General features: G+C 62.9%; 202 protein-coding genes, 1 pseudogene and 1 riboswitch (1 of these 204 cut by a window edge). Of the genes and pseudogenes, 93 read left to right on the top strand and 110 right to left on the bottom strand.

Translation table 11 applies throughout. The annotated features are described in order from the left end of the window. From C7441_RS01020 to C7441_RS01000, 5 genes are all read right to left on the bottom strand, one after another. Positions 1 to 890, bottom strand: partial view of an ABC transporter ATP-binding protein gene (locus C7441_RS01020; protein WP_109611327.1) — the 5' portion only. 760 nt of this gene lie to the left of the window's left edge; the window shows 890 of its 1,650 coding nt (coding positions 1–890); the start codon lies at positions 888 to 890; its stop codon lies beyond the left edge, outside the window. Continuing rightward, positions 880 to 1,734: an ABC transporter permease gene (locus tag C7441_RS01015; RefSeq protein WP_109611326.1), complete on the bottom strand. Its 855-nt coding sequence runs from the start codon at positions 1,732 to 1,734 to the stop codon at positions 880 to 882. Before C7441_RS01015 ends, C7441_RS01020 begins: the two co-directional genes overlap by 11 nt. A 1-nt stretch (position 1,735) precedes the next feature. Then, on the bottom strand, positions 1,736 to 2,695 hold the full coding sequence (locus C7441_RS01010) for an ABC transporter permease (protein WP_109611325.1): 960 nt from the start codon (positions 2,693 to 2,695) through the stop codon (positions 1,736 to 1,738). A gap of 37 nt (positions 2,696 to 2,732) precedes the next feature. Next, positions 2,733 to 4,145 (bottom strand): M24 family metallopeptidase, encoded by a 1,413-nt coding sequence (locus tag C7441_RS01005; protein WP_425326549.1) that lies wholly within the window; start codon positions 4,143 to 4,145, stop codon positions 2,733 to 2,735. Between the two features lie 646 nt (positions 4,146 to 4,791). Then, positions 4,792 to 5,781, bottom strand: coding sequence for a Tim44 domain-containing protein (locus tag C7441_RS01000; RefSeq protein WP_109611323.1), 990 nt, complete (start codon positions 5,779 to 5,781; stop codon positions 4,792 to 4,794). 663 nt (positions 5,782 to 6,444) lie between these two features. Between C7441_RS01000 and C7441_RS00995 the strand changes: the two genes are divergently transcribed. The 4 genes from C7441_RS00995 (at position 6,445) to C7441_RS00980 (ending at position 9,993) form a co-directional block, all read left to right on the top strand. Continuing rightward, on the top strand, positions 6,445 to 7,098 hold the full coding sequence (locus C7441_RS00995; protein WP_109611322.1) for a TerC family protein: 654 nt from the start codon (positions 6,445 to 6,447) through the stop codon (positions 7,096 to 7,098). A 384-nt stretch (positions 7,099 to 7,482) separates the two neighbouring features. Next, complete coding sequence (locus C7441_RS00990) at positions 7,483 to 8,517, top strand: methionine ABC transporter ATP-binding protein (RefSeq protein WP_109611591.1); 1,035 nt, start codon at positions 7,483 to 7,485, stop codon at positions 8,515 to 8,517. After that, positions 8,507 to 9,175: a methionine ABC transporter permease gene (locus C7441_RS00985; RefSeq protein WP_109611321.1), complete on the top strand. Its 669-nt coding sequence runs from the start codon at positions 8,507 to 8,509 to the stop codon at positions 9,173 to 9,175. Before C7441_RS00990 ends, C7441_RS00985 begins: the two co-directional genes overlap by 11 nt. A gap of 41 nt (positions 9,176 to 9,216) precedes the next feature. After that, the gene (locus C7441_RS00980) at positions 9,217 to 9,993 is read left to right on the top strand and encodes a MetQ/NlpA family ABC transporter substrate-binding protein (protein WP_109611320.1); all 777 of its coding nucleotides are present in this window, start codon (positions 9,217 to 9,219) and stop codon (positions 9,991 to 9,993) included. Between the two features lie 90 nt (positions 9,994 to 10,083). On the opposite strand, the gene C7441_RS00975 is transcribed toward C7441_RS00980, so the two are convergent. Then, on the bottom strand, positions 10,084 to 10,881 hold the full coding sequence (locus tag C7441_RS00975) for a TlpA disulfide reductase family protein (RefSeq protein WP_109611319.1): 798 nt from the start codon (positions 10,879 to 10,881) through the stop codon (positions 10,084 to 10,086). 1 nt (position 10,882) lies between these two features. After that, positions 10,883 to 12,682, bottom strand: a complete 1,800-nt coding sequence (gene dsbD, locus C7441_RS00970) for a protein-disulfide reductase DsbD (RefSeq protein ID WP_109611318.1) — start codon at positions 12,680 to 12,682, stop codon at positions 10,883 to 10,885. A gap of 280 nt (positions 12,683 to 12,962) precedes the next feature. Here dsbD and C7441_RS00965 point away from each other — a divergent pair, with 280 nt between their 5' ends. From C7441_RS00965 to C7441_RS00915, 11 genes are all read left to right on the top strand, one after another. Beyond that, the gene (locus C7441_RS00965) at positions 12,963 to 14,018 is read left to right on the top strand and encodes an ABC transporter ATP-binding protein (protein ID WP_244916019.1); all 1,056 of its coding nucleotides are present in this window, start codon (positions 12,963 to 12,965) and stop codon (positions 14,016 to 14,018) included. Then, positions 14,015 to 14,842 (top strand): ABC transporter permease, encoded by an 828-nt coding sequence (locus C7441_RS00960; RefSeq protein ID WP_109611316.1) that lies wholly within the window; start codon positions 14,015 to 14,017, stop codon positions 14,840 to 14,842. The genes C7441_RS00965 and C7441_RS00960 overlap by 4 nt, the downstream gene beginning before the upstream one ends. Then, complete coding sequence (locus C7441_RS00955) at positions 14,839 to 15,675, top strand: ABC transporter permease (RefSeq protein WP_019173664.1); 837 nt, start codon at positions 14,839 to 14,841, stop codon at positions 15,673 to 15,675. The genes C7441_RS00960 and C7441_RS00955 overlap by 4 nt, the downstream gene beginning before the upstream one ends. Next, the gene (locus C7441_RS00950) at positions 15,672 to 17,108 is read left to right on the top strand and encodes an amidohydrolase family protein (RefSeq protein ID WP_109611315.1); all 1,437 of its coding nucleotides are present in this window, start codon (positions 15,672 to 15,674) and stop codon (positions 17,106 to 17,108) included. The genes C7441_RS00955 and C7441_RS00950 overlap by 4 nt, the downstream gene beginning before the upstream one ends. Continuing rightward, positions 17,105 to 17,809 (top strand): GntR family transcriptional regulator, encoded by a 705-nt coding sequence (locus tag C7441_RS00945; RefSeq protein WP_146201423.1) that lies wholly within the window; start codon positions 17,105 to 17,107, stop codon positions 17,807 to 17,809. Before C7441_RS00950 ends, C7441_RS00945 begins: the two co-directional genes overlap by 4 nt. Further along, positions 17,806 to 19,263 (top strand): amidohydrolase family protein, encoded by a 1,458-nt coding sequence (locus C7441_RS00940; protein WP_109611313.1) that lies wholly within the window; start codon positions 17,806 to 17,808, stop codon positions 19,261 to 19,263. Before C7441_RS00945 ends, C7441_RS00940 begins: the two co-directional genes overlap by 4 nt. Positions 19,264 to 19,429: 166 nt before the next feature. Further along, the gene (locus tag C7441_RS00935) at positions 19,430 to 20,977 is read left to right on the top strand and encodes an acetolactate synthase large subunit (protein WP_109611312.1); all 1,548 of its coding nucleotides are present in this window, start codon (positions 19,430 to 19,432) and stop codon (positions 20,975 to 20,977) included. Positions 20,978 to 20,997: 20 nt separating this feature from the next. Continuing rightward, entirely contained in the window at positions 20,998 to 22,221 is a 1,224-nt protein-coding gene (locus tag C7441_RS00930) for an MFS transporter (RefSeq protein WP_109611311.1), read from the top strand. 162 nt (positions 22,222 to 22,383) lie between these two features. Beyond that, a complete protein-coding gene (locus tag C7441_RS00925; protein WP_109611310.1) occupies positions 22,384 to 23,550 on the top strand; it encodes an ABC transporter substrate-binding protein in 1,167 nt (388 codons plus the stop codon). 77 nt (positions 23,551 to 23,627) lie between these two features. Then, complete coding sequence (locus tag C7441_RS00920; RefSeq protein WP_109611309.1) at positions 23,628 to 25,268, top strand: amidohydrolase; 1,641 nt, start codon at positions 23,628 to 23,630, stop codon at positions 25,266 to 25,268. Between the two features lies 1 nt (position 25,269). Further along, positions 25,270 to 26,889 (top strand): amidohydrolase, encoded by a 1,620-nt coding sequence (locus tag C7441_RS00915; RefSeq protein WP_109611308.1) that lies wholly within the window; start codon positions 25,270 to 25,272, stop codon positions 26,887 to 26,889. Positions 26,890 to 26,966: 77 nt separating this feature from the next. Here C7441_RS00915 and C7441_RS00910 read toward each other — a convergent pair whose 3' ends face one another. The 5 genes from C7441_RS00910 to C7441_RS00890 all read right to left on the bottom strand — a co-directional run bounded on the left by C7441_RS00910 (position 26,967) and on the right by C7441_RS00890 (position 31,632). Next, entirely contained in the window at positions 26,967 to 27,953 is a 987-nt protein-coding gene (locus tag C7441_RS00910; RefSeq protein WP_109611307.1) for a branched-chain amino acid ABC transporter permease, read from the bottom strand. Between the two features lies 1 nt (position 27,954). Then, positions 27,955 to 28,842: a branched-chain amino acid ABC transporter permease gene (locus C7441_RS00905; RefSeq protein WP_109611306.1), complete on the bottom strand. Its 888-nt coding sequence runs from the start codon at positions 28,840 to 28,842 to the stop codon at positions 27,955 to 27,957. A 62-nt stretch (positions 28,843 to 28,904) separates the two neighbouring features. Then, the gene (locus C7441_RS00900; RefSeq protein WP_109611305.1) at positions 28,905 to 30,110 is read right to left on the bottom strand and encodes an ABC transporter substrate-binding protein; all 1,206 of its coding nucleotides are present in this window, start codon (positions 30,108 to 30,110) and stop codon (positions 28,905 to 28,907) included. A 27-nt stretch (positions 30,111 to 30,137) separates the two neighbouring features. Next, positions 30,138 to 30,884, bottom strand: coding sequence for an ABC transporter ATP-binding protein (locus tag C7441_RS00895; RefSeq protein WP_109611590.1), 747 nt, complete (start codon positions 30,882 to 30,884; stop codon positions 30,138 to 30,140). Beyond that, positions 30,877 to 31,632 (bottom strand): ABC transporter ATP-binding protein, encoded by a 756-nt coding sequence (locus tag C7441_RS00890; protein WP_109611304.1) that lies wholly within the window; start codon positions 31,630 to 31,632, stop codon positions 30,877 to 30,879. Before C7441_RS00890 ends, C7441_RS00895 begins: the two co-directional genes overlap by 8 nt. A 164-nt stretch (positions 31,633 to 31,796) precedes the next feature. Between C7441_RS00890 and C7441_RS00885 the strand changes: the two genes are divergently transcribed. Continuing rightward, positions 31,797 to 32,534: an IclR family transcriptional regulator gene (locus C7441_RS00885; protein WP_109611303.1), complete on the top strand. Its 738-nt coding sequence runs from the start codon at positions 31,797 to 31,799 to the stop codon at positions 32,532 to 32,534. Between the two features lie 76 nt (positions 32,535 to 32,610). Here C7441_RS00885 and panC read toward each other — a convergent pair whose 3' ends face one another. Both panC and panB read right to left on the bottom strand, forming a co-directional pair. Then, positions 32,611 to 33,465 carry a pantoate--beta-alanine ligase gene (gene panC, locus C7441_RS00880; protein ID WP_109611302.1) on the bottom strand — a complete coding sequence of 285 codons (855 nt, stop codon included), beginning with the start codon at positions 33,463 to 33,465 and terminating at the stop codon, positions 32,611 to 32,613. Beyond that, positions 33,462 to 34,307 (bottom strand): 3-methyl-2-oxobutanoate hydroxymethyltransferase, encoded by an 846-nt coding sequence (gene panB, locus C7441_RS00875; RefSeq protein ID WP_109611301.1) that lies wholly within the window; start codon positions 34,305 to 34,307, stop codon positions 33,462 to 33,464. The genes panC and panB overlap by 4 nt, the downstream gene beginning before the upstream one ends. 177 nt (positions 34,308 to 34,484) lie before the next feature. On the opposite strand from panB, the gene C7441_RS00870 reads away from it, so the two are divergent. The 5 genes from C7441_RS00870 to katG all read left to right on the top strand — a co-directional run bounded on the left by C7441_RS00870 (position 34,485) and on the right by katG (position 41,422). Further along, positions 34,485 to 35,453, top strand: a complete 969-nt coding sequence (locus C7441_RS00870) for an NUDIX hydrolase (RefSeq protein WP_109611589.1) — start codon at positions 34,485 to 34,487, stop codon at positions 35,451 to 35,453. A gap of 67 nt (positions 35,454 to 35,520) precedes the next feature. Further along, positions 35,521 to 36,495 (top strand): quinolinate synthase NadA, encoded by a 975-nt coding sequence (gene nadA / locus C7441_RS00865; RefSeq protein WP_109611300.1) that lies wholly within the window; start codon positions 35,521 to 35,523, stop codon positions 36,493 to 36,495. Then, positions 36,492 to 38,039, top strand: coding sequence for an L-aspartate oxidase (locus C7441_RS00860; protein ID WP_109611299.1), 1,548 nt, complete (start codon positions 36,492 to 36,494; stop codon positions 38,037 to 38,039). Before nadA ends, C7441_RS00860 begins: the two co-directional genes overlap by 4 nt. Positions 38,040 to 38,041: 2 nt before the next feature. Further along, positions 38,042 to 38,896 carry a carboxylating nicotinate-nucleotide diphosphorylase gene (nadC, locus tag C7441_RS00855; RefSeq protein ID WP_019173677.1) on the top strand — a complete coding sequence of 285 codons (855 nt, stop codon included), beginning with the start codon at positions 38,042 to 38,044 and terminating at the stop codon, positions 38,894 to 38,896. A gap of 333 nt (positions 38,897 to 39,229) precedes the next feature. After that, positions 39,230 to 41,422: a catalase/peroxidase HPI gene (gene katG / locus C7441_RS00850; RefSeq protein ID WP_109611298.1), complete on the top strand. Its 2,193-nt coding sequence runs from the start codon at positions 39,230 to 39,232 to the stop codon at positions 41,420 to 41,422. A 94-nt stretch (positions 41,423 to 41,516) separates the two neighbouring features. On the opposite strand, the gene ureG is transcribed toward katG, so the two are convergent. From ureG to C7441_RS00790, 12 genes are all read right to left on the bottom strand, one after another. Next, positions 41,517 to 42,155, bottom strand: coding sequence for an urease accessory protein UreG (ureG, locus tag C7441_RS00845; RefSeq protein WP_109611297.1), 639 nt, complete (start codon positions 42,153 to 42,155; stop codon positions 41,517 to 41,519). Continuing rightward, complete coding sequence (locus C7441_RS00840; protein WP_425326553.1) at positions 42,152 to 42,835, bottom strand: urease accessory protein UreF; 684 nt, start codon at positions 42,833 to 42,835, stop codon at positions 42,152 to 42,154. The genes ureG and C7441_RS00840 overlap by 4 nt, the downstream gene beginning before the upstream one ends. After that, entirely contained in the window at positions 42,810 to 43,340 is a 531-nt protein-coding gene (gene ureE, locus C7441_RS00835) for an urease accessory protein UreE (protein ID WP_109611296.1), read from the bottom strand. The genes C7441_RS00840 and ureE overlap by 26 nt, the downstream gene beginning before the upstream one ends. A 17-nt stretch (positions 43,341 to 43,357) precedes the next feature. Further along, positions 43,358 to 45,070, bottom strand: coding sequence for an urease subunit alpha (ureC, locus tag C7441_RS00830; RefSeq protein WP_109611295.1), 1,713 nt, complete (start codon positions 45,068 to 45,070; stop codon positions 43,358 to 43,360). 181 nt (positions 45,071 to 45,251) lie between these two features. Next, a complete protein-coding gene (locus tag C7441_RS00825) occupies positions 45,252 to 45,557 on the bottom strand; it encodes an urease subunit beta (protein WP_019173682.1) in 306 nt (101 codons plus the stop codon). An 11-nt stretch (positions 45,558 to 45,568) separates the two neighbouring features. After that, positions 45,569 to 46,156 carry a HupE/UreJ family protein gene (locus C7441_RS00820; RefSeq protein ID WP_109611294.1) on the bottom strand — a complete coding sequence of 196 codons (588 nt, stop codon included), beginning with the start codon at positions 46,154 to 46,156 and terminating at the stop codon, positions 45,569 to 45,571. A 157-nt stretch (positions 46,157 to 46,313) separates the two neighbouring features. Continuing rightward, positions 46,314 to 46,616, bottom strand: a complete 303-nt coding sequence (locus tag C7441_RS00815) for an urease subunit gamma (RefSeq protein WP_019173684.1) — start codon at positions 46,614 to 46,616, stop codon at positions 46,314 to 46,316. Between the two features lie 39 nt (positions 46,617 to 46,655). Further along, entirely contained in the window at positions 46,656 to 47,495 is an 840-nt protein-coding gene (locus C7441_RS00810; RefSeq protein WP_170124968.1) for an urease accessory protein UreD, read from the bottom strand. A 285-nt stretch (positions 47,496 to 47,780) separates the two neighbouring features. Continuing rightward, positions 47,781 to 48,341, bottom strand: a complete 561-nt coding sequence (locus C7441_RS00805; protein WP_109611293.1) for a sarcosine oxidase subunit gamma — start codon at positions 48,339 to 48,341, stop codon at positions 47,781 to 47,783. A 10-nt stretch (positions 48,342 to 48,351) separates the two neighbouring features. Next, positions 48,352 to 51,351 (bottom strand): sarcosine oxidase subunit alpha, encoded by a 3,000-nt coding sequence (locus tag C7441_RS00800; protein ID WP_109611292.1) that lies wholly within the window; start codon positions 51,349 to 51,351, stop codon positions 48,352 to 48,354. Further along, on the bottom strand, positions 51,348 to 51,650 hold the full coding sequence (locus tag C7441_RS00795) for a sarcosine oxidase subunit delta (RefSeq protein ID WP_109611291.1): 303 nt from the start codon (positions 51,648 to 51,650) through the stop codon (positions 51,348 to 51,350). Before C7441_RS00795 ends, C7441_RS00800 begins: the two co-directional genes overlap by 4 nt. Before the next feature lie 13 nt (positions 51,651 to 51,663). Further along, positions 51,664 to 52,917, bottom strand: a complete 1,254-nt coding sequence (locus tag C7441_RS00790; RefSeq protein ID WP_109611290.1) for a sarcosine oxidase subunit beta family protein — start codon at positions 52,915 to 52,917, stop codon at positions 51,664 to 51,666. Positions 52,918 to 53,027: 110 nt separating this feature from the next. Between C7441_RS00790 and C7441_RS00785 the strand changes: the two genes are divergently transcribed. Together C7441_RS00785 and C7441_RS00780 are read left to right on the top strand one after the other, a co-directional pair. Then, positions 53,028 to 54,032, top strand: coding sequence for a GlxA family transcriptional regulator (locus C7441_RS00785; protein WP_210205591.1), 1,005 nt, complete (start codon positions 53,028 to 53,030; stop codon positions 54,030 to 54,032). A 73-nt stretch (positions 54,033 to 54,105) separates the two neighbouring features. Next, entirely contained in the window at positions 54,106 to 54,909 is an 804-nt protein-coding gene (locus tag C7441_RS00780; protein ID WP_244916018.1) for a glycosyltransferase family 2 protein, read from the top strand. A gap of 24 nt (positions 54,910 to 54,933) precedes the next feature. Here C7441_RS00780 and C7441_RS00775 read toward each other — a convergent pair whose 3' ends face one another. The 5 genes from C7441_RS00775 to C7441_RS00755 all read right to left on the bottom strand — a co-directional run bounded on the left by C7441_RS00775 (position 54,934) and on the right by C7441_RS00755 (position 59,972). After that, entirely contained in the window at positions 54,934 to 56,028 is a 1,095-nt protein-coding gene (locus C7441_RS00775) for an ABC transporter ATP-binding protein (RefSeq protein WP_019173691.1), read from the bottom strand. After that, entirely contained in the window at positions 56,025 to 56,861 is an 837-nt protein-coding gene (locus tag C7441_RS00770) for an ABC transporter permease (protein ID WP_109611287.1), read from the bottom strand. The genes C7441_RS00775 and C7441_RS00770 overlap by 4 nt, the downstream gene beginning before the upstream one ends. Continuing rightward, complete coding sequence (locus C7441_RS00765) at positions 56,858 to 57,703, bottom strand: ABC transporter permease (RefSeq protein ID WP_109611286.1); 846 nt, start codon at positions 57,701 to 57,703, stop codon at positions 56,858 to 56,860. Before C7441_RS00765 ends, C7441_RS00770 begins: the two co-directional genes overlap by 4 nt. Positions 57,704 to 57,828: 125 nt before the next feature. Next, entirely contained in the window at positions 57,829 to 58,965 is a 1,137-nt protein-coding gene (locus C7441_RS00760; protein WP_109611285.1) for a polyamine ABC transporter substrate-binding protein, read from the bottom strand. A 92-nt stretch (positions 58,966 to 59,057) separates the two neighbouring features. After that, positions 59,058 to 59,972 carry a LysR substrate-binding domain-containing protein gene (locus C7441_RS00755; RefSeq protein ID WP_019173696.1) on the bottom strand — a complete coding sequence of 305 codons (915 nt, stop codon included), beginning with the start codon at positions 59,970 to 59,972 and terminating at the stop codon, positions 59,058 to 59,060. Between the two features lie 96 nt (positions 59,973 to 60,068). Here C7441_RS00755 and C7441_RS00750 point away from each other — a divergent pair, with 96 nt between their 5' ends. Continuing rightward, positions 60,069 to 60,848, top strand: a complete 780-nt coding sequence (locus tag C7441_RS00750; RefSeq protein WP_026060705.1) for a creatininase — start codon at positions 60,069 to 60,071, stop codon at positions 60,846 to 60,848. 376 nt (positions 60,849 to 61,224) lie between these two features. Here the strand turns inward: C7441_RS00750 and C7441_RS00745 are convergent, their stop codons facing one another. Together C7441_RS00745 and C7441_RS00740 are read right to left on the bottom strand one after the other, a co-directional pair. Then, positions 61,225 to 62,439 carry a M24 family metallopeptidase gene (locus tag C7441_RS00745; RefSeq protein ID WP_109611284.1) on the bottom strand — a complete coding sequence of 405 codons (1,215 nt, stop codon included), beginning with the start codon at positions 62,437 to 62,439 and terminating at the stop codon, positions 61,225 to 61,227. A 193-nt stretch (positions 62,440 to 62,632) separates the two neighbouring features. Next, entirely contained in the window at positions 62,633 to 63,574 is a 942-nt protein-coding gene (locus C7441_RS00740) for a LysR substrate-binding domain-containing protein (protein ID WP_040693259.1), read from the bottom strand. A 121-nt stretch (positions 63,575 to 63,695) separates the two neighbouring features. On the opposite strand from C7441_RS00740, the gene C7441_RS00735 reads away from it, so the two are divergent. The 7 genes from C7441_RS00735 (at position 63,696) to C7441_RS00705 (ending at position 71,433) form a co-directional block, all read left to right on the top strand. Further along, a complete protein-coding gene (locus C7441_RS00735) occupies positions 63,696 to 64,736 on the top strand; it encodes an aromatic ring-hydroxylating dioxygenase subunit alpha (protein ID WP_109611283.1) in 1,041 nt (346 codons plus the stop codon). Next, positions 64,733 to 65,836 carry a 2Fe-2S iron-sulfur cluster-binding protein gene (locus C7441_RS00730; protein WP_109611282.1) on the top strand — a complete coding sequence of 368 codons (1,104 nt, stop codon included), beginning with the start codon at positions 64,733 to 64,735 and terminating at the stop codon, positions 65,834 to 65,836. The genes C7441_RS00735 and C7441_RS00730 overlap by 4 nt, the downstream gene beginning before the upstream one ends. Positions 65,837 to 65,899: 63 nt before the next feature. Beyond that, the gene (gene hisC, locus C7441_RS00725; protein WP_109611281.1) at positions 65,900 to 67,027 is read left to right on the top strand and encodes a histidinol-phosphate transaminase; all 1,128 of its coding nucleotides are present in this window, start codon (positions 65,900 to 65,902) and stop codon (positions 67,025 to 67,027) included. 60 nt (positions 67,028 to 67,087) lie between these two features. After that, positions 67,088 to 69,052: a DUF2817 domain-containing protein gene (locus C7441_RS24465; protein WP_109611280.1), complete on the top strand. Its 1,965-nt coding sequence runs from the start codon at positions 67,088 to 67,090 to the stop codon at positions 69,050 to 69,052. 77 nt (positions 69,053 to 69,129) lie between these two features. Further along, positions 69,130 to 69,924 (top strand): transporter substrate-binding domain-containing protein, encoded by a 795-nt coding sequence (locus tag C7441_RS00715; protein ID WP_019173705.1) that lies wholly within the window; start codon positions 69,130 to 69,132, stop codon positions 69,922 to 69,924. A gap of 110 nt (positions 69,925 to 70,034) precedes the next feature. Next, positions 70,035 to 70,742 carry an ABC transporter permease gene (locus tag C7441_RS00710; RefSeq protein ID WP_109611279.1) on the top strand — a complete coding sequence of 236 codons (708 nt, stop codon included), beginning with the start codon at positions 70,035 to 70,037 and terminating at the stop codon, positions 70,740 to 70,742. 4 nt (positions 70,743 to 70,746) lie between these two features. Beyond that, complete coding sequence (locus tag C7441_RS00705; RefSeq protein WP_019173707.1) at positions 70,747 to 71,433, top strand: ABC transporter permease; 687 nt, start codon at positions 70,747 to 70,749, stop codon at positions 71,431 to 71,433. Positions 71,434 to 71,454: 21 nt separating this feature from the next. On the opposite strand, the gene C7441_RS00700 is transcribed toward C7441_RS00705, so the two are convergent. The 5 genes from C7441_RS00700 to C7441_RS00680 all read right to left on the bottom strand — a co-directional run bounded on the left by C7441_RS00700 (position 71,455) and on the right by C7441_RS00680 (position 76,632). Beyond that, positions 71,455 to 72,204, bottom strand: a complete 750-nt coding sequence (locus tag C7441_RS00700) for an ABC transporter ATP-binding protein (RefSeq protein ID WP_170124984.1) — start codon at positions 72,202 to 72,204, stop codon at positions 71,455 to 71,457. An 11-nt stretch (positions 72,205 to 72,215) separates the two neighbouring features. Then, complete coding sequence (locus tag C7441_RS00695) at positions 72,216 to 72,989, bottom strand: ABC transporter ATP-binding protein (RefSeq protein ID WP_019173709.1); 774 nt, start codon at positions 72,987 to 72,989, stop codon at positions 72,216 to 72,218. 12 nt (positions 72,990 to 73,001) lie between these two features. Beyond that, positions 73,002 to 74,144 carry a branched-chain amino acid ABC transporter permease gene (locus tag C7441_RS00690; RefSeq protein WP_109611277.1) on the bottom strand — a complete coding sequence of 381 codons (1,143 nt, stop codon included), beginning with the start codon at positions 74,142 to 74,144 and terminating at the stop codon, positions 73,002 to 73,004. 6 nt (positions 74,145 to 74,150) lie between these two features. Next, the gene (locus tag C7441_RS00685; protein WP_109611276.1) at positions 74,151 to 75,179 is read right to left on the bottom strand and encodes a branched-chain amino acid ABC transporter permease; all 1,029 of its coding nucleotides are present in this window, start codon (positions 75,177 to 75,179) and stop codon (positions 74,151 to 74,153) included. 109 nt (positions 75,180 to 75,288) lie between these two features. Further along, the gene (locus tag C7441_RS00680; RefSeq protein WP_210205590.1) at positions 75,289 to 76,632 is read right to left on the bottom strand and encodes a substrate-binding protein; all 1,344 of its coding nucleotides are present in this window, start codon (positions 76,630 to 76,632) and stop codon (positions 75,289 to 75,291) included. 145 nt (positions 76,633 to 76,777) lie between these two features. Between C7441_RS00680 and C7441_RS00675 the strand changes: the two genes are divergently transcribed. After that, positions 76,778 to 78,310, top strand: a complete 1,533-nt coding sequence (locus C7441_RS00675; RefSeq protein WP_109611275.1) for a helix-turn-helix domain-containing protein — start codon at positions 76,778 to 76,780, stop codon at positions 78,308 to 78,310. Here C7441_RS00675 and C7441_RS00670 read toward each other — a convergent pair. Genes C7441_RS00670 through C7441_RS00660 form a run of 3 tightly spaced genes read right to left on the bottom strand, consistent with a single transcriptional unit; the run spans position 78,307 to position 81,724 of the window. Further along, positions 78,307 to 81,048 carry a sensor histidine kinase gene (locus C7441_RS00670; protein WP_109611274.1) on the bottom strand — a complete coding sequence of 914 codons (2,742 nt, stop codon included), beginning with the start codon at positions 81,046 to 81,048 and terminating at the stop codon, positions 78,307 to 78,309. The two genes, C7441_RS00675 and C7441_RS00670, sit on opposite strands and share 4 nt — an antisense overlap. Beyond that, positions 81,049 to 81,342, bottom strand: coding sequence for a hypothetical protein (locus C7441_RS00665; protein ID WP_109611273.1), 294 nt, complete (start codon positions 81,340 to 81,342; stop codon positions 81,049 to 81,051). Next, complete coding sequence (locus tag C7441_RS00660; RefSeq protein WP_019173716.1) at positions 81,335 to 81,724, bottom strand: response regulator transcription factor; 390 nt, start codon at positions 81,722 to 81,724, stop codon at positions 81,335 to 81,337. The genes C7441_RS00665 and C7441_RS00660 overlap by 8 nt, the downstream gene beginning before the upstream one ends. 604 nt (positions 81,725 to 82,328) lie before the next feature. Here C7441_RS00660 and C7441_RS00655 point away from each other — a divergent pair. The 4 genes from C7441_RS00655 to otsB all read left to right on the top strand — a co-directional run bounded on the left by C7441_RS00655 (position 82,329) and on the right by otsB (position 88,262). Beyond that, complete coding sequence (locus tag C7441_RS00655) at positions 82,329 to 83,405, top strand: glycosyltransferase family 4 protein (protein WP_109611271.1); 1,077 nt, start codon at positions 82,329 to 82,331, stop codon at positions 83,403 to 83,405. Positions 83,406 to 83,409: 4 nt separating this feature from the next. Beyond that, positions 83,410 to 85,578 (top strand): amylo-alpha-1,6-glucosidase, encoded by a 2,169-nt coding sequence (locus C7441_RS00650; RefSeq protein ID WP_109611270.1) that lies wholly within the window; start codon positions 83,410 to 83,412, stop codon positions 85,576 to 85,578. Positions 85,579 to 85,707: 129 nt separating this feature from the next. After that, entirely contained in the window at positions 85,708 to 87,501 is a 1,794-nt protein-coding gene (locus C7441_RS00645) for an alpha,alpha-trehalose-phosphate synthase (UDP-forming) (protein ID WP_109611269.1), read from the top strand. Between the two features lie 11 nt (positions 87,502 to 87,512). Then, a complete protein-coding gene (gene otsB, locus C7441_RS00640) occupies positions 87,513 to 88,262 on the top strand; it encodes a trehalose-phosphatase (RefSeq protein WP_109611268.1) in 750 nt (249 codons plus the stop codon). Between the two features lie 55 nt (positions 88,263 to 88,317). On the opposite strand, the gene dps is transcribed toward otsB, so the two are convergent. The 7 genes from dps to C7441_RS00605 all read right to left on the bottom strand — a co-directional run bounded on the left by dps (position 88,318) and on the right by C7441_RS00605 (position 93,599). Beyond that, the gene (gene dps, locus C7441_RS00635; protein ID WP_109611585.1) at positions 88,318 to 88,806 is read right to left on the bottom strand and encodes a DNA starvation/stationary phase protection protein Dps; all 489 of its coding nucleotides are present in this window, start codon (positions 88,804 to 88,806) and stop codon (positions 88,318 to 88,320) included. Positions 88,807 to 89,045: 239 nt separating this feature from the next. Continuing rightward, on the bottom strand, positions 89,046 to 89,345 hold the full coding sequence (locus C7441_RS00630; protein ID WP_109611267.1) for a hypothetical protein: 300 nt from the start codon (positions 89,343 to 89,345) through the stop codon (positions 89,046 to 89,048). Between the two features lie 147 nt (positions 89,346 to 89,492). After that, complete coding sequence (locus tag C7441_RS00625) at positions 89,493 to 90,203, bottom strand: fumarylacetoacetate hydrolase family protein (RefSeq protein WP_425326548.1); 711 nt, start codon at positions 90,201 to 90,203, stop codon at positions 89,493 to 89,495. Continuing rightward, a complete protein-coding gene (locus C7441_RS00620) occupies positions 90,203 to 90,955 on the bottom strand; it encodes an ABC transporter permease (protein WP_109611266.1) in 753 nt (250 codons plus the stop codon). The genes C7441_RS00625 and C7441_RS00620 overlap by 1 nt, the downstream gene beginning before the upstream one ends. Before the next feature lie 6 nt (positions 90,956 to 90,961). Continuing rightward, complete coding sequence (locus C7441_RS00615; RefSeq protein ID WP_109611265.1) at positions 90,962 to 91,768, bottom strand: ABC transporter ATP-binding protein; 807 nt, start codon at positions 91,766 to 91,768, stop codon at positions 90,962 to 90,964. Between the two features lies 1 nt (position 91,769). Continuing rightward, positions 91,770 to 92,609 carry an ABC transporter permease gene (locus C7441_RS00610; protein ID WP_109611264.1) on the bottom strand — a complete coding sequence of 280 codons (840 nt, stop codon included), beginning with the start codon at positions 92,607 to 92,609 and terminating at the stop codon, positions 91,770 to 91,772. Further along, entirely contained in the window at positions 92,610 to 93,599 is a 990-nt protein-coding gene (locus C7441_RS00605; protein ID WP_109611263.1) for an ABC transporter substrate-binding protein, read from the bottom strand. Positions 93,600 to 93,845: 246 nt separating this feature from the next. Between C7441_RS00605 and C7441_RS00600 the strand changes: the two genes are divergently transcribed. The 13 genes from C7441_RS00600 (at position 93,846) to C7441_RS00540 (ending at position 105,699) form a co-directional block, all read left to right on the top strand. Next, a complete protein-coding gene (locus C7441_RS00600) occupies positions 93,846 to 94,520 on the top strand; it encodes a FadR/GntR family transcriptional regulator (protein WP_109611262.1) in 675 nt (224 codons plus the stop codon). A gap of 457 nt (positions 94,521 to 94,977) precedes the next feature. Continuing rightward, positions 94,978 to 95,916, top strand: coding sequence for an amino acid ABC transporter permease (locus C7441_RS00595; protein WP_342353261.1), 939 nt, complete (start codon positions 94,978 to 94,980; stop codon positions 95,914 to 95,916). After that, complete coding sequence (locus C7441_RS00590; protein ID WP_109611260.1) at positions 95,913 to 96,680, top strand: amino acid ABC transporter ATP-binding protein; 768 nt, start codon at positions 95,913 to 95,915, stop codon at positions 96,678 to 96,680. The genes C7441_RS00595 and C7441_RS00590 overlap by 4 nt, the downstream gene beginning before the upstream one ends. Positions 96,681 to 96,723: 43 nt before the next feature. Continuing rightward, positions 96,724 to 97,623 (top strand): ABC transporter substrate-binding protein, encoded by a 900-nt coding sequence (locus C7441_RS00585; RefSeq protein WP_170124967.1) that lies wholly within the window; start codon positions 96,724 to 96,726, stop codon positions 97,621 to 97,623. 22 nt (positions 97,624 to 97,645) lie between these two features. Further along, positions 97,646 to 98,407 carry a GntR family transcriptional regulator gene (locus tag C7441_RS00580; RefSeq protein ID WP_170124966.1) on the top strand — a complete coding sequence of 254 codons (762 nt, stop codon included), beginning with the start codon at positions 97,646 to 97,648 and terminating at the stop codon, positions 98,405 to 98,407. Between the two features lie 51 nt (positions 98,408 to 98,458). Then, positions 98,459 to 99,229, top strand: a complete 771-nt coding sequence (locus C7441_RS00575) for a BtpA/SgcQ family protein (protein ID WP_210205589.1) — start codon at positions 98,459 to 98,461, stop codon at positions 99,227 to 99,229. Between the two features lie 3 nt (positions 99,230 to 99,232). Then, on the top strand, positions 99,233 to 99,748 hold the full coding sequence (locus tag C7441_RS00570; RefSeq protein ID WP_109611257.1) for an ureidoglycolate lyase: 516 nt from the start codon (positions 99,233 to 99,235) through the stop codon (positions 99,746 to 99,748). After that, a complete protein-coding gene (locus C7441_RS00565) occupies positions 99,741 to 100,682 on the top strand; it encodes a carbohydrate kinase family protein (RefSeq protein ID WP_170124965.1) in 942 nt (313 codons plus the stop codon). Before C7441_RS00570 ends, C7441_RS00565 begins: the two co-directional genes overlap by 8 nt. 468 nt (positions 100,683 to 101,150) lie before the next feature. Continuing rightward, on the top strand, positions 101,151 to 102,287 hold the full coding sequence (locus C7441_RS00560) for an ABC transporter substrate-binding protein (RefSeq protein ID WP_109611255.1): 1,137 nt from the start codon (positions 101,151 to 101,153) through the stop codon (positions 102,285 to 102,287). Positions 102,288 to 102,372: 85 nt separating this feature from the next. Next, positions 102,373 to 103,251, top strand: a complete 879-nt coding sequence (locus C7441_RS00555; protein ID WP_109611254.1) for a branched-chain amino acid ABC transporter permease — start codon at positions 102,373 to 102,375, stop codon at positions 103,249 to 103,251. After that, positions 103,251 to 104,231, top strand: a complete 981-nt coding sequence (locus tag C7441_RS00550; RefSeq protein ID WP_109611253.1) for a branched-chain amino acid ABC transporter permease — start codon at positions 103,251 to 103,253, stop codon at positions 104,229 to 104,231. Before C7441_RS00555 ends, C7441_RS00550 begins: the two co-directional genes overlap by 1 nt. Further along, the gene (locus C7441_RS00545) at positions 104,228 to 104,974 is read left to right on the top strand and encodes an ABC transporter ATP-binding protein (RefSeq protein ID WP_019173737.1); all 747 of its coding nucleotides are present in this window, start codon (positions 104,228 to 104,230) and stop codon (positions 104,972 to 104,974) included. The genes C7441_RS00550 and C7441_RS00545 overlap by 4 nt, the downstream gene beginning before the upstream one ends. A gap of 2 nt (positions 104,975 to 104,976) precedes the next feature. Beyond that, the gene (locus C7441_RS00540) at positions 104,977 to 105,699 is read left to right on the top strand and encodes an ABC transporter ATP-binding protein (protein WP_109611252.1); all 723 of its coding nucleotides are present in this window, start codon (positions 104,977 to 104,979) and stop codon (positions 105,697 to 105,699) included. Positions 105,700 to 105,760: 61 nt separating this feature from the next. On the opposite strand, the gene C7441_RS00535 is transcribed toward C7441_RS00540, so the two are convergent. The 6 genes from C7441_RS00535 to C7441_RS00510 all read right to left on the bottom strand — a co-directional run bounded on the left by C7441_RS00535 (position 105,761) and on the right by C7441_RS00510 (position 112,186). Beyond that, entirely contained in the window at positions 105,761 to 106,345 is a 585-nt protein-coding gene (locus tag C7441_RS00535; protein WP_109611582.1) for a rhodanese-like domain-containing protein, read from the bottom strand. Between the two features lie 320 nt (positions 106,346 to 106,665). Continuing rightward, positions 106,666 to 107,703 (bottom strand): formate dehydrogenase subunit gamma, encoded by a 1,038-nt coding sequence (locus C7441_RS00530; RefSeq protein ID WP_109611251.1) that lies wholly within the window; start codon positions 107,701 to 107,703, stop codon positions 106,666 to 106,668. A gap of 58 nt (positions 107,704 to 107,761) precedes the next feature. Beyond that, entirely contained in the window at positions 107,762 to 108,358 is a 597-nt protein-coding gene (gene fdh3B / locus C7441_RS00525; protein WP_026060709.1) for a formate dehydrogenase FDH3 subunit beta, read from the bottom strand. Positions 108,359 to 108,368: 10 nt separating this feature from the next. After that, positions 108,369 to 111,278, bottom strand: a complete 2,910-nt coding sequence (locus tag C7441_RS00520; RefSeq protein WP_109611250.1) for a formate dehydrogenase subunit alpha — start codon at positions 111,276 to 111,278, stop codon at positions 108,369 to 108,371. 1 nt (position 111,279) lies between these two features. Further along, entirely contained in the window at positions 111,280 to 111,486 is a 207-nt protein-coding gene (locus tag C7441_RS00515; protein WP_019173742.1) for a hypothetical protein, read from the bottom strand. Positions 111,487 to 111,514: 28 nt separating this feature from the next. Next, entirely contained in the window at positions 111,515 to 112,186 is a 672-nt protein-coding gene (locus tag C7441_RS00510; protein WP_109611249.1) for a TorD/DmsD family molecular chaperone, read from the bottom strand. A gap of 282 nt (positions 112,187 to 112,468) precedes the next feature. Between C7441_RS00510 and C7441_RS00505 the strand changes: the two genes are divergently transcribed. Beyond that, the gene (locus tag C7441_RS00505) at positions 112,469 to 112,993 is read left to right on the top strand and encodes a DUF3305 domain-containing protein (protein ID WP_109611248.1); all 525 of its coding nucleotides are present in this window, start codon (positions 112,469 to 112,471) and stop codon (positions 112,991 to 112,993) included. Next, a complete protein-coding gene (locus tag C7441_RS00500; RefSeq protein WP_170124963.1) occupies positions 112,980 to 113,597 on the top strand; it encodes a DUF3306 domain-containing protein in 618 nt (205 codons plus the stop codon). The genes C7441_RS00505 and C7441_RS00500 overlap by 14 nt, the downstream gene beginning before the upstream one ends. Before the next feature lie 41 nt (positions 113,598 to 113,638). Here the strand turns inward: C7441_RS00500 and C7441_RS00495 are convergent, their stop codons facing one another. The 18 genes from C7441_RS00495 to C7441_RS00415 form a co-directional block, all read right to left on the bottom strand. Next, positions 113,639 to 115,672 (bottom strand): 4Fe-4S dicluster domain-containing protein, encoded by a 2,034-nt coding sequence (locus tag C7441_RS00495; protein ID WP_109611246.1) that lies wholly within the window; start codon positions 115,670 to 115,672, stop codon positions 113,639 to 113,641. A gap of 160 nt (positions 115,673 to 115,832) precedes the next feature. Further along, the gene (locus tag C7441_RS23915) at positions 115,833 to 115,988 is read right to left on the bottom strand and encodes a hypothetical protein (protein WP_019173747.1); all 156 of its coding nucleotides are present in this window, start codon (positions 115,986 to 115,988) and stop codon (positions 115,833 to 115,835) included. Between the two features lie 175 nt (positions 115,989 to 116,163). Beyond that, positions 116,164 to 116,868, bottom strand: coding sequence for a GntR family transcriptional regulator (locus tag C7441_RS00490; RefSeq protein WP_109611245.1), 705 nt, complete (start codon positions 116,866 to 116,868; stop codon positions 116,164 to 116,166). Positions 116,869 to 117,022: 154 nt separating this feature from the next. Continuing rightward, positions 117,023 to 117,784 carry an aspartate/glutamate racemase family protein gene (locus C7441_RS00485; RefSeq protein WP_109611244.1) on the bottom strand — a complete coding sequence of 254 codons (762 nt, stop codon included), beginning with the start codon at positions 117,782 to 117,784 and terminating at the stop codon, positions 117,023 to 117,025. An 8-nt stretch (positions 117,785 to 117,792) separates the two neighbouring features. Beyond that, positions 117,793 to 118,515: an ABC transporter ATP-binding protein gene (locus C7441_RS00480; RefSeq protein WP_019173755.1), complete on the bottom strand. Its 723-nt coding sequence runs from the start codon at positions 118,513 to 118,515 to the stop codon at positions 117,793 to 117,795. Between the two features lie 3 nt (positions 118,516 to 118,518). After that, positions 118,519 to 119,298 carry an ABC transporter ATP-binding protein gene (locus tag C7441_RS00475; RefSeq protein WP_109611243.1) on the bottom strand — a complete coding sequence of 260 codons (780 nt, stop codon included), beginning with the start codon at positions 119,296 to 119,298 and terminating at the stop codon, positions 118,519 to 118,521. Continuing rightward, on the bottom strand, positions 119,295 to 120,344 hold the full coding sequence (locus C7441_RS00470) for a branched-chain amino acid ABC transporter permease (protein WP_109611242.1): 1,050 nt from the start codon (positions 120,342 to 120,344) through the stop codon (positions 119,295 to 119,297). The genes C7441_RS00475 and C7441_RS00470 overlap by 4 nt, the downstream gene beginning before the upstream one ends. 3 nt (positions 120,345 to 120,347) lie before the next feature. After that, complete coding sequence (locus C7441_RS00465) at positions 120,348 to 121,214, bottom strand: branched-chain amino acid ABC transporter permease (RefSeq protein WP_109611241.1); 867 nt, start codon at positions 121,212 to 121,214, stop codon at positions 120,348 to 120,350. 143 nt (positions 121,215 to 121,357) lie between these two features. Then, positions 121,358 to 122,554 (bottom strand): ABC transporter substrate-binding protein, encoded by a 1,197-nt coding sequence (locus C7441_RS00460; RefSeq protein ID WP_109611581.1) that lies wholly within the window; start codon positions 122,552 to 122,554, stop codon positions 121,358 to 121,360. Between the two features lie 493 nt (positions 122,555 to 123,047). Beyond that, complete coding sequence (locus tag C7441_RS00455) at positions 123,048 to 123,353, bottom strand: acylphosphatase (RefSeq protein WP_019173759.1); 306 nt, start codon at positions 123,351 to 123,353, stop codon at positions 123,048 to 123,050. Positions 123,354 to 123,396: 43 nt separating this feature from the next. Then, positions 123,397 to 124,470 carry a BMP family ABC transporter substrate-binding protein gene (locus tag C7441_RS00450; RefSeq protein ID WP_109611240.1) on the bottom strand — a complete coding sequence of 358 codons (1,074 nt, stop codon included), beginning with the start codon at positions 124,468 to 124,470 and terminating at the stop codon, positions 123,397 to 123,399. A gap of 44 nt (positions 124,471 to 124,514) precedes the next feature. Next, positions 124,515 to 125,435: an ABC transporter permease gene (locus C7441_RS00445; protein ID WP_109611239.1), complete on the bottom strand. Its 921-nt coding sequence runs from the start codon at positions 125,433 to 125,435 to the stop codon at positions 124,515 to 124,517. A 1-nt stretch (position 125,436) separates the two neighbouring features. Continuing rightward, positions 125,437 to 126,519, bottom strand: a complete 1,083-nt coding sequence (locus C7441_RS00440) for an ABC transporter permease (protein WP_109611238.1) — start codon at positions 126,517 to 126,519, stop codon at positions 125,437 to 125,439. Continuing rightward, positions 126,519 to 128,096 (bottom strand): ABC transporter ATP-binding protein, encoded by a 1,578-nt coding sequence (locus C7441_RS00435; protein ID WP_244916017.1) that lies wholly within the window; start codon positions 128,094 to 128,096, stop codon positions 126,519 to 126,521. The genes C7441_RS00440 and C7441_RS00435 overlap by 1 nt, the downstream gene beginning before the upstream one ends. 130 nt (positions 128,097 to 128,226) lie before the next feature. After that, complete coding sequence (locus C7441_RS00430; RefSeq protein WP_109611237.1) at positions 128,227 to 129,189, bottom strand: PDR/VanB family oxidoreductase; 963 nt, start codon at positions 129,187 to 129,189, stop codon at positions 128,227 to 128,229. Beyond that, a complete protein-coding gene (locus C7441_RS00425) occupies positions 129,189 to 129,815 on the bottom strand; it encodes a glutathione S-transferase family protein (RefSeq protein ID WP_109611236.1) in 627 nt (208 codons plus the stop codon). Before C7441_RS00425 ends, C7441_RS00430 begins: the two co-directional genes overlap by 1 nt. Further along, a complete protein-coding gene (locus C7441_RS00420) occupies positions 129,815 to 130,690 on the bottom strand; it encodes an aromatic ring-hydroxylating oxygenase subunit alpha (RefSeq protein WP_109611235.1) in 876 nt (291 codons plus the stop codon). Before C7441_RS00420 ends, C7441_RS00425 begins: the two co-directional genes overlap by 1 nt. Beyond that, the gene (locus tag C7441_RS00415; protein ID WP_109611234.1) at positions 130,690 to 131,373 is read right to left on the bottom strand and encodes a Rieske (2Fe-2S) protein; all 684 of its coding nucleotides are present in this window, start codon (positions 131,371 to 131,373) and stop codon (positions 130,690 to 130,692) included. The genes C7441_RS00420 and C7441_RS00415 overlap by 1 nt, the downstream gene beginning before the upstream one ends. A 104-nt stretch (positions 131,374 to 131,477) precedes the next feature. Between C7441_RS00415 and C7441_RS00410 the strand changes: the two genes are divergently transcribed. Beyond that, positions 131,478 to 132,422, top strand: a complete 945-nt coding sequence (locus C7441_RS00410) for a LysR family transcriptional regulator (protein ID WP_109611233.1) — start codon at positions 131,478 to 131,480, stop codon at positions 132,420 to 132,422. 70 nt (positions 132,423 to 132,492) lie between these two features. Here C7441_RS00410 and C7441_RS00405 read toward each other — a convergent pair whose 3' ends face one another. From C7441_RS00405 to proV, 3 genes are read right to left on the bottom strand one after another with little or no spacing between them, the layout of a single operon-like run. Next, a complete protein-coding gene (locus tag C7441_RS00405) occupies positions 132,493 to 133,356 on the bottom strand; it encodes a glycine betaine ABC transporter substrate-binding protein (protein ID WP_109611232.1) in 864 nt (287 codons plus the stop codon). Between the two features lie 26 nt (positions 133,357 to 133,382). Beyond that, a complete protein-coding gene (locus C7441_RS00400) occupies positions 133,383 to 134,315 on the bottom strand; it encodes an ABC transporter permease (protein ID WP_109611231.1) in 933 nt (310 codons plus the stop codon). 21 nt (positions 134,316 to 134,336) lie between these two features. Then, positions 134,337 to 135,569: a glycine betaine/L-proline ABC transporter ATP-binding protein ProV gene (gene proV / locus C7441_RS00395; RefSeq protein WP_109611230.1), complete on the bottom strand. Its 1,233-nt coding sequence runs from the start codon at positions 135,567 to 135,569 to the stop codon at positions 134,337 to 134,339. Positions 135,570 to 135,931: 362 nt separating this feature from the next. Between proV and C7441_RS00385 the strand changes: the two genes are divergently transcribed. The 8 genes from C7441_RS00385 (at position 135,932) to C7441_RS00350 (ending at position 146,522) form a co-directional block, all read left to right on the top strand. Continuing rightward, on the top strand, positions 135,932 to 137,458 hold the full coding sequence (locus tag C7441_RS00385; RefSeq protein ID WP_109611228.1) for an FAD-dependent oxidoreductase: 1,527 nt from the start codon (positions 135,932 to 135,934) through the stop codon (positions 137,456 to 137,458). 196 nt (positions 137,459 to 137,654) lie between these two features. Beyond that, the gene (locus C7441_RS00380) at positions 137,655 to 139,253 is read left to right on the top strand and encodes a D-aminopeptidase (protein ID WP_109611227.1); all 1,599 of its coding nucleotides are present in this window, start codon (positions 137,655 to 137,657) and stop codon (positions 139,251 to 139,253) included. Positions 139,254 to 139,374: 121 nt separating this feature from the next. Beyond that, the gene (locus C7441_RS00375) at positions 139,375 to 140,445 is read left to right on the top strand and encodes a hypothetical protein (protein ID WP_109611226.1); all 1,071 of its coding nucleotides are present in this window, start codon (positions 139,375 to 139,377) and stop codon (positions 140,443 to 140,445) included. Positions 140,446 to 140,461: 16 nt separating this feature from the next. Continuing rightward, positions 140,462 to 142,411 carry an asparagine synthase (glutamine-hydrolyzing) gene (asnB, locus tag C7441_RS00370; RefSeq protein WP_109611225.1) on the top strand — a complete coding sequence of 650 codons (1,950 nt, stop codon included), beginning with the start codon at positions 140,462 to 140,464 and terminating at the stop codon, positions 142,409 to 142,411. 23 nt (positions 142,412 to 142,434) lie between these two features. Continuing rightward, on the top strand, positions 142,435 to 142,707 hold the full coding sequence (locus C7441_RS00365) for an acyl carrier protein (RefSeq protein WP_019173775.1): 273 nt from the start codon (positions 142,435 to 142,437) through the stop codon (positions 142,705 to 142,707). A gap of 5 nt (positions 142,708 to 142,712) precedes the next feature. Further along, a complete protein-coding gene (locus C7441_RS00360) occupies positions 142,713 to 144,239 on the top strand; it encodes a class I adenylate-forming enzyme family protein (RefSeq protein WP_109611224.1) in 1,527 nt (508 codons plus the stop codon). Next, entirely contained in the window at positions 144,236 to 145,240 is a 1,005-nt protein-coding gene (gene nadE, locus C7441_RS00355; protein ID WP_109611223.1) for an NAD(+) synthase, read from the top strand. Before C7441_RS00360 ends, nadE begins: the two co-directional genes overlap by 4 nt. 61 nt (positions 145,241 to 145,301) lie before the next feature. Next, positions 145,302 to 146,522 (top strand): alpha-hydroxy acid oxidase, encoded by a 1,221-nt coding sequence (locus C7441_RS00350; RefSeq protein ID WP_210205588.1) that lies wholly within the window; start codon positions 145,302 to 145,304, stop codon positions 146,520 to 146,522. A gap of 21 nt (positions 146,523 to 146,543) precedes the next feature. Here the strand turns inward: C7441_RS00350 and tmpB are convergent, their stop codons facing one another. Next, the gene (gene tmpB / locus C7441_RS00345) at positions 146,544 to 147,140 is read right to left on the bottom strand and encodes a (R)-1-hydroxy-2-trimethylaminoethylphosphonate oxygenase (protein WP_109611221.1); all 597 of its coding nucleotides are present in this window, start codon (positions 147,138 to 147,140) and stop codon (positions 146,544 to 146,546) included. Then, positions 147,137 to 148,285 carry a 2-trimethylaminoethylphosphonate dioxygenase gene (gene tmpA / locus C7441_RS00340; protein WP_109611220.1) on the bottom strand — a complete coding sequence of 383 codons (1,149 nt, stop codon included), beginning with the start codon at positions 148,283 to 148,285 and terminating at the stop codon, positions 147,137 to 147,139. Before tmpA ends, tmpB begins: the two co-directional genes overlap by 4 nt. Positions 148,286 to 148,380: 95 nt before the next feature. Here tmpA and C7441_RS00335 point away from each other — a divergent pair, with 95 nt between their 5' ends. Next, a complete protein-coding gene (locus C7441_RS00335; RefSeq protein ID WP_109611219.1) occupies positions 148,381 to 149,250 on the top strand; it encodes a LysR substrate-binding domain-containing protein in 870 nt (289 codons plus the stop codon). Between the two features lie 19 nt (positions 149,251 to 149,269). Here the strand turns inward: C7441_RS00335 and C7441_RS00330 are convergent, their stop codons facing one another. Beyond that, positions 149,270 to 149,464, bottom strand: coding sequence for a heavy-metal-associated domain-containing protein (locus C7441_RS00330; protein ID WP_109611218.1), 195 nt, complete (start codon positions 149,462 to 149,464; stop codon positions 149,270 to 149,272). Between the two features lie 185 nt (positions 149,465 to 149,649). On the opposite strand from C7441_RS00330, the gene C7441_RS00325 reads away from it, so the two are divergent. The 4 genes from C7441_RS00325 (at position 149,650) to C7441_RS00310 (ending at position 157,861) form a co-directional block, all read left to right on the top strand. After that, positions 149,650 to 152,139, top strand: a complete 2,490-nt coding sequence (locus tag C7441_RS00325; protein WP_109611217.1) for a heavy metal translocating P-type ATPase — start codon at positions 149,650 to 149,652, stop codon at positions 152,137 to 152,139. Between the two features lie 148 nt (positions 152,140 to 152,287). Further along, positions 152,288 to 154,921: a DNA translocase FtsK gene (locus C7441_RS00320; RefSeq protein ID WP_109611216.1), complete on the top strand. Its 2,634-nt coding sequence runs from the start codon at positions 152,288 to 152,290 to the stop codon at positions 154,919 to 154,921. 201 nt (positions 154,922 to 155,122) lie between these two features. After that, entirely contained in the window at positions 155,123 to 156,433 is a 1,311-nt protein-coding gene (locus tag C7441_RS00315; protein WP_109611579.1) for an NAD(P)/FAD-dependent oxidoreductase, read from the top strand. Positions 156,434 to 156,550: 117 nt separating this feature from the next. Then, the gene (locus C7441_RS00310) at positions 156,551 to 157,861 is read left to right on the top strand and encodes a glucoamylase family protein (RefSeq protein WP_109611215.1); all 1,311 of its coding nucleotides are present in this window, start codon (positions 156,551 to 156,553) and stop codon (positions 157,859 to 157,861) included. 22 nt (positions 157,862 to 157,883) lie between these two features. Here C7441_RS00310 and C7441_RS00305 read toward each other — a convergent pair whose 3' ends face one another. After that, positions 157,884 to 158,924: a dipeptidase gene (locus tag C7441_RS00305; RefSeq protein ID WP_109611214.1), complete on the bottom strand. Its 1,041-nt coding sequence runs from the start codon at positions 158,922 to 158,924 to the stop codon at positions 157,884 to 157,886. A 327-nt stretch (positions 158,925 to 159,251) separates the two neighbouring features. Here C7441_RS00305 and C7441_RS00300 point away from each other — a divergent pair, with 327 nt between their 5' ends. Genes C7441_RS00300 through C7441_RS00275 form a run of 6 tightly spaced genes read left to right on the top strand, consistent with a single transcriptional unit; the run spans position 159,252 to position 165,863 of the window. Beyond that, positions 159,252 to 160,850, top strand: a complete 1,599-nt coding sequence (locus C7441_RS00300; RefSeq protein ID WP_109611213.1) for an ABC transporter substrate-binding protein — start codon at positions 159,252 to 159,254, stop codon at positions 160,848 to 160,850. After that, positions 160,847 to 161,860: an ABC transporter permease gene (locus C7441_RS00295; protein WP_019173789.1), complete on the top strand. Its 1,014-nt coding sequence runs from the start codon at positions 160,847 to 160,849 to the stop codon at positions 161,858 to 161,860. The genes C7441_RS00300 and C7441_RS00295 overlap by 4 nt, the downstream gene beginning before the upstream one ends. Then, entirely contained in the window at positions 161,857 to 162,759 is a 903-nt protein-coding gene (gene nikC / locus C7441_RS00290) for a nickel transporter permease (RefSeq protein WP_019173790.1), read from the top strand. Before C7441_RS00295 ends, nikC begins: the two co-directional genes overlap by 4 nt. A gap of 9 nt (positions 162,760 to 162,768) precedes the next feature. Next, positions 162,769 to 163,599, top strand: coding sequence for an ABC transporter ATP-binding protein (locus C7441_RS00285; RefSeq protein ID WP_109611212.1), 831 nt, complete (start codon positions 162,769 to 162,771; stop codon positions 163,597 to 163,599). Continuing rightward, a complete protein-coding gene (locus C7441_RS00280) occupies positions 163,596 to 164,336 on the top strand; it encodes an ABC transporter ATP-binding protein (protein ID WP_109611578.1) in 741 nt (246 codons plus the stop codon). Before C7441_RS00285 ends, C7441_RS00280 begins: the two co-directional genes overlap by 4 nt. 12 nt (positions 164,337 to 164,348) lie before the next feature. Next, the gene (locus tag C7441_RS00275; RefSeq protein ID WP_109611211.1) at positions 164,349 to 165,863 is read left to right on the top strand and encodes a serine hydrolase domain-containing protein; all 1,515 of its coding nucleotides are present in this window, start codon (positions 164,349 to 164,351) and stop codon (positions 165,861 to 165,863) included. Between the two features lie 52 nt (positions 165,864 to 165,915). Here C7441_RS00275 and C7441_RS00270 read toward each other — a convergent pair whose 3' ends face one another. The 4 genes from C7441_RS00270 to C7441_RS00255 form a co-directional block, all read right to left on the bottom strand. Beyond that, positions 165,916 to 166,686 (bottom strand): IclR family transcriptional regulator, encoded by a 771-nt coding sequence (locus C7441_RS00270; protein ID WP_109611210.1) that lies wholly within the window; start codon positions 166,684 to 166,686, stop codon positions 165,916 to 165,918. A gap of 93 nt (positions 166,687 to 166,779) precedes the next feature. Further along, entirely contained in the window at positions 166,780 to 167,868 is a 1,089-nt protein-coding gene (locus C7441_RS00265) for an extracellular solute-binding protein (protein ID WP_019171044.1), read from the bottom strand. A 28-nt stretch (positions 167,869 to 167,896) separates the two neighbouring features. Beyond that, positions 167,897 to 169,687 carry an ABC transporter permease subunit gene (locus C7441_RS00260; protein WP_210205587.1) on the bottom strand — a complete coding sequence of 597 codons (1,791 nt, stop codon included), beginning with the start codon at positions 169,685 to 169,687 and terminating at the stop codon, positions 167,897 to 167,899. Further along, complete coding sequence (locus C7441_RS00255; RefSeq protein WP_109611209.1) at positions 169,684 to 170,838, bottom strand: ABC transporter ATP-binding protein; 1,155 nt, start codon at positions 170,836 to 170,838, stop codon at positions 169,684 to 169,686. The genes C7441_RS00260 and C7441_RS00255 overlap by 4 nt, the downstream gene beginning before the upstream one ends. Before the next feature lie 285 nt (positions 170,839 to 171,123). Between C7441_RS00255 and C7441_RS00250 the strand changes: the two genes are divergently transcribed. From C7441_RS00250 to C7441_RS23700, 10 genes are all read left to right on the top strand, one after another. Further along, a complete protein-coding gene (locus C7441_RS00250; RefSeq protein WP_109611208.1) occupies positions 171,124 to 171,924 on the top strand; it encodes a CoA transferase subunit A in 801 nt (266 codons plus the stop codon). Then, positions 171,921 to 172,688, top strand: a complete 768-nt coding sequence (locus C7441_RS00245; protein ID WP_019171048.1) for a CoA transferase — start codon at positions 171,921 to 171,923, stop codon at positions 172,686 to 172,688. The genes C7441_RS00250 and C7441_RS00245 overlap by 4 nt, the downstream gene beginning before the upstream one ends. An 11-nt stretch (positions 172,689 to 172,699) precedes the next feature. After that, complete coding sequence (locus C7441_RS00240; RefSeq protein ID WP_210205586.1) at positions 172,700 to 173,914, top strand: CaiB/BaiF CoA transferase family protein; 1,215 nt, start codon at positions 172,700 to 172,702, stop codon at positions 173,912 to 173,914. A gap of 20 nt (positions 173,915 to 173,934) precedes the next feature. Continuing rightward, a complete protein-coding gene (locus tag C7441_RS00235) occupies positions 173,935 to 174,996 on the top strand; it encodes a 2-hydroxyacid dehydrogenase (protein WP_170124961.1) in 1,062 nt (353 codons plus the stop codon). A gap of 9 nt (positions 174,997 to 175,005) precedes the next feature. Beyond that, a complete protein-coding gene (locus C7441_RS00230) occupies positions 175,006 to 175,683 on the top strand; it encodes an L-fuculose-phosphate aldolase (RefSeq protein WP_109611206.1) in 678 nt (225 codons plus the stop codon). Positions 175,684 to 175,693: 10 nt separating this feature from the next. Further along, positions 175,694 to 177,205 carry an FGGY family carbohydrate kinase gene (locus tag C7441_RS00225; RefSeq protein WP_109611205.1) on the top strand — a complete coding sequence of 504 codons (1,512 nt, stop codon included), beginning with the start codon at positions 175,694 to 175,696 and terminating at the stop codon, positions 177,203 to 177,205. Next, positions 177,202 to 178,752, top strand: a complete 1,551-nt coding sequence (locus C7441_RS00220; RefSeq protein ID WP_109611204.1) for an acetolactate synthase large subunit — start codon at positions 177,202 to 177,204, stop codon at positions 178,750 to 178,752. The genes C7441_RS00225 and C7441_RS00220 overlap by 4 nt, the downstream gene beginning before the upstream one ends. 19 nt (positions 178,753 to 178,771) lie before the next feature. Continuing rightward, positions 178,772 to 181,084, top strand: coding sequence for a molybdopterin guanine dinucleotide-containing S/N-oxide reductase (locus tag C7441_RS00215; RefSeq protein ID WP_109611203.1), 2,313 nt, complete (start codon positions 178,772 to 178,774; stop codon positions 181,082 to 181,084). A gap of 22 nt (positions 181,085 to 181,106) precedes the next feature. Further along, a complete protein-coding gene (locus C7441_RS00210) occupies positions 181,107 to 181,676 on the top strand; it encodes a peroxidase-related enzyme (protein ID WP_109611202.1) in 570 nt (189 codons plus the stop codon). A gap of 224 nt (positions 181,677 to 181,900) precedes the next feature. Further along, a complete protein-coding gene (locus C7441_RS23700; protein WP_146201422.1) occupies positions 181,901 to 182,131 on the top strand; it encodes a hypothetical protein in 231 nt (76 codons plus the stop codon). Between the two features lie 35 nt (positions 182,132 to 182,166). On the opposite strand, the gene C7441_RS00200 is transcribed toward C7441_RS23700, so the two are convergent. The 11 genes from C7441_RS00200 to C7441_RS00150 all read right to left on the bottom strand — a co-directional run bounded on the left by C7441_RS00200 (position 182,167) and on the right by C7441_RS00150 (position 194,438). Further along, positions 182,167 to 183,234, bottom strand: coding sequence for an ABC transporter ATP-binding protein (locus C7441_RS00200; protein WP_109611200.1), 1,068 nt, complete (start codon positions 183,232 to 183,234; stop codon positions 182,167 to 182,169). 14 nt (positions 183,235 to 183,248) lie between these two features. Further along, the gene (locus tag C7441_RS00195; protein ID WP_109611199.1) at positions 183,249 to 184,040 is read right to left on the bottom strand and encodes an ABC transporter permease; all 792 of its coding nucleotides are present in this window, start codon (positions 184,038 to 184,040) and stop codon (positions 183,249 to 183,251) included. Continuing rightward, a complete protein-coding gene (locus C7441_RS00190; RefSeq protein ID WP_210205599.1) occupies positions 184,037 to 184,882 on the bottom strand; it encodes an ABC transporter permease in 846 nt (281 codons plus the stop codon). Before C7441_RS00190 ends, C7441_RS00195 begins: the two co-directional genes overlap by 4 nt. Positions 184,883 to 185,011: 129 nt before the next feature. Further along, positions 185,012 to 186,118: an ABC transporter substrate-binding protein gene (locus C7441_RS00185; RefSeq protein WP_109611197.1), complete on the bottom strand. Its 1,107-nt coding sequence runs from the start codon at positions 186,116 to 186,118 to the stop codon at positions 185,012 to 185,014. Between the two features lie 223 nt (positions 186,119 to 186,341). Continuing rightward, complete coding sequence (locus C7441_RS00180; protein WP_109611196.1) at positions 186,342 to 187,514, bottom strand: iron-containing alcohol dehydrogenase; 1,173 nt, start codon at positions 187,512 to 187,514, stop codon at positions 186,342 to 186,344. 135 nt (positions 187,515 to 187,649) lie between these two features. Beyond that, entirely contained in the window at positions 187,650 to 189,038 is a 1,389-nt protein-coding gene (locus tag C7441_RS00175) for an aldehyde dehydrogenase family protein (RefSeq protein WP_109611195.1), read from the bottom strand. 56 nt (positions 189,039 to 189,094) lie between these two features. Then, entirely contained in the window at positions 189,095 to 190,465 is a 1,371-nt protein-coding gene (locus C7441_RS00170) for a glutamine synthetase family protein (protein WP_109611574.1), read from the bottom strand. A 113-nt stretch (positions 190,466 to 190,578) separates the two neighbouring features. Next, on the bottom strand, positions 190,579 to 191,643 hold the full coding sequence (locus C7441_RS00165) for a TRAP transporter substrate-binding protein (RefSeq protein ID WP_109611194.1): 1,065 nt from the start codon (positions 191,641 to 191,643) through the stop codon (positions 190,579 to 190,581). Positions 191,644 to 191,758: 115 nt separating this feature from the next. Next, entirely contained in the window at positions 191,759 to 193,087 is a 1,329-nt protein-coding gene (locus tag C7441_RS00160; RefSeq protein ID WP_109611193.1) for a TRAP transporter large permease, read from the bottom strand. Beyond that, positions 193,084 to 193,638, bottom strand: coding sequence for a TRAP transporter small permease subunit (locus C7441_RS00155; RefSeq protein WP_019171064.1), 555 nt, complete (start codon positions 193,636 to 193,638; stop codon positions 193,084 to 193,086). Before C7441_RS00155 ends, C7441_RS00160 begins: the two co-directional genes overlap by 4 nt. After that, a complete protein-coding gene (locus tag C7441_RS00150) occupies positions 193,635 to 194,438 on the bottom strand; it encodes an N-formylglutamate amidohydrolase (protein WP_109611192.1) in 804 nt (267 codons plus the stop codon). The genes C7441_RS00155 and C7441_RS00150 overlap by 4 nt, the downstream gene beginning before the upstream one ends. 139 nt (positions 194,439 to 194,577) lie before the next feature. Between C7441_RS00150 and C7441_RS00145 the strand changes: the two genes are divergently transcribed. The 4 genes from C7441_RS00145 to C7441_RS00130 all read left to right on the top strand — a co-directional run bounded on the left by C7441_RS00145 (position 194,578) and on the right by C7441_RS00130 (position 200,575). After that, positions 194,578 to 195,405 carry a MurR/RpiR family transcriptional regulator gene (locus C7441_RS00145; protein WP_109611573.1) on the top strand — a complete coding sequence of 276 codons (828 nt, stop codon included), beginning with the start codon at positions 194,578 to 194,580 and terminating at the stop codon, positions 195,403 to 195,405. A 231-nt stretch (positions 195,406 to 195,636) separates the two neighbouring features. Next, on the top strand, positions 195,637 to 196,800 hold the full coding sequence (locus C7441_RS00140) for an efflux RND transporter periplasmic adaptor subunit (protein WP_109611191.1): 1,164 nt from the start codon (positions 195,637 to 195,639) through the stop codon (positions 196,798 to 196,800). 14 nt (positions 196,801 to 196,814) lie between these two features. Then, on the top strand, positions 196,815 to 199,940 hold the full coding sequence (locus C7441_RS00135) for an efflux RND transporter permease subunit (protein ID WP_109611190.1): 3,126 nt from the start codon (positions 196,815 to 196,817) through the stop codon (positions 199,938 to 199,940). 149 nt (positions 199,941 to 200,089) lie between these two features. Beyond that, a complete protein-coding gene (locus C7441_RS00130; RefSeq protein WP_109611189.1) occupies positions 200,090 to 200,575 on the top strand; it encodes a MaoC family dehydratase in 486 nt (161 codons plus the stop codon). 25 nt (positions 200,576 to 200,600) lie between these two features. Here C7441_RS00130 and C7441_RS00125 read toward each other — a convergent pair whose 3' ends face one another. After that, a complete protein-coding gene (locus C7441_RS00125) occupies positions 200,601 to 201,917 on the bottom strand; it encodes an O-antigen ligase family protein (RefSeq protein WP_244916016.1) in 1,317 nt (438 codons plus the stop codon). Between the two features lie 347 nt (positions 201,918 to 202,264). Between C7441_RS00125 and C7441_RS00120 the strand changes: the two genes are divergently transcribed. After that, positions 202,265 to 202,888 (top strand): LysE family translocator, encoded by a 624-nt coding sequence (locus C7441_RS00120; protein WP_109611187.1) that lies wholly within the window; start codon positions 202,265 to 202,267, stop codon positions 202,886 to 202,888. Positions 202,889 to 202,895: 7 nt separating this feature from the next. Here C7441_RS00120 and C7441_RS00115 read toward each other — a convergent pair whose 3' ends face one another. From C7441_RS00115 to C7441_RS00085, 7 genes are all read right to left on the bottom strand, one after another. Continuing rightward, the gene (locus C7441_RS00115) at positions 202,896 to 203,312 is read right to left on the bottom strand and encodes a pseudoazurin (RefSeq protein WP_425326547.1); all 417 of its coding nucleotides are present in this window, start codon (positions 203,310 to 203,312) and stop codon (positions 202,896 to 202,898) included. Positions 203,313 to 203,343: 31 nt separating this feature from the next. Next, positions 203,344 to 204,108, bottom strand: a complete 765-nt coding sequence (locus C7441_RS00110) for an ABC transporter ATP-binding protein (RefSeq protein ID WP_109611185.1) — start codon at positions 204,106 to 204,108, stop codon at positions 203,344 to 203,346. Beyond that, positions 204,105 to 205,151 (bottom strand): FecCD family ABC transporter permease, encoded by a 1,047-nt coding sequence (locus tag C7441_RS00105; RefSeq protein ID WP_425326552.1) that lies wholly within the window; start codon positions 205,149 to 205,151, stop codon positions 204,105 to 204,107. The genes C7441_RS00110 and C7441_RS00105 overlap by 4 nt, the downstream gene beginning before the upstream one ends. A gap of 2 nt (positions 205,152 to 205,153) precedes the next feature. Continuing rightward, positions 205,154 to 206,170: an ABC transporter substrate-binding protein gene (locus tag C7441_RS00100; RefSeq protein ID WP_109611183.1), complete on the bottom strand. Its 1,017-nt coding sequence runs from the start codon at positions 206,168 to 206,170 to the stop codon at positions 205,154 to 205,156. A 153-nt stretch (positions 206,171 to 206,323) separates the two neighbouring features. Then, positions 206,324 to 206,525, bottom strand: a riboswitch (cobalamin riboswitch). Continuing rightward, positions 206,489 to 207,439: a DMT family transporter gene (locus C7441_RS00095; protein ID WP_170124959.1), complete on the bottom strand. Its 951-nt coding sequence runs from the start codon at positions 207,437 to 207,439 to the stop codon at positions 206,489 to 206,491. (Overlaps the previous riboswitch by 37 nt.) 7 nt (positions 207,440 to 207,446) lie before the next feature. Beyond that, positions 207,447 to 209,852, bottom strand: a complete 2,406-nt coding sequence (locus C7441_RS00090) for a PIG-L family deacetylase (protein ID WP_109611182.1) — start codon at positions 209,850 to 209,852, stop codon at positions 207,447 to 207,449. Positions 209,853 to 209,865: 13 nt separating this feature from the next. Then, positions 209,866 to 211,086 (bottom strand): ROK family protein, encoded by a 1,221-nt coding sequence (locus C7441_RS00085; protein WP_109611181.1) that lies wholly within the window; start codon positions 211,084 to 211,086, stop codon positions 209,866 to 209,868. A 280-nt stretch (positions 211,087 to 211,366) separates the two neighbouring features. Here C7441_RS00085 and C7441_RS00080 point away from each other — a divergent pair, with 280 nt between their 5' ends. The 5 genes from C7441_RS00080 to C7441_RS00060 are packed head-to-tail and all read left to right on the top strand — an operon-like array spanning position 211,367 to position 216,992. Beyond that, positions 211,367 to 212,617 carry a sugar ABC transporter substrate-binding protein gene (locus tag C7441_RS00080; RefSeq protein WP_170124958.1) on the top strand — a complete coding sequence of 417 codons (1,251 nt, stop codon included), beginning with the start codon at positions 211,367 to 211,369 and terminating at the stop codon, positions 212,615 to 212,617. 12 nt (positions 212,618 to 212,629) lie between these two features. Beyond that, a complete protein-coding gene (locus C7441_RS00075) occupies positions 212,630 to 213,574 on the top strand; it encodes a carbohydrate ABC transporter permease (protein WP_109611179.1) in 945 nt (314 codons plus the stop codon). Continuing rightward, positions 213,571 to 214,431 carry a carbohydrate ABC transporter permease gene (locus C7441_RS00070; protein ID WP_109611178.1) on the top strand — a complete coding sequence of 287 codons (861 nt, stop codon included), beginning with the start codon at positions 213,571 to 213,573 and terminating at the stop codon, positions 214,429 to 214,431. The genes C7441_RS00075 and C7441_RS00070 overlap by 4 nt, the downstream gene beginning before the upstream one ends. Before the next feature lie 3 nt (positions 214,432 to 214,434). Beyond that, complete coding sequence (argH, locus tag C7441_RS00065) at positions 214,435 to 215,949, top strand: argininosuccinate lyase (RefSeq protein ID WP_109611177.1); 1,515 nt, start codon at positions 214,435 to 214,437, stop codon at positions 215,947 to 215,949. Continuing rightward, positions 215,949 to 216,992 (top strand): ABC transporter ATP-binding protein, encoded by a 1,044-nt coding sequence (locus C7441_RS00060; protein WP_109611176.1) that lies wholly within the window; start codon positions 215,949 to 215,951, stop codon positions 216,990 to 216,992. The genes argH and C7441_RS00060 overlap by 1 nt, the downstream gene beginning before the upstream one ends. A gap of 125 nt (positions 216,993 to 217,117) precedes the next feature. Here the strand turns inward: C7441_RS00060 and C7441_RS00055 are convergent, their stop codons facing one another. The 8 genes and pseudogenes from C7441_RS00055 to C7441_RS24460 form a co-directional block, all read right to left on the bottom strand. Next, positions 217,118 to 218,800: an FMN-binding glutamate synthase family protein gene (locus C7441_RS00055; RefSeq protein WP_109611175.1), complete on the bottom strand. Its 1,683-nt coding sequence runs from the start codon at positions 218,798 to 218,800 to the stop codon at positions 217,118 to 217,120. Between the two features lie 136 nt (positions 218,801 to 218,936). Next, positions 218,937 to 219,185, bottom strand: coding sequence for a helix-turn-helix domain-containing protein (locus C7441_RS00050; protein ID WP_109611174.1), 249 nt, complete (start codon positions 219,183 to 219,185; stop codon positions 218,937 to 218,939). Between the two features lie 149 nt (positions 219,186 to 219,334). After that, positions 219,335 to 220,689 (bottom strand): annotated as a pseudogene (locus C7441_RS00045) (NAD(P)/FAD-dependent oxidoreductase). Between the two features lie 502 nt (positions 220,690 to 221,191). Further along, on the bottom strand, positions 221,192 to 223,105 hold the full coding sequence (locus C7441_RS00035) for a S9 family peptidase (protein WP_109611172.1): 1,914 nt from the start codon (positions 223,103 to 223,105) through the stop codon (positions 221,192 to 221,194). Between the two features lie 14 nt (positions 223,106 to 223,119). Then, positions 223,120 to 223,953, bottom strand: coding sequence for an ABC transporter permease (locus C7441_RS00030; protein WP_109611171.1), 834 nt, complete (start codon positions 223,951 to 223,953; stop codon positions 223,120 to 223,122). Then, positions 223,950 to 224,762, bottom strand: coding sequence for an ABC transporter ATP-binding protein (locus C7441_RS00025; RefSeq protein WP_109611170.1), 813 nt, complete (start codon positions 224,760 to 224,762; stop codon positions 223,950 to 223,952). Before C7441_RS00025 ends, C7441_RS00030 begins: the two co-directional genes overlap by 4 nt. Beyond that, positions 224,759 to 225,856: an ABC transporter substrate-binding protein gene (locus tag C7441_RS00020; protein WP_170124957.1), complete on the bottom strand. Its 1,098-nt coding sequence runs from the start codon at positions 225,854 to 225,856 to the stop codon at positions 224,759 to 224,761. The genes C7441_RS00025 and C7441_RS00020 overlap by 4 nt, the downstream gene beginning before the upstream one ends. Next, positions 225,853 to 226,653: a GntR family transcriptional regulator gene (locus C7441_RS24460; RefSeq protein WP_109611168.1), complete on the bottom strand. Its 801-nt coding sequence runs from the start codon at positions 226,651 to 226,653 to the stop codon at positions 225,853 to 225,855. Before C7441_RS24460 ends, C7441_RS00020 begins: the two co-directional genes overlap by 4 nt. Positions 226,654 to 226,779: 126 nt before the next feature. Here C7441_RS24460 and C7441_RS00010 point away from each other — a divergent pair, with 126 nt between their 5' ends. After that, entirely contained in the window at positions 226,780 to 228,990 is a 2,211-nt protein-coding gene (locus tag C7441_RS00010; RefSeq protein ID WP_146201421.1) for a PHP domain-containing protein, read from the top strand. Positions 228,991 to 229,640: 650 nt separating this feature from the next. Then, positions 229,641 to 230,534, top strand: coding sequence for a bifunctional methylenetetrahydrofolate dehydrogenase/methenyltetrahydrofolate cyclohydrolase FolD (folD, locus tag C7441_RS00005; RefSeq protein WP_109611166.1), 894 nt, complete (start codon positions 229,641 to 229,643; stop codon positions 230,532 to 230,534). Positions 230,535 to 230,686: the final 152 nt, after the last annotated feature.

Genomic DNA, 230,686 nt, shown 5'->3' with positions numbered 1-230,686 from the left:
AGCGCTTTCAGGGAGCCATAGCTGGCGCTTACGCCATTCACCTCAAGCAGCACATCAGAAGCCGGAAGGGAGTCCTTGGCGAAGGTCCGGATCGCCCACAGCGAGCGCGTATACGGCTCCTGGGGCTCAGCCAGCATCTTTCGGGTCTCCCCCTCCTCCACCAGCCGGCCATGGCGCAGCACCATGATGCGATGGGCAAGTTGCGCGACAACCGCCAGATCGTGGCTGATATAGATCGCCGCCGTACCGAACCGGGCCACCAGTTCGCGCACCGCGCTCAGCACCTCAACCTGCGTCGTGACATCGAGCGCCGTGGTCGGCTCGTCGAAGATCACGAGGTCCGGGCGCGGCAGCATCGCCATTGCCGCCATCACCCGCTGCAACTGGCCACCCGACAGTTCATGTGGATAGCGGTCGCCGATCCGGTCCGGATCGGGCAGATGCAACAGCCTGAACAGCGCGCGCGCATCCGCCCTGGCTTCGGCGCGGCTCTTCGTCCCGCGATCGACAACGGATTCGATGACCTGCTCCATCAGGGTCCGAGCCGGATTGAAGGAAATGGCAGCGCTTTGCGCGACATAGGCGATCCGGTCGCCACGCAGCGCCCGGCGTGCCGCCGGCGCCATGCGCAGCAGGTCCTGTCCCTTGAAACGGACCTCCCCGCCCGCGAACGCGCAGCCGGTTCTGGCAAAGCCCAGCGAGGCCAGCCCGATGGTCGTCTTGCCGGACCCGGATTCGCCGACCAGCCCCAGTATCTCGCCGCGCCGCAGCGTCAGGCTCACGTCGCTGACGATGGGGTGCCATTGGTTGCCGCTGCGGGCACGCACGTTGAGGCCGGCAATATCGAGAACGGCCTCGCCGCACGACGGGTCCATCTTCTCATGCCTCATTGCCGACACTCCTGGAATTGGTCAGCCAGTCGATGACCAGGTTGACCCCGATGGTGAGACCGGCAATCGCCGCTGCCGGAATCAGCGGCGTGAAGACGCCGAAGGAGATCGCCGAGGCGTTTTCCCGGACCATCGAGCCCCAATCGGCCATGGGCGGCTGGATGCCGAGGCCGATGAAGCTGAGCGAGGCAATGAACAGAAGCACGAAGCAGAAGCGCAGGCCGAATTCCGCCGCCAGCGGAACCATCGCGTTCGGCAGCAATTCGCGGCGCATGATCCACAACGCGCTCTCGCCGCGCAATTTGGCGACATCCACGAAGTCCTGCGCCTCCAGATCCATGGCGAGCGCGCGCGTGATCCGGAAGACGCTCGCCATATTCAGCAGCGCAATCACGACGATCAGAACCGGGATCGACGAGCCCAGAACGGCAAGGATCATCAGGGCGAAGATCAACGAGGGAAACGCCATCAAAACGTCGATCGACCGACTGGCGATCTGGTCGACCACGCCCTGCTTCGTCGCCGCAAGCAGGCCGATTCCCACGCCGGCCGCGAAGGCCAGCAGCGTGGTGACGAGGGCGATGCCGATCGAATTGCGCGCGCCATATAGCAGGCGCGTCAGGAGATCGCGGCCGAGGTGGTCGGTGCCCAGCAGGAAGAAAACGTCGCCATCAGGCCCCGGCTGGCTCCAGAAAAGCGGCGTCCACTGGTCGCCAGCCACCTCCGTCTGGCCATAGGGCGCAAGGAAGGGGCCGAACAGCGCCGCCGCCACATATGCCAGTATGATTGCCATCCCTATTCTGGCGGAAAGCGGCACCCGGTCGAATTGCATAGGCCGGCTCATGTCAGACACCTCCGCGTGGGCGCCGCAGGCGCGGATTGGCCAGGATCGACAACACGTCGGCAAGCAGGTTCAAAAGGATGTATGCCGTCGCGAACAGAACCCCGCAGGCCTGCACGACAGGGATGTCACGCTTCGATACGGAATCGACGAGAAGCTGGCCAAGCCCCGGATAGACGAAGATCACCTCGACCACGACGACGCCCACGACCAGATAGGCGAGGTTCATCAGCACGACGTTGATGATCGGCGACAGCGCGTTGGGAAGGGCGTGGCGCACCACCAGGCGATAGGGCGAGACGCCCTTCAGCTTCGCCATCTCGATATAGGGGCTCGACAGCACGTTGCCGATCGCCGCCCGCGTCATGCGCAGTATGTAGGCAATGACGCCGAGGGCGAGCGTGGCGGCGGGCAGCGAGATCAGGATGAAACGATCGAGAATGCCCTGGCTGGGCTGGACCATGGACACAGCCGGGAGCCAGCCGAGTTCCACCGCGAAGATGGCGACGAGAATATAGGCCGTCAGGAATTCCGGAACCGAAATCGCCAGCAAAGCCGCCAGCGACGTGGCGTGGTCGAATGGCCGGCTTCGGTAGATAGCGGAGGCAAGGCCGAGGATCAGGCCCAGCGGCACCGCGATGCAGGCCGAAACCGCCGCCAGAAAGAAGGTGTTGCCGATACGCTCCGAGAGCAGATCGAGGACCGGACGACGATTGGCCAGCGAATCCCCGAAATCTCCCTGGAACAGCCCCCCGGCCCATTGCAGGTAGCGGACATGGGCGGGAAGATCGAGACCGAGCCTGGTGCGCAGCGCGGCGACGGCTTCGGGTGGCGCCGTCCTTCCCAGAATCGCCTGGGCGACGTCTCCCGGCAGCAATTGCACCGAGAAGAAAACGATCAGCGAGATGATGAAGAGCGTGACCAGACCGAGGCCGAGCCGTTTGGCAATCAGCAGGGCGATCATCCCGACCTCCGCTTGCGCCGTTGCGAGCCGCCGCGCCTCATGCCGGAACCCTGAAAGGCATTGCCGACGTCTTCGAGGTCAGCTTTTCGAACCCGTCGGCGGTGATGACATAGCAGTCGCCGATATTGCATCCGGCCGACAACGGCTCGAGCCATTGCGGGTGAAGAACGAATACCATTCCCTCTTCCAACCTGTCGTAATTGTTGGAGGAAATGTTGTAGTTGGGCATGCTGTACATGCCGACTGAATGCCCGAGATTGGGGTTATGCGGGCCGAACGTCGCCGGATAGACATGGGTGAGCTTGCGGCCCTGCGCCTCCCAGTCCCGGTCTGGCACATATTGTTCGGGGATACGCCTTGCCGTCCCGTCCGGCATCGCCTCCCAGTTGAACGGCATCGTCCTCGCCTCCGGCGATTCCAGGAACCCGCGCTCGACAAAGGGCTCGAACGCGGCATTGTTGACGTCGCGCACGAGCACGCCCGGCTTCAGCAGCCTTTCGGCGCGCTGCAAGCCCTCGACGCATACCGACAGGACCTCTTCCTGACGATCGGTCAGGCTGCCGACCGCGATCATCCGGGCGGCTTGCGAGAAGTAGCCGCGATAGGTGACATTCGAGATATACAGGTTGATGAGGTCGCCCGAACGGATGACACGGCCATAAGGCTTGCCGCAATGCGTGCCGAAGCGATTGACGCCGATCTGGTAGCCGTCGCCCGTCTCGCCGCCCAGAGCCAGTTGCGCATAGGAGAAGGCGGCGTAGATCTCATGATCGGTAACGCCCGGCCGCGTCACGTGGAAAGCGGCTTCGAAACCGAGGTCTATAAGCCGGGAAGCACCCCGGATCATCGCGATCTCGCGCGGCGAGCGGATGCGCTGCATCCGGTCGATGATGCCGTTCTCATGGAGGAAGCGGCATTGCGGCAGCGCTTTTTCGATCTCGGCCCAATAGGGCATCGAAGTCAGGTCGCCAATCCGCCCGACCTGCGCCTTTTGAAGCTCCAGCCTTGCCAGCGTCGTGGCACAGGCCTCGGCGAGCTTGACCGGCCCCGAGCCGGGGCGGTCGAGATATTCACGCCCCCACGGCGCGATCTGCCAGATCTCATCGACCAGCATCGGCTCGCCCGGCGGCGGCAGCATGACGGAGCTGCTGAAGACCGTGAGCAGGACAATCGGCTTATCCTCGTCCGTGGGAACGATGAGGAGCCCTTCGCGCATCCAGTCGCAGACATAGCGCAGATAGCAGTTGGAGGCGTGGAACCAGCCGATGGAGTCCGCATGGATGAGAAGTGCATCGTGCCCGGCGACCACGGCCTCGCGGCGAATGCGCCGCAGCCGCTCCTCATATTCGGCGGGTGGCAGCGGATCAACGGGCTCGAACGTGAAGCTGGGCTCGAACCCTGCAAGCAAAGCTTCGCCCCGCCATTTTCCAACGGCCAAATCCATCCGCATCCTCCCATTCCCGTCGAGTGCGTGCAGCCTCGACCTTATGTAAATCAATTAACACGATTCATGTTCGTGTCAATTGATTTACATAACCGAACGAAATCGAGCTACGTCCCCGCACTGTCTTCGACAGCGAGTAGGTCGGTGCTGCGTATGCTCATTGATGATCAAAGTTGTGAGGTGGTGGCGGCATCAAGGTTGCCTGATGCGCCGGCGCTTCACCCGGATATCGGGGAGAGGCCTTCGACCTGAAGCCAGGTCCCGACACAGCTGCATTGATGCGGACTGGCCGTCGATCTGGATTTTTCCATCGCCCGCTGCGGTCGCGCTGCGAATTGCCTGAACCAGCGCGCCGGGAAGGCCTCTTCGTCGCCCACACCGATATCCGCTATCATTCTGCAGGCTTCGCAGATGGCGGACGCAAGGCTCCCGTCATGAAGGCGACGGTGGAAGACAATCCGGTCGCAGCACTAGGACCCAGAGCTGCGATCCGACGGCAGACAGCACACGTGTTTCCGCCAGTGGTCTGAACGACCGGACGGCTGATCCGACCGAAGCGTCAAGACGCCGGGCAGGAGAAAAAACCTGCCCGGGCCGAAGTCGTCTCACCGACATATCAACTGCAGGCACCAGTCGTCTGCCCGCGATGTAGCTAGGCCTGCTGGATTGCCGAAAGCTTCCATTCCGCGCCGTTCTGGCGGGTGAACGTCCACAATTCGGTGGTTTCCGTCGGCTCGGTGTCGCCGTCGACGATCTTGCCTGTGTCACGCTCGCGGGTCACGTCGCGCGAGGAATAATGCAGCGCGGCCGTCGCATAGTCGCGGTCGCCCTCACGCCAGCTTTCGGCGATATCGGCCTGCAACAGGTTGACATCCGACACCTCGTTCCGCACGCCGTTTTGCGCGTTCTGCGCCAATTCTTCCGACAGGTAGGAAACCATTTCGGGCGTCACCAGACGGCGCAGCGCTCCGTGGTCTTCACGTCCAAACGCTTCCTGCACCTCCGTCAGCATCTGCTGGAACGTATCGAGATCGGCCTGGGTCAGCTTGATGTCCTGCGACGCGACCGCCTCAGCATTGCCGCCAGATCCGGAGCCGATGCCCGGAATGCCGAATGCCGCCGCACCGGTCGCTTCGCGCTGGTGGCTGTCGCCGCGCCCGAAGCCCGCATTCGCCCCGGAAAGGCCTGCCCCGGCCATGGCAGGCGCCTGTCCGCGTGCGGAGCGGAAGAAGCGAAGGGCCAGCATGATCGCACCGCCGATCAACAGCGCCTGGAGGAGAAGGCCGAACATGCCCGCCAGGCCTCCGAAGCCCTGCCCCAGCAAAAGACCGATCAGGCCGCCAAGCAGCAGGCCGCGCATCATCGTTCCGCCGAAGCCGCTCATGAAGCCCGGACGCTGCATGCCGCCGGGCTGCTGGCGGGCTGCCGTGCTGGTCCCGGTATTGGGCGTCATCGAACGCTCGACCGGAGCGGCCGGCGCGGGCGCCGTCCGCGTGGGCGGTGCCGACTGGAAAGTGCGCGTGCCCCGGCTGCCGAAGCTGCCGCCGCGCCGCGCCTCCGCATGATCTATTGCCACCATGGAAAACGCCAGGAAAAGGCCTGCAAACAAGGTTGCAAATCGAATGGTTGGCGAAGTCGGCATCGTCAGTTCCTCAATGAATGCTGTTTGGCTGGTTTGCGCTCGCAATGAGCGATCATGACATGGTGGAGGCGCCGGGGCCTCGATGGTCCGGCTTCAAGCCGGACATCCCGTCGTTTCCCCGTTGCACGCCCGTTAACGGCGAGACACGACAGGGGACGAAGAACAGATCAGGGATGGAAGATGTCATGCGTGGCTCCGAACCGGCTATGTCATGAGCCCGCTCGAACCGAATTGATGTCCTTCGACATCGTGGAACGGACCCCTTTACGCGGTCCGACATCACCGCACCCGAAGGCGACAGTCAGAGGGGCCCGGCCCGCGCGCTCAATTTGGACGCGACGCAGCCAACTTTCAAGGGCGGACTGAGCCGAAAACGCTCTTTCCCGTGTGAAGGACAGGATTGAAGATGGCATTGCCGCACGGATGCTCTTGAGTTTCCTGGCCGGCGCGGTTAAACGGAGCGCACCAGACCGGGCCCCTCTGGCGGTTCCCCTGAACCGTGATGTCGGACTGGATATCCAACAGGTGGCCTGGTGTTCATGGAAACCCATCGACCGTAACGTTTCGCAGTGCAGTCCGCGTCGGGGCACGCAGTGCCGGCGCGAACGCTGATACATTCGGTCGACCCATAGAGCATTCAGGCGCCCCCAAAATGGGTGCCACATGAGCGAACTTCTTACCCCGGAAGCCCTTTCCGCCCTTCTTCAGGTGATCCTGATCGACCTGGTTCTGGCCGGCGACAACGCCATCGTCATCGGACTTGCCGCAGCAGGCCTGCCAAAAGACCAGCGCAACAAAGCCATCCTCATCGGCATCATCGCCGCAACGGTGCTGCGCATCGGCTTCGCCGCCGCAACGACCCAGCTCCTGCAGATTGTCGGACTGCTGCTTGCCGGCGGTATCCTTCTGCTCTGGGTCTGCTGGAAAATGTGGCGGGAACTGCAAGCCGATCACGGCCAGGAGATGGCAGTGGCCGAAGCACTGGAAGGCCGTGACATCAATCAGGACGGACAGATCGCTGCCGGTGCCCCGCGCAAGACTTTCGCCCAGGCCGCATGGCAGATTGTCATCGCCGACGTATCGATGTCGCTCGACAATGTGCTGGCCGTCGCCGGCGCCGCGCGCGATCACCTGGCCATTCTGGTATTCGGCCTGATCCTGTCCATCGCCATGATGGGTCTTGCCGCGACCTATATCGCCCGCCTGCTGCAGCGCTATCGCTGGATCGCCTATGTCGGTCTCGCCATCATTCTTTATGTATCGCTGGAGATGATCTACCGCGGCACCCAAGAGGTTCTGGTTCATATGAACTTCTGAGATCGACACCACGCGGCTCGGCTCGGGAACTGCCCCGGCCGAGCCGCTCCGCCTGAAGCCGGGACATGGCGACGAACGTTGCAGTCACGGTCGCTTCGCGGGCGTTGCCAAAATATTTCTACAGATGCCGGATTTTAGGAATTTTATTCCTGTCTAATCCGGCCAAGTCAGGGCAATGGTGCATCTATCTGAACCAAGGTCCAGACCAAGGCCGATCGCATGCTACGGATAGTCACCTGTCATCGAATGTGCAGCGTCTTCGCATGACGCAGTGGCGATGCTATGTCGCCGGGATGACCAGACTGAAACCGTGAGCTGAAAATGATACTCCCACCTGTCGCGGCCGAAACCGCCCCGCATGAACGCGCGGAAGCTGCGGCGCCCATGATCACCTTCGAGGGCGTGACCAAACGCTTTGGCGAGGGTACGGAGGCCTTCACCGCGCTCGACGGCATCGACATGACCGTCAACCGCGGCGCGATCGCCGGCATCATCGGCCGTTCCGGCGCCGGCAAGTCCACGCTCATCCGCCTCGTCAACGGCCTCGAAAAGGCGACTTCGGGACAGGTGGTGGTGGACGGCACCGAGGTCGGCGGGCTGAACGATGCGGGCCTGCGCGGGCTGCGGCGGGAGGTCGCGATGATCTTCCAGCATTTCAACCTGTTGTCCTCGCGCACCGCCTTCGACAATGTCGCGCTGCCGCTTGAAATCGCCGGCCTCGACCGTAAGGCGATCAGGGCGAAGGTCGGGCCGCTTCTCGATCTCGTCGGCCTCGGCGACAAGGCGACGCGCTATCCGTCGGAACTGTCGGGCGGCCAGAAGCAGCGCGTCGGCATCGCCCGCGCGCTTGCCACCTCCCCGAAGCTGCTCCTGTCCGACGAGGCCACCTCCGCGCTCGACCCGGAAACGACGCAGTCGATCCTGGCTCTGCTGAAGCAGATCAATGCCGAACTCGGCCTGACCGTTCTGCTGATCACGCATGAGATGGAGGTGATCAAGACCATCGCCTCCCATGTCGCGGTCATCGACAAGGGCCGCATCGTCGAGCAGGGCCCCACCTTCGACGTCTTCACCGCCCCGCAGCACGAGACGACGCGCATCCTCTTGTCGTCCACGCTGGGCACCAGCCTGCCGGAATGGCTGCGCTCCGGCCTGAAGGCCGAACCTGCCGCAGGTGACCGCATTCTCGTGCGGCTCACCTTCTTCGGCGCGACGGCCTTCCAGCCGCTGACGGCGCGACTGGTCACCGAGATCGGCGGCGACGTCAACATTCTTGCCGGCGCCATCGAGGAGATCGCCGGTGAACCGTTCGGAACGCTGGTCGTCTCCTATCCGGCCTCGCCCGAGATTCTCGACCGCGCCAATCGCTTCTATGCCGAAACCGGCCTGTCCACGGAGGTGCTCGGCTATGTCGCCTGAAATGCTTTTCGGCCTGCTCTGGAAGTCGTTGCTGCAGACGCTGCACATGGTGGCGGTGTCCGGCCTGATCGGCTCGCTGATCGGCCTGCCGATCGGCGTTTTCCTCGCCACCAGCGGCAAGGGCGAGCTTTTCCCGGCGCCGAAGCTCAACTATGCGATCGGGCTTATCGTCAACGCCGCCCGTTCCACGCCGTTCATCATCCTTGTCGTGGCGATCATTCCGTTCACGCGGCTTCTGACCGGCACGTCGATCGGCACCACGGCGGCCATCGTGCCGTTGACCATCGCCACCATTCCCTTCTTCTCCCGCCTGGTGGAAGCCGCGATCCGGGAGATCGACAAGGGGCTGATCGAGGCGGCCCGCGCCATGGGCGCGACGCCGATGCAGATCGTCTTCAAGGTGCTTCTGGCCGAAGCCCGGCCGGCCATCCTGCTGGCCTTCACCATGACCATCGTCAGCCTGATCGGCTATTCGGCCATGGTCGGCGCGGTCGGCGGCGGAGGCCTCGGCGATCTGGGCATCCGCTACGGCTACCAGCGCTTCATGCCCGACGTGATGCTGGCCGTGGTGATCGTGCTGATCGTTCTCGTGCAGCTCGTCCAGAGCGCCGGCGACGCGCTTGCCCGGCGCTTCGACAAGCGCAACCGCAAGAGCTGATTTCAACCGTTTCCAGTCATGTAACCATCAAGGAGATACACATGATGAAGTTCCTCGCCACGGCGGCGCTTGCCGCCCTCGTCAGCTTCCCGGCGTTTGCCGAAGACATCAAGGTCGGCGTCACGCCCGGCGAGCACGCGCAGATCATGGAGAAGGTCAAGGAAGTCGCCGCCAAGAAGGGCCTCAATATCGAGATCCTGGAATTCTCCGACTATGTCGTGCCGAACCAGGCGCTCGCCGACGGCGACCTCAACGCCAATTCGTTCCAGCACCAGCCCTATCTCGACAACCAGATCGCGGATCGCGGTTTCGATCTCGTCAGCGTCGGCAAGACCATCACCACGCCGATGGGCGTCTATTCCAAGAAGGTGAAGAGCCTCGGCGAAATCGCTGACGGCGCAACCGTCGCCATCCCGAACGACCCGACGAATGGCGGCCGCGCTCTGCTGGTTCTCGCCAAGGAAGGCCTGATCAAGGTCAATCCGGAAGCCGGCCTGAAGGCAGGCCCTGCCGACATCACCGAAAACCCGAAGAACATCCACTTTTCCGAGCTCGATGCCGCGCAGCTTCCGCGCTCGCTGGATGACGTCGATGCAGCCGTCATCAACACCAACTACGCGCTGGAAGCCGGCCTGCATCCCAAGGACGACGCCATCGCCATCGAAAGCAGCGAGTCGCCCTATGCCAACGTGATCGTCGTGCGCAAGGCCGACGAGAATGCGCCGTGGGTCAAGACGCTTGTCGAATCCTATCACGACGACAGCATCAAGGCCTTCATCAATGACGAGTTCAAGGGCGCCCTGATCGCCTCCTGGTAAGTTGCCTTCGGGCCCGAGCCCGTTTCCGCAGAACAGCCTGAACCCCGACGCCCGGCCGACCCCGTGTCAGCCGGGCGTCGTGCATTCTGCTCATTGCAGTTTCTCGATAGCCGCAAGCAGCGCCTCCCTGGATATCTCGCCGACATGGACCGACCGGAGCCGGCCGTCGCTGTCGATAAACAGGGTGCCGGGCAGGCCGGGGATCGCATAATGGCGGCTGAACTCCCCAAGGGAATCGAACAGCACGGTTTCGAGCCTGATCCCCTCGCGCGCAAGATAGCTCTCCACCGCCGCCCTCCCCTCGCCCTGATTGACGAAGACAAAGGCGGCATCGTTGCGGGAAGCGGCGACGTCGGCCATCATCGGCATCTCGCGCCGGCAAGGCGGGCACCATGTCGCCCAGAGATTGACCACGATCGGGCGGCCTTGGAACTCGGCAGGCACGACCATTCGTCCGTTGAGCGCGGCATAGGTGCCGGCAGGCAGAGGCGTCGGCGGGACGCCAGCCGTCAACTGGGTGATGAAGACCGCAACGAAGGCGGCTATCGCGGCGGGCAAAGGCGTCCAGAAAGCAAGGCGCAGATGCCGGCGCAGATAGATGGCGGTGAAGATCGCCGCCGTCGCGATGCCGATCGGCAGCAGGAAGCCGCCCTGCCAAATTGCGATGACGCGCCATGGTTCGGCCATGAAGCTTCCGGCATGGAGGGCGACATGTCCCAGCCGCGCGCCGATAACGAAGGCAACGAATGCCCACCAGGCCCAGGCAGAAAAACGGGCGTCGACTTTCCTTGCCAGCACCTCGCTTGCCAGCAGGAAAGCGGCAATCGCAAGTATCGCGGCAAAGCGGTCGGCGGAAAGCACCAGCGGTCCCAGCGAGATGGCGTTCATGTCACCGCTCCACTAATGCGGCCGAGGCGAGCAGGCTGTCGGCGGTAACGTCTCCGACAAGCCGTGAGCCAGCGATTTCGCTGCGATCGGCGTCAAAGAAGATCATCGTCGGCGGTCCTACCACCGCCAGATCGCGCATCAACGCCTGGTTCTGTTCGTCGAGCGTCGAGAGATCGACCTCCACAAGCTGGAAATCGCGAAGGCCCGCGACGATTTCGGGTGCAGGAAGGACATTGCGCTCGACTGTCTTGCAGGTGACGCACCAATCCGCTGTGAAGTAGACGAGGCTCGGCCTGCCTTGCGACCGCGCCAGCGTGGCCTGCAGATCCTGCGCGGAGGACGCCGAGGCAGATACAAGAGCATCGGCCCCGGTCGCCGGACCCGCCCGGGCCATCAGATGCGCCAGCGGCCGCAGCGGATCGCTTCCGCCCGAGGCCGCACCGATGGCAAGAACCAGCGCCATCATCGAAAGCGCGACACCGATCGTCTTGCGAAACCGCATCGCGACCGTCGCATCGCGCGTAATGCCGTCGAACGCCCCGATGAACACGGCCGCTCCAATGAGCAGCACGGCCCACAGCATAAGCTCTGCCGGACCAGGCAGAATACGCCCCGCCATCCAGACAGCGGCGGCGAGAAAGACAAAGCCGAAGACGCGCTTGACATGCTCCATCCAGGCGCCGGCGCGTGGCAGCGCCCGGCTCCCCAATGTCCCGAAGGCGATCAGCGGAATGCCCTGCCCCAGACCCAGCGCAAAGAGTGCCGCAGCCCCCAGCCGCGCATCGCCGGTTTGCGCAATATAGAGAAGCGCAGCTGCCAGCGGTGCGGTCACGCAAGGGCCTACGATCAGCGCCGAGGTGAAACCTATCGCCGCCGCGCCGCCAAGCGAGCCCCGCCGCCCATATTGGGTGCCTGCAACGCGGTTGACCCATGCGGAAGGTAACTGCAACTCGAACATGCCGAACATCGAGGCGGCCAGCACCACGAAAAGCACGGCGACGGCGCCTACCGCATAGGGGGATTGCAGAACCATTTGCAGGTTTTGCCCCGACCAGGCGGCGACGATGCCAAGAAGGCCGAATGCTGTCGCCATGGCCAGAACATAGGCGAGCGAGAGCACGAAACCGCGCTTTGCCGTCAGCGCTTCGCCCTCGCGTGCCAGCGTGGCGCTCAGGATCGGATACATCGGCAGAACGCAGGGCGTGAAGGCAAGAAGCAGGCCGAAAGCAAGGAAGCTTGCAATCACCCAGAGCGCGCCGCCGCTGGCGAGCAGGGACTGGATCAGCCCGCCGCCGGCATCCTTGGCGATCTCGAATCCCGGCGACGACGGCTTGTCCTCATCGACAGCCGAAGCGGCCCCGTCCAGCCCGAACCCGACGCTTGCCTCAGAGACCTCCAGCGTTTGGGTGTCGATCGTGCGCGTAACCGGAGGATAGCAAATCGAATCCTTCTTGCAGCCCTGATAGCTCAGCGTCACCGTACCGGAGACCTCTCGGTCGAGGCTTGCCGAAGCCTCCCCATAATAGACTTCGGAGGGGCCGAAATTGGGGTCGTCCTCGACAGTTCCGGGCCGGGTGCGCAGTTCGATCTCGCGACCCGCCGCAGCGTCGCGCGCCTGCAATTGGCTGCGGTAGAGATAGTAGCCCTCGGCAATCGTCCAGCGGAAGATCATACCCCCGCTCTCCTCCCGTTCGGCGGAGAACTGGAATGCCTCGTCGGCCTGCAGCAGATCGGGCTGCTGCGCAAGCGAGGAAGAAGCTCCGAGGAACAGGAAAAGAAGGGCTAGCAATATCTTGGGCATGGGCTCACGCGGCTGATTGTTGATCTTCCGCCGAATGACGGGCCCGTCTTAAGGCAGCCTTAAGGGACCCGGCAGCCGCCCTCCGCGGAGGGACGCGCCATGCATCCGACAAAAATCATATACTAAATTGTTTAAATTACATATTGTACTTGCCCAGGCTTTGGCCGAGCGGTTAGTCTGCCTGCGTAGGGTACAGGACATTGCAACCCGAAGGGATGCTTGCATGACGCAACGAACGGTTCAAACAACGGCTTCAGATACCCCGAAGGGAGGAAGCCCCGTGCGCTTTGCCGGAGTGAGCAAGCGCTACGGTGATTTCGTAGCCGTGCATACGCTGGACATCGACGTCGAAGCCGGCGAGTTCCTGTCCTTTCTCGGCCCCTCCGGCTCGGGCAAGACCACGACCCTGATGATGCTGGCTGGCTTCGAAACGCCGAGTTCCGGCGACATCTTCGTGGGCGACACCCGCATCACCGACATGCCGCCCGCCCGGCGCAATATCGGCATGGTGTTCCAGAGCTATGCGCTGTTTCCGCACATGACGGTCGAGCAGAATGTCGGCTTTCCGCTCAGAATGCGCGGCATGGCGAAAGCGGAGCGCGCGCGCGCCGTGGGCCGCGTGCTCGAAATCGTCGGGCTGAAAGGGCTGAACCATCGCTTTCCCCGCCAGCTTTCCGGCGGACAGCAGCAACGCGTGGCGCTGGCGCGTGCGATCGTCTTCGAACCGCCGGTGCTGCTGATGGACGAGCCCCTCAGCGCGCTGGACAAATATCTGCGCAGTCATCTGCAGGGCGAGATCAAGCGCATCCAGCGCGAACTCGGCATCACCGTCATCTATGTTACGCATGATCAGGACGAGGCCATGACCATGTCCGACCGCATCTGCGTGATGAACGAGGGCCGCATCTGCCAGATCGACGCCCCGGAAACCCTGTACCGCAAGCCGAACGACGTTTTCGTGGCCGGTTTTCTCGGCGAATCCAACATGCTGGCAGCACAGGATGCGCGGTTCGAAGGGGGATCGCTGTCGGTTTCCCTTGCCGGCGACACCGTGGCGCTACCGGTCAAACGCGCGCCCGCATCCGAAATCGTCGTCTCGGTGCGCCCGGAGCATCTGAGCGTTTCGGCGGCCGCCGATGGCACGGCCTGCATCACTGATGTCACTTATGTGGGCGACCATCGCCGCTACGAGGTCCTGCTGGCTGACGGCAGGAAGCTGGCGGTCAAGTCGCAGATCGTCGATGACAGCGCGCCTATCGGGCCGGGCGAGAAGGTGAAGGTCGCATGGCCCACCCACCAGATGCGCGTATTCTCCGACGGGGCGACGCTGCAATGACGACCCGTTCCCGCCATGGCCTGCTGGTTCTTCCGCTGCTGGCCTTTCTCGTCATCGCCTATCTGGCGCCCGTGACCCTGATGCTGGCGCGCACGGCTGGCGAATCCTTCGGCTTCGAACCGCTGCGTCAGGTCATTGCCTCGCCAGTCGCGGTTAAGGTGTTTCTCTATACGCTTGAGACCGCGGTCTGGGTGACGCTCATCACGCTGGTCCTTGCCTATCCGCTGGCCTTCTTCATCGCCACCGCGCGCGCCCTCACGGCAAGCATCCTCATGGCCGTTGTGCTGGTTCCCTTCTGGACCAGCATATTGATCAGGTCCTATGCCTGGATGGTGCTTCTCGGCAGGAAGGGCATCATCAACGAGTTGCTGGTATCCGTGGGACTGCTGAGCCAGCCGCTCAAGCTGCTGAACACCGGCTTTGCCGTCTATATCGGCATGGTGCATGTGCTGCTGCCCTTCATGATCCTGCCCATCCTTGCGTCCCTGAAGGGCATCGACGGCAGGCTGGTGGCGGCGGCGGAGAATCTCGGCGCCGGTCCGGTGTCGGTGTTCCGCCATGTCATCCTGCCGCTCTCCATGCCGGGCGTGCTGGCCGGCACCGTGCTGGTCTTCGTGCTCGCCCTCGGCTTCTACATCACCCCCGCCCTTCTCGGCGGCCCTTCGGACATGACGATCTCCATGCTGATCGCACAGGAAGTGGACCTCTATCGCTGGGATGTCGGCGCGGCCATGGCGGCGTTGCTGCTGGTCATGACCCTTGTGGCCCTGCTGGGGTTCAGCCGGTTCGTCAGTCTGGACAAGATCCTGGGAGGTGCGAAATGACGGGTTACGCCATCACCCTTTCAAGCCCGCTGGCGCGGGCGCTGCTGGGCATCGTCGCACTGGCGGTGGCGCTGTTCCTGATCGTGCCGGTGCTGGTGATCGTGCCGCTGTCGTTCTCCTCGGGCAGCTTCCTGTCCTTTCCTCCGCCGGGCTTCAGCCTGCGGTGGTATCAGCAGCTCTTCTCGCGCAGCGACTGGATGGACTCCGCCTGGCTCAGCATCTGGATCGCCTGCGTCGTGGCGTTGCTTTCCACGGTGCTGGGCACGGCAGCCTCATTCGGGCTGGTGCGCGGAAAGTTTCCGGGGCAGCGCCTGCTGGTCGCCTTCATCCTGTCGCCGCTCATCATCCCCGGCATCATCGTCGCCATCGCCGTCTACTTCTTCTATGCGCGGCTGCAACTGGTCGGTTCGCCGGTCGCGATCGCGGTGGCGCACACCGCACTGGCGGTGCCCTTCGTGGTCGTCAACGTCTCAGCCTCTCTGCACGGTTTTGACAAACGCCTGGAAATGGCCGCGCAAAATCTCGGCGCCGGCGCCTTCGATACGTTCCGTCTCGTCATTCTGCCCAGTATCCGGCCCGGTGTCGTTGCGGGCGCGTTATTTGCCTTCATCACCTCCTTCGACGAACTGATCGTCGCGCTGTTCATCGCCGGCCCGTCGCAGGTCACGCTGCCGCTACGCATGTGGGAAAGCATGCGCTCGTCACTCGAGCCCACCCTGGCCGCTGTATCGACACTGGCCGTCGTCGCCTCGGTGTCGCTTTTCCTGTGCGCCTCATGGCTGCAAAGGCGCGCCCAGGCAGGCGCCGGCAAGGTGGTTCGGGAGGGTGCATGATGACTGCCGCAAAGCTGATCCGCGCCGGAATGGTCGTCGCCTTCCAGCAGGGCGAGCACCGATTGCTGAAAAACGGATGCGTCGTGGTCGAGGGCGACCGCGTCGTCCATGTCGGTCCTGAGGTCGAAGGCAGCTTCGAAGAAATCCTGGACCTGCCCGATGCGCTGCTGACGCCGGGGCTGATCGACATGCACGCGCATCTGACCAGCGCTTCCTACGACCGCTCCTATGTCGAGGATGTCGGCAAGCCCGGCTTCTGGTTCTCCGGCCTTCCCGAACTGCTGCCGGCAATCGGCGCGGCGATGGACGAGGAGGCCCAGCGCGCCGCCGTGGACTATTCCATGGCCGAACTGACCCGGAGCGGCACGACGACGGTGTTCGAGATCGGCTGGCTGGGCGACTATACCGCCGCAGCGGTCGAGCGCGCCGGCCTCAGGGCCTATATCGGCGAAGGCTATGGTTCGGCGCGCTGGCGCACGCTGGACGGCAAGCGCATGAGCTACGACTGGAAGCCAGATGGCGGCATGGAGGGGCTGGAGGCCGCGGCCACCTTCGTGAAGCGGATCGAGGGTCGCGCCGGAGGTCGCATCCGTGGCATGCTGACGCCGATGCAGGTGGCCATGGCCACGCCCGAACTGCTGCAGCGCACCCGCGCCGTCGCCGCTGAACTCAACGTGCCGGTGACGTTGCATACCGCCGAAGCGGTATTCGAGTTCCACGAAATGGTTCAGCGGGAGGGCATGACGCCGGTGCAATGGCTGGCCGCGCAGGACTTCCTCGACGAGCGCACCATTCTCGGCCATTGTGTCTTCACCAGCGGCAATTCGTGGGTGCGGCATCCTGGCGACGACCTTGCCCGGCTGGCCGACAGCGGCGCGTCTGTGGCGCATTGCCCATGGGTCTTTGCCCGGCGCGGCATCGCCATGGAAAGCTTTGCCGCCTATCTCGAGGCTGGCATCACCATGTGCCTGGGCAGTGACACCGCGCCCCAATCCATCCTCCACGCGATGCGCCATGCCGCCATCATTTCAAAGTTGCAGGAACATGATTGCCGCAAGCCCACGGCCGTCGAGGTTTTCAACGCCGCCACCCTCGCGCCCGCGCGCGTTCTCGGACGCGATGATCTGGGACGCATCGCGCCGGGCGCGAAGGCGGACCTTCTCTTGTGGGACATGACCGGCTTTTCCATGGTCCCCTGCCGCGATCCGATACGCAATCTGGTCTATTATGCCGGCAGCGAAGATCTTCACCACGTCATGGTCGATGGCGAGTGGCTGATGACGGACAAGGCCCTTCTGAAAATCGATGAAGCATCGGCGCGCGGCAATCTGGCCAGAGCGGCGCAACGTATCTGGGAGGCGGTCGGCCCCGGAGACTGGGCCGGGCGCGGCATAGACCAGTTATCACCACAAAGCCTGAAGGAGTTCCAGTGACTTTGGACACCACTACTGCCGAATCCGGTTACAACGCGTCCGGCAGCCAGGTCGATCTCGCCTATGGGATGATCGAGGACATGATCGTGACCATGGAACTCGCCCCCGGCTCGCGCATAGCCGAGTCCGCGCTCGTCAGCCGCCTCGGCATCGGCCGCACGCCTATTCGCGAGGCATTGCTGCGTCTGGCGGCGGACCAGCTTCTGACATGGCTGCCGCGCCGTGGCATGGTGGTGCCTGAGATCAACATCCAGCTCCAGCTCAAGGTCTTCGAGACGCGCAAGGCGCTCGAAATGCTGCTTGTTCCGGCCGCCGCGCGGCGGCGGACCCAGGCCGAGGCTCAGGCGATCGCGCAGATCGCAGCCGAGTTCCGGCGCCTGCTCGGCTCGGAGCGCAATCTGGAGCTGTTGCGGCTCGACCGTCGTTTCATCGCCACGCTGATCGAGGTATCGCGCAATCCGTTCCTGCACCTGATCGAGCCCCTCTACTCGCTTTCACGCCGCTTCTGGCTGGCGCATCGGGATCTCTACCGGACACGCTTCCGGGACGAGACCTTGACCGAATTCCACATCCGCATCGCCGATGCGGTCGCGGAAGGAGACGAGGAAATGGCTCTTCGCCATGCCAAGGACTTCATGAACTACGTCGAAGAATACACGCTCTATCTCGGCACCGAACTGTCGCTTCCGGAAAGAAAATGACGATGACGAACACAGAGCGTTCCACCGGTGGCGGAGCCACCCTTATCCGCAACGCGGAATGGGTCGTGGCCTATGACGCGGACGGCGACTGCCACCGCTATCTTCGCGACACCGACGTCGCCTTCCGCGGCGACCGGTTCGTCGATCCGGGCACGCTCGATCGAACCGATATAGAAGAGGTCATCGACGGTCGCGGCCTGATGATCATGCCGGGCTTCGTCAACATCCATGCCCATCCGGGCTTCGAAACGATGCTGAAGGGGCTGACCGAAGAGGTCGGCAGCCGCAAGCTGTGGATGAGTTCTCTCTACGAGTATCTCTTCCTGTTCGACACGACCAGCGAGGGCATGGTGGCCGCCACGCAGGTCGCCTTGTCGGAGCTGATGCAGAGCGGCGTGACGACGGTCTGCGACCTGTCCACCCCGCATGAAGGCTGGATCGAGACGCTGGGCGCCAGCGGCATGCGCGCCTATGCAGCGCCGATGTTCCGCTCGGGACGGTGGTACACCGAGAACGGCCACGAGGTTCTCTACGAATGGGATATTCCCAAGGGCCGCAAGCGCATGGAGACGGCCCTCGCCGAGATCGACACTGCGATCGCCCATCCGAGCGGGCGACTTTCGGGCATGTTGTGCCCCGCACAGATCGACACCTGCGACGCGGACATGTTCCTTCAGGCTCAGGCGGAAGCGAAGACGCGCGGCCTGCGCATCCAGACGCATGCCTCGCAGAGCGTGGTCGATTTCCAGGAGATCATGCGCCGCCATGGCCGCACGCCTGTCGGCTGGCTGGACGAACTGGGTTTGCTTGGCCCGGACATGATCGTCGGCCACGGCATCTTCCTCGACCACAATGACTGGCTGCGCTGGCCCGACAGCCACGACCTCGGGCTTCTGGCGGAAACAGGAACCAGCGTGGCGCATTGCCCGACCGTTTTCATCCGGCGTGGCATCACGCTCCAGCATATCGGCCGTTACCTGAAGGCCGGCGTCAATCTCGGGCTGGGCACCGACACCTATCCGCACAATTTCCTCGATGAGATCCGCAACGCCATCTACGCCGCGCGCATCACCTCTCGCGACGTGGCCGAGGTGGATGCACGCTCACTCCTGCATGTCGCCACGCTCGGCGGGGCGCGGGCGTTGGGACGCAGCGACATCGGGCGCGTTTCACCCGGCGCGAAGGCCGATTTCTTCACGGTCGACCTGCGTCACCCGACCATGCGCCCGCTCTACGACCCGGTGCGCAGCCTGTTCTACAGCGCAGGCGAACGGCCGGTCCGTGACGTCTATGTCGATGGCCGCCGCGTGGTGAAGGATGGCACCGCGCTTGCTTTCGACATCGCGGCCGCCATGGACCGGCTGGAGGCTGCCCAGCGCGTTTCGGCCGCCGATGTCGAAAAATACGATTGGGGGCAGCGACCGGTGAGCGAACTGATGCCGCCCGTCCTGTAGTTTCAGGGATCGGACAGCAAGAGGCCGGAGAAGCGTACCGGCCGACAGATCCAGCAAATCATCGAAGCGCCATTGCATTGCGGTGTCTTCTCATCCGCCTCGCGGACAACCCCATTCGGCCGCACGGCAACGGCACGCGGCCATTCTTGAGGAAAGGAATTCAACGATGAACGGTGCGGATCGCCTGTGCGACGGGTTGCTGGCCAACGACGTGGACGTGTGCTTTGCCAATCCCGGCACATCCGAAATGCATTTCGTAGCGGCGCTCGACCGCAAACCGCAAATGCGCTGCATTCTGGGCTTGTTCGAGGGCGTCGTCACCGGGGCCGCCGATGGCTATGCGCGCATGGCCGGCAAGCCGGCTTCCACCCTGCTGCATCTCGGACCGGGATTGGGCAACGGCATCGCCAATCTGCACAATGCCAAGCGCGCCCGGACACCGATGATCAACATCGTCGGCAACCATGCCACCTACCACCGGCAATATAATGCGCCGCTCAACAGCGACGTGGAAACCCTCGCCGCGCCAATGTCGGACTGGGTGCGCAGCACCGAAAGCGCGACCGAAATCGGCGCGGACCTGAACGACGCCTGGATCGCCGCCGTCGGCACTCCCGGTGTCGCCACGCTGATCCTGCCGGCCGACACCGCCTGGAACGACGTGCCGGACGCGCCGGTCGCGCGCGCGCAACGCCCGGCGCCAAGGCCGTTCGAGGCGGCGGTGGCCGCGCAGGTGCGGCAGGCCATTTCCCGGGGCATGCGCGTGGCGCTCCTGCTCGGGGCGGAGGCGCTGAAAGGCAAGGCGCTGGAGATTGCCGGCAGGATCGCCGCCCATAGCGGCGTACGGTTGCTGTGCCAGACATCGGTGGCGCGCGCCGAGCGCGGTGCCGGCCGCGTGGTGGTCTCGCCCCTGCCCTACCGCATCGAGGCAGCCGTCAAGGCCCTCGAGAATGTCGACATGCTGGTTCTGGTCGGCGAAGACGAGCCCGTGGCGTTCTTTGCCTATCCGGGGCGGCCGAACAAGCCGGCGCGACCCGATGCGGCGGTGATCGAATATGCGCCTCCCGGCGCGGACCTTCTCGAAGCACTCGGCCATCTGGCGCAGGAACTGGGCGCGGAACGGGCGCAAGCCATCCTTTCGCGCGCCGAACTGCCCGAAGCGCCACAGGATGGCGCCCTGACGGGCGAGTTGGTCACTCAGCTTGTCGCACGCATGCTGCCGGATCAGGCGATCGTGGTGGACGAATCCATCACCGCTGGCTGGCGTTTCGGCGAACAGGCGCGCGGGGCCGCGCAGCATGACGTGCTGGATCTGACCGGCGGCGCCATTGGCATCGGCCTGCCATTGTCCACGGGCGCGGCGGTGGCTTGTCCCGACCGCAAGGTCGTCTGCCTGCAGGCTGACGGAAGCGGCATGTACACCATCCAGGCATTGTGGACGCAGGCGCGAGAGCAGCTCGACGTGGTGACGGTCGTCTTTGCCAACCGCACCTATTCCACCCTGCATGGCGAGATGCGCAATGTCGGCGTCAACGATTTCGGCGAGAACGCACGCCGGATGCTGAACCTCGACACACCCGCGCTGGATTGGGTGGCGCTGGCGAAGGGCCACGGGGTGGAAGCCGCCCGCGCCGGGACGGTAGCGCAATTCACCCAACTGCTGGCTTCGGCCATCGGCCGCAAGGGGCCATTTCTGATCGAAGCCGTGATCTGAAGCAGGCGGAAGGGCGGGCCGTGAGCTGTGAGGAGGAGGTCGCTGCCGGCACCGGCCCGGAGCGTGCGGGAACGACGTTCGGGCAGCAGATGCTGCTCCTGTTCCCGCTTGTCCTGGGAATGCTGGGCATGCAGGCGGCCGCCGGCGTGCTGGGCACCGGCATTCCGTTGCAAATGGCGTTGTCGGCCGTGTCGCCCGAAACGATCGGGCTGGTCGCCTCCGCCTATGCGGCCGGCTTTGCTGCCGGCTGCCTGATTTCGCCGGCCCTGATCGGGCGGTTCGGCTACCGCAAGGCGCTCGCCTGCTTCGTAATGCTACAGGCCGCGGCAACTGTCTGCCTGGCACTCCTTCCGTTCGAGGGGTGGATAGCGCTGCGCGCGGTGATGGGAGCATGTGGAGCCGGGGCTGTCGTCATCACCGAGGGTTGGGTCAACACTGCCGCTCCCGCCGAAGTGCGCGGGCGCATTTTCGGTACGGTCAACATGCTGGGCCGCATGGCCATGGTCGCGGGACAGGCCGTCGCCGCTTTTCCCTGGGCGCTGGGCACCCTCGCCTTCGCCGGGCCGGCAGTGCTCTATGCCATTGCCCTCGCCTTCATGGTCCCTTCCGTGCATGGCCATCCCGTCACCGCCGCCACAAGAGGCGCGGGGCTCAGCCGATCCCTGTCCTTCCTCGAGACGCCGGCAGTCGCGGCCGTGGGCGTGATCTATGTCGGCGCGGTCGGCACGACTTTGATCAGCGTCGCGCCTGCCTGGGGCGTGCTCGTCGGCATGTCTTCGGCTGCGGCGGCCATGCTGACCGTTTCGGTGCAGATCGGCTCCTTCGTGTTTCAGGGTCCGCTGCTGTGGTTGTCGGACAGGATGGACCGCCGTCTCGTCATCCTGTTTGCCGCGATCGTCACCGCGATTTGCGCGCTGGTGCTTCTGGCAATCCCCTCCGGTCATCAGGCGCCGCTGTTCCTGATCTACGCGCTGATCGGTGGCGTATCGCTGCCGGTCTATGCGCTCTCCTTCGCCACCGCCTTCGATCATGGCGGCGCAGTCGCCAATTTCAGGCTGTCCAGCGGGCTGTTGTTCAACTGGGCGCTGGGCGCGGTGATTGGCCCCACCGTCGCGACGGCTGCCATCGCCCGGTACGGCCCGGAAGGGCTTCTGCATTTTCTCGTTCTTACGAGTGCTGCCGTCGCACTTTTGCTGGCCGGACTGATACGCCGCGCCGGTCACCCGAATGCACCATCAAAATAATATATTATTTGCGAGAAATTTCATATTTTCATTTGCATACTGTGTGGCGGCTGGCTAGCATCCGATCGGGAAATTTTTCGGGGATGCAGCCGGGATGGAGGCGCCCTTCAAGACGCAAATAGACCGCGGCGCATCATTTGCGCGAACCCAGTGGAGGAGAGGATGGAAGACAAGACCAGCAGGCGAGACCTGAACCGCAGGCTCAGGCAATCGGTCAACGTGCCGCCGACCGCGCGACGCGATTTTCTGAAACTGTTCGGCGGCGTTGCCGCACTTGCCATGGCGGGGCCGCTGCTTCCGCGGCACGCCTTCGCGCAGGAAGCGCAGATGCCGGAATTCGACACGATCCCGGATGCCTGGAAGGGATCCGGCGAGGTCGTGGTCGTCACATGGGGCGGCATCGGCACCGACATGCAGCGCAAGGCCTGGTTCGAGCCGTTCGAGAAGCTGTGCGGCATCAAGGTCGTGGAAGCCATCGGCCCCGATCCGGCCAAGCTGAAGGCCATGGTCGACACCAAGACCGTGGCGTGGGACGTGTGCCAGATCGGCCGCGGCGCCATGATCGAACTGATGAAGCAGGGCGATTATCTTGCGCCCATCGACTACAGCATCGTCGAGGACGGCGTTACCGCCGACTACCGCTCCGAGCATGGGCTGGACATCGTTCCCTACTCGCAGAACATCGCCTATCGCTCCGACGTGTTTCCCGAAGGCCCCACGAACTGGGTGGACTTCTTCGACCAGGAGCGCTTCCCCGGCGGACGCACCATGCCGATCGCGACCAAGGGCAACATTCCCGAACTCGTCGGCGCGCTGCTGGCGGACGGCGTCGATCCCAAGGACGTCTATCCGATCGACATCGACCGCGCGATCAAGAAACTTTACGAGATCAAGCCCGCTGTCGTGAAGTGGTGGGAATCGGGCGCACAGCCCATGCAGATGCTGATCGACAACGAAACGCCCATTGCCACGGCATGGAACGGCCGCGTCAAGGCCGCCAAGGATGAAGGACATCCGCTCGAACTGGTGTGGAATGGCGGCATGGTTCTCAACAATGCCTGGCTGATCCCCAACGGCGCGCCGAACCTGAGCAACGCGCAGAAATTCGTGGCCTTCAGTTCGTCGGCCATCGCGCAGGCGCGTTACTCCACGCTGCTGCCCTACGGCTACACCAATGTCGATTCCGCCAAATATCTGTCGCCGGAGATCCTCAAGCATCTGCCGACCTCGCCGGAGAACTATTCGGTGATGGTGCCTTACCGGCATGAATGGTGGGCAGAGAACCGGCCCGAGGTGATCGAGAAGTTCAACCAGATGATGTTGTCCTGACCCGACAAACAGACACGCCCGGCCTCGACGCCGGGCGTGTCCTGCTTTTCCTTTCTGAGATCAGGAGACGGGTGAACATGCTCGAGCGCACCCCTGTGGATACCGTTGTCGTGAACGGCAGGCTCTATACGATGGTGTCTCCGGGAAAGTCGGTGGAGGCGCTGGCCATCGCCAATGGCAGAATTGTCGCCCGCGGCACCAGCGCCGACATTCTCGCCTTCGCGCCGGACGCACGCGTGGTGGATTGCGAAGGCCGAGCCGGCATCCCGGGCATCATCGACAGCCATTGCCACCCCGACATGCAGGGCGCGCGGCTCGGCCGCTGGCACGATTTTTCCGATGGCGCGATCCAGGACCGTGCGCAATTGCTCGATCTCGTCGCCCGCGCGCTCGACGGCAAGCCCGGCGACCACTGGTTCGTCGGGTATCGCTTCGATGACCGCGATGGCGGCTATCCGCTGATCGAGGAACTGGACAGGGCGGCAGGCGGCAGGCCCGCCTTCATCTACCGGCGCTGCGCGCAGATGGGTTTTGCCAACAGTGCCGCGCTTGCTGCCATCGGCTTTTCCGCTGCGACGCAGGATCCGCCTTTCGGTCGTATCGAGCGCGATGAACGCGGCACGCCGACCGGCCTGCTGCGGGCGCGCGCGGCGCATATGATGATCGAGCACATCCAGGCCGACTATACGGCCGACGACTTCCGGCGCGGACTGGTGCGGGTATTCGATGAGTATCTGTCCTACGGCGTGACCTCGGTCCACAACAGCCTCACCCAGACCCAGGCCATCAAGGCCTATCAGGACATGCGGGACGCCGGCGAGTTGAAAGTGCGCGTCGGTATGCTGGCCACGGGCCGCGACGACGATCTCGTCCGCGCAGTGGTGCGCTCGGGCTTGCGCACCGGCTTCGGCGACGAATGGCTGAAGCTGATCGGCGTGGAATGGGTCGGTGACGGTTCCACGTCCGGGCGCACGGCCGCCTATAACGAACCTTATGTCGGTGAACCGGTGCTGGGCGAGCCGCCGAACAATCGCGGCGCGCTGCTGCTCGACCGCGCCGAACACACGCGCCGCGTCACGCAGGCCCATCTGGCGGGGCTGATGGTTTGCACCGACGCCATGGGTGATCGGGGGATCGAGCATGTGCTGGACATCTATGAGGATGTTCTGGCCGCCCATCCCCGCGCCGACCATCGGCTGCGCATCGAGCATTGCTGCGCCGTTACGCCAGCGATCCTGGAACGGCTGAAGCGCAGCGGCATCGTGTGTTCCTCGGCCGCCGGCTTCGCGTGGGACCTCGGTGACGCCCATATCGACAATCGGGGGGCGGCGGCGATGAAGAACATGTGGCCGCATCGCGCGATGATCGATGCGGGCGTCATGGCGCCCGCCCATTCCGACGCTCCGGTCTGCACCGTCAACCCCTTTGCGGCCATGTCGGCTCTGGTCAACCGCAAGACCCGAAGCGGGCGTTCGCTCGATTCCTCGCAGGCCATCACTGTCTACGAGGCGCTTTGCGCCTACACCCGTCTTGGCGCATGGGCGGGACGGGAGGAGGCGATCAAGGGCGATCTCGGCCTTGGCAAGCTGGCAGACCTTTGCCTGCTCGACCGCGATCCCTTCGAGATTCCGGAAGAAACCCTGGCCGATGTGGTCGTGACGAAAACACTGGTCGGCGGCGACGTCATGTTCGACCGCGCAACGACAAAGGCAGCCTGACATGCAGCACGCGGACACCATACTCACCGGCGGACGGATTTTCCTTGGCCTTGAAGAAGGAGAAGCCGAAGCGCTGGCCATAGCTGGCAGCCGCGTTCTGGCCAGTGGCTCCAACGAGGAAATCCGCACATTGGCGGGGCCATCGACCCGCGTCATCGACCTTGCCGGCCGCGCTGCCACACCGGGGCTGATCGATGCCCATCTGCATCTCCTGACACTTGGCCTTGGCATGGGCGAGATCAACCTTCGGCCGGAGACGGGAACATCCTCGATCGACCACATCCTGTCCGCAGTGCGCGACGCAGCGGCGCGGACACCGCCGGGCGGCTGGATCAAGGGACGAGGCTACGATCACAACGAACTGGCGGAACGCCGCCATCCGACGCTTGCCGAACTCGACAGCGTCGCGCCGGACCATCCGGTCTTTCTGGAACGCACCTGCGGCCATCTGGCCGTAGCCAACAGCGCGGCGATGCGCCTTGCCGCCATCACCGGGGAGACGCCCGACCCGGCGGGTGGTTTCATCGAGCGCCGCGACGGCGAGCTGACCGGCCTGCTGGCCGAGCGCGGCATGCGTTTCGTCGTCGATATCCTGCCCAAGCCCAGCCGCGACGAGATGGTCGCGGCGATCGAACGGGCTGGCCGCTTCATGCTCTCGCAAGGCTTCACCGGCGTGATGGACGCGGCCATCGGCATGAATTTCGGCGAGGCTGAAGTCGACGCCTTCGAAGCCGCGGCAAGGACGGACCGCATGCCGCTCGATGTCTGGGCCTGTCTCTACGGAGATCCCGGTGGCGTGCTCGAATCCGCATGGGAGCGGGGCTTGCGCTTCGGCACCAGCAACGGCCGGCTGCGCTATGGCGCTGCAAAACTGTTCACCGACGGTTCGGCCGGCAGCCTGACGGCGGCAGTGAGCCTGCCCTATCTCGCCGGGGAGCCGGGCAACACCGGCGTCCTGTGCTTCAAGACCGAGGAGTTGCATGGCCATATCCGCCGCTTCCACGAACTTGGCTACCAACTCGCCATCCACGCCATCGGCGATGTCGCCATCGAACAGGTGCTTTCGGGGATCGAGGCCGCCGATTCCGCGGCGCATCCCATCGCCGGGCGCAGGCATCGCATCGAGCATTGCGGCTATCTCGACGCCGGACAGATGGCGCGCATGGCCACCGCCGGAATCTACCCGGCGCCGCAGCCGATATTCATGTACGAATTCGGCGACCTCTACGTCACCAATCTCGGCAGCGAGCGGGCGACCACAGCCTATCCGATGCGCGGCTTCCTGGATGCCGGCCTCATGCCCTCGGCCAGTTCCGACGCGCCGGTCGCCACCACCGATCCGTTCAAGAACCTCTACACGATGGTGACGCGTCGCAGCCGTGGCGGCACGCTGCTCGGCGAAGACCAGCGCCTGTCCCTGCAGGAGGCATTGCACTGCTACACCGCCTGCAGCGCCTTTTCACAGTTCGCCGAGCACGAAGTCGGCAGGCTGGCGCCGGGTATGCGTGCCAATGTGACGATCTTCTCGCACGACATCTTCTCGGTGCCGGCCGAGGTGCTGCGTGACGATGTGCGCTGCGACATGACGCTGCTCGACGGAGACGTCGTCCACGGCGGATGACGGTCTTGTCGTTCGACACCGTTTGAAGCGCATCGGGGTGATCGGTCGTACAGCGTCACGACCGGTCACGATACCTTTCAGAGGGACCTCCTCAGCCACTTCGCCAGCACACCGACGATGCCTTCGCGGAACATCAGCACGGCTATGACGAAGACGACGCCCTGCACCACAGTGACCCACGCGCCGAGGCTGGCCAGGTAATTCTGCATCGTGATGATGATCGCAGCACCGACCATGGGGCCGAATATCGTTCCCATGCCACCGAGCAATGTCATCAGCACCACCTCGCCGGACATACCCCAATAGACATCGGTGAGCGACGCCAGTTGAACCACGATCGCCTTGGTGGCTCCGGCAAGACCGGACAATGTGGCCGACAGCACGAACACCGCCAGCTTGTAGTGGTCGGTGCGGTAGCCGAGCGACACGGCTCTGGCCTCATTGTCGCGGATCGCCTTCAACACCTGCCCGAAAGGGGAGTGGACGATGCGATAGATGAGGAGCATCCCCAGCAGGAAAATAGTCGCCACGACATAGTAGAGCGTCATCGTGTTGGAGAGGTCGAGCACACCGAACATATATCCCCGCGGGACCGCCTGAATGCCATCCTCGCCTCCGGTAAAGGGGGCCTGCAACGCGAAGAAATAGATCATCTGGGCGAAGGCCAGGGTGACCATCGCAAAGTAGATGCCCTGTCGACGGATAGCGAGGGCGCCAAAGACGAGGCCGAGGCCGGCCGCGGTGAGCACGCCTGTAAGAATGGCAAGCTCGGGCGAGAAGCCCCAGACCTTGGCGGCATGCGCGGAGACATAGCTCGCCATGCCGAAATAGGCGGCATGGCCAAACGACAGGAGCCCGCCATACCCCAGCAGGAGGTTGAAGGCGGAGGCAAACAGCGCGAAGCACAGGAGCTTCATCAAAAAGAACGGATAAAGCAGGCCTGGCGCGACCAGAAGAATGGCGGCGAGGCCCAGGAAAATCATCACATGCACGCGCTTGCCGCGGGCGGTTCGCTCGGCAAGGGCGGTGCCGGCGGGAGCCACCGGTTCTGCTTCGGCGCTCATGTCAGACCTCCCTTCCGAACAGCCCGGCCGGCTTCACAAGGAGCACGATCGCCATGATGATGAAAATGACCGTCGCGGCCGCTTCCGGATAGAAGACCTTGGTCAGCCCCTCGACAAGGCCCAGCGCGAAACCGGTAACGATAGCGCCAAGGATGGAGCCCATGCCGCCAATCACGACAACGGCGAAAACGACGATGATGAGGTTCGAGCCCATCATGGGATTGACGGCATAGATCGGCGCGGCCAGCACGCCCGCAAAGCCGGCAAGCGCAACGCCAAATCCGTAAGTGAGCGTGACGAGCAGCGGCACGTTGATGCCGAACGCCTGCACCAGCGTCGGATTTTCCGTTGCCGCGCGCAGATAGGCCCCGAGCCTGGTCTTTTCGATCATGAACCAGGTGGCGAGGCAGACGATGAGCGAAGCCACGACCACCCACCCCCGATAGAGCGGCAGGAACATGAAGCCGAGATTGATGCCGCCGGCCAATTGCGGGGGGATGGCATAGGCAAGGCCCGACACGCCATAGGCATTGCGGAACAAGCCTTCGATGATCAGCGCGAGGCCGAAGGTCAGAAGCAGGCCATAGAGATGGTCGAGCTTGTAGAGCCGCGAAATCATCGTCCGTTCGATGACGATGCCCACAGCCCCCACGATCAGCGGCGCCAGGACAAGTGCGGGCCAGTATCCGATGCCGAGATAGGTGAGCAGCATCCAGCCGACGAACGCACCCATCATGTATTGGGCGCCGTGGGTGAAGTTGATGATGTTGAGAAGCCCGAAGATCACCGCAAGGCCGAGGCTCAGCGTTGCGTAGAAAGCACCATTGATGAAGCCGAGCAGCAACTGACCGTAGAGTGCGGCGGCAGGAATGCCAAAGATTTCAGCCATCGGACCTTGTTCCGTGAGGGTGTTGCCCGGAAGCAGACGCTCCCGGGCAGGTCGTTGCAATGTTATTGGACCAGGCTACAGCCACCATCGGCCAGCGGGCGGAAGGCTTCCGCGGCCGGGATCGTGGCGACTGTCTTGTAGAGGTCCCAATCGCCCGTGGATTCTTCCGGCGTCTTGACCTCGAAAAGGTACATATCGTGGATATGACGGCCGTCAGCACGGATTTCACCCTTGCCGAACAGCGGGTCGTCCGACGGAGTTTCCTTCATCTTGGCCATCACGGTGCCGGCATCCTTGCTCCTGGTCGCTTCGACCGCCTTCAGATAGTGGAGCACGGAGGCGTAGACGCCGGCCTGAACCATCGTCGGCATGGCGCCGCCATGTCTCTCGCCGAAGCGCTTGGAAAACTCCCGCGTGCCGTCGTTCTGGTCCCAGTAAAAGGCTTCCGTCAGGACCAGTCCCTGGGCGGTGCTCAGCCCGAGCGCTTTGACGTCGGTGACGAAGGTCAGCAGGCCGGCGAGCTTCTGGCCACCTTGAACGATGCCGAACTCTGCGGCCTGCTTGATGGCATTCGTGGTGTCGGCGCCGGCATTTGCCAGACCGATGACCTTGGCGCCCGAACTCTGGGCCTGCAGCAGGAAGGACGAGAAGTCCTGGCCGGGGAAGGGATGGCGCACGCTGCCGAGCACCTTGCCGCCGGCCTTCTCGACCACGGCGGAGGTGTCGCGCTCAAGCGCATGGCCGAATGCATAGTCGGCGGTCAGGAAGAACCAGGTGTCGCCACCCGCCTTGACCATGGCGCCGCCGGTGCCGTTCGCCAGCGCCCAGGTGTCGTAGGTCCAGTGGACGGTGTTGGGCGAGCAGGCTTTACCGGTGAGATCAGACGCGCCGGCGCCGGAGTTGATGAAGATCTTGTTCTTTTCCCTGGTGATCTCGCTAACCGCAAGCGCCACCGAAGAGGTCGGCACGTCGAGGATGACATCGACGCCGTCCTGATCATACCACTGACGGGCGATGCTCGAGCCGATGTCCGGCTTGTTCTGGTGATCGGCGGAGATCACTTCGACATTGATGCCCTTGTCCGCCGCCTTGAAATCTTCCACCGCCATCCTGGCGGCGACGACCGAGCCTTCGCCCGAGAGGTCGGCATAGGTGCCGGACCGGTCGTTCAGCACGCCAAGCTTCACATCGATCTTGTCCTGGGCCAGCGCGCTGCCCGCCATCAAAGCCGCCGCGGCTGCGGCCAGGATTAGTTTCGCGACCTTCATTTGTCCTCACTCCCTTGTGTTAAACCCTCAGACGCCAAGATAGCGATGAAGCTTGCCCATGCTGGCTTCCAGCCGGTCGTTGGCAATCTCGTCGACGATGCGCCCCTGCTCGACGATGTAGTGCCGGTCGGCAACGGTCGCGGCGGCATGGAAATTCTGCTCGACCAGAACGATCGTGAAACCCATGGACTTCAGCTTTCGGATCATATGGCCGATCTGCTGGACGATCACCGGTGCAAGCCCCTCGGTCGGCTCGTCAAGCAACAGCAGGCGCGCGCCCGTGCGCAGGATGCGGCCGATCGCCAGCATCTGCTGTTCGCCGCCGGAGAGCTTGGTGCCCTGGCTGTGCAGACGTTCCTTAAGATTGGGGAAAAGCTCGAAGACCTGTTCCAGCGTGAAGCCGCCCGATGCAACGATTGGCGGCAAAAGGAGATTCTCCTTCACATCGAGGCTCGAGAATATCCCCCGCTCCTCCGGGCACCAGGCGATGCCCTTCCTGGCAATATGGCGGGACGCGAGGCCGACCAGTTCGCTGCCCCGGAAACGGATGGAACCGCGACGCTTCTCGATCACGCCCATGATCGACTTCAGCGTTGTCGTCTTGCCCGCACCGTTGCGGCCGAGCAGCGTGACCACTTCGCCCGGATGGACATCAAAGGCCATGCCGTGAAGCACATGGGACTCGCCGTACCATGCCTGGAGGTCGCGCACGGCAAGCAGCGGTTCGGTTGCCGCGGAGGGCGAAGCAGACTGGCTTGCAGCAGTGCTATGCATGGCCGGCACCGATATAGGCGTCGAGGACGCGCGGATCCTTCGAGACGGTTGCGTAGTCACCCTCGGCCAGGACCTTGCCGCGGGCAAGCACCGTGATGAAATCGGACAGGGTCGAGACGACTGACAGATTGTGCTCGACCATCAGCACCGTACGATCTCTCGAGACGCGGCGGATGAGTTGGGTGATGCGGTCCACGTCATCGGCGGCCATGCCCGCCATCGGCTCATCCAGCAGCATCATTTCCGGATCCAGAGCCAGCGTGGTGGCGATTTCGAGCGCGCGTTTGCGGCCGTAGGACAACTCGCCCGCGACCGTGTCCATGAATTCCGAAAGCCCGACAGCTTCCACAAGCTCCCGGGCGCGACCGTTGAGCTCGTCGAGCACACGTTGCGATCTCCAGAAATTGAACGAATCCCGCCTTTGCCGTTGCAGGGCGATGCGGACATTCTCCAGGACGGTCATATGCGGGAAGACGGCAGAAATCTGAAAGGAGCGGATCAGGCCAAGGCGGGCGATGTCGGCCGGCTTGCGGCTCGTGATGTCCTGCCCCTTGTAGACGATCGTCCCGCGCGTCGGGCTCAGGAACTTGGTCAGCAGGTTGAAGCAGGTGGTCTTTCCCGCGCCATTCGGACCAATAAGCGCATGGATGGTGCCGCGACGCACTTTGAGGTCCACGCCGTCGACGGCGACGAAGCCCTTGAACTCCTTCGTCAGACCATTGGCAGACAGGATAATGTCCTCGGCCATCAATCCTCCCGGTATGCTCCCCTGGGTCTGGCGCCCATTTGTACCGACGCTATTTGGCCTTTCTTCCGCTGTCAAACAAATTCAATACCGGGTAAAAAAGTTCACAATGATGAACTATTGCGTTAGTGTTCTAACGGTATGAGCGCTGTTCGTATGGAGGCTCAATGCGCGTCAGGCAGATCGACAACGTCCTCGACTTGTTCGAAATCTATGCGCGGGAGCGATCGCCGCTGACGCTGACGGCATTGTCCGAGGCGCTGGGCATTCCGAAGTCGAGCACCTTCAATGTCATCGAGACGCTCGTGAGCCGCGGCTTCCTGTATGAGACGAAGCCGCGGGGCGGCTATTATCCAACCCAAAGACTGCTCGAACTGGCGCGTTCGATGATGGACGGAGATCCGTTGACGGCACGCATCCATGGCCAATTGGAAGCGCTCGCGGCGGCGACAGGTGAAACAGCGGTTCTGTCTGCCCGCGAACAGGACGACGTCGTCTATGTCGATGTCGTGGAATCCACCGCGCCCATACGCTACTTTGCCAAGATCGGCGAGCGGCGCCCGATCTATACGACGTCGAGCGGCAAGGCCATCCTCACCACCTATGACCCGGCGGAACGAGCGGACATCCTGCAGGCGCTGCGGTATTTGCCCTACCAGAGCGCCACCAAGAAGGATGCGCGGGAACTGGCCGCCGACCTCGAAGTATCGACGATGCGCGGCTGGTGCGAGGATCTGGCGGAATCCACCCCCGACGTGATGGGGCTGGGCGTGCCCGTCGTGACCGGCGGCCGTCGCTTCGGACTGGCGGTAGCCGGTCCGATCTACCGGATGCGAGACAATCGCGAGGCGCTGGTGAGGCATCTTCGCGCGACCGCGTCGCGTATCAGCGACACGGACGTTTGACCCGGATTCCTTTCGGGCATACGCAGTCTGGAACGCTATTTCCGACATGCCCTTTATGAGGCTGCGGCAACCTTTTTCATGTCTCAGGGCGCACCGGGACGTTGTCGATGAGGCGCACCTCGCCAAGCCAGGCTGCCGCGAGAAGCCGTGCGGGCCGATCAGCCCGGTCGAGCGGCGACAGGTCGTCCTCGGCGCGCAAGGTCAGATATTCGACTTCCGCATAGCCCGCAGCCAGTATCGCCGCCTGCGCCGCATCCAGCGTGGCGGCGACGGCAGCACCGGCAGCAAGGCGGGCGGCGGCATCGAACAGAATGTCCGCGAGCCGCGGCGCAACCGCGCGCTGCGCCTGCGACAACCGCACATTGCGCGACGACAGCGCCAGTCCGTCCTGCTCGCGCACGGTCGGGCATCCGACGATCCCGATCGGAATATCGAGGTCACGCGCCATACGGCGCACGACATGAAGCTGCTGGAAATCCTTTTCGCCGAAGAAGGCAAGATCGGCCCCAATCTGGAGGAAGAGCTTGGCGACTACCGTGGCCACACCGTCGAAGTGGCCCGGCCGGAACGCGCCGCACAGCCCCTCGCTCACGCCGCTCACCGAGATGTTGGTGGCAAAACCCTCCGGATAGACCTGATCGGCATCCGGGGCATAGAGCATATGCGCGCCGAGCGGCGCGAGCTTGGCCGCGTCCTCATGCTCCGTACGCGGATAGGCGGCGAGATCGGCCGCGCTGTTGAACTGCTTCGGATTGACGAACAGCGTCACGATCACCCGGTCGGCCTGCACCAGAGCGGCGCGCACCAGGCTAAGATGCCCTTCATGCAGCGCGCCCATGGTGGGCACGACTGCGACCCTCGCGCCTTCGCGGCGCCATTCGGCGACGGTCGCGCGCAGTTCGGCAAGGGTGCGGACAATAGGTATGCTCATTCGCTCTTTTCTCCTGTAACCGCCATTGCGGCATCCGCGAAGACATGCTGCGCGGCGGGAAAACGCCGTTCCCGCACCTCCTGCGCGTAGGCGGCGATCGCGGCATCGGCCGCCTCGCCCAGTTCCCCATAACGCTTCACGAATTTCGGCCGGAAATCGGTGAACATGCCCAGCATGTCGTCGACAACGAGGACCTGGCCGTCGCAGGCGGGAGACGCACCGATGCCGATGGTAGGAATGGCGATCTCCTGCGTGATCCGGCGCGCCAGCGCCTCCGGTACTTTTTCGAGCACCACAGAAAACGCTCCCGCCTGCGCGACAGCAGCGGCATCGGCCAGCACACGCCCACCGGCTTCGCCGCGCCCCTGCACGCCATAGCCGCCGAACGCGTTCACTGCCTGCGGCGTCAGCCCGACATGCGCCATCACCGGAATGCCGCGCCCGGTAAGGAAGCGTATCGTCTGCGCCATCGTCTCGCTGCCTTCGAGCTTGACGGCCGCACAGCCGGTCTCCGCCACCATCCGGGCCGCGTTGCGGAAGGCCTGCTCCGGCCCTTCCTCATAGGAGCCGAACGGCATATCGACCACCATCAGCGCCTGTTCCAGCCCGCGCCGCACCGCTTTGCCATGCAGGATCATCATATCGAGGGAGACGCCGAGCGTGGACGGCAGGCCGTGCAGCACCATGCCGACACTGTCACCGACGAGCGCGATGTCGCAATGCTTGTCGACAAGCCTTGCCATCGGCGTCGTATATGCGGTCAGGCACACCAGCGGCGTGCCGCCCTTGCGGGCCGCAACCTGCGGCGGCGTCATGGCTTTCGTCTGGCCGGTCACACTCATTTCCGATTCCTTCCCTAGCGTTACCCCTCGCCGCGCGTCATGTGGCATATTTTTGTGCAGTTGCGAAGAGCCGGGGTCACGTGACGTGACGTTGACGACGGCATGGGCAAAGTCCACGGTGCCAACCATGCGATTCAGCCGCCGCGACAGACGAGACGGCCCACCACCTGCGGACATATGCAGCACGAGACAACAGAAAACAGGCAAGAGCCCGCCGGCCACAAGCCCCACGACGTGCATGCGGACCTGATCGCCGTCGTCGTGGCTGTGACTGGCCACGAACCGCGTGTGCTGACCATCGGTGAGGACGAGGCCCTGCCCTCGGGTCCGTTCGAGCTTGGCCACCGGTCCCTGCAATCGGGCCTGAGGGCGTGGGTCGAGCGCCGGACCGGCCATCCCCTCGGCTATATCGAGCAGCTCTACACCTTCGCGGATCGCGACCGGATCGGCGACGAGCGCCAGCAGCGCGTGATCTCGATCAGCTATCTGGCGCTCACCCGGCAGGACGAGACCGCGTCGCCGGAACGGCGCCGCTGGCAAAGCTGGTACGACTATTTTCCATGGGAGGATCATCGCGGCAGCGTCCCGCCGATCATTTACAACGTCCTGCGGCCGAGATTGCGCGAATGGGCGCAGGACGCCGGCGACGAGGCAACCCGCCGCGAACGCTGGCAGCGTGCCGCGATCGACTTCGGCTTCGATGACCGGCCGTGGAACGAAGAACTCGTGCTCCAGCGCTACGAACTGCTCTATGAAGCGGGACTGGTGGAAGAAGCGGCGCGCGCCGGCCAGCCCGCTCAACACCTTCTGGTGCCTGGAAAATCCATGGTGCTCGACCACCGCCGCATCCTTGCCACGGGCATTGCCAGGCTGCGTTCCAAGATCAAATACCGGCCGGTCGTCTTCGAACTGATGCCGCCGCTTTTCACGCTTCTCCAGCTCCAGCGCACGGTGGAGGCGCTGGCCGGCAGGCTGGTGCACAAGCAGAATTTCCGCCGCCTCATCGAGCAGCAGGAACTGGTCGAGGAAACCGCCAAAACCACGGCCGACACCGGCGGGCGACCGGCAAAACTGTTCCGTTTCCGTCATGCCGTCCTCGACGAACGGGCGGCGACAGGTACGAAATTACCGCTGACAAGGTCTTGACATCTATTATGCTCAAAGTAAGCATATGCCCTCCTTATACTCATTTCGAGCATAACAGGAGGAGCCAATGTCCATTCTGCAGCCGAGCGCCGCGTCGCTCTACGACCGTGTCCAGCGGGTGATCCCACCCATCGAATGGCCGGCCTTTTCCGACGACATCGACGCCATTCTGGCGCTCAAGCGCGAGCGCAACGCCGTCATCCTGGCGCATAATTACCAGACGCCCGAAATCTTCCATTGCGTTGCCGATATCGTCGGCGACAGCCTGGCGCTCGCCCGCAAGGCAACGGACGTCGATGCCGACATCATCGTGCTCGCCGGCGTGCATTTCATGGCCGAGACGGCCAAGCTGCTCAATCCGGGCAAGACCGTGCTGCTGCCGCATACCGACGCCGGCTGCTCGCTGGCCGATTCGATCACCGCCGAGGACGTACGGCTGATGCGCAAGCGCTATCCGGGCGTACCGGTCGTCACCTATGTCAACACCTCCGCCGCCGTGAAGGCCGAATCCGACATCTGCTGCACCTCCGGGAACGCGCTGGCCGTGGTGGAATCGCTCGGCGTGCCAAGGGTGATCATGTTGCCCGACGAATATCTGGCCAGGAACATCGCGGCGCAAACCAAGGTCGAGATCATTGCCTGGAAGGGGCATTGCGAAGTGCATGAGCGCTTCACGCCCGCCGACATCCGCGAGCTGCGCGAGGCGCATCCCGGCGTCACCGTGCTGGCCCATCCCGAATGCCCGCCCGAAGTGGTGGCCGAGGCGGACTTCGCCGGTTCGACGGCAGCGATGTCGGATTATGTCGGACAGCACAAGCCGGCCCGCGTGGTGCTGATGACCGAATGCTCGATGAGCGACAATGTCGCCATCGACCATCCGGACGTCGAGTTCGTGCGCCCCTGCAATTTGTGCCCGCACATGAAGCGCATCACGCTTTCCAACATCCGCACCGCGCTGGAGGAGAATCGCCACATCGTGACCATAGATCCGCAGGTTGCGGAACGCGCGCGCAACGCCGTGGAGCGGATGATCGCCATATGACCGCCGGCGCGCATGATCTTCGCGGCCGGCCCGTCATCGTCGGTGCGGGCGTCGCAGGATTGCTGACGGCGCTGCTTCTGGCGCCGGAACCGGTCGTGCTGATCTCGCGCGCGCCGCTGGGCGGTGATTCCTCCAGCATGCTGGCACAGGGCGGCATGGCAGCCAGCCTCGGTGGCGACGACAGCCCCGACCTCCATCTTGCCGACACGCTCGCGGCCGGCGACGGGCTTTGCGACGAGGAGGCGGTCAGGCGGGTGGTCGAAGCGGCACCCCGAACGATCGAAAACCTGCAACGCCTCGGCGTCCTTTTCGATTGCGGCCCCGACGGGTCGCTGCGGCTCGGGCTGGAAGCCGCGCATTCGCGCCAGCGGATCGTCCACGCGGCCGGAGACGCCACCGGCCGCGAACTGGTTCGCGCGCTTGCCGCCGCGGTGCGAAGGACCCCGTCCATCACCGTTCTGGAAGGCATGGAAGCCCGGCGTCTGCTCATCGAAGACGGCGCCGTTGCCGGCGTGCTGGTCGTCGCGGACAACAGCGCAGTCGCGCTTTCCACGGCCCGCGTGGTGCTGGCGACAGGCGGCATCGGCGGCCTGTACGGCGACACGACGAACCCGCTCGGTTCCTTCGGGCAGGGACTGGCTCTTGCCGCGCGCGCCGGCGCTGAACTCGCCGATCTCGAATTCGTCCAGTTCCACCCCACCGCGCTCGATAGCCCGCGCCGCCCGATGCCGCTGGTAAGCGAGGCGGTGCGCGGCGAAGGCGCATGGCTGGTCGATGAGCACGGCCGCCGCTTCCTCGCCGACACGCCCGGAGCCGAGCTTGCGCCGCGCGATGTGGTGGCGCGGGCCGTGTGGCAGCAACTCGCCGCCGGGCACCGCGTCTTTCTGGATGCAAGGCAGTGCCTCGGACAGAGATTCACGGACCGCTTTCCGACGATCGCATCGCTCTGCCTCGAAGCGGGCATCGATCCGGCCACCCAGCCGATCCCGGTGCGCCCCGCGGTCCACTATCACATGGGCGGCATTGCCGTGGACGCCGACGGCCGAAGCTCGGTGCCGGGCCTGTGGGCTTGCGGCGAGGTCGCCCGCACCGGACTGCACGGCGCCAACCGGCTCGCCAGCAATTCGCTGACGGAAGGCGCCGTCTGCGCCGAATGGGCGGCCAGAAGCGTTGCCGCCGCCCCTGCCCGTGCAAGCAGCCGCCTGCTCCCGACGGCGCTGCCGCCACGGCCGGACGCGTCCGCCATCCGCCCCATCGTCTCGCGCGCGCTCGGCATCGTGCGCGACGGCGAGACCTTGCGCGAAGCCGCCGCCGCACTGCTGCCTTTTGCCGAGAGCGACAATGCCGCTTCCGATCCGGCGGCCGTTGCACTGATGATGACGCTCGCCGCGTTGCGCCGCGAGGAGAGCCGCGGTGCGCACTGCCGCGCCGATTTCCCGCAACGCGATGCGCAAGCGCGATCCTCGCGCCTGACACTCAACGAAACCTTGGAAACGGCGGCAGGGTTCGCCGACACATCCTCACCGCTTGCCAGGAGAGCCTGACCATGCCCTTGCCATCCCTGCCCACAATCATGTTCGAGCCGCTGGTGCGCGCGACCTTGCTGGAGGATCTCGGCCGGGCCGGCGACCTGACCACCGACGCGATCGTGCCGCAGGAGGCCACCGCGACGCTGACGTTCGCGGTACGCCAGCCGGGCGTAATTGCCGGCATGGGCGTCGCATCCTGCGCCTTCCGGACCATCGATCCGACGGTGGAAATGACAATCGCCCACCCAGACGGCAGCAGCGTTGCGGCGGGAGAGGTGATCGCCACGGTTCACGGCCCTGCCCGCGCCCTGCTCACCGCCGAACGAACGGCGCTCAACTTCCTCTGCCGCATGAGCGGCATCGCCACGGCGACCGCTGCGGTTGTCGAAGCGATACGCGGCAACAAGGCCAGCATCGTGTGCACAAGAAAGACGACGCCCGGCCTGCGCGCCCTGGAAAAATACGCCGTGCGCGCAGGTGGCGGCTCCAACCATCGCTTCGGGCTTGATGACGCCGTGCTGATCAAGGACAATCACATCGCGATTGCCGGCGACATTCGCGCCGCCATCGAGCGGGCGCGTGCCGGCGTTGGCCATCTGGTCAAGATCGAGGTGGAAGTGGACACGCTCGACCAGCTCGAAATCGCGCTTGGCGTGGGCGTGGATGCGGTGCTGCTCGACAATATGTCGCCCGAACAGCTTTCGCGGGCGGTGACGATGGTGGCCGGTCGCGCGATCACCGAAGCGTCCGGCCGCGTGACGCCGCAGACCGCCCCGGCGATTGCCGCAACCGGCGTCGATCTGATCTCGATCGGCTGGCTGACGCACAGCGCGCCGATCCTCGACATCGGTCTCGACTATGGCAGTCTCTAGCGATCTGGTGGCGGAGCCGGCGCTTGTGCGACTTCTGCAATAAACAGAACTTATCTACGCGATCAGTAAATCCAACTTAAGCTGATCAGCGGTTTTTGATACAATACCAACGCGGAGTCGAGGAGGAGAAACCGATAGCGCAGCCGCTTCGCTTCGTGTCGCGATGAGCAGTGGTGCCCTGTTGCCGATGTCCTGGATCATCCGGATAGCTGGCACCGGGGCCGTTTCGTCTCAGGCCAACCCTTCAGGCATGACACCGGGACGCTCCATCTGTCTGGCATTTGGTCATCGCGAGGCCAGCCCAATCAATGCAGCCACGGGGGAGGAGAACAAATGGACACAAAGATCGACGAGAGCGCGGGCAAATGCCCGGTCGCGCATGCACCCGCAGCCAGAACCAATAGGGACTGGTGGCCGAACCAGTTGGACCTCCAGGTTCTCCACCAGCATTCGAACCTGTCCGACCCGATGGGCGAGGCGTTCGACTATGCCAAGGAATTCGACAGTCTTAACCTCGATGCCGTGATCGCGGACCTCAAGGGCCTGATGACGGATTCGCAGGATTGGTGGCCGGCCGATTTCGGTCACTATGGGCCGCTGTTCATCCGCATGGCCTGGCACAGCGCGGGAACCTACCGCGTCGGCGACGGGCGCGGCGGCGCCGGTGCCGGCCAGCAGCGTTTCGCGCCGCTCAACAGCTGGCCGGACAATGTGAACCTCGACAAGGCGCGCCGGCTGCTGTGGCCGATCAAGCAGAAATATGGCCGCAAGATTTCCTGGGCCGACCTGATGATCCTCGCCGGCAACGTCGCGCTCGAATCCATGGGTTTCAGGACCTTCGGTTTCGCCGGCGGGCGCGAGGATGTGTGGGAACCCGAGCAGGACATCTATTGGGGTTCCGAGGGCAAGTGGCTGGCGGATGAGCGCTACAGCGGCGAGCGCGACCTCGAAAACCCTCTGGCCGCCGTGCAGATGGGCCTGATCTACGTGAACCCGGAAGGCCCGAACGGCAATCCCGATCCGCTGGCGGCGGCGCGCGACATCCGCGAGACCTTCGCGCGGATGGCGATGAACGACGAGGAAACCGTCGCGCTCATTGCCGGCGGACACAGTTTCGGCAAGACCCACGGCGCCGGCGATGCGACATTGGTAGGCCCGGAGCCCGAAGCCGCCGACATCGAGCAGCAGGGCCTCGGCTGGAAGAGCAGCTTCGGCACCGGCAGAGGCGGCGACACGATCGGCAGCGGCCTTGAAGTCACCTGGACCACGACACCGACGAAATGGAGCACCAACTTCCTGTGGAACCTGTTCGGCTATGAATGGGAACTGACCAGGAGCCCGGCCGGCGCGCATCAGTGGATACCCAGGCACGGCATGGGCGCAGGCACGGTGCCGGATGCGCATGACCCGTCCAAGCGCCATGCGCCGACCATGCTGACCACCGACCTCGCCCTGCGGTTCGACCCGGAATATGGGAAAATCTCACGGCGCTTTCTCGAAAATCCGGACGAGTTCGCGGACGCCTTCGCACGTGCGTGGTTCAAGCTGACCCACCGCGACATGGGTCCGATTGCACGCTATCTCGGCCCGCTCGTGCCGAAAGAGGAACTGATCTGGCAGGATCCTGTCCCCGTCGTGGACCATGAACTGATCGACGAGGACGACATCGCATCGCTGAAGGCGAAGATCCTCGCCTCCGGCGTCACGGTTTCGCAGCTCGTCTCGACGGCATGGGCGTCGGCCTCGACCTTCCGCGGGTCGGACAAGCGCGGCGGCGCGAACGGCGCGCGCATTCGGCTTGAGCCCCAGAAGGATTGGGACGTCAACCAGCCGGCCGAACTGGCCACGGTGCTGGAAAAGCTCGAAGCGATCCAGCAGGAATTCAATTCCTCGCAATCCGGTAACAAGAAAGTCTCGCTTGCCGACCTGATCGTTCTGGGTGGCAGCGCAGCGGTGGAGAAGGCCGCGAAGGATGCCGGCCATACCGTCAAGGCTCCCTTCATGCCGGGACGTACGGACGCCTCGCAGGCACAGACCGATGTGGACTCCTTCGAGCCGCTCGAACCGACCGCCGACGGTTTCCGCAACTATGGCCGCGGCAATCCACGCCTGTCCGCCGAGGAGCAGCTCGTGGATCGGGCGCAACTGCTGACGCTGACCGCGCCCGAGATGACGGTGCTCGTCGGCGGCCTGCGCGTATTGGGTGCGAATACCGGCGGTTCCACGCACGGCGTTTTCACCGCCCGCCCCGGCGCGCTGACCAACGACTTCTTCGTGAACCTGCTCGACATGGGCACGGAGTGGAAGGCGGTCTCGGATGCCAGGGAGGTGTTCGAGGGACGCGACCGCGCGACGCAGGAGGTGAAGTGGACCGCCACCCGCGTCGACCTGATCTTCGGCTCGCACTCGCAGCTTCGGGCATTGGCCGAAGTCTATGCATGCGCCGATTCAGGCGCGAAATTCGTCAACGACTTCGTGGCGGCCTGGACCAAGGTGATGAACGCCGACCGCTTCGATCTCGCCTGAAAGGTAAAACGCCCGGACGCAGGCTGTGTCCGGGCGTAAATGCTGCGGCGATCCCGGTTGCGCATCGCAACCGCTTTCTATTGCCGGAAAGGCTTTATCCGGCGCGCGCCTGCGTCTCGCGCGCAAGCCCGCCATTCTCGACAATGAAATCGATGACCTCCTGCACGCCCTTGCCCCGATAGAGATCGGTGAAGGCGAAGGGGCGCTTCCCGCGCATGCGCGCCGCATCTTCTTCCATCACGTCGAGATCGACGTGAACATAAGGCGCCAGATCGCTCTTGTTGATGACGAGGAAATCGGAACGCGTGATGCCCGGCCCGCCCTTGCGCGGAATTTCCTCGCCCTGACAGACCGAGATCACATAGATGGTGAGATCGGCGAGGTCGGGCGAGAAGGTGGCCGCGAGGTTGTCGCCCCCGGATTCGATGAAGACGATATCGAGATCGGGGAAGCGCCGGTTCATCTCGGCAATCGCCTGCAGATTGATCGAAGCGTCCTCGCGGATCGCCGTATGCGGGCAACCGCCGGTCTCAACGCCCATGATGCGGTCTTCCGACAAGGCCTGATGCTTCGCCAGGATCAGCGCATCCTCTCGGGTGTAGATGTCGTTGGTGATGACGGCGACCGAATATGTATCGCGCAACGCCGAGCAAAGCTTTTCGGTAAGCGTCGTCTTGCCCGAACCGACCGGGCCGCCGATACCGACGCGCAGGGGTCCATTTTTCTGTGTCATGAGCGGAACAGCCTCGAATGTTGGGTTTCGTGTTTCATGGCCGTGATATCGGCGATGAAAGTCGCGGAACCGAGATCGTCAAGTGTGGATGCCGACGCGCGTGCGGCAGTGGCCGCCAGCACGGGCTCCAGCGCCGCAAGCAGCGCGGTCACGCCATTCTGGCCGGTCAGCGAAAGGCGGATCGCCGCCTGCAGGAGATTAAGGCAGAAGGCCTGAAGGAAAACTTCCAGTGCAGAAGCAAGCGCAATGCCATGTGCGCCGCAGACGGCGCCGACGGCTACGCAGTAGGGACAGAAGGACGGCAGACGGTCGAGCACGTCGGCGGGCCACTGTCCCGCCGCATCGAGGAAGGCCGCGCCTTGCAGCGTGGTTTCCATGTGGCGCTCGGCGCTGCCTGCAAGCGCCTCCGCCAGTTCAGCGACTTCGGCGAGCTCTTCGCCGGCACGCGCGCGCCGCCAGCTCTCGGCAAACAGCACCGCGTCGTTCCAGCCGGAACCGCTGGCGACGAGTTCCGCCAGCCAGTCCCGCAACTCGTCTGCGTTGCCGACCAGCCCGTCATGAGCAGCCCGCTCCAGCCCGTGACTATAGCTGAAGGAGCCCACCGGGAAGACCGGCGACAGCCATGCCGTCAGGCGCAGCAGCGACTTGTTTGCATCAATCGTGGTGATGGTGATGCTCATGACGGGTATGACCATGATGATCGTCATGCGAATGATGATGATCGTGATCATGGTCGTGATTGTGATGACCGCCGGAATAGGCCCCGCGCAGCGGGCTGAAGATCGCCTCCACGTCCTTCACCGTTGCGCCAAGCCCTTCCAGCATCGCCTTGATGACATGATCGCGCAGGATGAAGATGCGATCCGTCTCGATCTGCGCGGCAAGGTGCCGATTGCCGATATGCCAGGCGAGTTCGGCGATGTGCAGGGCGCCGCGGCCCCTGATCTCGTAGAGCTGCTCGCTTGCCGCCCGTATCTCGATCTGGCGACCGTCCTCCAGCACCAGGCGGTCGCCATGTTCCAGCACCACCGGCTCCGGGAAATCGGCAAGCACCTTCTCGCCGCTGGCAAGTGTGATCGCCTTGCGGCGCAAATGTCGCTCATCGCGCTCCAGAACGGAATGACCGGCGGCCGCAACGGCATCGGATGCCTCATGGGCGCGGATGATGGCGGTTATCCGAAACATGATCGTTCCTTCGCTAGTCAAAACAGGAAATAGCGCTGCGCCATGGGAAGGACATCGGACGGCTCGCAGGTAAGCAGCTCGCCGTCGGCCCGCACCTCATAGGTTTCGGGATCGACCTCCATCTTCGGCATGGCGTCGTTGAGTATCATGGAGCGCTTGCCGATGCCGCCGCGCGTGTTGGCGACCGCCACCATCTGCTTGTCCACGCCGATGTTCTCGCGCAAGCCTTCTTCCATCGCCGCCTGCGAAACGAAGGTGATGGAGCTGTTGGTGCGCGCCTTGCCGAAGGAACCGAACATCGGGCGGTAATGCATGGGCTGCGGCGTCGGGATCGAGCCGTTCGTGTCGCCCATCGGCGCGATGGTGATGCAGCCGCCGAGCAGCACCATCTCCGGCTTCATGCCGAAGAAGGCCGGCGTCCACAATACCAGGTCGGCGCGCTTGCCCACTTCCACCGAGCCGATCTCATGCGCCATGCCGTGGGCGATGGCCGGGTTGATCGTGTATTTCGCCACATAGCGACGGGCCCGGTAGTTGTCGTTACCCGGCACATCCTGAGGCAGGCTGCCGCGCTGGCGCTTCATCTTGTCCGCCGTCTGCCAGCAGCGGATCACCATTTCACCGACACGGCCCATGGCCTGGCTGTCAGAGGAGATGATCGAGAACGCGCCCATGTCGTGCAGGATGTCTTCGGCCGCGATGGTTTCCTTGCGGATGCGGCTTTCGGCAAAGGCGATGTCCTCGGGGATCGACGGCGACAGGTGATGGCACACCATCAGCATGTCGAGATGCTCGGCGATGGTGTTGACCGTATACGGCCGCGTCGGGTTGGTCGAGGCAGGCAGAACGTTCGGATACTGGCACACCCGGATGATGTCCGGCGCGTGACCGCCGCCCGCGCCTTCCGTGTGGAAGGAATGGATGGTCCGTCCCTTGAAAGCGGCCAGCGTGTCCTCCACGAAGCCGCCCTCGTTCAGCGTGTCGGAATGGATCGCCACCTGCACGTCGAAATCGTCGGCAACGGTGAGGCAATTGTCGATGGCCGCCGGCGTCGCGCCCCAGTCTTCGTGGATCTTCAGCGCGCAGGCGCCGGCGCGGATCATCTCCTCCAGCGCGCCGGGCAGCGTGGCCGACCCCTTGCCGAACACGCCGATATTGATCGGCAGGCCGTCGAAAGCCTGGATGGTGCGTGCGATGTGCCACGGCCCCGGTGTGCTGGTGGTGGCCAGCGTGCCATGCGCCGGGCCGGTGCCGCCGCCCATCATGCAGGTGACGCCGGAGGCGAGCGCCTCGTCCACCTGCGCCGGCGAGATGAAATGGATATGGGTATCGATGCCGCCGGCAGTCAGGATCTTGCCTTCGCCGGCAATGATTTCGGTGCCCGGCCCGATGATGATGTCGACACCGGGCTGCGTGTCCGGGTTGCCGGCCTTGCCGATTGCGGCGATGCGCCCGTTGTGCAGGCCGACATCGGCCTTGTAGATGCCGGTATGGTCAAGGATGACCACATTGGTGATGACGGTGTCCAGCGCGCCCTGGGCGCGCGAAAGCTGGCTTTGGCCCATACCGTCGCGGATGACCTTGCCGCCCCCGAACTTCACCTCCTCGCCATAGATGGTGAGGTCCTTCTCCACCTCGATGAAAAGATCGGTGTCGGCAAGCCTGACCTTGTCGCCGGTCGTGGGGCCGAACATCTGCGCGTATGTCGCGCGGCTGATCCTGGCTGGCATTAAAACGTCTCCGTCGATGCTTTCCGTGAAAGCTGGATAGTGTGAAACGCGCGGGACCGTTGGTTCCGCTTCGGAGCGACGGATGGAACTGGATGCCGTCGCTCGCTGTCGTCAAAATCGGGACACCGGATCGAAATCGCATTTACGCGTCCCGATCCGGCGGCAGGGCCCTATCCGGGCGTCAAAGCTTGCCCATCACCATCTGGCGAAAGCCGTAAACCTCGCGCTTGCCGAGGATGGGGACGAGCGGCACATCGCGTTCCTGGCCGGGCTCGAAACGAACCGCGGTGCCCGCCGCAATGTCGAGGCGCAAGCCGCGCGTCGCTTCGCGGTCGAACTGCAGCGCCTCGTTCACCTCATAGAAATGATAGTGGCTGCCAACCTGGATCGGCCGGTCGCCGGTATTGGCAACTTTGACCGTGACCACGGGCGCGCCCTGGTTCAGCTCGATTTCGCCTTCGGGCGTAATGATTTCACCGGGAATCATGACCTGGTTCCTTAACCGGCCATCAGCATCAGGCCGCCAAGCGCGGTCGCGCCGCCAGCCACGCGCATGGCGATGCGGCCGGCACTGCCTTGCCACAGGCGTCCGGCACCGAGCCCGAGGCCGATGCCTGCCGCATGCAGCAGCGCGGTCGCCAGCGCGAAGCCCGCGCCGTAGGAGAGGAGGCCTGCGGCGCCGATCTCGCTGCCATGCGCATGGCCGTGGAAGAAGGCGAAGAAGCCGGCTATGGCCGCGCCGACCACGACGGGCACCGGAAGCGCCAGTGCGACGACCAGGCCGAGCACCACCACAGAGGCGAGGATGACCGGCTCGACGAAGGGCACCGGCAGGCCGAAAAGCGCCGTGAGGAAGCCGACGATCATGACGCCGACGAAGGCAGCCGGCACCGCAAACAGCGCGCGGCCGCCAAGCATCGCCGCCCACAGGCCCACCGCCACCATGGCCAGGATATGGTCCGTGCCGGTAAGCGGATGGCTGAAGCCGGCGGCAAACGATCCGTGCTCGGCCGGATTGAGGTGGGCAAATGCGGGACTTGCCATCAGCGTCATGGCCGCTGCCGCAACGATCGTTGTCTTTTTCATTATTCTTTTGACCTTTCTCGTCAGTTGCCATCGCCGCTGCGATATTGATCCGTGCGGCGGAAACCTTGCGATGCGCATGCTTTCTGCTGCCGGCGCATGGAGCGCATCGCTCACCCTGCGCCGCCGGCTTTCGCCGGGATCTTTTAAGCCGGACGCCTCAGCGTATCGGCTCTTGTACCGTAACCAGCTTCGTGCCGTCGGGGAACATTGCTTCGACCTGCACATTCGGGATTATGTCGGCCACGCCGTCCATGACCTGTTCGCGGGTGAGGATATGCGCACCCGCCTCCATCAGGTCGGCGACCGAGCGTCCGTCGCGAGCGCCCTCCACCACGAAATCGGTAATGAGCGCGATGGCCTCGGGATGGTTCAGCTTCACCCCGCGTTCGAGCCGGCGGCGCGCCACCATGGCGGCCATCGCAATCAGCAGTTTGTCTTTTTCCCTTGGTGTCAGATTCATCTTTTCAACCGTTTCAGCATTTTCCGCCGTGCGGCGTTCCTAGATTGACCATACTTTCGGCAAGCCGGCCTGCCCGTTAAGCAGTGCCAGCAAGGGCATCAACCGCTTGCGAAGAGTATAACCATCAGGAGCGTAGAGGCGCGCCGCCAGCTTGGTGCTTTCGCCGACCCGCCACACACTCACTCCTGCCTGTTCATCCAGCGTATCACGCGCGCGCGCCAGTCGTCTCTCCGCATCTGCTGCTATCAACAACACCGTTGCCACAGCCCTCGCCCCGCCCGCGACCGCAGCCTTGCCCAACTGGTCCGCGACCTTCGGGCCAAGCCGAAAATCCTCGGCATGCACCAGCCTGCCACCGACGCGAACGCGCCAGCGATCATGGAAGTGCGCCTCTTCGACGGTTTCGCCCATGGCCTGACGGCCAAAAAGCGTCGCTTCCGAGATCAGCACTTCGGCATCGGCTGCCACATCCACGTCCAGCTTGCGCGAGAGGACGGCGCCGTTGAACAGGATCGTCTCCTGCGGAAGCCAGGCCAGACGCGTGCCTTTCGCTGCCGTCAGCGTGGAAGACACGAGCGATTCGCCACCCGCCGAGCGGTAGATGCGCTCGCAGGCCTGCGTGGTGACAACCGCAGATGCGCCTGTCTCGACACCCACCTCCCAGCGGAGCCGGTCCCCGCCGGTCAGGCCGCCGGATGTATTGATCAGCACGGTCTCGAGCGGATCGCTCATGGTGCGGGGCATACGGATCTTGGCGGCGCCGTCCTGGTAGAGACGCGCGATGCGGGACCGTCCGTCCTTGTGCCTTATCGAAACCGCGCCCAACCCATCGACGCGTTGAGAAGAAAGCTCCCTCAAATCGCTAGTGACCTTGATCATGGCGCTATTTCGCCCGCCTCGGAAAGCGATTCAAGACGCATTCTCGTCAAGATGTGTCGCGTTCAGGCATATTTCCGAATTCTAGCGGGAGGGGGAAGGCCTGACGCATCGGGGCCAGAGCATATAGCGCCGACATGAAATCACTTGGCGTTGCGTATATGCAGAAAATTCAATCAGGTAGATCGTGACGTCGCCGGAAAGCCGCTTCACGCTTTCCGGCATCGTCGTCTGGGCGCGAGCCGGCCGGGTTGACGCGCGGCATGTTTCCCTCACGGCAAGAGCGTCTCAGATGTCGAGTTCGATCTCGCGGCCGGCCGCCTGCAGAAGCCCCCAGACATGGTCGGCGAAGGAACGCCAGACCTCGATGCGGAAGCGATTTTCCGCTTCGCGCAACAAGACGATCTGGGCCTTGTCGAAGATGGTGCGGCAACCGCTGCCGACAGGCATCGCCTCGATGTCGAAGGCAAGCGCAGATTGCAGCGCAAGCACCGCATCCGAGCCCTCGATCTCGATGCCAACCTCGCGATGGCCGATATCGACGAGACTGTGAACAGCAGTCGCATAGAGATCGGCAAAGGCTTGCTCCACCGCCTCCTGCTCGGCCAGCGGCGCGGTGAGATACCATTCGTCCGGACCAAGGCAGATCGCCCGCTTTTCTCCGGAGATGGCGGTTTCGCCGATTTTCGCCGGCAGGTTCAGGCCGAACGCCTTCGACGCTTTTTCAATCTCGGCCGGGTCGATCCGCAGGCTGAAGCGGGCCGTATCGGCCGCCACACGGACGATGAGCGGCATGGCCTTGCGGATGGCGATCTCGCGGCCGACCAGCGGGTGATGTTCGTGCATCATGATCGTATTCCTATGCGCTCAGACGCTTGTTGTCGGGATCGTAGAACACCGTGCCGGTGATGCTGGCGGCCAGCGTGCGCCCCGGCATCGGGATATGTACGGTTTCGCCCTCGCGGGCCCGCCCGCCCTCGACCACGGCAAGCGCGATCGAGCGGCCGAGCGCCGGGCTCCAGTAGGAGGACGTGACGTGGCCCACCATCTTCATCGGCAGCGTCTGGTTGGGATCGAGCACGATCTGCGCACCCTCCTCCAGCACCGTGTCCGGATCGGATGTCAGCAAGCCCACAAGCTGCTTGCGGTCTTCCTTCAGCATGTCCGGCCGGCTCAGCGAGCGCTTGCCGACAAAATCGGGCTTGGCCTTACCGATGGCCCAGCCGAGGGCGGCATCGTCCGGCGTCAGCGTGCCGTCGGTGTCCTGACCGACGATGATGTAGCCCTTCTCCGCGCGCAACACGTGCATGGTTTCGGTGCCGTAGGGCGTGATGCCGAGCTGCTGCCCGGCCCCGTGGAGCTTTTCCCACACCGCGCGGCCATAGCGCGCCGGCACGTTGACCTCATAGCCCCGCTCGCCGGTGAAGCTCATGCGGAACAGCCGCGTCGGCACACCGCAGATGCGCCCTTCGGCCACCGACATATGCGGGAACGCCTCTTCCGAGAGGTCGATGCCCTCGACCAGCGGTTCCAGCAGCTTGCGTGCATTCGGCCCCTGCAGGGCAATCACCGCCCACTGCTCGGTGGTGGAGGTGAGCCGCACCTTAAGGTCCGGCCATTCGGTCTGAAGATAGTCCTCCATCATGGCCAGCACGCGCGCGGCCCCGCCCGTGGTGGTGGTGACATGGAAGCGGTCGGGCGTGAGGCGGCCGATGACGCCGTCGTCTCGGATGAAGCCGTCCTCGCCGAGCAGCACGCCGTAGCGGCAACGGCCCACGCCAAGCTTCAGCCACGGGTTGGTGTACATGCGGTTGAGGAATTCGGCCGCATCCGGCCCGACGATCTCGATCTTGCCCAGCGTCGAGGCGTCGAACATGCCCAGCGTTTCCCGTACCGCCTTGCATTCGCGCGCCACAGCGGCATGCATATCCTCACCGGGCTGCGGGAAATACCAGGCGCGCCGCCACAACGACACAGGCTCGTAAACGGCTCCGTTTTCCTCGGCCCACCCATCGATCGGCGTCTTGCGCGTCACCTCGAACAGCTCGCCGCGATTGTAGCCGGCAAAGGCACCGAAAGTAGTCGGCGTGTAGGGCGGGCGAAAGGTGGTGAGGCCCACCGCCGGCGCCGGGCGCTTCACCGCATCGGAGGCGATGGCGAGACCATTGATGTTGGAGGTCTTGCCCTGATCGGTCGCCATGCCGGTGGTGGTGTAGCGCTTGATGTGCTCGATCGACTTGAAGCCCTCGCGCACGGCGAGCCTGATGTCCTTGGCGGTGACGTCGTTCTGGAAATCGACGAAAGCCTTGGCCCTGGACGCGTTGCGGTCGGTCGGCAATTCACGGTTGCTGACGCCGGTCAGCGGCACTTCGTTCCCGACCTTGTAGATTCCCGCCTTCGCCTTGAAGCCGGCATCCACGGCAGCGCCCACGCCCGCCGCGGCACCTTCCGCAAGGGCCGCCGCAAGACCGAAGCTGCCATTGCCGGCGCCGACGCAGCGGCTCGCCTCGGCGTGATCGCCGGGCAGGAACATCTGGCCGTCCTCGTTCCAGTCGAGCTTGCCCTTGGTGTGCGAGAACAGATGCACGCTCGGCGTCCAGCCGCCGCTCATCAGGAGCGCGTCGCAGGCAATCGTGCGGGCCGGACCGACCACGCCGCCACGGCTGACCGGGTTGACGCGCGCGGAAGCGACCCGCAGTCGGCCGCTGGTGCCGGTGACGGTCCAGCCTGCCAGCACTTCGATGCCGAGAGCCGCAGCGCGCTGCTTCAGATGGCCAGCAACCTCGGGCCGGATATCGACGATGGCAGCGACCTTCACGCCTGCCTCGGCAAGATCGAATGCGGCCAGCCAGGCGCTGTCATGCGACGTCACCACCGCCGGGCGGTTGCCGACCTTGACGCCAAAGCGGTTGAGATAGCTGCGCGCGGCACCGGCCAGCATCACGCCGGGGCGATCGTTGCCATCGAACACCAGTGGCTTTTCGATCGAGCCCTGCGCCAGCACGACCTGTTTTGCCCGCACCTTCCACATGCGCTCGCGCGGCGCGCCTTGCGGCGGGCTGGCCAGATGGTCGGTCAGCCGCTGGCACAGGCCGATGAAATTCTGGTGGTAGTAGCCGATTGCCGTTGTGCGGGTCAGTACGGTGGCGTTTGGCAGCGTTGCGAGCTCGGCCATCGCTGTGTTCAACCACTCCCAGCCGGAAAGGCCGTCGATGCCGGCATCCGTTTCCGACAGCAGCGAACCGCCCGGTTCGGCCTGCTCGTCGCAGAGAATGACCCTGGCGCCGATGCGTCCGGCTTCGAGCGCAGCTGCCAACCCTGCCGGCCCGGCGCCGACGACAAGCACGTCGCAATGGGCGAAACGGCTGGCATAGGTATCTGGATCCGGTTCGGTCGGCGACTTGCCGAGACCGGCGGCACCGCGGATGAAGGGCTCATAGACCTTGTTCCAGAAGGACTTCGGCCACATGAAAGTCTTGTAGTAGAAGCCGGCCGAAAACAGCATGTAGAGCGCGTCGTTGATCGCGCCGATGTCGCGCTTCAGCGACGGCCAGTGGTTCTGGCTGGTGGTGCTCAAGCCGTCGAAGACCTCGAGCACCGTTGCCCGCGTGTTGGGTTCGAAGCGGCCCGGCCCGCGACTGGTGCCGACCAGCGCGTTCGGCTCTTCCGACCCGGCCGACAGAATGCCGCGCGGGCGATGATATTTGAACGAACGGCCAACCAGATGCACGCCATTGGCAAGCAGCGCGGAGGCCAGCGTGTCGCCCTGGTAGCCGTGATAGTTGTCGCCGTTGAAAGCGAAGCGCACCGGCTTGCTGCGGTCGATGCGGCCCTTGCCGGGAATGCGGTAGCTGGTCATGACCGTGCTTCCTTGAGTTCGGTCTCGGTCGGGCGGGGCAGCCCGGCCTTGTAGGTCATCACGAATTTGTCGCTGACGGTGTCGCGCACGGCATTGAAGAACCGGCCGCAGCCATGCTGGTGGCGCCAGCGCTCGAAATGTGTGCCGCGCGGATTGGAGCGGATGAACAGGAAGTCCTTCCACTCCTCGTCCGTCAGCTGCGACGGGTCGGCCGGGCGCGCGATATGCGCTTCGCCGGCATAGGTGAATTCGAGTTCCGGGCGCTCGGCCTCGCAATAGGGGCAGCGGATGAGCAACATCTTTCGGTTTTCCTCAGTGCGCGACGGCGGCGGCCGCCGCCTCGTCGATCAGCCGGCCGGTGGTGAAGCGCTCCAGCGTGAAGGGCGCGTTGATCAGATGCGGCTCGTCGCGGGCGATGGTGTGGGCAAAGACATGGGCCGAACCCGGCGTTGCCTTGAAGCCACCCGTGCCCCAGCCGCAATTGACGTAAAGCCCCGGCACCGGCGTCTTGCCGATGATCGGCGAACGGTCGGGGGTAACGTCAACGATGCCGCCCCATTTGCGCAGCATGCGCATGCGCGTGAAGATCGGGAACACCTCGCAGATCGCCGCCACCGTGTGCTCGATCAGCGGCAGGCCGCCGCGCTGGCTGTAGGAAACATACTGGTCGGTGCCCGAACCGATCACCAGCTCGCCCTTGTCGGACTGCGAGATATAGGCATGTACCGTGTTGGACATGACCACACAGGGAAAAATCGGCTTGACCGGCTCCGACACCAGCGCCTGCAAGGGATAGCTTTCCAACGGCAGGCGCACGCCGGCCGTATCCATCACGACGGATGTATTGCCGGCTGCCGACACCGCAACCTTCTTCGCCTTGATGAAGCCCCTGGCCGTCTCGACACCCATGACCTTGCCCGACGCATCGCGGCGGATCGCCGTCACCGGGCAGTTCTGGATGATATCGACGCCACGCGCCGCAGCGCCGCGCGCATAGCCCCAGGCCACCGCGTCGTGGCGGGCGACGCCGCCGCGCCGCTGCAGGGCCGCACCCATCACGGGATAGCGGGCATTGGCCGCGATGTTGAGCGGCGGGCAATATTCCCTGGCCTGCTCCGGCGTCAGCCACTCATTGTCGATGCCGTTCAGCCGGTTCGAATGGATGTGGCGCTTGAAGCTCTGCACGTCGTGCACATTGTGCGCCAGCATCATCACCCCGCGCTGCGAGAACATGACATTGTAGTTCAGCTCCTGGCTCAGGCCCTCCCACAGTTTCATGGCATGCTCGTAGAGCATGGCGCTTTCGTCATAGAGGTAGTTCGAGCGGATGATGGTGGTGTTGCGGCCGGTGTTGCCGCCGCCGAGCCATCCCTTCTCGATGATGGCGACATTGGTGATGCCGTGCTGGCTCGCGAGATAATAGGCCGCGCCCAGGCCATGCCCGCCTGCGCCGACGATGATGACGTCATACTCGGCCCTGGGCTCGGCATCGGGCCATTGCGGCTGCCAGTTCTTGTTACCGGTCAGGGCGTTGGTGAGCAGCGACGAAAACGAAAAGCGGGCCATAGCACACCCCGGAGTTCAACATGGCCCGAGTATCGAGGACTCTTTCCACGTTGGACAGAATAGTTGCGTCAGCATAATGTTACCCTTGCGACATGGTCGCGGGAGGCTTCATGGAACAGAGCATCAGATCCGGTCAGCAGCCGAGGCGCGGAACGCCTGCGCCGCGCCTGTCGGTAGGCTTTATCCTTGCCCGCCGCTTCACGCTCTGCGCCTTCGCCAATTTCGTGGACGTGCTGAGGTTAGCCGCCGACGAAGGCGACCGCAGCCGGCCCATCCTGTGCGAATGGACGCTGCTGTCGGACACGATGAGCCCCGTGGCCTCGAGCTGTGGCGTTCTGGTGCAACCCAATGAGCGGCTGGGCGATCCGGGGAAGTTCGACTACATCGTCGTGGTCGGCGGCCTGATCGACGAAATCCCCAATCTCAGCCTCGAATATATGCGTTACCTGCAACGGGCCGCAGCGGCGAAAGTGCCGCTGGTGGGCGTCTGCACCGGGGCCTTCATCCTGCACCGCGCCGGGTTGATGGACGGCTATCGCTGCTGCGTGAGCTGGTTCCACCACGCCGATTTTCTGGAGCAGTTCGACGGCCTGAAGCCCGTCTCCGACCAGATATTCATCGTCGACCGCAACCGGCTGACCTGCTCGGGCGGCGCAAGTTCGGCGCATCTGGCCGCCTATCTGGTGGAAAAGCATATCGGTCGCGCACAGGCCCGCAAGAGCCTGCACATCATGATCATCGACGATGCTCTGAGAGCGGAGAAGCCGCAGCCCGGCATCCCGCTCGACCTCAAGACCGACGATGGGCTGGTGAAGAAGGCGCTGCTTCTGATGCAGCAGAATATCGACGCGCCGCTTTCCGCCGCCGAAATCGCGCGGCGGCTGGGCACCAACCGGCGCCAGTTGGAAAGGCGTTTCCAGACCAGCGTCGGCATGGCCCCGACGCTCGCCTACAAGATCATGCGGCTGGAATATGCCGAGTTCCTGCTTCGCCACACCGATCAGTCGGTGACTGAAATCGCCACCTCGACGGGGTTCTGCGATTCATCGCATTTCATCCGGGCTTTCCGCGAGCGCAACGGCACCACGCCCGCTGCGTATCGTACCCGGCTATAAACTTTGCACGGTCGTTGATTGAACTTGCGCGGTTTGGCTGCTAATCCGCGCCGATCGAAGGAACAAAACAGCCTTGTTACGCGTCATATCGCTCTCCACTATTCCACCACGATTTCAGGAAATCGGCCCCACGCTCGACAGCCTTGCAAAACAGGCTGGCGTGGACGAAATCCGCCTCTACATCCCGAGAGCCTACAGGAGGTTCCCCGAATACAGCGGAGAACTTCCGGACGTTCCTGACCGCATCAAGATCATCCGACCGGATGACGATCTCGGACCGGCATCGAAAGTCTTGTTCACCATACAGTCACTTCGCGAAACAGAAGCCCAGATCCTGTTTTGCGACGACGATCGCATCTATCAGGCCGGGTGGGCCGAGCGATTGCTTTCCGAACAATCCGCCAGACCGGAAGACTGCGTCGCCGTAATCGGCAAGGACCTTCCCGCATCTGCCCGCTCCAGGCAGCCGCGCGCGGTGCGGGCAAGGCGCACCGTCAAGTATCGCGCCCACCGAATTTATCATCGGATTACCAAAGGGAACGTCTATCCGCGTCCGGAACCCGTGATTATCGCAAAGCCCGGCTATGTCGATGTTCTGCAAGGCTATGGTGGCGCGGTTGTCCGTCCGCGTTTTTTTGACGATCGGGCGTTCGACATACCGGACGTGCTGTGGACGGTGGATGACTATTGGCTTTCCGGGCTTCTGGCGGCCAGGGGTATCGGCATCTGGCTGCCTGCCGGCTTTGAAAGGCCGGCCGCTACGTCCGCAAATGACCTTGACGCCCTTTTCGATGCAACGATCGATGGTGCCGGCCGCCTGGAAGCCAACCAGCAATGCATCTCATATATGCAACGTCACTTCCACATCTGGTCATAAACGTTCCCTGCCGCTGCAACTCCCCTATTCGCCCGGCAGGATATGTGTGGCATCCGGGCGCCACGACACCCAGACACGTACACCCGGCTCCAGATTGAGCTGCTCGAGTTCCTCGTGGCTCTTCTGCGCCTTGATTTCGACGCGCTCGGCGCCTTCCAGATGGATCACCGCCGTGGCACCGACGAACTCCTCGCCCACGACCGATGCCTGCATGCCGTTATAGCCATCCGCAGGCGGCTCGTTGCTCAGATGGATGCGGTCGTCCGACACCACGAAGGTCGCCTTGTCGCCCTTGACCAGCGGCCGGGCGGCATTGGGCAGCACGATGAATTCGCCCGCCGGCGTGGCGATCTTCACCGACTTGCCGTTCACGTAGGAGACATTGCCGGCGAAGATGTTCGAAGAACCCAGGAATTCGGCTACGAACTTCGTGTGCGGGGCGCGATAGATTTCCTGCGGGTTGCCAATCTGCTCGATGCGGCCGCGACTCATGATGACGACACGGTCGGCCATCGAGAACGCTTCCGACTGGCTGTGCGTGACATAGACGAAGGTGATGCCAAGCTCGCGCTGCAAGTTGGATAGCACCGTCTGCATGCGCACCTTGAGATGCGCGTCGAGCGCGGACAGGGGCTCGTCGAGCAGTAGGATTTCCGGCTCCGTCACCAGCGACCGGGCGAGCGCGACGCGCTGGCGCTGGCCGCCGGACAGATGCGCCACATTGCGATCGGCGAACTCGGTGATCTGCATGCGCTCCAGCCACATATCGACACGCTTGCGGCGCTCCGACCTTCCGATGCCGCGCATGCGCAGGCTGAACTCCACATTCTCGCGAACCGTCAGGAACGGGAACAGCGCCAGGCTTTGCCACACCATCGGCGTGTCGCGCTGCCAGGTCGGCAGGTCGTTGATGCGCTTGCCGGCAAGGCGGATTTCGCCCTCGCTCGGTGCTTCCAACCCGGCCAGCATGCGCAGCGTCGTGGTCTTGCCGCAGCCGCTGGAACCCATGATTGCGAGAAACTCACCCTTGCGGATTTCAAAGTTCATCTTCTCGACGGCGACGAAGCTTCCAAACCTCTTGACGACACCGTCGAAGACGACGAGGGGCTGGTCGGTCATGACTGGGTTACTCCGGCTGGTACTGCCGCGACCTTGGGCGCGGCACTGCGTTTCATGAGCAGTATCTGGGCAAGCACCACCAGCGTCATCGAGATGATGAAGACGAAAGTGCCGATGACGTTGATACGTGGGCTGACCTGACCCTGGAGGAAGCCGAGCACCTTGACCGGCAAGGTCTCGTTGAGCCCCGAGACGAACCAGGCAACCGCGAATTCGTCGAAGGACACCGCCATGGTGATGAACAGCGCGGCAAAGATCGCCGGCTTGCAGAAGGGGATGATGACATGGCGCATCGCCTTCCACTCCGACGCGCCGAGATTCCACGCCGCCGCCTCCAGCGACGGATCCATCTGCGACAGCCTGAGGCGAACGATCGCCATGGCGAAGGGCGCGCACATCACCACATGGGCGATGATGACCGAGTGAATGCCTCCCGACAGGCTGATGTTGGACAGGAACGCCAGCATCGCCAGGCCGAGGATGACCACGGGGATGGTCGGCGGCAGAAGAGCCAGCGCCAGATAAAAGGTCTTGCCGAAGAACTTGTAGCGGAAATCGGTATAGGCCGCGCCGAAACCTATGGCCGTCGCCAGCACAGACACGACGATGCCCACGATCAGCGTGTTGCGCAGCCCTTCCCATACCAGCGGATCGTTGAATACCGCCTCATACCATATCGTGGAGAAGCCCCCGAGCGGAAGCGACGGAAAGCGATCCACATTGAACGAGAAGACAAAGCTGGCGGCGATCGGCGCGAAGATGAAGGCGAAGGCCAGCAGCACGTAAAGCTTCAGCGCCCAGTCGATCAGCCGGTTGCGGTTGAAGTCGTTCATCGTCCGCGCTCCCTGTAGGCGTAGCTCACCGCGGCAAAGGCGACCGCGAGCAGCGTTGCGATCATCGTCAGGGCAATCACCGCCGCCCGCGGCCACTGCTGGCCGGACTTGGTGGTGTCGGTGATCAGGATCGACAGCGTGGGCGGGTCGCCGCCGCCGAGATAAAGCGGGCTCACGAAGTCACCGAATGTCAGGATGAAACAGAACAGCGCCGCGATTACGAGGCCGACCCTGGCCGACGGCACGACGACCTCGAACACCGTGCGCAGCCGGCCACAGCGCAGATTGTGCGCAGCCTCGATCAGCGTCCTGTCGACGAAGATCAGGCTGAAGAGCTGCAACAGGACAACCAGCGGGAAGCTCAGTGTCAGATAGCCGACCATGGTCCCGAAATTGGAGTTGAGCATGCCATATGGCCCCAGCCCGACCTTGGCGAACAAGGCGTTTATGATGCCGTTGTCCGACAGGAATATCTGCCAGGAATAGACGCGCACCAGATAGCTGGTGAAAAACGGGATGACCATCAGGAAGATGGCCCAGCGGCGCGCCGTTTCCGACAGCTTGAAGGAAATGGCATAGGCGCAGGGAAAGGCGAGCGCGCTGGTGATGACGGCGGCGGCGGTCGCCAGCCCGAAGGTACGCAGATAGGCGTCCCAGAAGACCCCGCGGCCGAGCATACGCACCCAGTTGACGGTGTCGAAGTCGGGCTCCATCCGGAAGTTCCTGACCGTCCAGAAGCTCAGCGCGATCAGGAAGAGCAGCGGCGCCAGGAAGAACAGGGCCTGCCAGACCAGCATCGGCAGCGAAAAGGTCAGTCCGTAAAGTGTGATCGATTTCCGCATCGCGTGGGGTCCAGATTGTTGGCACGTCTGCTCGGCCCACACCGTGCAGGAATTGCCGGTTGGGGGCAGACGCGAACGCCCGCGCCCCGATGCTCACAATGCTGAAGCCTTAACGGCCCTGCAAGCTACGAGCCCTTGTATTCGGACCAGAAATCGTTCCAGTCCTCAAGGCTTTGCTGTACCGGTAGCTGGCGGTATTTGATGCGGCCGTCGCGGATCAGATCCATGGCGTTGTGCTCATTGAGCAGCATGCCCTGCCGCTTGGCCTCCTCGGGCGTTTCCTTGGCCAGAAGCTCCCAGCCCTTCTTGTTGGGGATGAGGCAGGGATAGGCCGCCATATTGGCCGACTTCACCTGCCCCTTGGGCGAGGTGATGTACTGGATCCACTTCCTGGCCAGCTCCGCTTTCCTGGTGCCTTTGCCGATGGAGAAGGATTCGGTGAACTGAAGCCCGCCCTCCTCCGGAATGACGCTGCGCACCTTGGCGCCGTTGCGCTCCAGCGTACCGGTGATCCAGTCGCCGATGCCGGCCATGGCCAGCATCTGGCCGTTCTGCAGCGACGAGAAAGTGCCGCCATAGTCGAAGAAGCCACCGATCTGCGGGCGCAGCGACAAGGTCTTTTCCTGCACCGCCTTCCAGGCCGCCTCGTCTATGTCATAGGGCGAGGCATTGCCGTTGAGCAGGCTGATCTGACCCAGATTGGGCAGATGCCAGTCGAAATGCCCGACCTTGCCCTTCAGCTTCTCCGCCCAATAGACATTGTAGGTCGAGGCTTCCTTTTCAGTGATGGCCTCGGTGTTGTAGGCGACGCCGAGAAAGCCGAAACGGGTGAGCACCGAATAGAGCTTGCCATCCTTCCAATGGCCGGGGAACTGCTGGAACTCGGGGAAATAATCGTCGAAATTGTAGTCCTTGGGGTCGAGTTCCTCGATATAGCCCGCAGCGTTGAGCTGCTGCACATATTCGGCATCGGACAGGATGAGGTCGAAGGTGCCGGGAGGGGACTGAGCGATCAGGCCCAGCATATTGTCGCCGCCGGTATAGTATTTCGGCTTGAACTTGACGTTGTTTTCCGCCTCGAATTCGGCAACGACATCAGGCTCGGCATGGCCGTACCAAGCCAGCATGGTAAGCTCTACGGGCTCGGCGAAAGCGAGCCGGCTAAGGTAAGGCATCGCGAGAACGCCGCCCCCCAATACGCTCGCGCCCTTGAGAATTTCGCGCCGGGTGCGCGGCCCCGACAACACGCCCTTGATCGTCATCGCATTCCCCTTTTTTGGTTTTGTTTCCGCAAGGGTATGCAGAGCAAATATATTTGGAAAATTAATTCTGATAATTTCCGCATTTACGCTGCTTATTGCCGATCGAGCTCTCCGGACGCGCGCATGAGGTCGCCGGAAACGCCGGCCTCGTCCAGTCTGGCGATGATGTGGTTGATCAGCCTGATGCCCGCGTCCGACAGGCGCGGATGCTTGTAGAATAGCCCGACACGGATTTCGGCAAGTGCCGGAAAGCCGTCCCGTTCATCCAGTTCGCGCATGCCGGGCAGCATCGTGTAGCGGGTGAGCGCGCTGACGCCGAGACCGTTGAGGACGGCATTTTGCAACCCGCTGATGCCCGGCCCCGTATAGGCCACACGCCAGCGCACGCGGGCTGCGTCAAGCGCCTGGATCATGCGTTCCCTGTAGGCGCAGCCTTCGGGATGGGCGGCAAGGGGAATATTCCCCGCAAGATCGAAGGTCACGCCCTCCGCAGCCGCCCATATCGGCCGCTCGATCCATGTGCGGGAGAGATATTGCGCCCTTTCGCTGTTGACCATGGCGATGGCAAGGTCGAGTTCGTCGGCACGCAGCCGGTCGAGAATCTCGGCGCTCCAGCCGCAATATATCTCCAGCGAGATTTCCGAATGCCGGCGCGTATATTCGGTGATCACACCCTGCAGGAACGCCACCGCATAGTCGTTCGGCAACCCCACCCGCAGCACGCCCGAAATCTTGGCGCGGTTGAAATAGGACGCCGCTTCGTCATTGAGCCGCAATATTTCGCGGGCGTAGCTCAACAGCATCTCGCCCTCGCCGGTCAGCATCAGCGTGCGCCCGACCTGTTTGATGACCGGTGCACCGACCAGGTCCTCCAGCCTGCGTATCTGCAGCGAGATCGCCGGCTGGGTGCGGCCCAGCACATCGCCGGCCTTGGTGTAGGCGCCAAGGTCGATGACCGAAACGAAGGTCCGCAGCAGATCGGTCTGGAAGTTGGTGATGTTGCGCATGGATTTCAAATCCTCATACAAGGATGACGATTATAAATTTCTCATATCTTCGCAATAGCCTCAATTGTTGGCTGCAAGACAAAATGGGAGATGTCCATGCCTGAGCAGTCCGTTTTCGCAGCCGAGCTTTCCTGGGCCGACTATGACGCCAGGGTGCGAGGGGGAGACACGCCGATCCTGCTGCCGATCGGCTCGATGGAACAGCACGGCCACCACATGCCGATGAATGTCGATGTGCTTTTGCCCGTCGAGTTCGCGCGCCGCGTGGCAAGCCGCATCGGCGCGCTGGTCGCCCCGCCCTTCACTTATGGCTACAAGTCGCATCAGAAATCCGGCGGCGGCAATCACTTGCCGGGCACCACCAGCCTCGACGGCGCCACACTGGTTGCGGCGCTACGCGACGTCCTGAAGGAATTCGCCCGCCACGGCGTACGCCGCATCTGCCTGTTCAACGGGCATTTCGAGAATTCCTGGTTCATCATCGAAGGCATCGATCTGGCGCTGCGCGAGCTCAAATGGAGCGGCATCGACGACATGAAGGTCGTCGTGCTTTCCTATTGGGATTTCGTCGACAAGGACACGATCAACCGGCTTTACCCGAAGGGTTTCCCCGGTTGGGAGATCGAACATGGCGGCGTGCTGGAAACTTCCCTGATGCTGGCACTCTACCCCGAACAGGTGCGCCTGGAGCGCGCGATCGACCATGCGCCGGCAAGCTTCCCGCCCTATGACGTCTATCCGCCCAAGCCGGAATGGACGCCCGCCAGCGGCACGCTGTCCTCGCCGAAGGAAGCCTCGGCCGAAAAAGGCGAGATCCTGCTTCAGGTCTGCGCCGATGGCATAGTCAAGGCTCTGGAAACCGAATTTCCGCGTTAGAGTCCGATGACGTTTGCGAAAACCGATTTCCACTTTTCGCTGACGCGGTCCTTCGGACTGGGGTCAAGCACTTAGATTGCAAGACGTTTTCCGTATGAAAAGCCGCGGTGTCCCCGCGGCTTTTGATGTCCAATCAGAAAGATCGCCACGGCATGTCAAGTCCGCGCTTCCGGTCGGCTTTGCGCCCATCAGGCACGGGCGCTCCTGTTGGCTTGGAAACATGCTTGCACATCGCGGCAATGACCTGCGCGGCAAGGCGCGACAAATCTGCCGCGCCCAGGCCCGGTGCCGGGCGACGGTGGACGGACGGCTTGTCCATCCACCGATCCGGCCAGTCGTGAGGAATATGGAAGCCCACGATAAGCCTCCGATCCCGTCAGTTCCTGATGATGTTGTGCTCGGGGCCGAAGGGGAAGCCGGTGATGTTCTCGGCACCGTCCTCCTGCACGATGAGGATGTCGTGCTCGCGATAGCCGCCGGCGCCCGGCGTGCCTTCCGGCAGCATCACCATGGGTTCCATCGACACCACCATGCCGGGTTCCAGCACGGTGTCGATATCCTCGCGCAGCTCCACGCCCGCCTCGCGGCCGTAATAGTGGCACAGCACCCCGAAGGAATGGCCGTAGCCGAACGAACGGTATTTCAGCAGGTCCCATTCGCGATACATCTCGTTGAGCTCAAGCGCGATGTCCTTGCAGCGCGCGCCCGGCTTGATGAGTTCGAGCCCGCGGCGATGGACAGCCACGTTCTTCTCCCAGATGTCGAGGCTGGCGTCATCGACATGATCGCAGAACAGGGTGCGCTCGAGCGCGGTGTAGTAGCCGAAGATCATCGGGAACGTGTTGAGCGAGAGGATGTCACCCGACTGCACGATGCGGTTGGTGACCGGGTTATGCGCGCCATCGGTATTGATGCCGGACTGGAACCAGGTCCAGCTGTCCATCAGTTCCACGAAGGGGAACGACTTGGCGATTTCCCGGATCATGGCGTTGGTGGTGGCAATGGCCACCTCATGCTCCGGCACGCCGGCCTTGACCGCGGCCACGCAGGCCGCGCCGCCGACGTCGCAGACGCGCGCGCCCTCGCGGATCAGCTTGTGTTCCTCGGCCGACTTGATTGTGCGCATCCACATCGAAGGCTGGCCGACATCGACGAACTCGACGCCCGGCAGCGCCTCCTCGAGCTGGCGGCGGAAATCGAGCGTGACATGGTCGAACTCGATGCCGACGCGCTTGGCGCCCGGCGTCAACTGGCGCACGGCGCGGTAGAAATTGTCACGCCGCCAGTCGGTATAGGTGATGTTGTCGCCGAAGCTGCGGCGCCATGGCTGCCCGCCGTCGATGCCGGCCGAAATGGTGGTGGCGTTGTTGTGGTCGATGACCATGCCGTATTTACGGCCGAAATAGCAGTAGAGCCAGCCCGAATAGTAGTTGATGCAGTGGTAGGACGTGAACAGCGCCGCATCGACATCATTCCTGGCCATCCAGCCGCGCACGTCATTTTGCCGGCGCGCCATCTCGGCATCGGAGAAGGGCGAATAGTCCTTCTCGCCGTTATGCCACTTCATAACGTGCAGCATGTCGTCGGTCATGAGATGTGGTACGTCATCGGTCATTACACTGCTCCTCCTGGTAACCGGACCTGATGCAGCGAGACTAAATTCGACAACAGCATTACAAAAATTTATTCAAAAAATGCGCACATAAGGCATCTTTATGCCACCTCCCCGGTGGCGCATTGGCCACCGCAAGGCGTCAAAGCCGGGATGATCGCAAGCCATCCCCTCAAAGCGCATGTGTCTGCTGCCTTGTATATTTCGCGCCATGTTGAGCAGCGATCGACATCATCCATGTGCGCAATTCGGATCCGAACGGCTTTTGCAGCGCCGAACGGTCCCAGGCGAGGAAATAGGGATGCGGCAGCTTCAGCGGCAGGTTGAACGGCACCACCAGCCGGCCGGAGGCTATGTCGTCTCCGGCCATGGAAAGTTGCGCCAACACGAAGCCCCGGCCGTTTACCGCCGCATCGATGGCCGCGCTGGACATCGAGAACGCCACGTCTCCCGCAACCTTGCGATGCCTTTCGCCGATGCTTGCCGCCCATTCCGCCCATGTCGGGGGCGAGCGATGGTCGCGCGCCCATTCGATGGCGAGAAGCGGGCGCTCGAGGATGTCCGCCGGCCTGCGCAGCGGCTGCCGCTCCAGCAGCATCGGTGAGCAGGCCGGCACCACCCAGTCGGTGAACAGTTCCGAAAAATGATCGTAATCGCGGTTCTTGACGCCATAGGAAATGCGGAAGTCGAATGGTTCTTCACCGAACCGCACTTCCTCCTCGGCGCCGATCAGCCGCACCGTGGCGCCGACATGACGTGCCTGCCAGTCAAAGAGCTGCGGCGCCAGCCATTTGCTGGCAAGCGAGGGCAGGCACGAGATGGTAAGGGCGCTTTCGGTGCGCGCCCGCTCGAGCAGCTCCTGCGCCTCGCGGATATGGGAAAAGCCCGTCGATATGGCCGAGTGGTAAAGGCGTCCCCAGGAGGTCATGGTCACGACCCTGCCGCGCCGCTCCAGAAGCTGCACGCCGAGCGTCTCTTCCGCCTTGCGAATCTGCTGGCTGACGGCTCCGGCCGAAACGCCCAGCTCTTCGGCCGCCCCCGTTACGCTTCCGAGCCGGCCAAAAGCCTCGAAGGCCTGAATTGCGCGCAAGGGAGGCGATTTCATCACATGCATCCATCGAAGTGTTTTTTGTTTTAGTTTTTCTAAAATAAAACGCAGATGCAAGTCCTTTTTGCGTCGCGGCGTCCACGCTAGCCTTGGTCAATCAAACGAGGTCTCCGGGGAGGATGCGGCCATGTTTCTCAGGAATTGCTGGTATGTCGCCGCGTGGGATCACGAGGTCGGCAACAACGAGTTGAAGCCGATCAAGATTCTCGGCGAAGAAATCGTTCTCTATCGTAGGACCGATGGCGTGGCAGCCGCGCTGGAAGATGCCTGCCCGCACCGCAAGCTGCCGCTCTCCATGGGGCGTATCAAGGGCGACAATGTCGAATGCGGCTATCACGGCCTGACCTTTGACTGCACCGGCACCTGCACCCGCGTTCCGGGCGCCGAGAAGATTCCCCATGTGGCACAGGTGCGCAGCTATCCGATTGCCGAGCGCTACGGCCTGCTGTGGGTCTGGATGGGCGACCCGGCCCTGGCCGATCCGGCGAAGATTTTCCAGGTCGAGCACTGGGGCGATCCCGACTGGGGCGTCAATCGCGGCGAATCCATGACGCTCGAGTGCAACTATCTCTACATGACCGACAATCTGCTCGACCCCTCGCATGTCGCCTGGGTGCATCAGAGCTCGTTCGGCAATTCGGCCGCCGAGGAAGCGCCGCTCGAAACCACCGTCGGCGAAGACGGCGTGACCGTCTGGCGCTGGATGACCGATGTCGAGCCCGCCCCCTTCTACGCGCCCTATCTGAAATTCCCCGGCAATTGCGACCGCAAGCAGCACTATGAGGTGCGCTATCCGAGCAACGCCATCATCAAGGCGATCTTCGTGCCGGCCAACACCGGCGGGGAAGGCAAGCCCTACCATGAGGATGTCTTCCTCATGGACAGCTACAACTTCATGACCCCCGTCGATGAGAACCACACCAAATATTACTGGTTCCAGATGCGCAATTTCGCGCCCGACGACGAAGAGGTGTCGCGCCAGTTCGCCAAGTCGGTGCGTGGCGCCTTCGATGAGGACCGCGTCGTGCTCAACGCCGTGCACAAGGGCATGGCCAACAAGCGCACGCCCAACCTCGACCTGAAGATCGATGTCGGCCCGCTGCGCTTCCGTCGCAATCTGGCCAAGCTGATAGCGGCCGAAGACCAGCAATTGGCAGCGGCCGAATGAACGCCTTCACCGCCCCCGTCAACGTACGCCGGAGCGGATTTCGCGAACTCAAGGTGGTGGACAAGGTGCGTGAAAGCGCCATCATCACCTCGTTCCATCTGGAGCCGGTGGACCCGGACGGCTGGCGGCCGTTCGAGGCGGGACAGTTTCTGATCTTCCGCATCCCTGCCCCGAGCGGCGGCGATTTCGTGCTGCGCAACTATAGCGTTTCCTGTTCGCCGGAGCGCCATGGTTCCTACCGCATCACCGTCAAGCGCGAGGCGGCACCTGCCGGCGACGTGCCGGACGGCGTCGGTTCCTGCCATCTGCACGACCGGATCGAGGTCGGCGACGTCCTGATCGCCGAGGGGCCGCGCGGCGACTTCGTGCTCGACCGCGAAAGCAGCCGGCCTGTTGTGCTGCTCAGTGGTGGCGTCGGGCTGACCCCGCTGGTCTCGATGCTGCATGCGCTGGCCGGCAGCGAGCGGAAGGTGTTCTTCATCCACGCTTGCGAGAACGGCGACGTGCACGCGCTGCGCGACGAAGTGGAGACGGTAGCGGCATCGCGGCCGGGTGTGAACATACATTTCTGCTATCGCTTCCCGACTGAGGCGGATCACAAGGCCCACCGGCATCACAGCGAGGGCGTGGTCACGCGCGAGGTTCTGCAAAGCCTTCTGCCGCTCGATGATTACGACTTCTATCTCTGCGGCCCGTCGCCCTTCATGCAGGCGGTCCATGGGCTGCTGCGCGGGCTCGGCGTTCCGCGCCAGCGCATCGCCTATGAGTTCTTCGGACCGGCAACGTTGCTCGAACAGCCCGCCGCGCCTGCGCCAACGCCGGTGCGGACAGAGATTCCGGCTGGAGCGGAGACGGTCGAATTCCGGAAGTCCGGCCGCACGGCCATATGGGACAGCGCGGCGGAATCGCTCCTTGCCTTTACAGAGGATCAGGGACTCTCGCCGGAATTCAGTTGCCGGGCCGGTATTTGCGGCACCTGCAAATCGCGTCTGATTTCCGGAGAAGTCGAATATTTCGAAGAGCCGCTCGACGAACTCGCGCCCGGCGAAGTGCTGCTGTGCTGCTCGAAGCCGAAAGGGTCCATCGCCTTGGATTTATGACGGGCGCGGCGCCCGAATACCAATACGCACTCCAGGTAAGCCCCAGAGAACGGAAGCAACGGCGTGGACCACACAATCGACGACATCCCGGCAGACGCACTGGCCTTCAATCCGCATGTCGCGGCGCTGCCGCCCTATAATGCCGGCATGAACATCGCGGTCGCGCGCTCCATCTCGGGCCGCGCCGACATTGCGCGTCTTGCCAGCAACGAAAACCCCGACGGCTGTTCGCCGGCGGTTCTGGCCGCCCTCTCCTCGCCCGCGCTGGAGCCCTGGCGCTATGCCGACCCAGCCTGCACCGCGCTGCGTGCCGCCCTTGGCCGCAAGCTGGACGTGGCGCCCGATACGATCGTAGTCGGCAACGGCTCGGAGGAGATGATCGCTGCCGTTTCGCGCGCCATGCTGGTGCCCGGCAGCCGGGTGGCGACGGTTGTGCCGAGCTTCGGACTGCATGAGATCGAACCGCTCGCGCAAGGGGCCGAGGTCGTCAAGGTGCCGATGACGGCCGATCTTGCCTTCGATCTTGACGCGCTTGAGCGGTCGATAGCCGCCGGCCCGCGCATCGTCTTCCTGTCCTCGCCGTGGAACCCCGTCGGCCCGGCCCTCGACCGGTCGTCGCTGGAACGGCTGATCGCGGCGGTCAGGCCGGGCACGCTGTTCGTGCTCGATGAAGCCTATTTCGAATTCGCCGACGCCACTTGTCCCGACGGGCTGAAGATACTGCGCGAAAGCGGTGTTGCTTTCGTCGTGCTGCGCACCTTTTCCAAGGCCTATGGCCTCGCCGGGCTGCGGGTCGGCTATGCAGTCTGTTGCAATGCCGAACTGGCGCGGGTGATCACCGCCGCCAAGACCCCGTTCAACGTCAACGCGGCCGCGCAAGCCGCTGCAATCGCCGCATTGGGCGACGAGGCTTGGATGCTGGCTTCGGTCGAGCGCCTGCGCGGCGAACGCCAGCGTGTTGCAATAACGCTGCAAGGACTTGGCTTCACGGTCGCGCCTTCGCAGACCAATTTCCTGTTCTTCGATTGCGGCGGTGACAGCGCAAGCCTCGCAGCCGTGCTGCTCCGGCAAGGCATCATCGTCAAGGCATGGCGTGAGAAGGGCTACGAGCGCTATCTGCGCGTCACCATCGGCACCGCCGCGGAAAATGATCACTTCATGAGTGCGTTGGGACAGGTCACGCGCCGATGAATCATATACAGCCTCCCGCTTCACAAACCGACAACAACAACCAGAACGGAGCTGAAGCCCATGCGTGATGTGTCCGCGCCGCGCCCCTATTCCGTAGGCTTCGCCGAGCTGCGGCAACGATTCCGCAAGGCTGCCGAGCGCGCAGGCGCGGAGCTGACGGAATATGTGCACCCGCTGCACGGTCCGGGCGGTGAAGCCCTAGCCACAGACGTGGCCCTGATCGGCCGCCGCAACGCGTCCAAGCTGATGGTGCTGATCTCCGGCACCCATGGGGTCGAGGGCCAGTTCGGCTCGGCATGCCAGACGCAATGGCTGGAGGAGAACGCGCCATGGCGGTTGCCGGAAGATACGGCCATCCTTGCCATCCATCTCATCAATCCCTGGGGCACGGCATGGTCGCGGCGGGTCAACGAAGACAATGTCGACCTTAACCGCAATTTCGTCGACTGGCAGGCCGGCGCCCCGAAAAACGACAGATATGCGGACCTTCACGGAGCGCTCGTCTGGCGTGAATGGGAAGGCTCCGGGCGCGCAAATGCCGACGAAGCGCTGGCGGCGGCCACAGCCAAACTGGGCGGCCATGCAGGGCTGGCGCCCATCGTCGAGGCCGGCCAGTACGACTTCCCCGACGGGCTGTTTTTCGGGGGCACAGGCCCGACATGGTCAAACCGTACGCTGCATGACATCCTTTCAAGCTTCGCAGGCGCGGCCCGCGAAGCCATCGTGTTCGACCTCCATACCGGAGCCGGCCCCTACGGCTACCCTGCCCTTCTCTCGGTCGCCGAGAACGAGCATGACGGTCTTGCCTGGGGCAAGGCGGTGTTCGGTCCGGCTCTGTCGGTAGTGCTGACCGGCAAGGAGGCCACCACCGACACCGGCATCGCCGCCACTGCGACGGGTTATGTCTCGGCCGCAGTCCGCAAGGCCATGCCTGATGCCCGCGTCCTCCCGCTCGTCATCGAGTGCGGCACGCTCGATGGTCCTGTGGTCATGGACGCGGTGCAGGCCGACAACTGGCTGCATCTCTACGGCAAGGTCGATTCACCGCTCGGTCAACGCATCAAGGCAACATTGCGCGCTGCTTTCATTCCCGAAGATCCCGATTGGCAGTGGAACTGCCTGGCCACCAGCCTGCGCTATTTCGATCGCGCCTTTGCCGATCTCAAGGCGGTGGACGCTGGCGGGTGCAACGATGCATCCCGTGCGCCCGCGATGGCCACGACCATTGTTCAGCCGCATCCTGCGGCAAGTGCGGCGCGCGCAACGCCGGCGATCGAAGTCGTCAACCTGCACAAGAGCTTTGGCCAGCTCGAGGTGCTGAGCGGCGTGGGCCTGTCGGCAAGCGCCGGCGAGGTGGTTTCCATGATCGGCTCGTCCGGGTCGGGGAAAAGCACCTTCCTGCGTTGCATCAACCTTCTCGAACAGCCCAATGACGGCCGCATCATCGTCGATGGCGAAGAAATCCGGATGAAGAAAGCGTCCGACGGCAAAGCCCAGCCGGCCGACATGCGCCAGGTCGAGCGTATCCGCGCCCGCGTCGGCATGGTGTTCCAGAGCTTCAATTTGTGGCCGCATCTCACGGTGCTCGAAAACATCATCGAAGCGCCGGTGCATGTACTGAAGGAGCGTCGCGCCGACGCGGTCGAGCGCGCCCACGAACTGCTCAGGAAAGTGGGGCTTTCCGACAAGCACGCCCATTATCCGGGCCAGTTGTCGGGCGGCCAGCAGCAGCGCGCGGCGATCGCGCGCACGCTCGCCATGCAGCCCAAGGTCATCCTGCTCGACGAACCGACATCGGCGCTCGACCCTGAACTGGTCGGCGAGGTGCTGCGCGTCATCCGGCAGCTTGCCGAGGAGGGCAACACGATGATCCTCGTGACGCACGAAATGCAGTTCGCGCGCGAGGTGTCGCACAAGATCCTCTTTCTCCATCGCGGCAAGGTGGAGGAAGAGGGCGCGCCGGCGGAACTTTTCGCCAACCCGCGTTCGGAACGTCTGCGCCAGTTCCTGGCGCGCACGCTCTGACCGGGCGCGCTTCAAGGAGCAACCGGGCGCCGAGCCCGATGCAAATCAACAAACGTCAACAATGGGGAACTGAAAACATGAAATTGAAAGTTCTTTCGCTGCTCGCTTTCCTCGCTGCCGGGGTGAGCAGCTCGTTCGCCGCCGGCGAACTCTCGATCGGCACCGAAGGCGCCTATCCGCCCTGGAGCATGGCCGACGCCGCCGGCAACGTCACCGGCTTCGACGCCGATGTCGGCGCGGCCCTTTGCGCCAAGCTGGACAGGAAGTGCCGCTTCGTCGTGCAGGCTTTCGACGGCCTGATCCCGGCGCTGAAGGCCAAGCGCTTCGACGTCATCATCTCCGGAATGTCGATCACCGAGGAGCGCAAGAAGGAAATCAACTTCAGCATCGGCTATGCCGAGCTTGCCAATATGTTCGTGGCGCCGAAGGGGTCCGACCTCGCCGGCATCAAGGACATCGACACGCTGCTCAAGTCGCTCGACGGCAAGAAGGTCGGCGTGCAGGCAGGCACCACCCATGCGCATTTCCTCGAAAAGCGCGTGCCCGGCGCCGACCTCAAGACCTATGACACGCTCGACCAGATGCAGATCGACCTGGCTACCGGCCGCATCGATACGGCATTTGCGGACCTGTCGGCACTGCAGGACTTCCTTGCCAAGCCGGATGGCCAGAACTTCCAGCTCGTGGACGTGAAGATCCAGAGCACCTACGACTCGTCGCTCGGCGAAGGCATCGGCGTCGGCATCGCGCAGGACAACACCGCGCTCAAGGCCGAAATCGACAAGGCGCTGTGCGAACTCGTTGCCGACGGCTCGATCGGCAAGGCCAGCGAGAAGTGGTTCAAGACGGACATCTCCCTGCCCTGCAAGTGATGCCGAAATGGCTGCCCGCCTTGCATGCACGCGGGCAGCCGACTCACGCCTGAAGGCAGCGCAACACCGCCTCAGGACACAACCACCACAAACCAGCGTGGGCGTAGCCGATGGAATTCGGTCTTTTGCAGGTATGGGAAGGCGGCTGGGTCAGCGCCATCATGCGCGGAGCGGCGATCACCATTGCCGTGGCGATAGCCGCGATGATCGGCGGCTTCGTCGTCGGGATAATCTGCGGTCTGATCAAATGGGGCCGCATTCGCCCGCTGACCTATATCGTGGACGGCTATACGGCGGTCATTCGCGGCGTGCCCGAACTGCTGATCATCTATCTTCTGTTTTTCAGCTCGGTCGAATTCGTGACCAGGGTGGCGACCGCCTTCGGCTATGCCGGACTCGCCGACAGCGGCTATGCGTTCGTCATCGCGGTGATCGCCATAGGGGCGATCTCGGGCGCCTATTCCACCGAGGTCGTGCGCGGCGCCCTGGCGGCCATCCCCCAGGGTCACATCGAGGCTGCCCGCGCATTGGGGCTTCCGGGTCCGCGCATCTTTCGCCGCATCATAGCGCCGCAGATGCTGCGCATCGCCATTCCCGGCATGAACAATGTCTGGCAGGTCACCATCAAGGACACCGCGCTCGTGTCGGTGGTGGGGCTGCAGGAACTGATGCGCACGGCCTTCATCGGCGCCAACACCACCCGTCACCCCTTCATCTTCTATCTCATCGCGGCAGTGGTCTATCTCGCGATCACGCTGGTCAGCCAGACCGGCATCGATCAGGCCGAACGCCTGCTCAGGCTCCGCTCAAGGAAGTAATCCGATGGATCTCGACCTCATCCGGCAAGCGGTTCCGGTCCTGTTGAAGGGACTGAACGTCACCGCCATGCTCACCTTCCTCTCGGTGGCGATCGGCTTCAATCTCGGCCTGGGCCTGGCCATCATGCGGATATCGTCGAACCGATTCCTATCCGGCTTCGCCAAGGGATACAGCACCGTGTTCCGCGGCACGCCGCTGCTGGTGCAGATTTTCCTGTTCTACTACGGCCTCGGCCAGCTTCCCCTGGTCAAGGACAACGCCGCGCTGTGGTGGGTGGTCAGCGATGGCGCCCGTTGCGCGGTGCTGGCGCTGGCGTTGAACACCGCCGCCTACACGTCCGAGATCCTGCGCGGCGGGCTGATGTCGGTGCCGGCGGGTCTCATCGAGGCCGCCCAGGCCTGCGGCATGTCGCGGGTTCTGCGCTTCCGCCGCATCGAGTTCCCGCTCGCGATCCGGCAGGCCCTGCCCGCCTATGGCAACGAACTGGTGCTGACCGTGAAAGGCACCAGCCTGGCGTCCACCATCACCGTGCTGGAAGTCACCGGCTACGCCAAGCGGCTGATGAGCCAGACCTATGCCGTGTTCGAGATATTCGCCATTGCCGGCGCGCTCTATCTGGTGACCAATCTGATCCTGATCACCCTCGTGCGCGCGCTGGAACGCCGCCTCATGCGCCATCAGCAGCGTTAAGGCGGTCGGCATCACAGACGATCAGATCGCCAGATATTCGTTGCGCAACTCCTCGCTTTCGAGAAGCTCCTTCGCCGACCCGGCAAAGACGAGCTCCCCGGTGTCGAGGATGACGGCGCGGTCGGCAAGGCGAAGCGCCGCAACCGCGTTCTGCTCCACGATGATGGTGGTGATGCCGCGCTCCTTGATACCGTAGACGATGCGCTCGATCTCCTTGACGATGACCGGCGCCAGCCCTTCATAGGGCTCGTCGAGCAACAGGAGCTTCACCTCCCGCGCCAGTGCCCGCGCCACGGCCAGCATCTGCTGCTCGCCGCCGGACATGGTCACCGCCTCCTGCTTGCGCCGCTCGGCAAGGCGCGGGAAATGCTCGTAGAGTTCTTCCACCGACATGCCGTGCCCCGGCGCCACCTGCGCCAGGATGAGGTTTTCCTCCACCGTCATGCCGGGAATAATGCGCCGGTCTTCCGGCACCATCTGGATACCGGCGCGCGAGGCCTGCCAGGATTTCATGGTGTGGAGCGGCTTGCCCTCCAGCCAGATTTCGCCCGAGCGCAGCTCCGGATCGTCCATGCGGGCAATGGTGCGCAAGGTGGAGGTCTTGCCGGCCCCGTTGCGGCCGAGCAACGCCAGGATTTCGCCCTTGCGCACGTCAAGCGTGACGCCCTGCACGATGTAGCTCTCGCCATAATAGGCGTGAGCGTCGCGCACGGCGAAGAAGGCTTTGGAGGGATCGGCCTCGGTGGCGGCCGAGATCGCTTCGCGTTTCATCATCATCACGCTCATTCCACGCCTCCGCCCAGATAGGCTTCCTGCACACGCGGGTCTTCCTTGATCTCCTGCGGCAGCCCCGATGCAATGATGCGCCCCTGCGCCAACACCGAAATGCGGTCGGCCAGCGAGAAGACGACATGCATGTCGTGCTCGATGATCACCTTGGTCATGCCACTGGACTTGATCTTGCGCAGAAGCTCGATGGTGGTGTTGGTGTCATGCCGGCTCATGCCGGCGGTCGGCTCGTCGAGCAGCAACAGGCGCGGCCGCTGGATGAGGCACATGGCCAGTTCCAGCCGCCGCTTGTCGCCGCGCGACAGCGAACCCGCATGATGCTCGCGACGGCCATGCAGGCCGATGTCGTCGAGAATGGCTTCGGCCTCCTCGCGGATCTCGTGCTCGGAACCGACGCTGCGCAGCATGTTGACACGGAAAGCGCCGTCGCGCCGTGCAAAGGCGGGCGCCATGACGTTGTGCAGCACCGGCAGGTCCGGAAATATCTCCGGCGTCTGGAACACCCGCGAAATGCCGAGCTGGTTGATCTCGTAAGGCGCCTTGCCGGTCAGCACGGTGCCATCGAAGATGACGGCTCCGCTCGACGGCGGGATGCGCCCGATGATCACGTTGAGCAAGGTCGACTTTCCGGCGCCGTTGGGGCCGATGATGGCGTGCGTCTTGCCTTCCTCGACCTGCAGGTCAATGTCGGAGAGCGCACGCAGACCGCCGAAGTTCTTGTGAACGTCGGCCGCGTGGAGGATGATATTGGGTGGTGTTATGCTCATGGCGTCCGCCTCCTACTCCGCCGGTTGCGTGGAGGAGACGCGCTCAGGCGCCTCCTTTCGGCGTCTGAGGCGCGCCATGAAACGATGGAAGCCTTCAACCAGGCCGCCAGGCAGGAATACCACGATCAGCACGAACATCAGGCCCAGCGTGAGCTGCCAGCCCTCGCCGACGAATTTCGACAGCACCGTCACCACGAAGCCCTGCACGCCGTCCGGCAGGAAGGAGAAGGCGTTGTTGAGCATATTGGTGTTGATGGCGGAGAAGATATTCTCGAAATATTTGATCAGCCAGGCGCCGATGACAGGCCCGAACAGGGTGCCGACGCCGCCCAATATGGTCATCAGCACGACATTGCCCGATTCGGTCCATTTCATGCGCTCCGCGCCCGCGAGCGGATCGGTGATCGACAAGAGCGCACCCGCCAGGCCGGCGAACATGCCGGAAATGACGAAGGCCGCCAGCGTGTAGGGCCGGGTGTTGAAGCCGGTATAGTTCATGCGCGTCTGGTTGGACTTGATGCCGCGCAACGCCATGCCAAACGGAGACGCGAATATTTTCTGCGACAGGTAGAAGGCCAGGATCAGGATCACCGCGCACAGATAAAAGCCGGTATAACCGCTGACCGAATTGCCGATCAGCGTCGGTTGCGGCAGCCCGGCGACATCGGCTTGCGCGCCGAAGATGGCATCCAGATAACGCGGATCGTTACGCGCCAGCAGCAGGCCGGTCTCGCCATTGGTGATCGGTGTCAGCACTGAATAGGCGAGACTGTAGCTCATCTGCGCGAAAGCCAGCGTCAGGATCGAAAAGTAGATGCCTGTGCGGCGCAGGCTGAAATAGCCGATGACGAGGGCGAACACGCCGCTGACGATGACCGCAAAAACCATGGCCGGCAAGACATCCATGCTCAGCAACTTGAAAGCCCATACCGTCGTGTAGGAGCCGACGCCGAGAAACGCGGCGTGGCCGAAGGACAGGTAGCCGGTGAGGCCGAACAGGATGTTGAAACCGATGGCGAAGATCGCATAGATCGCGAATTTCTGCATGAGGCCGGGATAAGAGGCGCCCAGTGGCGCCAGCCAGATCGGCATCGTCAGCACCACGACGGAAAAAACCGCGAGTGCGACGAGGTCCTTGCGAGAAAGCGAGAACATGGCGGATCAGCTCTCCATGATTCCGCGCCGTCCCATCAGGCCGCGCGGACGCACGAGCAGGATGATGACTGCGACAAGGTAAATGATGACCTGGTCGATGCCGGGAATGAGGGACTTCACCTCCGTCATCGACGCGAAGGACTGCAGGATGCCGAGCAGGAAGCCGGCCGCCACTGCCCCCGACAGCGAACCCATGCCGCCGACCACGACGACCACGAAGCTCAGCACCAGGAAGTCCATGCCCAGGTGATAGTTGGGCGCAAGAAGCGGCGTGTACATGACGCCGGCCACGCCCGCAACCACCGCCGCCAGCCCGAAGACGACGGTGAAGCGCCGGTCGATGTCGATGCCCATCAGCCCGACTGTTTCGCGATCCGCCATGCCGGCGCGAACGACCATGCCGAAGGTGGTGAACTGCAGGAAGGCAAAAACACCGCCGATGACGAGACCGGAGAACAGCAGATAGATCAGCCGCCACCACGGATAGGTGAGAACATGCGGGGCCATGCCGAACCAGACGCCAATATCGGCCGCGCCGCGCAGATCGGTCGGGATCGGCTGCGGAATGGGGTTGGCGCCGAAGAAGCTCTTGACGATCTCCTGAAGAACGATAGCCAGCCCGAAGGTGACGAGAATCTGCTCTGCGTGGCTGCGCTTGTAGAAATGCTTGATGATACCGCGCTCCATGGCAATGCCGATGAGAAGCATCACGGGAACCGCAAGCAGGATCGAGATCGGTACCGAATAATCGACCAGGATCGCGCCGAAATCGCCGAACCAGTTCTGCACCAGCGGGGTGCGGATTTCCACCGGCGCGCCCCAGGGAGACAGCTTTTCGGGGTCGACGGTCACCGTTTCGAGGGTGATCAGATAGCGGAAGGTGACGGCACAGAAGCAGCCGAGCATGAACAGCGCACCATGGGCGAAATTCACGACGCCGAGCGTGCCGAAAACCAGCGTAAGGCCAAGAGCGATCAGCGCATATGCGCCGCCCTTGTCCAGCCCGTTGAGCAACTGGGCCAGGAACACATTCATCTAAATAACCCTTCGATGCGAGACGGTGCGCATTGCGGATTTCTGGGGCAGGCGGCGACGGACCTGCGCCCCGCCTGTTCAGGACAGGCGGGGCAAGGCCGGGTCATCGTCAGCACTCGTTGGGTTCGTACGGGCCCAATTCTCCGCCGAAGATCGAGGCATCATAGGTGACGTCCTCGCGCGTCGTCTTGCCGATCACGTTGAGCACGTCGAAGCGGCTGCTCGGGTTCTCGTTGCCGCGCACGACCAGAACTTCCTTGAAGCACTGATGGTCGCTGTCGCGATAGACGGTCGGGCCGTTGCCCATGCCGTCGAACTCGAAGCCTTCGAGCGCCTTGATGACCTCCGGCGGATAGAAGGTTCCTGCGCGCTCGACCGCGTCGGCATAGAGGATCGCCTGCACGTAGCCGGTGTGGGCCGACTGCGAAGGTGGCGCACCATAGGCTTCGCCATAGGCTTTGGTGAAGGCCTTGGTGCCCTCGTCATCCAGCGACCACTGCCAGTTGGAGGTGCCGATGATACCCTTCACGGCCTCGCCCGCGCCAACCGCCATCAGTTCGGAGAACATCGGCACGACGATCTCGAAGTTCTTGCCGTTTGCCTGCCGGTCGCGCAGGCCGAACTGTACCGCCTGCGGCAGCGAGTTGACCATATCGTGGCCGTAATGGTTGAGGATGAGCACGTCGGCGCCCGAGTTCAGCACCGGCGTCAGATATTGCGAATAGTCGCCAAGGCCGAGCGGCGTGCGCACCGTGGCGACCGTCTCCCAGCCGAGCGCCTCGGTGGCGTTCTTGATCGACTCTTCCTGCGTCCAGCCCCAGGTATAGTCGGCGGTCAGATGGTAGGCGCGGCGGTCGGTGCCATATTCCTTGGCAAGGAAGGGCGCGATGGCGACGCCGGATTGATAGGCGTTGAAGAAATGCCGGAAGCCGTAGCGGCGCTTGTCCTTGCCAGTCGTGTCGTTGGAGTGCGTCAGGCCGGACATGTAGATCACGCCCATTTCCTGGCACAGGCTCTGCTGCGCGATCGCCTCGCCGGAAGTGACCGAGCCGGTGACCATGATGGCCTTGTCGCGCTCGATCATGCGGCGGGCGCCATCGCGCGCGGCGTCAGTGTTGGTCTGGGTGTCGCCGGTCACATATTCGACCTTGCGGCCCAGCACGCCATTGCCCTTCAGGGCAATCGGCTTGAGCGTGTTGAGCATGCCGCCATCGCCCTCGCCGTTGATATGCTTGACGGCCAGTTCGTAGGCCTTGAGCTGCTCCAGCCCCTCCTCCGCATAGGAACCGGTCTGCGGCACGTTGAAGCCGAACACGATCTTGCCGTTGGTCGGGTCGTTGCAGAAATTCTGGGCCCACGCGCCCTTGGTGAAAATGTGCGGCGCGCCGAGCGCAACGATACCGGCGCCCGCGCCCTTCAACAGGGTGCGCCTGTTGGTACGGAAAGTAGCCATTTTATCTCCTCCACGCGGCCGACGCTTTCGGTTCCGCGGGAAGAGTCTGGCACAAAATGTCATAACCTCAATAAGTATTTGACATTAAAAGTGTTTTTTGTCAAAAATCGAAAATTCGTAAATTCATTGGTGTAAAGAATTTACAATGGCACAGGTCAGAACGCCGATTGGCGCCCGTATCCGGCGCAAACGGATCGCCGCAGGACTGTCGCAGGTCATGCTGGCGCGCGCGCTCGGAATCTCGGCCAGCTACCTGAACCTGATCGAGAACAACAAGCGCGCCATCGGCGGCAAGCTCCTGCTGCGTATCGGCGAGCGCCTCGGCATCGATCTCGAGCATCTGTCCGGCGAGAGCGAAGCGCGCACCATCGCCGCCATCGGCGAACTGATGGCCGAACCGGTAATGGCCGGGATCGACATCGAGCCCGACGCGATCCGCGATCTCGTCGCCCGCTTTCCCGAGGCAGGAGCCGCCCTCGGCCGCCTTCACCGCGCCTATGCCGACGCGACCATGGAGATCGAGGTGTTTCGGCACCGGCTGAAATCGGACCCGCTGCTGTCGCAACTCCTGCATGAAATTCTCAACCGCATAGCAGGCATCAAGTCCGGCGCCGAGATTCTGGCCGAAATTCCCGACCTTACGGACACGGAACGCTCCCGCTTCATCGCCACCATCAATTCGGAGGCCCGGGAACTGGTGCCTACGACCCGGAATCTGGTCGCCTATTTCGATCAGACCGCCGCGCGGCAAAGACCTATCTCGCCCATCAGGGAGGTCGATGAAGCGATCTTCGCCAACAGAAACCATTTTCCGAAACTCGAAACCGTTGCCGATGAGCTGCACCGGGAACTGGCCGCCGAGGGGAAGCTCCAGGAAGCCACAATCGCCGAGGCGCTGGAAAAGCGTTTCGGCATTGCCTGCCGCACACAGCAGGCCGCCGCCCTTGCGCCGGAAACCATCGGCACCGCGGCACTCCCGTTTCCGGAATCCATGACCCGCCCCGCCCGGACTTTCCGCATGCTGCGGGCCTATGCCGCTCAGGCGGCCTCCGCGAGCCTCGACGACGCGACGGGGCGGCTCGATCTTTCCTCGGATGAAGCCAGAAGGCTGGCCCGGCGCGCGCTTTCTTCCTACGTCGCCGGCGCGATGATGATGCCCTATGACGATTTTCTCTCCATGGCCGAGGAGAGACGCTACGATGTCGAACTGCTGAGCAGCCTTCTGGGCGTCAGCTTCGAGCAGGCCGCCCATCGCCTCGTCACGCTGCGCCGCAAGGGGCGCGAGGGCGTGCCCTTCGGCTTCCTGCGCGCCGACCGTTCCGGACGCCTTACCAAGCGCTTCCCCCTTCCCGGCCTGACCATACCGGGCTTCGGCCATGGCTGCCTGCTCTGGCCCATTTACGATGCCTTTTCGACCAATGGTGTGGCACGGCAGGTTTCGACATTCCCCAGCGGCGGCCGCTTTCTGCTGTTTGCCAAAGCGGTCTCCAAGCAAGCTGCAAGCTTTCGGGAAAAGCCGCTGGTGTTCTCCGTCATGCTCGCCTGCGACATCGTGCATGCCGACAGGACGGTCTATGGCGACGGCCTCGATCTCGGTGGTCAGTCGGTGGAAGTCGGGCCGTCCTGCGTTCCATGTCCACGGCTGAACTGTGCTCACAGACAGGAAATTCCGGTTTAGGCCTTCTCCGCAATTGCGGTCGGCCCCGCCTCCTGGCAGACGGGAAGAACAATGCGGAAGCAGGCGCCGGGCAGTGCGCCGCGCGTCAATTCGAGCCGCCCGTTCAGCTTGTCGATGATCTTGTGGCTGATGTTGAGGCCGAGGCCCAGCCCTTGGGAATCCGACATCGTGTCGGGCTCGGCGCGGACAAATTTCTCGAAGATCTTGTTGTGATATTGCGGCGGAATACCGGGACCGTTGTCGGAAATCTCTACCACATAACTGTCCGCCATAAATCGCGAGACGACATGGACCACGGGTTTTTCGGAATCGTTGTGCGAGATGGCGTTGGCGATGATGTTGATGAACACCTGGCTCAGCCTGCCCGTATCGGCCAGCACGAAGCAGCTTCCTGCGCGCGTCCCGCTCTCGATCAGGACGAAGCGCTTCTTGGCCAGCGCCTCGCACACGGCAATGGCCTGATCCAGAACTTCCTCGGCATCGACCGGAACGTTTTCCCAACCCCGTTCGCCATGTTCCAGGGCGCTCAGGTCCAGAATTTCGTCCAGCAGCCGCGTCAGCCGCACGCTCTCATTGTGTATGGTGCCAATGAAGCGCACCCGCTGCTCCAGGGTCAGATCTTCCGGAACCATGAGAATCTCGGCGAAAGACCGGATCGACGTCATGGGCGTGCGCAGTTCGTGGCTGACCTGCGACAGGAAGTCGTCCTTCTGGCGATGAAGATCCTGCAGAAGCGCATTCGCCTCCTTCAATTGCTGGGCGGTCGAGTGCAACTCCTGCGACTTCAGCTCCAGCGCATGCGAATATTCGATGGCCTGCTGGGTCTCGTCGGCGATCTGCATCATTTCTTCCAGCGAGATCGTGTCACCGGCCACAGCCTTGGTGAGCAGGATATGCGCCGAAGCCGAGCCGATCGAGCCGGCCAGTTCCCGTTCCAGCCGGGCGATGAAGTCCGCCGACACGCCATGTTGCGGAGCGGCCTGCCTGTGCGGAACGCCGGCGGAATCGAACAGCGCCCGCGCCCGGCCCCAACCCAGCACCCGCTCGGCCACGAAGAACAGTTCGCTGGTGGATGCCGAGCCGCGGATGATGCGGGGCTGGAACGATGGCGAACGGCGGAAGACATCGACGAACAGCGAAGCCTGGATGCGCTCGAGCGCATTCTGGCTGGTCGCCACCGAAACACATAACAGGGTTGAGACATTGGCAAGCACGCTCCAGAACACCGAATGGACGAGCGGATCCATGTCTGCCATGCCGAACAGCGCCTCGGGGCGCAGCACGCCGACACCCCAGGGCCCATCGGCGACAAGTTCGGCCATCGTCGGGCTGAAGGAGGCGAAAGATGGCAGGAACAGCGTCCACGCCCAGACGATGAAACCGGCCGAGATGCCGGCGAGCGCGCCCTTCATCGTCGCCCGACGCCAGTACAGGGCCGCCAGCATGGCGGGCAGTATCTGGGCGACGCCGGCGAAGGAAATCAGGCCGATGGGCGCCAGCGCGTCGGAATCCTGTGTCAGCCAGAAATAGAGGAAGCCGAGCAACAGCATGCCCGCTATCGAGATGCGGCGGCTGCGCAGCAGCAGCCGGGCGATGTTACGCTCGCCGCTCTCCTCACCCAGCGGAACGGCGCGCAGGGCGAGCGGCACCACGATATGATTCGACACCATGATCGACAGGGCAATCGAGGCCACGATGATCATGGACGTGGCGCTGGAGAAACCGCCGATGAAGACGAACAACGCAAGCGCATCGTGGCCGGTCACCATCGGCAAGGTGAGCACGAACATGTCCGGGTTCGATCCCGCCGGCATGGTCGAGAGGCCATAAAGCGCGATCGGCATGGTGAACACGCTCATGACGAGCATGTAGGAAGGAAACGCCCACGCGGCGGTGCGCAGGTGGTCCTCGTTGGAATTCTCCACCACCGTGATCTGGAACTGGCGCGGCAGGCAGATGACCGCGCAGGCGGACAGGAACATCACGGCCACCCAGCGGCTGCCGAAAGGCTCGTTCTCATGGATGCGCACACCTGCTTCCACCGCACGCGCATAGATGTCGGAGATGCCGCCACTGACACCAAAGACCACGAACACGCCGACCGCAACCAGCGCCAGGAGCTTCACCACCGCCTCGAAGGCAATGGCCGCCACGACACCCGGATGCTGTTCGCGCGCATCGACATTGCGCGTCCCGAACAGGATGGTGAACACCGCCATGCCGATCGCGACGCCCAGCGCCAGCGTCACCTCGTCCAGCGTGGCCAGATGGTCCGTCCCGTCGCCCTTGGCGACCGAAACGGTCTGGATCGAGGTGGTGATCGCCTTGAGCTGCAGCGCAATATAGGGGGTGATGCTGACCACGGCGATCAAGGTGACCAGCACCGCAAGCCGGCTCGACTTGCCGAAGCGCGAGGACAGGAAGTCGGCGATCGAAGTGATGTGCTGGCTGTGAGCGATGCGGATCAGCTTGCGCAGCAGGAACCACCAGCCGACGAAGACCAGTGTCGGCCCCATATAGATCGCCGCGAATTCAAGTCCGTTGCGAGCCGCGGTTCCGACGGCACCGTAGAAGGTCCAACTCGTGCAATAGACCGAGATCGACAGCGTATAGACCACCGGAGAGCTGAGAAAACCGGCATTGCCGCTCTTGGCGCGGGCATCCGACAGGTAGGCGAGCAGGAAAAGGAGCCCCACATAGCCGACCGCGGTCAGGATAACGAAATCGGGCGACAGCATTCAGGTCGACTCTGGCGGCTCCGCCACGGACGGGGCGGCGTTTTCTGCATCCGTCCTGGGCGTGCCTTCACGGAACTGGCGCGCGCGCGACAGCAGGATCGCGCCGGCAATGACCAGTATCCAGACGCCGAACAGGTAGGCCGTTTCGAAAGGCACCCCGAACGGCAATCTCAGATCGGCGAACAGGTTGAGAAGCGGCGGCGAAAGTAGAACGACGCCGAAGAAAGGCACCAGAAACGCGATGTCCTCCCTGTCCGTGCGCTCCTCGCGCGAAGATGCGGGCGGCCTAGGCATGGGCGGCAGGGCTCGGCTGGCTTTCGAGAATGCGACGCACCGCATTTACGACGTCGCCATTGGCATATGGCTTGGTAATGAAGCCGTCCGCCTTGAGGTCCATCGCCGCCTGGCGGTCATATTGCTGACCACGCGCGGTGAGGATCACCACCAGGGTGGAAGCCGTCGCCTCGTTTGAGCGCAGCGTCTTGAGTACATCGAGGCCGCCGCGTTTCGGCAGCATGATGTCGAGCAGCAGCATGCGGGGACGGATTCTAAGCGCCGCCTCCAGCGCGGCTTCGCCGTCGCGCGCCACATCGACCGACCACCCGCACCGGGTGAGGATGAATTCAAGCGATTCCAGTATCGCCTGCTCATCTTCCACAATAAGAATGTCCGTCATCACAGCAGCCCCTCCCAAGGCTGTGAACGGTTTTGCCGCACTACAAACGCGATGCGGCAACTGCCGGAATTTGCGAATTCCGGTCTTGTTCTTGCAAGTTTCTATCCCAGTCCAAACCGCCAGCTAAATCAAGCAGCGAATAGTCGTAGACCAGCTTCTGATAGCGCCGCTACGGTTGCCAGCGGCCGGGAGGCATGCGCCGAGCTGCATGGCGGGACCAGGCCAACCGGCGACCATCCCTTGCTGCATTGCACAAGACGCAATGCTGCCATGCGAAATAAAGGCTGGAGCGGCACCCCGAACCGTGTAGAGTGTGCTTACTGAATTTCGTCGGTTTCTACCTCCTCCCGGAAACTGACGAATATGGTCGACTTTCACCTCCTCCCGATTGTCGACCACCTATATGACGCCCGCCGCTCCTCCTCCCGCGGCGGGCGTTATCCTTTTTCCCCTCACCTGACCAGCTCCAGACCGGCTTTCTCTCCGAGACAGACCACCTGATCCGGGGAACCATCCGTTCACGCAGGCATTTCGCCCCTGAACCGGTCGAGCCGCGAACAGGCGCAACCATGCTCCGACATGAGGACCAGGCGAGAATTGCAGCATGAGAATCGCACATGTTGCCCCCCTCCATGAATCCGTGCCGCCACGGCTTTATGGCGGAACCGAGCGCATAATCTCCTACCTGACCGAAGCGCTGGTGGTGCTGGGCCATGACGTGACGCTCTTCGCCAGCGGCGACGCCGTCACATCGGCCCGCCTGGTTCCCTGTCGCGAACGGGCCCTGCGCCTCGATCCGAACCCGCTGAAGTCGGAGATCGCCGCGCATCTGGCCATGCTGGATGAGGTACGCCGCCGCGCCGACGACTTCGACGTCATCCATTTCCACCTCAGCCATTTCCTGCATTTCCCGTTTTTTGAGCATATGGCGCAGCGAACCGTGACGACGCCGCACGGACGCCTCGATTATGCCGACCTCGCGCCCGCCTACAGGCGCTTCCCGCACTTTCCGATGATCTCCATCTCGCGCAGCCAGCGTGCCCGGTTGCCGCAGGCCAACTGGATCGCGACCATCCAGCACGGTCTGCCGCTCCATCTCTATGAGCCCGACTACGAGGCGCCACGCGAAGGCGTCTATCTTGCGTTTCTCGGCCGGCTGTCGCGCGACAAGCGGCCCGACCGCGCAATCGAGATCGCGCGGCGTGCGGGTCTGAAGCTGAAGCTTGCCGCCAAGATCGGCGACGACGACCGGGCCTATTTCCACGAATGCGTGGAACCGCTGATCGACGGCGAGCGGGTCGAATATATTGGCGAAATCGAAGAGGCGCGCAAAGCCGGGTTTCTCGGCAATGCGGCCGCTCTGGTCTTTCCCATCGACTGGCCTGAGCCCTTCGGCCTTGCCGTCATCGAGGCGATGGCCTGCGGCACGCCGGTGATCGCCTGGAACTGCGGCGCCATGCCCGAGATCATCGACGATGGCGTTACCGGCTTTCTTGTGGAATCGATCGAGGATGCGGTAGCCTCGGTGCCGGAACTGTTGCAACTCGACCGCCGCCAGGTACGCAAGACCTTCGAGACGCGCTTTTCGGCCACGCGCATGGCGCATGAATATGTGGCGGCCTATGCAAGCCTGCCGGGCAACCGCGTCGCCAGTCCGGCAGCAAACCAGACCGTGGGATGAGGCCATGAGTGTCACGCCTCTCGACGAACGCAAGCTCGATCCGGCCGTCGCACTGGCGGCTCTCGACGAAACGGCCCCACGGGAACCGCACCGGCTGTTCGCGCTCAAACATGGCGACTGCTTCGCCGTGGCGGATGCCTATGGCGACATACGCGGCATCGGCGACGGCTTTTTCCGCGACGACACGCGTGTGCTTTCCGAATTCCGCCTGACGCTCGGCGGCCGCTCCACCTCGCTGCTCGGCGCTTCGCTGAGCCAGGACAATGTGCTGTTCACCACCAACCTCACCAACCTGCCGATCGAGAGCGCTGGCGGTCGCGACATACCGCAGGGCGGCATCCACATCGAGCGTGTGCGGCTGATCTGGCAGGACCGGCTGTTCGAGCGCATCACGCTCTCCAATTACAGTCAGGAGCACTCAACCGTATTGCTGTCGTTACAGTTCGCCGCCGATTTCCGCGACATGTTCGAGGTGCGCGGGTCGGCGCGAACGAAACGCGGCGTCACGCATGCGGCCGAGACCGGCGACAATTCGGTCCTGCTGCGCTACGAGGGGCTAGACAAGCTTGTGCGCAGTTCGGTGCTGGCCTTTTCGGAAACGCCGGACCAGCTTCTGGAAAACCGCGCCGATTTCTACATCGCCATCACCAAGCGCAGTCGCCGCACCCTCTATGTCGAGGTCGGCGCGCAAGCGGAGGCCCCGCCCGGACGCGAACGCTTTCGCGCGGCAGCCGCCCGCGCACGCTTCTCCATGCGGGCCAAGCGGCGTCATGGCGCCACCGTCCACAGTTCCGGCCGGGTGTTCAATGACTGGATCCAGCGGGCGCGCGCCGACGTAGCCCTGCTGACTACCGAGCTTTCCACCGGCCCTTACCCCTATGCCGGCATACCCTGGTTCTCCACCGCCTTCGGCCGTGACGGCGTGATTTCGGCGCTTCAGATGTTGTGGCTCAATCCGGGGTTGGCGCGCGGCGTTCTCGCCTTCCTGGCACAGCATCAGGCGACCGAAAGCTCGCCGTTCAGCGACGCCCAGCCGGGCAAGATCCTGCACGAAACACGCAAGGGCGAGATGGCGGCACTCTCGGAACTTCCCTTTGGCCGCTACTATGGCGGCGTCGACACCACGCCGCTCTACATCCATCTGGCCGCCGCCTACGCCGAGCGCACCGGCGACATGGATTTCATCGACCGGTTGTGGGGCTCGCTGACCGCAGCCGCCGGCTGGATGGAGGAGGCCAGCCGCGCCACCGGATTCGTCACCTACCAGCGCGCGGCGGTTTCGGGCCTGGCCAATCAGGGCTGGAAGGACAGTTACGATTCCATCTTCCATGCCGATGGGCGGATCGCCAGGGGGCCAATCGCGCTGGTCGAGGTTCAGGGCTATGTGTTCGCCGCCTATTGCGGTCTTGCCACGCTGGCGAAACGCCGTGGCGACGATGAAGCGGCAAGTCGTTGGGAGCGCAAGGCCGGGAAGATGTGCGCGCGCGTGGAAGCGCAATTCTGGCAAAGCGATCTCGGCACCTACGCGCTCGCCATTGACGGCGAGGGCCAGCCCTGCAAGGTGCGCACCTCCAATGCCGGGCACCTGCTTTATGTCGGCCTGCCCACGCCGGAACGGGCGCGGATGGTTGCGGACCAGCTTCTTTCGGCGTCGTTCCACTCGGGTTGGGGCATCCGCACGCTGGCCGACGACGCGATCTTCTTCAATCCTATGTCCTACCATAACGGCTCGATCTGGCCGCACGACACCGCCATCTGCACCGCCGGGCTCGCCCGTTACGGAATACGCGACAGCGTGGTGCGGCTGATGAGCGGCACCTTCGAGGCTGCCGTGCATTTCAACATGCGGCTTCCCGAACTGTTCTGCGGTTTTACGCGGGCGCCGGGCGAAGCGCCGATTGCCTACCCGGTCGCCTGCCTGCCGCAAGCGTGGTCGGCGGGATCGACCTTCATGTTCATGCAGGCGTGCCTCGGCGTCGAGATCGACGGAGGCCGGGGCCTGATCAAGGTGACGCGGCCCCGGTTGCCCATCGGCATCGACAATCTCGTCATCCGCCACCTGGACGTAGGCAATGTCCCTGTCGACCTGAGCTTCCAGCGCGTGGGAGATCGCGTCGTGGCCTACCTGGACGACCAGCATGAGGGACAGGTGCCGCTCGTCGTGCGTACATGAGCGATTGCTGGAACAGAATGCCGTGCGACGCGTTGGCTGCATTGTGACCGGACACGAAGAAAGCCGGATGAATCCCCTATCGCGTTCGTGAAAGCCTCCTGGCTGCGGGCCTGAGGTGTTTCAAGTATCATGACAAACAGCAGCTCGGACCTGTTCCTTTCCCTCTCGGCGATCTGGATTCTCGTCTGCGCCAGCCTTGCGCTGTCGATTATGGCGGTGGTGATGGTGCTGCGTTCGCGCCGCGGCCGTCGCAGAAGCTTTGCGACGGAACGTCCCGCCGCCCATTCCGGCGCGGAAGCCGCCCATACATTGCTGCGGGAAACCGAAAAGAACGGCCAGTCGGCCGACGCGGCGCTGGTGAACTGGACACCGGACACGTTGCGCAGGATTCTTGCAGACGAACTGCCCGATGCGCAGGTCATCGTGGTTTCCAACCGCGAACCCTACATCCACAACCTCAAGGACGGCGAGATCGAACTGATCGTGCCGGCCAGCGGCCTGGTTTCGGCGCTGGAACCCATCACGCGGGCGTGCGGCGGCACGTGGATCGCCTATGGCGGCGGCTCTGCCGACCGCCTCACCGTCGACGCCAACGATCGCGTACAGGTACCCCCTGACAACCCCTCCTATGTGCTGCGACGCGTCTGGCTGAACCAGAAGGAGCATGACGGCTACTATCTCGGTTTCGCCAATGAAGGCCTATGGCCACTGTGCCACATCGTCTTCACACGCCCTGTTTTCCGTGCTTCCGACTGGGAGACATACGAGGCCGTCAACCGCAAGTTCGCCGACATCGTGGTAAGGGAGGCGCGCAACCAGCGCCCCATCGTGCTGGTGCAGGACTACCACTTCGCGCTGCTGCCGCGCATGATCCGCGCGCGACTGCCCGAAGCGATCATCATCACCTTCTGGCACATTCCGTGGCCGAATTCGGAAGTGTTCAGCATCTGTCCGTGGCGCGAGAAGATCCTCGACGGGCTGCTCGGCAGTTCCATCATCGGCTTCCACACGCAGTTCCATTGCAACAATTTCACCCAGAGCGTCGACCGCTTCCTGGAAAGCCGCATCGAGCGCGAGGACGCGGCCATCTCCTATGGCGGACAGGCAAGCCTCGTGCACGCCTATCCGATCTCCATCGAGTGGCCGCCTGCATTGCTCGAAAGCCTGCCACCGGTCGCCGACTGCCGCCGCGCCGTCCGCCGGAAATACGGGCTGGCCGACGATGTGAGGCTTTGCGTTGGCGTCGAGCGGCTCGATTACACCAAGGGCATACTCGACCGTTTCCACGCGCTGGAAGACCTGTTCGAACGCCACCCCGAATGGATCGGCAAGCTCACCTTTCTGCAGATCGCCGCTCCCAGCCGTGGCACGCTGCCAGCCTATCGCCGGCTTCATGAGGAGTGCGTGCGCTGCGTGGAAGACCTCAACCGGCGCTTCGGCCATGACGGCTACAAGCCGGTGCTGATGGTGGCGGAACACCATTCCCAGCGCCGGGTCTACGAAATCTACCGTGCGGCGGACCTGTGCATGGTCACCAGCCTGCATGACGGCATGAACCTCGTCGCCAAGGAATTCGTCGCGGCGCGCGATGACGAGCAGGGCGTACTGCTTCTCTCGACATTCGCGGGCGCATCGAAGGAGCTTCTGGAGGCACTGATCGTCAACCCATACGATGCCGCCATGATGGCGGATGCGCTCCAGCAGGCGCTGACCATGCCGGCGGACGAGCAGCAAAGCCGGATGCGACGCATGCGCGAGATCGTGCGCGACAACAATGTCTATCGCTGGGCCGGCAGCATGTTGCTGGACGCCGCCCGCTTGCGCAAGCGCAGCGACACGGAACGCGTGACGACCGACAACGGCCTGCCAGGCGGCGGCAATGTGGTCGCCATGTTCCGACACAACAGGGTTGCCGCGCGGTGAAGGGTTTTGACATGCCGCCGCCACCGCCCGATCTCAACCCCGGCGACTGCGCGCTTTTCCTCGACATCGACGGCACCCTGCTGGAACATGCCGCACACCCCGACGCGGTGGTCGTCAGTGCGAACGTTCGCGACCTGCTGGCCACGCTGCAACATGATCTGGACGGGGCTCTGGCGTTCGTCACGGGCCGTTCCATTGCCACGGTGGATCGCCTGTTCGCGCCCCTGAAGCTGAGGACTGCCGGACTCTACGGGCTGGAGCATCGGCTGGAACCGGATGGTATGGTCGAGCTCGCCGACGAACCGCCGGATATCACCGCGCTGGCCGAGGAAATCGAAGCCGAATTTGCGCAGCAGGACGTTCATATCGAGCGCAAGGGACCTATCCTGGCCATCCATACGCGTGCCGCGCCGCATCTGCTTGCCCGCTCGATAGCGCTCGTCGAGGAGGCACTGGCACGCCTGCCATCCGGCTATCGCGTGCTTGCCGGCAATGCCGGGGTCGAATTGATGCCGCTGGAAGCCGCCAAGGGCGCCGCGATCCGGCGCTTCATGGCCATGGCCCCCTTTCGCGGACGACACCCGGTTTTTCTCGGAGACGATACATCCGACGAGAACGGTTTCGAGGCCGTCAACCAGGGCGGAGGATTCTCGATCCGTGTAAAACCCGATGGCGTGACACTTGCTCGCTACGCCGTGACAGATGTCGAAGGCGCGCTGGATTGGCTGGGGCGTCAGGTCGAGGCGAGGCGCAAGGCCTGATCCCGTGCGACCGAGTTCGATACGCGGCCGCGCCTGTCTCTCCCAGCCTGCCTGCTTACTCTGTTTCCTGCGTATGCGCCTCGAGGAACCAGAGCGACTTGTCGAGCGACTGGGAATAGGCGGTGAAGATATCGGCCGTGCCCATATCGCCAGCCTCTTCCGCCTCGGCAATGGCCTCGCGCGCGTTCTTTGCCGCGAGCGCATAGCAATCGATGAGCGCCGCGAGATGATCCTTCGTCTTGTAGATGTCCGTCGGATACGGCTTCAGCGGCGTCTTTTCGACAACCACCTGGCTGGTGCCGAGAGCCGTGCCGCCGAGCTGGACCGCGCGTTCGGCAATGGTGTCGACATGCGTGTCGAGATCGGCGCGGAAACCATCGAGCATTTCGTGAATGGCGATGAACTGCGGCCCCTTCACGTTCCAATGAGCCTGCTTGGCAATCAGCGACAGGTCAATCGCATCGGCCAGCCGCGCATTGAGAAGCTCGATCGATACCTTCTTTGCGTTGGAATTCAGATCGTTGCGCGTGACAAAAGACGTCATATGCACCTCCATGCGTTATAAACTTCGTCAACAATAATTAAGTGACCCTCACAATACACACGTAGGAATTCATTATTGTATTTCAATATGTTCATACGAAGTAGGAGGAATACCATCGCGATGGCTCCCGCCTTGCCGACAATCACTTCCGGGATCGGCCATCCGGATGCGGCAGGTGTATGAAACCACCGGCCATTCAGCCGCATCCGCCAGCGTGTGCTATCGGCAGTCAAAGAGGCTCAGGGAACCCTGTCGCTTGCAACGAGACCGCCTTCGCCTTCCAGGCGTGCGATGCGCCTGGCTTCGGATTCGGTGAATTTCAGCCGGACGCCGATGCCACCGCCGTTTTCCTCGATGAACACGGCGCCAAGGTCCTCGAGGGCAGCTTTGAGCGCTGAGATCGTCTCCGGCGCAGGCTCCTCAAGCTTGCGCTCGAATTGCTCGATGACGGCTTCATCGACAGCAGAGCGGCTGGCCAGCTTGGCACGGGTTATTTCGACAAGTGCGCGTCCCGCGCGGCATTGTGAACCGGTGATCACGGCGTCTCCTTTCTTCCAACAGGAATAAGATGGTCAGAAACCTGTTGGAAATCAAATAGGTACCGCCGGAAATCTGGAGGAGTTCGCGAAACGTCGCCAGCGCGCGCGTTCGATCGGGTGGCGCGCCGAAGCGCGCCACCTGGAACATCAAACCACCTTGAAGGCCAGTTCGTCGACGCCGTCGACATGGGCCAGCATCTCGTCGCCCCTCACGATGGCGCCGACGCCGGCGGGCGTACCCGCAAAGACCAGATCGCCTGCCTTCAGCGTGAAAAGGCGCGAGAGGTAGGAGATCATTTCCGGCACCTTCCAGATCATCTGGTTGAGATCGCCGCTCTGGCGGATTTCGCCATTGACCTTGAGCCAGACCGCGCCCGAGGTCGGGTGGCCGACCTCGGCGACCGGATGGACCGGGCCGCACGGCGCGGAATTCTCGAAAGCCTTGCCGGTTTCCCATGGACGGCCCAGCTTCTTGGCTTCGCCTTGCAGGTCACGGCGCGTCATGTCGAGGCCCACGGCATAGCCGTAGACGCAGTCCAGCGCCTTATCGAGCGGAATGTTGTCGCCACCGCTCTTCAGGGCCACGACAAGCTCGACCTCGTGATGCACGTCCCTGGTTTCGGGCGGATAGGGAAAATCGTGCCCCTGCAGCACAAGCGTATCCGGGTTCTTCTGGAAGAAGAACGGCGGCTCCTTGTTGGGGTCGTGACCCATCTCGATTGCATGGTCGGCAAAGTTGCGGCCGACGCAGTAGATGCGATGCACCGGGAAGAGCGCCTGGCTGCCGGCCACCGGCAAGGCGGGAATGGGTGCCGGCTCGAAGACATATGCGGCGTTGATGGAAGTCATGTCGTTCATTATCGCGCTCCTGCGTAATATTCGATGCGTTTTTCGAAGTGTTCCACGACCGCGGACAGCAGCATGGCTGCCGCGAAGAGAATCATTGTCAGAGCCCAGAACCGCTCCATGTCGAAGCTGCGGGAATAAAGCTCGAAGAGTTCGCCATATCCGATGATGGACACGAGGATCTGGCCGATCACCACGCCCTTCACCCCACGGATGAGACCGATGCGAATGCCCGCAAGTATCTCCGGAAGGGCCGAAAGAAGAATGATCTTGGTGAAGATGGTGAAACGCGACGCGCCATAGCTGCGCCCCATTTCGATGAGCGACGGCGGCACTTGCATGACGCCTGCCCGCGCGTCGAGCACGATGATCCAGACAGCGAACAGAAAGACCGTTACCACGACCGTCGTCTCACCCAGACCGAAGAGGATCATCAGGATCGGAACGAGGGCGGAGAGCGGCGCGCTCACGAACATGTTCACCCAAAGGCCGAAGATGTTGTCGACGATCCTGAAGCGGCCCATGGCAATGCCGAGCGGCACGCCGACAGCGATCGCGAGCGCCATGCCAAGCACGAAGGACCGGACCGTCACCAGCGAGGCACTTTGCCAGGAACCGGTCGCAACCAGCCCGAAACCGGCCGATATGATCGAACTCATGGGCGGGATGAGGAAGATCACATCCATCCTGCCGACGATTTCCCAGACCAGCGCCCACAAGACGAGAGACGCCATCATCGGTATCCTGAAGCCGAAGAGTTTCATGACGCCTCACTCCGCATATTGCCTGAGGCCTTGCCAGATTTCCTCCACGACATCGAGATAACTCTTGTCGCGCCGGATCACGTCCGGGGCTGCCGAGCGGTCGATGGCCGGCTCGATGATCTGCGATACCCGGCCGGGACGTGGCGACAAAAGCACGATCCGGTCGGAGACGTAGACGGCCTCCTCGATCGAATGCGTCACGAACAGGAAGGTCTTGCGCTCCTTTTCGACAAGCTGGAGCAGGTCTTCCTGGAATTTGCGCCGGTTCTGCTCATCGACCGCGGAAAAGGGCTCGTCCAGCAACAGGACGTCCGCATTCACCGAAAAGGCCCGGGCGATGCCGACGCGCTGGCGCATGCCGCCCGAAAGCTCATGCGGGTATTTCTCCTCGAAACCGGAAAGGCCGACCTCCCTGATGTAGTGCCTTGCCGTGCGGTTGCGCTCGGCTTGCGGTACGCCTTTGAGTTCCAGGCCGAAGGCGACATTGCGCAACACGGTGGCCCAGGGCATGAGGGCGAAATCCTGGAAGACGAAGGCCCGTTCCGGGCCGGGTCCGGTCACCGTCTTGCCGTTTATGCGGATCTGGCCGGATGTCGCGGGCACCAGGCCGGCGATTATCTTGAGCAGGGTCGTTTTTCCGCAGCCCGAAGGTCCGAGCAGCGTCGTCAGCTTGCCGCGCTCGAAATCGAGGTTGATATCGCGCAGCGCCTCGACATCGTTATAGTGCTTGCAGATATCGCGCACTTCCACGATGACGTCCGGGCTCGCGGCTCCTGAGGGATGGGCGGTCGGGGCCAGCCTGGGATTGGCCATGTCATTTCCTCCTCTTTTCAGGACGCAGGAAGCGCAGTTCGACATATTGGAGGGCGGTCAGCGTCAGCGTCGAAACGGCGATGATTGAGGCGACCGCCGCATACATGTGGGCGTAATTGGCGATGGAACGATGATAGGTGATCAGGTCGCCGATGCCGGTCGGCGTGATCAGCAGCTCGGCCAGTATGACACCGATGAAACCCGCCGCGATGCCAAGCCGCAGACCGGCAAAGAGCACGGGGGCCGCATCCGGAATGATGATCTTGCAGATCTGTTGCACGCGCGTTCCCTGGAAGGACCGGCACATATCGACCAGCGAAGGATTGACGTGCCGGATGGCCTTGTACGAATTGAGAACGATCACCGGCAGGGCGAGCATGATGACGGCAAGCGTCTTGGCAACGAGACCGATGCCGTAGACGAATGTGACCAGCGGCACCAGGGCCGCCATCGGCGCCGCCTGGAACACGATGAAGACAGGCGCGAGCAACCATTCGGCCTTGTCCGAAAGACCCATGACGATGCCGAGCCCGACGCCGAGAACGGCCGAGGCGGTGATGCCGAGAAGCAGCGGCTGGAAGGTGATGGCATAGGCGCGGACGAGTGTGCCGTCCGATACCATCTCGGCAAAGGCCGTCACCGTTTCGAAAAAGGTGGGAAAGGCAAAACTGATCGGAATGCGACCTGCGATCTCCCAGACGGCAAACAGGATTGCAAGCGAAGCCATGATCCAGAACGATTTCCGGCGGCGGGCGAATTCGGCAAGCGTTTCGGCGATGGAGGAGCTGTTCCCGGCTCCTCCCGTCGCGCCCACCTTGTCGGGTGAAGCGGCCATGTGCATCTATTTCTTCCCGATTTTCTCAAGCACATGGTTCAGCGGGACGAGGTCCCAGAAATCCTCCACTTTCAGATCCGCGGCCTTGCCCTCGAGGGCGCCGGAGATCGTGTAGAAGTCGAAGTCGTCGCGGGCCGCGTCCTCACCACCGCCATTCACCGGCAGCGTCGGCGCGGCTTCGGCGAAGTAGGGATCGATGTCTTCCACCATTTCCGGCGTGGCATCGGGCAGCAGCTTGTATTTTTCGCGCATCGCCATCGCCGCCTTCGGATCGGCCGCCACCTCGCGCCATGTCGTCAGGATACTTTCGATCAGTATCTCGACGTCCTTCTGGTTCTTCGTGAGATAGTCGGTATTGGCGAACAGGGCTTCGTCGGTGGCGCTCACCTCGCCAAGCGGCAGGAAGATGAACTTGCCCGGCGCTTCCTTTTCCAGGATGCGCTTGCCGGAAGAATCCACGATCGTTGCCTTGACGTTGCCCTGCAGGAGTGCGCCCGTGCGCACTTCGGCGCCCGGAACATAGGAAATGCTGGAATAGGCAATGCCGTTCTTGTCGGCCATCAGGCGCATGATGGCTTCCGTGCCGGAGCCGCGCGAGTGGACGGCGACTTCCTGGCCGTCGAGGTCTTTCCAGTCCTTGTAGAACTCGGAATTGACGACGGGAAAGAACTGCAGTTTCGAAAGCTGCAGGAAGATGCGGATCGGCGCCTTCACCTTCTGAAGAAGGGCGTAGGGACCGCCTATGCCGATATCGGCCTGGCCGCTGACGACTGCCTGTGCGGCAATGTCCTCGCTCTTGAGAAAGGTGACCTGCACGTCCACGCCCTGTTCCTTCGCGCGCTCGATCGCGGCAAGCAGATGCAAGGATTCGACGGTTGCAATGTCCCCGAAGGCAATGCGCATCTGATCGGCGAATGCCGACCCAGGCAGCGCAGCGGAAAAACAGAGGGCGGCAGCAACGGCCGACGCCCTGATACGTCTGGCAAACATGTTCATTTTGGTCCTCCCAACAATCGGGCTCCTCAACCCAATCGAAAACCAATTCTTCATTAAACCAATAAAGTGTCAACTGGAGAAACGCATGACGCCACACAACTTCGATACCGATGGAGAATGGAATTAAAATCAATTGATTGAAATCAAACACTAAAATAGCACACGCCTATCCGCATCCTTAATGCGTTGACAGGTGCGATTTCGACCAATATAACCAAAACCAATCTTGAATTGGTTTAGAAATCCATGAGCGAAGACACCGAAGCCGTCGTTCTTTCCAGATTGCGCGACTTCCTGGCGACAACGAGCCTACCCGATGGCGGACGTCTGCCTCCTGAGCGGGAACTGGCGGACACGCTGGATATTGGACGCGCCGCCCTGCGCAAGGCGCTGGCGACGCTGCAGGCGGAAGGCATGGTCTGGCGCCATGTAGGCAAAGGCACTTTTACGGGTGAGCGGCCGATTGATACGGTCGCTGACATCAAGGCCATGGTACAGCGAACCAACCCGCTTGAGGTCATGGGTGCACGCATCGCCTTCGAACCCGAGGTGGCGCGCTGCGCGGCGTTCAATGCCACGCCGAGCCAGATCGCAGAGCTCAAAAACTGCATGCTGAAGGCGCAGCAAGCTCCGACATGGCGGCTCTACGAACAGTGGGACAACCGTCTGCATCGCCAGATTGGCGAAGCCTCGCAGAATTCGCTGCTGCTCGGCCTTCTCGACACGCTGACGGCGGTGCGCCGCGCGGTCAACTGGGGGCGACTGCGCGATACGCCGGTTCGCCCGCCAGCAGATCACCACTCCTTCGAAGAGCACGCAAGGATCGTGGAGGCGATAGCCGATCGCGACGGTGCAGGCGCCGCTGACGCGATGCGGCGGCACCTGCGAAGCGTCGAAAGCCACATGCGCGACCGGCATTAAAAGAAACCCTGGCCGGGCACGATGACGGCTCAGCTCTCCGCGCCGCTAAGGATATTGATCGCCACAAAGAGCTGCCTAGCCTACCTCCAAGCCACGACCTAACGGAAACCGCCAGCCAGCCGCTCGAACTTCCGAGCCTCGGAAAACCGAGACTACAGAAGGAAGCGGCGGTTACCCAGCGAGACTGTCGCGCCAATTTCTGGCGGGGCGGCTTCTGGCGCACCCGCACGCCTTTCGGCCTTCTTGCGTTGCGCGGCCCACCACGGTCGAGACGCGAGCGCGCATCCAGATACCTGAGATCGTGTCGAGCGCAAGGCAATCCGTTGCCGCTATGGGAAGCTGTGCGGACGCCACACATCTTTTGTGCTTCAGCTCGTCTTTACTCCGATTGACTCCGCCTCTTTGCACCTTTATCAAAGTTGTACACCTAACCCTACAACTATCGGGGATGTTGTCGATGGCGTTTGAAGCGGCTTCAAGTCCGCAGCGGGTCGAAGTGGAGGCTCTCCAACAGCGCAGCTACAGGATCGTGCGGCTGGCGCATCCAGGCCGCTGGCTTGCCGGCGCGGTTGTTCTGGGCCTGCTCGCACTTCTGGTGCGCGCCTTCGCCCACGGGCAGATCCAGTGGGAAATCGTCGGTGAATTCCTGACGGCGGATGTCATCATCCGCGGCTTCGGCATCACCTTGCTCATCTCCGCGCTCGCCATGCTGCTGGGCATCAGCCTTGGCACGATCTTCGCGATCATGCGGCTGTCGGCCAATCCGGTCACCCGTTTCGTCGCCTGGCTTTACGTCTGGGTCTTCCGCGGCACGCCGGTGCTGCTCCAGCTTCTTATCTGGTTCAACATCGCGCTGGTCTTTCCGCGCATCATCATTCCCGGCGTGTTCGAGGGCCGCACGGTCGACATCGTCACGCCCTTCGTCGCCGCGCTTCTGGGCCTGGGCATCAATGAAGGCGCTTATATGACCGAGGTCGTGCGCGGCGGCATCAACTCCGTCGATCACGGCCAGACAGAAGCCGCCAACACGCTCGGCATGTCGCGCCTGCAGACCCTGCGCCGCATCATCCTGCCGCAGGCGATGCGCCTCATCGTGCCCGTCCTGGGCAATTCGGCCATCGGCATGCTGAAATTCTCGTCGCTCGCCGCCGCCATCTCCTGCACGGAGATGCTGAACGCCGCGCAGCAGGTCTATTTCGTCAACGGCGCGGTCATCGAGCTGCTGTTCGTCTGCGCCATCTGGTATCTGGCGGCCACCACGGTCCTCAGCATCGTCCAGTACTTCATCGAAAAGCGTTACGGCAAAAGCGCGTCCCAGGCCGGCAGCAAGTTGCCTTTCAAGCTGCCCTTCGGTCTCGGCTCGGCCGGCACCCCGGCACTGGAGAAGGCGCAATGAGCGGAACAATCGTCAAGGCGATCAACATCCACAAGAAGTTCGCCGGCCGCGAGGTTCTGCGTGGCGTGGACCTGGAAGTCCGCAATGGCGAGGTTCTGTGCATCCTCGGCCCCTCCGGCAGCGGCAAGAGCACCCTGCTGCGCTGCCTCAACCACCTCGAAGCGCTCGATGACGGCGTGGTGTGGATCGACGGCCAGATCATTGGCTACGAACTGCGCGACGGCACCCTGAAGGAGCTTCCGGCCCGCAAGGTGCGCCGCCAGCAGCGCGAGATCGGGATGGTGTTTCAGCACTTCAACCTGTTCCCGCACATGACGGCGCTGGAGAACATCATCGAAGGGCCGGTCACCGTGCGCAGGGAGCCGCGCGCTTCGGCCATCGCCCGCGCAGAAAAGCTGCTGGCTTCCGTGGGGCTTGCGGAGCGGCGTGACGCTTACCCTGCCCAGCTTTCCGGCGGCCAGAAGCAGCGTGTGGCTATTGCCCGCGCGCTCGCCATGAGCCCTAAGGTGATGCTGTTCGACGAGCCGACATCCGCGCTCGACCCCGAACTGGTGGGCGAGGTGCTGGACGTGATGCGCGCGCTGGCAGCCTCCGGCACCACCATGATCGTCGTCACCCACGAAATCGGATTTGCCCGTGAGGTCGCCGATCGCGTCGCGATCATGGTCGATGGGGAAATCCGCGAAATGGGGCCGCCGGCCGATGTGCTGGCGAACCCGACCGATGCCCGCGTGCGCAGTTTCCTGGCACGCGTACTGGCCTAGGAAAAATGAACAACGCTCAATGAACATGAAAGAGGAGCATGTCATGAAATCCAGCAATACGTCCCGCCGCGCGGGCTTGTCGTTTGCCCGCCTGGCGGTGGCAACCGCGCTTGCCTTCGGCGTCCCCGGCAGCCTCGCCGCCGCCTCGGCGGCCGAAGCCGGCAAGTCCAACGAGCAACTGCGCGAAATGCTGCCCGCCAATGTGCGCGATGCCGGCACGATGAAAGTCGTCATCAGCCTTGCCTATCCGCCGATGGAATATTCGGACGCCGGCTCCACCGATCTCAAGGGCGCCGATATCGACCTTGCCAAGGAAGTGGCGGACCGCCTCGGCCTCAAGATCGATTTCCAGAACGTCGAGTTCTCGCAGCTCATCACCTCGGTGACCACCGGCCGCGCCGATATGATCTGGACCGCCTTCTCCGACATCGCCAAGCGTCAGGGACAGCTCGATTTCATCGACTACTTCAGGACCGGCAACCAGATCTTCGTGCCCGTGGCGTATCAGGACAGCATCAAGACCGTCCAGGACCTGTGCGGCAAGACCGTCTCGGTCGCCACCGGCACGAGCTGGGTCGGCTTCATGGAAGGCCTGAGCAAGGAGACCTGCGACGCCTCCTCCCCGATGAACCTCCTGCAGATCGGCACGCTGGGCGAGCAGCTCATGCAGCTCAAGCAGGATCGCGCCCAGGCAGTGATGATGGGCTTCGAAGGCGTGCTCGACCTGCAAAAGCAGCAGCCCGACAAGTTCTACACCATCGGCGAGCTGTACGATCCGGGCAATTACGGCATTGCATTTGCCAAGGAATCGACTCAGCTGCGCGATGCCGTCAAGGCGACGCTGGAAGCCATGAAGGCCGACGGCACATATGAGGAAATCCTCGACCGCTATGGCCTCAAGCAGGCGGCCATGGAGGACTTCACCATCAACGCCGGGAAGTGATCCCGAAGGGGAACTTCGACAGATGACCGCCGAATTCGCTCTCAACCCACACGAGCCCACGCCACTCTACGCGCAGCTCTACAGGATGCTGCGGCTGCGTATCCTCGACGGCGAATATGCCGAGGGTGAAGCGATTCCGTCGGAAACCGTGCTACGGGACGTGCACGGCATAACCCGCAGCACAGTGCGCAATGCCGTGGCGCTGCTGGTCAAGGAAGGCCTTGTCCAGCAGATTCGCGGCAAGGGCACGATCGTTACCTATACCCCCATCAATCACAGCATCTGGAACTTCGGTGGCTTCACCGATTTTTCCCGCGCACGTGGCCAGCGGCCGGTCACTTCGCTCCTGTCGCGAACCATCGAAGACGGCCCGGAGGGAAAGGTGTTGAAGCTGGTGCGCGCGCGTGGCGTGGCCATCGAGGAGACCCGGACTTTCCTCAATCTCGACACGTCCTGGATTGATCTCAGGCGGTTTCCCGATCTGGAGAAATTCGACTTCGAGCAATTGTCGCTCTACCAGGTCATGCGCGAGCATTATGGCGTGGTGCCGACGCGCTCGGAACTCACGCTCTCCATCGTTCCGCATTCGGACCTCACCCGACAGGCGTTCGGCCCCACTCCCGAGGTGCCCGGCTTCATCTGCGCCAGCGGCGATGTCTATGACAGCACCGGCCGTCTCGTGGAGCGGACTTCGGTGATCTATTCGCCCACCCTCGAAATGAAGGTCGGCATGTCGTGGAATGGCGCGCAACCGCGTCCGACGCACGCTCCGGTCTCGGCCTAGCGCTTCCTGCGGCGGGCCGGACATCAGAAATTCACAAGATAGGACAGTCACTTGAGCAAGCGTTTCAGCGAGATCTTCGTCACTCCCAAGCCGATTCTGGGCATGCTGCACCTGACGGGTTCATCCGCCGAAGAACGGTTGGAAATCGCTCGCAAGGAGACCGAAACGCTGATCGCCAACGGCGTCGACGGCGTCATCGTGGAAAACTATTTCGGCGACAAGGACGACGTCCGCAGCGTGCTCGAATGGCTTGAGACGCTCAATCCCGACGTGCTGGTCGGCCTGAACGTGCTGCGCGATCATCATCTGGCCTTTGAATTGGCGAAACAGTTCAGGGTCGATTTCATCCAGATGGATTCGGTTGCCGGCCACCTGCCGCCCGATGAAGACATGGACTTTGCCGCCGAGCTTGCCGAATTGCGCGGCAGCGTGTCGTCGGTGCTGTTCGGCGGCGTGCGTTTCAAATACCAGCCGGTGAAGTCCGGCCGCTCGGAACCGGAAGACCTGACTATCGGCAAGGAGCGCTGCGACGCCATCGTGGTAACCAGCGACGCCACTGGCCAGGTGACCGACCTCGACAAGGTGCGCCGTTTCCGCGCCACGACCGGCAGCAACTTTCCGTTGCTCATCGGCGCGGGCTTGACGGCCGCCAATGCCCGCGAGCAGCTTCTGGAAGCGGATGGCGCGATCGTCGGCAGCTACTTCAAGGACACTTACGCCGACACCGGCATCGTTGACGGCGCGCATGTTGCAGAACTCATGAGCGTGGTCGAGGGGCTGCGCGGCGAAAGCGCGGCAGCCGCGATGCGCGTGGAGGCCTGAGCCATGCAGATCGAAGCCATCAATGTGCTCGAAGGCGATTTCTCGCCCTACGGTCGCGTCTACGACATGAAGTCGTCGGACCCCTCGGGCGATCCGGCCACCCGCACCATCCATTCGCAAGGTCCCGGCTGGGAGGACACCTACACCGCCAACCCGCTCATCAGCTCGAACGGCAGCCTCGGCTATACGCTGGGCAGCGCCTGCCCTTTTCATTCCGCCAAGATGGAGCGGCACCTGCTCACTGAAGAGGCGCTGTTCTGCGCGGCCGACCCGATCGTTCTGGCGGTAGCCGCACCCACCGAGGAAGATTGTCCGAGCGCGGAAAACATCCGCGCCTTCGTTATCGAGCCGGGCACCATCGTCGTGCTCAACAAAGGTACCTGGCACGACGCCTGCCACGGGGTGGAACGCGAGGTCCGCTACTATTGGATGGCGACCTGTGGCCTCGGCGCCTCGCCCTGGGTCGACATCAAGGGCGGCCCCGTGCTGGTGACTGCGCCGGAGCATGCGAATGGCTGACGCCACCGCCTTCTTCATCGGCGACGTTGCGCTCGACGACTATTACACGGCCGAGCGCTGGCCCGGCCTCGCCGACAAGGCTTATTTCCGCGAGAACAAGAGCTATGTCGGTGGCATGATCGCCAATGCCGCGAGCGCGCATGCGGGGCTGGGCGGGAGCACCGAGTTCATTTCGCTGCTCAACCACAGCGATCTGTCGCGGCGGCTGTGCGACGAGCTCAACCGACTCGGCGTCGCCACCACGCACATGCTGCACGATGCCGGAACAGCCAATTCGCACAACATGATCTTTCTCGTCGGGGACGAGCATGTGGTGCTGATCGGCGAAACCGGCAATGCGCTCATGCATCTCCCCGCCCCCACATTGGAAGCGCTACGCAAGCCCGGCTATCTCTACACCACCATTTCCCGCTCCAAGCGCCTGCGCGGCGACGGCCTTGCCGGCGCGGAACTGCTGGCGGATCTGCGCGCACATGGTCGCAAACTGGTGTTCGACCTTGATGTCGACGGTTTCGTGCCGGACGATGTCGAATATCTGCGTGGCGCCGACATCGTCATCATGAACGAGATCGGTTTCGGCCTCGCCTTCGGCACGACCGAACTGGACGCGATCAACGACTGGATGCGCAGGCACGAGGTTCGCATCGTCATCCGCACCCTCGCCGCCGCCGGTGCCGAGGCCTACGACGGCAGCGGTATCGTTCGCGTGGCCGGCTACGACGTGCCTGTGGTGGACGTGACCGGCGCGGGCGACACATTCGGCGGCGCGCTCGTCCACGCCGTTGACCGCCACCCCGACCTTGCCTCGGCCCTGGAGTTCGCCGTCGCAGCGGCGTCGCGAGCGGTCACGATCGAAGGCCCGCAAGGCGGCGTCGCCACCGTCGAGATGATCGAGCGCTTCCGCGCGGATCGCGCCGCGTCCCGGCGCAGCTAAATTCTGGCAACCCTTTGAACATGGAGGCTTTTCCAATTGGAGAAGCCCTCATGCCTTTGCCAATTTGCAGCAAGGGTGGCGACGACCCTGAAGTCGCAGTTCCCACCTGGAATAATTTTGCAGGAAACCGGACGGGTCCAGAGCGAGGCGGAGGGACGGTTTTCCACAGCCGCCACGCGATGGCCATCCTGACGAATGACATGTTCGGCCCTATCCCGCTGTTTTCACCGCATTTGTGCGACACTGGGCGTTTCCGTCTGGCGGCAGATTTTTCCCCGGCATTGCACAATTAGTCTTGTTTCTGCGCCCTTGCCCGGATTTGGCGCCTTGCCAAACCGTCACCTGCCGGACATAGGCTATCGCGCTCAGATCTGGTCAGGAAAGAACCCTTGACCAGACATTGAATTTTACGGGATGGCGTATTGGAGGCGCTGCAACGGCGCATCCATCACTCAGGGGAGGACATCAATGTATCGCAAATACCTGCTTGCGGTGACAACCGCAGTTCTGACTGCGACGGGAGCCGCGCAGGCGCAGGAAACCATGAAGCTTGGCATGGTCGCCGAGCTTTCCGGTCCGGGCGCTCCGGCTGGCACCAACTGGCGTGACGGCATCAAGATCGCCGTGGAAGAAATCAACGCCGATGGCGGCATCCTCCAGAACAAGGTCGAGCTTATCGAATACGATACGCAGACCGACCCGCAGGTGTCGCGCGCGCTGGTGCAGAAGGCCATCGACGAAGGCGCCTTTGCGATCCTCGGCACGATCTATTCTGGCTCGACCATGGTCAACATGCTGGTTGCCCAGCAGAACAGCACGCCACAATTCGTCGGTTCGGAAGCGCCGAGCATCGTCGAGAAGGGCAATCCCTTCGTTTACCGCACCTCGTCCGGCGCGCAGAAGGGCGTTCCCGCGCTGACGGCCTATTTCACCGATACGCTGAAGGCAAAGAAGGTCGGCGTTGCCTGGGTCAACAACGAGTTCGGCAAGGGCGGCCGCGACGTCTTCGTCGAGGAAATGAAGAAGGCTGGCATCGAGGTCATCGCCGACGTCGCTTCCGAGCAGGCGCAGACGGACTATGCCGCGGACGTTTCCAAGCTGAAGGAAGCCAACCCCGAAGCCGTGTTCGTCTACATGAACCAGGAGGAATCCGCGCGCTTCCTGATCGAGGCGAAAAAGCAGGCGCTGCCGATGCCGCTGATCGGTGAAGTGACACTGACCGAAGCCAAGGTCATCGAACTTGCCGGCGCAGCCGCCGAAGGCGCGATCGCCCATGTCGGCGTTACCGCGACCGCGACCGATGTGCCGGGCATCGGCGATTTTGCCAAAAAGTTCGAGGAAACCTTCAAGCGCAAGCCTACCCATGACGCGATCAAGGGCTATGTCGGCGCCTGGACCACGAAATATGTGACCGAACTGGTGGGCAAGGCCGATGGCGAAGCATTCGCCGAGAAGATGCACGGGCTTTGCCTGAAGGCTGCCGACTATCCGAAGATCCTGCTCGATACCTGCTGGGACGAGAACGGAGAAATGTCGCGCCCGAGCTTCATGGTGCAGGTCAAGGACGGCGCGCCTGTCGTGATCGGCACGGTTCCGGCCAACTGATGATTTTGATCGTCGCGGCGGGTGGAGCAGTTCAGAAACATATGAACCGCTCCACCCGCCGCGACATTTTTTGAAAAGATTTGCGATGTCCCAGCTTTTGCAAGTCCTGCTGTCCGGTCTTGCGACCGGTTCCATCTATGCGCTGGTCGCCATCGGCTTCACGCTGGTGTGGCAGGCCGCCCAGACGGTGAATTTCGCGCAAGGCGAATTCGTCATGCTGCCCGCCTTCTTCGTGCTGGTCGCCATGGGCTATTTCGGCCTGCCTTTCCTGCCCGCCTTGCTTGTCGGTCTTGTCCTGTCCGTGCTGGTGCTGGGCGTGCTGTTCAAGAAGCTGATCGCCGAACCGATCCTGCCGCATGGCGGCATCACGCTGATCATCGCAACCATGGCGCTGGGCATTTTCCTGAAGGAGAGCGTCAAGGAATTCTACTCCGCCGAGGCGCAGCCCTTCCCCTCCATGTTCCCCAATGACCCGATCGATATTTTCGGCGCGGTCGTTTCGCTTCAGGACCTGTTCAATCTCGCCATATCGCTGGGCGTGGTGGTGCTTCTGACACTGTTCCTGAACCGCACGCGTACGGGACGCTGCATGCAGGCGACGGCGCAGAACCCGGCCGTGGCCGAAATTCTCGGCGTCGATGTGAAGCGGATGATCCTTTACACCTTCCTGATCAATGCCGCGTTGGCGGCACTTGCCTCCTTCCTCATAACGCCGGTCTATCTGGCAAAGTTTTCCAATGGTGAGACGCTGGGTCTGATCGCCTTCATCGCGGCCATTGTCGGCGGCTTCAACCAGATACGCGGCGCGCTGGTCGGCGGCCTGCTCATCGGCGTTCTGGACAATCTGACCGCCACCTATGTGACCGCGCAATACAGGGCGGCTCTGCCGCTGGTGCTGCTCATCGTCATTATCATGCTGCGTCCACAGGGCCTCATGGGCACTTCCGAAGGAAGGTCGGTGTGATGAAACGCTGGCTGCGCCCTCTTCTTCTCGTCCTGCTGCTGGCTCTGGCAATCATCGCGCCGCTGGGTCAGGGCAACTACATCGTCTACACGCTGACGTCGTGGCTGATCTTTTCCATCGCCGCCATGGGACTCAACCTCACGCTCGGCTATGCCGGCCAGATTTCGCTGGCGCAGGCCTCGTTCATGGCCATCGGAGCCTACACCACCGCACTGCTGACGCTTGCCGGGTGGCACTGGGTGCTCGCCATGCCGCTCGGGCTGATTCTCTGCTTTGCGGTCGGGCTGCTGCTTGGCTATCCGGCCTTGCGGGTGAAGGGCCATTTCCTGGCTTTCGTGACGCTCGCCTTCAACACTCTGGTCTTTCTCATCCTGCGCAACGAGGAGTGGCTGACCGGCGGCTCCTACGGCCTGGTCGGTATGCCGCGCCCGGATTTCGGCCTGTTCTCCACCATGAAGCAATTGCCGTTCTACTATTTCACGCTCGGCATCACGGTCATCGCCTCGCTGGTCATGTGGGGCATCGTGCGCTCGCCCTGGGGCCGCGCCTTCAAAGCGCTGCGCGAAAACCCCGTCCGTGCCGAAAGCCTCGGCGTCGATACCCGCCGCATCACGCTTCTGGCCTTCGCCATCGGCTCTGTCTATGGCGGTCTGGCCGGCGCGCTGATCACGCCGCTCGTCCAGTTCATCGAGCCCGGCTCCTTCGGCGTCGGCCATTCGCTGCGCATCCTGCTAATGGTGGTGGTCGGCGGTGCGGGCTATTTCTTCGGCCCGTTCCTCGGCGCAGGCGTGGTCATCATGCTGCCCGAGATGCTGCGCTTCACGGCAGGCTACTACCTCATCATCTATTCGGCGCTGGTCATCGTCATGCTGGTCTTCGTCCCGTCCGGCCTGATCGGCATTGGCGGACGCCTGCGTGAGAAATTCCGGCCGCGACGCGAGGTGCGCGCCGACATGCGTGAAGGAGCACGCCTGCAATGAGCGCGCCCGTTCTTTCTGTCCGCAATATCGAAAAGAGCTTTGGTGGCATCCAGGCCGTGCGCGGCGTCTCCTTCGATGTGCACAAGGGAGAAATCCTCGGTCTGATCGGACCGAATGGCTCCGGCAAATCGACGCTGTTCAACTGCATTCTCGGCCAACTCGCGCCCGATGCGGGCGAAGTGCATGTGACCGGCAGGAACGTCTCGAAGATGCGCGCCTCCGATCTCAACAAGCTTGGCGTGGGCCGCACCTTCCAACAATTGTCGGTCTTCCCCAAGATGACCGTACTCGACAACATCATCCTCGCAGGACAGGAACATCACGGCACCATGCTGTCGCGGCTGTTCGGCCCTTCCGATGCGGGACTGACGCAACAGGCCGAGCAACTGATCTCCTTCTTCCGCCTGACGCATTTGCGCGACACGCTGGCCGGATCGCTGTCCTACGGGCAACAGAAGCTGGTCGATGCGGCGATGGCGCTGATGGCGGGCCCCAGCCTTGTGCTGCTCGATGAGCCTGCCGGCGGCGTCAACCTCACCATGCTTGCCAATCTGAAGGAGCGGCTTGTCACCTACAATGCCGAGCACGGTACGACTTTCGTGGTGATCGAGCACAATATGGAATTCGTCATGAGCCTGTGCACACGCATCATCGTGCTCGCGGAAGGACACATCATCGCCGAGGGCAAGCCGGAGGAAATCCGCGCGAACCAGACCGTCATCGATGCGTATCTGGGAGGCTGAGCGTGCTTGAACTGAAAGATGTGCACGGCGGCTACGGCAAGATCACGATCCTCAACGGCGTGTCGTTTTCGGTCCCGAAGGCCTCGATCACCACGGTGATCGGGCCGAACGGCGCGGGCAAGTCCACCGTCTTCAAGGCGATATTCGGTCTGCTGAACATCCAGTCCGGGCAGATCCTGCTCGACGGCAAGGATGTGACGCGGCAAAAACCCCGGCAGATGATCGCCCATGGCGTGACCTATGTGCCGCAAGGGCGCAACGTGGTGCCGCAGCTTTCCGTCTATCACAACCTGGAACTCGGCGGCATCACCTCGCCCGATCAGGCCAGGGTGCGCGAGCGCATCGAGAAGGTGATGGACCAGTTCCCCATGTTGCGCGAGTTTCGCAACCGCAAGGCCATAGAACTCTCCGGCGGGCAGCAGAAGCAACTCGAAGTCGCCCGCGCCTTGCTTCTCGACCCAAAGCTGATCCTGATCGATGAGCCGTCGATCGGCCTGTCGCCCAATCTGGTGCAGGAAGTGTTTCAGACGCTGATGCGCCTGCGCGACAACGGCGTGACCATCCTGATGGTGGAACAGAACGCCAAGGCGGCGCTTGCCATGTCCGATTACGGGCTGGTGCTGGAACTTGGCCAGACGCGGATGCACGACAGAGCCGAAACCCTGCTGGGCGATCCGCGCGTCGGCCAGCTTTTCCTGGGCGGTCACGTCGAAGGGATCGCCTAGCGCAAGGCGCTGTCGGCTCCATTATATCCAAGCGGATATAATGGAGCAGCTTGATACCGATCTATTGCAAGCCGTACATCTTTTCCCGGTCGAGCTTGTAGGACCAGGGCAGGCCGGCATTCTTCCATCCGTTCACACTGCGGGTTCCCGCTTTCGGGCCTTCTTTGGCCATGTCGCCCTCGAAACCTTCGACAACGGTATAGACATGGGTGAACCCGGCTTCAGCCAGCAGGTTTGCCGATGCGGCACTGCGGTCGCCCGACCGGCACATGACAATCACCCTGGCGTCCGGACCAAGGCCTTTTTTCTCAGCCAAGCTGCGCACGTCCGACACAAAATCCGGGTTGGCTTCCAGCTTGAAGGTCGACTTCGCCTCATCCCAGACAGGAAAATCCGGCAGGACCATGTAGGGAATATTCGCGTCGGCGGCAGACGGCATGCCGACGAAAGCCACCTCCGCCGGCGCGCGCACGTCGATGAACAGAACCTGTTGCGGGTTCGGCTCAATCATTTCGTAGGCTTCCGCGGGCGTCAGGTAGAGACCGAGCTTCGTCTGCTTCGCTTTGGGCAGGCTCGCTTCGTCCACGGCAAAGGCGTGCGACGAAAAGAGGGTGAGAAGCGCAACAAGGATGGCCTGAAACCGCACGGTAGTCTCCATATCTAATTATCTATATCCATGCATATATAACATTTCTTGCCAAGCCACATTCGCAGATCGTTTTGCAGCAGCCGCAGGATGACGATAATGGATCGGTCGGGCACGGTTTATACCGTCGATGCAAACCGGGTTCGAGCGCCATTCCCAACGGAATGGTGCGTGTCGGCGCAAGGGACAACCGGTTTTTGGAAAGTCGTGCACTGACAGGCGCGCGACGCTCCCGCAGGACTGCGGCGCGCTTCAGGTCATTTACCCGTGATCGGGCATCGCCGAGGCGAGATGGCCACCAGCAGCGGACTCCTAGCCGGTTATTCCGCTGGCGTCGAGAACGGCTCAGGCCCGCGCGGCCCATCGGCCTTGCCTTCACGCAGCTCCTTCTCGAGCCACAGGCTGTGATGCTCCCTTGCCCAGTTCTCGTCGACCGTGCCGCTGCCCATCGCCTCGAAAGCGCCTTCCATGCCGATCGTGCCGATATAGATATGCGCGAGCATCACTGCGAAGAACAGCACGGCGATCACCGAATGGACGATGTGGGCCGTATGCATGTCGCCGATGCCGGTGCCGTAGAAGGGAAAGATCAGCACATAGCCGCTGATCGCCACCGCCGCTCCGCCCAGCACGACGATCCAGTAGACGGCTTTCTGGCCGGCATTGAACCGGTCCGCAGGCGGATGATCATGCCCGACGATGCCACCGCCACGTTTCAGCCACTCGACGTCCCTGCGATTGGGAATGTTTCCCCCCAGCCACATCAGGAAAATCAGCACCACGCCGATCGTGAACGGGAAACTGAGATAATTGTGCGCGTGCTTGGCCCAGTCCGAGAACGTCGCGAAGGCGTCCGGACTCATCAACGGCATCAGCAGTTTCTTGCCGAAAGTGATGTTAAGGCCCGACAGGCCAAGGATGATGAAACAGGTCGCGGTCATCCAGTGAACGAAACGCTCGAACGCATTGAAGCGCACGATGGTTCGCCCGGAGCGGCCGCTCTCCAGTCGTACCATGCCGCGCGTCAGGTAGAAGGCGACCAGGATGACCAGCATGCCGAGTATGGCAATCGCCGCGATCCAGCGCAGCGCGACTTCGTGAAAGGCGCGCCATTCCCTGCCGGCGGGCTGGATCAGAACGGCGGCTCGGCTGTCCGGTATGGTGATGCGGCCGGTGATCCGCGGCTCCTGCTGCAGAAGCTGCTGCTGGGTTACGCCTTGCGCGGTCGGATTGATGATTGTCGTCTCGGCCGGCTGCTGCGTCTGCTCCTGCGCGCTGCCGGGAGTGGAAAGCGCCGTCAGCCCCGCGAGAACGCAAGCGCCCGCGACATTGCGAATTCCGGCGGCAAGACTGCTCATGTCTCATCCTCCCTTGTTCATGGTTGCTCGCCGCAACCCCCTTGGCAACGACCGGGCATCACGACGTGACATCCTCGCCATATGCTGTCTGCCATCCCCAGGCGCCCGAGCTGTAGCCGCGCTGCTCCACCCGATCGCGGAATATCTGCTCGATGACCTCGCCATCGCCAGCCAGCAGCGACTTGGTCGCGCACATCTCGGCGCAAAGCGGCAGCTTGCCCTCGGCGAGACGATTGGCACCGTATTTCTCATACTCCTCCTTGCTGCCGTCCGGCTCCGGCCCGCCGGCGCAGAAGGTGCATTTGTCCATCTTGCCGCGCGAGCCGAAATTGCCGAGACGCGGATATTGCGGTGCACCGAACGGACAGGCGTAGAAGCAGTAGCCGCAGCCGATGCATTGATCCTTGGAATGCAGCACCACGCCATCGTCGGTGGTGTAGATGCATTCGACCGGGCAGACCGCCATGCAGGGCGCGTCGGTGCAGTGCATACAGGCCATGGTGACCGAGCGTTCGCCCGGCAACCCGTCATTGATGGTCACCACGCGGCGCCGGTTGATGCCCCACGGCACCTCGTGCTCGTTCTTGCAGGCGGTGACGCAGGCATTGCATTCGATGCAGCGTTCGGCATCGCAGAGAAATTTCATCCGTGCCATTGTTGCCTCCTTACGCCGCCGCGATCTGGCAGAGCGTGACCTTGGGTTCCTGCATACCGGTGGCAGGGTCGTAGCCATAGGTGGTTATGGTGTTGGCGCTTTCGCCAAGCACGATCGGGTCGGCGCCCTCGGGGTAGTTGGCGCGCAAATCCTCGCCGCCGAACCAGCCGCCGAAATGGAAGGGCATCCAGGCCAGGCCCTTGCCGACGCGCTCCGTCACCAGAGCCCGCATCCTGGCCTTCGAGCCATTCTCCGCGCCCGTAACCCAGACCCAGCCGCCATCGACGATGCCCCGCTCGCTCGCATCGCCCGGATTGATCTCGATGAACATATCCTGCTGCAATTCGGCCAGCCATGGATTGGAGCGCGTTTCCTCGCCACCACCCTCGAACTCGACCAGCCGGCCGGTAGAGAGGATGAGCGGGAACTGTTTGGCCACCTGCCGGTCTACCGCCGACTTCTGCACCGAGAAGCCGATATTGGGCAGGCGGAACTGCACCTCGTCTTCGCGGGTGGGATATTTGGCCACCAGATCGACGCGCGGCGTGTAGATCGGCTCGCGATGGACCGGTATCGGATCCGGCACGCCAAAGGCGTTCATGCGCGCCCGCGCATTGCCGTAGGGCACGCAGCCATGCTTCATCGCCACGCGCTGGATGCCGCCGGAAAGGTCCGTGGACCATGAAACCGCATCGGCCTTGTCACCGCCAATCTTCTCGATGGTGGCAAGCTCGTCGGGCGTCAGGTCCTGATCCCAGCCGAGCTTCTTCAGGACACCATAAGTGAATTCGGGATAGCCGTCCTGGATTTCGGAGCCGAGCGAATAGGAGCCGCTGGCAAGCAGGTTGACGCCATCGCGCTCCACCCCGAAGCGCGCGCGGAACGTACCGCCGCCATCCATGACGTGCAAATTGGTGTTGTAGAGCAGCGGGCTGCCGGGATGCTTGACTTCCGGCGCGCCCCAGCATGGCCACGGCAAACCATAATAGTCGCCCCTGGCGGGACCGTCCTTGGCGCGCAGGTCCACCAGATCGAAATCCTTCTGGTTGGCCATGTGCAGCTTCAGGCGCTCGGGCGACTGCCCGCAATAGCCGGTGCTCCAGCTACCGCGATTCATCTCGCGCAATATGTCTTCGGCTTCGGGAAGGTTGTTCTCGACCTTGATATTCTTGAACATCTTGTCGGCAAAGCCGAGCTTCTGGGCGATGAGATACATAATCTCCAGATCGTCCTTGGCCTCGAAGCTCGGCTTCACGATCTGCTCGCCCCATTGCAGCGAACGGTTGGAGGCGACGCGCGAGCCCTTGGCCTCGAACTGCGTACAGGCCGGCAGCAGCCAGGTGTCACCCTTGCGCCCCGCCTTGAGCGCAAGCGATGCCCAGGTCGTGGGATGCGGATCGACCACCACCAGGAGATCGAGCTTGGCCAGCGCCTTGATCGACTCTGGAATGCGGGTGATGCTGTTGGAGGCGTGCCCCTGCACGAACATCGCCCGCACATTGTCCTTCTGATGCACCTGATCCTTGGGCAGGAGCACTGCATCGAACCAGCGCGTCAGCGGAATGCCCGGCGCTTCCATGATCTCCTTGTTGTCGAAGCGTGACACGAACCACTCGTAATCGACCTCCCACACGCGCGACCAATGCTTCCAGGCGGTGTCCTTGAGGCCGTAATAGAAAGGCAGCGTCACGATATCGAGGCCGACATCCGTGGCCCCTTGCACATTGTCATGCCCGCGCAGGATGTTGGCGCCGGTGCCCGGCTTGCCGACATTGCCGGTGAGCAGCAGCAGGATGCAGCTCGCCCGCACATTGGCCGTGCCGACAGTGTGCTGGGTCTGGCCCATGCACCAGATCAGGGTCGCGGGCTTCTCCGTCGCAAACAGCCTAGCGATGCGCTCGACCTGTCCGCCCGGCACGCCGGTGACGCGCTCCACCTCGTCGGGTGGCCATTTCTCGATTTCCTTGAGGACATCGTCATAGCCGTAGACACGGCTCTGGATGAATTCCCTGTCCTCCCAGCCGTTCTTCACGATGTGCCACATGAGCCCATAGAGGAAGGGAATGTCGGTCCCCGGCCGCAGCCGCACATAATCGGTGGCATGGGCGGCAGTGCGCGTCATGCGCGGGTCGACCACGATCATGTTGGCGTTGTTGAGTTCCTTGCCCTCCAGCATGTGCTGCATGGCCACCGGATGCGCTTCGGCCGCATTGCTGCCGAGATAGAGCAGCGTCTTGGCGTTGCGCATGTCGTTGATGCTGTTGGTCATGGCGCCGTAGCCCCATGTATTGGCAACGCCGGTGACGGTGGTGGAGTGGCAGATGCGGGCCTGATGGTCGGTGTTGTTGGTGCCCCAGAAGGCGCCGAGCTTGCGGAACAGATAGGCGCCTTCATTGGTGAATTTGGCCGAACCCAGCCAATAGACCGCATCCGCTCCCGACGCGCCGCGGATTTGCGTGATCCTGTCGCAGATGTCGGTGATGGCCTCGTCCCAGCTCGCCCGTTTCCATGCGCCATCGACCAGCTTCAGCGGATATTTGAGACGCCGCTCGCTGTGCACCAGTTCGCGAACGGACGCGCCCTTGGCGCAATGCGAGCCGCGATTGATGGGACTGTCGAAGCTCGGCTCCTGACCGATCCAGACACCGTTGGAAACTTCCGCCGTGACCGTACAGCCGACCGCGCAGTGCGTGCAGATGCTCTTGCGGATTTCCACCGTAGCGCCCGGTTCCGGCGGCGGGCCTGCCTCGGCCTTGCGCATATTGGCGAGCGGCAAGGCGCCGATGGCGGCAAGTCCGCCGGCGGCGAGCCCGGAGCGGCGCAGGAAGCTGCGTCGGTCGAGCCGGGCCAGCCCCTGCCCTTCAGCGAATCCCGCCAGACGGGTTTGGCGGGCGGGACGGTCCGAACGCTTGATCAGCATGTCACTCTCCCCTGCCCGGATAGCGGTTGACACGATAATAGGTCTTCACGTGCTCGGTTTCCCGGTAGCGGGCTTTCAGCCGCTCGTCCCGGCTTTCGCTATCAGCGCGTGCCTCGGCGCCAAGCGTGGGAACCGCGGCCAGAGGAGAAAGGCCGAGCGCGCGCAGGAAGTCTCGTCGCTTCACACCATGCTCGTTTCCGGATGCCATATCTCTTCCTCCCACTCCTGTTGACGCGTCACGCCGGCAAGGCAAAGGCCTCCGTCTCAATCTCGATGAACAGCCGGCCAAGCGCGCCGAATTGCCGATAGAACTCACAGTCGGCCGCGCGCTCCACATCCGCGAAGAAGCGGCCGCACCACGGTTTCAGATGGGTGTCGAAAAACACCGCCTGCACAGCCGGATCCATTGCGCCGTAGACCTTTGCGGCAAAGCCGGCCATGACTTCGCACAGCATCCCGGCGTGATCCTCCGGCTCGGTATGTCCCGAAACCGGCTCGATGCCCAGTCGGCGCAGGTCGCCGCGCAACAGCGCCAGCGGCCGCTCGTTGAGGAAGCCGGTGAGATAGTAGGAGGCGTAAGGCAGAAGCTCGCTGCGGCCGACGCCGACGAAAAGCCGGAAATGCTCCCGTTCCAGCGTTTCGGGATCCGTCTCGCCTGCGGCCGCCGCCAGCGCCGCATGCGCTCGGCCGAGTTGAGTGCCATCGCCTTCTATTGCCGAAAGGCGTGACAGGAACTCGTGATCAGGAGGAACGAGAAGCAAGGTGGCCAGCAGCGCATATTCGAGCGCCCGCGCGCAATCCACCTCGTCAGGTCCGGGGAACGAGGCACAGACGATGTCGCCATCCTCGCCTTCGGCCGTAAATGTCCTTGATACAGTCTTCGCGGATTGCGCGGCGGCCGGCGTCATAGCGCCACCTCCGGCAACGCCATCACATCGCGCGGCGCATCACGCCCGGCGACAGTTTCGACAAAGTGGATTTTGTGCATGCGCATCCCTCCACCATGTGCGGTGGCGGGAGCGCCGTTCGGTAACATGCGGCCCACCCGCACCTGCCTACAAACGGGAGGGTCTACTGAAAAGGTTGAAACGTCAACCGTCTGGAATAAGACTTTCGGTCGGGTGTCATGGCCCCGAAATCCCGCTATCTTTCGTGGCGATGTCACCAGGTGGCTTGCAAGGAGCGGCAGGTTGAGCAATCCGGCATCGCATTTCAGCATTCCGGCAGGGATCGTGGTGGAACGGCGCAGCGCGGCTTCGCCCTGGGTCGACTTTACCTGGCGGCCGGTTGCGCTGCTGGCAGGCGCCCCGGCGGCCACGCCCTGGATCTGCCTCGACGACGACGGAACGACCGCGACTTTCTATGCCGGCGCGGTATCCCTCGACCTCTACAAGACCGAAGCCGCTCACTACCGCGACAATCTCACCTCGCCGCAACCCTGCGCCTGGGTGGCTATCTCCGAAACCGGCGGAACGCCGCCCTGCGTCATAGCCGGCGCGACAATAGACCCCGCCGAGGGAGAAGCGCTGGCCGAAGCAGGCACGGTGGTGGTGGAGGCCGTTCCGCTGCCGCCGGCGATTGTCCGGCAAGTCGCCGAATTCGTCGCACGCCATCCCATCCAGGACAATTTCGTCAAACGCGAACGCGATCGCGCCGACCCGGAAGCACTGGCGCGGCGGCTCCCTGCCGATGGAACGAACAATGGCCGAAGATGAAGGCATCCTTGCGCGCTGGTCACGCCTGAAGGCGCAGGCCAAGGACGAGACACAAGAAGCGTCTACGCCCGAAAGCACCAACGATGCGGAAGCTACGCACGGCGCAGCCGCCACCGAGCCCACGCCGGATGCGGAAGACGCCCCCGACCTCTCGCATCTGCCTGCTCTCGACTCCATCGATGCCACCACCGACCTGCGCGGTTTTCTGGCGGCAGGGGTGCCGACCTCGCTGCGCAACGCCGCGCTGCGTCGCGCCTGGTCGGCCGACCTCGCGATCCGCGATTTCATCGGACCAAACGAGAATTTCTGGGATCATACGGCAGGCAGCGTTCCGGGTTTTCGGCCGCTCGCCGTGGATGCAGCCAAGCGCCTGCTTGGTCAACTGGTGGATGAGGAGCCGCATGGCGACACCGTCGAGGCTCCTCCGGCAGCGCTCGCGCAAGTGTCGATCGCGGCGCCGCCCGTCGGGGCGCAGACCCCGCTCCAAACAAGCGCCGGGACAGAACCGGAACAGGCAGGCGTTCCATCCGATGAAGCTCCGGAATCCAGCGAGCCCGACGCCCGCCCGCGCCATCACGGCAGCGCCACTCCGCGCTTCGACTGAAACTGCGATTTCACGGCCGTCCTGAAGAGCGGCAAATAGCGTCAACCAGCAGAGCCGCTGTCCTTGCCGGCATCACGCGCGCGCAGGAAATCGTCTGTCGTCAACACCGGGCGTCGCTGTGGCGCGCTCGGATCGAAGCCTTCATGCACCATGGCCGTCGCACGGCAATTCTCGCACATGCGCACCAGATCGAGATGGTTTGCATTGGCACCGCGATACATCCAGTGTTTTTGCTCCAGCTTGGCAACGATACGCTCAATGGTGCTTTTGGTGCCGAAGGGCGTGCCACAGGAAATGCACAGGAACGGCTCTTCCTCCTTCAAGGTGCGCCGGGGCGCCTCCCACGCTGCGAAATCCAGGCGCGGATCGAGCGTGATGGCGTCTTCCGGGCAGGTCGCCTCGCACAATCCGCATTGCACGCAGGCGATTTCGGCAAAGCGCAGCATGGGCCGATCAGGCTCCGCCGAAAGCGCTCCGGTCGGGCAAGCCGTGACACACGCATGGCAGAGCGTGCAGCGCCCCACATCGAGGTCGACACTGCCGAACGGCGCGCCCTGCGACAAGGCAATGCGTTCGACCGGTGACGGCGCAGCATGGTGGAGTTCGCGAAATGCTGTCTCCATGAGGCTGCGTCTGCCACCCAACGGCATGAATGAGGAGGGTTCAGCGATCTCCCCACCCAGGGGAATATCGTCGAGATCGGCGCGCAGGCGATCCGGATCATCGGCCTGGATAATGCGCACGGCATCGCTGCCGAACCCCAGCGCGGTGGCTGTCGTGTTGCTCCAGTCCACCACTTGCCTGAGGCCCGCTATGTCGTGGCGCGGCCGTTCACGCGTCAGGAAGACGACGCCGGAGCCGCCATAGGCGAGGGTCGCCGCAATGCTTTCCGGCCCGACCTGCGTGACCTCGTTGACCCGGAACGGAATGACATTGGCCGGCAGACCATCGCCATAGCGGGCGAGCGCATCGACCAGCGGTTCGCCATGGTCTGCGTCATGGAACAGCACCGTCGCCTGCCTGCCACCGGCGGCGTGGTAAGCCGAAAGCATTGTGCGCAGCCGGCCGATCTGTCCTTCCGGCCCCGGCACGGCATAGGTAGCCGCCCCGGTGGGACAGGCTGCGGCACAGAATCCGCAACCGCCGCATATGGCCGGGTCGATGGCAACGGCATCGCCATTGGGGGTGATCGCACCCGCCGGGCATAGATCGAGGCAACGGCGGCACCCGGTTATGCCCGAGCGCGAATGCGCGCACAGCGATGCATCGAAGCGAATGAAGACCGGCTTGTCGAAGGTTCCGACGAGATCGCCGGCCTGAAAGATCGCCCTTTCCACGGCAAGTGGATCGCGCGGATCGGCACGCAGATAGCCGGCACGCAGATCGGGTGCAGGAAAGAGCGGAGGATTTCCCGTCAGGTCGAGAATGATGTCGCAATTGGAAACAGCGCCGTCACGCGACGCCCCGAACCGCAGCACTTCGCGCGAGGATGGCGACGGAAGCGCAAAGCCGTCGATCGTCAGCTCGAAGGCTCCGAGGTGCCCATGTGCCGTGCGGATGTCGCCTTTCAGAACCGGAAAATCATCGACCGGTCGTGGCGCAACGTTCTCAGGATGTGAGAGAAGCACGGTGATGTCGAGCCGGCCGGCCAGCCGGCGGCCCGCTTCGATAGCGGCCTCGTCACGACCATAGATGAGAATGATGCCGTCGCTCTCGAAGCTGATCGGGGCGACCGCCTGTTCCGGTTCTGCCGCGGCAAGCAAGGCGGCAGCCTTTGGGCCGGCCGAGCCGGCATCCTTCGACCAGCCGCCATTTTCGCGGATATTGGCGAAGATGAGATCGACGAAGGAGGTTTCGGCCGCCACTTCGCGAAACAATGGGGCCTCCTGCGTGCAGGCGACAGTTACCGGTTCGCCGCGTGCGATCGCTTCGCGAAACAGCGGCAGGTCCGCTCCGCACAGATGGTTCGCTTGAGTGATGCCGCAGCCTCCGCACCCGCGTGCGATGGCTTCCCGGTCGAGCGGCATCGACCTTTCGCATGTGCAGATCATCAGATGCCGCTTTGCATCAGCCATTCTGCTCCTCCCCGCGTCAGCATTGCGCCTCAGAGGCGACAGCCGCCCGTAGCTTCAGCTTACATGCAATTCAGATGTAAGCCAGACCGGAAAAACGTCGAAGAAGGCCCCGCAAAGGGCCAGAGTGCCTCGCACTTCGGTGCCGACCGCCGCTTCGGCTTCACCAGTTACCGACGAGATTGTGTCCAGGGTCGCCAACGCGGGCGCCGGAAGTTGCGAATGCCTTGTAGGCCGGCTCCTGAACCGCAGCGAGCGCAAAGGAACCTGCAATTGCAAGAATGATGGCGGCGATAACGGCTGAAATAAAGGCTTTCATGATGCTTTCCCTCATGCGTGCCTGATGTCCAACTATGGCCCATGCCGCAGGCAAATCAAGGGAGCGCGCGGAAATACCGTTCGCGGTTCCTGTTCAGATACAAGCCTCAGATCGAGATTGCACCGATGCTGCCGGATGACCAGCCGGCTCACGGAACCGGTCACGCTCAAAACCGTCAGCTCAATATGTCAGCCAATCTGCCGGGCTTTTTGTCTTCGCGTCCCAGATCCAGTCCTGCCAGAAGATCGGCCAGATGGCTCCTCATCAGCCGTGCCGCCTCGGCGGGACGATGCGCCTCGATCGCATCGACAAGGCCATGATGCGCGTGGGTGTGGCAGGTGGTTTCCCGGCGCGTCCAGTAGAGCGTGATGATCAGCGAGGAATGGGAAACCAGGTCGCGCACGATCTCGGTCAATGCCGACTGGTCAGCGATCTCGGCCACGCCGACATGGAAACGGGCCGACAGGAGGATGGCCTCGCTGTCGCGGCCGGCCTGGAGCGCCTCGTGTTCGCTTTCGAGATGACGCCGCAGCAGGGCAATATCTTCCGGCGTCGCGCGCTGGGCAGCCAGCGCCGCGACTTCCGACTCAATCAGGGCGCGCGCCTCGAACACGTCGAGCGCCTCCTTTTTGGTGGGCTGGGCAACGAAGGCGCCACGGTTGGGCTCCAGCCGCACAAGCCTGTCATGCGCAAGGGCCTGCAATGCGGCGCGCACGACGGTGCGGCTCACCTCGAATATGGCGGCGAGTTCATCCTCGGGCAGCTTGGTTCCCGGCATCAGGCGACGGCCGATGATGGCATCGTTGATGCTCCGGTAGACACCCGCCCAGCGGGAGGCCGGCTTCCCGCTCTTTTTCTCCGGCTGAAGTACGGTCAACATATCGTTCTTTTCCGGCGTATCTTCAGAACGCGCAGGCGTTGCAGGATCGACGCCCGTAGCGCTCAGATGAAACGTTCCTGAATCTCACGCGGCCGGCCCGCCGGTCAATGCCGGGAGCCGTGGCGAGGCTTTGAAACGCTTTCAAGAAATCCACCTACGATGCCGCCACTATCCCCTCTCCCGCCTCGACGGAAGGCGACAGTGGCGCGTAGAAGCCGGCGAAGCGTTTGGCCCGCGGGGCGGCATAGCTGCCGACTTTCGAAGTATGGAGACCCAGCGCGTGCAGGGACTCGGCCAGCTTGACGGCGCAGGCCACACCATCCAGCACCGGCACGCCATGTGCCTGCGTCAACTGGTTGGCAAGGTCAGCCATGCCCGCGCAGCCGAGCACGATCGCCTCGGCGCCGTCCTCGGCCACCGCCCGCGCGATCTCGTCGGAAATCCTGGAGCGTGCATCCGAGCCCGGCTTCTCAAGGTCGAGCACGGGCACATCGGAGGCCCTGACCCTGGCGCAGCGCGAGGCGAGCCCGTATTTCACCAGATTGTGCTCTATCGCCGGCACCGAGCGGGCAAGCGTGGTGACCACGCTGAACTTGCCGGCGATCAGGCTTGCCATGTGGAAAGCCGCCTCGCCAATGCCGATCACCGGTGCGGTCGTGGCACAGCGGGCGGCATCGAGGCCCGTATCGTCGAAGCAGCCGATGACATAGGCATCCATGTCGCGGTTGCGCGCCATCTCGGTGATGATGCCCGGCACGGCGAACACCTCATCGAAATAGCCTTCGATGCTGGGCGGACCGTCCTGCGGGTTGACGGCAAGGATATCCGTGCCCGAAGCCGCAGCCAGGGATGCGGCCTTGCCGATCTTGGCGGTCATGGATGCGGTCGTGTTCGGGTTGATGACAAGTATGCGCATGCGACTTCCTAAACTTCTCCACCCAGATAGAGGCGCTTGACCCGCTCGTCGGTGAGCAGTTCAGCGGATTGCCCGCTGAGCGCGATCGAGCCCGTGGTCAATGCATAGGCGCGCTGGGAGATACGCAGCGCCATGCGGGAATTCTGCTCCACCAGAAGCACACTGACCTTCTCGTCGCGATTGATGGCGACGATGGAGCGGGCGATGTCCTGCACCAGCTTTGGCGCAATGCCAAGCGAGGGCTCGTCGAGCAGAAGCAGCTTCGGCCGGGCCATCAGCGCTCGGCCGATCACCAGCATCTGCTGCTCGCCGCCGCTCATCGTTCCGGCCTGCTGCGCGTAGCGCTCCTTCAGCCGCGGAAAGCGGGTCAGCACGCGCTCCAGCGAGTCTGCGATCTCCGCCTTGTCGGCACGCGTGAAGGCACCCATCAGGAGGTTGTCCCTGACCGTCATGTAGGGAAACACCCTGCGGCCTTCGGGCACCATGGATATGCCCATGCGTACGATCTCATCGGGGCCGACCCCGTCGATGCGCCGGCCGCGGAAGCGGATCTCGCCCGTGCGCGGCTTCTTCAGGCCGGTAATGGCGCGCAGAATGGAGGATTTTCCCGCCCCGTTGGCGCCAATCAGCGCCACCGTCTCGCCCTCCCGGACCTCGAGCGAAACGCCCTTCAGCGCGTAGACATGGTCGTAATAGAGTTCGACATCGTCGAATGTGAGCAGTTTTTCCATGGCCTACAACCCGATCGATTCGTCTTCGGCACCCAGATAGGCTTCGATGACCCTGGCATCCTGCTGGATTTCGGCCGGCGTACCTTCGGCGATCTTCTGACCGAAATTGAGCACGACGATGCGATCGGAAATGTTCATCACGGCGGGCATGTCGTGCTCCACCAGAAGCACGGTGATGCCACGCTCGCGCACCTTGCGCACCATCTCCACCGCGCGCCGCGTCTCGTCGTGGTTCATGCCGGCGAAGGGTTCGTCCAGCAAAAGCACCGCCGGATCGGTGGCAAGGCCGATGGCGATGCCGAGCGCCCTGAGATGCCCATGGGGCAGGTTGGAGGCGATCTCGTTCCTCATTTCGGAAAGGCCGAGGAAGTCGATGATTTCGTCGGCCGAGCGACCGAATTCCTCCTGGTCGAGCCGCGCCATCGGCGTGCTGAAATAAAAGCCGGCGAGGCTCGCGCGGGAGCGCAGGTGATGCGCGGTGATGACATTGTCGCGCACCGTCATGTTCTTGAAAATGGTGGTTTCCTGGAAGGTGCGCACCACGCCCTTGCGGGCTGCGATATGGGCAGCCAGTCCGGAAATGCGCTCTCCCTTGAAACGCACCTCACCCTCGGTCGGCCGCAGGAAGGAAGCGATCAGCTTGAACAGGGTGGATTTGCCTGCCCCGTTCGGCCCGATGACGGAAACGATTTCGCGCTCGCCCACGGTGAACGACACGGCGTTGACCGCAACCAGACCGCCGAAGCGCTTGGTAAGCCCCGAGATTTCGAGAATGGCGCTCATGACGATGCCCTCCCGGCGGCAGTGCTGCGGGCTTGCGCCTCCTCCTGCCGATGCGCCGGCGGGGCAGCGGCGGTCGCCTTGGGCCGGCCCGACAGCCTGAGGCTGAGCAGTCCGTTGGGCAGAAGCAGCATCAGCGCGATCAGGATCGTGGAGAAGATGAGAAGCTGGAACTCACCTGTCTGGAACAGCAGGTCCCAGCCGAAATAGAGCACGAAGGTGCCGAGCATCGGCCCGAACACGTAGCCCAGCCCGCCAAGGAAGCAGTTGAGCATGAAATTGATGGAGTCGGCCACGGTGAAGCTCGACGGATAGATGGACTGTGAGATGGCCGCGAACATCGCCCCGCCGACGCCGCCGAGGAAGGAGGAAATGGCGTAAGCCAGCACGCGCAGATAGGTGATGTTGACGCCGATGGACGAGGCCAGTTCCTCATTCTGCTGAAGCGACTGGCACAATTGCCCGATGCGCGAATTCTTCAGCCGGTAGAGCGCGGCGAAGCACAGTGCCATCAACAGCACCGACACGACGTAGAAGGCAAAGCGCGGATTTGCGAGCGTCGCGAAATCCGGAACGATGGTGAGCCCGAACAGGCCAATACGGCCCGGCTGCGGGATGCTGACGATGCCTTTGGCGCCATTGGTGATGGGAAGCGCCAACGCCAGCAACCGCGCCACCTCGGTCAGAACCAGCGTGACCATGGCGAAATAGACGCCGCGCAGGCGCAGGATCGGCAGGCCGATCAGCACGCTGGCGGCCATGCAGAACAGGCCCGCCAGCGGCAGCGTGACCCAGAAGGAAACGCCATATTCCATGACCAGTATGGCCGACACATAGCCGCCCATCAGCGCATAGGCGCCCTGCCCGATATTGATGCGGCCGATATAGAAGGTGATCCACACGCCGGCGCTGATGATGGACAGCAACGCCACCGAGGTGAGCGTGTAATAGAGATCCGACCGCCCGGTGGCGTTGATGAAAAGCGGCACGCCCACAAGGAGGAGCAGCAGCAATGCCGCCGAAGCGAAGAGCTTGGCTGTCGCGGTCATGGCTCAACCCCAAGGCTTGCCCATCAGCCCGTTCGGGCGGATGCTGAGGAAGACCATGAGAAGCGCGAAGATGACGAGATAGGTGATGTCGCCATATTCGCGCAGCACCGTCAGCCCCACCGATTCCATCATGCCGAGGATGAAGCCGCCGGCAATCGCGCCGCCGACGACACCGGCACCGCCAATCATCACCATGAGGAAGGCCTTGATGGAAATCGGGCCACCGATGCCGGAGTTGACGCCGGTAATCGTCACCAGCAGGCTGCCGACCGCACCCGCCAGCAACGCGCCGAGCGCGAAGCCGATCATCGAATAACGATCGACATTGACGCCCATCAGCTGCGCGGCGGTGCGGTCCTGGGCGAGCGCGCGCATGGCGCGGCCGGGCCGGCTGTACTGCATGTAGAGCACGAAGGCGGCGATCATGGCGATGGCGACCACGCCCACCACGATGCGGTCATAGGGCATGATGAGTTGATCGGAAACGAAGACGCCATTGACGATCTTGGGCACGCCGCGCTGCTTCTCGCCGAACAAAAGCAGGATGACTGCGTCCAGGAAAAAGGCGACTGCGGCGGCAAGCAGCATGGTGCTCTCCTCGCGCTCGCTACGCCGCACCACCGGGCGGAACAGGAACTTTTCAATCAGCGCGCCGACCACCCCCAGCGTCACGCAGGAAGCGGCAAGCGCCACCGGGAACGGCAGACCAAGCCGGCCGTAGATCGTATAGGTCACGAAACCGCCCAGCACATACATTTGCCCGTGGGCGAAGTTGAGCACATTCATCAGCGCGAAGATCAGCGTCAGGCCGAGCGCGATGAGCGCATATTGGGCGCCGAGATAAAGCCCGTTGGCAATCACCTGTTCCATGATGTCAAATCCGGTTGGCGAAAGGGTCCGGCGCATCGCCGGAAGCTGGCGCGATCACACCGCGGCATGCCGCATGTCAGGTCGGTCCGGGGCGCCTGTGCAAAAGCCGCAAGCACCCCGGAAACGATCCGGCCGGGTCGGCGTCAGTCCACCTCGCCGACAAACAGCGTGTCGAACTTGCCGTCCTTGAACTCGGTCACCACCATCGGCACCGAAATCTGGCGCTTCTGGCCGAAAGACGTCATGCCGACATATTTCAACGTCCCCTCCTTCACGAAGGGATTGGGCGCCGAGAAGGTCTCCATGGTCTTCTTGTATTCCTCGACATTGTCGATCGCCGCCGGGTTCGCCTTCAGCGTTTCGACGATGTACTCCAGCGCATAGACCTTGGTGTTGGATTCGTCATTGTACTCGCCATACTTCTTCGTATAGCGGTCGATGAATTCCTCCATCTCGGGCGAACGTATTTCCGGCGTAGAAGCTCCACCCACGGAAATGAAGCCGTTGGCAAGCTCGCCAGCACCTTCCTGCAGCACGGTGGCATCCTGCGCCGTCTCGGCCGAGATCAGCCCCTCATAGCCCAGTTCGCGCGCGGCGCGTATCAGCAGTGGTGCATTGGCGGGCGCTACGCCCGACAGCACCAGAAGGTCCGGTTTCAACTGCACGATCGGCGTCAGCACGGGGGTAAAGTCACGCGTGTCGTTGGGATAGGTGTCGTTCTGGGCAACGACCTCCAGCCCCAGCGCCTTGGCCGCCTCGACACCGCCGTCACGCTGACTGAGCGGATCGGACTCGTTGGCCGCGACGAAGGCGACCTTGGTGACACCCTTGTTCTCCTTCAGATATTTGTAGATGGCCGGCGCCGACTGGTAGTTGGCGACCATGCCCAGCACCGCGTTGGAGGCGGGCGGCGTGTAGAGCGCCTTGGGGAAGGAATAGGGGAAGTAGATGATCCCCTTGGATTCCGCCACAGGACGTACCGCGGCAGCGCCGTCATCGACATTGGGGCCGACGACGTAGTGGATGCCCTGCTCGGCCATCTTCTCCATGCCGGCAATGGCCCGCTTGGGATCCTTCTGGTCATCGAAGGTGACGATTTCGATGTCGTAGGTGTCGTCGCCGATCTTGACCCCGCCCTTCTCGTTGAGCCAGTCGGCGCGCACCTGCATGGAGCGCACATTGGAGGTGCCCCAGGCGGCGGCGGGACCGCTGGTGACGCCTACGAAGCCGATCTTCAGCTTCTTGTTCTCGGCCTGCGCGGAAGCGAGCATGCCGGCGATGGCCAGCGCGGAAGCCGCGCCGAGCGCCATGGATTTCAAGGCGATGCGTCTGCTGATCATCTTCATTCCCCTTGTTCTTCGCGCTTGTTTCAAATGCTCTGCGGCTGCGTGAAGTAACGTAAGCAAACAGCAAGAATACAGGATTGTCAACATGATTTGAAATTATTGTATACAATATTGGACGCGCAGGAACACGCCGAGCAAGCGCATATTTCGTCGCAAAATCAATTTGATAGAGCGCATCTCACCCCGGAGGAGCGTCGTCGGGTCCGTGATCACAGCATGCGGCAACGCCAGCACACTTTGCGATGCTGGCGTTCGAAAGACTTGCCGATCTGCCAGCACAACAGGAGGCGCTGGCAAATGCCGGCAACGACATTTCAGAAAGATTGGAGCCCGGTGGCACGACATGGAATTGTCGCATGCCATGCCACCGGGAACGCCGGGCTTGGGAACACGCAAGGCGCGCCGATAAGGCTGAAGGCCTGCGATAGCCGGGCGTATCTGCTTGATGGAGCGCTTCCGCCCGGATCACGGGGCAGAAGCCGGAGTATTATCGTCTTTCGAAGCCAGCCTCGTTCAGGCCGAGCGGCCGATCGGTTCTCAGCCAGTGGTCGACGCGGGCATCGATAGGTCCAAGACTGCAGGTGATCTCGAATGAATCGACCAGCGCTTCGGGGCCTTCGACAAGAACCAATACCGAAGAGCCAGCTTCCTCTATCCAGCCCTTCAGGCCGAGACGTTTCGCCCGAGCGGTGACGAAGGTGACGAACGGCAGGCCAAGCTCGCCTTCGAAACAGATCTCGGCCGCGCGTTCATTGGCGCCACCCAATCCCAGCCTGCCGCTGAAATATTCCATCCCCGTCACTGAACCCCGTTCGAGCCAATCCAATGAATACACGTCATTTCGGCAACGATCCGTCGAGGCCCTCGACCAGCCAGTTCATCGCGAAGATATCCGGATCCGGCAGATTGGCGCCTTCGGCAACGCGCTCCGTGCCGGACTGATCGCGCAGCGGCCCGGCGAAGACATGCATCTTGCCGCTCGTCAAATCCGCTTCGGCTTGCTTGATCTGGGCCATCTGGTCTGCGGAGATCGCCTTGTTCCAGGCCACCACCTTCACCGTGCCGTCGGCGATGCCGCCCCGGAAATCGGTTCCGTTGAAGTTATCGGCCAGCTTGTCGCCTACTTCCTTCACGAAGTACTTCGCCCAATCCGTGGTGACGGAGGCCAGAACGGCATCGGGGCCATGCGATGTCATGTCGGAGTTGGTGTTGACGACGAAGACCTTCTGCGCCTGGCCGACATTGACGACCGACGGGGTGTCCTGATGCAGCGAGAACAAGACGTCCGCGCCCTGCGAGATCAGCGCGCGCGCGGCATCCTGTTCCTTGGCCGGATCGAACCAGGTGTTCACCCAGACGATCTTGATCTTCGCATCCGGATTGACCTTCTTCACCGCCAGCGCGATAGCATTCACCTCGGCCACCACCTCCGGCACGGCGAATGCCGCGACGATGCCCAGCGTGTTCGACTTGGTGACCATGCCGCCGGCCATTCCGGCGAGGTAGAAGCCCTCATAGTTGCGCGCCGTGAACGTGCCGAAATTCTTGCTTTGCTTGAAACCGCTGGCGTGCAGGAAGGCGACATCGGGGAACTGACGGGCCAACCGCAGACCATCGTTGAAATAACCGAAGGAACCGAGCACCACAAACTTTGCGCCGTCACTGATCATCTGGTTGATGACACGGCCCGCATCCGGACCTTCGGCGACATTCTCGACCACGCGCGTGCTTACCTTGTCGCCGAACTCCTTGACCACCGCCTCGCGCGCAAGGTCCAGTTGCTTGGCCCAGCCGACATCGCCGGTCGGCGAGGGATAGATGAAACCGAGCTTGGTCGGCTCCGCCTGCGCGGTCGCGGCGACCAGAGACACGCAGGCCGCCATCGCCAGTTTCTTCAGTATATTCAGCATCAAGTTCCTCCCTGGATCTCGTTGTTATTTTGCTTCCCGTTTGATCAGTGCGTTCCCAGATAGACCCTCCCGAGCGAAACGGGCGCGTTCAGCCGAACACGCTTGCCGTCCATCGACAGTATGGAGACGGCGACAATCGTGACGATGTAGGGAATGCTGGTCATGAGTTGCGAAGGCACGGAAATGCCCGCGCTCTGGACGAGCAACTCGGCGATCGAGGCCGCGCCGAACAGATAAGCGCCGATGACGACGCGCTCGACCCGCCACATGGCGAAGACAACCAGTGCGATGACGATCCAGCCACGCCCGGCGACCATACCGTCCGCCCACAGGGTCGAACTGGCAACGCACAGGAAGGCGCCGGAAACGCCGGCAAGGAAGCCGCCGAACATGATGGCCAGGAAACGGATGCCGACGACATTGTAGCCAACGGCGTTGGCCGATTCCGGCGATTCCCCGACCGCACGCACCACCAGCCCGACCTTGGAATATTTGAGCGCCCACCACAGGACCACGGCCAGCAGCGGCGCCAGATAGACGGGCAACGGATGGTTGAACAGGCCGGGGCCGATCACCGGCAGTTCGGACAGGAACGGGATTTGCAAGCGCGCCATCGGCGCTACCGTCATGTTCTCGTAGGAGCCTCCTGCCAGCCCGGCAATGCCTATGCCCAGAAGGCCGACGGCCAGACCCGACACCACCTGATTGCCGAGTGCGAACAGGACGACACAGGCAAAGACGACCGACAGAACAATGGCGGCCACACCGCCCGCCGCCAGCGCCAGCCAATGATTGCCCGTTTCGAACACCACGATGAAGGCGGTGACGGCGCCAACCGACATCATGCCTTCGATGCTGAGATTGAGCACGCCCGACTTTTCGACGACCACTTCGCCGAGCGCTGCAATCAGCAGCGGCGTTGCGGCCAGAAGCGTTCCCGAAATCAGGAATGTGAGCCAAGTCATCTCAGTTAGCCTTTGCCAGCGACCAGGGGAAAATCACGCGGTAGTCGACGAACATCCGCGCCGCGATGTAGCTGACCAGCATGATGCCCTGCAGAATGGAGATGACCGCGTAAGGAACGCCGGCGGAGGCCTGGGCAATATCGCCGCCGACATAAATCACGGCCATGAAGAAGGCGGCGAACAGGATGCCGATGGCATTCAGCCCGCCAAGAAACGCCACGATGATGGCGGCGAAGCCGTAGCCGGGAGAAACCACTCGCTGGAGCTGGCCGAGCGGACCCGCCACCTCGAAGACGCCGGCAAGACCAGCCGCTGCACCGCCGACCAGCAGGCTGATCCAGATCGCGCGACTTTCCTTGAAGCCGGCATAGCGGGCCGCATCCGGTGCCGCACCGCCAACCTGCAGTTTGTAGCCGATCAGACTGCGCTCCACGAACAGCCAGGCCACCACCGACAGGGCAACCGCTGCGAGCAAACCGACATTCACCCGCCCGGCACTGCTCAGCACCGGGAGCATGGCCACATCCGGAAACATGGCCGACTGGGGGAAGTTGAAGCCGAACGGATCGCGCAGCGGCCCGCCGACGAGATAATAAAGCAGTTGCAGCGCCAGGCTGTTCAGCATCAGGGTGACGAGGATTTCATTGGCGTTGAAGCGCGTGCGCAATGCCGCCGCGATGCCTGCCCAGGCCATGCCGCAGAGAACCCCGATAAGCGCCATTCCGGCCAGCATGAACGGGTTCTGGCTGTCATTGTAGAAGATCGGCAGCAGGCTTCCACCGATGGCGCCGACAATGAGCTGGCCTTCGGCGCCGATGTTCCAGACTTTTGCCCGAAAGCCGATGGCGAGCCCCTGCGCGATCAGCAACAGCGGGGTCGCTTTCAACAGCACCTCGCTCAGATTGAAGAGCGAGCTGAACGGCGCCAGAAAAAGCTGGAAAAGCGCGGTGCCGGGCGAAATGCCCAGGAACGTCAGCAGGGCAATGCCGCCGATCACTGTGGCCACCACCGCCGCAAGCGGCGGCACGAGGCTCATGAAAGGTGGCAGGCTGGTTCGCGGCTCGATCATCCAGGGTGCGCGCATCAGGCTGCCTCCACCTGCTGTGCACCGCGCGGCTGCTGGAGAAAGCCGCCGGTCATGTAGTTTCCGATCATCGCCGTATTGGCCTCGGCGCGCGACAGCGACGGCGACAGGCGGCCGCGGAAGATCACCTGCATGCGGTCCGCAACTTCCATCAGTTCCTCCAGTTCGTCGCTGATGACGAGCAGCGCCACGCCGCTGTCACGCAACCGGATGAGTTCCTGCCGAATGGCCGCCGCCGCCCCCACATCGACACCCCAGGTGGGCTGTGCGGCAATCAGGATCTTCGGCTTGAGCTTGATCTCGCGCCCGACGATGAATTTCTGCAGATTGCCGCCGGAAAGGCTTCTGGCTTCGGCATGTGCGCCATGGCAGCGCACATTCATCTCGGCAATGCATTGTTCGGCAAGGGTCTGGGCCTCCCGGCGGCTGATCAAACCGCGCCGCACGAGCCCCTTCGGGTGAGCCGTAAGCAGCGTGTTCTGGACAAGGCTCATTTCCGGCACCGCGCCGCGCCCGTTCCGCTCCTCGGGCACGAAAGCCAGCCCGATGGCGCGCCGTTGCCCCGCATTCATGTGACCGCAGGCAGCGCCATCGATCAGGACACGGTCCCGCCCCGCCCCGCTGAGCGGCGTCTCCCCCGACAGGATCGACGCCAGTTCCTTCTGCCCGTTGCCGGAAACGCCGGCGATGCCGAGGATTTCACCAGGCCGCAGGGACAGGTCGATTTCATGCAACACGACCCCGAACGGATCGGATGGAATGCTGCTGAGACCACGCAGCTCCATCGCCGGGTTCTCGCCCGGCCTTGCCGGCGATCTGGTCGGCTGCGGCAGTTCGCGGCCGATCATCAAACGCGCAAGGGTTTCGTTGGTCTCGCGGGTCGGGTCCACTGCCCCCACCACCTTGCCGGCCCGCATGATCGTGGCGTGGTGGCAGAGCGAGCGTATCTCGTCGAGCTTGTGGCTGATGAACAGGATGGCGCAACCTTCCGCGGCAAGCTTGCGCAGCGTGTCGAACAGCGGCGGAATACCGCTTGGCGGCAGCACCGAGGTCGGCTCGTCCATGATGATCAGGCTGGGTTTCTGCAGGAGGCAGCGGATCAGTTCGACACGCTGCCGCTGACCGACAGACAGGGAATGAACCAGCGCAGACGGGTCCACCGGCAGGCCGAAACGCTCTCCGAATTCCGCGATGCGCGGTGCCAGCGCCGCCGCGCTTTCTGGCACCGAAAGGGAAATGTTCTCGGCCACGGTCAGGGTTTCGAACAGCGAAAAGTGCTGGAACACCATGCCAATGCCAAGGGCGCGGGCGACTGCGGGCGACTGGATCGCAACTTCCTGCCCCCGCCACATTATACGACCGGAACTGGGTGTGAGCACACCGTAGATCATCTTCATCAGCGTGCTTTTGCCGGCACCGTTCTCACCCAGTATCGCGTGAATCTCGCCGGGATGGATGCTGAGTGAAACGTCTTCGTTGGCGCGCGTCGCCCCGAACGATTTCGACAGTCGATCCAACTGCAGAAGGGGCTTTCCCTGATCGGTGCCTGCCCAGGCTTGTCCTGTGACGCTTGCCATTGGGTACCTAGCTTGTGACGGCCATCAGCGATGGCTAATCCTCAGTGACATGATCACCCCTTTCCAACGCCGGGCGATGAAGGGATGTCGGCTTCAAAATGCTACCTCCATTCCGAATTCCAGACCGCTTCTAGATATCCAGTATGAGAAGCTTGGACTTGCAGCGCGAAACACACGGGGTCATCAACCGGCCCTCTTCATGCTCGTCGTCCGAGAGATAGAGATCGTTGTGGAGCAGGTCTCCCTCCAGCACCGGCGTGACGCAGGTTCCGCAAACGCCCTGCTCGCAACTGGTCTGGATTTCGACCCCCGCCTCGCGCAGCACTTCGATGATCGTCTTTTCCGACGGCACGACCAGTTCGATCCCGCGCCGCGCCAGACGCACCACGAATTCGTCCGCACCGGCTTCCAGCTTGGGCGGCTCGGCCGAAAAATGCTCCAGCACGACCTGATCCGCCGTCCAGCCCGCATTGGTGGCGACGCTGCGCACCGCATCCATGAACGGGCCGGGGCCGCACAGATAGACGAGATCATCGGCAACCGGGCCCCGCAGAATTTCCTCCAGCACGTCGTTGAGCACCGGCGGCACCAAGCCGAAATGGTAGTTCACGCAGCTCGACCAGGCACTGCCGATGATCAGGTCGCGGAAAGCCATTTCGCTGTTGGAGCGCACGAAATAATGTAGCTGGAAATCGACGCCCCGCGCGCAAAGCGCCTGCGCCATGGACAGCAGCGGCGTCACGCCGATGCCGCCCGCCAGAAGAATGCTCCTGCCCCTGTTGCTGCGCAGGGCGAAATTGTTCTTCGGCCGGCTGATGCGCAGCCGCGATCCCTCCTGCAGATTGCCATGCATGGCGCTCGAGCCGCCCCGGCTGTTGGGCTCGCGCTTGACCCCCAGTACATAGCGTGAGCAATCAGCCGGATCGTTGACCAGAGAATATTGGCGGCTGATGCCGGGGATCGGGAACACGTCGATATGCGCCCCGGCCTGGAATGGAGGAAGCGATCCGGACGCAGGCTCCAGCACGAAGCTGCGGATTTCGGAGGTTTCCGACTGGATCTGGCGGACGATGACTTCGAGCTCTCCGTCCATCACACGAACTCGGCAACGCCAGGCATGGCATGGAAACCGTCGAGACGCCGGAAATCCCGCATCCAGTTGCGCAATGCCGGATAATCCTCATGACCGATCCCGCCATCACCCGACAGGGCGATATAGGGGAAGCAAGCGATATCGGCGATTGTCGGGGCGCCGCCGACAATCCACTTGCGCCCCGCAATCTCGCGCCCGGTCATGTGATCTTCGAGCACGCGCAAGGCGGCATGCGCGTTCGCCCGTGCGGCCTCGATGTCGAGCTTGTAGCCGAGTGCATCGTGCAGCCGCGCCGCCGACGAATTCATGAGTTCGCCGCCGGCGAACATCACCCACATCATCACTTCGCCGAAGCGCTCGTCACGTGGCAACCACTGGCCGCTGGTGTCGTATGTGTTGGCAAGGTGGCACAGGATCGCCTGCGCATCGCGCAGCATGAGAGTGCCGTCACGGAGCGCCGGGAGCTGTCCAAGCGGATTGATTTCGAGAAATTCCAGCGACTTGTGCTGGCGGCCGGGAAAGAAATCGATCTGCTGACGTTCATAGGCCAGCCCAAGGAAACGCAGCAGTAGCCGAACCTTGTAGCAGCTTCCCGACAGCGTGTAGTCATAGAGGGTGATCGTCATCAGGCTGCCTGCTTCTCGAGAATTCCGAACTGGATGTTCATTGCCTTCAGCCAGCGGCGATAGGCAATCGAACTGGCGTCGGCACGCGTCGGCAACTCATATGTCGGGTCGAGCGGCAGAAGCGCAGGCCGCTGGTTTTCCAGGATCACACGATCCTGCAGAAAGATGGACTGCTGGAATTCGATGATGTCGCCATCGGTGCTGACATCGTCCACCAGAGCCATCGGCATATAAGCCAGGCATTGCGTTTCACCGATTGGCTGGATGAACACGCAAATGGCGTCGTTGCGGCTCGGGTCGCTGTTCACCGTTTTGTAAAGCATGACGCTGAACGGCGACATGACACGGTAGATGTATTTGGTCATCTGTCCCGAAGTCGATGCCTTCGAAGCCGCCGGCTGGTAGAACGAGCAATCCACCGCCCATATCTCGTCGGCGTCCTTGCGGTGCTCGGTCTTGTAGGCGAGCACCTCGGACTTTTCCGGATCGCCGAGAATGTCCTTGTGGATGAAGCATAGATGCGCAAGGTCGAGGAAGTTCTCGATCAGGCGGTAGGGGCAGGTGCTGACGCCGACGCTGCCGCATCCCACGATGCGACGATCCGGCTCATCGAACTCACTAATCTCGGGCAAGGCGCGGGTCGGCTCGCCGAGGGTCGTGAAGATGCAATTGTAGCGGGTCTGCACCGGCAGGGACCTGCCCTCGGTGCCGGCATCCGACAATTCCACCACACGATAGTCATCCTGCGCGATACGCGCGACACGGATCGGCTGGCCGAAAATCATGGTATCGAGGTTGGTTCCGATAGCAATCTGGCCGAGCCAGCCGCACGGCACCCACTCATTCCTGGCAACGGTGTCGGTCGTCGCAACCATCACTTCTTCTCCTGTGCCATCTCGATTTCGGTGCGCAGCCGCTGCAGACGCCTGGCCAGGCTTGCCCTGGTCTCAGGCGTGCTGGCGCCACGCGCCACCACATGAAGGCCGATGCGATTGTCGGCGACCGGCTGCAGCGCGATCAGCAGTTCCAATTCGACTCCAATACCGAGCGCGATGGCGTTCGCATGCTTCAGTCTGACCATTGACGGCGCCCCGAAATCGAAGGCTTCGATTGCCGCCTCGACCTGAGCGGCGGAACCGTTGACATAGAGGCTGCGCACGGGCTCCCAACCATCCTCCGGTCCGAGATCGGGAAGCGGCGAAGGTGCGGCACGCTCCAGATTCGTCCACACGATGCCGTAGCGGGTCTCGGCGGGGTAGGATGCGGCACAAATCGTCTTGGGAGGCGTCAGGTCGGGATGTGCGGGAATCTCCACGCACTGCCCGTCCGTGCGATAGGCCCAGCCGTGATAGATACAGCGCAGGGAATCGCCGCGCACGAAACCGAAGCTCAGGCGCATGCCGCGATGCGGACAGCGATCCTCCCAGACCCGGACGGGGCCGTTTTCGCCGCGCCACATGGCCAGCATTTCGCCGTTCACGATGACCGGATTGCTCGATGCGGGCTGAACCTGCCGGTCGAGACCAATGCCTCGCCATTGATTGTGCTCGATGCCCATGGGCTCCTCCCCTGGTTATCTGGCTTATTTTCCCCGGACCATATTCTTGATCGCACGGGCACTATAGACCATTATTTTGAAACGACCTTGCGAGATTCTCGTACATGCAATTCGATGACGTCCTCGTTTTCCTGCAAATCGCGTCCAGCGGATCGCTTTCCGCGGCCGCAAGGGCTTCCGCAAAGCCCAAGACAACCATCAGCCATCAACTGAAGCGTCTCGAAAGCGAGATCGGCGTCCCGCTGTTCGTCCGGTCAAGCAACCGCCTGATTCTCAACGAGGCGGGCCGCGATTTTCTCGAACATGCGAAGAATATAAGGCGGGCCTGCGAACGCGGTCTCGATACGGCGCGCCGGCAACGCGAGCTTGCCTTCGGAACCCTGCGGATCGGATCGGGCGGGGAGTTTTCCTCCAACCTGATGGCGCCGCTGATATTGCATTTTGCGCGCCATCACCCGGATCTGCGGCTGGAAGTCATGGTCTTCCACGGTGACGCCCTGCTGGCGGCGCGCGACAGCCTGGATATCATCCTTTATCTTGGCGAGCCGCCGGTTCCGCAGGTCGGCGAACTGACCGCCCGCATCGTGGGCCGGTTCTCCTTCGGGCTCTATGCCGGCGAAGGCTATCTGGCGCGGCGCGGAAGCCCCGATTCGCCGGCCGAATTGAGGAAGCACGATCTCATCGGCGTGCACAGCGGCGAAGGCCTTACACTTTGGAACCTGAAGAACGGCCCCAGGGAGTTCAGCGTACAGCCCCACACCAGTTTTCTCACGAACGACTACTGGGTGGCCAAGCTGGCCGCTGTCCACGACCATGGCATCTGCTTCATGCCCGTCTTCTTTGCAAATGCCGAAGTGGAGGCAGGCCTGCTGAAGCCCGTTCTGCCTGAATGGCGTTCGAAGGATGTCGCGATGTACGCCCTGTTCGCCAGCCACCGGCTCCAGAACCCCAGCCTGCGCCTGCTCATCAGCTCGCTGACCGAGAACTTCAACGAAGTCTTCTCTTATCCCTACCAGGCAACCAGAAAGAGCACCTTCGGGCGCAACTGAAACGCCGCTGCAAAAAGACCGGCGGCAAAGTCTGCCGCCGGTCCATGCCTGCTGCCGAGAGACGGTTCGGTTATTCGCCGAGCCACTCCTTCACCCGGTCGGGATGGTCGGCGATGTATTTGTCCACCGCCTTGTCATAGGAAGTCTCCTGCGCATCGAACATGGCCGCCTCCAGTTCGGGGATAGGCAGGTTCATGCGCGACAGGAGTTCGGCAACCTTGGGGTTGTCTTCCTTGAACCCCTTGCGGGCGAGGATATCGATATGTTCGGCCTTGCCGAGCGAGCCCTTGGGGTCGTCGATATAGCGCAGCTTGTACTTGCCGAACATCCAGTGCGGGCTCCAGGCCGTGGCAACGAACCATTTTTCGGAGCGCATGCTGCGATCAACGGTGGTCAGCATGCCAGCCTCGCTGGAGATCTGCAGCTTGTAGTCCAGGCCATAGTCCTTGATCGCCTGCTCGGAAAGCCGCGTGAGGCCGGCACCCGGATCAATGCCCTGGATGGTGCCGCCGAGTTTCTGCTTCACCTCGTCCTTTTTCAGGTCCTCGATGGAGCCGATCTCGCTTTCGGGAATATACTGCGGCACGACCCAGCCCAGCTTCGCACCATCATAGATGGTGCCGAGGGTGTCCACCTTGGATTCCACGCGCTTGAAATAGTCGGCGTGGGTTTCCGGCAGCCAGGCCATCATCATGGCGTCTATATCGCCGCGGCTGACGCCCTGATAGAGCGGCGCCACATCGGTCTGCACCAGTTCGACCTTCTGGCCGAGCTTGTCCTGGATGAGCTTCGCGGCGAGCTTGGTGACGAATTCGGCGTCGGACCACGCAGCCCAGCCCAGCTTCACAGGCTTGTTGTCCTGCGCAAAGGCCGAGGTAGCCATGCCACCCGCTACGAGCGCGGCCAGGCCAATGCGTGTCAATGCTTTAAACATATTTTCTCCTTCTGGTTTTCGGGAGGTCAAGCGGCGGCCGAGCGCCGCTCGTTGTCAGCCGGAACGCCGGCGGCTTGCGAAGCCGCCTGAATGCGCCCGCTGGCTTTCCGGAAGGCAAGGAAGCTCAGAAGGCCCGAACTGCCCTTGCCGAAGCTCTGGGTGATGCGGTCGAGGACCACGGCCAGGATGACGACGGCCAGACCGCCCTCGAAGCCTGCGCCCACATCGAGGCGCTGAATGCCGGTCAGCACGGAATTGCCGAGGCCGCCCGCGCCGATCATGGAGGCGATCACGACCATCGACAGCGAAAGCATGATGGTCTGGTTCACACCGGCCATGATGGAGGGCATGGCATTCGGCAGCTGCACCTTGAACAGGAGCTGCGAGGGCGTGCAGCCGAAGGCCAAACCCGCCTCGATGAACTCGGAATGAACCTGACGGATACCGAGATTGGTCAGGCGCACCACGGGCGGCATGGCGAAGATGACCGTGGCGATCGTGCCCGGCACCGCGCCCAGGCCGAAGAACATCGCGGCCGGGATAAGATAGACGAAGGCAGGCATCGTCTGCATCAGGTCGAGCACGGGCCGCAGCAGGCCCGCCACCCTGTCGGAACGCGCCATGGCAATACCTGCAGGAATGCCGATAACGACCGCGATGACGGTGGCCGACAGCACCAGGGACAATGTTTCCATGGTGCCTTCCCACAGGCCCATATGATTGACCAGCGCAAGCGACACAAGCGCAAAGATAGCGAACTTCCAGCCCACCCGCCACAGCGACAGGATCGTCAGAATGGCGATGCCGGCAAGTGGCGGTATGCCGACCAGCACACCCTGAATGCCGCCGGTGACAAAACCGATCGCCGTGGCGATCGCATCCAGCGCGGGTGTGAAGTTGTCGAGAATGTAATTGACTGTGACGTCGGCGCCGTGGCCGACACTAAAATCCAGATCCATGATTTTTCCCTTCGGTTCGGCTCAACCGGCGCGGTCGAGCGTTTCCAGAAGTGACGACTTGCTGATGGAGCCGACATAGCGGCCCAACTCGTCGACAACGGGGACCGGCCAGCGGCTCTCGGCAACCCGGCCCAGCACGTTCGACACGGATTCAGCCGACGCTATCGGCTGTACGTCCTGCAGGAAGGCGTTGCGGTAAGGCTCCGCGACCTTGGCCTTGACCTTCTCGATCAGCGCATCCTGGCTGACCATGCCGTGATATCTGCGGTCGCGGCCGATCACGATGGCCACGTCGCGGCCCGATTGCTCCATCTGTTCCAGCGCGGCCGCCACGGAGACGCCCTGCCGGTCGATGATGGTGAGTTGTGTCCTGCGCGCGATGTCGCCGGCCTTGAACACCTGCGAGACATCGACATTGCGGAAGAAGGAACGCACATAGTCGTTGGCGGGTTTCGAGACGATTTCGTCCGGCGTGCCGACCTGCACGACCCTGCCATGCTGCATGATGCAGATGCGGTCGCCGATGCGCATCGCCTCGTCGAGGTCGTGGCTGACGAAAATGACAGTGCGGGTATTTTCGCTCTGCAAGCGCATCAACTCGTCCTGCATCTCGGTGCGGATGAGCGGATCGAGGGCGGAAAAAGCCTCGTCCATGAGCAGGATGGTCGGCTCGCTGGCCAACGCCCGCGCCAGACCGACACGCTGCTTCATGCCGCCCGAAAGCTCGTCGGGCATGCTGTAGGCATAATCCTTGAGGCCAACCGCGTCGAGGGCGGCGAGTGCCTTTTCGGTGCGCTCGGCCTCGCTTATGCCCGAAACCTCCAGCCCAAAGGCGGCATTGTTCAAAACATTGCGGTTGGGCAGCAACGCGAACGACTGGAACACCATGCTCATGTCGCGCCGCCGCAACTGGATAAGCTCGCGCTTCGACATTTTCGTGATGTCGCGGCCATCAATCTCGATGGCGCCTGTGGTCGGTTCGATCAGGCGATTGAGAAGGCGCAGCAGAGTCGACTTGCCGGAACCGGACAGGCCCATGATGACGAAAGTCTCGCCGGCCATGATGTCGAAACTCGCATCGTCCACCCCTATCGTACAACCGGTGGACGCGTGGATTTCGGATTTGCTCTTGCCCGCATGCGCCATTTCCAGCGCTCGCCCGGAGTCGTCTCCAAAAACCTTATAAACGTTCTTCAGACTTACCTTGATGACGTTCGAGGCATCTGATTTTGTGTTTTCATTACTTAATGCCATACTAAAAGATTAAAATCTGCCTGCATCAGCAGATTATCTCTCCTTTGCTATGAAATGGACAACGAATATCCCATACTGAATTCGGGACTTGGTGCCGATAACGTCCATAAAACGGAAGCGATATTCGGCAGCCAGAGCCTTTATATAAGCGGCGCGGGGGAAACTGTCTACCAAAAAGCCACCCGCATGACAATCTTGGGTTGCAATCAAGTGTACAGAAACTCCCATTCGGCCGACGAAATAAACCCTCGAATGATGCAGGAACGCAGTTTTCACGGGCATTTCGAGGGAACTTTTCGCTGGGCCCAGCGTCGAAAGGAAGAGTTGCAACGCGTCGATATTTTTCACAGGGATAGGATGTCATGGGTGCGCAATCGGAGAGGAACGAAGGACCGGATCTCACGCAGGGCGTAGCTGCGGAAGCGATCAGGGAAGGGCAGATTCTCGAAGGACAGGTGGACGGCGAAACGGTTATCCTTGCACGCAAGGGTGAGGAGATTTTCGCGGTAAGCGGCACCTGCACGCACTATAGCGGCCCACTGGCGAAGGGTCTGGTGGTCGGCGAAACGGTACGCTGCCCCTGGCACCATGCCTGCTTCAGCCTGCGCACCGGCGAGGCGCTGGGCGCGCCCGCCTTCGACCCCATCCAGTGCTGGAACATCGAGCAGCGAGACGGCAAGGTCTTCATCACCGGCAAGGCCGGGAAAGTGCCGGCGCCTGTAACGACCGCGGAGGCCGCCGCCCATCCGGAAAGCATCGTGATCATAGGTGGGGGTGCGGCCGGCTTCGCGGCGACCGAGATGCTGCGACGGCACAACTATGCCGGAAAGCTGACAGTTCTGAGCAGCGACGACGACGCGCCTTATGACCGACCGAACCTGTCGAAGGATTTTCTGGCAGGAGAAGCGCCTGCCGAATGGATACCGTTGCGTTCCAAACGGTTCTACGAGAAGAGGGACATAGATTTGCGGCTTGGCGCGACGGTCGAGCGCATCGATCCCTCCGCGCGCACCGTGACCCTGGCAGACGGCACGTCCCTCCCCTTCGAGCGACTGCTGATCGCGACGGGCGCCGAACCGGTGCGCCTGCCCATACCGGGCGCGGATGGGGACAATGTCTTCACACTGCGCTCCTGGGCTGACAGCCGCGCCATCATTGAGCGCGCGCAGGCCTCGAAGGTTGCCGTGGTGATCGGCGCAAGCTTCATCGGCCTGGAGACCGCGGCGGCCTTGCGCACCAGAGGGCTGGAGGTGCATGTCGTAGCACCGGAAGCGCTGCCGCTGGAAAAAGTGCTTGGCCCCGAGCTGGGAAAGTTCATCCGCGCGCTGCATGAAGACAAGGGCGTCACGTTCCATCTCGAAAACACGGTCGAAAGCATCGGCAAGGACGCGGTCAGGCTCAAGGACGGGGCCGAACTCAAGGCCGACCTCATCGTGACCGGCGTCGGCGTGAAGCCACGCATATCGCTTGCCAGGGATGCAGGGCTGGAGACCGGCTCGGGCATCAAGGTCGATGCCTTCCTCGAAAGCAGCGTTCAGGGAATATTCGCCGCCGGCGATGTGGCCGAATGGCAAAGCAGCTCGAGTGCGGAGCCGCGCCGGGTGGAGCACTGGGTGGTGGCCGAGCGGCAGGGGCAAGTGGCGGCGCTCAATATGCTGGGCGCAAGGCAACCCTTCACCGACACGCCCTTCTTCTGGAGCGCGCATTACGACACCTCGATCCGCTATGTCGGCTATGCCGGGGGCTGGGACAGCGTTGAGGTGGACGGCGACATCAAGGCCGGCGACGCCGCCCTGCGCTACAAGGTGAAGGGCCGCACCGTGGCGGTTGCTACGCTGGGACGCGATCAGGAAGCGCTTCGCGCAGGCGAAGAACTCAGGAACGCCTGAACCGGGCGCGCATATTTCGGACCTTTCTTCACGCCGGATTTTTCCACCGCGCGCTTGCGCAGCACATGCGCCCAGGTAATCTGCAAGGAATCAAGCAGCCGGATACAAGTCGGGTCGGTTGCTCCGTCGCCGGCGGTCGGTTTCCGGCCGGCGCGACGGAAATGCTGGCCCGCGCATAAATCAAAAGTGGATTTTCATGACCAAGCTGGATTTCGACGCGCTGGAAAAAGCCATCCGTTCGCTTCCCCTTCGCTTCAAGGGGCCGGGCGGCGTGGCCGGCGTGATGAAGGACGGCGAAGTGCTGTTCAGGCAGGCCTGGGGCTATGCCGATCTCGACCGGCATGTGCCGATGACCGTGGATACGCTGATGCCTATCTGCTCGATCAGCAAGCAATTCACCTGCGCGCTGCTGCTCGACCTTGCAGGCGATCCCTCGATCCTCGACGACAGATTTGCGCCACTGCTGCCCAACCTGCAGGGGGCACGCCCAACGGTCGCGCAACTATGCCACAACCAGTCCGGCCTGCGCGACTACTGGGCGCTGACTGTCCTGCACGGTGCGCTGGCCGATGGCATATTCGCCAGGGAGGACACCCGGCGGCTTTTCGCGCGCATGCGCGACACACATTTCGCGGCGGGCCACCACTATTCCTACTCCAACGGTAATTTCCGGCTGCTTTCCGATCTCATCGAGGAGCATGCCGGCAGACCTCTCGGCGCACTTCTTGAAGAACGCATTTTCGGCCCCGCCGGCATGGAAACCGCGCTATTGGCGACCGACACCAGCGCACCGCTCAACGGCGTGATCGGTTATGAAGGCAACGCCGATGTCGGCTTCTTTCCCGCCGCCAACCGCATCTATTGGAGCGGCGACGCCGGCATTGCCGCCAGCCTCAACGACATGCTCGCCTGGGAACGCTTCATCGACGCCACGCGCGACGATGAAAGCGGGCTCTACAACCGCATTTCCGCACCGCAGGCTTTTGCCGACGGAAGCGTCGCTCGCTACGGCTACGGCATTCAGCGCGAGACGATCGGCAACACCGCGGTCACCGGGCATGGCGGCGCGCTGCGCGGCTTTCGCTGCCGTCGCCTGCATGCCGCCTTCGAGCGGCTCTCGGTGGTGGTGATGTTCAACCATGACGCCGACGCCCATGCCGCCGCGCAGATGCTGATGAAAGCCGCACTGGGCGTTCCGGAGGAAAAGCCGGCCGGCGCAAGGCCCGGCAGCGGCTGGGAAGGCCGCTATATCGAACCCTCCACCGGGCTGGTGCTCACGGTAACGGCGCAGGAGGATCACCTGACGGCAAGCTTTGCCGGCTCACCCGAAAGGCTGGCGCTCGGCCAGGATGGTATTGCCATATCCGCTGCGACCATCCTCGAACGCGACGGCGATGCGATGCGCATCGAGCGACCGGGCGAAAACCTGAAATCCGTCGCGATCCGCATCTCCGGTGCGCCGCGCGGCGACATTGCCGGCCGCTTCGTTTCGTCCGAACTCGACGCGTCGCTGGAAATCACCGAGGTCGGCGGTGCTTTCTACGGGGCCTTCGAGGGATTTCTCGGTAGGGGCGCGATGCATCCGATCTATCCGACCGGCGAGGACGTGTGGCTGCTTTCCTGCCGCCGTTCCATGGATGCGCCCGCACCCGGCGACTGGACCATCCAGATCAGGCGCGACGCGGACGACCGGGTCTGCGGCCTCGTCATCGGCTGCTGGCTCGCGCGCAAGGTGGAGTACGATCTTGTCCGCGCTTCCTGCCCCGATGAACGCGCCGCGCGGGAGCCGGCCTGACACGAAAAATTAAGCCCCCGATGCTATCCCCGCCTCATCTTGAACAAGAAGGGGACGAGCGGGCTCATAAGGCGTCGTCGCGAGAAGGATGGGGGAAATCAGGGCTCTGAGACAATCGGATGTGGCCACGGTCGCCGCACTGTTTCAGCGTATCCTGCGCAAGACCTCGGCGCCCGCCACACCGGCTCTGGAGGCCTATCTCACACGCCTCTTCCTTGAAGGGCCGGAGCAGGATTCCGAAATCCATTCCCACGTCCATATTCGCGACGACGGCAGCGTTTCAGGCTTCCTGGGCGTGCTGCCACTGCCCTTGATGATGGGCGAAAGACCGGTGCGCGGTGCACTCTGCGGCACTTTCATGGTCGACAACCACGCCGACGACCCCTTTGCCGGTGCGCGGCTGATGCGGGCCTTCCTGTCAGGCCCGCAGGACATTTCTCTGACCGAGACCGCCAACGACATTTCCACCACCATGTGGCGCAGGTTACGCGCCACAGTGCTGCCCGAGCACAGCCTGGAATGGCTGCGCGTCATTCGGCCGGCGGGTTTCATCACCGAAATGGCCGCCAATGTCGTGGGCGCGGCGCGGCTGCTGGCGCCTCTGGCCAGGCCGGCCGATGCCTTGATCCGGCGCGGCGCGCCCGAACCGAGATGGTCCAGTCTGGCCGCTGCTATCGCCGAAGGAACGCTCGCCAGCCACGACCTCGACGACGAAAGCGCCGCGCATCTCTTCACCCGTTTCGTCTCGCACTTTGCCGTGCGGCCATCATGGCGCGAGGAAAACCTGCGTCGCATGGTCGAGGAATCCCGCCACAAGGCGACGTTCGGCGCTATGGTGCGGCGCATGGTGACCACGCGCGACGGCAAACCGGTTGGCATGTTTCTCTATTACGGCGACCCCGGCCGCATCGGCCGCGTCCTGCAAATCCTCGCAGCGCCCGGCCGCGCGGGCGAGGTCATCGACGCCATGCTCGCTCATGCCAACGAGCGCGGCATGGTGGCCTTGCGTGGCCGCGCCCAGCCCGCGCTGCTGGAAGCGATGCTCGGCCGACGCTTCGCCTTCGTCCATGCCTCATCGTCGATCGTGCATGCACGCGACCCCGCACTGATCGAACCGTTTCTGGCCGGCAAGGCCTTCTTCAACGGCTTTGCCGGGGAATCCTGGTCGCGTTTGATCGGGGACCGGTTTTGAGGGGATGGCGTGATCGATGTGCGGCATAGCCGGCTATAGCGGCGCCCTGCCGCCGGAGGAGGCCGCGCCGCTGCTGAGACGCATGTGCGGGGCGATTGCCCATCGCGGCCCCGATGGCCAAGGCATCCATGTGGGTTCCGGCGCGGGGCTCGCTCATCGCCGCCTGTCCATCATCGATCTGTCGCCCGATGCCGCCCAGCCCATGGCCAATGCGGACGGCACGATCCGCATCGCCTACAATGGCGAGGTCTTCAATTACATCGAACTGCGGCGAATGCTCGAGCCGCGCGGACACCGTTTCCGCACCGTCAGCGACACGGAGGTGCTGCTGCACCTCTATGAAGAATTTGGCCCTGACTTCGTCTGCCACCTCAACGGCGACTTCGCCCTTGTCATACTGGACGAGCGCAACCGCCGCATGGTGCTGGCGCGCGACCGCATGGGGGTGCGGCCGCTGTTCCATACCCACCACCGCGGCACGCTTTATTTTGCCTCGGAAGTGAAGGCCCTGCTTCAGGTGCCCGGTGTCGAAGGCGGCATCGATCCCATCGCGCTCGACCAGATATTCACGCTGTGGGCACCGATTGCGCCGCGCACCGCCTTCAAGGGCATTTTGGAGCTGCCGCCCGCGCATATGATGATCATCGAAAACGGGCAGGCGCGCGTGCGGCCATACTGGTCGCTGACCTTCCCCGACGAACGCGATGCGGCAATCCATCCCAGCGAAGACGACATGGCGGCGCAACTGCGCGATCTGCTGGAAGATGCCACCCGCATCCGCCTGCGCGCCGATGTCGAAGTAGGCTCCTTCCTTTCCGGCGGGCTCGATTCCTCGATCGTTTCGGCACTTGCCGCGCGCATGGCTCCGGCGGGCCTGCGCAGCTTTGCCGTCACCTTCGACGATGCTGAATTCGACGAAAGCGCCTATCAGCAGATCATGGCGCGCGCGCTTGGCACCCGGCATCACACCATAGACTGCGGGCCGGACGACATAGCCAGCATCTTCCCCGCCGTGGTCTGGCATATGGAACAGCCGGTCCTGCGCACCGCACCGGCACCGCTTTTCCAGCTTTCGGGCCTTGTGCGCGAACAGGAACTGAAGGTCGTGCTTTCGGGCGAAGGTGCCGATGAAATCTTCGCCGGTTACGATCTCTTCAAGGAAGCGCGCATCCGGCGCTTTTGCGGGCGGCAGCCGCAATCGAGGATCCGGCCGCATCTTTTCCGCAAGATATACCCCTACCTGCCCTCCCTGCAGCAGCAGACCCCGGAATATCTCGCGGCATTCTTCGGCACGGAAACGGATGCTCCGGACGATCCGCTGTTTTCCCACCGGCCGCGCTTTCGCGCTACCGCCGGCGCCAAGATGTTCTTTTCGGGCGACCTGCGCGCGGAACTCGCCGGCTATGACGCGGCCGAGGAACTGGCCAGTTCACTGCCGGACGATTTCGCCCGCTGGCATCCGCTACATCAGGCGCAATTCATCGAAACCCGCTTCCTGCTTCCCGGCTACATCCTGTCGAGCCAGGGCGACCGCATGGCGATGGCGCACAGCGTGGAAACGCGCTTCCCCTTCCTCGATCACCGGCTGGTCGAATTCGCGGCAACCATCCCGCCCGGCATGAAGCTGCGGGGCCTGCGCGAGAAGCACATATTGCGCAAGGCCACCGCCGACCTTCTCCCGCCGATTATTTCGGAGCGGCCCAAGCAGCCTTATCGCGCGCCCGACAGCGCCTCCTTCAAAAGCGCGGCCGGTACCTATGTCGAGGAGATACTGTCGCCGGAAGCGGTTTCGGCGACTGGTCTTTTCAATCCGTTGGCGACCGCAAAGCTGCTCGAAAAAAGCCGCCGCGAACCTCTCGGCGGCTTTCGCGACAATGCCGCTTTCGTCGGCATATTGTCCACACAACTCTGGTCGCGCGAATTTGCGAGCCCGCACGCGCATCGCACGTGCGAGCCCACTGTCTGACCTGTCCGAGAAAGGCATTTTCCATGTCCGATGCAATCAAGAACGAGATCCGCGCCTTCATCGTGGAAAATTTCCTGTTCGGCGACGACACCGCCCCGCTCGCCGATGACCAGTCGCTGATCGCCAGCGACCTCGTCGATTCCACCGGCATTTTGGAGATGGTGACCTTCCTTGAGGAGCGTTTCGGCATTGTCATGGCCGATGCCGAGATCGTGCCGGCCAATCTCGATTCGATCGCGCGTATCGACGCCTTCGTCATCCGCAAGCGCGAAACCGCCGAGACGACGGCCGGCTGACGATCATGCGTGTCGAAACCTTCCTTGAGCGAACAGCGGCGGCCGCGCCAGGCCGCATCGCCATCGTCGCCGCGGAAGAGCGCCTCGCCTATGCCGATCTCGACGCCCGCTCCAGTCGCCTCGCATCGTCGCTGATCGCGCATGGCGTGAAGCACGGGGACCGCGTGGTCGTGTTCATGGACAATATTCCCGAAACGGCGATTGCGATCTTTGCCATACTGAAGGCCGGGGCGATCTTCTGCCCGGTCAATCCACAGCTCAAGGCTGGCGGCCTTGCCTTCGTCATCGGGGATTGCCGCCCCAGCGCGGTATTGACGCAAGCGAAGTTTCTGGCCCTGTGCGCGCAAGCCTGCGCCGAAATGCCCTCTCCGCCGCTGATCGTCGCGGCACAGGCGGCCGGACCACTGCCGGCACAGGTGCTGTCCTTCGAGGAATGCATCGCCGGTGATGTCGCGCCCCCGCCCGAGACAGGCGGTGATGGCGACCTTGCCATGATCATCTACACCTCCGGCTCGACCGGCCGCCCCAAGGGCGTGATGATGACCCATGCCAGCATGGACGCCGCTTCGGGCGCCATCGCGACCTATCTGGAGAACGATGCGGGCGATGTCGTGCTCTGCGCGCTGCCGCTCTCCTTCACCTACGGGCTCTACCAGCTTCTGGTCGCGGTGAGGGTCGGCGCGACGCTGGTGCTGGAGAAGAATTTCGCCTTCCCCCATGCCGTATTGGAAAAGGCGCGGGCCGAGGGCGTGACCGGCCTGCCGCTGGTGCCCACGATCGCGGCGATGCTTCTGTCCATGCGCGACATCGAGCCTCTGCCCCGGCTGCGTTACATCACCAACGCCGCCGCTCCGCTACCGCCCGTGCATGTCGAAGCCTTGCGGCAGCGGTTTGCGGGCACGAAAGTCTACCCGATGTATGGCTTGAGCGAATGCGCGCGCGCCACCTTCCTGCCGCCGGAGGAGCTCGACCGCCGGCCGGGCTCGGTGGGCAAGGCCATTCCCGGCACCGAAGCCGTGGTGATCGACGAGCACGGCCACCCCGTCCCTCCCGAAACCGTTGGCGAACTGGTCGTGCGCGGGCCGCACCTGATGCGCGGCTATTGGGAAAACCCGCAGGCCACCGCGGAAGCGCTATGCCCCGACCCGGCATCCGGGCAACCGCAACTCCACACCGGCGATCTCTTCCGCGCCGATGCCGATGGCTTCCTCTATTTCGTCGGCCGCAAGGACGACATGCTGAAGATACGTGGCGAGAAGGTCGCGCCGCGACAGGTCGAGGCAGCGATCGTTTCCTGTCCCGGCGTGGTTGAAGCCGTTGTCATCGGCCAACCCGACGCCATCCTCGGGCTTTCGCTGCATACGGCGGTGGTCGCTTCAGATCCCGCGCTTACCGCTCGCGAGATCATCCGCCACTGTGCGGGGCTGTTGCCCGATTTCATGGTGCCCAAATCCGTTGAGTTCAGGAGCGAACTCCCCAAGACGGCAAGCGGCAAAATTATCCGGCGGCTCGCCGCCGAAGCTGGAGAATGAACGCCATGCACGGAAGCACCCTTCCCTTTTGCGCGCGCACGCTGGAGATCGACGCCGAGGCCGAGACCGTGCGCATCGTCGCAGCCCTGCGCGCGCAGCTTCGCGGCCCCTTGCGCAAACGCGGGCTGGTGCTCGGCCTTTCGGGCGGTATAGATTCCAGCGTGTGTGCGGCGCTGGCGGCGAAAGCGGTCGGGGCGGCCAATGTGTTTTGCCTCTATATGCCGGAAAACGATTCCGACCCCGAAAGCCTGAGGCTTGGCCAACTGGTTGCGCGCACTTTCGGGCTGGAAGGCGTGGTGGAAGACATCGGGCCGGCACTGGAGGCCATGGGATGCTATGAACGTCGCGACGGCTTCATCCGCGAGGTGGTGCCGGACTATGGGCCGGGCTGGAGTTCAAAGATCGTGATCGCCAGCCCACTCACCACCTCAGGCTACAACATCTCGTCGCTGGTGGTGCAAAGCCCGGACGGCAAGGTGCAAAAGCATCGCCTGCCCGCGCCGGTCTATCTTGGCATCGTCGCCGCGACCAACATGAAGCAGCGGACGCGCAAGCAGTTCGAGTACTACCATGCCGACCGGCTCAACCATGCCGTTGTTGGCACCCCCAACCGGCTGGAATACGATCAGGGTTTCTTCGTAAAGAACGGCGACGGTGCGGCCGATGTGAAGCCCATTGCGCATCTCTACAAATCGCAGGTCTACCAGCTTGCCGAACATCTCGGCGTGCCGGAAGAAGTGCGCCGCCGCCCCCCTACCACCGATACCTATTCGCTGGCGCAGACGCAGGAGGAATTCTACTTCGCCCTGCCCTACGACAAGATGGATTTGTGCCTCTACGGCCTGGACAACGGCATCCCTGCCGCCGAAGTCGCGCGCGCCGTATCTCTCAGCGAAGAGCAGGTCGGGTTCGTCTGGACCGACATCGCTTCAAAACGCAAGGTGGCGCGCTACCTGCACCTGCCGCCGCAACTCGTCGAGCCCGCGCAACACCCATCCTGAGCCATGCGCAAACCGGTGGCGAAATCCACATTGCTCGCGACCTCGGATAGCCCTATGCAGATTGCCCCTGCCTCCCATTCACATGCACACCATGACGCTTGACCAGAAATTCCCCTGCATCGATGACATGGCCAGCGCCGCCGCACGGCGCATCCCGCATTTCGCGTGGGAATATCTGCGCGGCGGCATCGGGCGGGAGGTCGGCCTGCAACGCAACCGTCAGGCGCTTGATCGGGTGCTGCTCGAGCCCTGCTATCTTACGAAAGAGCCGGCCAACCGGCCCGAACTCGGCACGACCCTCCTCGGCCAACACTTCGACATGCCTTTCGGCGTATCGCCCGTTGGCCTGTCCGGCTTGATGTGGCCCGGCGCGGTGGAAATTCTGGCACGCGCGGCTGTCGCCGCCAATGCGCCGATGGTGCTGTCGCATTTCGCCACCACCCATATGAGCGATTTCCGCACGATTGCGGGCCGCAACGGCTGGTTCCAGCTCTATTCCTTCAGCAAGCCGGACGCGTTGAAAGCCGTGATCGAGGATGTCGCGGCGACGGGATTCGAGACGCTTGTGGTGACGATCGATATTCCCACCGCGACCCGCCGCGACCGCGAATTGCGCGTGGGGCTTTCGGTGCCGCCGAAAATCAACCTGAACACGCTCTGGCAGGTCGCCACCCATCCACGCTGGGCGCTCGCCACCGCAATGACCGGCATTCCCAGATTCCGCAACCTCAAGCCCTACGCGCCCAATGGCCTCTCCATGGCGAAGGAAGCGGAATATCTGACCGAGCTGGTCGAAGGTCACGTGACGACGGAAGTTCTTTCGCGCATCCGCGCCCAATGGACCGGCAAATTGGTGGTGAAAGGCGTCATGACCGCCGAGGATGCCCGCATCGCCCTCGACTGCGGGGCGGACGGCATCTGGGTTTCCAACCATGGCGGGCGCCAGCTGGATGCAGCCTGGTCCACGGTGGAGGTACTGCCAGCCATCCGGGCAGCACTCGGGCCGGACGTGCCGATCATGATCGACAGCGGTCCGCGCACGGGGCTGGACATTGCGCGGATGCTGGCCTCGGGCGCCGACTTCGTATTCCTCGGACGAGCCTTCATCTTTGCCGTGGCGGCAATAGGCGCGCGCGGCGGTGATCACGCCTTTGCGCTGCTGCGCGAGGAACTGCGCTGCACTCTGGCCCAGCTCGGCTGCCGGTCGGTGCGTGACCTGCCGGACTTTCTGACCAAAACGCCGGTTCCGGGTGAGGCCGCCCGATGCGGCCTTACGCCCTGACCAGTAATCCGGCCCTCGCCATCACGCGGCAGGCGCGCCGCAATGGGCATCGACGACGCGCTGGACCATCGGCGCATAATGCGCAAAGCCCGGCGTGCGCATGCCGGCGATCTTTCCGGCATCATCGAGATAGCGAACCTTCACGATCTCCTTGACGTTGGGATGCCGCTCGAACTCCTCCACCTCGGCCGGGTTCATCGGACCGCCCTGCAGCTTCAGCGAGTGGATCGAGGCGGCCGACAATTCCGAAAGATATCTGGGATCGGTGGCGCAGATATAGCGCTTGGCAGCCACATGCAGGCGCACGCAATCCACGACCAGGCCGGGGAAGAACCGTTCCAGAACCTTTGCCCCGGCTTCCTCGTGATGCTTGTCCTTCGTGTCCTCCATCGAGAAGGTGCCGAACTCGCTGGTAAAATGCCCGATATCATGAAGCAACGCGGCCACGACAATGATTTCTGCCTCGCCCTGCTGCTCTGCCAGACAGGCGCCCTGCAGCATATGCTCGGCCATCGTCACCGGCTCACCGAGATATTCCTCGCCGCCACGCCGCTCGAAAATATCACCAATGAAGGCAACGATATTTTCACTGGTCAGATTTTCATAGTCGGGTTTCATTCCGCCGCCTCCCGCGGCTGCATTTCAATGGCCGCCAGCGTGGACAGAAGGCCGTCCTTGTCCGCATAGCACCCCTGAAGCCAGCGCGAACCCGCACCGGAATAGCCCTTGCGTGCGTGCAGCACGCGCGTGTTGTCGACGATGAAGCTCTCACCCGGAGCAAGCTTGAACGTCACCTCCATGGCCGTATCGTCGATGATTTCGCCCAGCCGCCGATAGGCAGCATAGTAATCGGCCATATCCTCATAGGGAACGTCTGTGATCGCGGCAGCCGAACGGTTGTTGAAACGCACGCCGATCAGTTCGCCATCAGGGGCCAGTTCGATCATCGGGCGACGCGAGCGCAGCCGCACGCCCGCACTGCCGGCATATTCGAAGCGCGCGCAATGGCGGGTCAGCAGGTCGAAGCCGCGCGGGTTTTCCTCCCGCAGCCTTTCAGCGGCGCGGAAGCCGTCCACCACCATGTTTTCGCCGCCCTCGGCTGAATTCTCAAGGCAGTAGAGAATCTGCAACGTGGGAACCGGATCACGGTAGGGATTGTCGGTATGCGCCTGGAGACCCAGCCCGGTATAGGCCAGATTGGTGGGGTTCACCTCTGTGCGCACCTCGAAATATTTGCCGTAGTTGGTTTCCCGGACATAGCCGAAAAGGTCCGCCACCTTCAGCAGCGAGGCGCTTTCGGTGGGGCCGCCCACCAGCTTGCCGAAACCGTAGCGGCGCACGCCATGAAGCCACCTGGCCAGTTCGTCCCGGCTTTGCTGCACGGCCTTGAAGTCGGCCAGCGGAATCCTGTCGCCAAGGCTGGCGTCCCAGGTTTCGATCTCGGGCGCCGTCCAGCCGGGGGCATGCGCGTGGTCCCGGTCATAGCCATTTTCGGCAAGCCACCGCGCATCGTAGGAAATCGTCCGGCCCTCGGGCTGGAACGTCACCTGCAGCCGGCCGCCCTCGACGCTCACAGCCGAAACATGCGTCTGCGGGGCGATGTCGCCCAGCGTGATCAGCCTTTGCCCGTTACCCGGCGCACGGGTGGTTTCGTCCCAGGCATTGTCGCGCAGCCAGATGGCGTGAAAACGCTGCTGCTCGCCGCCGGCAAATGTGAGGGCAACGGCCTTGCCCCCGTCGAGGATTGTCGCTTGGTCCAGCATTTCTCGCTCCAGATCCGATTGTCTGCTCGACACCTCACACGGCCCAAGCCATAACGACAAGCAACGAATATCGATAGTGAGACGGCGATTTACTTATGACTGATCAGGAACCTGTTCTGCCGCCGCTGGAATGGATCAGGGTGTTCGAGGCCGCGGCGCGGCTGGGAAATTTCACCGCCGCCGCCAGGGAACTCGGATTGACGCAAGCCGCCGTCAGCCAGCGCATCCGCAATCTGGAATTACGGCTCGGTACGCGCCTGTTCGACCGACAGGCACGAGGGGTCAGCCTGTCCACGCAGGGCGAGGCCTGGCTGCCGCATGTGCAGGCCGCACTTGCCCAGCTTGCGCACAGCACCGCCAACCTGTTCGAGGCACCTCGGCGCAAGCTCGCAATCGCGGCATCCTCTTCGGTGATAGAATTGTGGGTGGTGCCACGCCTTGCCGAAGTCGCCCGGCGCCTGCCCCACCTCCAGCTTTCCTTCGAGACGATACAGAGGTTGCCCGACTATTCCCGCACGGAAGCCGATTTCGAGATACGCTTCGGTGAAGGAAGCTGGGCCGAACGCAATGGGCAGCGGTTGTTTGCCGAAGAACTGGCGCCGGTGGCAAGCCCGGCGCTGTCGACCTCAAATGCCGACGATTGGCAGTCGCTGCCGCGCATTGCCGTCTCGGGGCCGCGGATCGGCTGGCGCGACTGGGCGATCGCCATGGAAACGCCACCGCCTCCGGTGCCGATCCTGCGCTTCGACACATTCGTGCAGGCTTTGCGGGCGGCGGAAAGCGGCGCTGGCGTGCTCCTGGGGTCGCTCCCGCTCTGCCGGCCTGCTCTGGAAGAGGGCCGGATCGTGCGCCTGACCGAAAAGCCGCTGCGCATGGAGGCCGGCTACTGGATCACATGGCCCCGAAACCGACCCGCTTTTGCCGAGCATCGCACGCTGATCGAGTGCCTCACCGAGGCACCGTGACAGGTGCCTTTTGCAAGTGTTACGCTTCGACCGGATAGCCCGCCATGTCGAGCGCCTGCGCGACCTTGCCCGAATCGGCGGAGGTTTCGATCGAGACCGTTTGCGTCGCGAGGTCGATATCGATGCGCGCATCGGCATCGACGTCCTGCACGGCCTTGGTGACGACACCCGCGCAATGTCCGCAGGTCATGTCGGGAAGTTTCAGTTTCAGCATTTCATGTCCTCGATCGGTATGGCGGCAACCGCGCCGCCCACGCAATGTGGTGCTTCCAGCCACTGGAAGGTCAAGCGTTCCCTTCAGGATTTTCGGCGACAAGAAAAAATGAAAAGCCCCGTTGACCTTCCAGTTGCTGGAAGCCCTATTTTGTGTCCAGTCGTTCAAATCAGGGGCATATTGCTATGGACGTTTCTGATCACACCGTTTCAGCCCGACACAGTTTCCCAGTTGAAGGGATGACCTGCGCCTCCTGCGTGCGCCGCGTCGAGAAAGCTATCGCCAAGGTTCCCGGGGTGAACTCGGCGACGGTAAACCTTGCCACGGAAAGCGCCGACGTGGCTTTAGACGAAAACGTGGATCCTGACGCCATCGTCGCCGCGATCCGTGACGCTGGCTATGACGTACCGCTTGCGACGATGCAGGTCGAGATCGACGGCATGACCTGCGCCTCCTGCGTACGCCGGGTGGAGCGTGCCATTTCGGCCGTTCCAGGCGTGCTCAAGGCATCGGTCAATCTCGCCACCGAGAGCGCCGCTGTCGAAACCCTTGGCACGACATCGCGCGCGGCAATCGACGCCGCCATCCGCAAGGCTGGCTATGAGCCGCGTCCCACCCGGCAAAAGGCCGCCGACACCGGCGCTGACAGCCGTGAGGAAGCCCGCAACCGCGAGTTGGTCCGGCTGAAGCGCGACCTCGGCATCGCCGCGGCATTGACCCTGCCGATCTTCGTGCTGGAGATGGGCTCTCATATCTTCCCGGCGCTGCACCACTGGTTGCTGATGAATATCGGCCGCCAGCCGCTCTACATTTTCTTCTTCGTACTGGCGACGATCGTGCAGTTCGGACCCGGCCTGCGCTTCTACAGGAGCGGCGTGCCGGCACTGCTGCGTTTCGCCCCCGAAATGAATTCGCTCGTGGTTCTGGGCTCTACCGCCGCCTGGGCCTATTCGGTGATTGCCACCTTCGCGCCCGACCTGCTGCCGGCCGGCACGGCGAATGTCTATTTCGAGGCCTCCGCAGTGATCATCACGCTGATCCTGCTCGGTCGCCTGCTTGAAGCCAGGGCCAAGGGCCGCACCAGCGAGGCGATCAAGCGGCTGATGGGCCTCCAGGCGAAATCCGCCCGCGTGGAGCGCGGCGGGGCTTTCGTGGACATCCCGCTTGATGAAGTCGTTACCGGCGATGTCGTGCAGGTGCGCCCCGGCGACAAGGTTCCGGTGGACGGGATTGTGCTTTCGGGATCATCCTTTGTCGACGAATCCATGATTTCCGGCGAACCGGTTCCCGTCAGCAAGGGCGAAGGCGCTGAAGTCATCGGCGGCACGATCAACAAGACCGGTAGCTTCACCTATCGCGCCACCAAGGTGGGCGCCGACACGCTGCTTGCCCAGATCATCCGCATGGTGGAAACCGCCCAAGGGTCCAAGCTGCCGATCCAGGCACTGGTGGACGAGATTACGGCCTGGTTCGTGCCCGCCGTCATGGCCGCCGCAGCGCTGACCTTCCTCATCTGGCTGGTCGTCGGCCCCGAACCTGCTCTCACCTTCGCGCTCGTCAACGCAGTGGCCGTGCTCATCATCGCCTGCCCATGCGCCATGGGACTGGCGACGCCGACCTCGATCATGGTCGGCACCGGCCGCGCGGCCGAGCTTGGCGTGCTGTTCCGCAATGGCGAGGCGCTGCAATCGCTGCGGTCCACGGAGGTCGTCGCATTCGACAAGACCGGTACGCTGACCGCCGGTAAGCCGGCGCTGACCGACCTCGAAGTCGCCGAAGGCTTCGATCGCGACGACGTGCTTGCACTGGTCGCCGCGGTGGAAGGGCAATCGGAGCATCCGGTGGCCGCTGCCATCGTTGCGGCGGCGCAAGAGGATGGGCTCGCCATCGGCAGCGCGAACGGCTTCGAGGCCGTTCCGGGCTTTGGCGTCAGCGCCACGGTCGGGAAGCATCGCGTCGCTGTCGGTGCCGACCGCTATATGGAAAAGCTCGGCATCAGCGTGCAGCACTTCTCCGAAACGAGCCAGCGCCTTGGCCGCAAAGCGCGGACGCCGCTTTATGCGGCCATCGACGGCAAGCTCGCCGCGATCATCGCCGTGGCCGATCCGATCAAGCCGACCACGTTGCAGGCCATCCGTGCGCTGCACGATATGGGCCTCAAGGTGGCCATGATCACCGGCGACAACCGCCGCACGGCGGAAGCGATCGCCGCCCAACTCGGCATTGACGAAGTGGTTGCGGAAGTCCTGCCTGACGGCAAGATCGAGGCAGTCAAGCGCCTGCGCGCCGGGGGCCGCACCGTGACCTTCGTGGGCGACGGCATCAACGATGCGCCGGCACTGGCCGAGGCGGACATAGGCGTGGCCGTCGGCACCGGAACGGACATCGCGATAGAAAGCGCCGACGTGGTGCTGATGTCGGGCGACCTCCTGGGCGTGACCAATGCGATCGCCCTGTCTCGGGCAACCATCACCAATATCCGGCAAAACTTGTTCTGGGCCTTTGCCTACAATGCGAGCCTGATCCCAGTTGCCGCAGGCGTGCTCTATCCGATCAGCGGCACGCTGCTTTCGCCGATGCTGGCGGCCGGCGCCATGGCGCTGTCGAGCGTCTTCGTGCTGGGCAACGCCCTGCGGCTGAAACGCTTCCGCGCGCCAGCGCACGCGACGGCGTAATGAGACAATTGCCGCCCGGTTATTGCGAAAAATGGCCGGGCGGCAAAATCGCCACACCCTTTGGACAGGCCATAAAAGGGAACTGTTAACCACTCGCTTCCTATTGCTGGGGACGTCCCACCGCCCGAGTCTGAGAGTGTAGGTTCCCATGAATTTTCCTCGAGCCAATTTTTCGTCCTTCGCTCCCCATGGGGAAGAGGCGGATCATTTCGAAGAGGTACGCCCTTCGGTCAGCGAGTCGTTGCAGCAGGCAATGGTTTCCAACGGCAATTCCGGTGTCCAGCCCAGCGCTGCAGCGCAGGCAGCCGGGGCTGAGGGCTATTTCACGCACTCTACTTTGCAGAATCATTTTTTCCTGGCGCCCAATGTCCGCTTCACCCGCACGCCCGAGCGCGACCTCATGAAGCGACGCACGCCTGAGGATGCCAACGGCCAAAGCGAAACCGCTGCCGGCCCGGACGCACGCGCAATGGCGACCACCGGTGCAGCTTCGGCTGGGCGGTTCGGCACGCCCGCAACGGCTTCGTCCCAACCGGTTCCGGCGCCTGTCCGGCCAGCGATTGCTGCAGGCGTCCAGACTTATCGCACCGAACGGACGAGCCCCGCGCGGCCGACGCATACCGCTACGCATCCGTCGCTGAGCCGCGTAGTCGAGACCGCGCAGGTTCTGCCTTCGGTGGCCCAGCCGGCGGCGAGCCCGGCAGCAGCAACCACGCCTCCTGCGTCGGTGCAGCCCGTCATACGGCCGACGCCAGCCGCCCGGATCGATTCCCGCTGGTCCTATCTGTCCGATCATGCCTTCTTCGAACTGGGCGCACCGGATACCACCCCCAGCCTGCCGCCCGCGCGACCGTTTTCGTCCACGCGAATTTCCCCTGTAGTGGCTCCAGCTCCCCTGTCGCCTGCAACCTTCGCGGCACGGAGACCCGAGGCGCGCCGGGCGTCGACAAGCGAAATCACGGCGCTCTACCGCATCATCGAATGCCACGCGAACCAGCCGGCTGTTCCCGACACTCCGGAAATGGTGCCCGTGGCGGTTGAAGAACCTCTCGTGGCCGAGCCCGCGAAGCTCGCGGAAGCTCCGGTGGAAAGCACGCCGCAAGAGGTCGAAGCCGCGCCACTGGTGGCCGCCAATGACGCAGCGCCTGCGGCCAGAAGCGTTGAGATCACGATGCCCGCGCCGCGCGCGCCGTCGCTACCCATGTCGGGCAAGGTCGTGCGCGTCGCCTCCGGTGACACGTACGAATTTCCCTCCGAAGAGCTTCTGCAGGAGCCACCGGCGGGTCAGGGCTTCTACATGTCGCAGGAGCGGCTGGAGCAGAACGCCGACCTTCTGGAAAGCGTGCTGGAGGATTTCGGCGTCAAGGGCGAGATCATTCATGTGCGCCCCGGCCCGGTCGTCACGCTTTATGAATTCGAGCCGGCGCCGGGCGTGAAATCTTCGCGCGTCATCGGCCTTGCCGACGACATCGCGCGCTCCATGTCGGCTATCTCGGCGCGCGTGGCTGTCGTTCCCGGCCGCAACGTCATAGGCATCGAACTGCCCAACGAAACGCGCGAGACCGTCTATTTCCGCGAACTGATCGAATCCGACGGCTTCCGCAACAGCAATGCCAAGCTGGCGCTGGGGCTGGGCAAGACCATCGGCGGCGAGCCTGTCATCGCCGAGCTTGCCAAGATGCCGCATCTGCTGGTGGCCGGCACCACCGGCTCGGGTAAATCGGTCGCCATCAACACCATGATCCTGTCGCTGCTTTACCGGCTGAAGCCGGAGGAATGCCGGCTCATCATGGTCGATCCCAAGATGCTCGAACTTTCCGTCTATGACGGCATCCCGCACCTGCTGACCCCTGTGGTCACGGACCCCAAGAAGGCCGTGACGGCGCTGAAATGGGCCGTGCGCGAGATGGAGGATCGCTATCGCAAGATGGCGCGGCTCGGCGTGCGCAACATCGACGGCTACAACCAGCGCGCAGCCGCGGCCCGCGACAAGGGCGAAACGGTGATCATGCAGGTGCAGGCCGGCTTCGAGAAGGGCACTGGCGAGCCACTGTTCGAGGAGCAGGAAATCGATCTGGCACCGATGCCTTACATCGTCGTCATCGTCGACGAGATGGCCGACCTGATGATGGTCGCCGGCAAGGAGATCGAAGGCGCGATCCAGCGTCTGGCGCAGATGGCGCGCGCCGCCGGGATCCATCTGATCATGGCCACCCAGCGTCCGTCCGTGGACGTCATCACCGGCACGATCAAGGCGAATTTCCCGACGCGCATCTCCTTCCAGGTGACCTCGAAAATCGACAGCCGCACCATTCTGGGCGAGCAAGGCGCCGAGCAACTGCTCGGACAGGGCGACATGCTGCACATGGCCGGCGGCGGGCGCATCGCGCGCGTCCACGGTCCTTTCGTGTCCGACGAGGAAGTCGAGCAGGTCGTTGCGCATCTCAAGACGCAGGGACGGCCCGAATATCTCGAAACGGTTACCGCCGACGAGGAAGAAGAGGCGGACGAGGCCGATCAGGGTCCGGTCTTCGACAAGGGATCGGTCGCGGCCGAGGACGGCGATACTCTCTATGAGGAAGCCGTGAAGGTTGTGGTGCGCGACAAGAAGTGCTCGACCTCCTACATCCAGCGCCGCCTTGGCATCGGTTACAATCGCGCCGCTTCGCTCGTGGAGCGCATGGAGAAGGAAGGACTGGTGGGGGCGCCCAACCATGTCGGCAAGCGCGAAATCATCATGGGCCGACGCGATCACGCCGGCACCCCCGGCCAGGACGACTGATCGAAAGGATGGTGTGAGGCTCCGGCCAAGCGCCATCCGTTCAGCCGGCAAAGCCGCGTCTTGCCCAACCGCTGGACGCGGTGCTGCGAAAAATCTAACATTTCCATGCGGAAGCTGTCACCATCCGCGCTATCTATGGCGGCTGGACAGCTCACAACCCGTACGCGCATCGACAGGCGAATTGTCGCCGAAGGGGGCCGCATGAACGAGACGTCGCAGAACCATCACGTAGTGGTCGTGGGGGCGGGCTTCGGCGGGCTGGAAACGATCCGCAATCTGAAAGGCGCCGGCACGCGCATCACCGTTATCGACCGGCGCAATCACCACCTGTTCCAGCCGCTGCTCTATCAGGTGGCGACCGCCTCGCTGGCGACCTCGGAAATCGCATGGCCGATCCGCCATCTGTTCGCCAACCGGCCCGAAGTCACGACGCTGCTCGGCGAGGTGGTCCATGTCGATCCCTCCCGGCGGGTATTGCGCCTCGAAAACGGCAGCGAGATCGCCTACGACACGCTGGTGCTTGCCACGGGCGCGCGCCACGCCTATTTCGGTCATGACGAATGGGAAGACGCCGCGCCCGGCCTGAAATCGCTCGAAGACGCCACCAGACTGCGCCGGCGCATCCTTATGGCCTTTGAGCGCGCCGAGCGCGAGACCGACCCGCAACGCCGGCAGGCGCTGCTCACCTTCGTCATCGTCGGCGGCGGCCCGACCGGAGTGGAAATGGCCGGCACGATTGCCGAACTCGCCCATGTGACGCTGAAGCGCGACTATCGCAACATCGATCCCACCAAGGCGCGCATCCTGCTGATCGAGGCGGGGCCGCGCCTGCTTCCCGCTTTCCCTGAAGACCTTTCGGCCTACGCCGAGAAGGCGTTGCGCTCGCTCGGTGTCGAGGTCGTGCTCGGCGAGGCGGTGAGCGCCTGCGATGCCGATGGCGTCATCTATGGTGGCAAGCGGCTGGCGGCTGCCACGCTGGTCTGGGCGGCCGGCGTCGCGGCCTCGCGCGCCGCCGAATGGCTCGACGCACCGGCAGACAGGGCCGGCCGCATCCTGGTTGAGCAGGACCTGACCGTGCCGGGGCATCCCGAAATCTTCGCCATCGGCGACACCGCCTTTGTCAAGGCGCCGGATGGAAGCCTCGTGCCCGGCATAGCACCCGCCGCCAAGCAACAGGGTCGTCATATCGCCGGGACGATCAAGGCCCGGCTGGCCGGCAAGCCGGAGGCCCGTCCGTTCCGCTACAAGCACGCCGGCAATCTCGCCACCATCGGCAAGAAGCTTGCGGTGATCGATTTCGGCTGGCTGAAGCTGCGTGGCGCACTCGCCTGGTGGATTTGGGGCATTGCCCACATCTTCTTCCTGATCGGCGTGCGCAACCGGCTGTCAGTCGCCCTGAGCTGGTTGTGGATCCACACCACCGGGCAGCGCAGCGCGCTCCTGATCACGCAGGGCCGTTCCCATCAGGAAAGCAGGGCCGAGCGTGCAACGCGCACGGATGAGCGGATGTGACCGGCGAGCACTGCCAGGCTTCACGGCGCAAACACCTGAAATTGCCTGGCGAACCCGCATATCGCACGTTATGGTTTTTACTATTGCAACCGCAATGATGCTGCCGGATATGCTTGCATGAAGCTGTCAGCCGATATCGAACTGCGGGTCCTTCAGCGCGAGGCGTTCAGCTATTTCCTGCATGAGGCCAGCCCGCGCAATGGGTTGATCATCGACAAGACCGAGAACGGCTGCCCTTCCAGTATCGCGGCCACCGGGCTGGCACTGGCGTCTTATCCGATCGGGGTGGAACGCGGTCTGATGACACGCGAAGCGGCGGCGGAGCGCACGCTGAAAACGCTGCGCTTCTTCTGGGAAAGCCCACAAGGTCCGGAGCCCGACGCCACGGGCTATCGCGGCTTTTTCTATCATTTCCTCGACATGGAGACCGGGCGCCGCGCCTGGAATTGCGAGCTTTCCACCATCGACAGCGCCTTCCTGCTGGCTGGCGGGCTGACCGCAGCGATGTATTTCGACCGCGACACCGCCGACGAAAAGCAAATCCGCACACTGGCCGATGCACTCTACCGCCGTGCCGACTGGCAATGGGCCCTGAACGGCGGCGCTACCGTGACCCATGGCTGGCGACCGGAAACCGGATTCATCGCGTATCGCTGGGAAGGCTATGACGAGGCGCTGCTGCTTTATTTCCTGGGACTGGGTTCGCCAACCTTCCCCCTGCCCGAAGAAAGCTACACAGCCTGGGCCTCGACCTATGAATGGAAGCACTTCTATGGCTTCGACTATCTCTATTCGGGGCCGCTGTTCACCCATCAGCTTTCGCATATCTGGGTCGATTTTCGTGGAATCCAGGACGCGCCGATGCGCGAAAAAGAGCTCGACTACTTCGAAAACAGTCGCCGCGCCACCATCATCCAGCAGCGCTACGCCATCGACAATCCACTTGGCTTTGCCCATTACGGCGAACATTGCTGGGGCATCACCGCGACCGACGGTCCGGGACCGGCGACGCTGAAAGTAAACGGCATCACCCGCCAGTTCTACGACTATGTAGGACGCGGCGTGCCTTTCGGCCCCGACGACGGCACCATAGCGCCCTGGGCGGTGGTCGCCTCCCTTCCCTTCGCGCCGAAAATCGTGCTGCCGGCCATCGACCATTTCATCCATGACCTGAAGCTGAAGCGCAAGAACCCGTACGGCTTCAAGGCGACCTTCAACCCGACCTACCCTTACAAGGCGGGCCATCCCTATGGCTGGGTCTCGCCATGGCACTACGGCCTGAACCAGGGGCCGATCGTGCTGATGATCGAGAACTACCTGACCGGCAAGCCGTGGGACTGGATGCGGCGCTGCTCCTATCTGATGACCGGGCTGCGGCGTGCCGGCTTCACCGGCGGATGGCTTTCGGAAGCGCCAGCCGCGACCTGAAGCGCTTTACCGGGCACGCGGCTCAGCTTGCCCAACTGCGCTCCAGCACGTCGATCCAGTTCTCATGGCCGATCTTGCGCAGGGCGGCATCGTCATAGCCTGCCTTGCGAAGGGCTTCGACCAGGATCTGCAGGTCGCCGGCGTGACGCATCGCTGCGGGTATGGTCGTGCCGTCGAAATCGGAACCCAGCGCCACATGCTCAATGCCGATGCGCTCGGCGATGTAATCGACATGCCGCACCAGACCTTCCACGGCGGTGTCCGGATTCTTCTGTCCGTCCTCGCGGAAGAAGGAGACGCCGAAATTCAGGCCGACCAGCCCGCCCGTATCCCTGATGGCGTCCAGCTGCTTGTCGGTGAGATTGCGGCTGTGCGGACACAACGCATGGGCATTGGAATGCGACGCGACCAGCGGCGCGTCGGAAATGGCGGCGATGTCCCAGAAGCCCTGCTCGTTCATATGCGACAGGTCGATCATGATCTTCAACTCGTTGCAGGCGTGGATCAGCGCCTTGCCACTGTCGGTTAGGCCAGCGCCGATATCGGGCGAACTGGGGAAACGGAACGGTACGCCGTAGGCAAAGATGTTGGGACGGCTCCAGACCGGGCCCAACGTGCGCAAACCCGCCTGATGCAGCACATAAAGCTCATCGAGATCGGGCCCAACCGCTTCCGCACCCTCGATGTGCAACACCGAGGCAAAGGCGCCTGCAGCCATTGCGGCGCGGATATCGCCGGCCGTACGGCAGATGCGCAGGGCGCCTCCCGACTTGCGCTCGATGCGCGCCAGAAGCGATGCCATAGCCAGCGTTGTGTTCAGTGCGTCCGTATGGCTCGGCGTCGGGTAGTCGCCATTCGCGTCCAGCTCATGTGACGGCGACGGCACGTAGATGGCGCAAAGCCCGCCTGCCAGCCCGCCCTTGCGCGCGCGCGGCAGGTCGATGTGCCCGGCCTTCTCGCCCTCGATAAAACGCTTTTCCGGGTCCGGCTGAGAGGACATATGCAGACGCAGCAGAACGTCGTTGTGGCCATCAAAGACGGGAATGATCGAATCTGTCGTCATCGACTGGAAAACCTTTTGCACATGATGGGAAGGCGGACGCCTGAGTCCGCGTGCGGGCCATTTAAGTGGACCTGCGATTGGGAAATAGCAAATGCGATTTCGGTGATTTTTCATTCCGAATGCGCATCGGATGGCCTGCAACAGCCATCACGCAGCGGAAGAAATGCAAAAACTGCATAACCCGCGGCAAATTCTGCATTGGCTCGACAATCACCGATCGTGATAAGCCCCCGCCTGAAAATGGCCGCATTCAACCCTAGGCAAAACGGCCTTGCACCCTTTTGGGGCCTCTCTTTTTTCGCCAGCAAGTCGGGAAGGTACAGCGAAATGATTTCGAGACGTGGTTTTTTGGTCGGAAGCGCAGCGGTGCCGTTCCTGTCCTATGCCAGCATCATCCCCACCCTCGCGGCCGGCCGCCAGGACATCCTTGTCGTCGCCCAGCAGCTCGACAACATGACCAGCCTCGATCCGCATGAGAGCTTCGAGGCCGTCGGCAGCGAAGTTTGCTCCAACATGTACCAACGCCTCGTGCACCCGGCCTTCGACGATCCGGAGAAGATCGAGGGCGGCGTCGCCAACTCCTGGGAGGCCGATGCCGAGGGCAAGGTCTTCACCTTCAAGATCAACCCGGAAGCCAAGTTCGCCAGCGGCTCGCCCGTGACGGCCGAGGACGCCGCCTTCTCGCTCCAGCGCGCGATCAAGATGGACAAAGGCGCGGCCTTCATCATCAACCAGTTCGGCTTCACGCCTGACAATGTCGAGAAGTCGATCGTCGCCGTCGATGACAGCACGCTGACGCTGACCGTCGAGACACCGACCTCGCTCTCCTTCCTGCTCTACTGCCTGTCGTCCAGTGTCGGCAGCATCGTGGAAAAGAAGGTGGTGCTGGAAAACGCCTCGGGCGATGACCTCGGCAATGGCTGGCTACAGAAGAACAGCGCCGGCTCGGGCGAGTGGGTACTGATGTCCTGGAAGCCGAGCGAGAGCATCATGCTTTCGGTCAACCCACACGGCGCCTACAAGGGCAATGTCAAGCGCATCATCCTGCGCCACGTGATCGATCCGTCCTCACAGCTTCTGATGCTGCAGAAGGGTGACGTCGACATCGCCCGCAACCTCACCACCGAACAGCTTCGCGTGCTGCAGGGCGACGAGAACTACAATGTGATCCGCAAAGGCGTGGCCGGCCTCGTCCTGATGTCGCTCAACCAGAAGAACGAAAACCTCGCCAAGCCGCAGGTCTGGGAGGCCATCAAGTGGGCCGTGGACTACAAGGGCATTCAGGAAAACATCGTTCCGCTTACCCATGAAATCCACCAGACCATCGTGCCGGACGGTTTCGCCGGCGCCGTCAACGACACGCCGTTCCAGAAGGACGTCGAGAAGGCCAAGGCACTGATGGCCGAGGCCGGTCTTGCCGACGGTTTCGACATCGTCATGGACCACTATTCGGCGCAGCCCTACCCCGACATCGCACAGGCCATCCAGGCCAATCTGGGCGAGATCGGCATCCGCGTGCAGCTTCAGGCGGCCGAGAACCGGCAGGTGCTGACCAAGATGCGCGCCCGCGAGCACCAGATCGCCCTATCGGCCTGGGGTTCGGACTATTTCGACCCGAATACCAATGTCGATGTCTTCTGCAACAACCCGGACAACTCCGACAACGCCAAGAACAAGCCGTTTGCCTGGCGCTCGTCCTACCAGAACGAGGAGTTCATGAAGAAGGCGGTGGCTGCGCGTGACGAGCGCGATCCGGCAACGCGCATCAAGCTCTATCAGGAGCTGCAACGCGAGTTCATGCACAACAGCCCCTTCACCATCATGCTGCAGAAGACCGAGATCGCGGCCTGCCGCAAGGACGTGACGGGCATGCATCTGGGCACGCTGTCGGATTCCCACTCCTACGCAAGGATAGCCAAGGCTTGAGCAAGGGGCTGAAACACCTGACGGGCATACTGGGCAGCGTCTTCCTGACGCTGCTCGGGCTCGCGCTCGTCACCTTCATGATCGGCCGGGTGATGCCGGTCGATCCGGTGATCGCAGCGGTGGGCGACAACGCCCCCGAAGCGGTCATCGAGCGCGTACGCACCGAAATGGGGCTGGACCAGCCGCTGGTCTACCAGTTCATGCACTATCTTTCGCAGATCGTACACGGCGATTTCGGCAAGTCGATCCTGACCCGCAACCCGGTCACCGAGGACATTGCGCGCTACTTCCCCGCAACCCTCGAACTCGCCACCGCCGCGCTGCTGATTGCGGCCGTCATCGGCATTCCGCTGGGCGTATGGGCAGCGGTGCGCCAGGGCAGGCTGACCGACCAAATCATCCGCGTCGTCTGCCTTGCCGGTCATTCCGTGCCGGTCTTCGTGCTCGCGCTGCTGTCGCTGCTGATCTTCTACGCCGCTCTCGGCATCGCGCCGGGACCGGGCCGGCAGGACATCATCTTCGAGGGCATGGTGCCGCATGTCACTGGCCTGCTGACGGTCGATTCCATCATCGCAGGCGACTGGGACGCCTTCTGGGACGCGCTGGCGCATATGGTGCAGCCGGTGGTGATCCTGGCCTATTTCTCCATGGCCTACATCACCCGCATGACGCGCGCCTTTATGCTCGATGCGCTGAAAGGCGAGTTCGTCATCACCGCCCGCGCCAAGGGCCTGTCGGCCGCCGCCGTTATCTGGAAGCACGCCTTCCCGACCGTGGCGGTGCAACTCGTCACCGTTCTGGCGCTCACCTATGCCGGCCTGCTCGAAGGCGCCGTCGTCACGGAAACCGTGTTCGCCTGGCCGGGGCTTGGCCAGTATCTGACCGTCTCGCTGATGAATGCGGACATGAACCCGGTGGTCGGCGCAACGCTGCTGATCGGCGTCATCTATGTCGGCCTCAATCTGCTTGCCGACATCCTCTACAAAGTTCTGGATCCTCGCGTTCGATGATACCCGCTTCCTTTCACAACTGGGCGCTGGAAGAGACCCCGGCGTCCCGGTCGCAGGCGGCCTGGGGCCGTCGCTACCGCATCTGGCTCAACCTGAAGTCCAACCCGCTGGCGATGATCGGCCTCGCCATCATCGTCGCCTTCGTCGTCCTGTCGCTGCTGGCGCCGCTGCTGGCTCCATATGATCCCGGCTATCAGGAACTCGCCAACCGCCTTGCGCGACCCACTGCCGAACACTGGTTCGGCACGGACGAGCTTGGCCGCGATATCTTCTCGCGCATCCTCTATGGCGGGCGCGTCACGCTCGGCATGGTGATCGCCGTGGTCGTCCTCGTCGCACCGATCGGGCTCGCCGTCGGCTGCGTGGCCGGCTATTTCGGCGGCATCGTCGACAGCGCGCTGATGCGCGTGACCGACGTGTTCCTCGCCTTCCCGCGCCTCATCCTGGCGCTCGCCTTCGTCGCCGCGCTGAAGCCCGGCGTGGAAAGCGCGGTGCTTGCCATCGCGCTCACCGCATGGCCGCCCTATGCGCGCCTTGCCCGCGCCGAGACGATGACCATCCGCCGCAGCGATTTCATCGCCGCCAGCCGCCTCACCGGTGCCTCGCCCTGGCGCATCATCGCCCGCCATATCGCGCCGCTGTGCGTGCCGAGCCTGATCGTGCGCATCACGCTCGACATGAGCTCCATCATCATCACAGCCGCCAGCCTCGGCTTCCTCGGCATGGGCGCGCAGCCGCCCTCGCCCGAATGGGGCGCCATGATCGCCACCGCGAAGCGCTTCATCTTCGAGCAGTGGTGGGTCGCCACCATTCCCGGCATCGCGATCTTCCTCGTCTCGCTCGCCTTCAATTTCCTCGGCGACGGCCTGCGCGACGTGCTCGATCCGAAGCAGAACTAGGAGAAGGCGATGCTGGTCGATATCAAGAACCTCCGTATTGCCTTCGAGACGCGCACCAGCCGGTTCGAGGCGGTGCGCGGCATTTCCCTGCAACTCAGCAAGGAAAAGCTCGGCATCGTAGGCGAGAGCGGATCGGGCAAGTCGCTGACTGCGCGCGCGCTGATGAAGCTCCTGCCCTCCAACGCGAAGATCACCGCTGACACGCTGAGCTTTGACGGCATCGACGTGCTGAAGGCGGGTGAGCGCGACATGCGCCAGATTCGCGGCAAGCGCGCCGGCTTCATCCTGCAGGATCCGAAATATTCCCTGAACCCCGTCAAGACCATCGGCAGCCAGATTGCCGAAGCATGGCGCACCCACAAGCGCGGCAGTCGCAAGGAGGCCGCTGAAGCGGCCATCGACCTGCTCGACCAGGTGATGATCCGCGATCCGCGCGCGGTGGCGAAATCCTATCCGCACGAAGTGTCGGGCGGCATGGGCCAGCGCATCATGATCGCCATGATGCTTGCCCCCGACCCGGAACTGCTGATCGCCGACGAGCCGACCAGCGCGCTCGACGCCACCGTGCAGGCCGAAATTCTGCGGCTCATCGAGGATCTCGTCTCGCGCCGCGGCATGGGACTGATCCTCATCAGCCACGACCTGCCGCTGGTCTCGCATTTCTGCGACCGCGTGATGGTGATGTATTCCGGCCGGGTGATGGAAGAGCTCAAGGCATCCGAGCTGATGCATGCACAGCATGCCTATACGCGCGGGCTGCTCGACTGCATCCCCTCGCTCACGCATCCGAGAGATCGGCTGCCGGTTCTCAATCGCGATGCAGGATGGCTGAACCCATGATCGAGGTAGACAAGCTGCGCATCAGCTTTGGCGACCGCGAAGTCGTCAAGGGCGTTTCCTTCAGCGTGCCCAAGGGCGGCAGTTTCGGCATCGTCGGCGAAAGCGGCTCGGGCAAATCCACCATCCTGCGCGCCATGGCCGGGTTGAACAACGACTGGACGGGTCGGATCGGCTTCGGCGGGCAAGACGTGCCGCGCAAGCTGCCAGCGTCGTTCTTCCGGCAGGTGCAGATGGTGTTCCAGGACCCGTTCGGTTCGCTGCATCCGCGCCAGACCATCGACCGCATCCTGAGCGAGCTGCTGCTGGTGCATGGCATCGGCGACATAGAGGAACGCATCGAACAGGCGCTGGCCGATGTCGCGCTGCCAAAGGCAGTGCGCTTCCGCTTTCCGCACCAGCTTTCCGGCGGCCAGCGCCAGCGCGTGGCGATCGCCCGCGCGCTGATCGCGGAGCCGCAGGTGCTGTTGCTGGACGAACCCACCAGCGCACTGGACGTTTCGGTGCAGGCCGAAATCCTCAACCTGCTGGCCGATCTGCGCGCCGCCAAGAACCTGACCTATGTGCTGGTGAGCCACAATCTCGCAGTGATCGCGCATCTGTGCCCGGAAGTGGGCGTGATGCTGGGCGGCGAGATGGTGGAGCAGCTTACCGCCGACGACCTGCGTGCCGGCCGCACGAAGCACCCGCACACCTCGGAGCTTCGCGCACTCAGCGTCAACCTCGAAGACCCGGTCTGATCGGAGAATATCATGTCGCTTGAAGCCGGCTGGCAGGCCGCGTCGTCCCTCGCCCGCGATTTCGCAGATCAATGGCCCGGCGATGAGCCGGGCGGCGCGATCATCGGTTTCGACGCGAGCGGCGTGCGCTTCGCCCATGCCGGCGGCGTGGAAAGCCTGTCCACGCTCGCGCCCTTCACCGCCGACAGCGTGGTGCGCTACGCCTCCGTCACCAAGCACGCCTTTGCGGCCATGGTGCTGCATCATGGCAATGTCATCGGCCTCGACGATCGGCTGGGCGTCCATCTGCCTGAATTGCGCAAGCCGCTCGCCGACGTCACCGTCGGGCGCGCGCTGGACATGAGCGGCGGCCTGCCCGACACGCGCGAATGCCTGACCCTGCTCGGCCTCTCCGTCTACACCGAGACCGAAGCCCGGCAGCTGCTGGAATTCCTGGCGACATTGACGCGGCTGAATTTCGATGCCGGCACCGAGGTATCCTATTCCAACACCGGCTATCGGCTGGTGGAGGCAGCACTTGAGCGCAAGGGCTTTGCCTTCGACGACTTCATCCAGCGCGAGATCGCCGGCCCGCTCGGCATCTTCCTGAAGGCGCCGGACGTCTGGAACGACCCTGTCGCGGGCCTCGTGCCTGGCTATTGGAAAGCACCGGAAAAATGGCAGCTCAGCGCCGCCGGCCTGCATATCTCCGCCTCCGGCAGCCTTGCCGGCAGCGGCCGGGCGCTGGCCCGCTGGACGCAAGCGCTGGTGAGCGGCGAAGGCAAGTTCGCCGGCCTCCTGCAAAAACTTTCGGCCGCACGCCCGCTGGCGGACGGACGGGCGAGCGGCTATGGGCTCGGCCTGCGCTGGTCTTCGCTCGGCGCGCGCAAGTTCGTCGGCCATGGCGGCTCGCATCCCGGTTACAAAAGCTATTTCCTGCTCGACCCTGTCGAGAAGACCGGCTTCGTCGTCGTCTCCAACCGTGAAGACACAAACGGCTACAAGATCGCGCTCGGCGCCATGGCCGCGCTGACCGGCGAGCAACTCCCGCGCACCGATTGCACCATTCCTGACGGGCTCTACGTGGCTGACGCGGGCGCGCTGTGGCTGGAAATGCACAACGGCATCGCCAATTGCCTCGACGCCGAGGACACGCTCTACGACGACGGCGACGGCTGGTTCTCCTCGCGCTCGGCCTCCTCGCCCATGCGGCTGCGCTGGACCGGCGAGGCGCTGGAAGGCGAGATCGGCCATGCCGCGCGCCGCCTCCTACCCGTGACGCCGCAACCTGCCGGCGCCGAACTCGACGGAAGCTGGCAAACGCCACTCTATGGCGCGCATCTCGAAATCCGCGGCGGCAGCGCCATCATGGGCATCGGCCCGACGCGCCGGGCAATGCCGCTGCACGACATCGGCGGCGGCCGCTACCTGTTCACCCTGCATGACGGCCCGTGGATCAAGCGCGTCTGCCTCAATCGGCTGGGTGACGACAGACTGGAACTCGTGCTGAGCCGCAGCCGGATGATGGAATATGTCCGCAAGGGCTAACGCAGGACTTAGTTGTTGATCCGGAAAAGGTGCAGACTTTTCTGGATCACCTTCAGGCGCGCACGCCCAGGCAGCGCGTGGAGCGACCCAATGCTTTTTCAATGGAGTGGGCCGCCTCCAGCACATGAACCGAGAACTCTTTGAGCTGCTTTCTCTTGATGCGCGTGTCCGGTCCCGACATTCCGATGGCGCCGACGAGTTCGCCCGTGGGACCCAGAATAGCGGACGCTACTGCCGCGATGCCCTCGCGCCATTCTCCATGAAGCACCATGGCGTAGCCATTGGCGCGCGCCGCTGCCACATCCGCCTGCAGTTCTTCGAGGGAAGCGCGCGACGTAGCCGTGTAGTCCTGGAAGTGGGGAACAAAGCTTTCGAGATAACTGTCAGGCTTGTGGGCGAGCATGGCTTTGCCCGTCGCAACCGACCAGGCCGGAGCCCGTTGGCCAACTCGTGTGTGAGCGCGGATATGATGCTCGCTTTCGATCTTGTCGAGATAAAGCACGTCGGTTCCGTCGAGGACGGAAAGGTGGACCGTTTCGCCGGTCGCTGCCGCGAGCTTTTCCATGGCAGGCCGTGCAAGCGAAACCAGATCCATGCGGCGGATGACATGACTGCCCAGCTCCCATAGCCGGGTCGTCAATTCGTAGGTGCTGTGCGGCGGAACCTGGCGCACATAGCCCTGGTGCTGCAACGTCGTCAGCAATCGGTGGACGTTGCTTTTGGTAAAACCGAGTTCGCCAGCGAGATCCGTCACGCCACGCGGGTTTTCACTCACCGCAAGCGCCTCGATAAGCCGCAACCCCTTGATGAAAGCCTTGTCCATAAACTGGTTCTTATCGCAATTTCGAATGTCGTTCCACTGAGCGAAACGTAATGGGGCCGCGCTGGTGTACCAGCGCGGCCGTTTTTCAAATCGTTATTTGGCGAGAAGCGCGTTCAACTTCTCCTGGCCATATTCCTCGTTGGTCGAGCGTCCGTCCGGAGAGGCCGCACCCCAGTAATCCGGGCTCCATTCAATGGCCTTGGCGATATTGTCAGGATTGTTCGCCCAAAGGCGGCTGATGTCCTTGTCCGCTGCCTCGTAGACCAGCGGCGATGGCAGTGCGACCGGATAAGCCTGCGTGAGTTGGGCTGCACGCTGGGCATCGAGCCGCCAGGCCAAGAGCTTCAGCGCATTTTCGTAATGCGGAGCGCCCTTCGGGATCGAGAAAAAGTCGTAATAGACGAAGCCTTCGTTCCAGGTCATGTCGACGGGCGCGCCTTCGACCACGACGAGATTGTTGATGCGTCCGGCATAAGCCATACACATATCCGCCTCGCCGTCGAGGAGAAGCTGTGGCGCCTGCGCGGCGGTGGTCCACCATTTGGAGACATGCGGCTTGATCTCCTCGACCTTCTTGAGCGCGCGTTCCATGTCGATGGGATAAAGGTCTTCCTTCTTGACGCCATCGGCCATCAGCGCGGCTTCGAAGACGAAACGCGGCCAGGCGGGAAGGCAGCGGGTTCCAGGGAACTTCTCGACATTCCAGAAATCCGCCCAGCTCTGCGGAACCTCGCCCGAATATTTCTCCGTGTTGTATGCCAGCGCAACGCCAATGACCTGGAGCGCGACACCATTGGGCCGCTTGAGGTTATCCGGCATGGTTGCCAGGGTCTTCTGGGCGCTTTCGGAAAGCTTGCTGTAATCGATCTTGTCGAGGCAGCAATCCCCCAGCAGCTTCGTCTCCTGATCGAAGATGAAGGTTAGGTCCCATTCGGTTTTTCCGGCATCGACCTGCGCCTTGATACGCGGTCCGCTGCGAGCCTCCTGAACGGTAATGACCTTGATTCCCGTCTCCTTCTCGAACGGATCGTACATGATCTCACGCAGAGCTTCGCCATAGGCGCCGCCTGGATCCTGCATGATCACTTCATTGCTCTGGGCTACGGCAACATGCGCAGCGGCGAAATAAACCGCAGCCGCAGCAACGCCTCCTGCCAGTCTTTCCAGAAATTTCCTTCGCATTTTGAATTTCCTCCACAAAAATCAGGTATTACACAGCGGGTTTGGTCCGGCCAGCCAATACGGGCCGGGCAAGGGCGATGCCACCGACGACAAGCAGCACCTCGAGGGTGGAAACCACCGCCAGTACCGGGTTGAGCTGGTAGTTGACATCAGCCCATAGCCGGAGCGGCAGCGTCCTGAGTTGCGCGCTCGACAGGAACAGCGACAGCACCAGTTCATCGAATGAATGCAGGAAGGCAAAGAACGCGGCCGCGGCCATGCCCGGAGCCACGGCCGGAAGCGTTACCGTGCGGAAGACGGTGAGCGGAGACGCGCCATGCACTGCCGCGGCCTGTTCGAGGCGGCGATCCACCCCTTGCAGGCTTGCCGCCATGATGACCACCACGATCGGCAAGCCACCGATTGCATGCGCCGCAGCAAGCCCGCTGATCGTTCCGGCGAGATCGGTACGCAGGAAAAGACTGTACAGCGACAGGCCCAGCACGACAGGGGGAACGATGACCGGGCTGACAAGGAGCAGCATGATCGCAGCCTTGCCCCTGATCGAACTGCGCACGATACCGAGGGCTGCCAGGCCACCGAGCGTCACCGCGATGACAGCCGACAACAAGGCGATGGTGAATGAGTTGGTGAAAGCGGTCATCCATTCACTGTCCGAGAAGAATTTCTCGTACCAGCGCAGGGAAAAGCCGGGCGGGGGGAAGGTCAGGAAGCTGGCCTTGCTGAAGGACAGGATCATGACCACCACGATCGGTGCCATCAGCGCCAGGAGAACGAACCCGCCCAGGACGCGCACGGTCCAGGTACCGGTGCCGAGCGGCATGCGGCTGAGCAGCCTGAGCAACGGCCAACCGACCGAGTCGGCAAGCTTTGCGGAAAGCGTGCCGCCTCGCCGACTGCTCCTGGGAGACGAAGCGTGAGAACTCGCCTCAACAAGCTTGCCACCACCCCAGATGAATTCAAAGCCGAGGAAACGACCCGCAATCGCCACGACGATCAGAGTGATGACCAGAAGCACGACGGCAAGCGCCTGCAAAAAGCCTTCGCTGGTCGCGAAATCGGCCTGCTGGGTAATGTGCATGGCAAACATCTGGTCGCCGGGTCCGCCCAGCAAGGTCGGCGTGATGAAGAAGCCGAGCGCGGTGACAAACACCAGCAGGAAACCTGCCCCCATGCCCGGCATTGTGAGCGGCAGGAGCACGCGCCAGAACACTGCCAGCGGCCCCGCTCCACTTGCCTGCCCCGCCCTGACGAAGCTTGGATCCTGACGGGCGATGCTGGAATAGATGCTGAGTACCATCAGCGGCAACAGTACAGCCGTCATGCCAAGCAGGACCGCACTCCGGTTGAACAGGAGTTGCGCGGGCTGATCGAAAATGCCGAGCGCGACCGCGAGCTTGTTGATCGGGCCGTTACGCCCCAGAAGCACCATCCAGGAGTAGGTGCGGATCAGTATGGCGATGAAATAGGGGAGGATCACGGCCGTCGCGACGACAATCTGTCGCCAGCCGCTGGATTTGTGGATGAGAAGCGCCGTGGGATAGCCGAAGAAGAGGCAAAGCAGCGCCACCATGAAGGAAATCTCCATGGTTCGCACGAGCGAATTCCAATAGAGCGGAACTGCAAAGACGCGCTCGAAATGGACGCTCCAGCTCGGTCCGCTCAGGCTGATGCGGACCAGGTCGATAACCGGCAACAGATAGATGAAGGCAAGAAAGGCAGCCGCAGGCAGAAGCAGCCATGCCGGATCCTTGAGCCGTTCCGGCAGTGTGAACGACCGGCGGTCCGCACCTCCCAACGGGATATTCGTGACGCTCATGGCAGCACCCAGCAGTCTTCCGCCCGCCAGGTGGCATAAAGCCGGTCGCCGGGTGAAGGCAGCGGGCGCTCCGCGCTGTCCGTGCAGCGGACCAGAAGCCGCTCGCCCTGATCGGTATCGGCTTCGATACGCAGGATTTCGCCCAGGAAGATCGCCGAGCGAACCGTAACGGGCAGCGCGTTCGGCGTGACCGCCGTGCTGATGGCGATGCGCTCGGGACGAACGAGGACCGTCGCACGCCCTACTTCGACAGGGCTCCGCGTCTCGGCATCGAAAACATAGCCAGCCTGGTTCCTCAACGTCATCGTCGTGCCGCGCTTCTGTAAGATTTCGACGTCGATGAGGTTGGATTCTCCAACGAAGGCCGCGACGAAACGCGTGGACGGGTGGCGGTAAATTTCAACGGGTGCAGCCACCTGAACGATCTTGCCCGCGTCCAGGACCGCGATCCGGTCGCTCATGGTGAGCGCTTCACCCTGGTCGTGCGTGACGAAAAGGATGGTGCTGCCCAGCGTCTGATGCAAATCGCGTATCTCGATCTGGATCTGCTCGCGCAGGCGGCGGTCGAGAGCGCTCAACGGCTCGTCCATCAATACCACCTTCGGCCGGCGAACGATGGCTCGCGCAATGGCGACACGCTGCTGTTGTCCACCGCTCATCTGCGAAGGCAGCTTCCGGGCGTGCTCGGACAAACGCATGATTTCCAGCGTTTCGGCCACGCGCCGCTCTGTCGTTTCACGATCGACACCCGCCATGCGCAGCGGGAAGGCGACGTTCTGGGTGACCGTCATGTTGGGAAACAGCGCGTAGCTCTGAAACACCATGCCAAAGCCGCGACGATGCGGCGCCACATTGTGGATCGGCCTGCCGTCGACGAGAATTTCTCCACCGTTGGGTTTCTGGAATCCGGCAACGAGATTGAGCAAGGTCGTCTTGCCGCTGCCGCTCGGCCCCAGCAAGGTGATGAATTCACCGGGATTGATGTCGAGACTGATATCGTCGGCCGCGCGATAGCCGCCATAGGCCTTGACGACATTGCGTATCGCGATGCTGCTGCCAATGCCGGGCGCGGCAGCCGACGCCACCCCCACTTTCGCTTCGTCAGCAGTGCCTTCGCACCGTGCCGAACGCATCGCCAGAATATCAGCCATTCTTCCTCCCAAATCGTTCTACCATATAGAACGCTATTCCGTATTTATCTTCATGGGCGACATGCCGCTTGTCAAGAAGTTCATAGTGACAAAGATATTTATACGCAATATCAACGCCTTGATAGGAAATCGGCTTTCCAGGCGCAGCCGCACACCTCCTGGAAGATTGACACAAAGCGAGAATGAAGGGTATTCTGTTTCTTAGAATTATGTTCTATAATTTGGAACAATTAAGGAAGCCTCTTCTTTTCTGAATGGGGCCGGCTTCCTCGGGAGGTGGATTTCATGGAGGATTTGCAATCCCTGGCGCGGCTTGTGGAATCGGGCATGCGACTGGCGTTGCCAGTCGATTATGCCGGCGTCTCCATGGCCATGGTTCACCCGCTGATCGAGCGGGGCATCTCGGACCTTGATGTCGTATGCGTGCCAACGGGGGGCTTGCAGGTAGACATGCTCGTCGGCGCGGGCGTTGTGCGCTCGGTGGAGACGAGCGCCATCTCGCTCGGTGAGGCTGGCGGCGCTCCCTGCTTCAATCGCGCCGTCAAGGAAGGCTCGATCGTCGTGCGCGACGCGACATGCCCGGCTATTCATACGGGCCTGCTGGCGGCGCAAAAGGGCGTACCTTTCATGCCCATGCGCGGACTGATCGGCAGCGACGTGTTGAGATACCGCCAGGACTGGAAGACCGTCGACAATCCATTTGCGGAAGCGTCCGATCCGATCGTTCTCATCCCGGCAATCAGGCCGGACGTTGCGATCTTCCACGTCCCGATGGCCGATCGGCACGGAAATGTCTGGATCGGCCGCCGGCGCGAACTTGCCGCCATGGCATATGCCTCTGCCGTGACCCTGGTGACGGCAGAGCGCATCGTAGACAAGAATCTTCTTTCCGACGAAGTAACCGCAACGGGCACCCTGCCCTCTCTCTACGTGACGGCGGTGGCGCAGGTCACACGCGGCGCATGGCCATACGGATTGTGGGGAGAATATTCCGCCGACACGCAGGAACTCATGCGCTATGCGCGGGAAGCTCGCACCGCACAGGGATTTTCCGCCTACATGGCCGGTTTCGGGGAGGCCGCATGATGTCCATGATCCAGCCGCCCCTGCCGCGGGAAATTCTGATCTGCACAATCGCGCGCCTGCTGGATGGCGTTCGCCATGTGGCTGTGGGCGCATCCTCGCCGATCCCGGCGGCTGGCGCCATGCTTCTGCGCGCGCTGAAGGAGCGGGCAGGTGCGGCACCAGTGAAAATCTCCATACTCGGTTCGGTCGAGCACAACTTTTTCACCAACGGCTCGACCGAGCTTTTCGATTGCGCAGGTCAAGGCCGCATAGACGCTTTCTTCCTGGGCGGCGGCCAGATCGACGGGCAAGGCAACATCAACCTCGTGGGCGTCGGTGACTATCCGCGTTCCAGCGTCCGTTGGCCTGGCTCGTTCGGCTCCGCCTATCTCTACTTCGTGGTGCCACGTGTGATCCTTTTCCGAGAAGAACACACACCGCGCGTCTTCGTCGAGAAGGTCGACTTCATCAGCGCGCCCGGCACCAGTGACGAAGGCGTCTACAGGACTGGCGGTCCGTACGCCCTCGTCACCGGCAAAGGCCTGTTCCGTTTTGATCGGCAGAAGGGCCGCTTTCGTCTCGACAGCATCCATCCCGGGCACAGTTTCGACGAAATCGCCGAAGCGACCGGCTTCACCTTCGAGCACGATGCGGAACCGGGCGTCACGCCGTCGCCCGATGTGGACGAACTCGACCTGTTGCGTGGCCGCGTGCTCGATGAGCTCGCGGAGACCTATCCGGAATTTGCGGCGCAGATGCGCCAGAGCCTCACCGAGATCGCCTAGGAATTTCTGATATGGAACAAAACGATATGACGACGCGGGGCTCTCTCGCCGATATCCGGGTGATCGATGCCAGCCGCGTGCTCGGCGGTCCCTATGCCGGTCAGGTGCTGGCCGACCACGGCGCCGATGTCATCAAGATCGAACCGCCCGCGGGAGACGAAACTCGTGGCTGGGGGCCGCCCTTTCTCGACGGAACGGCGAGCTACTTCCTCGGCCTCAACCGCAACAAGCGCGGCATGGCACTCGACATGTCCCAGCCAGCGGGGCAGGAATTGCTGCTGCGCCTGCTCGCAAATGCCGATGTGTTCATCGAAAACTTCAAGACCGGCACGCTGGAGCGGTGGGGCCTGACGCGGGACGAGCTGGAGCGTCGTTTTCCCCGTCTCATCCATTGTCGCATCTCCGGTTTCGGCAGCGATGGCCCAATGGGCGGATTGCCGGGTTACGATGCCGCCATTCAGGCTTCCTGCGGCATCATGAGCGTCAATGGGGAACTGGGCGGCGATCCGCTGCGCGTAGGGCTACCGGTAGTTGACATGGTGACAGGCCTGAACGCGGCGATCGGCATTCTGATGGCGCTCAACGAGAGGGCGTCGAGCGGCAAAGGGCAATTCATCGAAACCGCCCTCTACGACTGCGGCGTTTCCCTGCTTCATCCGCACCTGCCGAACTACTACCTCTCGGGCAAAGTCGCGAAGCCATCGGGCAACGCCCACCCCAATATCTGTCCCTACGATACGTTTGCGACAAAGACGGACCCGATCTTCCTTGCTGTGGGCAACAACCGTCAGTTCGAAATACTTTGCCGCATGGTCGGCCGGCCGGAACTGCCTCGCAATCCGCTTTTTGCCGACAATGCCGAACGCAGCATCAATCGCGACGCCCTCAAGGTCGAACTGGAACAGGCGCTTGCCAATCACGAGTGCGAAACGCTCGCCGATGGGCTGATCAAGGCGGGCGTCCCTTGCGGGGCGGTGCGCACGATCGATCAGGTTATCGCGGATGAACATACGCATCACCGCGAGATGATCGTTGAGATCGATAACTATCGCGGCACCGGAAGCCCCATCAAGCTGTCGCGCACACCGGCGAGTTATACGCGCAAACCGCCGCAATTTGCTGAACACACACGGGAAATTCTGGAAGAGATTGCGGCGGAGCCCGAAGCCTATGGCGCGGTTCTGCCGGGACTGGAAGAACCCGCCCTGAAAACACGCCGGGCGTGACCATCGCCAGGGAGGACATTATGGACGACGCGAGCACGACCACGACGCTGACGGTTGGCATCATCGGCGACGGCTTCATGCAGCCCGACTTCTTCGAGCGGGCGGTTTCAAAACGTCTTGCCGGACAATCGGTTTCCTATCGCCACATGACACTGGACTGGCCACTCAAGGTGCAGTCCACCAAGCATGATCCTGAACTTCCGATCGCCGAATTCGTCGGCAGGCCGGAGGACTATTTCGACTTCATTTCCGATCTTGATGTCCTCATTACCCATCTCGCGCCGCTCACATCGAAAAGCTTCGACCATGCGCCGAAGCTGAAGATCGTAGCGGTGTCGCGTGGCGGGCCGGTGAACATAGAGATGCCGGCTGCGCGGGCGCGCGGCATCACCGTGATCAACACGCCCGGCCGTAATGCCTCGGCCGTTGCGGAATTCACCGTCGCGTCCCTGCTGGCGGAGACGCGCAATCTTATCCGTGGGCATCTTTCGGTTGCGAGCGGCGAGTTTCGCCGCGAATTTTATCACTTCGATCACACCGGGCCCGAACTGGGTGAGTTGACTGTCGGCATCGTCGGCTACGGCGACATCGGTACACGCGTGGCGCGGCTGCTCCAGCCGTTCGGCTGCAAGATCCTCGTGGCGGACCCGTTCAAGGAACTGGCGGACGAGGATCGCGCGGCGGGAATCGAAAAAGTTGCATTCGATGATCTGCTTGCCCATTCGGATGTGGTGACGCTGCACCCGCGCGTTACGCCGCAGACGAAGGGCATGATCGGCCGGGCCCAGATCGAGGCGATGAAGCCGGGGGCCTATATCGTAAACACCACGCGCGGGCAGGTGCTCGACTACGCAGCGCTCTATGACGCGCTGGTTTCCGGCCACATAAGGGGCGCCGCACTCGATACGTTCGATCCCGAGCCTCCGCCGGCGGACTGGCCGTTGCTCAAACTGGCGAACGTGACCCTCTCGCCGCATATTGCGGGCGCTTCGCGCTATTCCATCATCAAGGCAGCCGACATGATCGCCGAAGATATCGGGCGAATCCTGGAAGGCCGTGCTCCCCTCTATCCCACAAAGTGAGCCAACATCATGAATGATGAAGAACTTGTGCTGCGCACCGAACTGGTCGAAGCCTGCCGCAGCATGAACAGGCTGGGCATCAACAAGGGAACGGCGGGTAATATAAGTGTCCGTTACGGCGACGGCTTTCTGATTTCCCCCACCGGCATACCCTATGACAAGCTGACACCCGAGCATGTCGTTGCCATGCGCTGGGATGCAACTTTCGACGGGGATGTGCTACCGTCGAGCGAGTGGCGCTTCCACCGGGATATTCTGAAGGCCCGCCCCGATCTCAACGCGGTGGTTCACACGCATTCCACCTTTGCCACCACGGTCGCGATCCTCGGCAAGGAAATTCCTGCCATCCACTACGCAATCGCCTCGGCCGGCGGCCCGACGATCCGCTGCGCGCCCTATGCCGTCTTCGGATCGCAGGAGCTTGCCGATAATGTGGTCACCGCGTTGGAAGGCCGGCGTGCCTGCCTCATGGCCCATCACGGGGTGATCGCGGCGCATGTTTCCATCCCCCGCGCGCTGGCGCTGGCCGTCACCGTCGAAGAACTGGCGCATCAATATATGCTGTGCCTGCCGCTTGGCGAGCCGCCGGTCCTTTCGGATGCCGAAATGGCGGAGGTGCTGGAAAAGTTCAAAACCTACGGGCAGCAAAGCCCCAAGACGATATCCGGCTTGCACAAGGCATCGTGACATAGCGTCCATGTCCGATCTGATTTTCTGTCTCGATTCCGGCACGACTACGGTCAAGGCTGCGGCCTTCGACCTGGAGGGCCGCTTTCTGGCCGTTGCCCAGCGCCCGAACAGCGCGTTGCGGCGGTCGGGAAGTTTTGTCGAGCAGGACATGGACGCCAGCAGGGATGATGCCGCCCGGGTCCTGGCCGAATGCGCGGCGAAGGTTGAAGGAAAACCTGCCGGCCTGATCGTCACAGCACAGGGAGATGGGACCTGGCCGCTCGATGCAGACAGGCGGCCAGCCGGACTTGCCATCACCTGGCTTGACGGCCGCGCGCGGGACTTGGTCGCAGCACATACGCGGCGCGGAACCTTCAAGCCCATAGAAGATGTCACCTTCTCTCGCCCTACTGCGGCAAGCCAATCGATGCAGCTTCTGTGGCTGGCCCGGAACGAGCCGGAAAGGTTTGAACGGATACGCTTTGCGCTGAGGCTGAAGGAATGGCTCTTCTTCTGCTTCACCGGCGAACTCAAGGCAGAGCCGAGCGCCCTGCTGCCGACATGGGGAGATTGGCGCAGCCATTCGCCGTCTCCCGTCGTGGAAAGCACGCTGGGCCTTTCCAGGGGTATTGCTCTGCTGCCCGAAATGCTTCCCATAGGCTCCACCCGATCCGGTCTTTCGACGGAAGCGGCAAAGGCAACGGGCTTGCCAGCCGGCCTGCCGGTTTTGCTCGGTCCCGGTGACGTGCAATCCACCTTGATCGGCCTTGGTCTTGGCCTCGTGCCAGGCATCGAGCGTTGCTCTATCTTCGGCACCAGCGCCATTCACGGACGTCATATGGCCGACCCCGGGCAAATGCTTGAGCGTCCAGCGGGCGCAATGGTCCAGCCTTTCGCACTCGGCGACGGATATGTCAGCTTCCACCCCAGCTTCAACGGGGCATCGCTATTCGAGCATCTGCGTCATCTCACCGGACGCACCTCGCAGTCAAACGGCGTTTCTCCCGCTTATTCGGGTCTTGTCTTGCAGCCTTTCCTCGAACCGAGCGGTGAGCGCGCACCCTACACCACACCGCATGCGCGTGGTGCCCTTTTCGGGTTGACCGCGGCGACCACACCGGCCGAAATCGATTGGGCCGGTCGCGAAGCACTGGCTTTCGTGGCGCGCCGCAGTCATGAAATGATGCAGGGTGGGCATGCATCCATTGCCCTTGGAGGCGGGCTGGCAGCCGATCGCGCCTTCGCCCAGTTCCTTGCCACGGCCACCCGCAGCCCGGTGTTGCGCGCAACCGACGGTCAGGCGGGGCTCAAGGGAGCCGGGGCGATTGCGGCTTTCCACCTTTTCGGCCTGTCGCGCGAAGCTTTGGCAAACACCTGGGTGGGGGCCTACGACGAACGGATCGACCCGGAAGCGGGACCGGTTGCAGACTACGCCGAGCGGAAATATGCCTTGTTTGTCCACCTCATCGATGCGGTTCTTCCGCACTGGGAGGCATTGGCGGAGATCGAGGCGACAAAGACTGAGATTGGACTGACATGAACGGTGCCGACCTGCTTTGCGAAACCCTCCTCGCAAATGACATTGACGTATGCTTCGCCAACCCTGGCACATCGGAGATGCATTTCGTTGCCGCCCTCGACCGCCAGCCCGGGATGCGTTGCATTCTCGGTCTTTTCGAAGGTGTGGTGACAGGTGCGGCAGACGGCTATGCCCGCATGGCGGACAAGCCGGCTGCTACCCTGCTGCATCTGGGACCGGGGCTCGCGAACGGACTTGCCAACCTGCACAATGCCAAGCGTGCCCGCACGCCGGTCATCAATGTGGTGGGCGAACATGCGACCCATCACCTTCCCTATGACGCGCCACTGACCTCCGACATCGAGTCGCTCGCGCGACCGATGTCACACTGGATCGGCCGCGCCGCTGCGTCGGATGAAATCGGCCAGATCACTGAGGCAGCCATCAGAGAAGCGCGCGCGCCGCAGGGCAGGATCTCGACCCTGATCCTTCCAGCCGATGTCGCGTGGAGCGAGACCACTGCAAAAACGCCCCGCAAGGCAGCGCTGTCTGCAGCCTCCGCTCCGGACATGAAACGCATCGAAGCGGCCGCCAATGCCCTGCGCAACGGGCAAAACACGACCATATTGGTGACCGGCCTCGCATTGCGCCAGACGCAGCTTGAAAAGCTTGGCCGCATCGCCCGCAAGACAGGCGCCAGGCTCATGGCGCAACAATCGAACGGTCGCTTGCAACGGGGCGCCGGCCGCGTTCCGATCGACCGCGTACCTTATGTGATCGACAAGGCAGTGGCATGCTTTGCCGAAACCGCGCAGGTGGTGCTGATTGGCGCCAAGGCACCGGTGGGCTTCTTCGCCTATCCCGGCAAACCCAGCAGCATGCTGCCCGACGCGTGCAAGGTGATCGACATGATCGCCGAAGATGACGATCTGCCCCTCGCCGTCGACATGCTGGCGGATGTCCTCGGCGTCGATAACGGCATGCCGATCGAGATCGCAAGCCGTCATCGGCCCGATCTAGCGGCAGGAAAGCTCACGCCAGAGGCCATCGCCATTGCGCTTGCCCACTACATGCCCGCTAATGCAATCGTCTGCGACGAGTCGGTCAGTTCCGGACGCGACTTTTTCCACAAAACGCACGGCGCCGAGCCCCATGACTTTCTGCAGCTGACCGGCGGCGCCATCGGCATCGGCCTCCCAATGGCCACCGGTGCCGCCATCGCCTGCCCCGATCGCAAGGTGATCTCCCTCCAGGCAGACGGCAGCGGCATGTATACTGTGCAAAGCCTATGGACCCAGGCGCGCGAGCGGACCAACACGCTGACCATCGTGTTTGCCAATCGTCGCTATGCCATCCTGCATGGCGAATTGAAGAATGTCGGTGCCGGAGTGCCGGGAGCCAATGCACGCCAGATGCTCGATCTCGACAATCCGGCGCTTGATTGGGTTGGCATGGCCAACGCCATGGGTGTTGAGGCCGCGCGGGCAGAGACCGCAGAACGTTTCGCAGACATACTGAGCTCGGCATGCGGCCGCAACGGGCCGTTTCTTATCGAAGCCATAATCTGACGAGGTTGGGAAAGCTCGGATGGGCAATATCAGGCGCGTACCGCACTGCAGTCACTGGGGCGCTTACACACTCCTCGTCGAGAACGGCGAGATTGTCGGTGTCGAGCCTTTTGAGCACGACCCCAATCCGTCACCGATTATCCATTCGGTCCGGGAGTGGTCGAACCCCAGCCGCCGCGTTCTGCGCCCGATGGTTCGGGCCGGCTGGCTGGAAAATCGCGACGGCGGCAGCGGGCATCTGCGTGGCAAGGACAAGTTCATACCCGTAAGCTGGGAGACGGCGACGGAGTTGGTGGCGGGGGAGATTGACCGCGTTCGCCAAAACTACGGCAATGCCTCAATCTTCGCCGGCTCCTATGGCTGGACGAGTTGCGGCCGACTGCATCACGCATCGTCGCTTCTCAAGCGCACGCTTAACCTTGTTGGCGGCTTTACCGGCCATGTCGACACTTACAGCATAGCTGCCGGTCCGGTTATCCTGCGACATACCCTGGGCAGCGACGAAGCTTGCAGCGGTCAGGCCAACACGCTCGACTCGATCGCCGAGAATACCGAGACGCTGGTGGTTTTTGGCGCGCTTTCTCCACGCACTGCGCAAAGCGAGGCCGGCGGCATCGGCTCGCATACTCTGGAAAAACATCTGGAACGCATCGCTGAACGGGGCATCAGGGTGCTGCTCGTCTCGCCACTGCGCGATGATCTCCCCGAATGGATGAATGCCGAGTGGTGGCCCATCCGTCCCAACACCGACACCGCATTGATGCTGGGTCTTGCCGGAGAGCTCGTGAAGGCGGGCCGTCACGACCGCGATTTCCTTGCACGCTGTTGCAGCGGATCGGATCGTTTCATCGCCTATCTGGATGGTTCCGCCGACGGCATTCGCAAGGATGCGCAATGGGCGGCGGAGATCACGGGGCTCGATGCCGAACATATCAGGGCACTTGCTCCCGCGCTCGTCGATACGCGCAGCATGCTGACGGTAAGTTGGAGCCTTCAGCGCGCGCATCATGGCGAACAGCCCTTCTGGGCGGCACTGGGGCTCGCGGCGGTCGCAGGCCAGATCGGACTTCCAGGCGGGGGCGTGGGCTTTGGCTATGGTTCGCTAGGCGGTGTAGGGGCTCCCTTCGGCCTCGGCAAATCACCGGCGATATCGCAAGGGCTTAAGTCGCTTGACAGCTTCATCCCTGTCGCGCGCGTCACCGATATGCTGCTCAATCCCGGCGACACTTTCACCTATCAGGGACAAACCCGCGCATATCCTGATATCAGGCTGGTCTATTGGGCAGGAGGCAATCCCTACCATCATCATCAGGACATCAACCGGCTCGCCGAAGCATGGACCCGGCCGGAAACCATCATCGTCCAGGACCCGATGTGGACGCCGACCGCCCAGCGCGCCGACATCGTGCTGCCCGCCTCGACATCCATCGAGCGCAATGACCTCGCTGGCAACAAGCGCTCGGACTACATCCTGGCCATGCACAAGGCGATAGAGCCTCTCGGCGAGGCACGATCGGACTTTGAAATCTTCAACGGTATCGCCAGGCACCTCGGGATCGGCGACGCTTTCAACGAAGGCCGTGACGAAATGGCATGGATCCGCTATCTCTACGAGGCGACCCGCAGGGATGCCGGCGAACGGTTCGGCTTTGAAATGCCGGAATTCGACGCCTTCTGGCAGCAGGGTCATGCCAGGGTTCCGGTCCGCGAAAACCACACTTTTCTTGCCGGGTTCCGGCAAGATCCCCAAGCACATCCGCTCAACACCGAAAGCGGCCTCATCGTCCTGGGCAGCGACACGCTCGCGCAATTGCAGTACGCGGATTGCCCCGAGCATCCGGCCTGGCTCGAGCCGGCGGAATGGCTGGGCAAGGCAGCGGATGGCAACGAATTTCATCTTGTCTCCCATCAGCCATCCGGCCGTTTGCACAGCCAATTGGAAGCAGGGCCATCCAGTCGTGCGAACAAGCGCAATGGTCGTGAACAGGTGCGCATCAATCCTGTCGATGCAGCCAGACTTGGCATCGCGGACGGTGCCACGGTGCGCCTTTGGAATGCCCGCGGTGCTTGTCTTGCCGCAGCAAGTGTAGATGACGCCGTGCGCCAGGGCGTTGCCATCCTGCCGACAGGCGCCTGGTTCACGCCCACCGGAAACAGCGGCCTGGAGATTGCCGGAAACCCCAACGTGCTGACGCTTGACGTTCCGACCTCGCAATTCGGCCAGGGATGCTCGGCGCATACATGCCTGGTGCGCATCGAGCCATATGAAGGCTTGGCGCCACACGCAATCGACCACTATCAACGAACCATCGCCGCACTCGCGGATGCATGATCCAGATACCCGGAGGAACAATATGACCACTCATCCCATCAGCCGCTTTCCTGTGCCGCGCATCGAGGACCTGCCCAAGGACATCGCCGAGCGCATTCTGGCCGTGCAGGAAAAATCGGGCTTCATACCCAACGTCTTCCTCGTTCTGGCGCATCGTCCGGACGAGTTCCGTGCCTTCTTCGCCTACCACGACGCGCTGATGGACAAGCCGGGCAATCTGACCAAGGCCGAGCGCGAAATGATCGTGGTGGCTACGAGCAATGCCAACCAGTGCCAGTACTGCGTGGTGGCGCATGGCGCGATCCTGCGCATCCGCGCCAAGGACCCTCTGATTGCCGATCAGGTCGCCATCAACTACCGCAAGGCCGATATCACGCCGCGCCAGAAAGCGATGCTGGATTTTGCCATGAAGGTGTCCGCACGGGCCTACGAAGTGGACGACGAGGACATGGACATGCTGAAAGGCCACGGCTTTTCGGAAGACGACATCTGGGACATCTCCGCGATCGCGGCCTTCTTCGGCATGTCGAACCGCCTCGCCAATGTCACCTCCATGCGCCCGAATGACGAGTTCTACACGCTCGGGCGCTGAGGGTATTTGAGGACACTGCCGTCACGCTTTTCTGTGCCGGAAGATTTCAGGGCACGCGCCTGCAGCCAAGGTTGCCGGTGCGTGCATATACGGTTGGAACAAGCACGATTCAGCCGCACGCTCGTGCGCCGTAACAGTCGCGCAGCGGTCTCCGGAACGTGACTTCTGTTTACTGGCATAACCTCCGGTGCAGGCGCAGGATTCCGCAAACGGAGGTTACGGCCATGCGTACCTTGATTGTAGCGGCATCACTAGGCTTGCTGACCCTCATATCCGGATGCACCACCGATACAGGCGGCTTCTACGGCATGATGGCACCGGGAAATTATGACTATGGCCCGTCCGTCGGCGGCGGCGACCACGACAGGTTCCGCCAGCACTTCGGCTTCGCCCATACCGGCCATGTTGGCCACGGGCACGAACACGGCGGTCATGGCGGTCACGGCAAATTCTAGAACTATGCGACGCCGGGCACCCACCGTCGCAATCTTCAGTGCAGCACCAGCAGATCGCCCGAGGAGAAGCTGATCTCGGTCTTTTCGCCGATGACCGGCGGCGGGCTCGCTGGATTGTTGAACGTGTCGAGCGACACGGCGCTCTTGCCGACCCCAACCTTCACGCGAATGACGGAGCCGAGGAAGCTGACATCGGCGATTTCGCCGACAAGGCTGCTGTCGCGCCCCTCCTGCCTGCCCAGCACGATCGCCTCCGGCCGCAGCGCCAGCGACAGGGCATCGCCCGCCCTGGTGCCATTGAGCGCGCCGTTCCTGAGCGTGATCTCGCGCCCATCGACATGAACGACGGCCCTGGCCGGGTCTTTCACGGTGCCGTCGAGCACGTTGAGCGTGCCGACGAAATTGGCCACGAACCTGGTCGCCGGGCGGTTGTAGATATCAAACGGCGTGCCAACCTGCTCGGCGCGGCCGTCATACATCACCACAATGCGGTCCGACATGGACAGCGCCTCTTCCTGATCATGCGTGACGAAAATGGTGGTGATGTCGAGTTTCTTCTGGATGAGCCGGATTTCCTCACGCAGCGACACGCGCACCTTGGCGTCGAGCGCCGACAGCGGCTCGTCGAGCAAAAGCAGTTTCGGCCGCGGTGCCAGCGCGCGCGCAAGCGCCACGCGTTGCTGCTGGCCGCCGGAGAGCTGGTAGGGATAGCGTCCCTCGAAGCCTTCCAGCTTGATGATGGCGAGCATCTCGCGCACGCGCTCATCGCTTTCTGCCCTGGAAACGCCCGCGACCTTGAGGCCGAAGGCGATGTTCTGCGCCACCGTCAGGTTCGGGAACAGCGCATAGGCCTGAAACACCATGCCGATATTGCGCTGGTTGGGCTTCAGGTTGGTGACGTCCCTGCCGCCGATCATGATGCTGCCGGCCGAGGGTTCCTCGAAGCCGGCGACCATGCGCAGCATCGTCGTCTTGCCGCAACCCGAGGGGCCGAGGAAGGAGACGAACTCGCCGCGCGCCACATCGAGTATGAAATCCTTGACCACGGTGGTGGCACCGAACGCCTTGCGGACACCCTGGATACTGAGAAAGGTTTCGGACATCGGGTTCTTCCGGTTCAGTTCGTGTTGTTGGCCGATTTCGGCGCGAAGCGCGATAGCACCTGGATCACCGACATGCAGCCCCAGGTGATCGCGAAAGCGATGACCGCCAGCGCCGCCGGCTCATAGGCGCGGTTGGCGCCGATGTTCTGCAGATACGGCCCGAAGGCCGGGCGGTTGAGCAGGCTCGCCATGGTGAATTCGCCGATGACGATGGCGAAGGTGAGGAAAGCGCCCGACAGCACGGCAATCAGCACATTGGGAAGGATGATGCGGGCAATGATGGTCGTCCAGCCCGCGCCATGGATTTGCGCGGCCTCCGTCAGCGTGCGCACGTCGATGGTGCGCAGCCCCGTATCGACGGCGCGGTACATATAAGGCAGCGCCAGCGTGGCATAGCCGATCATCAGAAGCGCGTCCGCCCCGCGATTGGTCGCCAGGAACGGCAGCGGCGACGACGAGCCGTACATGCGGATATAGCCGAAGACGATGACGATCGCCGGGATGATGAGCGGCAGCAGCGTGATGAACTCCACCACCGGCCGGATGCGTGGCATGCGCAGGCGTATCCAGTAGGCTGTCGGCACCACCAGCAGCACGCCGATGAGGATGGTGAAGACGGCGACCACGGTCGAATAAAGAAACGTCTGCTGAAAGCGCGGATCGGCCAGCACCACGCGATAGGCGTCGAGCGAATACTCACCCCGGCGCATGCGCAGTGAGAACTCGACCGTCGCAATCAGCGGAATGAAGAAATATGCGGCACCGAGCGCGAAAGTGACCCAGGACCAGATGCGGCTGCGCTTCATCTCAGCCACCTCTCGCTACGGATGCGGAACCAGATGTAGAAGATGTTGGCGAGCCCCGTGACAACGATCATGCCGAAGGCGAGCGCATAGCCCAGATGCGGGTCCTGCAGCACGTCGCCGCGAATCTGCGCATAGAGCAGGATCGGCACGATGTTGAGCGACGAGCCGGTCAACGCATAGGCCGTGGCGATGGCGCCGAAGGAATTGGCGAACAGCAGAATGACAGTGCCCAGGAAGCTCGGCCACAGCACCGGGATGGCCACCCAGCGCCAATACTGGAACTGCGTGGCGCCGAGCGTGGCGGCCGCTTCGCCCCACTCCTTCTTCAAGCCGTCGATGGCCGGCGTGATGATGACCACCATCAGCGGGATCTGGAAAAACAGATAGGTCAGCGTCAGGCCCCAGAAGGACAGGATGTTGAAGCCGAGCGCATAGATGTTCACGCCGAACCAGTCACGCAGGAAGATGGTGACGAGACCGAGCCGGCCGAGCGTGGCGAGGAACGCGAAGGCCAGCGGCACGCCGGCGAAATTGGAAGCCACGCCCGAGAACGTCATCGTCGTGGAGCGGACCCAGCGCGGCAGGCCGCCGCGCACCACGGCAATCGCTATGGCCAGGCCGGCCAGCGCGCCGATGAGCGCCGAAGCCAGGCTGATGCGGATGGAAATCCAGTAAGCCGCAATAATCGACGGTTGGAACAACCCGATAATATTGTCGAAAGTGAACTCGCCCTGCGCGTTCTGGAACGCCCCGACGACCAGATAGAAGGCCGGCAGGATCAGGAACATCAGCGCGAAGATGAAGAAGGGCGCGACGCCCAGCCATTGCAACGGCAACCGCATCCTCGCCGTCCTTGCCGGCGGTAGCGATTGCCGGGCCACGGCGGGATCGGAGACGGTGACGTCAGTCATAAAGAAGGAATTCCGAATGGTTGGCCAGGCGGCTCCAAGGCCGCCCGGCCGTCTCATAGCTTACTGAACATTGGCGCCGACGACACTGTCCCACTGCTTGGTGATGACGTCCTTCGAAGCGGACTGCTCTTCGAGGGTCGGGAACACCGCCTTCTCATAGGCCGCCGCCGGCGGCAGCTTGTCCAGCATTTCCTGCGGAATCTTGCCCTGCCTGGCAAGGTCGTTGAAGCGCACCGGGTGGCAATAGCCCTTCAGCCAGGCGAGCTGGCCTTCGTCGGAGTAGAGATATTCCATCCACAGCTTGGCGGCATTCGGATGCGGCGCATAGGCACTGATGGCCTGCACGTAGACACCGGCGACGACACCCGACTTCGGCACGACAACGTCGACCGGCGGGTTGCCGTTCAGCGTGTCGCGGCCAGAAAGCGCATTGTAATCCCACCAGATCAGGATCGGCGTCTGACCCTGCGCCAGCGTCGCCGTCTTGCCGATGACCGGAACGAAGTTGCCCTTGGCGTTCAGTTCCCTGAAGAAATCGAGGCCGGCCTTGGCCGCGGCTTCGCCGCCCTCGGCGCCATTGGCGAGACCCGCGGCATAGACGCTCATGATCGCCTGCGCGGAAGCGCGCGGATCGCCGGCCAGCGACACGGCGTTCTTATATTCGTCCTTCAGCAGGTCAGCCCAGTCTTCCGGCGGATTCGGCACCAGGTCCTTGTTCACCTGGAAAGCCAGAACGCCGTAATAATCGCCATACCAGTAGCCTTCGGCATCCTTGGCATTGTCGGGAATAGAATCCCAGGTGGAGACCTTGTAAGGTTGAATCAGGCCTTCGGCCTTCATCTGCGGGCCATAGGACAGGCCAACATCGACCACGTCGGGCGCCTGCGGGCCCTTGTTGTCCTTGTTGGCCTTGATCGCCTCGACCTCGTCGCTCGAACCGGCGTCAGGGTTGAGTTCGTTGATGGTGATCTCGGGATATTTCGCCTTGAAGCCGGCGATCACGTCGCCATAGCCGCACCAGTCATGCGGCAGCGCGATGGTCGTCAGTTGCCCTTCGGCCTTGGCGGCCGCGACCAGTTCATCCATCGACTGCGCCGAGCCGATGGCCGTCGTGGTCAGCAGCGCCGCGGCCGTGAGGGACAGGATTTTCCCCGCGAACTTGAACATTTCTCTCTCCGTTGAACTGGCGCCTTCCCGGCGCCTGCGATGCGGTTACCGATACTCAGTGACAGTCATGTGAAAAGAGGCGCCTCCCGACCCCGTCCCGCAATCCAAAACTTAACTACTTTTCCGGCAATCTGGCAATCTCCAACATTCGTTTTCCCGCGAGATATTTCGGTTTGGCGACATAACCTTTCGTTTCTGTTTCTCAAGCCGCTTTAAAACGCGCTCACAGCGCACCCTCGATGGCGTTGTCGAGCAGCATCAGCGCGCTCTTCCTGGTGAGCTTGACCGGATTGCCGCCGGCGGTCGGGTCGACCACCGCCATGTCGGCGATCAGAGTCTTGCGCTTCTTGTCCATGTCTAGCCCCTTGATCAGACCCGGCAGAGTGTGGGGTACCTTGAGTTCCTTGCGCAGCTTCAGCACCGCCCTGGAGAAGCCGTCAAAGCCGCCCTTCATGCCGAGGTAGCCGGTGAGCCGCGCGATGCGGTCCTCAATGGCGTCACGGTTGAAGGCCAGCACATAAGGCATGAAGACGGCATTGGTCATGCCGTGATGCGTGTCGTAGAGCGCGCCGATCGGGTGCGACAGCGAATGGATGGCGCCCAGCCCCTTCTGGAAGGCGGTGGCGCCCATGGCGGCCGCACTCATCATGTTGGCGCGCGCGGTAAGGTCCTTACCGTTGGCATAAGCCTTGGGCAGGTTTTCGAACACGAGCCGGATACCTTCAACCGCAATGCCATCGGCCATCGGGTGGTAGCCGGGTGCGCAATAGGCTTCCAGGCAATGGGCCAGCGCATCCATACCGGTGCCGGCGGTGATGAAAGGCGGCATGCCGGTGGTCAGCTCGGGGTCGGCGATGACGATGGCCGGAAGGATCTTCGGATGGAAAATAACCTTCTTGGTATGCGTCTCCTCATTGGTCAGCACACCCGCACGGCCGACTTCCGACCCGGTGCCTGCAGTGGTTGGCACGGCGATGATCGGTGCGATCTTGTCGCCGTCGGCACGCGTCCACCAGTCGCCGATGTCCTCGAAATCCCAGATCGGGCGCGTCTGGGCGGCCTGGAAAGCGATCAGCTTGCCGAGATCGAGCGCTGAACCGCCACCGAAAGCGACGACGCCGTCATGCTTGCCCTTCCTGAAAGCGGCGATGCCGGCGGTGAGGTTGGACTCGACCGGGTTCGGCTTCACATCGGAGAAGACACCGTAGGGGACCTTGGCATCTTCGAGAATCTTCAGCGTCCTGGCCACGACCGGCAGCCTGGCGAGGCCCGGATCGGTAACGAACAGCGGCTTCCTGATGCCGGTAGCCCCCAGCGCATCCGGCAGTTCCTTGATGCGGCCAGCGCCGAAACGCACGGTGGTGGGGAAATTCCATTTGGAAACGAGTTTGGTCATTTTTGCTTTCCGAAAATTGAAGCACCCCTACTCCGTTCCCGCTTCGCCAGTGTTTCCTCCCCCCTTCGATCGGGAGAGAGGTGTCGAGCGCAGCGAGACGGAGTGGGAGGTCGAAGACATGATTTGTGCCGCGAATTAAATCGCTTCCCTCAAGTGATAAGACTTCGGCCGCGTCAGGTTCTCGTAGCCGATGGCCGAAAGGGCTGCGCCTTTGCCCGTGTCCTTCACGCCGGTCCACACCAGCGCGGGATCGAGATAGTCGCAGCGGTTCATGAACACCGTGCCGGTTTCGACCCGGTCGCCGAGTGCGGCCGCGTGCTCGACATCGCCGGTCCAGATCGAAGCGGTGAGGCCGTAGGGGCTATCGTTCATCAGCGCGACGGCATCCTCGTCGCCACGAACCTTCATGATACCCACGATCGGCCCAAAGCTTTCCTCGCGCATGACGCTCATCTGGTGGTCGACATTGGTCAGCACCTCGGGCGCCAGATAGGGTGAGCCGGCGGTGTCGCCTTCCACCTTCATACCGATGTGCGCGGCCGCGCCCTTGCGCATGGCCTCGGCCTTCTGCTCGCGGATGAAATCGGCAAAGCGCGCCTGCGCCATCGGCCCCATGGTGGTCGCCTGGTCAAGCGGATTGCCGACGACATAGTTCTTCGTCTCGGCAATAAAGCCCTCGACGAAATCGTCATAGACCTTCTCATGCACATAGATGCGCTCGATGCCGCAGCAGCATTGGCCCGAATTGTAGAAGGCGCCATCAACGAGATTGGCAATGGCGTGATCGAGCCTGGCGTCGGGCAGCACATAGGCCGGGTCCTTGCCGCCAAGCTCGAGCCCCATGGTCATGAAGGTTCCAGCCCCGGCCTTTTCGATTGCCTTGCCTCCGGCAACCGAGCCCGTGAAGTTGACATGATCGATCTTGCCCGAGCCGAGCAGCTTTTCGGTCTGCGCATGGTTGAGCACAATGTTCTGGAACAGCCCCTTGGGCAGGCCTACCCTGTCAAAAGCCTGCTGGAAGCGCTCGCCCACCAGCAGCGTCTGCGCCGCATGCTTGAGGATGACGGCAGAGCCAGCCATCAGCGCCGGCACGATGGTGTTGACGGCGGTGAGGTAGGGATAGTTCCACGGCGCGACCACCATGACCACACCGAGTGGCTCACGCTTCACATAGCGACGGAAACCATCCTTGGGATTGGAGGCAATCACCGGCTTGAGCGCCTGCTCCGCGATTTCGACCATGTAGTTGGTGCGTTCCCTGACACCGCCGAACTCGCCGCCATAGCGGACCGGCCGACCCATCTGCCAGGCGATTTCCGGCACGATCACGTCCGTCATCGCCACCAGCGCCTCAAGGAAGGCGAGCATGAATTTTCCGCGCTCGGCAACGGTGGTCTGCGTCCAGTCGGCCTGCGCGGCGCGGGCCCGCTCGACGGCAGCATTGATGGCCTGATCGCTGGCAACGGGCCGCTCGGCATAGATCGAACCGTCGATGGGGGATTTGAGCTTGACCGTCTCGGTCATGGTTTCAGTCCTTCTTCATGCGGAATGCGAAAATCGGAATGGATTTCAACACGGCCTCAATATCGCTCGAAGCCCCGGTGCAGTTCCCAGTCGGTGATGCGGCGGTCGTATTCCAGTTGCTCCCATCGCGCGGTGTGCAAATAGTGGTCGATAACATCCTCGCCGAAGGCCTCGCGCAGCATGGTCGATTTCTCCAGCGTTTCGATGGCGCCGCGCAATGTCTTGGGAATTTCCGGCAGTTCCGCCGCCTGATAGGCGTCGCCGACGAAGGGTTTTTGCAGCTCCAGCCTCTCGTCGATTCCGGCAAGACCGGCCGCGATCAGCGCGGCAAAGGCCAGGTAGGGGTTGAGGTCGGCGCCACCGATGCGGCACTCCATGCGCACGCCTTTGGTGCCCATGCCGCAGAGCCGGAACCCTGCCGTGCGGTTGTCCTCGCTCCACATGATCTTGGTCGGCGCGAACGTGCCTGCCTGAAAGCGCTTGTAGGAGTTGACATAGGGCGCCAGGAACCATGTGAATTCCTTGGCATATTTGAGCTGGCCCGCCGCCCATTGGTGGCCGAGCCGGGTCATGCCGTACTCGCCATCCTTGTCGAAGAACAGAGGCGTCCCGCCATCCGCGCTCCACAACGAATTGTGGACATGGCTGGAATTTCCGGCGAGCCCATAATTGTACTTGGCCATGAAACTCACCGCGCAGCCCATGCAGTCGGCGATCTCCTTGGCGCCGTTCTTCAGGACGACATGGCGGTCGGCCATTTCAAGCGCTTCGGCATAGCGGACGTTGATTTCCTCCTGCCCCGGCCCCCACTCGCCCTTGGAGTTCTCGATCGGGATACCCGCCGCCTCCATATCGTTGCGCAGCTTGCGCATATAGGGCTCTTCCTTGGTGGTAATGCCGATCAGGTAGTCACCGATATAAGGCGAAGCCGTGCTGAGGCCCTGCCAGTGCTTGGCGCGTGCGCTGTCATAGGTTTCGCTGAACAGGTAGAATTCCAGTTCGGAAGCGAAATATGCGAGGTAGCCACGCTCCTGCAGCCGCTTCACCTGTCGCCGCAGGATAGCACGCGGCGAATGCGGCAGATCGGCGTGGTCGTGATGGTCGAGCACATCGCACAAAACCAGCGCTGTCTTCTCCAGCCACGGCACATGGCGCAGCGTGGCAAGGTCCGGCTTCATGACGAAGTCGCCATAGCCCTTCGACCAGCTTGCTGCCTTGTAGCCGGGCACCGGCTCCATATCGATGTCGTCGGCCAGCAGGTAGTTGCAGCCATGCGTCTCGTCATGCGCGGATTCGACGAAATACCTGGCCAGGAAACGCTTGCCGATGAGACGGCCCTGCATGTCGACGGCACAGGCGAGAACCGTGTCGATCTCGTCGCCCGCAACCGCCTTCTTCAACTGCTCGAATGAAAGATTTCCGGCCATTCTCTTCTCCGCCGCAAGCGCGGCCGCACACATGTTTCGACGATTCATGTTTCAATGGATGAACCCGGCCGCCTGATGCGGCCGGGTCGATGGCTTCGTCAGTCCGGCACCGTTCAGCCGTAGCGATAGGGCGCGCCGGCCATGCGCATCGTTTCCTGATACTTCTTGAGGATCTCGACCACCTTGGCGTTGCGCGGGCTCTTGGCCGCAACCTCGTCCCAGAAGGTCTGCGCCATGTCTTCGACTTCCTTCCACTCGTTTTCCGGAATGGTCGTCAGTTCCAGTTTGCCGCCGGTGGTGCGGTAGTGCGCCTCGCCCCACCAGTACCAATGCTGGCGATAGTAATGCGAGCTGTCCATCGCCAGATGGAACAGCGCCTTGAGATGTTCAGGAACCTCGTTCCATTTATCGGTATTGGCGAAGAACGATCCCGACCAGGCGCCCGAGATGTTGTTGGTGAGGTAGTATTTGGTCACGTTGGCCCAGCCCACCGTGTAGGTCTCGGTCGCGCCGCACCAGGCGATGCCGTCGAGTTCGCCTGTCTGCAGCGCCACCTCGATATCCTCCCACGGCAGCGTGACAGGCACGACGCCGAGGCGCTGGATGAACTGGCCGCCGGTGGGGAAGGTGAAGACGCGCAGCCCCTTCAGGTCCGCCACCGAGCGGATCGGCTTGGTGGTGGCGAAGTTGCAGGGATCCCAGGCGCCGGCCGAAAGCCAGGTCACGCCGGGAACTTCGCCATAGGCTTCCTCCCAGATTTCCTTCAGCCCGTACCAATTCCACAGCACAGGCACGTCGAGACTGTAGCGCGAGGCAAACGGGAAATATGCTCCGAACACGGCCACATCGACTGGCGAGGCCATGGAATCGTCATCGCTTTGCGCGGCATCGAGCGTGCCAGCCTGCACTGCGCGAAACAGCTCGCCCTGCGGCACGAGCTGGTCGGACGTGTACATCTCGATCACCATCTCGCCATTGGCGGCCTTGTTGAAGGCATCGATGGCCGGCTTGCACACATGCTCTGCCAGCGCGGGGCCGGCATAGGTCTGCAGCCGCCATTTGATCGGCGCCTGCGCCTTGACGTAGGGTGCGGCGAGCGTGGTCGCACCTACGGCACCGGCACCTGTCAGGATCGATTTACGCAGGAAATCACGCTTGCTGATGGTTTTGTCAGACATTTCATTCCTCCCGTTAACGAAACAGTCAATTCCCATCCGCGCGGTGGCTTGAAGCTCCTTGCGTTCCCCCGCGCTTTTCTTCCGGCAGTCTCAATGAATATTTCCCGGCTACACCTCACCGTTTGCCCATGTAGACGTCGGGCAGCCACATCGCGATGTCCGGAAAGATCATGATGATGATCATGGTCAGAACCATCATGAAGAAGAACGGAACGATCGAGCGGTAGATATCGACGATGGTGATTTCCGGCGGCGCCATGGCGCGCATCAGGAACAGATTGTAACCGAAGGGCGGGACGATGTAGGCGATCTGGCAAGTGATCGTGTAGAGAATTCCGAACCAGATCAGATCGAAGCCAAGCGTCTTGACCAACGGGATGTAGAGCGGCGCAACGATGACGAGCATGGCGGTGTCATCCAGGAACATCCCCAGGATGATGAAGGAAAGCAGCATCATCGCCAAAACGCCCCACGGGCTGAGATCAAATGTGTGGAGAAGCAGGTTCTCAATCGCCTTGATCGCGCCCAGCCCGTCATAGACCGCGCTGAAGCAGAGTGCGCCGAGGATGATCCACAGGAACATGGCCGAGACGGCGAGCGTGTTGCGCGTCGTTTCCTCGATCACGCCACGATTGAGCCTGCCAGTGAACCACGCCGCCAGCAGCGCCAGCAGCGCACCCACCATCGAGGTTTCCACCAGGCTGGTGGTGCCGGACAGAAAAAGGCCCATGATCGCGGCGAACAGGCCGAAGGGCAGCAGCCCGGCGCGCAGCAGCACCAGCTTTTCGCGCGTCGTGATCTCTTCGCGTTCCGCGGCGGGCAAGGCCGGGCCCATTTCCGGCTGGAAGCGGCAGCGCAGATAGATATAGAGCGTGAAGATGATCGCCATCAGGATGAAGGGGCCGATACCGGCCAGCCACAATTGCAGCACCGGCTGGCGCGCGATCATGGCATAAAGGATCAGCACCACGCTGGGTGGCCCCATTATGCCGAGCGACGATCCGCCTTGGATGACGCCAGTGATCATCACCTTATCATAACCGCGCCGCAGCAGTTCCGGCAGCGCCACCGTGGCGCCGATGGCCATGCCCGCCACCGACAGGCCGTTGACCATCGAGATGATGATCATGAGGCCCATGGTGCCGAGCGCAAGACCGCCGCGCACCGACCCGAACCAGACATGGAACATGCGGTAGAGATTGTTCGCGATACCGGATTCCGACAGCATGTAGCCCATGAAGACGAAGAACGGCACGGTGATCAGCGGATACCAGTTGAGCACCTGGAAGGCCGCGTTGAAGGGCATCTCGGCCGCGCCGTTGCCCCACAGCCACAGCGCCGCGGCCGCGCCGACCGCACCGATCACGCCGAATACCCACTGACCGGTGGCCATCAGGATCAGCATCGACGCAAACATGAAGATGGTGATGAATTCCGAGCTCATGCCAGCGACTTCCCACGTGCTTCGGCCACGTTCCGGAAGAAGGTGGCGATGGTTTGCAGCAGCATCAGGAAGATGCCGAATGTCATGATGGCCTTGATCGGCCAGAGCAGCGGGGCCCAGGCGGTGTAGTTCTTCTGGCTGTAGGTGATTGAGTATTCCGTCGAGGAAACGCCGGCCCGGAACAGGACCACGAGATAGAAGATCACGACCAGAACGGTAAAGGAATCCGTGATGGCACGGCGGCGCGGCGACATCATGCTGTAGAAAAGATCCATGCGCACATGCGCGCCGAGCTGCATGGAATAGGCGCCGCCCAGCAGATAATAGGCCGACAGCATGAACTGCGACATCTCCATGATCCAGTTGATCGGATAGCCGAAGATCACGCGCATCACAGTCGAATAGAGCAGGATCGCGCCCATCGGGAAAATCAGATACATGGCGAAGCGTCCGACCCAGCGACTCACCGCTTCGACATAGCGGACATACAGGCTGACCGCCGCGCCCAGCCGGCTCCTTTGCACGGCCTCTCTTTCCGTCGCTGCGCTCATCGTGCCTGCCTCGTGGTTGTGGCGGGAAGGGCGTCCGGTGACAGCTTCACGCCGGCAAGGATCATCGACAACAGCTCTGCCCATTTGTGCTGGGAAGCTTCATCGGCGATTTCGTCGTTCCGGATTTCAATCATGGCGCAGGCCAGCCCGCGCGCGCGGCCATGCCGCTCCAGCGTGTAATAGACCCGGTCCGCCGGCGAATAGGGTTGATTGACCCCGACCTCCAGCCCGACGACACCGCCCAGCGCCGAGATTATCGGCGCGGCCAGCCGCGCGTCCTCGTCATGGATGACACCGATGTGCCAGGGCCGCTCGATGCTTCTGTAGACGCGCGTGAAGGAATGGACCGAAACCAGCCGCGTCTCGCGCCCCTCCGCCAGCCTTTGCGCCACAACCTCGTCGATTGCTCCGTGGAACGGCTGCCACGAAAGCGCGATGCGTTCCTGCCGCGCGGCTTCCGACAGACCGGCGTTTCCGGGCACCGCCGTCGTCTCGCTGACGGGTGAGATCAGATCGGGCGCGTCGAGCGGACGGTTGCAGTCGATGATCAGCCGCGAAATGCAGGATTCCACCAGCGTTGCATCGAGCGCCTGAGCCATCAACCGCGCCACCGGCAGCGCGCCTGGATCCCAAGCGATGTGGCGTGTCAGTTCCGCTTGCGCGAGGCCGAGCGTGCCGAACTGGCCGGGTATGAAATTCGACGCATGATCGCAGACCAGCACATAAGGGCTGGAACCAGCCCGCCTGCTGATGCGAACGGGTGCGGGTGCCTCCTGCACTGCGGGTTGAGCAGTTCCCATTGCTCGAATTCCCCTCGCGAACGCCGTACCGTATGTTACGAATTTTATTTCTTTGCGTCCTTGTGGATGATTTCATACACATTCGGAAACTTTGTCAAATGTGTTTGTGCGCGGGCACGGCCGAAAGGTGGGAGGCATCATGGCATCGAGCATCGCAGAGCTGATCGCGGAACGGATCGACGCCATGCCGGCAGGCGAGCGCCGTGCCGCGCAGACGCTCGTCGCCAATTATCCGCTGATCGGCCTGAAGACAGTCGCGGACTTCTCGCAGCAGGCCGGTGTCAGCTCGCCGACCATATTGCGCTTCGTGGCGCGCCTCGGATTCGGCAACTATCCGGAGTTTCAGGCTGCCCTTCAGGAGGAACTGGCCGCGCAATTGCAATCGCCGCTTACCCGGACCGTTGCCGAGCCCTCCCCCGACCGGGGCAAGACCTCTCCGGTGCTGGAAGCGACACTGGAAAACATCCATGCCACCTTCCGCCATGTGTCGGAAAAGCAGATGGCCGACATCGTTGCGCGGCTCGCCGCCCCCCGCGCCAAGATTTTCCTGATCGGCGGGCGTTTCACCGATCCAATCGCCCAGTATATGGGCGCTCACCTCACCATCGTGCGCCCCAATGTCTTCCACCTCACCGGACAGGAAAGCACCTGGCGCGACCGGCTGATCGATATGGGCAAGCGCGACGTGCTTCTGATCTTCGACATACGCCGCTATCAGGACAGCCTCATCCGCCTTGCCGAAAAGGCCCATGCGCGTGGCGTGGAAATCGTGCTCTTCACCGATCAATGGCTGTCGCCAATCGCGCGTTTTGCCCGTCATGTGATCGCCGGGCGCACGGCTGTCCCCTCTTCCTGGGACTCCTCGGCCGCCCTTTTCGTCGTCGCCGAAACGCTGATTGGCGAGTTGACACGTGCACTGGAAGCCGAAAGTGCGCGACGCATCCATGAGATGGAGGAACTGCGGTAGCAGCGTCCACCCTCGGCCGCGCCTCACCAAAACCATTCCTTTTCAAATCGTTAACAGACGCGGCCGGCGATAATTACAGATATTTAAGGTGCGAAACGGTCAGCGAATCGTCATAAAGCAAGCTTACTGACTTTCGGGTGTCTTGCGCTTAGAATGGAGCTTGGGCTTTTACGTCGCGTCAAAGCCGGGCAGACGCGTAAGACAACCCTGTGTGAATGACCCGGAGTGCCGATGGCTGCCTGGAAACAAATCATTGTTGCCCTTGTCGTGCTCGCCGTCGCGGCGGCCGCCTGGGTGCGCTTCTTTCCCGGAGCGCCGGAGGTACTGGCACGCTGGGGCATAGAGACGGAGTGGGCCAACGCCGCGGTTCCGGCCAGGCAGGAGAACCGCACGGCAGCGCGCGCCGGATTGCAGACCGCCGTGGTGACCGCCATCGTCAATCCCGCCACGATCAATGACAGGCTGCAGGCTATCGGCACCGGCCGCGCCAATGCCACAGTGGCCGTCACGCCTTATGATTCCGGCCGCATGACCGAAGTGCTGGTGACTTCCGGCATGCTGGTGAAGGCCGGTACCGTCATTGCGCGCCTGGATTCGGAGGCCGAGCAGATCGCGCTCGAGCGCGCAAAAATTGCGGTAACCGACGCGCAGGCCAAGTACGAACGGACCCAGTCGCTGAGCAAGTCCAATGCCGCCAGCGCCGTGCAGCTTGCCGACGCCGACGTTGCACTACGCAACGCGAAACTCGCCGAGCGCGACGCCGAAGTGAAGCTTGAGCGCCGTTCCATCATCGCGCCGATCACCGGTGTCATCGGCATCCTGCCCATCGAGGCGGGCAATTACGTAACTTCGCAGACCACGATCGCCACCATCGACGACCGCTCCTCCATCGTCATCGATTTCTGGGTGCCGGAGCGTTTCGCCAGTGCCATCAAGATTGGCGCACCGCTGACCGCCTCGCTGGTGGCACAACCTGGCCAATCCTTCCGCGGCGACGTCAGCGCCATGGACAACCGCCTCGACGAGAAGAGCCGCACGCTACGCGTGCAGGCCCGCATCGACAATGTCGACGACAAGCTGCGCGCCGGCATGTCGTTCCAGGTCGTCATGACGTTCCCCGGCGACACCTATCCTTCCGTCAATCCGCTTGCGGTCCAATGGGGTACGGACGGCGCCTTCGTGTGGGCCATTCGTGACGGCAAGGCGCATCGCATGCCCGTCACCATCGTTCAGCGCAATTCGGAAATGGTGCTTGTGGACGGCGATATCGCCCCCGGCGAACAGGTCGTCACCGAAGGCATCCATGTGGTGCGCGAAGGGGCCGATGTTCTGGTCGCCAGTGCGCGCGACGCGACCCCTGCCGTACCCGCGTCCACCGCCGGCAGCGGTTCCTGAGCGGAGCGCCTGGCATGAGCGAACTCAACTCAGAAGCCGAGGGCAAGGGCTCGACAGCGCTTTTCGTGCGCCGGCCGGTTCTCGCCTTCGTCCTCAATACACTGATCGCGGTCGCCGGCATCGCGGCCTTCTTCGGCGTGGAGGTGCGCGAACTTCCCGACGTCGACCGACCGGTCATCACCATCACCACCAATTATGATGGCGCGGCGGCCGAAACCATCGACCGCGAACTGACCGCCACACTGGAAGGCGCGGTGTCGCGCGTGACCGGCGTCAAGTCGATCTCGTCCAGTTCATCCTATGGGCGCAGCCGCGTCACCGTCGAATTCGGCGATGGCGTGGACCTGAACGCGGCCGCTTCCGACATGCGCGACGCTGTCGGCCGCGTCACCAACCAGTTGCCCGAGGACGCCGACCCGCCGCGCATCGTCAAGGCCGACGCCAATTCCGACGCGGTCATGCGCCTTGCCGTCACCTCCGACACCATGTCGGTGGAAGACATGACGGTGCTGGTGGAAGACCAGATCGTGGACGCCCTGTCGGCGGTGCCCGGCGTGGCCGACGTGCAGGTCTATGGTGATCGCGACAAGATCTTCCGCATCGACGTCAACCAGACCCGACTTGCCAGCATCGGCCTGACGATTGGTGACATCCGCAATTCGCTCGCCAATATCGGCCTGGATTCGCCTTCTGGCGCGATGAGCACCAGCGCCCAAAGCATCATCGTGCGAACGACCGCGCAGGTGACTACGCCGGAGGCTTTCGAAAGCATCATCATCGCCCCCAACACCCGGCTGGGCGATGTGGCGAGCGTGACGATGGGCCCCGATATCGGCGCTTCCTCGCTGCGTTCGGATGGCAAGACCGGTATCGGGCTCGGCATCATCCGCGCGGCCCAGTCCAACACGCTCGACATTTCCGACGGGGTGCGCGCCGCCGCCGAAAATATCCAGAAGACGCTGCCTGCGGGCATGAACATCCGCGTCACCAGCGACGACGCGACCTTCGTGAAGGGCGCCGTTCATGAGGTGGAGATCGCGCTGATGCTGTCGGTGTCGATCGTTCTGCTGATCATCTACATGTTCCTCCTCGACTGGCGCGCTACGCTCATTCCGGGCCTGGCCATGCCGGTGGCGCTGATCGGCACCATCGCAGCGATCTATCTCGCCGGCTTCTCGATCAACATCCTCACCCTGCTAGCACTTGTGCTGGCGACCGGCCTTGTCGTCGACGACGCCATCGTGGTCTTGGAAAACATCGTGCGCCGGCGCAACGAGGGCATGGGTCCGCGCGCGGCCGCCGTGCTCGGCACGCAGGAAGTGTTTTTCGCCGTGGTCGCCACCACCGCGACGCTCGTGGCGGTATTCGTCCCGCTATCCTTCCTGCCCGGCCAGACCGGCGGACTGTTTCGTGAGTTCGGTTTCGTGCTCGCCATCGCCGTGTCGCTGTCGGCGCTCGTGGCGCTGTCGCTGTGCCCGATGCTGGCTTCGCGCATGCTGGCTGGCCATACCGAGCATGAGCATACCGGCATAATGGGCCGCGTCGGCGGCGCGTTGGCCGGTGTCTATCGCCGCTGCCTGCGCGCCTGCCTCAACGCGCCGCTGGTCGTGGTGCTGTTTTCGGTTGTGTTCGCGGCCACCGCCTATGGCGCCTTCGGCCTGATCCGGCAGGAACTGACGCCTTCGGAAGACCGCTCGGTGGTGCTGCTCAGACTGCAGGCGCCGCAGGGCGTGAGCCTCGACTACACCACGGCGCAGATCAGCAAGGTCGAGCAACTGCTGCAGCCATTGCGCGATTCCGGCGAGATCGAGGGTACCTTCGCCAGCGCCGGCCAGAATGGCTCCTTCAACACCGGCTTCATGGTCATCTCGCTGGCGCCGTGGGAAAAGCGCGAGCGCAGCCAGCGAGAGATCGTAGACCAGATCAGTGGGCTGCTGACCAAGGTTCCGGGCGTGCGCGCCTTCCCGATCGCACCCAACAGCCTCGGCATCCGCGGCGCGGGCAACGGGCTGCAGTTTGCTATCGTCGGCAACAACTATGCCCAGCTTGGCGACACCGCCAACAAGATCCTCGCCGAGATGGAAAAGGACCCGCGCTTCCAGCAGCCGCGCCTTTCCAGCGACGCCACACAGCCGCAGCTTTCCGTGGAAGTCGACCGCGAGCGCGCCTCCGACCTCGGCGTAAACATCACCGGACTGTCGGAAGCCATCCAGGCCGTGCTCGACGGCAACAAGGTCGGCAAGGTGTTCATCGACGACCGCAGTTTCGATGTGAAGCTGGTATCGACCACCAATCCGATCAACGATCCCACCGACCTCGAAAACATCTATATGCGCACCGGCGACGGCCGCTATGTGCCGATGTCGACCATTGCAACGCTGACGGAGCGTGCGGTTCCGCCATCGCTGTCGCGCGAGCAACAGATGCGTTCCGTCGCGATCACATCCAACCTGCGCTCGGACTTTGCCCTGGGTGACGCGCTGAAGCGCGCGCAGGAAATCGCCGCGCCGTTCATGCAGCCCGGCAACCGCATTATCCCGCTGGCCGAGGCCGCAACGCTGGGCGAAAACAACAGCGGCATGCTGCTCGTGTTCGGCTTCGCACTCATCATCATCCTGCTGGTGCTTGCCGCACAGTTCGAAAGTTTCGTCAGCGCCGCCATCATCATGGCCACGGTCCCGCTGGGGCTGGCCTGCGCGGTGTTCGCGCTGCTCATTACCGGCACCAGCCTCAACGCCTACAGCCAGATCGGGCTGGTGATGCTGGTGGGCATCATGGCCAAGAACGGCATTCTCATCGTGGAATTCGCCAACCAGCTCCGCGACCGGGGCCTCGGCGTGCGCGAGGCGATCGAGCAGGCAGCCAATATCCGCCTGCGCCCTGTGCTGATGACCATGATCTGTACTGTGCTCGGCGGTCTGCCGCTGGTGCTCGCTTCGGGCGCGGGCGCGGAAGCACGCATCGCCCTGGGGTGGGTCATCGTCGGCGGCCTCGGCCTTGCAACCGCTTCGACTCTGTTCCTGACCCCGGTCGCCTATCTGCTACTCGGCCGCTTCATCACCCCGAAAGTCGAGGAACAATCCCGCCTGAAGCGCGAGTTGCAGGAAGCCGCCTACAGCAATGCGGAGCCGGCCGAGTAGCCGGCCTCCGGTCTTTCCGCCGCCCGGCTCGCAGCCAGGCTGCTTGCCGATGACATTGCCGGTGCGAAGCTGTATGGACGGTCTGCGGCCACGGCCGGCCTGTGACGCACACCGATCCCTGCAGAATACGTTCAGAAGGCGACCTTCCGTTGAAAGCGATTACCACTGACCAGCTCCTCTCCGGCGTCGGCACCGAAGTCGGCGTCTCACCCTGGCGCACGGTCACCCAGACGATGATCGACCAGTTCGCCGACGCGACCGACGATCACCAGTTCATTCATTGCGACCCCGAGCGCGCGGCAGCCGAAACGCCTTTCGGCGGCACCATCGCGCATGGTTTCCTCACGCTGTCGCTCCTGTCGGCCATGACTTATGAAACGATCCCGAGGATCGAAGGCGGCGACATGGGCATCAATCACGGCTTCGAAAGCGTGAAATTCGTGACCCCGGTGAAAACCGGCTCGCGCATCCGCACCCGTTTCGTCCTGGCCGACGTGAAAATCCGCCCCTCCGGCTGGATCCAGATCACGCATGACGTGACGATCGAGATCGAAAATTCGGTAAAGCCGGCACTCACCGCCCGCTGGCTGACACTGACCTTCGTCGATCCCGAGCGAAACGCGGCAGCCGTCTGAGAGCGGACGGGTCGGCGGCGCGGATTTACTTCGCGCCGCGAGAGCTTATGGGGAAGCGGGCCGCCAGCCTCAGCCCGAGCAATGCCAGGGCGAACAGCATCCACACCGGATCTACGCGGCGAAAGAAAAAGCTCTCCAAAAACGCATTGAACATGGTGAACACAATGATCATCATGAAGAAATCCGCCAGCAGCACATCCTCGCGACAGGACCGCACCCGCATATAGTCTCGTGCGGGCACCAGCGCGAATGTGATGACGGCAATCATCAGTGCCGGCAGTCCCATGGTAAGCGCAAGGTCCAGATAGCTGTCATGGCTATGCACGACTCCGCGTATGTCCCAATCCTGATCGAAATACACATCGGAATTGAGCACCAGTCCGGTGCCCCAGAAATTCTCGAAGCCATAGCCTGTCCATGGCCGCTTCGCGATCATCTCTCCGGCGAATGCCCATATCGAGGTGCGGCCGGTATAGGTCGGGTCAGGCAACAATTGGGCCAGTTGCCTGACCGGCTCTATGAATACTGTGCCCAGGGTTGCCACAGCTATCAGGCACAACGACGCCAGAAACAGCAGGGGGGTAAGGAAACGCAGGCCGAAAAGCCCCGGAAACATAACAAGGAAAGTAGCGACGGCAACCGTGGCGGCGGCTGTCTTAGACCCCGAATTCAGCACGAAAACGATCGCCAGAACATATATCACCCCGCCAGAGGTGCGCCAGCCGCGACGCCAGAGGTAAATTCCTGCGAAAGACAGGTTGGCCATCACCGGGCCGGCAATGTTCTTGTGCGTGAACACGCCCCGCCAAAGGCCGGCGTGCTGCCACTCCACCTCGCCTGCCTGATGGATCGCCTTGGCGGGCAACGCAACCAGTCCGAGATAGGAAAGGCCGAGCACGGCTAAACCTGCGAATGCCAGCACGCGCGAAAAGGCGTCCGCGTCGCGCGGCAGGGCCAGCACCGCGCCGACGGTCATGATCCCGATGATGGAGAACGCCGCGCTGCGCATCGTGTCCGATGGCACGGGCGTGTTGAGCACTGACAGGCCGAGAAAGCCGAAAAGCAGCAGCCACCAGGGGCTGAGCAGTGCCAGCGTGATACGCCGATCCGTCAGCATCAGCAGCGAACACAGAGCCGCCACGCCGACCATCCCGAAGCCGAGCTGGTTGACGATGTCGCCACCTCCGCCCGGCAATTCGGGCTGAACCGGCTGGAACGGCCGGAAAGAAATGAGCAGGACCGTCAGAAGCAGCGCAGCAATGATGGTCGATATCTGGCCGAGGGCTTCTTGAGAGAGGACAGGCAGTTTCGCATCATGTGCGGGACGGAGGACCGTACTCATCGGCATGTCCCCTTTCCCCAATGCGGACCGTTCGCGTGAGCGCGCAGGTGCAACGATGCAGCCGCTTTCGCGCCAGCGGCATATGCCGCATGGCCGCGAACCGTTCCACATTCGTCTAGCTTGCCTTTGCTAAGCAAAACTGTCTCCCGGAAGCGCATGAGAGACCGTGGTTCCTGCGCCGGGGACCGGTCCCATAAGGCGTGTTATGACGCCGAAATCATAACGATGCCCTAAGCCGCGTGCTACGCGACAATCCAATCCGCGGCGGATCACCAAAAGCGACATTTTTGACCGGAAGCCTACCGGAAAGATTAGCCATGGGGATCGCTTCGTGTTAGCTGCGACGCATGAACATGCATGTCTGGACGATCTATCTTCTCGCCGCCATCGGACTGTCGCTGACGCCCGGTCCGAATGGGCTGTTGTCGCTGACGCACGGGGCCTGTTTCGGCTTCCGCGCGACCGTCTTCACCATATTGGGCGGCGCGCTCGGCTTCTTCGTGCTCATCGCAGCCTCGCTTGCGGGACTAGGAGCACTCCTTGCGGCTTCCGAACAGGCATTCACGGTCATGAAATGGATCGGCGCGGCCTACCTCGTCTATCTTGGCATCCGGGTCTGGCGAGCGCCTGCCCCGGCGCTTGCCGCCGCATCCCGTGAGCGGGAAATGCCGGAAGCGGGCCCGATTCAGCTTTTCAGCCAGGGATTCCTGGTGGCGGTCACCAATCCGAAAGGGCTGATCTTCTTTGCGGCCTTCCTGCCGCAATTCATGGTTCCCGGCATGTCCTATCTGGAGCAGCTCGTCCTGTTCGGCGGAACCTTCATTCTCGTAGAAATCCTCTATGAACTGATGCTGGCGCGAACGGCTCAGCAGATTGCGCCCTGGCTTGCCAGACATGGGCGCTGGTTCAACAGAGCAACCGGCGGCGTATTCGTTGGCGTGGGCGCAGTGCTGACCACGATGAGCCGCTGATCCGGCGTCAGCGGGCGAAACCGTTGCGGGACAGTATCTCGCCGAAGCGTTTGCCGGCGCGGGCCGGTACGTCCGCAACCGGAAATTCCTCGGGAAGCGGCACATCGCCGACGCGAACGACCATCACCATGCCCATGCCAATATGCGGCGAGCATTTGATGCCGTAAAACCCCTCCCGATCGAGTGTAACCTCGATCTCCTCATTGATGCCGCCCTTGAAGCCGGAATGGCCGGCCGGCACCATCCCCTCGATCGTGGCAGCGTTGTGGCCGTTCGCCGTCGCCAGGAATTTCACCGTATCGCCCGGCGCGATCTGGAGGAAATCCGGTTCATACACCATCGGGCCGGACGCACCGCGATTGAGCATCCTGACCTCATGCATTTCCGCCTGCGCACCCGAGGCGGTGGCAAGTATAATGGTCATCCCAAGAAGAAAGCTGCGCATATTATTCCTTTCACGCGAGAGGGCGGAACCTGAACAGGCGTGTGCCATCGCAGGGGTCGCTGACGATGCTGACGCGCACGCCGAAGACGGCATGGACGCGCTCGATCGTCAGCACTTCCTCCGGCGTGCCGAGCGCCACCAGGCGGCCACTGGAAAGCACGCCGACGCGGTCGCATGCGAGCGCCTGGTTGAGATCGTGCAGCGCAATCACCGCCGTCACCGGGAGCCTGGCCACGAGCCCGAGGATCGAAAGCTGGTGCTGGATGTCGAGATGGTTTGTCGGCTCGTCCAGAAGCAGAATTTGCGGGCATTGCGCCAGCGCTCGAGCCAGATGCACGCGCTGCCTTTCTCCACCCGAGAGCGTGGACCAGGAACGCCGCTCGAAACCTTCCATGTCGGCATCCGCAAGCGCCCGCGCGACGATGCGGTCGTCCTCCGCCGACCAAGGTTGCAGCGGCGTCAGCCATGGCGTGCGGCCCAACTCGACCGCATCGCGCACGGTGATGGCTTCCGTGGTCTCGGCCTGCTGTTCCAGGAACGCGATCATCTGGGCAGCCTGCCGTCTCGGCATTTCGGCAAGGCGGCGGCCCTTCACCCGCACTTCACCCGAGGACGGCTCGCGAATGCCTGCAAGAAGCTGCATGAGGGTGGATTTGCCCGAGCCGTTCGGGCCGACCAGCCCCAACGTCTCACCTTCGCTGACGCTTAAATCCACTCCGGCCAGGATCGGCCTGCCACGCGCGGACCAGCAGAGATTTCTTGCCTCGAGGATCATCGTGCGCGCCGCCCACGGACAAGGATCAGCGCGAATGCCGGGGCGCCGACCAGCGCGGTGATGACGCCGATGGGCAGGACCTGCCCCGGAATGATCGTGCGAGAAAGGACATCGGCCGCAATGAGAAATGCCGCCCCAATGAGCGCCGTCGCCGGACCGAGCCTGCCGTGTCGCACGCCGACGATGAAACGCGCCGCATGCGGAATGACCAGACCGACGAAGCCGATCGAACCGACGATGGAGACCATCACGGCCGTCACCAGCGCGGTAAGGCCGATGAGCACGACCTGAACGCTGCGCACAGGCACGCCCAGCGACGCTGCCGCTTCCGCTCCGAATGCAAAGGCGTCCAGCGCACGGGCAAACCAGACGCAGGCCGCAAGGCCGAGCAACGCGACCGGCACCGCCAGCCACACATCCGGCCAGCGCGCGCCGCTCAGATTGCCGAGCAGCCAGAACATGATGCCACGCGCCTGCTCGGCATTGGCCGATTTGGTGATGATGAAGGATGTGAGCGCGTTGAAGAGCTGCGAGCCGGCAATGCCCGCCAGCACGATCTGTCCGGTGCCGTGAAGCGTAACGCCGCCGCCGGCCGCCCGCGCCAGTATCGCCACCAGCAGGAAAGCCGCAACAGCGCCGCCGAAAGCCCCGAGCGACATCGACACCGCGCCTGCGCCCAACCCGGCGACGGTTACTGCCACCGCCCCCGTGGAAGCGCCGGCGGAAATGCCCAGAAGATAGGGATCAGCCAGCGCATTGCGCAGCAGCGATTGCAGCACCATGCCCGAGATCGCCAGCCCCGACCCGCAGCAGGCGGCGACGATGGCGCGTGGCAGACGGTAGTTCCAGATGATGCCCATATCGATCGGATCGAGCACATATGCCGCGCCCAGAATCTTGTTGGCCAGGGTCTGCAGCACCACCAGAACCGGAATGGGCGTTTCGCCTATGCAGGTTCCCGCCAAGACCGCGGCGGCAAGCGCTGCGAAGCCCAATGCCCCCCGGCCGAGCCGGGAGACATATGCCTGTTGGGACAAGGCCAGACTCACTTGGCCAGCCCGAAGTCCCTGAGCGCCTGTGACAGCACTTCGATACCGGAAATCGTGCGGATCGTCGCGTCCATCGCATGGGCGTCCATGACGACGACGCGGTTGTTCTTCACTGCTTCCATCTGGCTGGCGACAGGATCGGTCTTCAGGAATTCAAGCTTCTTTTCATGGTCGTCGGCCGGGAAGCGGCGGCGATCCATCCGGGCGATGACGATCATGGTCGGATTTGCCTTGGCAATCGTCTCCCAGCCGACCACCGGCCATTCCTCGTCGGACTCCACGACATTCCTGACCCCGAGCTTGTCCATCATATAGGCCGGTGCTCCCTTGCGCCCGGCAACATAGGGGTCGATGTCCATTTCGGCGCTGGAGAACCAGAACACGGCCGAAGCGTCCTTGAGGTCGAGAGCTTTAGCCTGCTCGATGGACGCCGCCTCGCGAGCTTTCAGCGCAGCGACCAGTTCTTCGCCCTTGTCCTGCACGTCGAAGATCGCCGCCAGTTCCTCGATGCCCTGATAGATGGTCGCGGTCGAGAACATCTCGCTGCGGGTACCATCAACCCCGACCGTATTGTCCTTGGCCACGCAATCGGCCGGAAGTACATAAGTGGGAACGCCGATATCGTGGAACTGCTCGCGGGTGGCCACGATGCCTTCCGGCCCGACATGCCAGACATATTGCACGGCCACGAGGCCCGGCTTCTTCGCCACCACGCTCTCGAAGCTCGGATCGTTGTCGGCCAGCCGCTCGACGCGATCATTGATATCCTTGAACTCGGGCAGCACTTCATTGAACCAGACCGAGGTGCCGGTGACCTTGTCACCGAGGCCGAGCGAATAAAGAACCTCGGTGGCTGCCTGGCCGACTGTCACCGTGGTTGCCGGTGTCTGCTGGAAGGTGATGGTCTCGCCGCAATTCTGGACATTCAGGGGATAGGTGGTGGGCGCGGCGGCGGCGGCGACCGTCAGGAAGGCGAGGCTGGCGGCAGTGAATGCCATATGCTTGATTGTCATGACGCAAGGGTCTCCGATCTGTTGCTTGCCGGGCGCGAGCAGTTCGGATCGGGACGGCAATGATCGACCACACGCCCACATGGACGCGCTGACGCTGCATTCCAGGCTATGGCTGACATCATCAAGACCTCCCCGGACACCCCGCCCGGCGCGTTCAGTTTACGGGTGTCGGTAGGTCTCCTGACTGACGGGTCACTGTCCCTCTCGACCTTCCCGGACGCGGTGCGCCCAGTGGCATTGCTCGAGAAGGGACTGGCCGCCTACAGTTGCGGGGGCAGTTTCGTTTCGCCGCCCCGAAAGGCAGCGCCGAATTCCCTGTTACTTCCTTGCGGAAACCGACGCAGCCTCCCTAGCCGATCCCGCCTCCGGCATCAAGCGGCCTCGATGCCAAGTTTTTTTCCGGTGTTCGATATAGGCGGCGGTCTGGAGTGCGACGAGAACCACGATGGCGCCGAAAATCACCCGTGCTCCGGGGATCTCGCCGAAGAAGATGTATCCTGCAATGGCCGTCACCACGATCGACAGATAGCCGATGGGCGCCAGCACGCTGGCATCGGCCAGCCGGTAGGCGCGCAGGAAGCAATATTGCCCGGCCTGCGCCAGTAGCCCAATGCCGAGCAGCGGAACCCAGTCGGCCGCCTTCACCGGATGCCAGGTGTAGATTGCCGGAATGGCGGTGAGAACCACGAGGCCGACCGTATAGAACACCATCATCACAGTGGTGTTCTCCTCGCGCAGCATGCGCGTCTGGATGATCGCCAGCGAGCCGAAGATGACGGTGCCGGCAACAGCCAGCAGCCCGACATTCCAGTCCACGCCACCGGGCGCCAGCATGACCAGAACGCCGCAGAAGGCGACGCCCGCACCCGCCCAGCGTAGTCGGCTGATTCGCTCGCCGAGGAAGACGGCGGCCATCGCCATCGTCACCAATGGCCGCGAAAAACTCAACGCGTTCACGGTCGCCAGCGGCAGCAGCGTATAGGCCAGGAACTGGCTGGTCAGCGCGATCGCATTGCAGCTTATGCGCGAAATGTTGCGCCAGGGGTGGCGCGTGTTGCGGATGTGATGACGGTGCCGCCAGATCAGCGGCAGGATGAACAGGAGGCCGATCAGCGCGCGGATGAAGACGAGCTGGAACGCCGGATAGACCACGCCCTGCGCCTTGACGAGCGCCGTCATGCCGCCCGACACGAGCACCATGTCGGCCAGCACCCAGGCGACCCCCTCACGGTTCGCCCTGCGCGTTGCCTGTTCCGCCTGCCCGGTCATTTTTCCGTCACGCAGGCTGGACGAGATTGGCTATCAGGCGGAACGCGCCCGGCACCAGCCGATCCATCTGATGGTGCAGCACCAGGCTGGTGTGCGTATGGCGGCCGGCGCCTATCGCCGCCGAAACAAGCGCGCCAGTAAGCGGCTGCTCATTGGCGTCGTGCATGGACAATAGCGGCGTGTAGGCTTCATCCCAGCGCGACACGAAATAGAGGCCGCGCTCCTTGTCCCAGCCGGTCCAGTCCTCGGCGGTGATCCTGTTGGGCCCGTTAAGCAGCATGTGCTCCGGCTCGAGAACGGTGACTTCAGCGTCCCGGTCGGTGACGCGCCAGCGCAGCGAGGGCGAACCGATCTCCAGGCGTCGAGGCGGCGTCGCCAGCGGGTTCCAGCCGTCGCTCGGGCGGTGGTAGAGCGTCACCAGATGCCCGCCATCCTCGACGAACCGGTGCAGCCTTTGCGTGGCTGCGGCAAGGTCCTTGCGCAGGCCGAAGGCAAAGATGCCGACGACGATGGTAGTGTATTGCGACAGGTCGCCTGCAAGCTCCCGCGCATCGAGCTCGGTGACGTCGAGCCCCATTCTGGAAAGCCACAGGCCCACCCTGTCGGCCCCGCCGCCGACATAACCGATGCGTGTGCCATGCGGCAGCTTGAGGTCGAGCGTCAGCACACGCAGCGCCTCGGGCTGCCGATGGATGACGCGGCCTACATGCGGATAGGCGATGGGCGTAAGCCGGAACGCTTCCCTGCCGTCCACGTGCGGGGTAACGGTCGTCAGCCCTGCCACAAGTGTCTCGGGCGCGCGTAGCAGCGGGCTTTCGGGAGTGCCAGCCAGCGTCCAGCCGCCATCGGTGACAAGGGAAACCGCTGCGTCGGAACCACTCACGCGCGGGCTGATGGGCCAGACGCGGCGCGAGCCGTCGACGGGCACGATCAGCGCTTCGGGCTCCATCGCGACCGAGTGCGCAGGCTGGACGGCGAAAGGCTCCTCGAGATCGAAAATCGCATGCGCGGTGTGGTTGCCGAAATCCGCCTCCAGCGCGACATGCGCTTCTCCATTGCCGCCAAGCGCCCACCATGCGGCGGGATAGAGCGGCGAATAGGGCGCGTCGCCGGAAGCGGTGATCGCAAAGCTGCGCTTGCTGCCGGTGCTTGCGCCAGCCTCAGCCGCAACCCCTCGCGGCAGGACAGGCTTGATGCGCATCGCAGGACGCGCGCCGTTATGCGCGAGCTCGATGGCAAGGGTCGCGGCCTTGCCCGGCGCCAACGCGGCCGGTGACAGCGCCGCGCGCTCGAAAATGCCGGCGGCTTCAATCAGGGCGGCGTCGATTTCTTTCGCCTTGCGCTCCAGCCTGTGACTGTGAAGCGCGGTGAAGGATGCCGGTATTTGGGCACGCGCCTCGCCGAGATGGCGAACGGCTTCAAGAAGATGGCCGATGATTGCATCGCGCGCCGGGAAAGCAGCGATGGCCTTGCCGATGGCTTCGTCAGCGGCAGCAAGCGCCTGCGCGGCCGGCGCGGGAAACTCGGGCGACGCCGCCAGCGCGCCCAGCGAGGCGGGCAGATCGTCGAGGACAGAGCTTTCCGGCCCCGCTTCACCAGCCGCGATCAGCAGATGCAGCGGCCAGCGCGACCTGGCGGTTTCGCGCCAGTGCCCCATACCCTGTGAGGCGTGGTAGTAGCGCGACCATTCGCCGATGCGGTCATATTCGGCACCGGTCGCCGGCTCGCGCTCCAGCGCTTCCACCACCACGGTCGCGTCCGGCGGCGGAACCTCGTCGTCATAGGTGTCGCCGCCACCCGACCATGCCGGCAGATAATATTTGGCGACCTGCCAGGACGTGAGCCCTTCGGCGAAATGCTCGGGAAAGGCGTTCGGATCGGCGGCCAGCCGGATCGCGGCTTCGGCAGCGCGCGTCATCGCGCGATGGTGGCCATGCTGGCCGGGAACGTCGAGAAAGGTCGGCACGACGATGTCCGGCCTCTCGCTGCGATAGGCGCGCACGAGCCGTTCCACGATACGTTCCTCGCCCCAGCGGTCGAAAGTGCCGTCGCCGTCCTTGGAGAAGCCGAAATCATGCACCGGATCGTCCGGGCCGTGGCCCAGCCAGACCACGTCGGCGTCGAGCGCGCGGGCGGCTTCTTCCATCTCGCGCGTCCGCAGCATGCCGAGCGCGCCGAGGCGCTCGGGCCCCAGCGAATTCTGCCCGCCTTCACCGCGCGTGGAGCAGGCGACGATGACACGCATGCCCAGCCCCAGCCGCAGATAGGCGAGCAGCCCGCTCTGCTCGTCATCGGGGTGCGCGCCGGTGTTCATCATGGTGACGGTGGATTTCAGCCGGCTCAGCGCACGGTGAAGCCGCAGCAGTGCCGGGTTTGCCTTCTGCCGTTCGATGCGTTCGCGTGCGGTGAGCATGGTTTGTCCTCCCTCAGCCTTCGAGCTCTGCAGGCGCGGCGGCCGATGTTTCCAGTTTCGGTGTGGTGATTTCGAAAAGCGGCAGCGCGGCGGCCCCGAGTGCGGCCGTATATTGCCCGGTCTGACCGCGCAGCACGCGCGGCAACGAGCGCGCGCGGCGGCTGGCGACCGAGATGGGCAACTGCCCCATGCGCGCGATGATCTCGTCGATGACAGCGTCCGGCAGCGTGCCGCCGAGCACGACCGTTTCGGGATCGATGATGTTCTCGACCATGCCGATCATAGGGGCGAGCCGCGTCGCGGTCTCCTCCATCCAGTCCAGCAGGATCGGGTGGCGTTCGGAATGGAGTTGCGCAAGCCCGACGAAGTCGGCGGGCCTCATGCCGGCCTCGGCCAGCCGCTCCTGCAAGGCATGCAGCGAGGCATAGCGCTCAAGGCAGCCGTGTTGGCCGCAAGCGCAGGCCTTGCCGTTCGGCACGACCACGACATGGCCGATCTCGCCGGCATTGCCGAAGGCACCGCGAAAGGGCGCGCCGTCCTGAATCATGCCCATGCCGACGCCCGCGCCGAAGTAGATCATGGCGAAGCTGGAGATCGAACGCCCTGCGCCGAACAGGCGCTCGCCCACGGCGGCGGCGGTCGCATCGTTCTCCACGATGACCGGCTCGCCGCACGCGTCGCCGATGAAAGCCGCGACATCAATCCCGGCCCAGCCGGGCAGGGTGGTGGGACCGACCGAGGTCATGCCCTCGATCTCGAAGGGGCCGGGCATGACAACGCCGAGGCCGAGCAACGGCGACCGGAAGGCCGACCGGACGGCCTCCAGTTTCGTACGCAGATGCGCGACGACCTGCCCGGGGCTCGCGTCGCGCACGGCCGCGATTTGCCGCGAGCGCGGATGGCCGGCAAGGTCGAGCACCGTCGTGACCATGTGGTCGGCCGCAATCTCGACGCCCATGGTCATGGCGCCGTCGGGGTTGACCGCGAACTGAATCGGCGGCTGACCGCGGCCGGAGCGCAGGCGCCCCATCTCCATCAGCAGGTTCTCGCCAACGAGTTCGTCCACGATATTGGCGATTGCCTGAGCGGTAAGCTGCGTCAACCGCGCGATCTGCATGCGGCCCAGCGAGCCGTGCTGGCGCACGGCATCCAGAACGACCCGGCGGTTGTGATCGCGGGTGCGCTCCGGGTTCTTGCCCAGAGTGACCTGATGCGTGCCGCCGGATTGAAACATTGTTCCGGTCATCCTGCCCTGCTCCGCAAGATTGATAACGCGGCAATGACGCCATCCACAACAGATTAATTCAAGTAAATTATCTTATTGACAAAAGGCGTGCCGCAGGAAACCGTAAGCGGAATGCGAGCTGGCTCTTTTTGCCGGCCGCAAGGTATGGTCCGCACAGGTGGCCAGCCTGAGGATGTGATGGCCGGGCTTTGCATCGGGCGATGCCGGGCCGAGGGGATGGATATGCCGGCACGCGGGAGGACCCCGGTGAGGCGAGCTGGAGGTTGATATGCGCAAGATTTTGTTTGCCGGTCTGCTGGCGGGTTTCAGCACCATGGCGCTTAACGCGGCCCAGGCCGTCGAGATCGAATACTGGCAGTATGTCTTCGACACCCGCGTCAAGGCGATGGACAAGCTGATCGAGAATTTCGAGAAGGCCAATCTCGACATCACGGTCAAGCAGACGACCTTTCCCTATGCCGACTACCAGACCCGCGTGATCGCGGCGAAGATGGGTGGCCAGGGTCCGGACGTCATGCAGCTCTTCTACGGCTGGCTCGACAAGTTCGCGGCCGGCGGCATCCTGCAGCCTCTGCCGACCGATGCCTTCCCCCACGACAAGATCGAAAGCGAGTTCTTCCCGATCATCAGCGCCATGAAGCGCGGCGACGACTATTACGGCCTGCCGACCGCCGTGCGCTCGCTTGCCCTGTTCTACAACAAGAAGCTGTTCACTGAAGCCGGCCTCGACCCGAACAACCCGCCCAAGACGCTGGACGAGTTCGTTGCGGCGGCCGAGAAGATCGCCAGGCATGACGCCAGCGGCAATCTCGTCGTCGCCGGTTCCACCCTCGACATGGGGGGCCAGGATCATCAGTGGTGGCGCGAGGTGCTGATCCGCCAGTTCGGCGGCGAGCCTTACACGGACGGCGACCGCAAGGTGATCTATAACGACGAGGCCGGCGAAAAGGCGCTCAAGTTCTACACCGACCTTCAGACGGAAAAGAAGATCGGCCAGGCCGGCTTCATGGACGAGGGCCAAGCCGCGTTCCGCGCCGGCATGGCCGGCATGACCATCGACGGCACCTTTCGTCTCGGCGCCTTCAAGTCCATCGAGGGCTTCGAATGGGGCGTGACCGAGCTGCCGGCCAATGCCGAGGGCGTGCGCTCCAACTATGCCAGCTATTTCGCCAACGGCATCAGCGCCAAGACCGAAGGCGAGAAGCTGGAAGCCGCCAAGAAGTTCCTGGCCTACATCTCTTCGCCCGAGGCGATGGACATCTGGCTGAAGGAAGTGGGCGAGTTGCCGGCGCGCCGCACGGCCGCCATGACCGACGCCAATCTGGCCGACCCGATCTACGGGCCGTTCCTCAAGGGGCTGGAATACGCACACACCACCATGTTCGTGGACGAGGTCGCCCAGCGTCAGAACACCATCGACATGACCAACCGCATCCTGTTGGAAGGCCAGTCGGTGAAGGATTCGCTGGCGCAGGCCGCCGAGGCCGAGCAGGCCATTATCGACGCCGCGAAGCCGTAAGGCAGCACGTAGATGTCGGCGACGACGGCTGAAGGGCGGGCGGCTTCAAGCGGCCCCGGCGGTTCTTTCTGGGATCGCCGCTCCATGCGGGCGAAGCGGTTGGTGTGGGTGTGGAGCTTCCTCGCCCTGCCGATCCTGTTCTATTCGGTGATCCGCTTCTATCCGACGATCGAGGCGTTCTGGCTGTCGCTCACCAACTGGGACCTGCTCAAGCCGCCGCAGTTCATCGGTTTTGCGAACTACCAAAAACTGTTCGCCGATCCGCAGTTCTGGAAGGTGTTCAAGAACACCTTCGCCTATCTCGTCATCGGCACGCCGATCAGCCTGCTGCTCTCCTTCGTCATTGCCTATCATCTCGATCGCGTGCGGTTCCTGCACGGGCTGATCCGCGGGCTCTATTTCCTGCCCTATCTCACCACGGCCGCCGCCATGGCCTGGGTGTGGCGTTGGTTCTACCAGCCCGCGCCGATCGGCGTGATAAACAATGTGCTGGGCACGCTCGGCATCCCCCAGCACCCCTTCATCCGCTCGGTGGATCAGGCGCTGCCGTCCATCATGGTCACCGCCATCTGGGCGGGGCTCGGCTTCCAGATCATCATCTTCATGGCGGGGCTAAGGGCGATCCCCAACACCTTCTACGAGGCCGCGCGCATCGACGGTCTCGGCGAATGGGCGATCCTGCGCAAAATCACGCTGCCGCTGTTGAAGCCCACCACGGTGTTTCTCGTGGTGTTCTCCTCCATCGGCTTCCTGCGCATCTTCGACCAGGTCTACAACATGACCACCAACGACCCCGGCGGACCGCTGGGCTCGACCAAGCCGCTGGTGCTGATGATCTACCAGACCGCCTTCTCTTCCTACGCGATGGGCTATGCGGCGGCGCAAACGGTGGTGCTGTTCACCATTCTGCTCGTGGTGTCGCTGTTGCAGCTCTGGATATTGAGGGAAAAGAAATGAGCGCCGTGACGCAGACATCCGGCGGGCCGGCGCTCTCGCACGCCAATATCCGTCCCGGCCGCATCCTTGCGTGGACGCTGCTGTTCATGGGCGGCCTCGTCATGGTCACGCCGCTGGCCTTCATGTTTTCCACATCGCTGAAGACGGCAGGCCAGGTCTACGACCTGCGCCTCATCCCGGCCGCGCCGACGCTCAACAACTACATCGCCATCCTTGCCGACGGGCGCTTCGTGCGCTGGTTCATGAATTCGATGATCGTGGCGGTCGCTGTCACGGCGTCCAACGTGTTCTTCGACAGCCTCGTCGGCTACACGCTCGCCAAGTTCGAGTTCCGCGGCCGCTACTTCATCTTCCTTGCCATCCTCTCGACGCTGATGATCCCGACCGAGATGCTGGTCATCCCGTGGTATCTCATGTCGAGCAAGCTCGGCTGGCTGGACAGCTACTGGGGCATCATGTTCCCCGGCATGATGACCGCATTCGGCACCTTCCTCATGAAGCAGTTCTTCGAGGGCGTGCCCAACGACTTCCTCGAAGCCGCGCGCGTCGACGGCCTCAACGAATTCCAGATCTGGTGGAAGGTGGCGCTGCCGCTGGTCACGCCGGCGCTCTCGGCGCTCGCCATCTTCACCTTTCTCGGCAACTGGACCGCCTTCTTCTGGCCGCTCATCGTCACCACCAGCCGCGAGCTCTATACGCTGCCGGTCGGTCTCTCGAGCTTCGCCGTGGAGCAGTCCATCCAGTGGGAGATGATCATGACGGGCGCGGCCATCGCCACTCTGCCGACGCTCCTCGTCTTCATCGTCCTCCAGCGCTACATCGTCCGCGGCGTCATGCTGGCCGGGCTCAAGGGATAGAAAATGTCAGAACCAAACCCGAGGCTCACCGACCGCAGCGTCTTTCCCGATCCCGTCTACAAGGAAACAGTGCTGCGGCCGCTGTTCGACGGCGCAAAGAGCCATCATGTCGAGGGCTTCCGCAGCATCGACCGCGCACATCTGGTGATGTTGGTCGAGACGGGCATTCTCGACGCCAAACAGGCCGGGGCAATCGCCTCCGCGCTCGAAGCCATCGACCGCGAGGTCGATCCCTCCACGCTGGTCTACACCGGCGAGGTCGAGGATTATTTCTTTCTCATCGAGAAGGAGCTGAAGGCGCGTCTCGGGCCGGATATCGCCGGTCGCCTGCACACAGCGCGCTCGCGCAACGACATCGACCACACGCTGTTCAAGCTCGGCTTGAAGCACCGCATCGACGCGCTGATGATCAAGGCCCGGCATCTGCTCGCCGCCCTGATCGACGCCGCCGAGCGCGAGAAGGACACGCTGGTGGTGGCCTATACGCACGGCCAGCCGGCGCAGCCCACCACCTTCGGCCATTATCTTTCCGCTGCCATCGAGGTGCTGATCCGCGATATCGAGCGCTTCGCCGAGGCGCGCGAGATCGTGAACCTGTCGCCCATGGGGGCCGCCGCCATCACCACGTCGGGTTTCCCGATCGACCGCCAGCGCGTGGCGCATCTGCTCGGCTTTGCCGCGCCGCTGCGCAATTCCTACAGCTGTATCGCGGCGGTCGATTACGTCACCTCCACCTATTCGGCCATCGAGCTGATGTTCGTGCATCTGGGCCGTCTCATCCAGGATTTCCAGTTCTGGACCGCCTTCGAGGTCGGCCAGATCTATGTGCCGAACGCCTTCGTGCAGATCTCCTCGATCATGCCGCAGAAGCGCAATCCGGTGCCCATCGAGCATATGCGACTGCTGGCCAGCCAGACCATGGGCCGCGCCCGCACCGTGCTCGGCGTAATGCACAACACGCCCTTCACCGACATGAACGACAGCGAGGGCGAGACGCAGGCGATGGGCTACGAGGCCTTCGTCGCCGCCGGCCGCGTGCTCGACCTTCTGGCCGCCTTCGTCGCCGCGATCCGCATCGACCCGGCCCGCGTGGCAGAAAACATCCGTCGTTCCTGCATCACCATCACCGAGCTTGCGGATTCTTTGGTGCGGCGCGAGGGGCTTTCCTTCCGCGAGGCACACGAGATTGCCGCGACCGTCGCCAAGGCTGTCGTCGCCGCGGGCGGCGGGTTGGAGAAGGACGGCTACGAGCCCTTCCTTGCCGCCTTCCGGCAGTCGACGGGCCGCGAGCCCTCCTTCGGCCGCGACACCTTCGAGGAGATCGTTTCGCCGGCGCATTTCATCGCCGTGCGCAACCGCTTCGGCGGTCCCGCGCCTGCGCCGATGGCCGCCGCACTTGCCGCCTATCGCGACAAGGCGGCTGCCTTCGACAAGGCGGCAGAAGGCAAAGCCGCGCGCGAGGCGGCGGCGGCGCGCGAGCTCAACGAAAAATTCAAGGCCCTGGTAGAGGCGTCCTGATGGCAACCATCGAACTTGAAAAGCTGGTCAAGCGCTACGGCAAGGTCGAGGCGGTGCGCGGCATCGACCTCTCTATCGCCGATGGCGAATTTGTCGTCTTTGTCGGACCTTCGGGTTGCGGAAAATCCACCACGCTGCGCATGATCGCGGGTCTGGAGGACATTTCCGGCGGCGCGCTGAAGATCGGCGGCGACATGGTGAACGAGCGCGAGCCCAAGCAGCGCAACATCGCCATGGTGTTCCAGAACTATGCGATCTACCCGCATATGACGGTCCGCCAGAACATCGGCTTCGGCCTTTACACCTCCAAGATCGCCAGAGCGGAGAAGAATGCGCGCATCGACGAGGTGGCGCGCATCCTCGGCCTGGAAGCCTATCTGGAGCGCCGGCCGGCGGCCCTTTCCGGCGGCCAGCGCCAGCGTGTGGCGATCGGGCGCGCCATGGTGCGCAACCCCTCCGCCTTCCTGTTCGACGAGCCGCTTTCCAACCTCGACGCGCAGTTGCGGGCGCAGATGCGCATCGAGATCAAGCGGCTGCACCAGCGGCTGAAGACCACCACCGTCTACGTCACCCATGACCAGGTCGAGGCCATGACCATGGCCGACCGCATCGTGGTGATGAAGGACGGCAACATCCTGCAGGTCGGCACGCCGACCGAGCTTTACGAAAGCCCGGTGGATGTATTCACCGCCCGCTTCATCGGCAGCCCCTCGATGAACCTGCTCAAGGGCCGCAGGAATGGCGCGGGCGTCGCGCCAGCCGCCGATGGCGACATCCTCATCGGCGTCCGCCCGCACGACCTCGTCACGCAGACCGGCACCGATAAGGTGGATGGCGGCCTGCATCTCGAAGGCACGGTCACGGCCGTCGAGCCGCTCGGATCGGAGACGCTGGTGCATCTCGACGTTGCCGGCACGCCGGTCATCGCGACCGCTCCGGCCAGACTGATCCCGGCGACGGGCTCGAGCCTCGCTTGCCACGCCACGCCCGGCAGCCTCTATCTCTTCGACGCCAGGACCGAAAAGGCGCTCGGACGTCTCTGACGGCAAGGGTCGCAACCGCCCACACCGGAATACCGCACGCGTCGCTGCGCCCGCAGAAACAGTGCAGCGCGTTCGGTCGGGCGGACGGCGTTCAGATCAATGTCGAGCGTCGTTTTCCGCCGGCATCAGGCCGTGAGCGAGCGGCCGGCGTCCCGGATCTGCCTTGCATTTCGGCGCATGAATGGTCCGTGCGGAATTTCCGGCGGGGCAAAGCTCTCGGCGGTGGCGCGATCCCACCGGCTGTACCAGTCGGCAAGCTCCGGGATTTCCTCCTCGCCTGAAACGAGAAAGCCCTCGGGCAGGTAAGGATAGGCCTCGTTCCCGTCGAGAAACTCGTTATCCTTCTGTCGGAACATGAAGTGATACGGCATGAAATCGCGGGGGTCGCTCAGTCCGGCTGCCCCGGCGATCTCGCCCAGCGCCCTCATCGTGTTGCGATGGAACCGCGCCACGCGCTCGCTCTTGTCGTTGACATCGATGGCACGCTGACGCGCCGGTTCCTGAGTCGCGATCCCGACCGGGCATCTGTTGGTATGACATGACTGCGCCTGGATGCACCCGATGGCAAACATGAAGCCGCGCGCGGCATTGCACCAGTCAGCGCCCAGAGCCAGGGTCCTCGCGATATCAAACGCGGAGATAATCTTGCCGGCCGCGCCGATCCTGACTTCATGACGGATACCCGCGCCACGCAGCGCATTGTGAACAAAGGTCAGGCCCTCCAGCATCGGCATGCCGACACGGTTGGCGAATTCGACGGGTGCCGCTCCCGTTCCGCCTTCCGCCCCGTCGACGACGATGAAGTCGGGAACAATGCCCGTCTTCAGCATTGCCTTGACCATACTCATGAATTCGCGGCGATGACCAATGCAGAGCTTGAAGCCGACGGGTTTGCCGCCGGACAGCTCACGCAACTGGCCGATGAACTCCATCAGGCCTATCGGGGTCGCGAATGTGCTGTGCGCGGCAGGAGACACACAATCCACACCCATGGGAATGCCGCGTGCATGGGCAATCTCGGGAGAAATCTTCGACGCAGGCAGCATGCCGCCGTGCCCTGGCTTCGCGCCCTGGCTCAATTTCACCTCGATCATCTTGATCTGGGGATCGGCGGCGAGCTCTGCAAATTTCTCCGGCGAGAAGCTGCCGTCATCATTGCGACAGCCGAAATAGCCGGATGCAACCTGATAGATCAGGTCTCCCCCGCCCTGTCGATGATAGTGGCTTATGCCACCTTCACCCGTATCATGGGCAAAATTGCCTTTCCTCGCGCCGGTATTCAGCGCGCGAATGGCATTCGCGGACAGGGACCCAAAGCTCATGGCCGAAATATTGTAGAGGCTGGCCTCATAGGGCTGCCTGCAGGCAGAGCCGCCTATGCGCACCCGGAAATCCGTATCCCGTATGACAACAGGCGTGGCGGAATGGGTCAGCCATGCGTAGCCGGAACCATAGACGTTCTCGATTGTTCCGAACGGCCGCTTGTCCTCGACGCCCTTCGCCCGCTGGTAGACAAGCCCACGATCCTGGCGGCTGAAGGGCTCCGCATCGCGATCACCCTCGATGAGATATTGGCGTATCTCCGGGCGAAAGCTCTCCACGATGAAGCGCAGATGACCGATGATCGGATAGTTGCGCAAGATCGAATGTCTGCGCTGAAGAAGATCGCATACACCGAGAACAGTCAGTACTCCGGAAACTGCCGCAATCGGCAGAAACCAGACACTGTAGCGCCATGCGCCGAAACCCGCGAAAAGCGTGATGAGCACGACACAGGTAAACACGATGAAGCGCTGATATATGACCATCGTTGTCACCACCGATCACAGGCAGGGAGGGTTCGTTGCGATCCGGTCAGGACTGTTAGTGCATTGCCTGGCGGAAGGCCAGCGGCGAATGTGCCGCATGGCGCCTGAACCTGACTCGAAGGCGGCCTTGTCGATGTCAGCCGCCGACCGGCCAAACCCACTCGCCATCGATGAAGAAACTTTCGTGATTGCCGTTGTCGCGGGCGAGGTAGCCCATCGCCTCCAGCGTGAACACGCAGCGCTGGATCGTGCTCTTGTTCAAGTCGGTCGCATCCGCCAACTCTAGGAGGTTCATGGCGGGCCGGAAAGGCCCGAACGCCGTCAGAACGGAAAGGCCTTTGGCAAGGGCTGTGACATAAAGGGGCGAGTCTTCAGCTTCTGTCATGGTATACGCTCGAGAAAGTTGGAGGGGCCTAAGTCATATTACCACTTCCCTCCCGCAGCCACTCCGCCATGCCGGTTCGGCAACGGGCACGGCATACTGCCGGGCGTCGATTTGCGAGCATCTTGCGAGAATAAGATCGTGCCATGAATTTACCCTGCCCTGCGTGCATCGCGGGCGTCTTTGGCATGTAGCCAACGATACGCCATCCACTGCCCCAGCCGGATGAACGAGGCGAAGGGGTAGCGCTCGGGCTCGCGCGTGAGGAACGCAGCGCCCGTCTCGAACGGACGACCGGCCACCATCAGCGCGAGCTTCGTGCCCAGATGGATGGAGAAAGCAACACCGCTCCCTGCGTAGCCACCCGCCGTGAACACGTCGCCCAGCCCCGGAACCCTGTAGCAGAACGGAAGAGAATTGCGGGAGACGGCGACCCAACCGCCCCACCAGTGCTCCACGCCAATTCCGGCAAGGGCAGGAAACTTGCGGATCATGGCGTCGTAGAGATACTGGCGGTGACGGGGCGCGGCAGCATCGGCGCCGGAGACGGCGCTCCGCCCACCGAACAACATTCGACTGTCAGGCAGCCGGCGATAGTAAAAGAGCAGACCGCGTGTATCGAACATGCACTTTTCCGACGGAAGACTTGGCTGCACCTGCGCATGGCTCATCGGAGCGGTCACGATGATCTGGGAGTGAACAGGCAGGACCCGCGCAGCAAGGCGCGCGTGCAGGCGCGACGACGTATATCCGTTGGTCGCCACGATAACGCGCTTGGCCCGAACAATCCCCGCCGGCTTCACGAGACGGTGCTTATCGCCCTCGCGCACCCAGTCCGCGACGGGCGAATTGGTGTGAATCCGGGCGCCGTAACTGCGAGCCATGCGGTGGAGGCCGCGTGCCAATTTCAGCGGGTTCAGCGAGAAGCCATCGGGCAGGTAAAGCGCGCCATGGCTTTCAGGACCTTCATGGACGCCATGCAGGCCGCCGGCATCGACGTATCGGGCCGGATAGCCGAGAATATCGTTGTAAAGTCCCTCCTCCCGCCGGAGCGCGCTGGCATGAGCGCCGAAGGTCGCCACCTTGTAGACCCCGTCGGCTGCTTGTCGCAGGCTATCCCACCCCTGGAGATCAGGCCGCGGACCGTCTCAAGGCCCTGCTTCAGCTCGTGAAAATACGCTCGGGCGGTATCCGGCCCATAGGTCTTGACCAGACTCGACCACGGAACGCGGCCACCGGAGATGCCGGCAAAGCTTCCGTTCCGGCCGCTGCACCCCCATGTGGAAGACCGAGCCTCCAGTACGGTCGCCTTGATGCCGTGACCCTCGGCAAGCGCTAACGCTGCCGACAGGCCCGTATACCCTCTGCCTATGATCGCGACATCGACGCTCAAATCCCCGGCGATCGGACCATCATCATCCGGCACCTCATTACTGACCTTCAGCCAGTAGGAATCTGGATCGGGCTGAGTGCAATCTGGAAAAGGGTGGACAAATGGGTCATACATCAATTGTCTTCTATTGCTATGCGATTTTTTTAAATCGCGCTCCGCGCAGAAAGCGGCATATGCGACGCACCTGCGATCCACGACCCAGTTTGGTTTGGTCGAGTTCATAGCTCCAGCATGCCTATGTCGATGGTCGCGACGCAGCCAGCCATATGATCGATGCTGAAAATACCAACCCTGGAGGTTCTCGCCGCCCCTCCTCCAAACCTACGGATGGTCGGGGCAGAGCACTATTCCATCGTCAGCAGCGACATTGCCGTCGGCATGTGCGAAGGCGTCCGGTTCAGCGTCCTCGCATGCGGCATGCATGATCAAACAACTGATCATCAGCAAATAGCGCAAGGAACGCAGTTCTTCTATTCCTTAACGAGCAAAGGTAACGGGGGAAGGTAAGCGAGATCAGGTCAAGCGCAACTTGCACCACACCATAGACGCACACCAACGCACATTGGCTCTGCACCCCATGAACTATGAGGATAGCGGAACAGATGTGTACGCCAGACTACGCCCCTAAATGACGATTGAACCAATCCAGGATTGTTTCGAAGCGCTCCATTCTTTCGGCTGGAGGGCCGTGACGGAACGAGTTATGGCTTCCGCCGGGAAAAACCACGAACTCGACTGGCTTTTTCCGACTGCGCAGGGCCGCGAACAGTTGCTGCGCCTGCTCGAATGGGACGCGGCGATCATCTTCCCAGTGCATGATCATCAACGGAATGTCGATTTGGTCAACATGACTGATCGGCGACTGGACGAGCCAATTCTCCAGCTTGTCGCCTATCATACTCTTGGTTGCGACCGAGATGTCCGCGGTGCCCATCATGCTCGCCCAAGCATAGACGCCGCGCTCGCACAATGCCGCCCGGAAACGCTTGCCTTGATGTGCGGCCAGCCAGGCCGTCATGAAGCCGCCATAGGACCCGCCCATCACGCCGGAGCGCGAGCCGTCGATATCAGTGCGCGTGCAGGCTGCTTCATGCAATGCGACGATGTCGTCTGCGTCGAGTGTGCCGAAGTTGCCCCGCACGATCCGCGCATGTCTTTCACCATAGCCGGCCGAGCCGCGTGGATTGGCGACGAGAACCGCCAGGCCCGCATCGGCGTAGACTTGTATTTCATCGCTCAGGCTGTAACCAAATTGCAAATCCGGGCCGCCATGGATGTAAACGAGTAACGGATGCGGTCCCTCGCCTTCCGGCAAGGTGAGCCAACCATGAACAGGATAGCCGTCCGGCGCCAGCGCCGTAATCTCGTGCATAGGACGCAGGCCTTTGCCGGCGAGGTCTTGCCCGAGGCGGGTCAGCACCAATTCATGGTCGTCACGCAGCGCGACGACCTCACCGGCGCTCGCCTCGTCGGCGACGACGGCCGCAATGGTCCTGCCTTGCTGATCATAGTCCAGTACCTGCCGCCTGCCGGCGATCAGGTCGCGCGACTTGCCGTCGAGCCCAATCCGGCTCAATAGCACTGCGCCGCGCTCCAGACGCCCGCCCAGCACGCCTTGCGTGTCGATTCGCAGCGGCCGCGTCCGGCCATCGTCCAGATCCACGGATTCGGCATCGGTCAAACGATGCGGCGAACCTCCGGCGATGGGAACGGACCACAAGCCGAGATTGCGACCCCGCGCGTCGTTGCGGTCCGCGCCAAGAGGCCCGATACCCATGAAGAAGATGCGCTCGCCATCGGGCGCGAACGTCGGCAGGTTGACCGTCGTGGACTGATCGGTCAGCACCTTTTCGCGGCCATCGAGACCCACGAGCACTATGTCGTTTGCTTCGTCAAGGTCGTGATCTTCATGACGTGCGCTAGCAGCCAGAAGACACGTGCCATCGGGGTGCCAGGATATGTCCCAATGATCCCACCTGCCGTCGGTCAACATGCGGGGCTTCGCATCGTCGATGCCGACGACGAAGACCTGCGAGCGGCGGTCGTGAACATAACCCAGCTCGTCCACCCGGTAACGGAGCTGGGTGATGCGCCTCAGGGTTTCGCCGGACCGGCCCTCGGTCGCCACACGCGCAACATATGCGATCCTGGTGCTGTCCGGCGACCAGACGGGCGCGGCCATGGCGCGCGCGTGGCGCGCGCTAACGGGAGAGCCGACGCCGAGCCTGTGCTCCGTCAGGCGCCGCGCAGGGCCGCCGTGCGCCGGCATCACCATCAGTTGATGCGGCAATCCAGCCTCGGCCCGCAGGAACGCCAGCCATCGCCCGTCCGGGGACCAGGCTGGCGCAATGTCGCGTGGCCCTTCGGTCAGACGGACAGGCGGTTGCCCTCCCTCCACCGCAACGACATGGATCGACGACCGGTATGAGTCGGCATCAACCTCGCTAACGACGAAGGCGACACGCTCCTCGTCGGGCGCAACGACTGGAGAGGCCGGCGTCCGGATGAGATGGATATCTTCTGGCTTCATGGCTGCAGCCTACCTTAACCGTTACCGCGCTCTGCCGCATGCCAGCGGGTGAGGCCCGCCGTGAAATAGCGCATGATCTGGACGGCGATCGTGGCGATGATGACCAGCAGTACGAGAAGGGCCATGAAGCGGTTGATCTCGAAGGCATTGGCAAGCGCGGTCAACCTCACTCCAACGCCGAAGGAGCCGCCGACGATCTCCCCAGCCACGGCGCCTAGGAAACTATAGGTAAGCGACAGTTCAAGGCCCGCGACGATGGTCGGCACCGCAGCCGGAAAGATGAAATAGAGGATATGCTGGCGCTTGTCTGCGCCTATGCTGCGAGCAAGGAATTCGTGATCGCGGTTGGGCTGGGTGAGGCCGGCAAGCGTCGTCGTCAGCATCACGAAGAACACCAGACTGACAATCAGGGCCACCTTGCCGGCAATGCCGAGGCCGAACCAAAGCACGAACAGCGGCGCGAGCGCGACACGTGGCAGACTGTTGGCCGCCACCACCAATGGAGCTACCGCTTCCCGCAGGGCCGCCGAACGAAACAGGATGACGCCCGCAAGGATTCCCGCGCCCGAACCGATGACGAAGCCGATGATCGTTTCGACAGATGTATACCAGATGTCCTTCCAGACATTGGACGGCCCGTGAAGTTGGTCGAAGAAGGCTTGAAACGTCCCTTCCGGCGTACCGATGAAGATGGGATTAAAGAAGCCGAGCACACTCGCGAGCTTCCAGGCACCCGCGAACAGGCCGACGAGAAGCACCCGGATGATCCAGATACGAGCGGCGCTTCTCCGTTGCATGCCGGACATGGAACGAAAACCGGGTTCGGTATTGGTGAAGCTGGTGCTCACAGCTCGAAATCCTTCTCGATGTCGTTCCAAATCGCCTCGAACAGGCGGCTGAACTGGGGATCTGCACGCAATTCGCCAATATTGCGCTCGCGAGCCCCCAGACCGACTTCGTAGATCGCGGTAACCCGTGACGGCCGGGGACCGAACACCACGACGCGGTCGGCCAGGGTGATCGCTTCGGCTATGTCGTGCGTGACTATGAGCATCGTGCCGGAAAACTGCTTGAGCAGCGACAGCAAAAGCTCCTGCATGCGGATGCGGGTCTGAGCGTCGAGGGCGGCGAACGGCTCATCGAGGATCAGGAAACGTGGCTCGGTAACCAGGGTGCGCGCCAACGCCACCCGCTGTCGCATACCTTGCGAAAGCTGCGCGGGATGCCGGTGCAACGCATCGGCCAGCCCCACTTTGGCCAGGGCCTCGGTCGCCTTCCTGCGGCGTTCGTCTTTGTCAACCCCTCTCACCTGAAGCGCGAGTTCGACGTTGCCGAGCGCGTCGCGCCATGGCAGCAACGCGTCGCGGGCAAGTGCATAGGCCGAGTCACGCCGACCAGCCTTTGGTGAACTACCCGCAACAGTAAGACGGCCGGAGGTGAATGGCTGGAGCCCTGCCACCATATTGAGAAAGGTGGTCTTGCCACAGCCGCTTGGCCCCACGATCGCAACGAATTCTCCATCGCGCACGGCAAGATCGATGCCGGCGAGAATGTCCTTTGCCCCTCCCACGCGCAGACTGACCTGCTCGGCCAATATGGCTGGAGGCATCGTGCCCTTGTTGCCTCTGAAATCCGTGGGAATTGTCATTGCATTCATTCGGACGCAAGCTCCCGCACCATGTCTTCGTTAGCCGGCGTGCCTTCGGCGTAAACCGTTGCGACATCCAGCGGATTCGAGATCACACCGGCACTGGTGTCGACCTCGATCCAGCGCGCGAGGTCTTCGGGCGCGAAAGCTGCGCTCAACAGGGGAAGGGCGTAGTTTTCATAGTCTTTCTTCATTTCGTCCGAACTGTCGGCCGGAATTTGAACGAGTATGACCTCGCGGGCCTTTTCGGCGTTGGCCGGGTCGTGAAGAAACACGTCCGCCTTGGCGATCGCTCGACGTATCTTGTCGACAATAGCCGTATTTGACTCGATCCAGCTTCCCGTCGCCCACATGCCGACCTGACCTATACCGCACACGTCCAGTTGCGAAGGGCATTTGTCGGGTGAATGCAGATCAACCATTACCTTGGCGCCAAGCGACTGGCTGACGACGACATCAGGGCCGGTAACGAAGGCCACGTCGATCACATGATTGGCCAGCGCCTGGGACGGCGTCGGACCGACGGCCACGAACTCGACATCGGAGGCCCCGAGCCCTGCCTTCTCCAACATCATGATGGTCAGATATTGCGTGGCGGAACTGAGTGCGGTGACACCGATCTTCTTGCCTTTGAGCGATGCGACAGAATCCGGAAAATCCTTTGGAAACTCGAATCCCGGCCGCGCGATGAGCATACCGAGTTGCTTGGCACCGCCCGCGATCAGCTTGAGGGAGTGTCCCTTGCTCGCAAGCGCCACGAAAACCTCTGGTGCGTTCGTGGCGACATCGACCGCTCCAGAGGCCAGGGCTGTGACCGCCGCCGGGCCATTGGCCACGGTTACCATTTCAGGTTCTATGCCCTCTTCTTTGAAGAAGCCCTGTTCGACGGCGACTTCCACCAGGGTCGTAACGAGAGTGCGCGGCTGTACGGTGAAACGCACGGCGACAGGCTCGGATTGTGCATGAGCGACGACCGGACCAAGCGACACGAACAGGCTAGCGAGCAGCCCGCAAATTTTCAGGCCGAAGACCGGCGATACGAATCTGTGCTTCATAAAACTCCCCCTGGTTCGCGGCTTCGGCGATCTATTTCTCTTGCTCACTGGCTTTCCACCACACTGCGGATGATGAGCGGACTGGTGTCGGCTTCCTGCTGACGTGTCGAAAAGAAGAATTCATAGCGTTCGGTGCAGAACGAAAGGCGGCCGATCTCCTTGATCTTGCCGTCTTCGCCATAAGCGGAACGTTTCAGCACCATCACCGGTGCGCGCGCGGGAACCTTGAGATGCTTGCGTAACGCCGCGGTTGCGGCCTCGGCCACGATCGAGGTTTCTGAATAGGCCAGCGCCACACCGATCTGCCGCAGGATGTTCTCGGTCGAAATGAGATTCGCGGTAGAGCGCGGCACCATGGCTGCCCCGGCAATCAACCAGTCCTCACCCAAACCGACAGGCTTGGTGTCCATATAATAGAGCCGGGTGAGGGCCAGCGCCACTTCGCCCTCCTCCAGACCCATTGCTCGGCGCACCGCGACGGGCGGAACATCAAGCTCATACCGCACCAGTTCGACGCGCGCCTTTTCCGACTGGGCGAAGAGAGAATCCAGCAAGCCATGCGAGCGGCGCAGGTCATGGCGAACGGCCGGCTGAAGGACGAATGTGCCCTTCCCTTGCTTGCGCAGCAACAGGCCGCGCTGCACCAATTCACCGATGGCCAGACGCACGGTGACTCGGCTGACCTTGAAGCGGTCGGAAATCGCAGGCTCCGGCTCCAGTCGATCCCCCGCACGCAACCGACCTCCCTTGATCTCGGCCTCAATCAGAGCGGCCAATTGCTGATAGAGGGGTGACGGGCTTTCGCGGTCCAGCTCGGTCAAAAACTCGATCTGTGAGGGTCCCAATGTCTTGCTTCCCGTTTACGCCGTGTATAATACGTCTTACATCGTCTTAATCAAGTGGCTTTTACACGCTACAGACGCTCAACAGGCATCAATGGTGCAACCACGTCGCCAAAGAGGTGTTTTAAAGTGCCGTTCTCAACCTATCTGTCCGAGCAAATGGGCTCCGCAACGCTTCAACAATCCGACCCTCTTGTCGCGGGGGAGCGCGCCGAACTCGTGTTGACCTATCGGGCCGGCACCTTTGGCGTCGATGACAGCGGCATGGTCAAGATCAGCTGGCGCACGGCTTCCGACATGGAGAAACCACAGTTCAGCAACCCCATCGCCAGCGGCTATACGACGGCTGAAGCCAGCAACGGGGCCGTACTCGAATGTCGTTTCGATCGCGCCAACATCCGTCCCTGGACGAACACATTAATCGTGCGCGTCGTGCGCGGCTTCCTTCGTGAAGGCGACACCATCACCGTTCGGATGGGTGATCGTCGATATGGAGCCCCCGGTATTCGGATGCAGAGTAATGCCGAGCGCCGCTTTCCGTTGATGGTCTTCGTCGATGCTTTCGCCACATACGAATTCGCCGAGATTTCCGGCGCTCCAACCTTGGAGATCGTCGCTGGTGCGCCGGCCCATTGGAAGGCGATCGTACCGTCTTCAGCCCTATCCGGCGAAAACTTCCGACTGGCTGTTCTTGCCGAGGACCGCTGGGGCAATCCGACGATTCCGGGACCAACGCGCCTGCATCTTCGTTGCCAGCAACAAGTCACCGGCCTGCCAGAGGTCGTGGATCTGGCCGGGACGTCGATCGTCCACACAATCGAACCGCTTTCGTTCGAGGGCGTTGGCGACATCGTGATCGATGTACTGGACACCGGGCGACAAATTGGCTGTCGCGCCAACCCGATGCGTGTCGGCCAGCGTCCGGATTTGCGGCGGTATTGGGGCGACCTGCACGGTCAAAGCGGCGAAACCGTCGGGGCTGGTTCGATCGAGAACTATTTCGCATTTGCCCGCGATCTCGCGCTGATCGACATCGCCGGGCATCAGGCCAACGACTTCCAGATCAGCGATGCATACTGGGACCGGATCAACCGAACGACGCGGGACTTCGAGGTTCCCGGAAAATTCCTCGCCGTGCCCGGCTATGAATGGTCCGGCAATACCGGGCTTGGCGGCGACCGCAATGTCTTCTACCGCTACGAAGGCAGGCCAATCCATCGTTCTTCGCATGTACTGCTGTCGGAAACTGAGGTCTCGACCGACGCGCGGCCCACGGCCCGCGATCTGTTCGCAGCGCTCGCAGACGAAGACGCCGTGGTGATCGCTCATGTCGGCGGTCGCTATGCCGATATCACCTACGCTCATGATGCACGGCTGGAAACGGCCGTGGAAATACATTCGAGCTGGGGCACCTTCGAGTGGCTGCTGCATGAGGCATTCTCACAAGGATTCCGGGTCGGCGTTATCTGCCACAGCGACGATCACAAGGGGCGGCTCGGCGCAACCTCTCCGGGCGCTTCCTCATTTGGCGCGATCGGCGGGCTAACCTGCTATCTCATGCCTGAACTGACGCGGGACGCGCTGTTCGAAGCGCTACGGTGTCGTCATCATTACGGCACTACGGGTGTCCGCATCTATCTGGACGTACGCGGGCAGTTCGAAAGCCCGGTCGAGGTGGAAGCCGGCATTTCGACGCCAAGCGCGATGATGGGCGATATCGTCCGGCCGCGAGGTCAGCCCATGCGCCTTGAGGTGAGCACTGTCGGAACAGCACCGATCCAGCAGGTCGATGTCTTCCACGGCGCAAGACTGGTGCAGACTTTCCGCGCCGGACAGGTCGGGACAAGACGCCGCCTGGCCATTCGGTGGGAAGGGGCCGAGTATCGTGGTCGCGGTCGGGAGACATACTGGAACGGCGAACTTCACATCGAAGGCAATCGCTTCGAGACTGCTAGTCCGGTCAATTTCCTCAACCCCGAACACACCCTGAATAAGATATCTCCCGGAAGCGGACTTTCCTGGCGTTCTGTCACGACGGGCAACATGGCCGGCATCGACCTGGAGCTTGCGCAGCCCGCCAATGGCCGGATTTCAGTGGAAACCGACATAATCAAGGCAACAGTCGATCTGGCAGCCCTCGGAGAGGATCCTGCTTGTTTCGAGGCCGGCGGGCTGGATCGAAGACTGTGCGCATTTTGGCTGCCCGAGCAATACGCTCCATCGCATGCCGCGTTTTCGCACATGGTTTCGCATGAGAGCGGAGACCTTCCCGTCTATGTCAGGGTGACGCAGGAAGATTGCCACCGTGCCTGGTCGAGTCCGATTTATCTGGTCGACTAATTATAGATCACGTGAGGGGCTGTGCTGGCGCAGCTTGCCGAGACGCATGAAACGGGCCAACCACGGTCTGGCAGACTGGTCGTGCGGCGATTGAGAGCGCAGGTTGGCCAGGTGGCAAGTGTCCGGCCTAGTGATCCCCGGTTTTAGCCAGCCGACCGGGGCAGAGGTCAAGCATTTTCCGACGCAAGGGAAATCAATGAACAATTGATCGCGCTCTACGACCGCACTGCAAATCTGTGCGTACGCAATCCCAATCGGGACGTTGAAGTGGCGGGCGCCTGCCAATCCATGGCATGGCTCTCAACGAACGCGGCATGTAAGACGACACGCCTACGCCCCGACTGGAAGCACTTTGCCGGTTGGCGTCTGTGTCGGGGTTCTTTCTTATGTCCCTGATCAACAGATCGCCGGCTCCGAGTTCGAGACCGACAATGCGATCGATGGCGCCCACTGGTGACGATCGGAACATTCGAACCCGCGCGCAGGGCGCCACACCAGATCGCGGATTTCGTGGCAATCGTCGCCGACTGTTTCTCTATATGAATATTTATTGAATTACAGTTGACTCTCGTATGGCTTGTTCGCTAGGAATGAGATAGCGAAACCACAGGGCAAATCCACCGCGTGGTCCTGCAGGGAGGAGTAGGCCGATGGCAACGATAATCGACGGCAAGTCTGCGGCCGCGGATGTCGTGTCGAAGGTCAAGGCAGCGGCAGAGGAACTGACGCTTGCTTCTGGCCTGATCCCGGGAATTGCAGTCGTCATCGTTGGCAATGACGCGGCCAGCCAGGTTTATGTTGCCTCCAAAGGCAGGAAGGCTCGGGAATGTGGCTTCAGCTCGACAGAGCACGCATTGGCCGCAGAGACGTCGGAGAGGGACCTTCTTATTCTCATTGGCAAGCTGAATGCTGATCCCGACATCCATGGCATCCTGGTACAGCTTCCCTTGCCTGCTCATATCGATCCCGGTAAAATCATCCAGGCGATCGCACCGGAAAAAGACGTCGACGGCTTCCATTTCACGAATGTGGGCAAGCTCGGCACCGGCGAGCTGGATACCGCGTTCGTGCCATGCACACCGGCCGGCTCCATGCTGCTCATCGAATACGTTCTGGGGCGCGATCTGTCCGGCCTGAATGCGGTTGTGGTTGGCCGCTCCAACATCGTCGGCAAGCCCATGGCCAATCTTCTGCTCAATGCCAATGCGACCGTAACCGTCGCGCATAGCCGCACCAACGACCTGCCAGATATCTGTCGGCGTGCGGACATTCTCATCGCTGCGGTCGGTCGCCCCGAAATGATCCGGCGCGACTGGATCAAACCCGGTGCCGTCGTCATAGATGTCGGCATCAACCGCATCGGAGAAGCCGCGTCGGGCAAATCGAAGCTCGTCGGCGACGTGGCATTTGCGGAAGCGGTCGAGAATGCGCGGGCCATAACACCTGTGCCCGGCGGCGTCGGCCCGATGACGATCGCCCTGCTTATGGCCAACACGCTGGTGTCGGCCTGCCGCTCAGCCAACCGAGCACCGCCCCATTTCTGAATTCCAGGCTTGATGCCGGCCACCAGAAAACCAACCGAGGGAAGGAATTCCATGTCCGAATTCAAGAGTGACATCGAGATCGCGCGGGGGGCCAGGAAGCGGCCGATCCAGGAGGTTGGCGGCAAGATCGGCATTCCCGGCGAGCATCTTCT

Origin of the sequence: Pseudaminobacter salicylatoxidans, from assembly GCF_003148475.1 — a bacterium.
GTDB classification, from domain to species: Bacteria; Pseudomonadota; Alphaproteobacteria; order Rhizobiales; family Rhizobiaceae; genus Pseudaminobacter; species Pseudaminobacter salicylatoxidans.
This window is presented reverse-complemented; position numbering and strand designations above follow the sequence as displayed.

Bases quoted from the DNA above. Each gene is read 5' to 3' on its own strand.
- C7441_RS01015 (WP_109611326.1), bottom strand. From the start codon at position 1,734: ATGAGCCGGCCTATGCAATTCGACCGGGTGCCGCTTTCCGCCAGAATA.
- C7441_RS01010 (WP_109611325.1), bottom strand. From the start codon at position 2,695: ATGATCGCCCTGCTGATTGCCAAACGGCTCGGCCTCGGTCTGGTCACG.
- C7441_RS01005 (WP_425326549.1), bottom strand. From the start codon at position 4,145: ATGCGGATGGATTTGGCCGTTGGAAAATGGCGGGGCGAAGCTTTGCTT.
- C7441_RS01000 (WP_109611323.1), bottom strand. From the start codon at position 5,781: ATGCCGACTTCGCCAACCATTCGATTTGCAACCTTGTTTGCAGGCCTT.
- C7441_RS00995 (WP_109611322.1), top strand. From the start codon at position 6,445: ATGAGCGAACTTCTTACCCCGGAAGCCCTTTCCGCCCTTCTTCAGGTG.
- C7441_RS00990 (WP_109611591.1), top strand. From the start codon at position 7,483: ATGATCACCTTCGAGGGCGTGACCAAACGCTTTGGCGAGGGTACGGAG.
- C7441_RS00985 (WP_109611321.1), top strand. From the start codon at position 8,507: ATGTCGCCTGAAATGCTTTTCGGCCTGCTCTGGAAGTCGTTGCTGCAG.
- C7441_RS00980 (WP_109611320.1), top strand. From the start codon at position 9,217: ATGATGAAGTTCCTCGCCACGGCGGCGCTTGCCGCCCTCGTCAGCTTC.
- C7441_RS00975 (WP_109611319.1), bottom strand. From the start codon at position 10,881: ATGAACGCCATCTCGCTGGGACCGCTGGTGCTTTCCGCCGACCGCTTT.
- dsbD (WP_109611318.1), bottom strand. From the start codon at position 12,682: ATGCCCAAGATATTGCTAGCCCTTCTTTTCCTGTTCCTCGGAGCTTCT.
- C7441_RS00960 (WP_109611316.1), top strand. From the start codon at position 14,015: ATGACGACCCGTTCCCGCCATGGCCTGCTGGTTCTTCCGCTGCTGGCC.
- C7441_RS00955 (WP_019173664.1), top strand. From the start codon at position 14,839: ATGACGGGTTACGCCATCACCCTTTCAAGCCCGCTGGCGCGGGCGCTG.
- C7441_RS00950 (WP_109611315.1), top strand. From the start codon at position 15,672: ATGATGACTGCCGCAAAGCTGATCCGCGCCGGAATGGTCGTCGCCTTC.
- C7441_RS00940 (WP_109611313.1), top strand. From the start codon at position 17,806: ATGACGATGACGAACACAGAGCGTTCCACCGGTGGCGGAGCCACCCTT.
- C7441_RS00935 (WP_109611312.1), top strand. From the start codon at position 19,430: ATGAACGGTGCGGATCGCCTGTGCGACGGGTTGCTGGCCAACGACGTG.
- C7441_RS00925 (WP_109611310.1), top strand. From the start codon at position 22,384: ATGGAAGACAAGACCAGCAGGCGAGACCTGAACCGCAGGCTCAGGCAA.
- C7441_RS00920 (WP_109611309.1), top strand. From the start codon at position 23,628: ATGCTCGAGCGCACCCCTGTGGATACCGTTGTCGTGAACGGCAGGCTC.
- C7441_RS00915 (WP_109611308.1), top strand. From the start codon at position 25,270: ATGCAGCACGCGGACACCATACTCACCGGCGGACGGATTTTCCTTGGC.
- C7441_RS00910 (WP_109611307.1), bottom strand. From the start codon at position 27,953: ATGAGCGCCGAAGCAGAACCGGTGGCTCCCGCCGGCACCGCCCTTGCC.
- C7441_RS00905 (WP_109611306.1), bottom strand. From the start codon at position 28,842: ATGGCTGAAATCTTTGGCATTCCTGCCGCCGCACTCTACGGTCAGTTG.
- C7441_RS00900 (WP_109611305.1), bottom strand. From the start codon at position 30,110: ATGAAGGTCGCGAAACTAATCCTGGCCGCAGCCGCGGCGGCTTTGATG.
- C7441_RS00895 (WP_109611590.1), bottom strand. From the start codon at position 30,884: ATGCATAGCACTGCTGCAAGCCAGTCTGCTTCGCCCTCCGCGGCAACC.
- C7441_RS00890 (WP_109611304.1), bottom strand. From the start codon at position 31,632: ATGGCCGAGGACATTATCCTGTCTGCCAATGGTCTGACGAAGGAGTTC.
- C7441_RS00885 (WP_109611303.1), top strand. From the start codon at position 31,797: ATGCGCGTCAGGCAGATCGACAACGTCCTCGACTTGTTCGAAATCTAT.
- panC (WP_109611302.1), bottom strand. From the start codon at position 33,465: ATGAGCATACCTATTGTCCGCACCCTTGCCGAACTGCGCGCGACCGTC.
- panB (WP_109611301.1), bottom strand. From the start codon at position 34,307: ATGAGTGTGACCGGCCAGACGAAAGCCATGACGCCGCCGCAGGTTGCG.
- C7441_RS00870 (WP_109611589.1), top strand. From the start codon at position 34,485: ATGCAGCACGAGACAACAGAAAACAGGCAAGAGCCCGCCGGCCACAAG.
- nadA (WP_109611300.1), top strand. From the start codon at position 35,521: ATGTCCATTCTGCAGCCGAGCGCCGCGTCGCTCTACGACCGTGTCCAG.
- C7441_RS00860 (WP_109611299.1), top strand. From the start codon at position 36,492: ATGACCGCCGGCGCGCATGATCTTCGCGGCCGGCCCGTCATCGTCGGT.
- nadC (WP_019173677.1), top strand. From the start codon at position 38,042: ATGCCCTTGCCATCCCTGCCCACAATCATGTTCGAGCCGCTGGTGCGC.
- katG (WP_109611298.1), top strand. From the start codon at position 39,230: ATGGACACAAAGATCGACGAGAGCGCGGGCAAATGCCCGGTCGCGCAT.
- ureG (WP_109611297.1), bottom strand. From the start codon at position 42,155: ATGACACAGAAAAATGGACCCCTGCGCGTCGGTATCGGCGGCCCGGTC.
- C7441_RS00840 (WP_425326553.1), bottom strand. From the start codon at position 42,835: ATGAGCATCACCATCACCACGATTGATGCAAACAAGTCGCTGCTGCGC.
- ureE (WP_109611296.1), bottom strand. From the start codon at position 43,340: ATGTTTCGGATAACCGCCATCATCCGCGCCCATGAGGCATCCGATGCC.
- ureC (WP_109611295.1), bottom strand. From the start codon at position 45,070: ATGCCAGCCAGGATCAGCCGCGCGACATACGCGCAGATGTTCGGCCCC.
- C7441_RS00825 (WP_019173682.1), bottom strand. From the start codon at position 45,557: ATGATTCCCGGTGAAATCATTACGCCCGAAGGCGAAATCGAGCTGAAC.
- C7441_RS00820 (WP_109611294.1), bottom strand. From the start codon at position 46,156: ATGAAAAAGACAACGATCGTTGCGGCAGCGGCCATGACGCTGATGGCA.
- C7441_RS00815 (WP_019173684.1), bottom strand. From the start codon at position 46,616: ATGAATCTGACACCAAGGGAAAAAGACAAACTGCTGATTGCGATGGCC.
- C7441_RS00810 (WP_170124968.1), bottom strand. From the start codon at position 47,495: ATGATCAAGGTCACTAGCGATTTGAGGGAGCTTTCTTCTCAACGCGTC.
- C7441_RS00805 (WP_109611293.1), bottom strand. From the start codon at position 48,341: ATGATGCACGAACATCACCCGCTGGTCGGCCGCGAGATCGCCATCCGC.
- C7441_RS00800 (WP_109611292.1), bottom strand. From the start codon at position 51,351: ATGACCAGCTACCGCATTCCCGGCAAGGGCCGCATCGACCGCAGCAAG.
- C7441_RS00795 (WP_109611291.1), bottom strand. From the start codon at position 51,650: ATGTTGCTCATCCGCTGCCCCTATTGCGAGGCCGAGCGCCCGGAACTC.
- C7441_RS00790 (WP_109611290.1), bottom strand. From the start codon at position 52,917: ATGGCCCGCTTTTCGTTTTCGTCGCTGCTCACCAACGCCCTGACCGGT.
- C7441_RS00785 (WP_210205591.1), top strand. From the start codon at position 53,028: ATGGAACAGAGCATCAGATCCGGTCAGCAGCCGAGGCGCGGAACGCCT.
- C7441_RS00775 (WP_019173691.1), bottom strand. From the start codon at position 56,028: ATGACCGACCAGCCCCTCGTCGTCTTCGACGGTGTCGTCAAGAGGTTT.
- C7441_RS00770 (WP_109611287.1), bottom strand. From the start codon at position 56,861: ATGAACGACTTCAACCGCAACCGGCTGATCGACTGGGCGCTGAAGCTT.
- C7441_RS00765 (WP_109611286.1), bottom strand. From the start codon at position 57,703: ATGCGGAAATCGATCACACTTTACGGACTGACCTTTTCGCTGCCGATG.
- C7441_RS00760 (WP_109611285.1), bottom strand. From the start codon at position 58,965: ATGACGATCAAGGGCGTGTTGTCGGGGCCGCGCACCCGGCGCGAAATT.
- C7441_RS00755 (WP_019173696.1), bottom strand. From the start codon at position 59,972: ATGCGCAACATCACCAACTTCCAGACCGATCTGCTGCGGACCTTCGTT.
- C7441_RS00750 (WP_026060705.1), top strand. From the start codon at position 60,069: ATGCCTGAGCAGTCCGTTTTCGCAGCCGAGCTTTCCTGGGCCGACTAT.
- C7441_RS00745 (WP_109611284.1), bottom strand. From the start codon at position 62,439: ATGACCGACGACATGCTGCACGTTATGAAGTGGCATAACGGCGAGAAG.
- C7441_RS00740 (WP_040693259.1), bottom strand. From the start codon at position 63,574: ATGCATGTGATGAAATCGCCTCCCTTGCGCGCAATTCAGGCCTTCGAG.
- C7441_RS00735 (WP_109611283.1), top strand. From the start codon at position 63,696: ATGTTTCTCAGGAATTGCTGGTATGTCGCCGCGTGGGATCACGAGGTC.
- C7441_RS00730 (WP_109611282.1), top strand. From the start codon at position 64,733: ATGAACGCCTTCACCGCCCCCGTCAACGTACGCCGGAGCGGATTTCGC.
- C7441_RS24465 (WP_109611280.1), top strand. From the start codon at position 67,088: ATGCGTGATGTGTCCGCGCCGCGCCCCTATTCCGTAGGCTTCGCCGAG.
- C7441_RS00715 (WP_019173705.1), top strand. From the start codon at position 69,130: ATGAAATTGAAAGTTCTTTCGCTGCTCGCTTTCCTCGCTGCCGGGGTG.
- C7441_RS00710 (WP_109611279.1), top strand. From the start codon at position 70,035: ATGGAATTCGGTCTTTTGCAGGTATGGGAAGGCGGCTGGGTCAGCGCC.
- C7441_RS00705 (WP_019173707.1), top strand. From the start codon at position 70,747: ATGGATCTCGACCTCATCCGGCAAGCGGTTCCGGTCCTGTTGAAGGGA.
- C7441_RS00700 (WP_170124984.1), bottom strand. From the start codon at position 72,204: ATGAAACGCGAAGCGATCTCGGCCGCCACCGAGGCCGATCCCTCCAAA.
- C7441_RS00695 (WP_019173709.1), bottom strand. From the start codon at position 72,989: ATGAGCATAACACCACCCAATATCATCCTCCACGCGGCCGACGTTCAC.
- C7441_RS00690 (WP_109611277.1), bottom strand. From the start codon at position 74,144: ATGTTCTCGCTTTCTCGCAAGGACCTCGTCGCACTCGCGGTTTTTTCC.
- C7441_RS00685 (WP_109611276.1), bottom strand. From the start codon at position 75,179: ATGAATGTGTTCCTGGCCCAGTTGCTCAACGGGCTGGACAAGGGCGGC.
- C7441_RS00680 (WP_210205590.1), bottom strand. From the start codon at position 76,632: ATGGCTACTTTCCGTACCAACAGGCGCACCCTGTTGAAGGGCGCGGGC.
- C7441_RS00675 (WP_109611275.1), top strand. From the start codon at position 76,778: ATGGCACAGGTCAGAACGCCGATTGGCGCCCGTATCCGGCGCAAACGG.
- C7441_RS00670 (WP_109611274.1), bottom strand. From the start codon at position 81,048: ATGCTGTCGCCCGATTTCGTTATCCTGACCGCGGTCGGCTATGTGGGG.
- C7441_RS00665 (WP_109611273.1), bottom strand. From the start codon at position 81,342: ATGCCTAGGCCGCCCGCATCTTCGCGCGAGGAGCGCACGGACAGGGAG.
- C7441_RS00660 (WP_019173716.1), bottom strand. From the start codon at position 81,724: ATGACGGACATTCTTATTGTGGAAGATGAGCAGGCGATACTGGAATCG.
- C7441_RS00655 (WP_109611271.1), top strand. From the start codon at position 82,329: ATGAGAATCGCACATGTTGCCCCCCTCCATGAATCCGTGCCGCCACGG.
- C7441_RS00650 (WP_109611270.1), top strand. From the start codon at position 83,410: ATGAGTGTCACGCCTCTCGACGAACGCAAGCTCGATCCGGCCGTCGCA.
- C7441_RS00645 (WP_109611269.1), top strand. From the start codon at position 85,708: ATGACAAACAGCAGCTCGGACCTGTTCCTTTCCCTCTCGGCGATCTGG.
- otsB (WP_109611268.1), top strand. From the start codon at position 87,513: ATGCCGCCGCCACCGCCCGATCTCAACCCCGGCGACTGCGCGCTTTTC.
- dps (WP_109611585.1), bottom strand. From the start codon at position 88,806: ATGACGTCTTTTGTCACGCGCAACGATCTGAATTCCAACGCAAAGAAG.
- C7441_RS00625 (WP_425326548.1), bottom strand. From the start codon at position 90,203: ATGAACGACATGACTTCCATCAACGCCGCATATGTCTTCGAGCCGGCA.
- C7441_RS00620 (WP_109611266.1), bottom strand. From the start codon at position 90,955: ATGAAACTCTTCGGCTTCAGGATACCGATGATGGCGTCTCTCGTCTTG.
- C7441_RS00615 (WP_109611265.1), bottom strand. From the start codon at position 91,768: ATGGCCAATCCCAGGCTGGCCCCGACCGCCCATCCCTCAGGAGCCGCG.
- C7441_RS00610 (WP_109611264.1), bottom strand. From the start codon at position 92,609: ATGCACATGGCCGCTTCACCCGACAAGGTGGGCGCGACGGGAGGAGCC.
- C7441_RS00605 (WP_109611263.1), bottom strand. From the start codon at position 93,599: ATGAACATGTTTGCCAGACGTATCAGGGCGTCGGCCGTTGCTGCCGCC.
- C7441_RS00600 (WP_109611262.1), top strand. From the start codon at position 93,846: ATGAGCGAAGACACCGAAGCCGTCGTTCTTTCCAGATTGCGCGACTTC.
- C7441_RS00595 (WP_342353261.1), top strand. From the start codon at position 94,978: ATGGCGTTTGAAGCGGCTTCAAGTCCGCAGCGGGTCGAAGTGGAGGCT.
- C7441_RS00590 (WP_109611260.1), top strand. From the start codon at position 95,913: ATGAGCGGAACAATCGTCAAGGCGATCAACATCCACAAGAAGTTCGCC.
- C7441_RS00585 (WP_170124967.1), top strand. From the start codon at position 96,724: ATGAAATCCAGCAATACGTCCCGCCGCGCGGGCTTGTCGTTTGCCCGC.
- C7441_RS00580 (WP_170124966.1), top strand. From the start codon at position 97,646: ATGACCGCCGAATTCGCTCTCAACCCACACGAGCCCACGCCACTCTAC.
- C7441_RS00570 (WP_109611257.1), top strand. From the start codon at position 99,233: ATGCAGATCGAAGCCATCAATGTGCTCGAAGGCGATTTCTCGCCCTAC.
- C7441_RS00565 (WP_170124965.1), top strand. From the start codon at position 99,741: ATGGCTGACGCCACCGCCTTCTTCATCGGCGACGTTGCGCTCGACGAC.
- C7441_RS00560 (WP_109611255.1), top strand. From the start codon at position 101,151: ATGTATCGCAAATACCTGCTTGCGGTGACAACCGCAGTTCTGACTGCG.
- C7441_RS00555 (WP_109611254.1), top strand. From the start codon at position 102,373: ATGTCCCAGCTTTTGCAAGTCCTGCTGTCCGGTCTTGCGACCGGTTCC.
- C7441_RS00550 (WP_109611253.1), top strand. From the start codon at position 103,251: ATGAAACGCTGGCTGCGCCCTCTTCTTCTCGTCCTGCTGCTGGCTCTG.
- C7441_RS00545 (WP_019173737.1), top strand. From the start codon at position 104,228: ATGAGCGCGCCCGTTCTTTCTGTCCGCAATATCGAAAAGAGCTTTGGT.
- C7441_RS00530 (WP_109611251.1), bottom strand. From the start codon at position 107,703: ATGAGCAGTCTTGCCGCCGGAATTCGCAATGTCGCGGGCGCTTGCGTT.
- fdh3B (WP_026060709.1), bottom strand. From the start codon at position 108,358: ATGGCACGGATGAAATTTCTCTGCGATGCCGAACGCTGCATCGAATGC.
- C7441_RS00520 (WP_109611250.1), bottom strand. From the start codon at position 111,278: ATGCTGATCAAGCGTTCGGACCGTCCCGCCCGCCAAACCCGTCTGGCG.
- C7441_RS00515 (WP_019173742.1), bottom strand. From the start codon at position 111,486: ATGGCATCCGGAAACGAGCATGGTGTGAAGCGACGAGACTTCCTGCGC.
- C7441_RS00510 (WP_109611249.1), bottom strand. From the start codon at position 112,186: ATGACGCCGGCCGCCGCGCAATCCGCGAAGACTGTATCAAGGACATTT.
- C7441_RS00500 (WP_170124963.1), top strand. From the start codon at position 112,980: ATGGCCGAAGATGAAGGCATCCTTGCGCGCTGGTCACGCCTGAAGGCG.
- C7441_RS00495 (WP_109611246.1), bottom strand. From the start codon at position 115,672: ATGGCTGATGCAAAGCGGCATCTGATGATCTGCACATGCGAAAGGTCG.
- C7441_RS23915 (WP_019173747.1), bottom strand. From the start codon at position 115,988: ATGAAAGCCTTTATTTCAGCCGTTATCGCCGCCATCATTCTTGCAATT.
- C7441_RS00490 (WP_109611245.1), bottom strand. From the start codon at position 116,868: ATGTTGACCGTACTTCAGCCGGAGAAAAAGAGCGGGAAGCCGGCCTCC.
- C7441_RS00485 (WP_109611244.1), bottom strand. From the start codon at position 117,784: ATGCGCATACTTGTCATCAACCCGAACACGACCGCATCCATGACCGCC.
- C7441_RS00480 (WP_019173755.1), bottom strand. From the start codon at position 118,515: ATGGAAAAACTGCTCACATTCGACGATGTCGAACTCTATTACGACCAT.
- C7441_RS00475 (WP_109611243.1), bottom strand. From the start codon at position 119,298: ATGAGCGCCATTCTCGAAATCTCGGGGCTTACCAAGCGCTTCGGCGGT.
- C7441_RS00470 (WP_109611242.1), bottom strand. From the start codon at position 120,344: ATGACCGCGACAGCCAAGCTCTTCGCTTCGGCGGCATTGCTGCTGCTC.
- C7441_RS00465 (WP_109611241.1), bottom strand. From the start codon at position 121,214: ATGGAACAGGTGATTGCCAACGGGCTTTATCTCGGCGCCCAATATGCG.
- C7441_RS00460 (WP_109611581.1), bottom strand. From the start codon at position 122,554: ATGATCAGCAGACGCATCGCCTTGAAATCCATGGCGCTCGGCGCGGCT.
- C7441_RS00455 (WP_019173759.1), bottom strand. From the start codon at position 123,353: ATGGAATATTTCAGCGGCAGGCTGGGATTGGGTGGCGCCAATGAACGC.
- C7441_RS00450 (WP_109611240.1), bottom strand. From the start codon at position 124,470: ATGCTGAATATACTGAAGAAACTGGCGATGGCGGCCTGCGTGTCTCTG.
- C7441_RS00445 (WP_109611239.1), bottom strand. From the start codon at position 125,435: ATGACTTGGCTCACATTCCTGATTTCGGGAACGCTTCTGGCCGCAACG.
- C7441_RS00440 (WP_109611238.1), bottom strand. From the start codon at position 126,519: ATGCGCGCACCCTGGATGATCGAGCCGCGAACCAGCCTGCCACCTTTC.
- C7441_RS00435 (WP_244916017.1), bottom strand. From the start codon at position 128,096: ATGGCAAGCGTCACAGGACAAGCCTGGGCAGGCACCGATCAGGGAAAG.
- C7441_RS00430 (WP_109611237.1), bottom strand. From the start codon at position 129,189: ATGGACGGAGAGCTCGAAGTCATCGTCCGCCAGATCCAGTCGGAAACC.
- C7441_RS00425 (WP_109611236.1), bottom strand. From the start codon at position 129,815: ATGACGATCACCCTCTATGACTACACGCTGTCGGGAAGCTGCTACAAG.
- C7441_RS00420 (WP_109611235.1), bottom strand. From the start codon at position 130,690: ATGGTTGCGACGACCGACACCGTTGCCAGGAATGAGTGGGTGCCGTGC.
- C7441_RS00415 (WP_109611234.1), bottom strand. From the start codon at position 131,373: ATGGGCATCGAGCACAATCAATGGCGAGGCATTGGTCTCGACCGGCAG.
- C7441_RS00410 (WP_109611233.1), top strand. From the start codon at position 131,478: ATGCAATTCGATGACGTCCTCGTTTTCCTGCAAATCGCGTCCAGCGGA.
- C7441_RS00405 (WP_109611232.1), bottom strand. From the start codon at position 133,356: ATGTTTAAAGCATTGACACGCATTGGCCTGGCCGCGCTCGTAGCGGGT.
- C7441_RS00400 (WP_109611231.1), bottom strand. From the start codon at position 134,315: ATGGATCTGGATTTTAGTGTCGGCCACGGCGCCGACGTCACAGTCAAT.
- proV (WP_109611230.1), bottom strand. From the start codon at position 135,569: ATGGCATTAAGTAATGAAAACACAAAATCAGATGCCTCGAACGTCATC.
- C7441_RS00385 (WP_109611228.1), top strand. From the start codon at position 135,932: ATGGGTGCGCAATCGGAGAGGAACGAAGGACCGGATCTCACGCAGGGC.
- C7441_RS00380 (WP_109611227.1), top strand. From the start codon at position 137,655: ATGACCAAGCTGGATTTCGACGCGCTGGAAAAAGCCATCCGTTCGCTT.
- asnB (WP_109611225.1), top strand. From the start codon at position 140,462: ATGTGCGGCATAGCCGGCTATAGCGGCGCCCTGCCGCCGGAGGAGGCC.
- C7441_RS00365 (WP_019173775.1), top strand. From the start codon at position 142,435: ATGTCCGATGCAATCAAGAACGAGATCCGCGCCTTCATCGTGGAAAAT.
- C7441_RS00360 (WP_109611224.1), top strand. From the start codon at position 142,713: ATGCGTGTCGAAACCTTCCTTGAGCGAACAGCGGCGGCCGCGCCAGGC.
- nadE (WP_109611223.1), top strand. From the start codon at position 144,236: ATGAACGCCATGCACGGAAGCACCCTTCCCTTTTGCGCGCGCACGCTG.
- tmpB (WP_109611221.1), bottom strand. From the start codon at position 147,140: ATGAAACCCGACTATGAAAATCTGACCAGTGAAAATATCGTTGCCTTC.
- tmpA (WP_109611220.1), bottom strand. From the start codon at position 148,285: ATGCTGGACCAAGCGACAATCCTCGACGGGGGCAAGGCCGTTGCCCTC.
- C7441_RS00335 (WP_109611219.1), top strand. From the start codon at position 148,381: ATGACTGATCAGGAACCTGTTCTGCCGCCGCTGGAATGGATCAGGGTG.
- C7441_RS00330 (WP_109611218.1), bottom strand. From the start codon at position 149,464: ATGCTGAAACTGAAACTTCCCGACATGACCTGCGGACATTGCGCGGGT.
- C7441_RS00325 (WP_109611217.1), top strand. From the start codon at position 149,650: ATGGACGTTTCTGATCACACCGTTTCAGCCCGACACAGTTTCCCAGTT.
- C7441_RS00320 (WP_109611216.1), top strand. From the start codon at position 152,288: ATGAATTTTCCTCGAGCCAATTTTTCGTCCTTCGCTCCCCATGGGGAA.
- C7441_RS00315 (WP_109611579.1), top strand. From the start codon at position 155,123: ATGAACGAGACGTCGCAGAACCATCACGTAGTGGTCGTGGGGGCGGGC.
- C7441_RS00310 (WP_109611215.1), top strand. From the start codon at position 156,551: ATGAAGCTGTCAGCCGATATCGAACTGCGGGTCCTTCAGCGCGAGGCG.
- C7441_RS00305 (WP_109611214.1), bottom strand. From the start codon at position 158,924: ATGACGACAGATTCGATCATTCCCGTCTTTGATGGCCACAACGACGTT.
- C7441_RS00300 (WP_109611213.1), top strand. From the start codon at position 159,252: ATGATTTCGAGACGTGGTTTTTTGGTCGGAAGCGCAGCGGTGCCGTTC.
- nikC (WP_019173790.1), top strand. From the start codon at position 161,857: ATGATACCCGCTTCCTTTCACAACTGGGCGCTGGAAGAGACCCCGGCG.
- C7441_RS00285 (WP_109611212.1), top strand. From the start codon at position 162,769: ATGCTGGTCGATATCAAGAACCTCCGTATTGCCTTCGAGACGCGCACC.
- C7441_RS00280 (WP_109611578.1), top strand. From the start codon at position 163,596: ATGATCGAGGTAGACAAGCTGCGCATCAGCTTTGGCGACCGCGAAGTC.
- C7441_RS00275 (WP_109611211.1), top strand. From the start codon at position 164,349: ATGTCGCTTGAAGCCGGCTGGCAGGCCGCGTCGTCCCTCGCCCGCGAT.
- C7441_RS00270 (WP_109611210.1), bottom strand. From the start codon at position 166,686: ATGGACAAGGCTTTCATCAAGGGGTTGCGGCTTATCGAGGCGCTTGCG.
- C7441_RS00265 (WP_019171044.1), bottom strand. From the start codon at position 167,868: ATGCGAAGGAAATTTCTGGAAAGACTGGCAGGAGGCGTTGCTGCGGCT.
- C7441_RS00260 (WP_210205587.1), bottom strand. From the start codon at position 169,687: ATGAGCGTCACGAATATCCCGTTGGGAGGTGCGGACCGCCGGTCGTTC.
- C7441_RS00255 (WP_109611209.1), bottom strand. From the start codon at position 170,838: ATGGCTGATATTCTGGCGATGCGTTCGGCACGGTGCGAAGGCACTGCT.
- C7441_RS00250 (WP_109611208.1), top strand. From the start codon at position 171,124: ATGGAGGATTTGCAATCCCTGGCGCGGCTTGTGGAATCGGGCATGCGA.
- C7441_RS00245 (WP_019171048.1), top strand. From the start codon at position 171,921: ATGATGTCCATGATCCAGCCGCCCCTGCCGCGGGAAATTCTGATCTGC.
- C7441_RS00240 (WP_210205586.1), top strand. From the start codon at position 172,700: ATGGAACAAAACGATATGACGACGCGGGGCTCTCTCGCCGATATCCGG.
- C7441_RS00235 (WP_170124961.1), top strand. From the start codon at position 173,935: ATGGACGACGCGAGCACGACCACGACGCTGACGGTTGGCATCATCGGC.
- C7441_RS00230 (WP_109611206.1), top strand. From the start codon at position 175,006: ATGAATGATGAAGAACTTGTGCTGCGCACCGAACTGGTCGAAGCCTGC.
- C7441_RS00225 (WP_109611205.1), top strand. From the start codon at position 175,694: ATGTCCGATCTGATTTTCTGTCTCGATTCCGGCACGACTACGGTCAAG.
- C7441_RS00220 (WP_109611204.1), top strand. From the start codon at position 177,202: ATGAACGGTGCCGACCTGCTTTGCGAAACCCTCCTCGCAAATGACATT.
- C7441_RS00215 (WP_109611203.1), top strand. From the start codon at position 178,772: ATGGGCAATATCAGGCGCGTACCGCACTGCAGTCACTGGGGCGCTTAC.
- C7441_RS00210 (WP_109611202.1), top strand. From the start codon at position 181,107: ATGACCACTCATCCCATCAGCCGCTTTCCTGTGCCGCGCATCGAGGAC.
- C7441_RS23700 (WP_146201422.1), top strand. From the start codon at position 181,901: ATGCGTACCTTGATTGTAGCGGCATCACTAGGCTTGCTGACCCTCATA.
- C7441_RS00200 (WP_109611200.1), bottom strand. From the start codon at position 183,234: ATGTCCGAAACCTTTCTCAGTATCCAGGGTGTCCGCAAGGCGTTCGGT.
- C7441_RS00195 (WP_109611199.1), bottom strand. From the start codon at position 184,040: ATGAAGCGCAGCCGCATCTGGTCCTGGGTCACTTTCGCGCTCGGTGCC.
- C7441_RS00190 (WP_210205599.1), bottom strand. From the start codon at position 184,882: ATGCGGTTGCCGTTGCAATGGCTGGGCGTCGCGCCCTTCTTCATCTTC.
- C7441_RS00185 (WP_109611197.1), bottom strand. From the start codon at position 186,118: ATGTTCAAGTTCGCGGGGAAAATCCTGTCCCTCACGGCCGCGGCGCTG.
- C7441_RS00180 (WP_109611196.1), bottom strand. From the start codon at position 187,514: ATGACCAAACTCGTTTCCAAATGGAATTTCCCCACCACCGTGCGTTTC.
- C7441_RS00175 (WP_109611195.1), bottom strand. From the start codon at position 189,038: ATGACCGAGACGGTCAAGCTCAAATCCCCCATCGACGGTTCGATCTAT.
- C7441_RS00170 (WP_109611574.1), bottom strand. From the start codon at position 190,465: ATGGCCGGAAATCTTTCATTCGAGCAGTTGAAGAAGGCGGTTGCGGGC.
- C7441_RS00165 (WP_109611194.1), bottom strand. From the start codon at position 191,643: ATGTCTGACAAAACCATCAGCAAGCGTGATTTCCTGCGTAAATCGATC.
- C7441_RS00160 (WP_109611193.1), bottom strand. From the start codon at position 193,087: ATGAGCTCGGAATTCATCACCATCTTCATGTTTGCGTCGATGCTGATC.
- C7441_RS00155 (WP_019171064.1), bottom strand. From the start codon at position 193,638: ATGAGCGCAGCGACGGAAAGAGAGGCCGTGCAAAGGAGCCGGCTGGGC.
- C7441_RS00150 (WP_109611192.1), bottom strand. From the start codon at position 194,438: ATGGGAACTGCTCAACCCGCAGTGCAGGAGGCACCCGCACCCGTTCGC.
- C7441_RS00145 (WP_109611573.1), top strand. From the start codon at position 194,578: ATGGCATCGAGCATCGCAGAGCTGATCGCGGAACGGATCGACGCCATG.
- C7441_RS00140 (WP_109611191.1), top strand. From the start codon at position 195,637: ATGGCTGCCTGGAAACAAATCATTGTTGCCCTTGTCGTGCTCGCCGTC.
- C7441_RS00135 (WP_109611190.1), top strand. From the start codon at position 196,815: ATGAGCGAACTCAACTCAGAAGCCGAGGGCAAGGGCTCGACAGCGCTT.
- C7441_RS00125 (WP_244916016.1), bottom strand. From the start codon at position 201,917: ATGAGTACGGTCCTCCGTCCCGCACATGATGCGAAACTGCCTGTCCTC.
- C7441_RS00120 (WP_109611187.1), top strand. From the start codon at position 202,265: ATGAACATGCATGTCTGGACGATCTATCTTCTCGCCGCCATCGGACTG.
- C7441_RS00115 (WP_425326547.1), bottom strand. From the start codon at position 203,312: ATGACCATTATACTTGCCACCGCCTCGGGTGCGCAGGCGGAAATGCAT.
- C7441_RS00110 (WP_109611185.1), bottom strand. From the start codon at position 204,108: ATGATCCTCGAGGCAAGAAATCTCTGCTGGTCCGCGCGTGGCAGGCCG.
- C7441_RS00100 (WP_109611183.1), bottom strand. From the start codon at position 206,170: ATGACAATCAAGCATATGGCATTCACTGCCGCCAGCCTCGCCTTCCTG.
- C7441_RS00095 (WP_170124959.1), bottom strand. From the start codon at position 207,439: ATGACCGGGCAGGCGGAACAGGCAACGCGCAGGGCGAACCGTGAGGGG.
- C7441_RS00090 (WP_109611182.1), bottom strand. From the start codon at position 209,852: ATGCTCACCGCACGCGAACGCATCGAACGGCAGAAGGCAAACCCGGCA.
- C7441_RS00085 (WP_109611181.1), bottom strand. From the start codon at position 211,086: ATGTTTCAATCCGGCGGCACGCATCAGGTCACTCTGGGCAAGAACCCG.
- C7441_RS00080 (WP_170124958.1), top strand. From the start codon at position 211,367: ATGCGCAAGATTTTGTTTGCCGGTCTGCTGGCGGGTTTCAGCACCATG.
- C7441_RS00075 (WP_109611179.1), top strand. From the start codon at position 212,630: ATGTCGGCGACGACGGCTGAAGGGCGGGCGGCTTCAAGCGGCCCCGGC.
- C7441_RS00070 (WP_109611178.1), top strand. From the start codon at position 213,571: ATGAGCGCCGTGACGCAGACATCCGGCGGGCCGGCGCTCTCGCACGCC.
- argH (WP_109611177.1), top strand. From the start codon at position 214,435: ATGTCAGAACCAAACCCGAGGCTCACCGACCGCAGCGTCTTTCCCGAT.
- C7441_RS00060 (WP_109611176.1), top strand. From the start codon at position 215,949: ATGGCAACCATCGAACTTGAAAAGCTGGTCAAGCGCTACGGCAAGGTC.
- C7441_RS00055 (WP_109611175.1), bottom strand. From the start codon at position 218,800: ATGGTCATATATCAGCGCTTCATCGTGTTTACCTGTGTCGTGCTCATC.
- C7441_RS00050 (WP_109611174.1), bottom strand. From the start codon at position 219,185: ATGACAGAAGCTGAAGACTCGCCCCTTTATGTCACAGCCCTTGCCAAA.
- C7441_RS00035 (WP_109611172.1), bottom strand. From the start codon at position 223,105: ATGAAGCCAGAAGATATCCATCTCATCCGGACGCCGGCCTCTCCAGTC.
- C7441_RS00025 (WP_109611170.1), bottom strand. From the start codon at position 224,762: ATGAATGCAATGACAATTCCCACGGATTTCAGAGGCAACAAGGGCACG.
- folD (WP_109611166.1), top strand. From the start codon at position 229,641: ATGGCAACGATAATCGACGGCAAGTCTGCGGCCGCGGATGTCGTGTCG.